This window comes from Kribbella monticola (genome assembly GCF_003261635.1).
Lineage (GTDB): Bacteria > Actinomycetota > Actinomycetes > Propionibacteriales > Kribbellaceae > Kribbella > Kribbella monticola.
Genome location: NZ_QFXK01000030.1, coordinates 1 through 230686, shown reverse-complemented (window position 1 = coordinate 230686; position 230686 = coordinate 1). Strand labels below are relative to the sequence as shown.

At 67.7% G+C, this 230686-nt stretch carries 203 protein-coding genes and 3 tRNA genes (1 of these 206 cut by a window edge); 125 read left to right on the top strand and 81 right to left on the bottom strand.

What is annotated here, in order from left to right; genetic code table 11:
• Positions 1-1261: the 3' portion of a MocR-like pyridoxine biosynthesis transcription factor PdxR gene (pdxR, locus tag DIZ26_RS17435; protein WP_112242566.1), read on the top strand. The gene continues 152 nt to the left of window position 1, outside the view; the window shows 1261 of its 1413 coding nt (coding positions 153-1413); the start codon falls outside the window, past its left edge; the stop codon is at positions 1259-1261.
• Positions 1262-1274: 13 nt separating this feature from the next.
• Here pdxR and DIZ26_RS17430 read toward each other — a convergent pair whose 3' ends face one another.
• A complete protein-coding gene (locus DIZ26_RS17430; protein WP_112242564.1) occupies positions 1275-2105 on the bottom strand; it encodes an oxidoreductase in 831 nt (276 codons plus the stop codon).
• A gap of 97 nt (positions 2106-2202) precedes the next feature.
• On the opposite strand from DIZ26_RS17430, the gene DIZ26_RS17425 reads away from it, so the two are divergent.
• Entirely contained in the window at positions 2203-2766 is a 564-nt protein-coding gene (locus tag DIZ26_RS17425; RefSeq protein ID WP_112242562.1) for a TetR family transcriptional regulator, read from the top strand.
• A 109-nt stretch (positions 2767-2875) separates the two neighbouring features.
• The gene (locus DIZ26_RS17420; RefSeq protein ID WP_112242560.1) at positions 2876-4459 is read left to right on the top strand and encodes a S1C family serine protease; all 1584 of its coding nucleotides are present in this window, start codon (positions 2876-2878) and stop codon (positions 4457-4459) included.
• A gap of 126 nt (positions 4460-4585) precedes the next feature.
• Here the strand turns inward: DIZ26_RS17420 and DIZ26_RS17415 are convergent, their stop codons facing one another.
• Positions 4586-5473, bottom strand: coding sequence for an NAD-dependent epimerase/dehydratase family protein (locus DIZ26_RS17415; RefSeq protein ID WP_112242558.1), 888 nt, complete (start codon positions 5471-5473; stop codon positions 4586-4588).
• Positions 5474-5660: 187 nt separating this feature from the next.
• Here DIZ26_RS17415 and DIZ26_RS17410 point away from each other — a divergent pair, with 187 nt between their 5' ends.
• The 7 genes from DIZ26_RS17410 to DIZ26_RS17380 all read left to right on the top strand — a co-directional run bounded on the left by DIZ26_RS17410 (position 5661) and on the right by DIZ26_RS17380 (position 15953).
• Entirely contained in the window at positions 5661-7094 is a 1434-nt protein-coding gene (locus DIZ26_RS17410; RefSeq protein ID WP_232828412.1) for an MFS transporter, read from the top strand.
• Entirely contained in the window at positions 7091-7624 is a 534-nt protein-coding gene (locus DIZ26_RS17405) for a TetR/AcrR family transcriptional regulator (RefSeq protein ID WP_112242554.1), read from the top strand. The genes DIZ26_RS17410 and DIZ26_RS17405 overlap by 4 nt, the downstream gene beginning before the upstream one ends.
• Before the next feature lie 187 nt (positions 7625-7811).
• Positions 7812-11435, top strand: a complete 3624-nt coding sequence (gene metH / locus DIZ26_RS17400) for a methionine synthase (protein ID WP_198676145.1) — start codon at positions 7812-7814, stop codon at positions 11433-11435.
• 43 nt (positions 11436-11478) lie between these two features.
• Positions 11479-11955, top strand: coding sequence for a GNAT family N-acetyltransferase (locus DIZ26_RS17395; protein ID WP_112242552.1), 477 nt, complete (start codon positions 11479-11481; stop codon positions 11953-11955).
• Positions 11955-14471: an ATP-binding protein gene (locus tag DIZ26_RS17390; protein ID WP_112242550.1), complete on the top strand. Its 2517-nt coding sequence runs from the start codon at positions 11955-11957 to the stop codon at positions 14469-14471. Before DIZ26_RS17395 ends, DIZ26_RS17390 begins: the two co-directional genes overlap by 1 nt.
• 93 nt (positions 14472-14564) lie before the next feature.
• Positions 14565-14837, top strand: a complete 273-nt coding sequence (locus tag DIZ26_RS17385; protein ID WP_112242548.1) for a DUF4242 domain-containing protein — start codon at positions 14565-14567, stop codon at positions 14835-14837.
• Between the two features lie 264 nt (positions 14838-15101).
• Entirely contained in the window at positions 15102-15953 is an 852-nt protein-coding gene (locus tag DIZ26_RS17380) for an HAD family acid phosphatase (RefSeq protein WP_112242547.1), read from the top strand.
• A gap of 46 nt (positions 15954-15999) precedes the next feature.
• On the opposite strand, the gene DIZ26_RS17375 is transcribed toward DIZ26_RS17380, so the two are convergent.
• Positions 16000-16662, bottom strand: a complete 663-nt coding sequence (locus DIZ26_RS17375; protein WP_112242545.1) for a TetR/AcrR family transcriptional regulator — start codon at positions 16660-16662, stop codon at positions 16000-16002.
• 99 nt (positions 16663-16761) lie between these two features.
• Between DIZ26_RS17375 and DIZ26_RS17370 the strand changes: the two genes are divergently transcribed.
• Positions 16762-17706 (top strand): SDR family oxidoreductase, encoded by a 945-nt coding sequence (locus tag DIZ26_RS17370; protein WP_112242543.1) that lies wholly within the window; start codon positions 16762-16764, stop codon positions 17704-17706.
• Positions 17707-17735: 29 nt separating this feature from the next.
• Positions 17736-18503 (top strand): class I SAM-dependent methyltransferase, encoded by a 768-nt coding sequence (locus tag DIZ26_RS17365; RefSeq protein ID WP_112242541.1) that lies wholly within the window; start codon positions 17736-17738, stop codon positions 18501-18503.
• On the opposite strand, the gene DIZ26_RS17360 is transcribed toward DIZ26_RS17365, so the two are convergent.
• Positions 18493-19023, bottom strand: a complete 531-nt coding sequence (locus DIZ26_RS17360; RefSeq protein WP_112242539.1) for a GNAT family N-acetyltransferase — start codon at positions 19021-19023, stop codon at positions 18493-18495. The two genes, DIZ26_RS17365 and DIZ26_RS17360, sit on opposite strands and share 11 nt — an antisense overlap.
• An 85-nt stretch (positions 19024-19108) precedes the next feature.
• Here DIZ26_RS17360 and DIZ26_RS17355 point away from each other — a divergent pair, with 85 nt between their 5' ends.
• Positions 19109-19459 carry a YciI family protein gene (locus DIZ26_RS17355; RefSeq protein WP_112242537.1) on the top strand — a complete coding sequence of 117 codons (351 nt, stop codon included), beginning with the start codon at positions 19109-19111 and terminating at the stop codon, positions 19457-19459.
• Positions 19460-19461: 2 nt separating this feature from the next.
• Here the strand turns inward: DIZ26_RS17355 and DIZ26_RS17350 are convergent, their stop codons facing one another.
• A complete protein-coding gene (locus DIZ26_RS17350; protein ID WP_232828411.1) occupies positions 19462-21786 on the bottom strand; it encodes a polysaccharide lyase 8 family protein in 2325 nt (774 codons plus the stop codon).
• A 117-nt stretch (positions 21787-21903) separates the two neighbouring features.
• Here DIZ26_RS17350 and DIZ26_RS37485 point away from each other — a divergent pair, with 117 nt between their 5' ends.
• The gene (locus tag DIZ26_RS37485) at positions 21904-22944 is read left to right on the top strand and encodes a GntR family transcriptional regulator (protein ID WP_157979748.1); all 1041 of its coding nucleotides are present in this window, start codon (positions 21904-21906) and stop codon (positions 22942-22944) included.
• On the opposite strand, the gene DIZ26_RS17335 is transcribed toward DIZ26_RS37485, so the two are convergent.
• From DIZ26_RS17335 to DIZ26_RS17325, 3 genes are all read right to left on the bottom strand, one after another.
• Positions 22931-23464: a dihydrofolate reductase family protein gene (locus DIZ26_RS17335; protein ID WP_112242533.1), complete on the bottom strand. Its 534-nt coding sequence runs from the start codon at positions 23462-23464 to the stop codon at positions 22931-22933. The two genes, DIZ26_RS37485 and DIZ26_RS17335, sit on opposite strands and share 14 nt — an antisense overlap.
• Positions 23465-23565: 101 nt before the next feature.
• Entirely contained in the window at positions 23566-24501 is a 936-nt protein-coding gene (locus DIZ26_RS17330; protein ID WP_112242531.1) for a hypothetical protein, read from the bottom strand.
• Positions 24498-25079: an RNA polymerase sigma factor gene (locus DIZ26_RS17325; RefSeq protein ID WP_112243375.1), complete on the bottom strand. Its 582-nt coding sequence runs from the start codon at positions 25077-25079 to the stop codon at positions 24498-24500. Before DIZ26_RS17325 ends, DIZ26_RS17330 begins: the two co-directional genes overlap by 4 nt.
• 184 nt (positions 25080-25263) lie before the next feature.
• Here DIZ26_RS17325 and DIZ26_RS17320 point away from each other — a divergent pair, with 184 nt between their 5' ends.
• Together DIZ26_RS17320 and DIZ26_RS17315 are read left to right on the top strand one after the other, a co-directional pair.
• Entirely contained in the window at positions 25264-26265 is a 1002-nt protein-coding gene (locus DIZ26_RS17320) for a DUF3800 domain-containing protein (protein WP_112242529.1), read from the top strand.
• Between the two features lie 146 nt (positions 26266-26411).
• A complete protein-coding gene (locus DIZ26_RS17315) occupies positions 26412-30044 on the top strand; it encodes a CARDB domain-containing protein (RefSeq protein ID WP_112242527.1) in 3633 nt (1210 codons plus the stop codon).
• Between the two features lie 51 nt (positions 30045-30095).
• Here the strand turns inward: DIZ26_RS17315 and DIZ26_RS17310 are convergent, their stop codons facing one another.
• Genes DIZ26_RS17310 through DIZ26_RS17300 form a run of 3 tightly spaced genes read right to left on the bottom strand, consistent with a single transcriptional unit; the run spans position 30096 to position 43515 of the window.
• Positions 30096-30701 carry a DUF6875 domain-containing protein gene (locus tag DIZ26_RS17310; RefSeq protein ID WP_112242525.1) on the bottom strand — a complete coding sequence of 202 codons (606 nt, stop codon included), beginning with the start codon at positions 30699-30701 and terminating at the stop codon, positions 30096-30098.
• Between the two features lie 2 nt (positions 30702-30703).
• Positions 30704-38851 (bottom strand): non-ribosomal peptide synthetase/MFS transporter, encoded by an 8148-nt coding sequence (locus DIZ26_RS17305; RefSeq protein WP_112242523.1) that lies wholly within the window; start codon positions 38849-38851, stop codon positions 30704-30706.
• Entirely contained in the window at positions 38848-43515 is a 4668-nt protein-coding gene (locus DIZ26_RS17300) for a non-ribosomal peptide synthetase (protein WP_198676144.1), read from the bottom strand. Before DIZ26_RS17300 ends, DIZ26_RS17305 begins: the two co-directional genes overlap by 4 nt.
• Before the next feature lie 250 nt (positions 43516-43765).
• Between DIZ26_RS17300 and DIZ26_RS17295 the strand changes: the two genes are divergently transcribed.
• Positions 43766-44344: an adenylate kinase gene (locus DIZ26_RS17295; RefSeq protein ID WP_269815390.1), complete on the top strand. Its 579-nt coding sequence runs from the start codon at positions 43766-43768 to the stop codon at positions 44342-44344.
• A gap of 168 nt (positions 44345-44512) precedes the next feature.
• Here DIZ26_RS17295 and DIZ26_RS17290 read toward each other — a convergent pair whose 3' ends face one another.
• Together DIZ26_RS17290 and DIZ26_RS17285 are read right to left on the bottom strand one after the other, a co-directional pair.
• The gene (locus DIZ26_RS17290; RefSeq protein ID WP_112242519.1) at positions 44513-44803 is read right to left on the bottom strand and encodes a hypothetical protein; all 291 of its coding nucleotides are present in this window, start codon (positions 44801-44803) and stop codon (positions 44513-44515) included.
• A 98-nt stretch (positions 44804-44901) separates the two neighbouring features.
• Positions 44902-47616, bottom strand: coding sequence for an ATP-binding protein (locus tag DIZ26_RS17285; RefSeq protein ID WP_112242517.1), 2715 nt, complete (start codon positions 47614-47616; stop codon positions 44902-44904).
• A 106-nt stretch (positions 47617-47722) separates the two neighbouring features.
• Between DIZ26_RS17285 and DIZ26_RS17280 the strand changes: the two genes are divergently transcribed.
• The gene (locus tag DIZ26_RS17280; protein WP_112242515.1) at positions 47723-48688 is read left to right on the top strand and encodes an alpha/beta fold hydrolase; all 966 of its coding nucleotides are present in this window, start codon (positions 47723-47725) and stop codon (positions 48686-48688) included.
• On the opposite strand, the gene DIZ26_RS17275 is transcribed toward DIZ26_RS17280, so the two are convergent.
• The 3 genes from DIZ26_RS17275 to DIZ26_RS17265 form a co-directional block, all read right to left on the bottom strand.
• On the bottom strand, positions 48685-49410 hold the full coding sequence (locus DIZ26_RS17275) for an LmeA family phospholipid-binding protein (RefSeq protein ID WP_112242513.1): 726 nt from the start codon (positions 49408-49410) through the stop codon (positions 48685-48687). The genes DIZ26_RS17280 and DIZ26_RS17275 overlap by 4 nt on opposite strands.
• A gap of 99 nt (positions 49411-49509) precedes the next feature.
• On the bottom strand, positions 49510-50142 hold the full coding sequence (locus DIZ26_RS17270) for a hemerythrin domain-containing protein (protein WP_112242511.1): 633 nt from the start codon (positions 50140-50142) through the stop codon (positions 49510-49512).
• 21 nt (positions 50143-50163) lie between these two features.
• Positions 50164-51063, bottom strand: a complete 900-nt coding sequence (locus DIZ26_RS17265; RefSeq protein ID WP_157979747.1) for a hypothetical protein — start codon at positions 51061-51063, stop codon at positions 50164-50166.
• A 429-nt stretch (positions 51064-51492) separates the two neighbouring features.
• Between DIZ26_RS17265 and DIZ26_RS17260 the strand changes: the two genes are divergently transcribed.
• The 4 genes from DIZ26_RS17260 to DIZ26_RS17245 all read left to right on the top strand — a co-directional run bounded on the left by DIZ26_RS17260 (position 51493) and on the right by DIZ26_RS17245 (position 54876).
• On the top strand, positions 51493-52149 hold the full coding sequence (locus DIZ26_RS17260; protein WP_112242507.1) for a DUF2510 domain-containing protein: 657 nt from the start codon (positions 51493-51495) through the stop codon (positions 52147-52149).
• Positions 52150-52394: 245 nt separating this feature from the next.
• Positions 52395-53063, top strand: a complete 669-nt coding sequence (locus DIZ26_RS17255) for a nuclease-related domain-containing protein (RefSeq protein WP_157979746.1) — start codon at positions 52395-52397, stop codon at positions 53061-53063.
• A 133-nt stretch (positions 53064-53196) separates the two neighbouring features.
• The gene (locus tag DIZ26_RS37910; RefSeq protein WP_198676143.1) at positions 53197-54240 is read left to right on the top strand and encodes a hypothetical protein; all 1044 of its coding nucleotides are present in this window, start codon (positions 53197-53199) and stop codon (positions 54238-54240) included.
• 159 nt (positions 54241-54399) lie between these two features.
• A complete protein-coding gene (locus DIZ26_RS17245) occupies positions 54400-54876 on the top strand; it encodes a hypothetical protein (RefSeq protein ID WP_112242503.1) in 477 nt (158 codons plus the stop codon).
• A 76-nt stretch (positions 54877-54952) separates the two neighbouring features.
• Here the strand turns inward: DIZ26_RS17245 and DIZ26_RS17240 are convergent, their stop codons facing one another.
• The 7 genes from DIZ26_RS17240 to DIZ26_RS17210 all read right to left on the bottom strand — a co-directional run bounded on the left by DIZ26_RS17240 (position 54953) and on the right by DIZ26_RS17210 (position 59799).
• On the bottom strand, positions 54953-55615 hold the full coding sequence (locus DIZ26_RS17240; RefSeq protein WP_157979745.1) for a hypothetical protein: 663 nt from the start codon (positions 55613-55615) through the stop codon (positions 54953-54955).
• Positions 55608-56126: a hypothetical protein gene (locus tag DIZ26_RS17235; RefSeq protein WP_157979744.1), complete on the bottom strand. Its 519-nt coding sequence runs from the start codon at positions 56124-56126 to the stop codon at positions 55608-55610. The genes DIZ26_RS17240 and DIZ26_RS17235 overlap by 8 nt, the downstream gene beginning before the upstream one ends.
• Before the next feature lie 195 nt (positions 56127-56321).
• Positions 56322-56394 (bottom strand) — tRNA-Arg (locus DIZ26_RS17230).
• A gap of 37 nt (positions 56395-56431) precedes the next feature.
• Positions 56432-57724 (bottom strand): S1 family peptidase, encoded by a 1293-nt coding sequence (locus tag DIZ26_RS17225; protein WP_232828410.1) that lies wholly within the window; start codon positions 57722-57724, stop codon positions 56432-56434.
• Between the two features lie 92 nt (positions 57725-57816).
• A complete protein-coding gene (locus tag DIZ26_RS17220; protein WP_112242497.1) occupies positions 57817-58416 on the bottom strand; it encodes an META domain-containing protein in 600 nt (199 codons plus the stop codon).
• Positions 58413-58907, bottom strand: a complete 495-nt coding sequence (locus DIZ26_RS17215; RefSeq protein WP_112242494.1) for a SigE family RNA polymerase sigma factor — start codon at positions 58905-58907, stop codon at positions 58413-58415. Before DIZ26_RS17215 ends, DIZ26_RS17220 begins: the two co-directional genes overlap by 4 nt.
• A gap of 274 nt (positions 58908-59181) precedes the next feature.
• Positions 59182-59799 (bottom strand): hypothetical protein, encoded by a 618-nt coding sequence (locus tag DIZ26_RS17210; RefSeq protein ID WP_232828409.1) that lies wholly within the window; start codon positions 59797-59799, stop codon positions 59182-59184.
• 200 nt (positions 59800-59999) lie between these two features.
• Here DIZ26_RS17210 and DIZ26_RS17200 point away from each other — a divergent pair, with 200 nt between their 5' ends.
• The 3 genes from DIZ26_RS17200 (at position 60000) to DIZ26_RS17190 (ending at position 62386) form a co-directional block, all read left to right on the top strand.
• Complete coding sequence (locus DIZ26_RS17200) at positions 60000-60683, top strand: hypothetical protein (RefSeq protein ID WP_112242488.1); 684 nt, start codon at positions 60000-60002, stop codon at positions 60681-60683.
• Between the two features lie 517 nt (positions 60684-61200).
• Positions 61201-61845 carry an alpha/beta fold hydrolase gene (locus DIZ26_RS17195; protein ID WP_112242486.1) on the top strand — a complete coding sequence of 215 codons (645 nt, stop codon included), beginning with the start codon at positions 61201-61203 and terminating at the stop codon, positions 61843-61845.
• 52 nt (positions 61846-61897) lie between these two features.
• Positions 61898-62386 carry a GNAT family N-acetyltransferase gene (locus DIZ26_RS17190; protein WP_112242483.1) on the top strand — a complete coding sequence of 163 codons (489 nt, stop codon included), beginning with the start codon at positions 61898-61900 and terminating at the stop codon, positions 62384-62386.
• Positions 62387-62414: 28 nt separating this feature from the next.
• On the opposite strand, the gene mscL is transcribed toward DIZ26_RS17190, so the two are convergent.
• From mscL to DIZ26_RS38700, 3 genes are all read right to left on the bottom strand, one after another.
• Entirely contained in the window at positions 62415-62819 is a 405-nt protein-coding gene (mscL, locus tag DIZ26_RS17185; RefSeq protein WP_112242482.1) for a large conductance mechanosensitive channel protein MscL, read from the bottom strand.
• Between the two features lie 121 nt (positions 62820-62940).
• Positions 62941-63576, bottom strand: a complete 636-nt coding sequence (locus DIZ26_RS17180; RefSeq protein ID WP_112242480.1) for a CpaB family protein — start codon at positions 63574-63576, stop codon at positions 62941-62943.
• Between the two features lie 184 nt (positions 63577-63760).
• Positions 63761-64141: an FmdB family zinc ribbon protein gene (locus DIZ26_RS38700; RefSeq protein ID WP_112242478.1), complete on the bottom strand. Its 381-nt coding sequence runs from the start codon at positions 64139-64141 to the stop codon at positions 63761-63763.
• A 207-nt stretch (positions 64142-64348) separates the two neighbouring features.
• Between DIZ26_RS38700 and DIZ26_RS17170 the strand changes: the two genes are divergently transcribed.
• Both DIZ26_RS17170 and DIZ26_RS17165 read left to right on the top strand, forming a co-directional pair.
• Positions 64349-66586, top strand: a complete 2238-nt coding sequence (locus DIZ26_RS17170; RefSeq protein ID WP_112242476.1) for a hypothetical protein — start codon at positions 64349-64351, stop codon at positions 66584-66586.
• Positions 66587-66691: 105 nt separating this feature from the next.
• Positions 66692-69220 (top strand): penicillin acylase family protein, encoded by a 2529-nt coding sequence (locus DIZ26_RS17165; protein ID WP_112242474.1) that lies wholly within the window; start codon positions 66692-66694, stop codon positions 69218-69220.
• 64 nt (positions 69221-69284) lie between these two features.
• Here DIZ26_RS17165 and DIZ26_RS17160 read toward each other — a convergent pair whose 3' ends face one another.
• Together DIZ26_RS17160 and DIZ26_RS17155 are read right to left on the bottom strand one after the other, a co-directional pair.
• On the bottom strand, positions 69285-69737 hold the full coding sequence (locus DIZ26_RS17160; protein WP_198676142.1) for a serine hydrolase domain-containing protein: 453 nt from the start codon (positions 69735-69737) through the stop codon (positions 69285-69287).
• Positions 69738-69747: 10 nt separating this feature from the next.
• Complete coding sequence (locus tag DIZ26_RS17155) at positions 69748-70296, bottom strand: 5-formyltetrahydrofolate cyclo-ligase (protein ID WP_112242472.1); 549 nt, start codon at positions 70294-70296, stop codon at positions 69748-69750.
• 90 nt (positions 70297-70386) lie between these two features.
• Here DIZ26_RS17155 and DIZ26_RS17150 point away from each other — a divergent pair, with 90 nt between their 5' ends.
• The 8 genes from DIZ26_RS17150 (at position 70387) to DIZ26_RS17115 (ending at position 76326) form a co-directional block, all read left to right on the top strand.
• Positions 70387-71775: a UTP--glucose-1-phosphate uridylyltransferase gene (locus DIZ26_RS17150; protein WP_112242470.1), complete on the top strand. Its 1389-nt coding sequence runs from the start codon at positions 70387-70389 to the stop codon at positions 71773-71775.
• The gene (locus tag DIZ26_RS17145) at positions 71768-72232 is read left to right on the top strand and encodes a GNAT family N-acetyltransferase (protein ID WP_112242468.1); all 465 of its coding nucleotides are present in this window, start codon (positions 71768-71770) and stop codon (positions 72230-72232) included. Before DIZ26_RS17150 ends, DIZ26_RS17145 begins: the two co-directional genes overlap by 8 nt.
• A 10-nt stretch (positions 72233-72242) precedes the next feature.
• Positions 72243-73469, top strand: a complete 1227-nt coding sequence (gene glp / locus DIZ26_RS17140; protein WP_112242466.1) for a molybdotransferase-like divisome protein Glp — start codon at positions 72243-72245, stop codon at positions 73467-73469.
• Complete coding sequence (moaC, locus tag DIZ26_RS17135; protein WP_112242464.1) at positions 73466-74029, top strand: cyclic pyranopterin monophosphate synthase MoaC; 564 nt, start codon at positions 73466-73468, stop codon at positions 74027-74029. The genes glp and moaC overlap by 4 nt, the downstream gene beginning before the upstream one ends.
• On the top strand, positions 74026-74514 hold the full coding sequence (locus tag DIZ26_RS17130; RefSeq protein WP_112242462.1) for a MogA/MoaB family molybdenum cofactor biosynthesis protein: 489 nt from the start codon (positions 74026-74028) through the stop codon (positions 74512-74514). The genes moaC and DIZ26_RS17130 overlap by 4 nt, the downstream gene beginning before the upstream one ends.
• Positions 74514-75131: a GNAT family N-acetyltransferase gene (locus DIZ26_RS17125; RefSeq protein WP_112242460.1), complete on the top strand. Its 618-nt coding sequence runs from the start codon at positions 74514-74516 to the stop codon at positions 75129-75131. Before DIZ26_RS17130 ends, DIZ26_RS17125 begins: the two co-directional genes overlap by 1 nt.
• 98 nt (positions 75132-75229) lie before the next feature.
• On the top strand, positions 75230-76150 hold the full coding sequence (gene sepX, locus DIZ26_RS17120; protein WP_112242458.1) for a divisome protein SepX/GlpR: 921 nt from the start codon (positions 75230-75232) through the stop codon (positions 76148-76150).
• A gap of 103 nt (positions 76151-76253) precedes the next feature.
• Positions 76254-76326 (top strand) — tRNA-Ala (locus DIZ26_RS17115).
• Positions 76327-76621: 295 nt separating this feature from the next.
• On the opposite strand, the gene DIZ26_RS17110 is transcribed toward DIZ26_RS17115, so the two are convergent.
• The gene (locus tag DIZ26_RS17110) at positions 76622-77812 is read right to left on the bottom strand and encodes a response regulator (protein WP_112242456.1); all 1191 of its coding nucleotides are present in this window, start codon (positions 77810-77812) and stop codon (positions 76622-76624) included.
• 79 nt (positions 77813-77891) lie between these two features.
• On the bottom strand, positions 77892-78734 hold the full coding sequence (locus DIZ26_RS17105; RefSeq protein WP_112243369.1) for an alpha/beta fold hydrolase: 843 nt from the start codon (positions 78732-78734) through the stop codon (positions 77892-77894).
• A 308-nt stretch (positions 78735-79042) separates the two neighbouring features.
• Between DIZ26_RS17105 and DIZ26_RS17100 the strand changes: the two genes are divergently transcribed.
• From DIZ26_RS17100 to DIZ26_RS17085, 4 genes are all read left to right on the top strand, one after another.
• Positions 79043-79381, top strand: coding sequence for a VOC family protein (locus DIZ26_RS17100; protein WP_112242454.1), 339 nt, complete (start codon positions 79043-79045; stop codon positions 79379-79381).
• Positions 79382-79412: 31 nt separating this feature from the next.
• Positions 79413-81779, top strand: coding sequence for an ATP-binding cassette domain-containing protein (locus DIZ26_RS17095; protein ID WP_112242452.1), 2367 nt, complete (start codon positions 79413-79415; stop codon positions 81777-81779).
• A 436-nt stretch (positions 81780-82215) separates the two neighbouring features.
• Positions 82216-83133 (top strand): DUF3800 domain-containing protein, encoded by a 918-nt coding sequence (locus tag DIZ26_RS17090; protein ID WP_112242450.1) that lies wholly within the window; start codon positions 82216-82218, stop codon positions 83131-83133.
• Between the two features lie 89 nt (positions 83134-83222).
• Positions 83223-84209, top strand: a complete 987-nt coding sequence (locus DIZ26_RS17085) for a helix-turn-helix transcriptional regulator (protein ID WP_112243367.1) — start codon at positions 83223-83225, stop codon at positions 84207-84209.
• A gap of 94 nt (positions 84210-84303) precedes the next feature.
• Here the strand turns inward: DIZ26_RS17085 and DIZ26_RS17080 are convergent, their stop codons facing one another.
• Positions 84304-85143, bottom strand: coding sequence for an alpha/beta fold hydrolase (locus tag DIZ26_RS17080; RefSeq protein WP_232828407.1), 840 nt, complete (start codon positions 85141-85143; stop codon positions 84304-84306).
• A gap of 61 nt (positions 85144-85204) precedes the next feature.
• On the opposite strand from DIZ26_RS17080, the gene DIZ26_RS17075 reads away from it, so the two are divergent.
• Entirely contained in the window at positions 85205-85921 is a 717-nt protein-coding gene (locus DIZ26_RS17075; protein ID WP_157979743.1) for a TetR/AcrR family transcriptional regulator, read from the top strand.
• Positions 85922-85970: 49 nt separating this feature from the next.
• Here the strand turns inward: DIZ26_RS17075 and DIZ26_RS17070 are convergent, their stop codons facing one another.
• The 4 genes from DIZ26_RS17070 to DIZ26_RS17055 form a co-directional block, all read right to left on the bottom strand.
• On the bottom strand, positions 85971-86672 hold the full coding sequence (locus DIZ26_RS17070) for a pentapeptide repeat-containing protein (RefSeq protein WP_112242448.1): 702 nt from the start codon (positions 86670-86672) through the stop codon (positions 85971-85973).
• A gap of 77 nt (positions 86673-86749) precedes the next feature.
• Complete coding sequence (locus DIZ26_RS17065) at positions 86750-87595, bottom strand: ROK family protein (RefSeq protein ID WP_232828406.1); 846 nt, start codon at positions 87593-87595, stop codon at positions 86750-86752.
• Positions 87596-87644: 49 nt separating this feature from the next.
• On the bottom strand, positions 87645-88343 hold the full coding sequence (locus DIZ26_RS17060; protein WP_112242447.1) for a hypothetical protein: 699 nt from the start codon (positions 88341-88343) through the stop codon (positions 87645-87647).
• Position 88344: 1 nt separating this feature from the next.
• Entirely contained in the window at positions 88345-88872 is a 528-nt protein-coding gene (locus DIZ26_RS17055) for a SigE family RNA polymerase sigma factor (RefSeq protein ID WP_112242445.1), read from the bottom strand.
• A gap of 144 nt (positions 88873-89016) precedes the next feature.
• Between DIZ26_RS17055 and DIZ26_RS17050 the strand changes: the two genes are divergently transcribed.
• From DIZ26_RS17050 to DIZ26_RS17030, 5 genes are all read left to right on the top strand, one after another.
• Positions 89017-89610, top strand: a complete 594-nt coding sequence (locus DIZ26_RS17050) for a hypothetical protein (RefSeq protein WP_157979742.1) — start codon at positions 89017-89019, stop codon at positions 89608-89610.
• A gap of 61 nt (positions 89611-89671) precedes the next feature.
• Entirely contained in the window at positions 89672-90349 is a 678-nt protein-coding gene (locus DIZ26_RS17045; RefSeq protein WP_112242441.1) for a YcnI family copper-binding membrane protein, read from the top strand.
• A gap of 2 nt (positions 90350-90351) precedes the next feature.
• A complete protein-coding gene (locus tag DIZ26_RS17040; RefSeq protein ID WP_112242439.1) occupies positions 90352-90864 on the top strand; it encodes a copper resistance CopC family protein in 513 nt (170 codons plus the stop codon).
• Positions 90861-91841, top strand: coding sequence for a copper resistance D family protein (locus DIZ26_RS17035; RefSeq protein ID WP_112242437.1), 981 nt, complete (start codon positions 90861-90863; stop codon positions 91839-91841). The genes DIZ26_RS17040 and DIZ26_RS17035 overlap by 4 nt, the downstream gene beginning before the upstream one ends.
• A 45-nt stretch (positions 91842-91886) precedes the next feature.
• On the top strand, positions 91887-92426 hold the full coding sequence (locus tag DIZ26_RS17030; RefSeq protein WP_112242435.1) for a MarR family winged helix-turn-helix transcriptional regulator: 540 nt from the start codon (positions 91887-91889) through the stop codon (positions 92424-92426).
• Here DIZ26_RS17030 and DIZ26_RS17025 read toward each other — a convergent pair.
• The gene (locus tag DIZ26_RS17025) at positions 92420-93601 is read right to left on the bottom strand and encodes a DUF6236 family protein (RefSeq protein ID WP_157979741.1); all 1182 of its coding nucleotides are present in this window, start codon (positions 93599-93601) and stop codon (positions 92420-92422) included. The two genes, DIZ26_RS17030 and DIZ26_RS17025, sit on opposite strands and share 7 nt — an antisense overlap.
• A 219-nt stretch (positions 93602-93820) precedes the next feature.
• Between DIZ26_RS17025 and DIZ26_RS17020 the strand changes: the two genes are divergently transcribed.
• From DIZ26_RS17020 to DIZ26_RS16985, 8 genes are read left to right on the top strand one after another with little or no spacing between them, the layout of a single operon-like run.
• Positions 93821-95353 carry an ABC transporter substrate-binding protein gene (locus tag DIZ26_RS17020; RefSeq protein WP_112242431.1) on the top strand — a complete coding sequence of 511 codons (1533 nt, stop codon included), beginning with the start codon at positions 93821-93823 and terminating at the stop codon, positions 95351-95353.
• Positions 95354-96292 carry an ABC transporter permease gene (locus DIZ26_RS17015; RefSeq protein WP_112242429.1) on the top strand — a complete coding sequence of 313 codons (939 nt, stop codon included), beginning with the start codon at positions 95354-95356 and terminating at the stop codon, positions 96290-96292. It abuts the gene before it with no gap.
• 32 nt (positions 96293-96324) lie between these two features.
• The gene (locus DIZ26_RS17010; RefSeq protein ID WP_232828405.1) at positions 96325-97104 is read left to right on the top strand and encodes an ABC transporter permease; all 780 of its coding nucleotides are present in this window, start codon (positions 96325-96327) and stop codon (positions 97102-97104) included.
• Positions 97101-98768: an ABC transporter ATP-binding protein gene (locus tag DIZ26_RS17005; protein WP_112242425.1), complete on the top strand. Its 1668-nt coding sequence runs from the start codon at positions 97101-97103 to the stop codon at positions 98766-98768. The genes DIZ26_RS17010 and DIZ26_RS17005 overlap by 4 nt, the downstream gene beginning before the upstream one ends.
• Positions 98765-99817, top strand: coding sequence for a pyridoxal-phosphate dependent enzyme (locus tag DIZ26_RS17000; protein WP_198676140.1), 1053 nt, complete (start codon positions 98765-98767; stop codon positions 99815-99817). Before DIZ26_RS17005 ends, DIZ26_RS17000 begins: the two co-directional genes overlap by 4 nt.
• A 34-nt stretch (positions 99818-99851) precedes the next feature.
• The gene (locus DIZ26_RS16995; RefSeq protein ID WP_112242423.1) at positions 99852-100670 is read left to right on the top strand and encodes a Rossmann-like domain-containing protein; all 819 of its coding nucleotides are present in this window, start codon (positions 99852-99854) and stop codon (positions 100668-100670) included.
• Entirely contained in the window at positions 100667-101896 is a 1230-nt protein-coding gene (locus DIZ26_RS16990; RefSeq protein WP_232828404.1) for an MFS transporter, read from the top strand. Before DIZ26_RS16995 ends, DIZ26_RS16990 begins: the two co-directional genes overlap by 4 nt.
• Positions 101897-101916: 20 nt before the next feature.
• Positions 101917-102606, top strand: coding sequence for a DUF1707 SHOCT-like domain-containing protein (locus DIZ26_RS16985; RefSeq protein WP_112242421.1), 690 nt, complete (start codon positions 101917-101919; stop codon positions 102604-102606).
• Between the two features lie 17 nt (positions 102607-102623).
• On the opposite strand, the gene DIZ26_RS16980 is transcribed toward DIZ26_RS16985, so the two are convergent.
• Positions 102624-104159, bottom strand: coding sequence for a dolichyl-phosphate-mannose--protein mannosyltransferase (locus DIZ26_RS16980; protein WP_198676160.1), 1536 nt, complete (start codon positions 104157-104159; stop codon positions 102624-102626).
• 185 nt (positions 104160-104344) lie between these two features.
• On the opposite strand from DIZ26_RS16980, the gene rsmI reads away from it, so the two are divergent.
• The 11 genes from rsmI to DIZ26_RS16925 all read left to right on the top strand — a co-directional run bounded on the left by rsmI (position 104345) and on the right by DIZ26_RS16925 (position 116991).
• Entirely contained in the window at positions 104345-105190 is an 846-nt protein-coding gene (gene rsmI / locus DIZ26_RS16975) for a 16S rRNA (cytidine(1402)-2'-O)-methyltransferase (protein ID WP_112242417.1), read from the top strand.
• A 28-nt stretch (positions 105191-105218) separates the two neighbouring features.
• Positions 105219-106790 carry a methionine--tRNA ligase gene (gene metG / locus DIZ26_RS16970; protein ID WP_112242416.1) on the top strand — a complete coding sequence of 524 codons (1572 nt, stop codon included), beginning with the start codon at positions 105219-105221 and terminating at the stop codon, positions 106788-106790.
• Between the two features lie 98 nt (positions 106791-106888).
• Positions 106889-107797 (top strand): NADP-dependent oxidoreductase, encoded by a 909-nt coding sequence (locus DIZ26_RS16965; RefSeq protein ID WP_112242414.1) that lies wholly within the window; start codon positions 106889-106891, stop codon positions 107795-107797.
• Positions 107798-107888: 91 nt separating this feature from the next.
• The gene (locus DIZ26_RS16960; RefSeq protein ID WP_112242412.1) at positions 107889-109301 is read left to right on the top strand and encodes an ATP-binding protein; all 1413 of its coding nucleotides are present in this window, start codon (positions 107889-107891) and stop codon (positions 109299-109301) included.
• Between the two features lie 78 nt (positions 109302-109379).
• Positions 109380-109808, top strand: coding sequence for an SRPBCC domain-containing protein (locus DIZ26_RS16955; RefSeq protein WP_112242410.1), 429 nt, complete (start codon positions 109380-109382; stop codon positions 109806-109808).
• Positions 109809-109877: 69 nt separating this feature from the next.
• On the top strand, positions 109878-112199 hold the full coding sequence (locus DIZ26_RS16950; protein WP_232828403.1) for a hypothetical protein: 2322 nt from the start codon (positions 109878-109880) through the stop codon (positions 112197-112199).
• A 10-nt stretch (positions 112200-112209) separates the two neighbouring features.
• On the top strand, positions 112210-113124 hold the full coding sequence (locus tag DIZ26_RS16945) for a TatD family hydrolase (RefSeq protein ID WP_112242408.1): 915 nt from the start codon (positions 112210-112212) through the stop codon (positions 113122-113124).
• Positions 113125-113133: 9 nt separating this feature from the next.
• On the top strand, positions 113134-113748 hold the full coding sequence (locus DIZ26_RS16940) for a nitroreductase family protein (protein ID WP_112242406.1): 615 nt from the start codon (positions 113134-113136) through the stop codon (positions 113746-113748).
• Positions 113749-113965: 217 nt separating this feature from the next.
• Positions 113966-115084, top strand: coding sequence for a resuscitation-promoting factor (locus tag DIZ26_RS38605; protein WP_112242404.1), 1119 nt, complete (start codon positions 113966-113968; stop codon positions 115082-115084).
• A gap of 30 nt (positions 115085-115114) precedes the next feature.
• Positions 115115-116023: a 16S rRNA (adenine(1518)-N(6)/adenine(1519)-N(6))-dimethyltransferase RsmA gene (gene rsmA, locus DIZ26_RS16930; RefSeq protein ID WP_112242402.1), complete on the top strand. Its 909-nt coding sequence runs from the start codon at positions 115115-115117 to the stop codon at positions 116021-116023.
• Between the two features lie 32 nt (positions 116024-116055).
• Entirely contained in the window at positions 116056-116991 is a 936-nt protein-coding gene (locus DIZ26_RS16925) for a 4-(cytidine 5'-diphospho)-2-C-methyl-D-erythritol kinase (protein ID WP_112242400.1), read from the top strand.
• A gap of 134 nt (positions 116992-117125) precedes the next feature.
• Here the strand turns inward: DIZ26_RS16925 and DIZ26_RS16920 are convergent, their stop codons facing one another.
• Both DIZ26_RS16920 and DIZ26_RS16915 read right to left on the bottom strand, forming a co-directional pair.
• The gene (locus tag DIZ26_RS16920; RefSeq protein ID WP_112242398.1) at positions 117126-117491 is read right to left on the bottom strand and encodes a hypothetical protein; all 366 of its coding nucleotides are present in this window, start codon (positions 117489-117491) and stop codon (positions 117126-117128) included.
• 4 nt (positions 117492-117495) lie between these two features.
• Complete coding sequence (locus tag DIZ26_RS16915; protein ID WP_112242396.1) at positions 117496-118875, bottom strand: class I tRNA ligase family protein; 1380 nt, start codon at positions 118873-118875, stop codon at positions 117496-117498.
• A 312-nt stretch (positions 118876-119187) separates the two neighbouring features.
• On the opposite strand from DIZ26_RS16915, the gene DIZ26_RS16910 reads away from it, so the two are divergent.
• Positions 119188-120507 carry a hypothetical protein gene (locus tag DIZ26_RS16910; RefSeq protein ID WP_112242394.1) on the top strand — a complete coding sequence of 440 codons (1320 nt, stop codon included), beginning with the start codon at positions 119188-119190 and terminating at the stop codon, positions 120505-120507.
• Here DIZ26_RS16910 and DIZ26_RS16905 read toward each other — a convergent pair.
• Positions 120418-122790, bottom strand: a complete 2373-nt coding sequence (locus tag DIZ26_RS16905) for a tetratricopeptide repeat protein (RefSeq protein ID WP_112242392.1) — start codon at positions 122788-122790, stop codon at positions 120418-120420. The genes DIZ26_RS16910 and DIZ26_RS16905 overlap by 90 nt on opposite strands.
• A 227-nt stretch (positions 122791-123017) precedes the next feature.
• On the opposite strand from DIZ26_RS16905, the gene DIZ26_RS16900 reads away from it, so the two are divergent.
• Positions 123018-124928 (top strand): GTP-binding protein, encoded by a 1911-nt coding sequence (locus tag DIZ26_RS16900; RefSeq protein ID WP_112242390.1) that lies wholly within the window; start codon positions 123018-123020, stop codon positions 124926-124928.
• Between the two features lie 234 nt (positions 124929-125162).
• Complete coding sequence (locus DIZ26_RS16895) at positions 125163-126983, top strand: ABC-F family ATP-binding cassette domain-containing protein (RefSeq protein WP_112242388.1); 1821 nt, start codon at positions 125163-125165, stop codon at positions 126981-126983.
• 432 nt (positions 126984-127415) lie between these two features.
• Here the strand turns inward: DIZ26_RS16895 and DIZ26_RS16890 are convergent, their stop codons facing one another.
• The gene (locus DIZ26_RS16890) at positions 127416-127913 is read right to left on the bottom strand and encodes a MarR family winged helix-turn-helix transcriptional regulator (protein ID WP_112242386.1); all 498 of its coding nucleotides are present in this window, start codon (positions 127911-127913) and stop codon (positions 127416-127418) included.
• A gap of 94 nt (positions 127914-128007) precedes the next feature.
• Here DIZ26_RS16890 and DIZ26_RS16885 point away from each other — a divergent pair, with 94 nt between their 5' ends.
• Together DIZ26_RS16885 and DIZ26_RS16880 are read left to right on the top strand one after the other, a co-directional pair.
• Positions 128008-128799 (top strand): methyltransferase domain-containing protein, encoded by a 792-nt coding sequence (locus DIZ26_RS16885; protein WP_112242384.1) that lies wholly within the window; start codon positions 128008-128010, stop codon positions 128797-128799.
• Between the two features lie 3 nt (positions 128800-128802).
• Positions 128803-129150: a VOC family protein gene (locus DIZ26_RS16880; protein WP_112242382.1), complete on the top strand. Its 348-nt coding sequence runs from the start codon at positions 128803-128805 to the stop codon at positions 129148-129150.
• Positions 129151-129237: 87 nt separating this feature from the next.
• Here the strand turns inward: DIZ26_RS16880 and DIZ26_RS16875 are convergent, their stop codons facing one another.
• From DIZ26_RS16875 to DIZ26_RS16850, 6 genes are all read right to left on the bottom strand, one after another.
• The gene (locus DIZ26_RS16875) at positions 129238-131703 is read right to left on the bottom strand and encodes an ABC transporter permease (RefSeq protein ID WP_112242380.1); all 2466 of its coding nucleotides are present in this window, start codon (positions 131701-131703) and stop codon (positions 129238-129240) included.
• Between the two features lie 2 nt (positions 131704-131705).
• Positions 131706-132485, bottom strand: coding sequence for an ABC transporter ATP-binding protein (locus DIZ26_RS16870; RefSeq protein ID WP_112242378.1), 780 nt, complete (start codon positions 132483-132485; stop codon positions 131706-131708).
• 149 nt (positions 132486-132634) lie between these two features.
• Positions 132635-133321 (bottom strand): response regulator transcription factor, encoded by a 687-nt coding sequence (locus tag DIZ26_RS16865; protein WP_112242376.1) that lies wholly within the window; start codon positions 133319-133321, stop codon positions 132635-132637.
• Complete coding sequence (locus tag DIZ26_RS16860) at positions 133318-134505, bottom strand: sensor histidine kinase (RefSeq protein WP_232828402.1); 1188 nt, start codon at positions 134503-134505, stop codon at positions 133318-133320. The genes DIZ26_RS16865 and DIZ26_RS16860 overlap by 4 nt, the downstream gene beginning before the upstream one ends.
• Before the next feature lie 114 nt (positions 134506-134619).
• The gene (locus DIZ26_RS16855; protein ID WP_232828401.1) at positions 134620-135222 is read right to left on the bottom strand and encodes a TetR/AcrR family transcriptional regulator; all 603 of its coding nucleotides are present in this window, start codon (positions 135220-135222) and stop codon (positions 134620-134622) included.
• 122 nt (positions 135223-135344) lie between these two features.
• Positions 135345-136466, bottom strand: coding sequence for an acyl-CoA desaturase (locus tag DIZ26_RS16850; protein ID WP_232828400.1), 1122 nt, complete (start codon positions 136464-136466; stop codon positions 135345-135347).
• 761 nt (positions 136467-137227) lie between these two features.
• Here DIZ26_RS16850 and DIZ26_RS16845 point away from each other — a divergent pair.
• The 4 genes from DIZ26_RS16845 (at position 137228) to DIZ26_RS16830 (ending at position 139663) form a co-directional block, all read left to right on the top strand.
• Entirely contained in the window at positions 137228-137638 is a 411-nt protein-coding gene (locus DIZ26_RS16845; protein WP_112242363.1) for a hypothetical protein, read from the top strand.
• 138 nt (positions 137639-137776) lie between these two features.
• A complete protein-coding gene (locus DIZ26_RS16840) occupies positions 137777-138046 on the top strand; it encodes a hypothetical protein (RefSeq protein WP_112242361.1) in 270 nt (89 codons plus the stop codon).
• Positions 138047-138215: 169 nt separating this feature from the next.
• Positions 138216-138665 (top strand): hypothetical protein, encoded by a 450-nt coding sequence (locus DIZ26_RS16835; protein ID WP_198676139.1) that lies wholly within the window; start codon positions 138216-138218, stop codon positions 138663-138665.
• Positions 138666-138925: 260 nt separating this feature from the next.
• Positions 138926-139663 (top strand): prenyltransferase/squalene oxidase repeat-containing protein, encoded by a 738-nt coding sequence (locus tag DIZ26_RS16830; protein WP_232828399.1) that lies wholly within the window; start codon positions 138926-138928, stop codon positions 139661-139663.
• A 9-nt stretch (positions 139664-139672) separates the two neighbouring features.
• On the opposite strand, the gene DIZ26_RS16825 is transcribed toward DIZ26_RS16830, so the two are convergent.
• The 3 genes from DIZ26_RS16825 to DIZ26_RS16815 are packed head-to-tail and all read right to left on the bottom strand — an operon-like array spanning position 139673 to position 140757.
• Positions 139673-140002: a hypothetical protein gene (locus DIZ26_RS16825; protein ID WP_112242357.1), complete on the bottom strand. Its 330-nt coding sequence runs from the start codon at positions 140000-140002 to the stop codon at positions 139673-139675.
• 34 nt (positions 140003-140036) lie between these two features.
• Complete coding sequence (locus tag DIZ26_RS16820; RefSeq protein WP_112242355.1) at positions 140037-140477, bottom strand: PH domain-containing protein; 441 nt, start codon at positions 140475-140477, stop codon at positions 140037-140039.
• Positions 140470-140757 (bottom strand): DUF1905 domain-containing protein, encoded by a 288-nt coding sequence (locus DIZ26_RS16815; RefSeq protein ID WP_112242353.1) that lies wholly within the window; start codon positions 140755-140757, stop codon positions 140470-140472. Before DIZ26_RS16815 ends, DIZ26_RS16820 begins: the two co-directional genes overlap by 8 nt.
• A 64-nt stretch (positions 140758-140821) precedes the next feature.
• Here DIZ26_RS16815 and DIZ26_RS16810 point away from each other — a divergent pair, with 64 nt between their 5' ends.
• The 5 genes from DIZ26_RS16810 to DIZ26_RS16790 all read left to right on the top strand — a co-directional run bounded on the left by DIZ26_RS16810 (position 140822) and on the right by DIZ26_RS16790 (position 145975).
• Positions 140822-141232, top strand: coding sequence for a PH domain-containing protein (locus DIZ26_RS16810; RefSeq protein WP_157979740.1), 411 nt, complete (start codon positions 140822-140824; stop codon positions 141230-141232).
• 146 nt (positions 141233-141378) lie between these two features.
• Positions 141379-142617 carry a DUF1570 domain-containing protein gene (locus DIZ26_RS16805; RefSeq protein ID WP_232828398.1) on the top strand — a complete coding sequence of 413 codons (1239 nt, stop codon included), beginning with the start codon at positions 141379-141381 and terminating at the stop codon, positions 142615-142617.
• 85 nt (positions 142618-142702) lie between these two features.
• On the top strand, positions 142703-144190 hold the full coding sequence (gene glmU, locus DIZ26_RS16800) for a bifunctional UDP-N-acetylglucosamine diphosphorylase/glucosamine-1-phosphate N-acetyltransferase GlmU (RefSeq protein ID WP_112242349.1): 1488 nt from the start codon (positions 142703-142705) through the stop codon (positions 144188-144190).
• Positions 144187-145167 (top strand): ribose-phosphate diphosphokinase, encoded by a 981-nt coding sequence (locus DIZ26_RS16795; protein WP_112242347.1) that lies wholly within the window; start codon positions 144187-144189, stop codon positions 145165-145167. Before glmU ends, DIZ26_RS16795 begins: the two co-directional genes overlap by 4 nt.
• A gap of 43 nt (positions 145168-145210) precedes the next feature.
• Positions 145211-145975 (top strand): NAD(P)-dependent oxidoreductase, encoded by a 765-nt coding sequence (locus DIZ26_RS16790; RefSeq protein WP_112242345.1) that lies wholly within the window; start codon positions 145211-145213, stop codon positions 145973-145975.
• Positions 145976-146013: 38 nt separating this feature from the next.
• Here the strand turns inward: DIZ26_RS16790 and DIZ26_RS16785 are convergent, their stop codons facing one another.
• The gene (locus tag DIZ26_RS16785) at positions 146014-146691 is read right to left on the bottom strand and encodes a hypothetical protein (protein WP_112242343.1); all 678 of its coding nucleotides are present in this window, start codon (positions 146689-146691) and stop codon (positions 146014-146016) included.
• A gap of 345 nt (positions 146692-147036) precedes the next feature.
• Here DIZ26_RS16785 and DIZ26_RS16780 point away from each other — a divergent pair, with 345 nt between their 5' ends.
• The 5 genes from DIZ26_RS16780 to DIZ26_RS38695 are packed head-to-tail and all read left to right on the top strand — an operon-like array spanning position 147037 to position 153700.
• The gene (locus DIZ26_RS16780; protein WP_112242341.1) at positions 147037-147681 is read left to right on the top strand and encodes a 50S ribosomal protein L25/general stress protein Ctc; all 645 of its coding nucleotides are present in this window, start codon (positions 147037-147039) and stop codon (positions 147679-147681) included.
• Between the two features lie 49 nt (positions 147682-147730).
• Positions 147731-148306 (top strand): aminoacyl-tRNA hydrolase, encoded by a 576-nt coding sequence (pth, locus tag DIZ26_RS16775; RefSeq protein ID WP_112242339.1) that lies wholly within the window; start codon positions 147731-147733, stop codon positions 148304-148306.
• Positions 148307-148319: 13 nt separating this feature from the next.
• Entirely contained in the window at positions 148320-151955 is a 3636-nt protein-coding gene (mfd, locus tag DIZ26_RS16770; RefSeq protein WP_112242337.1) for a transcription-repair coupling factor, read from the top strand.
• 25 nt (positions 151956-151980) lie between these two features.
• Positions 151981-152640 (top strand): SurA N-terminal domain-containing protein, encoded by a 660-nt coding sequence (locus DIZ26_RS16765; RefSeq protein ID WP_112242328.1) that lies wholly within the window; start codon positions 151981-151983, stop codon positions 152638-152640.
• A gap of 10 nt (positions 152641-152650) precedes the next feature.
• Entirely contained in the window at positions 152651-153700 is a 1050-nt protein-coding gene (locus DIZ26_RS38695; protein ID WP_112242326.1) for a MazG family protein, read from the top strand.
• 3 nt (positions 153701-153703) lie between these two features.
• Here DIZ26_RS38695 and DIZ26_RS16755 read toward each other — a convergent pair whose 3' ends face one another.
• Both DIZ26_RS16755 and DIZ26_RS16750 read right to left on the bottom strand, forming a co-directional pair.
• The gene (locus tag DIZ26_RS16755; RefSeq protein ID WP_198676137.1) at positions 153704-154135 is read right to left on the bottom strand and encodes a type II toxin-antitoxin system VapC family toxin; all 432 of its coding nucleotides are present in this window, start codon (positions 154133-154135) and stop codon (positions 153704-153706) included.
• Positions 154132-154365, bottom strand: coding sequence for a CopG family transcriptional regulator (locus DIZ26_RS16750; RefSeq protein ID WP_112242322.1), 234 nt, complete (start codon positions 154363-154365; stop codon positions 154132-154134). The genes DIZ26_RS16755 and DIZ26_RS16750 overlap by 4 nt, the downstream gene beginning before the upstream one ends.
• 36 nt (positions 154366-154401) lie before the next feature.
• Here DIZ26_RS16750 and DIZ26_RS16745 point away from each other — a divergent pair, with 36 nt between their 5' ends.
• From DIZ26_RS16745 to DIZ26_RS16725, 5 genes are read left to right on the top strand one after another with little or no spacing between them, the layout of a single operon-like run.
• Positions 154402-155019: an RNA 2'-phosphotransferase gene (locus DIZ26_RS16745; protein WP_269815389.1), complete on the top strand. Its 618-nt coding sequence runs from the start codon at positions 154402-154404 to the stop codon at positions 155017-155019.
• A 37-nt stretch (positions 155020-155056) separates the two neighbouring features.
• A complete protein-coding gene (eno, locus tag DIZ26_RS16740; protein WP_112242320.1) occupies positions 155057-156337 on the top strand; it encodes a phosphopyruvate hydratase in 1281 nt (426 codons plus the stop codon).
• Between the two features lie 18 nt (positions 156338-156355).
• Complete coding sequence (locus DIZ26_RS16735; protein ID WP_112242318.1) at positions 156356-156958, top strand: FtsB family cell division protein; 603 nt, start codon at positions 156356-156358, stop codon at positions 156956-156958.
• Positions 156955-157506, top strand: a complete 552-nt coding sequence (locus DIZ26_RS16730; protein WP_112242316.1) for a DUF501 domain-containing protein — start codon at positions 156955-156957, stop codon at positions 157504-157506. Before DIZ26_RS16735 ends, DIZ26_RS16730 begins: the two co-directional genes overlap by 4 nt.
• Positions 157472-158440 carry a Ppx/GppA phosphatase family protein gene (locus DIZ26_RS16725; protein WP_456298634.1) on the top strand — a complete coding sequence of 323 codons (969 nt, stop codon included), beginning with the start codon at positions 157472-157474 and terminating at the stop codon, positions 158438-158440. Before DIZ26_RS16730 ends, DIZ26_RS16725 begins: the two co-directional genes overlap by 35 nt.
• Here DIZ26_RS16725 and DIZ26_RS16720 read toward each other — a convergent pair.
• Together DIZ26_RS16720 and DIZ26_RS16715 are read right to left on the bottom strand one after the other, a co-directional pair.
• Complete coding sequence (locus DIZ26_RS16720) at positions 158420-159172, bottom strand: class I SAM-dependent methyltransferase (RefSeq protein WP_112242312.1); 753 nt, start codon at positions 159170-159172, stop codon at positions 158420-158422. The genes DIZ26_RS16725 and DIZ26_RS16720 overlap by 21 nt on opposite strands.
• A gap of 50 nt (positions 159173-159222) precedes the next feature.
• On the bottom strand, positions 159223-159798 hold the full coding sequence (locus DIZ26_RS16715) for a TetR/AcrR family transcriptional regulator (protein ID WP_232828395.1): 576 nt from the start codon (positions 159796-159798) through the stop codon (positions 159223-159225).
• Between the two features lie 131 nt (positions 159799-159929).
• Between DIZ26_RS16715 and DIZ26_RS16710 the strand changes: the two genes are divergently transcribed.
• From DIZ26_RS16710 to DIZ26_RS16700, 3 genes are all read left to right on the top strand, one after another.
• Complete coding sequence (locus DIZ26_RS16710; protein WP_112242308.1) at positions 159930-161363, top strand: MFS transporter; 1434 nt, start codon at positions 159930-159932, stop codon at positions 161361-161363.
• Between the two features lie 47 nt (positions 161364-161410).
• The gene (locus tag DIZ26_RS16705) at positions 161411-162253 is read left to right on the top strand and encodes a uracil-DNA glycosylase (protein ID WP_112242306.1); all 843 of its coding nucleotides are present in this window, start codon (positions 161411-161413) and stop codon (positions 162251-162253) included.
• 231 nt (positions 162254-162484) lie between these two features.
• Entirely contained in the window at positions 162485-163795 is a 1311-nt protein-coding gene (locus DIZ26_RS16700) for an NAD(P)/FAD-dependent oxidoreductase (protein ID WP_112243346.1), read from the top strand.
• A 121-nt stretch (positions 163796-163916) separates the two neighbouring features.
• Here DIZ26_RS16700 and DIZ26_RS16695 read toward each other — a convergent pair whose 3' ends face one another.
• Positions 163917-164582: a response regulator gene (locus tag DIZ26_RS16695; protein ID WP_112243344.1), complete on the bottom strand. Its 666-nt coding sequence runs from the start codon at positions 164580-164582 to the stop codon at positions 163917-163919.
• Positions 164579-165697 carry a sensor histidine kinase gene (locus tag DIZ26_RS16690; protein WP_112242304.1) on the bottom strand — a complete coding sequence of 373 codons (1119 nt, stop codon included), beginning with the start codon at positions 165695-165697 and terminating at the stop codon, positions 164579-164581. The genes DIZ26_RS16695 and DIZ26_RS16690 overlap by 4 nt, the downstream gene beginning before the upstream one ends.
• A gap of 104 nt (positions 165698-165801) precedes the next feature.
• Here DIZ26_RS16690 and DIZ26_RS16685 point away from each other — a divergent pair, with 104 nt between their 5' ends.
• The 3 genes from DIZ26_RS16685 (at position 165802) to DIZ26_RS16675 (ending at position 166985) form a co-directional block, all read left to right on the top strand.
• Entirely contained in the window at positions 165802-166308 is a 507-nt protein-coding gene (locus DIZ26_RS16685) for a glycine cleavage system protein R (RefSeq protein WP_112242302.1), read from the top strand.
• Positions 166305-166865 carry a peptide deformylase gene (locus tag DIZ26_RS16680; protein WP_232828394.1) on the top strand — a complete coding sequence of 187 codons (561 nt, stop codon included), beginning with the start codon at positions 166305-166307 and terminating at the stop codon, positions 166863-166865. Before DIZ26_RS16685 ends, DIZ26_RS16680 begins: the two co-directional genes overlap by 4 nt.
• Before the next feature lie 37 nt (positions 166866-166902).
• Positions 166903-166985 (top strand) — tRNA-Leu (locus DIZ26_RS16675).
• A 138-nt stretch (positions 166986-167123) separates the two neighbouring features.
• On the opposite strand, the gene DIZ26_RS16670 is transcribed toward DIZ26_RS16675, so the two are convergent.
• The 3 genes from DIZ26_RS16670 to DIZ26_RS16660 all read right to left on the bottom strand — a co-directional run bounded on the left by DIZ26_RS16670 (position 167124) and on the right by DIZ26_RS16660 (position 168660).
• A complete protein-coding gene (locus tag DIZ26_RS16670; RefSeq protein WP_112242300.1) occupies positions 167124-167342 on the bottom strand; it encodes an NUDIX hydrolase in 219 nt (72 codons plus the stop codon).
• Between the two features lie 201 nt (positions 167343-167543).
• Positions 167544-168026 carry a peptidase inhibitor family I36 protein gene (locus tag DIZ26_RS16665; RefSeq protein WP_112242298.1) on the bottom strand — a complete coding sequence of 161 codons (483 nt, stop codon included), beginning with the start codon at positions 168024-168026 and terminating at the stop codon, positions 167544-167546.
• Positions 168027-168165: 139 nt separating this feature from the next.
• On the bottom strand, positions 168166-168660 hold the full coding sequence (locus DIZ26_RS16660; protein WP_112242296.1) for a DinB family protein: 495 nt from the start codon (positions 168658-168660) through the stop codon (positions 168166-168168).
• Positions 168661-168738: 78 nt separating this feature from the next.
• On the opposite strand from DIZ26_RS16660, the gene DIZ26_RS16655 reads away from it, so the two are divergent.
• The 3 genes from DIZ26_RS16655 to DIZ26_RS16645 all read left to right on the top strand — a co-directional run bounded on the left by DIZ26_RS16655 (position 168739) and on the right by DIZ26_RS16645 (position 171238).
• Complete coding sequence (locus DIZ26_RS16655; RefSeq protein WP_232828393.1) at positions 168739-169497, top strand: DUF4118 domain-containing protein; 759 nt, start codon at positions 168739-168741, stop codon at positions 169495-169497.
• A gap of 326 nt (positions 169498-169823) precedes the next feature.
• Positions 169824-170246: a hypothetical protein gene (locus DIZ26_RS16650; RefSeq protein ID WP_157979739.1), complete on the top strand. Its 423-nt coding sequence runs from the start codon at positions 169824-169826 to the stop codon at positions 170244-170246.
• Between the two features lie 152 nt (positions 170247-170398).
• Positions 170399-171238 (top strand): Bax inhibitor-1/YccA family protein, encoded by an 840-nt coding sequence (locus DIZ26_RS16645; RefSeq protein WP_112242292.1) that lies wholly within the window; start codon positions 170399-170401, stop codon positions 171236-171238.
• A 277-nt stretch (positions 171239-171515) separates the two neighbouring features.
• On the opposite strand, the gene DIZ26_RS16640 is transcribed toward DIZ26_RS16645, so the two are convergent.
• Complete coding sequence (locus tag DIZ26_RS16640; protein WP_112242290.1) at positions 171516-171746, bottom strand: DUF4287 domain-containing protein; 231 nt, start codon at positions 171744-171746, stop codon at positions 171516-171518.
• A 582-nt stretch (positions 171747-172328) separates the two neighbouring features.
• Positions 172329-173378 (bottom strand): SGNH/GDSL hydrolase family protein, encoded by a 1050-nt coding sequence (locus DIZ26_RS16635; RefSeq protein ID WP_112242288.1) that lies wholly within the window; start codon positions 173376-173378, stop codon positions 172329-172331.
• 77 nt (positions 173379-173455) lie between these two features.
• Between DIZ26_RS16635 and DIZ26_RS16630 the strand changes: the two genes are divergently transcribed.
• A complete protein-coding gene (locus DIZ26_RS16630) occupies positions 173456-174829 on the top strand; it encodes a cystathionine beta-synthase (protein WP_112242286.1) in 1374 nt (457 codons plus the stop codon).
• A gap of 672 nt (positions 174830-175501) precedes the next feature.
• Here DIZ26_RS16630 and DIZ26_RS16625 read toward each other — a convergent pair.
• Entirely contained in the window at positions 175502-176959 is a 1458-nt protein-coding gene (locus tag DIZ26_RS16625) for a flavin-containing monooxygenase (RefSeq protein WP_112242284.1), read from the bottom strand.
• An 83-nt stretch (positions 176960-177042) separates the two neighbouring features.
• Between DIZ26_RS16625 and DIZ26_RS16620 the strand changes: the two genes are divergently transcribed.
• A complete protein-coding gene (locus tag DIZ26_RS16620; RefSeq protein ID WP_112242282.1) occupies positions 177043-177519 on the top strand; it encodes a hypothetical protein in 477 nt (158 codons plus the stop codon).
• On the opposite strand, the gene DIZ26_RS16615 is transcribed toward DIZ26_RS16620, so the two are convergent.
• Both DIZ26_RS16615 and DIZ26_RS16610 read right to left on the bottom strand, forming a co-directional pair.
• A complete protein-coding gene (locus DIZ26_RS16615; protein ID WP_112242280.1) occupies positions 177520-178761 on the bottom strand; it encodes a lactate racemase domain-containing protein in 1242 nt (413 codons plus the stop codon).
• Between the two features lie 9 nt (positions 178762-178770).
• On the bottom strand, positions 178771-179388 hold the full coding sequence (locus tag DIZ26_RS16610) for a TetR/AcrR family transcriptional regulator (protein WP_232828392.1): 618 nt from the start codon (positions 179386-179388) through the stop codon (positions 178771-178773).
• A 78-nt stretch (positions 179389-179466) separates the two neighbouring features.
• Here DIZ26_RS16610 and DIZ26_RS16605 point away from each other — a divergent pair, with 78 nt between their 5' ends.
• Positions 179467-180201: an SDR family oxidoreductase gene (locus DIZ26_RS16605; protein WP_112242276.1), complete on the top strand. Its 735-nt coding sequence runs from the start codon at positions 179467-179469 to the stop codon at positions 180199-180201.
• Between the two features lie 75 nt (positions 180202-180276).
• Positions 180277-181635, top strand: coding sequence for an FAD-binding oxidoreductase (locus tag DIZ26_RS16600; RefSeq protein WP_112242274.1), 1359 nt, complete (start codon positions 180277-180279; stop codon positions 181633-181635).
• On the opposite strand, the gene DIZ26_RS16595 is transcribed toward DIZ26_RS16600, so the two are convergent.
• A complete protein-coding gene (locus DIZ26_RS16595) occupies positions 181622-182401 on the bottom strand; it encodes a hypothetical protein (protein WP_112242273.1) in 780 nt (259 codons plus the stop codon). The genes DIZ26_RS16600 and DIZ26_RS16595 overlap by 14 nt on opposite strands.
• Before the next feature lie 52 nt (positions 182402-182453).
• On the opposite strand from DIZ26_RS16595, the gene DIZ26_RS16590 reads away from it, so the two are divergent.
• Both DIZ26_RS16590 and DIZ26_RS37905 read left to right on the top strand, forming a co-directional pair.
• Positions 182454-183971, top strand: a complete 1518-nt coding sequence (locus DIZ26_RS16590; protein ID WP_112242271.1) for a phospholipase D family protein — start codon at positions 182454-182456, stop codon at positions 183969-183971.
• A 49-nt stretch (positions 183972-184020) separates the two neighbouring features.
• Positions 184021-185337 carry a GNAT family N-acetyltransferase gene (locus DIZ26_RS37905; protein ID WP_232828446.1) on the top strand — a complete coding sequence of 439 codons (1317 nt, stop codon included), beginning with the start codon at positions 184021-184023 and terminating at the stop codon, positions 185335-185337.
• On the opposite strand, the gene DIZ26_RS16580 is transcribed toward DIZ26_RS37905, so the two are convergent.
• The 4 genes from DIZ26_RS16580 to DIZ26_RS16565 form a co-directional block, all read right to left on the bottom strand.
• Positions 185325-186233, bottom strand: a complete 909-nt coding sequence (locus DIZ26_RS16580) for an SDR family oxidoreductase (protein WP_157979738.1) — start codon at positions 186231-186233, stop codon at positions 185325-185327. The genes DIZ26_RS37905 and DIZ26_RS16580 overlap by 13 nt on opposite strands.
• An 82-nt stretch (positions 186234-186315) precedes the next feature.
• Positions 186316-187092: a GNAT family N-acetyltransferase gene (locus DIZ26_RS16575; protein WP_112242265.1), complete on the bottom strand. Its 777-nt coding sequence runs from the start codon at positions 187090-187092 to the stop codon at positions 186316-186318.
• Complete coding sequence (locus DIZ26_RS37895) at positions 187093-187737, bottom strand: hypothetical protein (RefSeq protein ID WP_198676136.1); 645 nt, start codon at positions 187735-187737, stop codon at positions 187093-187095.
• Between the two features lie 940 nt (positions 187738-188677).
• The gene (locus DIZ26_RS16565) at positions 188678-195253 is read right to left on the bottom strand and encodes a DUF6531 domain-containing protein (protein WP_232828391.1); all 6576 of its coding nucleotides are present in this window, start codon (positions 195251-195253) and stop codon (positions 188678-188680) included.
• Between the two features lie 298 nt (positions 195254-195551).
• On the opposite strand from DIZ26_RS16565, the gene DIZ26_RS16560 reads away from it, so the two are divergent.
• The 3 genes from DIZ26_RS16560 (at position 195552) to DIZ26_RS16550 (ending at position 197087) form a co-directional block, all read left to right on the top strand.
• Positions 195552-196136, top strand: coding sequence for a DinB family protein (locus DIZ26_RS16560; protein ID WP_112242261.1), 585 nt, complete (start codon positions 195552-195554; stop codon positions 196134-196136).
• A gap of 79 nt (positions 196137-196215) precedes the next feature.
• Positions 196216-196743 (top strand): DinB family protein, encoded by a 528-nt coding sequence (locus DIZ26_RS16555; protein ID WP_112242259.1) that lies wholly within the window; start codon positions 196216-196218, stop codon positions 196741-196743.
• A gap of 86 nt (positions 196744-196829) precedes the next feature.
• Positions 196830-197087: a hypothetical protein gene (locus DIZ26_RS16550; RefSeq protein WP_112242257.1), complete on the top strand. Its 258-nt coding sequence runs from the start codon at positions 196830-196832 to the stop codon at positions 197085-197087.
• A 68-nt stretch (positions 197088-197155) separates the two neighbouring features.
• Here DIZ26_RS16550 and DIZ26_RS16545 read toward each other — a convergent pair whose 3' ends face one another.
• Positions 197156-198892: a sialidase family protein gene (locus tag DIZ26_RS16545; protein ID WP_112242255.1), complete on the bottom strand. Its 1737-nt coding sequence runs from the start codon at positions 198890-198892 to the stop codon at positions 197156-197158.
• Positions 198893-199093: 201 nt separating this feature from the next.
• Between DIZ26_RS16545 and DIZ26_RS16540 the strand changes: the two genes are divergently transcribed.
• The 5 genes from DIZ26_RS16540 (at position 199094) to DIZ26_RS16520 (ending at position 204689) form a co-directional block, all read left to right on the top strand.
• Positions 199094-199645: a hypothetical protein gene (locus DIZ26_RS16540; protein WP_112242253.1), complete on the top strand. Its 552-nt coding sequence runs from the start codon at positions 199094-199096 to the stop codon at positions 199643-199645.
• Between the two features lie 269 nt (positions 199646-199914).
• Positions 199915-200328, top strand: coding sequence for a hypothetical protein (locus tag DIZ26_RS16535; RefSeq protein ID WP_112242251.1), 414 nt, complete (start codon positions 199915-199917; stop codon positions 200326-200328).
• 1 nt (position 200329) lies between these two features.
• Complete coding sequence (locus DIZ26_RS16530; RefSeq protein WP_112242250.1) at positions 200330-201613, top strand: hypothetical protein; 1284 nt, start codon at positions 200330-200332, stop codon at positions 201611-201613.
• Positions 201614-201940: 327 nt separating this feature from the next.
• Positions 201941-202702 carry a class I SAM-dependent methyltransferase gene (locus tag DIZ26_RS16525; protein ID WP_112242248.1) on the top strand — a complete coding sequence of 254 codons (762 nt, stop codon included), beginning with the start codon at positions 201941-201943 and terminating at the stop codon, positions 202700-202702.
• A gap of 244 nt (positions 202703-202946) precedes the next feature.
• A complete protein-coding gene (locus DIZ26_RS16520; RefSeq protein WP_112242246.1) occupies positions 202947-204689 on the top strand; it encodes a glycoside hydrolase family 3 N-terminal domain-containing protein in 1743 nt (580 codons plus the stop codon).
• A gap of 319 nt (positions 204690-205008) precedes the next feature.
• On the opposite strand, the gene msrA is transcribed toward DIZ26_RS16520, so the two are convergent.
• Both msrA and yczR read right to left on the bottom strand, forming a co-directional pair.
• Positions 205009-205647: a peptide-methionine (S)-S-oxide reductase MsrA gene (msrA, locus tag DIZ26_RS16515; protein ID WP_112242244.1), complete on the bottom strand. Its 639-nt coding sequence runs from the start codon at positions 205645-205647 to the stop codon at positions 205009-205011.
• Positions 205648-205729: 82 nt separating this feature from the next.
• Positions 205730-207166, bottom strand: coding sequence for a MocR-like transcription factor YczR (yczR, locus tag DIZ26_RS16510; RefSeq protein WP_112242242.1), 1437 nt, complete (start codon positions 207164-207166; stop codon positions 205730-205732).
• A 62-nt stretch (positions 207167-207228) separates the two neighbouring features.
• Between yczR and yczE the strand changes: the two genes are divergently transcribed.
• Positions 207229-207891 carry a membrane protein YczE gene (yczE, locus tag DIZ26_RS16505; protein WP_112242240.1) on the top strand — a complete coding sequence of 221 codons (663 nt, stop codon included), beginning with the start codon at positions 207229-207231 and terminating at the stop codon, positions 207889-207891.
• A 95-nt stretch (positions 207892-207986) separates the two neighbouring features.
• On the opposite strand, the gene DIZ26_RS16500 is transcribed toward yczE, so the two are convergent.
• Together DIZ26_RS16500 and DIZ26_RS16495 are read right to left on the bottom strand one after the other, a co-directional pair.
• Positions 207987-209051 (bottom strand): hypothetical protein, encoded by a 1065-nt coding sequence (locus DIZ26_RS16500; RefSeq protein ID WP_157979737.1) that lies wholly within the window; start codon positions 209049-209051, stop codon positions 207987-207989.
• 8 nt (positions 209052-209059) lie between these two features.
• Positions 209060-209644 (bottom strand): hypothetical protein, encoded by a 585-nt coding sequence (locus DIZ26_RS16495; protein WP_112242236.1) that lies wholly within the window; start codon positions 209642-209644, stop codon positions 209060-209062.
• A gap of 129 nt (positions 209645-209773) precedes the next feature.
• Between DIZ26_RS16495 and DIZ26_RS16490 the strand changes: the two genes are divergently transcribed.
• From DIZ26_RS16490 to DIZ26_RS16480, 3 genes are read left to right on the top strand one after another with little or no spacing between them, the layout of a single operon-like run.
• Positions 209774-210928: a cystathionine gamma-synthase gene (locus tag DIZ26_RS16490; protein ID WP_112242234.1), complete on the top strand. Its 1155-nt coding sequence runs from the start codon at positions 209774-209776 to the stop codon at positions 210926-210928.
• A gap of 35 nt (positions 210929-210963) precedes the next feature.
• The gene (locus DIZ26_RS16485) at positions 210964-212349 is read left to right on the top strand and encodes a glutamate mutase L (protein ID WP_232828390.1); all 1386 of its coding nucleotides are present in this window, start codon (positions 210964-210966) and stop codon (positions 212347-212349) included.
• 30 nt (positions 212350-212379) lie between these two features.
• Entirely contained in the window at positions 212380-213669 is a 1290-nt protein-coding gene (locus DIZ26_RS16480) for an AI-2E family transporter (protein WP_112242232.1), read from the top strand.
• A gap of 183 nt (positions 213670-213852) precedes the next feature.
• On the opposite strand, the gene DIZ26_RS16475 is transcribed toward DIZ26_RS16480, so the two are convergent.
• Both DIZ26_RS16475 and DIZ26_RS16470 read right to left on the bottom strand, forming a co-directional pair.
• Positions 213853-215469, bottom strand: coding sequence for an MDR family MFS transporter (locus DIZ26_RS16475; RefSeq protein ID WP_112242230.1), 1617 nt, complete (start codon positions 215467-215469; stop codon positions 213853-213855).
• Positions 215466-216032, bottom strand: coding sequence for a MarR family winged helix-turn-helix transcriptional regulator (locus tag DIZ26_RS16470; RefSeq protein WP_112242229.1), 567 nt, complete (start codon positions 216030-216032; stop codon positions 215466-215468). Before DIZ26_RS16470 ends, DIZ26_RS16475 begins: the two co-directional genes overlap by 4 nt.
• Before the next feature lie 168 nt (positions 216033-216200).
• Here DIZ26_RS16470 and DIZ26_RS16465 point away from each other — a divergent pair, with 168 nt between their 5' ends.
• The 4 genes from DIZ26_RS16465 (at position 216201) to DIZ26_RS16450 (ending at position 219704) form a co-directional block, all read left to right on the top strand.
• A complete protein-coding gene (locus DIZ26_RS16465; RefSeq protein ID WP_112242227.1) occupies positions 216201-216959 on the top strand; it encodes an SDR family oxidoreductase in 759 nt (252 codons plus the stop codon).
• Positions 216960-217168: 209 nt separating this feature from the next.
• Positions 217169-218116 (top strand): ABC transporter ATP-binding protein, encoded by a 948-nt coding sequence (locus DIZ26_RS16460; protein WP_112242225.1) that lies wholly within the window; start codon positions 217169-217171, stop codon positions 218114-218116.
• Positions 218116-218901 carry an ABC transporter permease gene (locus DIZ26_RS16455; RefSeq protein WP_112242222.1) on the top strand — a complete coding sequence of 262 codons (786 nt, stop codon included), beginning with the start codon at positions 218116-218118 and terminating at the stop codon, positions 218899-218901. The genes DIZ26_RS16460 and DIZ26_RS16455 overlap by 1 nt, the downstream gene beginning before the upstream one ends.
• Positions 218901-219704: an ABC transporter permease gene (locus tag DIZ26_RS16450; RefSeq protein ID WP_112242220.1), complete on the top strand. Its 804-nt coding sequence runs from the start codon at positions 218901-218903 to the stop codon at positions 219702-219704. The genes DIZ26_RS16455 and DIZ26_RS16450 overlap by 1 nt, the downstream gene beginning before the upstream one ends.
• On the opposite strand, the gene dhaL is transcribed toward DIZ26_RS16450, so the two are convergent.
• The gene (gene dhaL, locus DIZ26_RS16445; protein WP_112243336.1) at positions 219697-220302 is read right to left on the bottom strand and encodes a dihydroxyacetone kinase subunit DhaL; all 606 of its coding nucleotides are present in this window, start codon (positions 220300-220302) and stop codon (positions 219697-219699) included. The genes DIZ26_RS16450 and dhaL overlap by 8 nt on opposite strands.
• A 62-nt stretch (positions 220303-220364) precedes the next feature.
• On the bottom strand, positions 220365-221150 hold the full coding sequence (locus tag DIZ26_RS16440) for an MIP/aquaporin family protein (RefSeq protein ID WP_112242218.1): 786 nt from the start codon (positions 221148-221150) through the stop codon (positions 220365-220367).
• A gap of 135 nt (positions 221151-221285) precedes the next feature.
• Between DIZ26_RS16440 and DIZ26_RS16435 the strand changes: the two genes are divergently transcribed.
• A complete protein-coding gene (locus DIZ26_RS16435; RefSeq protein WP_112242216.1) occupies positions 221286-222044 on the top strand; it encodes an IclR family transcriptional regulator in 759 nt (252 codons plus the stop codon).
• Between the two features lie 121 nt (positions 222045-222165).
• The gene (locus DIZ26_RS16430) at positions 222166-223836 is read left to right on the top strand and encodes a dihydroxyacetone kinase family protein (RefSeq protein WP_112242214.1); all 1671 of its coding nucleotides are present in this window, start codon (positions 222166-222168) and stop codon (positions 223834-223836) included.
• A 414-nt stretch (positions 223837-224250) separates the two neighbouring features.
• Here DIZ26_RS16430 and DIZ26_RS16425 read toward each other — a convergent pair whose 3' ends face one another.
• Positions 224251-225531, bottom strand: a complete 1281-nt coding sequence (locus DIZ26_RS16425; protein ID WP_157979736.1) for an aminoglycoside phosphotransferase family protein — start codon at positions 225529-225531, stop codon at positions 224251-224253.
• A 108-nt stretch (positions 225532-225639) separates the two neighbouring features.
• Here DIZ26_RS16425 and DIZ26_RS16420 point away from each other — a divergent pair, with 108 nt between their 5' ends.
• Entirely contained in the window at positions 225640-226377 is a 738-nt protein-coding gene (locus DIZ26_RS16420) for a hypothetical protein (RefSeq protein WP_112242210.1), read from the top strand.
• Positions 226378-226381: 4 nt separating this feature from the next.
• Entirely contained in the window at positions 226382-227587 is a 1206-nt protein-coding gene (ilvA, locus tag DIZ26_RS16415; protein WP_112242208.1) for a threonine ammonia-lyase, read from the top strand.
• Positions 227588-227593: 6 nt separating this feature from the next.
• On the opposite strand, the gene DIZ26_RS16410 is transcribed toward ilvA, so the two are convergent.
• Positions 227594-228025, bottom strand: coding sequence for a MarR family winged helix-turn-helix transcriptional regulator (locus tag DIZ26_RS16410; RefSeq protein WP_232828388.1), 432 nt, complete (start codon positions 228023-228025; stop codon positions 227594-227596).
• 88 nt (positions 228026-228113) lie between these two features.
• On the opposite strand from DIZ26_RS16410, the gene DIZ26_RS16405 reads away from it, so the two are divergent.
• Together DIZ26_RS16405 and DIZ26_RS16400 are read left to right on the top strand one after the other, a co-directional pair.
• Positions 228114-229610: an MFS transporter gene (locus DIZ26_RS16405; RefSeq protein WP_232828387.1), complete on the top strand. Its 1497-nt coding sequence runs from the start codon at positions 228114-228116 to the stop codon at positions 229608-229610.
• Between the two features lie 127 nt (positions 229611-229737).
• Positions 229738-230686, top strand: a 949-nt coding sequence (locus DIZ26_RS16400) for a serine/threonine-protein kinase (RefSeq protein WP_198676135.1), incomplete at its 3' end; no start/stop codon positions are given.

Sequence of the window (230686 nt, the reverse complement as noted above, 5' to 3'; positions counted from 1 at the left end):
CCGCGCGCTCGCGGCGGATCTCGGGTTGTCCCGCGGTGTGGTGGTCGAGGCCTACCAGCAACTGGTCGCCGAGGGATACCTGATCAGCAAGACCGGCGGGTACACCCAGGTGGCGCCCGGCGCCGCGAGGATCGAGACGCAGCCGGCAACCGCTCTGGAAAGCGGGGGAGCACCCCGGATCGACTTCAAGTACAGCAAGCCGGACGTCTCGCAGTTTCCGCGCCCTGCGTGGTTGCGGTCGATGCGCAAGGTGCTCAACGAGACCCCGCACCGGCGACTGGCCTACTTGGACGGACGTGGTACCTCCGAACTGCGTGAGGCCCTGGCCGACTACCTGAACCGGGTCCGCGGGACATCGGCACGCCCGGAGAACATGCTGATCTGCAACGGCTTCGCCCAAGGATCACGATTGCTGCTGCAGGTCCTGGTGGCCTCGGGCTACCGGCGGCTGGCGATCGAGGACCCGTCCGACAACGAGTTGCGCGACGTCGCGAAGCAGGCCGGCCTGGAGGCGGTCGGCGTACCGGTGTCGGAGACCGGCCTCGACGTGGAAGCTCTCGAGCGGTCGGGTGCGGACGTCGTACTGGTGACAGCGGCTCATCAGTTCCCGACCGGGGCGGTGGCGTCGGCGCAGACGCGGGCAGGCTTGATCGCCTGGGCCACCAAGAACGACGCCTTGGTGATCGAGGACGACTACGACGCGGAGTACCGGTACGACCGGGAGCCGATCGGCGCGATGCAGGGCCTGGCGCCGGAGTCGGTCGTCTATGCCGGTACGGCGAGCAAGACTCTCGCGCCCGGGCTCCGGCTCGGGTGGTTGATCCTGCCGAGCCGGCTGGTCGAGCCGATGGCGGTGGCCAAGGTGGCCGACGATCGCGGCTCGCCGGTGTTCGACCAGTTGACGTTCGCCGACTTCGTGGCGCGGGGCGAGTTCGACCGGCACCTGCGCCGGATGCGGCCGCGGTACCGCCGGTTACGGGACACTTTGGTCGGCCGGCTGGCCGAGCGGGTGCCGGAGTTGGTGCCGATCGGTGTATCCGCCGGGCTGCACGTGATGGCCTGGCTGCCGGCCGACCTCACCGAGGCCGGTGTCCAGAAGGCGGCTCTGGAGCGCGGCCTCGGCGTCTACGGCCTGGCGCCGTACTGGATGGGGCACGCCGGACCCGAAGGCCTGGTCTTCGGCTACGGCAGCCTGACCGAAAAAGAAGTTGTCGAGGGCATCGACCTGCTCGCCGACGCCATCGACTCGCTTCGGTCGTAATCCGGGGCGGGGCTCACTCGTAGTCGGTCGAGGTGGTCAGGTGCGCCCACTCGGCGGCTTCGGCGGCGCGGGATCGCGAAGCGCGGTCGGCGTGCTCGAGCGCGTCCTTGCCCAGCAGTAGACGCAGGGGAGGATTGTCGAGCCTGACGATCTCGAGGACCGCCTGGGCCGCCTTGGCCGGATCGCCTGGCTGCTTGCCGTCGGCAGCCACCCGGTAGCGGTTCAGTTCGCCGACCGTGGAGTCGTAGTCCTCGCGGACTTCGGCGATCGTCATCGACGAACCACCCCAGTCCGTCCGGAACGCTCCTGGCTCGATGATCGTCACCTTCACCCCGAACGGCCGGATCTCGTTCGCGAGCACCTCGGAGAAGCCCTCGACGGCGAACTTGGCGGTCTGGTAGGCGCCCATGCCCGGCGTACCACCGACCCGGCCGCCGATCGACGAGAACTGCAGGAAGTGTCCGCCGCGTTGCGTGCGGAAGACCGGCAGCGCCGCCTTGGTCACGTTCACGACGCCGAACAAGTTGGTCTCCACCTGGGCCCGGAAGTCGGCATCGTCGGTGTCCTCGATCGGCGCACTGTTCGCGTAACCGGCGTTGTTGGCCACGACGTCCAGACCGCCGAACTCGTCCAGCGCCGTCTGTACGGCGGCGCGCGAGGCCGCCGCGTCCGTGACGTCGAGCGCCACCGCGCGGATCGCGTCGCCGTACTTGTGGACCAGGTCGTCGAGCTGCTCGGGGGTGCGGGCGGTGGCGACCACCCGGTCCCCGGCGGCCAGCGCGGCCTGGGTGAGTTCGCGGCCGAGGCCGCGGGAGCTTCCGGTGATGAGCCAGGTCTTGGTCATGATCTCCTACCTATGTAACCGACTGGTTGGTTAGCTCCAGGAAACACCCTGTGCTGCCAGAAATCAACCGACCGGTTGGTTAGGTAGACTTTGGGCCATGCAGCAGCGGAATGCCGATCGGACCAGAAGCCGGATCCTCGACGCCGCCACCGACGAGTTCGCCGCCCTCGGCATCGCCGGGGCGCGGGTGAACCGGATCGCCGAGGTGGCCGGTTGCAACAAGGCGATGCTGTACGCGTACTACGGCAACAAGGATCAGCTCTTCGACGCGGTCTTCACGGCGTACGTCGAGAAGTACCTGGAGGAGGTCGGCTTCGACGCCGACGACCTGCCGGAGTACGCCGGGCGCGTGTTCGACTACTTCGAGGAACACCCGCATCACCTGCGGCTGGCGGTCTGGTACCGGTTGGAGCGGCCGGAGAGTTCACGGCTGGAAGCGGTGCTGGCGGTGAATGCGAGCCGGCTGGCCGAGTTGGAGAAGGCCCGGCGGGCGGGGCGGATCCGGTCGGACTTCAAGCCGGTGGAGCTGCTGTCGCTGGTGCAGTCGATCGCCACCAGCTGGTCGTCGATGAATCCGGAATTCGCCGCCGCCGCGCCGATTTCGCGGGCGCGGAGACGACGTGCGGTGGTGACGGCGGTGGCGAAGCTGCTCGATCGGTGAGAGCCGGGACACACCGGATTCTCAGCTGATTCCTCGGTTGGCTCGATGGAGTTCTCAGTTTGCCGAGGTCTACTCGTTGACAGACGGGATGGGCTGAGGAGGCAACGGGATGAACGGCAACGAGGAACACCAGCAACCGGCTGACGGGCAGCAGCCGCAGTACTACGGACCGCAGCCTGGGCAAGCGCAGAACGGAGCGCAGCCTGGGCAAGCGCAGAACGGACCGCAGCACGCGCAGGCGCAGTACGGGCAGGCGGCGGGCGGGCCGCAGTACGGCCAGCAGTATGGGCAGCAGGGGTACTACGGGCCGCAGTACGGGCAGGGGTCGTTCGGGTACGGGCAGGGGAATCCTCAGTATCAGCAGGGGTACGGGCAGCCGTGGGGGTATCACCCGATGCCGCCGGCGCCCAAGCGGCGCAAGCGGTTGCCGGCGCTGATCGGGGTGCTCAGCCTCGCCACCGCGACCGTGATCGGATCGGTTGCCTGGGGCATCGATCAGCACACGGGCGGCATCACGTCGAGCCTCTCCTCCTCGATGGATGCCTCGGCCGTGGCGGCGAAGGTCTCGCCCGGGCTGGTGGATGTGAACACGGTGCTCGGGTACGAGGGCGCACGCGCCGCCGGGACCGGGATCGTGTTGACGTCCGACGGCGAGATCCTCACCAATCACCACGTGATCGAGGGCGCCACCAAGATCACGGTGACCGACATCGGGAACGGCAAGACGTACGAGGCGGCTGTGGTCGGGTACGACGATGCTCACGACATCGCGGTGCTCAAGCTGAAGGGTGCCTCCGGGCTCGAGGTCGCCAAGACCGGCGACTCCTCCAAGGTCGCGCTGGGCGATCAGGTGGTCGGGATCGGCAACGCGGGCGGAGTCGGTGGTACGCCGAGCTATGCGGCCGGCAAGGTGACCGGACTGAACCAGGCGATCACCGCGACCGACGAGTCCGGCTCCGACCCGGAGAACCTGACTGGCCTGATCCAGACCGACGCGAACATCCAGGCCGGCGACTCCGGCGGTCCGTTGGCGAACTCCAAGGGCGAGGTGATCGGCGTCGACACCGCGGGCGGCAGCGGCAACGGCGGTACCGGCGGCCCGGGCCAGACGGCGTACGGCGACGGCAGCGGCTCGAACCTCGGCAACGCCGGCTCGGGTGCCGGTGACGGCTTCGGCTCGGGCGGCTTCGGCAGCGGCGAGGACAACGGTCAGGGCTTCGGGAACGAGGGCAACGGCCAGGGCTTCGGAAACGGGCAAGGGCAGGGCAACGGCCAGGGCTTCGGAAACGGGCAAGGGCAGGGCAACGGGCAGGGGCAGCAGACCACGACGCAGGGTTATGCGATCCCGATCAACCAGGCGCTCGACATCGCCGAACAGATCGAGGCGGGCAAGAGTTCGGCGGACGTACACATCGGCGACTCGGCGATGCTCGGCATCTCGGTGCTGGCGAACCAGGCCGTCTCCGGCGCGATCGTCAACGACGTGGTCGCCGACGGTGCCGCGGCCAAGGCGGGGCTGAACGCCGGCGACGTGATCACCTCCTTCGACGGCAAGGCGGTCGATTCGCCGGACGCGCTGTCCACGCTCCTCAACCCGCACCACGCCGGCGACAAGGTCCGCGTCAGCTGGCAGGACCAGTCCGGCGACTCCCACACCGCCACCATCACCTTGATGGCCGGCCCGGTCCGCTGACCATCGAGCCCGTCACCACTTCACAGCCCCGGTCCGGAGCGCACCCCCTCCGCGCGCGGACCGGCCGACCGGGCTCGACTGCTCCTACCCCCTCGGGAGCGTCGAGCCCGGCCCTTGTATGTCGCCTCAGTTGCCGAAGCCGGTCCGCCAGGACGGATAGCGCGGAGACCAACCGAGCTCGGTCCGGGCGTAGCGGTTGTCGGCGCCACGGGCCCAGCCCTGACGATCGGCCGCGTCGGCCGCCTCGACCTCCGGCACCGGGGCGCCGATCGCAGCAGCGAAGGCAGGCACCCACTCCGTTCCGGCGGCCGGTTCGTCGTCGACGATGTTCACCGGACCGGTCGGCCAATCGAGAGCCTGTACTGCGGCCGCCGCGGCATCTTCGACATGGAGGAAGCTGGTGATGTCGCGGCTCGGCACGAGGTCACCGCTGCGCAGCAGGTCGTCCATCAAGGCGCCCTTGGCATACCAGGTCCCGGGCCCGTAGAGCATGCCGTACCGCAGGACGACCCACTCGGGCAGTTCGGCAACGGTCGCCTCCACCTGCGCGACGGCCCGCACGGTCGCCAACCGCGAGCCGGTCGAGTCGAGATCGAGCGGGGTCTCCTCAACGGCGGGGGAAGGAAGCAAAGCGCGGGAGGTGGCAGGCTTCTCGCCTGGCTCGTAGGCCCACGAGATGCTCTGCGCGATGATCCGGGTCGCACCGGCGGCGAGTGCCGCGTCGACTAGGTTCCTCGTACCGCGCCGGCGGATGTCGGCGTTGGCCTGTAGATCCCGGCTGCCGAGATCGGTCAGCTGGTGCATCACCACGGACGGCCGGGCGTCGGCCATGGCCCTGGTCAGCGCCCCGGCGTCGTACACATCCGCGACGACCGCCTCGGCACCCTGTCGCCGCAGCGCCTCGGCATCGTCCGGGCGCCGCGTCAATCCGATCACCTGATGTCCACCTTCGAGCAGCAACGGCACCACTTGCCGCCCGATCACCCCGGTCGCACCGGCCAGAAAGATTCGCATGCAGCCACGCTAGGTCGGCCCCGGCCCGTCCAACTGGTCCATTTTGCGGCGAATCTGCCGGGCCAGTTCGTTCAGTCGGTGAACCCGGCCCAGCTCGCGGTGAACGGGCGTTTACCCTAGATCGAGGTAAACGCCTGTTCACTCCGCCCCGCCCGTGGCGACGAGCTGTGTCTGTGAGGACTCGAAGGTGACTGTTCGGCCTGCTGTTCATCCCCGGATGGTGCTGGCGGCGCTGGCCTCGTGTGGCGTGCTGGTCTCGGTGATGCAGACGATCGTGGTGCCGCTGCTGCCCGAGTTGCCCGCGCTCACTCACAGCCATCCGACCGACGTGAGTTGGCTGGTCACCGTGACGCTGCTGACCGGTGCCGTCTTCACCCCGCTGCTCGGACGCGCGGGTGACATGTACGGCAAGCGCCGGGTGCTGCTCGTCGCACTGTCCTCGATGGTGGTCGGCTCATTGCTCTGTGCCATCAGCTCGCACCTGCTGGTGCTGATCGCCGGCCGTGCGTTCCAGGGTGCGGCTGTAGCTGTCGTCCCGCTCGGGATCAGCATCCTGCGCGACGAACTGCCGCCGGCCCGGGTGATCCCGTCCATCGCGATCATGAGCTCGACCCTCGGTGTCGGCGCCGCGTTCGGGATCCCCGCGGCGACGCTCGTGGTCGAGTACGCGAACTGGCACACGATGTTCTGGATCTGCCTGGGACTCGGCCTGCTCGACATCGCCGTGGTGCTCCTCGTCGTGCCGGAGTCCAAGCTGCGCACGAGCGGGCGTTTCGACGTACTGGGTGCGTTCGGGTTGAGCGCGTTCCTCGTCTGCCTCTTGCTCGCGGTGTCCAAGGGCAGCGCGTGGGGATGGGCGTCGGCTACGACTCTCGGGCTGTTGGCCGGCTCAGCCGTGATCGCGATCTGCTGGGTCTGGTACGAAATGCGCGTCGCCGCGCCGCTCGTTGATCTCCGGGTGTCGGCGCGGCCCGCCGTGCTGTTCACGAACCTCGCTGCCCTGCTGATCGGGTTCGCCTTCTACGCCAACTCGCTCTCCACCGCGCAACTCGTCCAGGAGCCGACCTGGACGGGGTACGGGCTCGGTGCGTCGATCGTGGTCAGCGGCCTCTGCCTGCTGCCGGGCGGTATCGCCATGGTGTTGTTGTCGCCGGTGTCCGCGCGAATCTCGGCCGCCCGCGGCCCGCGCTTCACCCTCGCCGTCGCCGGTGCGCTGATGGCCGTGGGGTACGTCGTGCGCTTGTTCACCAGTGGGAATCTGGCCGCGATCGTGGCCGGAGCCACCGTCGTCTCGGCCGGTACCGCGGTGGCGTATTCGGCGCTTCCGGCCCTGATCATGCATGCTGTGCCGGTGACCGAGACGGCCGCCGCGAACGGCCTCAACACACTGATGCGCACGATCGGCCAGGCAGTCTGCAGCGCCGTCGTGGTGACAGTGCTGACCAGCCTCGTCGCCACCAAGGCGGGTCGCACTGCTCCCACGCTCCATGCCTATCTGACCGTCTTCGTGATCGCCGGCCTCGCGGCACTCGCAGCGGTCGGGTTCACGTTGCTGATCCCGGCCCGCCGTACTGCGGCCAGCCGCGGGCCGGCGTTGGTCGAGGCCGGCGGTTCGTCGTGATCGATGCCGGCCGGACGGCGATCCTCAGGGCGGCCCGCAAAGCCTTCGCCCTGCAGCCGTACGCCGCGGTCACGCTGCGCGGGATCGCCGCCGACGCGGGGGTGAGCGCATCGCTGATCGTCAAGCACTTCGGCGGCAAGGAGGCGTTGTTCGACCGGGTCGCCGACTTCAGCGACGCGGCCGAATTGTTGCTCAAGGCCCCTGATTGCGAGCTCGGCCGGCACGCCGTCCGTACGCTGGTGGACTGGCGCCGGGAGAACGGCTCGGACCTGCTGCTCCGGGTCGTCTTCGCGATCGGCCCCGGCGACGAACGCAAGCTGTTGCGCGAGCGCTTCCACGACCAGGTCGTCGAGGCCTTCGCAGCCCGGCTGACCGGCGACGACAGCGCTCTGCGCGCCGAACTGATCGTCGCCCATCTCCTCGGCCTGGGCGCGGCGATGGCCGTCGACAAGACCGGGCCGACCGCCGGCGCCGCCTCGAGCCGGATCGCAGATCTCTACGGGCCGGCCATCCAGGCGCTGGTGAGCTGACGGCGGCGTCTCAAGAAAACGGGCAACGATCTCAGTACTCGGGCAGTGATTCGGCATCGCGGTGTCTCGATCAGTAAGATGACGATCCAGGTCGAGAGGCGCTGCAACGGTCCCGGAGGGGTCCGCCACGCTCGGCCCGGGAGACAGACTGGAAGGGCGCCTCCGGAGTCAATCTGGAGGTGGCGGAGTGAGTACGCCGGTAATCGGACGTCAGACCGAGCTGAGAGCACTGCTGGACCAACGGGTCGCAGTCCTCGACGGCGCCTGGGGCACCATGCTGCAGGGTGCGAAGCTGACCCCGGAGGACTACAAGGGCGGCCGGTTCCTCGACCACAGCCACGATGTCACCGGTGACCCCGACCTGCTCAACCTGATGCGGCCCGACGTCATCCTCGACGTCCACCGGCAGTACCTGAACGCCGGCGCCGACATCACCACCACGAACACCTTCACCGCGACCAGCATCGGCCAGGCCGACTACGGCCTGCAGTCCCTGGTCCGCGAGATGAACATCGAAGGCGCCCGGCTCGCCCGGCAGGCCGCCGACGAGTTCGGCGGCCGGTTCGTGGCCGGTTCGATCGGCCCGCTGAACGTCACGTTGTCGCTGTCGCCGCGGGTCGAGGACCCGGCGTACCGGGCGGTGTCGTTCGAGCAGGTCCGCGACGCGTACGCCGAGCAGATCTCCGCGCTCGCCGAGGGCGGCGTCGATCTGCTGCTGGTGGAGACCATCTTCGACACGCTGAACGCGAAGGCCGCGATCGCCGCCGCCCGCGAGGTCGCGCCGGACCTGCCGCTGTGGATCTCGGTCACCATCGTCGACCTGTCCGGCCGCACCCTGTCCGGGCAGACCGTCGAGGCGTTCTGGAGTTCGATCGAGCACGCCAAGCCGCTGGTCGTCGGGGTGAACTGCTCGCTCGGCGCGGCGGAGATGCGCCCGCACGTCGCCGACCTGTCCCGGTTCGCCGACACCTACGTCGCCTCGCACCCGAACGCCGGCCTCCCGAACGCCTTCGGCGGGTACGACGAGACCCCCGAGCAGACCGCCTCGATGCTCAGCGAGTTCGCCGAATCCGGTCTGGTCAACATCGTCGGCGGCTGCTGCGGTACGACGCCGGCCCACATCGCGCGGATCGCCAAGGCCGTCGAGGGCACCAAGCCGCGTACCGTCGTCGAGCCCGACCACACCACCCGGTTCAGCGGGCTGGAGCCGTTCTCGATCGGCCCGGACATGGGCTTCGTGATGATCGGTGAGCGGACCAACGTGACCGGCTCGGCGAAGTTCCGCCGGCTGATCGAGTCCGGTAACCACCAGGCGGCGGTCGACGTCGCGCTGGAGCAGGTCCGCGGTGGCGCCAACCTGCTCGACGTCAACATGGACGCCGACCTGCTCGACAGCGTCGAGGCGATGACGACGTTCCTGAACCTGATCGCGACCGAGCCCGAGGTGGCCCGGATCCCGATCATGATCGACAGCTCGCGCTGGAGCGTGCTCGAGGCCGGCCTGAAATGCGTGCAGGGCAAGGGCGTGGTCAACTCGATCAGCCTCAAGGAGGGCGAGGAGCAGTTCCTCGAGTACGCCCGCCGCATCCGCGACTACGGCGCCGGCGTGGTGGTGATGGCCTTCGACGAGCAGGGCCAGGCCGACACCGTCGAGCGCAAGGTCGAGATCTGCGGCCGTGCGTACGACCTGCTCACCCAGCAGGTCGGCTTCCCGGCCGAGGACATCATCTTCGACCCGAACGTGCTGGCCGTCGCGACCGGGATGTCGGAGCACAACGGGTACGCGAAGGCGTTCATCGAGGCGCTGCCGCTGATCAAGGAGCGCTGTCCCGGCGTCCACCTCAGTGGCGGTATCTCCAACCTGTCCTTCTCGTTCCGCGGCAACGACATCGTCCGCGAGGCCATGCACTCCTCGTTCCTGTACCACGCCGGCAAGGTCGGCCTGGACATGGGAATCGTGAACGCCGGTCAGCTGGCCGTCTACCAGGACATCCCGGCCGACCTGCTGGAACTCGTCGAGGACGTCATCTTCGACCGCCGAGACGACGCCACCGACCGGCTGGTCAGCTTCGCCGAGAACGTCAAGGGCAAGGGCACCCAGCGTGAGGTCGATCTGTCCTGGCGCGAGGCCCCGGTCGAGGAGCGGCTGTCGCATGCACTCGTGCACGGCATCGTGGACTTCATCGAGGAGGACACCGAAGAGGCCCGGCTGACCCGGAAGCGGCCGCTCGAGGTGATCGAGGGTCCGTTGATGGACGGCATGAAGATCGTCGGCGACCTGTTCGGCGCCGGCAAGATGTTCCTGCCCCAGGTGGTCAAGAGCGCCCGGGTGATGAAGCGTTCGGTCGCCTACCTCGAGCCGTTCATGGAGGCGGAGAAGGAGCTGGCCCGGCAGGAGGGTCGCGCGGAAGCCGTGCGTGGCCAGGGCAAGGTCGTGCTCGCGACCGTCAAGGGCGACGTGCACGACATCGGCAAGAACATCGTCGGCGTCGTGCTCGGCTGCAACAACTACGAGGTCATCGACCTCGGCGTGATGGTGCCGGCGGCGAAGATCCTCGACACCGCGATCGCCGAGGGTGCGGACGTGGTCGGCCTGTCCGGGCTGATCACCCCGTCGCTGGACGAGATGGTCTCGGTGGCCGAGGAGATGCAGCGGCGCGGGCTCAAACTGCCTTTGCTGGTTGGCGGCGCGACCACCTCGAAGCAGCACACTGCCGTGCGCATCGCACCGGCGTACGAGAACACGACCGTGCATGTGCTGGATGCATCCCGCGTGGTCGGCGTGGTGTCCGACCTGCTGGACGACGACCGCGCCCAAGAGCTTGCCGTCAGCAACCGTGCTGTCCAGGAAACCCTTCGTGAGCAGCACGCGAACAAGCAGCGCAAGCCGATGCTCACGATCGAGGAGGCGCGGGCGAACCGCGAGCAGGTCGAGTACGGCGAACTGCCGGTGCCCGCGTTCACCGGGCTCAAGGTGGTGGAGCCCGACCTGGAGACGCTGCGGGCGATGATCGACTGGCAGTTCCTCTTCCTGGCTTGGGAACTGAAGGGCAAGTACCCGGCGATCCTGGACAACCCGGTCGCGAAGGAACTGTTCGACGACGCGAACACGATGCTCGACCAGATCGTCAAGGACGGCTCGTTCACCGCGAAGGGCGCCTACGGCTTCTGGCCGGCGCACAGCGAGGGTGACGACATCATCCTCGACGGCCAGCAGATCTCCTTCCCGATGTTGCGGCAGCAGACGCAGAAGCCGGAGGGGCGCGACAACCGCTGCCTGGCCGACTACATCGCGCCGGCTGGTGACCACCTCGGTGGGTTCGGGGTGGCGATCCACGGTGCGGAGGAGCTGGCCAAGAAGTACGAGCAGGCGGGCGACGACTACCGGTCGATCATGGTGAAGGCGCTGGCGGATCGGCTCGCCGAGGCGTTCGCCGAGTGGATCCACCTGGAAGCGCGGAAGGCCTGGTTCGAGCCGGACGCGGAGCCGCTGCTGGAGGATCTGCACGCGGAACGGTTCCGCGGGATCCGGCCGGCGCTGGGTTACCCGGCGAGCCCCGACCACAGCGAGAAGAAGGAACTCTTCGAGCTGCTCGAGGCGGACAAGCTCGGGCTCGGGCTGACCGAGTCCTTCGCGATGACCCCGGCCGCCGCGGTCAGCGGTCTGATCTTCGCCAGCCCGTCCGCCCGGTACTTCACCGTCGGCCGGCTGGGCAAGGATCAGATCGAGGACTACGCCAAGCGTCGCGGGATGCCGCTGGCCGAGATCGAGCGCTGGCTGCGCCCGAACCTGGCCTACGACCCGGAGTAAAAGGTGGTGGGTGCCGCCCGGTCGCTGGACTTACAGTGACGGGATGAGCGTCACCCTGCGTCCCGCCGAAGCCGGCGATGTCGATGCCGTCGCCTCCATCTGGTACGCCGGATGGAGGGACGGCCATCTCGGCAACGTGCCCGACGAACTCGTAGCGGTCCGGACCGAGAAGTCCTTCTGGGACAGGGTTCCGGACCGGGTCGACGACACCACGGTCGCTGTTGTCGGCGATGAAGTGGCCGGCTTCGTGATGGTCGTGGCCGACGAGGTCGAGCAGGTGTATGTCTCCGGCAACCACCGTGGCTCCGGAGTCGCCGCCGCCCTGATCGCCGAAGCCGAACGCCAGGTCAAGGCCGCCGGGTACAACGAGGCGTGGCTCGCCGTCGCGACGGGGAACGCCCGCGCCCGCCGCTTCTACGAGCGCACCGGCTGGCACGACAGCGGTCCGTTCGACTATCCGGCGAGCACCGAGACCGGCCCGATCCCAGTCCCCTGCCACCGCTACACGAAGAAGCTCTGATGTTCCTGGAGCGCGAGAATTTGGTGGCGTCGCTACGGGAGATCCGGCCCGGGGCAATGGTCTTCGTCGCGGGCGAGGCAGGGATCGGCAAGACCTCACTGGTCCGGGAGTTCTGCGCGACGCTGCCGACCGGGACGGCCGTGCGCTTCGGCTTCTGCGATGCTCTCGGGACGCCACGGGCGCTCGGACCGCTACACGACATCGCCCGCGCGAGCCCGCAGCTGGCCGGATTGCTGACGACCGGCGGCGCTGACCGGCACGCCATCTTCACTGCCTTCCTCGAGCTTCTCAGTGATCCGCAGACCGTAGTGGTGGTGGAAGACGCGCACTGGGCCGACGAGGCCACCCTCGACCTGCTGCTGTTCGTCGGCCGCCGGATCAGCGAGCTTCCCGCGCTGGTCGTCATCACCTATCGCTCCGAGGAGGTAGGCCGGGACCACGCACTCCGCCGCGTCCTCGGCGACCTGGCAACAGCACCATCCGTGCGCCGGTTGCAGGTGCCCGCGTTGACCTCGGAAGCAGTCGCTGCGCTGGCAACGCCACTTGGTCGCGACGGTGACGAGCTCTTCGCGGTGACCGGAGGCAACCCGTTCTTCGTCACCGAGGTGCTCAGCGCGCCAGGCGACGACCTGCCCGCGACCGTGCGCGACGCAGTACTGGCTCGGGCCGCACGGTTGGGGCCGGCGGCTCGGGCGGTGCTTGACGTGGTGTCCCTGGTTCCTGACCGGGCCGAGGTCGCGCTGGTTGACGCGGCCGCCCTGGAGGAATGCATCCAGGCCGGAATGCTTTTGCTGGAAGGGCGATCCGTGCGGTTCCGGCACGAACTGGCGCGGCGAGCGGTGGAGTCCGACGTACCGGCTGTTCGGGTGCCGGTGCTGCACGGGCAGATTCTCGACTACCTGGCCGAGGCCGACGAGATCGATCCGGCGCGGTTGTCGTACCACGCAGAGGTGGCCGGGGACCGTGCCGCGGTGCTGGAACACGCACCGGTCGCCGCCCGGCGAGCGGCCGAGCTCGGGGCGCATCGGCAGGCCGCGGCGCACTATGCCAGGGCAGTCCGGCACGCAGACAATGCCCAGATCGCTGTGCAGGCAGAGCTTTGGGAACGTCTCGGCGAATCGGCCGACGACAGTGGTGACCTTGCCGAGGGCATCCGATCCTCCCAGCGGGCCACCGAGCTGTGGCAGCAGGCGGGCGAGGTGGACAGACAAGGCGCGACGATGGCGCGCTGCTCGCACATGCTCTGGAAGACCGGGATGAACGCCGAAGCGCACGCGCTCGCCAGGCAAGCGGTCGCACTCCTGCAGGACCGGCCGCCAAGTCCCGCTCTTGCTCAGGCCCAGGCTGCGATGGCCAGGTTGTTGATGCTCGGGCGTGACATGCGCGGCGCGATCGTGCTCGGCACGACAGCGGTCGAGTACGCCCGGCAGTTCGGCGATCTCCGCACGCTCGGCCGGGCGCTCAACTCGGTGGGGAGTGCGCACTGGCTGATGGATCCCGACCGAGCGGTCGAGTTGCTGGAGGCGAGCCTCGCGACCGCTGGTGAAGTGGGAGACGACGCCGGCGCGGCGCAGGCGATGATGAATCTCGGCTCCGGCGCGGGCGAGATCCGGCGGTACGCGTTGGCCGATCACTGGTTGGCCGAGGCGGCCTCGTGGTGTGCCGCGCGGGACCTGGATTCCTCGTTGAGCTACTCGCTGGCCTGGCAGTCCCGGTCCAGGTTCGAACAGGGGCAGTGGTCCGAGGCCACTGCTTTGGCCGGCCAGGTCGTCACGAAGTATCCGCAGCACGTTCCTTCGCAGATCGTGGTCAACACCGTGCTCGGGAGGCTCCGCGTCCGTCGTGGTGATCCAGATCCGGAGGGCCCGCTGTCGCGGGCTTGGGAGCTGGCCGTGCAGACAGGTGACTTGCAGCGCCTCTGGCCGGCCGCTGCCGCTCGTGCCGAACATGCTTGGCTACAAGGCCGGATGGACGCTGTGGAAGGCCTGGTGGCCGAGACCTACGAGCATTCGCTGGAGCTGGAGCACCCGTGGGCGGCCGGTGAGCTCGGCTCGTGGCTGCGCACAGCGGGCGTGGCGGTCGAACTGCCGGGCTATGTCGCCGAGCCGTACAAGACAGGAGACGGTTGGCGCGAGCTCGGCTGCCCGTACGAAGCCGCGCTTGTATTGACGGAGAAGGCCGATCCCGAGCAGCAGATCGCGGGGCTTCAGGAGTTGCAGCAGTTGGGGGCGTGGCCTGCTGCCGAGCTGGTGGCTCGCCGGTTGCGACAGAACGGCGTACAAGGGCTGCCCCGTCGGCCGCGGGGGAGCAGCCGGGAGAATCCTGCCAATCTCACCGCGCGAGAGACCGAAGTACTGGCCTTACTGGCCGAGGATCTGACGAATGCGGAGATCGGTCAACGGCTGCATATCTCGCCGAAGACGGTCGATCATCACGTGTCGTCGATTCTCGGCAAACTGGGCGTGGCCACCCGGCAGGAGGCCGCCCGAAGATGGGGAGCCGACGGCCGAAGATAGGGAGCCGTTCCCCATGGCTGAGCGGCCGCGGTTCGGCAGAGTCGGGGACAGAAGGCGATGGACGCCTTCGCTCGATGAAAGGAACGATCCGCAATGACTCGCTATCTGGTCGAACGCAACTTCGCCGAGGGGCTGGAGATCCCGACCGACGACCGCGGCGCCAAGGCGTGCCTGAACGTCGTCGACGGCAACGCGCAGCACGGCGTCACCTGGGTGCACTCCTACGTCTCGCCGGACCACTCGACGACGTACTGCGTCTACGACGGCCCGAACCCGGAGGCGATCCGGCAGGCCGCCGAGACCAACGGTCTCCCGGTCACCAAGATCACCGAGGTCCGGGTCCTCGACCCGTACTTCTACCACTGATCGAGCAGCCTGACCGGGCGGCCGAGGGGGTTCTGCCCGGTAGATGGTGACGAGGTGGGAATCCTCCGCCGTCGGCACCACCCTTCGCTTTCCTTTCCTCCGCTCTGTCGCCGTGAAGCGGCGATGACGCGACGAGGTGTGATGTCAGCGCTGGGTGACCGGCTGCGGAGGATTCCCCCCGAGTTGGGACCGGCTTCATGATGATCGGCGCGGTGCGGGGTTAGTTTGCTTCTGCAAGCATCACCCGTCCTTGGAGAGGTCATCATGTTCAACCGTTCCTGGCGCCGGCCGTCGCGCCGGCTGCTGCTCACCGGTGTCGCCGCCGTTGCCGCTGCCTCCGTCGTCGGCGGCGTCGCGTACTCGGCCGGCGTCGCCGCCCAGCAGCCGGCGATCCAGACGTCCACGCCGCGGTCCGAGCACCAGATCACCAACATCGACGTACTGCGGCAGCAGATCCGCAACTACTACGGTGACCCGCTCGGTACCGGCACCTTCGCGGCGGACAGCAACTACGCCAAGGAAGCCTCCTCGGTGGCGGCCGCGGGCAAGCGCTGGCTGTCGGCTCACCACCACAGCCGGGCCACCAAGGCGATCCTGCTCGACGTCGACGACACCGCGCTGGCCACCTGGAACTACGAGATCGCCAGCAACTGGGCGTTCAACCCGGTGACCAACGGCACGTTCGTGACCGAACAGCGGTTCCCGGCCGTGCCGGGCATGGTCGAGATGGCGAAGACGGCCGAGCGTGAGGGCTACGCGATCTTCTTCCTGACCGGACGCGGCGCCGCCCAGGAGCAGGCGACGCTGGGCAACCTGACCGCGGACGGGATCGGCGTCGACGCCGGCTACCCGAAGCCGACCACCCTGCGCAACGGTGAGGACGGCCTGTTCACCAAGCCGGCGCTCGCCGACTACCCGGCCTACCTGAAGACCGCCTGCGCGAGCGACCCGAACGGCGCCTGCACGACGATCCACTACAAGTCGGCCACCCGCGCGCACATCGAGTCGCTCGGTTACGACATCGTCGCCAACTTCGGCGACCAGTACAGCGACCTCAAGGGCGGTTTCGCCGACCGCACCTTCAAGCTCCCGAACCCGAACTACTACCTGCCCTGATCGACTGCCAGTACGCCGGGACCTGCTCCCGGCGTACTGCGTTGTCTCAGCGCGGCAGCAGGCCGGTCAGCAGCGCGTTGAGACTCTGCGTCATCGCTGGTTCGAACTCGATCCGCAGCGTGGCCAGCGACGGGTCGGCCTCGAACGCGGCCAGAATCGCCGGACCCGCGCACGCGTGACTCCAGATCGCCCCGGCCAGCAACGCCGCCGTACTGATGAACTGTCCGGCGCCCTCAACGCCGACCTCCGGCAGCACGCCGGCCACCACCTCGATCATCCGCTGGTACTGCGCGACCGTGGCCCGCTTGAACGCCAAGGCCATCTCGGTCGAGATGTTGTGCTCGAGGACCGAGGCCTGCGCGCTGATCAAGTCGCAGAACACGGGCCGTGCCTTGAGAGTCCGTACGACGGCGGCCGTCAGCTGCTCGCCGCGATCCGCCACGGGCGCCGCCGGATCCACTGTGCTCAGCGCCTCGGCGAGATCCTGCACCCACGCCTTGGTCTCGGTGTCGACCAGTTCGAGCAGGACGGCCTCGCGGGACTCGAAGTAGTTCAGCACGTTCGACTTCGCCAGGCCGACCCGGCGACTCAGCTCGTTCAGGCTGAGCTGGGCGACCGGCATCTCGGTCAGCATCGTCTCGGCGGTGGCGAGGATCGTCTGCCGCCGTACCGCGCGCTGCTCCTCGCTCCGGGCCCGCTGAAACGTCATACCGCCATCTTACAGACCGATGGTCTCTTGTCATCAGACCAGCGGTCTGATAGCTTCGGGCATAACAGACCGGCAGTCTTTTACCCCGAGGAGCAGCTCATGTACGTCGTCCCCGACCAGACCGGCAAACTCGCCGTCGTCACCGGCGCGAACAGTGGCACCGGCAAGGAGACGGCCAAGCGTCTCGCCGCGGCCGGCGCCCGGGTGGTGCTTGCCGTCCGGACCGTCGCGAAGGGCGAGGCCGCCCGGGACGAGATCCTCGCGGCGTACCCGGATGCGGCTCTCGAAGTCCGCCGGATCGACCTGGCCGACCTCGCGTCGGTCGAGGAGTTCGCCGCCGGGCTGATCGCGGACGGCACTCCGATCGACCTGCTCGTCAACAACGCCGGGGTGATGACGCCGCCGAGCCGGATGACGACGAAGGACGGCTTCGAGCTGCAGTTCGGCAGCAACTTCCTCGGCCCGTTCGCGTTGACGCTCCGGCTGCTGCCGCTCCTGCTCGCGGCGCCGGCGCCCCGGGTGGCCACGATGAGCAGCGGCGCGGCGAACTTCGGCCGGATCAGGTTCGACGACCTGCACTGGGAGCGCACCCGCTACCGGGCGATCGGCACCTACGCCCAGTCAAAGCTGGCCGACCTCATGTTCAGCCACCAGCTCGCGGCCATCGCGGCAGAGCGCGGCTGGAATCTGCTCAGCGTCGCCGCGCACCCGGGTTATACCCGCACCAACCTCCAGACCGCCGGCGCGAGCCTTGGTCGCGACAAGCTGCCCTGGTACCACTCGTTCCTCGAGCGCCATAACCCGATCCCGTCGCAGGGTGTCGAGGTGGGTGCCGAGCCGCTGCTGTTCGCCGCCACCAGCCCGGATGTCCCAGCCGGCTCGTACTACGGACCGAACGGCCTCTTCGGCCTGGTCGGCCCGACCAAAAAGGTGAGGGCCCCGAGCCGCTCCCTCGACTCACAGGCCAACGCCCGCCTGTGGCTCGAAGCCGAACGCCTCACCGGCGTCAAGCTGCCGGCATCGACGCAGGCGAAGGCTGTCTAGCTCGAATCTTGCGGCTCTATGCTGCCGGAATGGACGTCTGGGCGAGCGGGGAGATCTACGAGTCGTACGTCGGCCGCTGGAGCCGTCAGGTGGCGGAGGAGTTCGTGACGTGGCTCGATCAGCCGGCCGGGCTGCGCTGGCTCGATGTCGGCTGCGGCACCGGGGCGTTGACCAGCACGATTCTCGGTACTGCGGATCCGTCGGCCGTCGTCGGTGTGGATCTGTCGGCGGGCTTCCTCGACTACGCGCGGCTGACAGTGCAGGACGAGCGAGCGACGTTCGAGGTCCGCGGTGCCGACGATCTGCCGGACGGGCCGTTCGACGTCGTCGTCGCGGGGATCATGCTCAACTTCGTGCCGGACCGGATCGGCGCGCTCCGCCGGATGCGGGAGATCGGGCAGACCGTCGGCGTCTACGTGTGGGACTACGCGGACCGGATGGAGTTGATGAAGTACTTCTGGGATGCCGCGCTCGAGCTGCGACCGGAGGACAGCGACCATGACGAGGGCGCCCGCTTCCCGTTCTGCAACCCCGAGGGGCTGGAAGGGCTTTTCACCGAGGCCGGCTTCGCGAAGGTCGAGACGCGCGGCATCGTCGTACCGACTGTGTTCGCGTCGTTCGAGGAGTACTGGAAACCCTTCCTCGGCGGGCAGGGCGTCGCGCCGGCGTACCTGCTGTCGCTGGAGCAGGACGCCCAGGATGCCGTGCGCGACGAAGTGCAGCGACGGCTGCCGGTCGAAGAGGACGGCTCGATCCACCTCGTGGCCAGGGCTTGGGCCGCACGCGCTACGAGCTGATCCAGTCGGAGCGGAGGAGGCCGAAGAAGAGGTCGTCGGTCCATTCGCCTTTGAACCAGGTGTTCGCGAGCCGCAGGCCTTCGTCGCGGAACCCGAGTCGCCGCAGGAGTGCGGCCGAGGCGACGTTGCGCGCATCGCACTCGGCAGAGACCCGATGCAGCTTCCGCTCGACGAAGAGGTGATCGAGCAACCCACGCACGGCTTCGGTCGCATAACCCTGGCCCTGGTACTGCGGTCCAAGAGTGAAGCCGATCTCGGCCTGCATCAGGTTCTCGTGCAGCTTGAGCCCGATGTCGCCGATTAGCACTCCGTCGAGGTCGATCGCGTACTGGAACCAGCCGGGCGCCGAGGGATTCCCGGCGGCGAACTCCCGCACCAGAGCGGTCGCCTCCTCGATGCTGACCGGTGCCTCCCAGGACTGATAGCGCGCGACCTCCGGCACCGACCGGTACGCCGCGAAGGCGGCCGCGTCCTCGGCGCGGAACCGCCGCAGCGTCAGCCGCTCGGTCGCCAGGTTCATGCGGCCATCATGTCAAAGTCGGGCGCTCGGCTTCGTACTTCTGATGAGGGGTCGCAGCAGGCGGCTGGAGTGGAGGAGTGGGCCGGTGAAGTACTTGTTGATTCTGCAGGCCGATGTCGAAGCGCTGGACGAGTTGACCGAGGCGGACCGGGTATCGGTCCGGACCGGGCACGACGAGTTCCGCCGAATCACAGCGGAGGCCGGTGAGCTGATCAGTCGCGAAGCGCTCGCCGATCCCTGCACCAGTACGGTCGTGTGCCGCGACGGGATCCGCTCGGGTCCGTTCCAGGGTACGTCGATCGGCGGCTACTACCTCGTCGACGTCGAGTCGAAGGCCCGCGCGATCGAACTCGCGGACCTTCTCCCCGACACCAGGATCGACGGCCTGGCCGTCGAGATCCGGCCGGTCATGCTGTCGGCCGGCGCCGACTACTGACGTCAGCCGCGAACCGTCAGCGTCCTGGTCGCACCTGCGGCGCCCGCGATGTTCACGCTGACGTCGATGCCGAGCGGCGTACGCCGTACCGTGACGCCTTCGTCGACGCTGAGAACCTTTGCTCCGGGCAACAAGAGGTGCAGCGTGATCACCGAGGCGCGCTGGGTCGGGTCGGAGACGGCCAGGTCGATCTCCCGGCCGCGCACCCGGCGGATCACCGAACAAGGTGAGTCGGCTGTCAGCCCGGCAACCCGGCCCGCCTTCCAGAAGTTGACCAGCAGCAGGTCGCCGCTGAGAACTGCTTGGACGTCGGCGGTGTTGCGCAGGATCAGCAGGCCGGAGGACTGGGACAACTGCTTGGTCCGGGCAACGGAAGCGCCCGGTGCGGTCAGGTAGGCGTAGGTCGCGGCGGTCGGGTCGACGCCGTGGTCGAGCCACATCGTCAGGTACCGGCGGGTGATCGGGGTGGTGGGGCCGCCCGTGTTGATGTCACGCCACGAACCCGTCCGTGCCTCACGCCGGAGTTGCAAGGTGGGGCTCCCGTTGAGGAAGACATACCCGGCGACGCCGTCCAGATGCGCCCAGCGAGCAGCGACGGCGGCCGAGTCGCCGACGGCTGGAACCTGTGGAATCCCGTTCACAGTAAGGGTGTTCGTGCCGATGCTGTGCAGGTTGCGGTTCTCGACGATCGTCTCGACGGGGTAGCCGCTGCTGCCGCTGATCCCCGCGCCGAGCGCCACGATGTACTCGTCCAGGCAGAACCAGGACTTGCGGGCCCGCATCGGCGAGGCCGGCCCCTGGAGGTCTTGGCCGACAGCGGCGTAGCCGTCGAGGGTGGAGCCGCCCACCCAGGTCGTCGTGGGTCGGGCCGCGCCCCACTCGCCACCCGCTTTCGGTGCCAACGGCAACTTGTCGACGGTGGTGCCGGGGAGACGGTAACGATCCACAGTCGGCCAGAAGGCGTCGGCGTACTGGCCGTTGTCCCGGTCGTAGAGGTAGGTCATCCCGGAACCGCTGTGGAAGCCCTGGTCGTTCTCGCCGTTGCCGCATTCGTAGTACGCGATCCGCTGGCTGGCCATCGAGATCGAGTACGCCCAGCCGGACCGGCGGTGGATCGATCGGTCCATGCCGGCGAACAGCGTGTGGCCGTTGCGTTCGGGCGCCGGGGTCATGCCCTGCAGGCTCTTGATCAGGGCGACCCGGGGGATCGTTGCCCCTGACAACACATTGCCGAAGGTGTCGCGCTGGACCCAGCCGGCGACCGCGGCCCGCCACTGGGCGGCCAGCGTCGATTCGACGCCTTGGGCGAGGCGCAGGATCGCCTCCATCGCGGTGTAGCCGTCGTCGTGGTCGGAGGCGTTGTACCGCGAGACCGCACGGCCGCGGACGAAGTCCATCATCCGCGCGTCGTGGACGACCGGGAGGTACGCCTTCGCGACCGAGTCGAACAGGATCTGCCGCTTCGGGTCGGTGACGGCCCAGGGCGAATTCGCCAGCAGGGCAAGGAGTTTGCCGATGCCGTTCAGCAGGACGTGGCCGTAGGTACCGGTGTAGGCGACCCAGGTGTGCTGCACGAACGAACCGTCGCGGTAGAACCCGTCGCCGCTCGTGACGTACTGCCAGGTGTCGCTGAGGCCGTCTCGGGCGTGGGTGAGTTTGGCCTCGTCCTCAGTGACGAGCGAACGCACGATGACCGCCTGGCAGAGGTCGACCCGGTTCGCGCCGGTCGAGACGATCGGGCCGCGCTCGGGCGGGAACATCTGGTACGGGTCGGGGACGAAGTGGTCGATGGCGGCGCAGTACCGCTCCCGGGTCGCGGCCGGCAACTCGTCGTACAGCAGCACCATGACGTTCGCGAGCGGTCGGGTGGCGCCGATCTCCCACGACCACCAGTTGCCGAATTCGACGGTGCTGGGGTTGTAGATCAACTGGTCCATGGTTTCCAGCGCCGCCTGTACGTCGGACAGCAGTGCGGGGTCGGCGTGGTACTGCGAACCAGGGGTGGACCAGGCTGTCGCCCATTGCTCGAGCCGGACGTAGGTGTTCGGGATCGAGGCGTCGGCGGTCAGTGGCTGGTCGGTGAAGACGAGTGTCCTGGTCGCGGTGCGATCGAGCTTCGCCAGCGATGCCTTCACCGCGGTGTCCAGGCGGCCCAGCGCGGCGGCGTAGTCGGGGTCGGCCGGATCGATTGCCGCGCTACCGGTGAGGGCGGCCGCCCACTTGGCGCGGAGGGCGGCGAAGTCGGCGGGTGCCGCGACGGCCGGTAGTTCGAGGGTCAGGGCAGCGGCGGCGGCCGTCGTACCGGCCAGGAACGTGCGTCGTTTCACGGGGACTCCTCGGGGCGGATCGCGGAGGACTTTCGGATGAGTCTGTGCCAAGTCATTCCATGGGTCAACAGATTGATACGAATGAATTTCCGATGCCTCGACCAGTAGAGTCGGCGCGTGAGCGCATCCGAGGTACCCGCGGCCGAGGCCGTCCGGGGGCAGAAGGCACGGCATCTGGCCGGCGAGTTGCGGCGTGGGATCGCTGAGCTGCGGTGGCCGGGCGGCAAGCTGCCGACCGAGCAGCAGTTGGCCCGAGAGCAGGGCGTCAGCCTGAACACGGTCCGGCGAGCAGTCGACCTGCTGGTGCAGGATGGCCTGGTCTACCGGCGGCAGGGCTCGGGGATGTACATCGCGAGCAGCGACACCGGACCGTTGATCGGCGTGGCCGTGCCGTCGATGACGTACTACTTCCCGCGCATCATCGTCGGCATCGAGCGCGAACTCGCTCGCCACGGCGCGCAGATGCTGCTGCGGTCAACCGAGTGGGACTCTGTCGAGGAGCGGCAGGCGGTCGACGCATTGGTGAGTGCGGGCGCGGCCGGTCTGATCCTGGCGGCCGATGGGCCGAGCATGGCCGGCCTGGAAGACCTCGACGTACCAGTGGTTCTGGTCGAGCGAGGGCTGGAGGATCCCACCACACTGCACGAGTTCGCCGGCTCGAACCATGCCGCCGGTGCCCGCGCGGCGGTGAAGCACCTGCGGAGCCTCGGGCATACCCGGATCGGTTATCTCGAACGGGTCAGCCCGCATACGGCTCCGCAGGTCCGCGCGGGACTCGGCGACACCCCTGTGCTGGTGGAATCCCGCGAACGCTGGACGACTGCCGATGCCGAGCGTTTCCTCGCCGAACTCCTGCGCAGCAAGGCGACCGCGGTCATCTGCTTCGCCGACCGCGAGGCGACCCTGCTGCTCAACGCGGCCATCGCGAACGGCATCGCGGTCCCCGACCAGCTCTCGGTGATCAGCTACGACGACGAGGTCGCGGACCTGTCCGACGTCCCGCTCACCGCTGTGTCGCCGGCGAAGTTCGAGGTCGGCCGGATCGCGGTGGAGACGCTGCGGGCCCGTCTCGCCGACCCGAAGTCCCCGCGGCGCCAGATCTCGCTGATCCCCGACCTCGTCGTCCGGGACTCCACCGGGCCGGTCAGTCGACCCTGAACCAGAGGTTGGTTCCCGACCCGGTCTCGGTTTGGCTGAGGCGCTCGAGCTTCCTGGTGCCTGACCGGGGATAGAAGGGGACGCCGTCGCCGAGGAGCAGCGGGACGACGCAGACGAAGATCTCGTCCAGTTCACCGGCTTCCAGACACTGCCGGCCCATGCTGGCGCCGAGGACATTCACGTACTTGTCGCCGGCGGCCTCCTTCGCCTGATGGAGCGCGCTGCCGAAGTCGTCGACGAAGGTGATGTCCGGAAGGTTCTGGTCCGGCAGCCGGTGCGTGACGACGTACTGCGGGCCTTCCCAGCCGCCGCCGAATGCCTTGCCCTCGCCTTCGTCACCTTTGTGCGGGTCGTCGCCGTCGAACGTCCGCCGCCCGACCAGCAACGACCCGATCTGTGGAATCAGCTCTGTGACCTCCGGATTCGGGCCCAGGTACGGCGTGAGCCACGACATGTCACCGCCCGGTCCGGCCATGAAACCGTCCAGGGAGATGCTGGCCGCGTAGAGCACCTTCGCCATGATGATCGACCTCCTGTCTGCGAGTTTGTCTCAGCTGAACCATTGAGACGAGCGAGACCGGAGAAACTCATCGCCGGTGTGGGAATCACCGGCGATCAAGCTCACTTCCAGTCGAACATCCGCTCGCAGGTCGCCGGGGTCGGATGCTTGACGGAGTTGACGACCAGGACCTCGGTACGGGCCGGGTTGCTGTAGCACTTCTCCACCCGCGGGCCGTTCTTCGCCGAGTCGTAGACCAGCTTGCCGTCACCGGCGTAGCCACGGATCGTCCAGCCGGGCATCACGCCGATCAGGTGGTTGTCCGGGGTGATCGGTCTGCCGCCGTTCTTGGGGAGCGGGAAGCTGTCCTGCTCCATCGGCGCGAACCAGAAGCCGTCCTTCAGAACCGCCTCGACCGGGTCATCGCCGTGGTGCTGAACGGTCACCCTGGTGATCGACGGGATGTACATTCCGGTGCCCTCACCGCGTCCGTCGACGGGTGCGAACAGGTAGGGAACGTCCTTACCCGCCGGTGAAATGTTCGGGCCGAAGGCGCTGTCGCCCGCGATGCTGCCGTCCCCGGAGCGGCTGCAGATCCAGTAGTCCATTCCCTTCCGGGCGACCAGCCAGCTCTTGGTGAGTCCCGGACGCGCGGTCTTGACGTACTCGAAGGCGTTGATCACCTCGAAGCTCGCGAACGAGTTCTGATAGTCCTTGGTGAACTCGATGCACTGATTCCGGAAGGCAGCCGTCTCGGCAGCGCTGAGCTTGCGCGTCCGGGCCGGCTGAGGCGCCGAGGTGTTGCCGGAAGCAACCTTCTGGCCGCCCGCCGCCGGCGCAGTACCGGTCGGCGTCGTTCTACTACCTTTCAGGGCCGGTACTCCAAACGCGAGGCCGGCGATGACTGCGACAGTTGCCGCGGCTGCGAGCAGCGGTACGGCGGTGCGTCGGCGCGGTGCGCCGAATTCGTGGTCGACGATCGCGACCAGTTCGTCGCGCTGCCGGTCGCGGACCGGGCGCGGAAGGTCGTGGTCGGGGGGAGTGGTCAGGTCGGTCATGGTTGTGTCTCCACGGAAGTCTTCGAGAGTTCGGAAATACCCAGCTCACGCAGGTGTTTTCTGGCCCGGGACAGCCGGGACTTCACCGTGCCCAGGGGAACGTCGAGCGCGACGGCGGCGGCTTGTTGGTCGAGTCCCGACCAGACGCAGAGCTCGACGATTTCGCGCTCTTGCCGGGGCAGGCGTTTCATCGCCGCGCGGGCCTGTTCGAGGTGGTGGTCGGTATCCAGCCGGCCGATCACCTCGTCGGCGTGATCCCGCTGGTGATCGGCCAGCAGGTGTGCCGCCGCGAGCGCCCGGCGGTAGCGGAGCTTGGCCCGCCATTCGTTGCGGACGGTGTAGTCCGCTGCCCGCAACAGCCAGGGGAGCGCCGAATCCCGGTCGAGGACGACGTCGGCCCGTCGCCGCCAGGCGTGCAGGAACACCGCGGAGGTCAGGTCCTCCGCATCGCTCCACGACGCGGTCCGCCGGTAGAGAAAGTTGTAGACGGCGCGAGCGTGCCGGTCGTACAGCTGCCCGAAGGCCTCCGAATCTCCGCCGGAAGCCCGGTCCCACAGCACCCGGTCGGTCGCCGTCATGATCACCCCATCGTGCCTCCCGTCCAGTCCAATCACGTCTCCTTCCCTCCGTCGCGTCCCCTGGCCCTTGCTCGCCGCCTCATGCCCCTTCTGTGTCGCCGGCCGGCCGAAGGTTCCCGATTCCACGGAACTGCCGGCGGGAAATGGGTGGCAGGCGACCGGGAGGGTGGCGATGATGACGGGTATGTCTGCTGACAAGGCTGGAGTCCTTGCAGTAGGCGCCGATGTGCCCGTTGTCGACATCGCCTGTGACGAGTCGGGCTTCTCCGGTACCAACCTTCTGGATCCACGGGCGCCGGTCATCACGCATGCCGCGGTGGACCTTGCCGCGGCAGAGGCCGTCGAGGTGGTCGCGCGGGTGCGCGCGAATTCGCGCCACCTGCATTCGGAGTACAAGGCGACCCAGATTCTGCGGCAGCGGTCGGCTGTCGAGTGTTTGCTGGAGTCGCTGGACGGAAAGGCGTCGGTTCATCTGACCGACAAGCGATTCTTCGTGGTCCACCGGATGGTCGACTTCCTGCTCGGCGAGCCGACGTACGCGGCCGGTACGAGTCTCGCGCCCGACCTGCGCGAGGCTGCCGCAGTACTCCATCGGCGAGGGCCGGTGGTCTTCGGTGCGGCCGACTGGTACGCCGTACTCGCCTGCTTCGTCGTGATGATGCGGACCAAGCGGCACCGGGTGGTCAATCGGACGGCGCTGGACAACTTCTTTGCTGCCCTTGGCCGTCTGGACGGCGACCTGGAGTTGGTCGGGCGTCTTCGCGGCAGCCGGAAGCGGGTGCGGGCGGTCCTCACCACCCTGCTCGACGACCGGTCCAGCGTTCCGCCGCCGCTGGAGCCGTTGCTGACCGCACTCGTCGACACGACTCTGCACTGGAGTGGGGGCGAACGTGCAGTCGACATCGTTCATGACGAGCAGAGCGCGCTGACCACCCACCGCGTCGACCGGATCCGAACGCTGCTCGGCGGATCCCTGCGGGACTTCAGTCAGGTCGATTCTCGGGAGCATCCGCGGGTTCAGGTGGCGGACCTGCTCGCCGGAGTGGCTCGCCATCTGGCCACCCAGGAGCTGCACGGCTGTGCCGATCCCGGACTGACGGCGCTGCTCCAGCCGTACGTTCTCGCCTCGTCGCTGTGGGCCGACGAGGCCTCCGGCCGGCGGCTCGCGCTGGCCGCCGAAGTGTGACGAGGTGTTGACGAACAGCAGGCGGCCCTGCAACCTTTGACTACCGTCCCGCAAGAAGTTGGCAAATCAACGCAATTTTGCATAACACCTCTTGTGAGTTCGGCGCAGTCCCTCCCGCCCCCGCCCGAACGACGGAGGACCATTCCATGCGACCCAAGCAGCCCGCGTGGCGGCTGATGATCGGCCTGCTCTCGGCGGTGCTCCTCACCGCCGGTTTCCTGCCGAGACCCGCTTCCGCAGCACCAGCAGCTATCACAGCGACCTTGACCAAGACGCTCTCGTCCGGCAGTTCGCTGGGTGAGTACCCAGCGAGCAATGCCGGCGACGGCAACCAGAACTCGTACTGGGAGAGCAACAACAACGCGTTCCCCCAGTGGCTCCAGGCTGACCTCGGCGCCACGGTCAGCGTCAACCAGGTGGTCCTGAAACTGCCCGCGAGCTGGGGTGCGCGCACCCAGACCCTCGCAGTACAAGGCAGTTCGAACGGGTCGACGTTCAGCACCATCGTCGCCAGCGCGGGCTACAACTTCACGCCGACCAGCAACAACACGGTCACCATCACGTTCCCGGCGACCTCCGCGCGGTACGTACGGCTGAACATCACTGCCAACACCGGCTGGCCTGCGGGGCAACTCTCCGAGTTCGAGCTCTACGGCCCGGACACCGGCGGCGACACCCAGGCGCCGACCGCACCCGGCAACCTCGCACTGACCGAGCCCAGCTCCGGCCAGATCCGCCTCAACTGGTCCTCCTCGACCGACAACGTCGGCGTCACTGGCTACACCGTCTACCGCAACAACGCGGCCGTCACCACAGTGGCCGCCAACGTGCTCACCTTCACCGAGGCGCAACCGACCTCAGCGACAGTCGAGTACTACGTCCGCGCACGTGATGCCGCCGGCAACGAGTCCGGCGACAGCAACCACGTGCGTCGCTCAGGCCAGTCCGGTGGCGCGAATCTCGCCGCAGGCAAGCCGATCGAGGCTTCCTCGTCGGTGTTCAACTTCGTGGCGGCCAACGCCAACGACAACAACATCGGCACCTACTGGGAGTCGAACGGCTACCCGGCCACGCTGACCGTCAAGCTCGGCTCGAACGCCGACCTCGACTCGATCGTGGTGAAGCTCAACCCCGACCAGGCCTGGGGTGCCCGCACGCAAAGCATCCAGGTGCTCGGCCGCGAGCAGTCGGCGACCACGTTCACCTCGATCTCGGCCCGGACCGACTACCAATTCAATCCCGCGACGAACCAGAACTCGATCACCATCCCGGTCACCGGCCGCGCTGCCGACGTCCGGCTGCAGATCTTCAGCAATACGGGCGCACCGGGCGGCCAGGTCGCGGACCTGCAGGTCATCGGTACGCCCGCACCCAACCCCGATCTTGTGGTTACCTCGACCACCTGGAGTCCCGCATCGCCCAACGAGACCAGCCCGATCACCTTGTCGGCCACGGTCCAGAACATCGGCTCGGCAGCCGCCGGCGCGACCAGCGTCAACTTCCTCCTCGGTGGCACGGTCGTCGGGACCGCCTCGGTGGCGGCGCTGAACGCGGGCGCATCGGCAACGGTCACGGCGAACGCCGGCACCCGGGCCGAGGGCAGCTACACGGTCGCAGCAGTGGTCGACCCGACCAACACGATCGTGGAGCAGAACGACAGCAACAACACGTTCCAGGCACCCTCGCAACTGGTGATTGCGCAGGCGCCAGGGCCGGATCTGCAAGTCCTCGGCATCACCTCGAACCCTCCGAACCCGGCCGTCGGCGCCCAGGTCTCCTTCACCGTCGCGGTGAACAACCGCGGTACCGCCGCCACGGGAGCAACCAGCGTCACCCGGCTGACCGTCGGTGGCACGACCCTCAACACCAACACGGCTTCCATCGCGGCCGGTACGACGGTCAACGTGGCCGTCAGCGGTACCTGGACCGCGACCAATGGCGGAGCCACCCTGACGGCCACGGCCGACGCGACCAATGTCGTTGCCGAGACCAACGAAACGAACAACGCGTTCTCACGGGCCATCGTGGTGGGCCGCGGCGCGGCGGTTCCCTACACGTCGTACGAGGCGGAGGCTGCCAACTACACCGGCACTCTGCTGACCACCGACGCGCTCCGGACCTTCGGGCACACGAACTTCGCCACGGAGTCGTCCGGCCGCCAGTCGGTCCGGCTGAACTCCACCGGCCAATTCGTCGAATTCACCTCGACCAATCAGACGAACTCGATCGTCGTCCGCAACTCGATCCCGGACTCCGCCGACGGCCAGGGCATCAACGCCACCATCAGCCTCTACGTGAACGGCACCTTCGCACAGAAGCTGAACCTGTCGTCGCACAACAGTTGGCTGTACGGCAACAGCGACGGACCCGAGTCGCTGACGAACACACCCGGTGGCGACGCGCGGCGGCTCTTCGACGAGTCCCACGCGCTGCTCAGCAGCTCCTACCCGCCCGGCACCAAGTTCAAGTTGCAGCGCGACTCGGGTGACACCGCGTCGTTCTACATCATCGACCTGATCGACCTGGAGCAGGTCGCACCGGCCCTGAGCCAGCCTGCGGGCTGCACGAGCATCACGCAGTACGGCGCGGTGCCGAACGACGGGATCGACGACGCGGACGCCATCCAGCGGGCGGTCACCGACGACCAGAACGGCGTGATCAGCTGTGTCTGGATTCCGCAGGGCCAATGGCGGCAGGAGAAGAAGATCCTCACCGACGACCCGCTGAACCGGGGCCAGTTCAACCAGGTGGGCATCAGCAACACCACGATCCGCGGCGCCGGGATGTGGTACTCGCAGCTCTACTCCACGATCGAGCCGCAGAACGCCGGCGGCATCAACCATCCGCACGAGGGCAACTTCGGCTTCGACATCGACAAAAATGTGCAGATCTCGGACCTTGCGATCTTCGGCTCCGGCCGGATCCGTGGTGGAGACGGCAACGCCGAGGGTGGCGTCGGACTGAACGGGCGCTTCGGTACCGGGACGAAGATCACCAACGTCTGGATCGAGCACGCCAACGTGGCGGTCTGGGTCGGGCGCGACTACGACAACATCCCCGAGTTGTGGGGCCCGGCCGACGGGCTGGAGTTCAGCGGGATGCGGATCCGGGACACCTATGCCGACGGCATCAACTTCTCCAACGGCACCAGGAACTCCAAGGTCTTCAACTCGTCGTTCCGGACCACGGGCGACGACTCGCTGGCGGTCTGGGCGAACAAGTACGTCAAGGACCAGTCGGTCGACATCGGTCACGACAACTCGTTCACCAACAACACCGTCCAGTTGCCGTGGCGGGCCAACGGCATCGCGATCTACGGCGGCTACGGCAACAAGATCGAGAACAACCTGGTCTACGACACGATGAACTACCCCGGCATCATGCTCGCGACCGACCACGATCCGCTGCCGTTCTCCGGGACGACGCTGATCTCCAACAACGGCCTCTACCGGACCGGTGGCGCGTTCTGGAACGAGGACCAGGAGTTCGGCGCGATCACGCTGTTCCCGTCGAACCTGCCGATTCCCGGCGTCACGATCCGGGACACGGACATCTACGACTCGACGTACGACGGTATCCAGTTCAAGACCGGCGGTGGTGAGATGCCGAACGTGGCGATCACCAACGTGCGGATCGACAAGTCCAACAACGGCTCGGGCATCCTCGCGATGGGCGGCGCCCGCGGCAACGCAGTACTGAGCAATGTGACGGTGACGAACTCCAGAGACGGCGACATCGTCAAGGAGCCCGGCTCCACGTTCACCTTCAGCGGTCAGTAGCAGCAAGCGAGCCCCCGCAACCTTGTCCCGGGGTTGCGGGGGCTCACCGCGTCACGACGTACCGAAGATCCTTTCGTACTGCGTGACGAAGGCCGGCTCGTCGATCAGGAACGGCAGGTCGCTGCGGACCATGTGCCGGATCGCGAGCAATGCGACCGGGGCGTGCAACGGGCGGAAGTCCGGGTTCCACAGACCGCCTGCTTCAGGGGGCAGTTGGTGGAACTGGCCGAGCATCAACCCGTCGGCGACGAAGTCCGGCTTGAGTCGCAGTTGTACTCCGTCGATCACCTCGCCGACAGCTTGGTCATCGAGATCGGGGAAGGCGATCAGGACCGTCTTGAACTGGGCGCCGGCACCTTCGGTCGGCTCGAGGATGCCGAACCAATCCTTGTAGCGCAGGACCATCTCGGCGACCTGGTCCGGATCAGGCCTGCCGGGATGTACAGCGACCCGGAATAGGTCCTTGCGCAACGAGGCCGAGACGAACGGGCAGACGGGTCCGTTGCGGCCGAGGTCCTCGTGCGGGTTGGTCAGATAGCCGCTGGCCCACTGCAGGATGGTCTCGACGGTTTCGCGTTCCGGGCTGTGCTCGGCGGGGAGGTCGCTGCCGGAGTACAGATGCAGCCCCAACGAGTCAACGCCGGCGTAGGTCAACATGGTCAGTCCTCCACTGCATCGGGTAGCTGTTGTTCGACCTTGCGAAGTGAGCGGGACGCGAGGCCGAGCAGCGACCACGCGAGAAGCAGTACTCCGGTGGCCGCGACGACCACGGCCATGCCACGGCCGGTTCCGGTGCCGAAGACCGGCCCGAGGACTCGGGCGAGGACGCCACCTTCGCGCATCGGCGGCTCGAAAACCTTGTCCACCAAAGGCCCGGCCGCCAGGTAGCCGAGCGGCATGACGACGCGGGCGAGCATCAGGATCGTCGCGAGCACCCGGCCGAGCAGTTCGTGCGGCACCTTCACCTGGACCAGGGCCAGCCAGTGCGCGTTGATCAGGGCGGCGCAAAACCCGACGCCGAACATGCCGGCGATGGGGAAGAAGGCAGATGGACGCAGCCCGATCACGACGGAGCTCAGCCCGATCAGTCCGACGCCGGCGATCATTCCGGTAATTCGTTGGGGAGTGCCACCCCAGATCGCCATCAGCACGCCTCCGAGCAGGAGGCCGGCGCCTTGGGCAGCCAGGACCAGCCCGAGCGTCGCCGTACTGCCGAAGGCGAGGACCATCGGGGTGGTGACGACGACCACGACGCCACCGAGTCCGTTCGCGACCGCGAAGAAGGCGGCCACGGCGAGCAGGCCACGACGTTCGTTGAGGTAGCGCCAGCCGCCGGCGATCTCGGTCAGCAGTGGTTCGTCGCGAACGTGGAAGCCGAGATCCGGCACCTTCACCACGGCCAAGGTGGCCAACGCCACGACCGAGGTGGCGAGGTCGATCCAGAGCACACCGCTGAGGCTGAGGGCGAGCAGGAGTAAGCCGCCGAGCAACTGGGAGAAGAGGAGTGCGGCCGCGGTTCCCAGGCCTACCAGGCCGTTCGCCTGTCCCAGATAGCGCTTGGGGACCAACTGGGCGACGGCGGCGAGATAGGCAGGTTGTCGGAAGGAGGACGTCACCGCGACCACTGTCACGAAGACGTACAGATGCCAGAGGGCCAGCGAATCCACCGCCAGCAAGACGATCAGCATCAAGGCGGCTGCCACGGCCGTCAGGTCGCAGCCCATCATCACGCGACGACGGTTCCATCGGTCGGCGACGGCTCCGGCCAGTGGCGCAGTGAGGATCACCGGCACGATCGCAAAGGCAGCGATGGTGGCGAGCGCGGTGGCGCGGCCGGTCTGCTGGTAGGCCCAGACGCCGAGCGCGAAGGTCGAGAGTCCAGCACCGATGAGCGAGACGAACTGTCCCGCGGTAACGGTGAGGAAGCCGGGGAGGTTCGCCTGCTGCGTTCGCTGGGAGATGGTGCCCGAGGGCGGCCTGCTGAGTAGCTCGGCGACCCGGGGATCGCGGTGGAAGAAGTGACCGGCCCCCGGAAGTCCGACCAGCTCCACCACCTCGCCGAAGCGGTCCCAGTCGTGCACCCGCTCGGACGAGAACCGCGTCGCCTCGTCGAGGTCGCCGACCACCACCCGCAGGGGACTCTTCAGCTTGGGCATGTCGTCGGTGAAGGAGTTCGTGAAGAACAGCTCGCCTTGGTCCGCCTGATGCCGGATCGCCTTCGCCACAAAGGCCCGCTCAGCAAGCGGCGGATCTTCACCGAGGCCGCCGAGGACCCGCAGGGTATCGGTGAGCATCCGGTCGGACTGGCGTCGTCCCGGTGCGAGCCGGGCGACCGATCCCAGTACGCCGGGCAGCCGGGTATTGGGGAAGGATGCACCGAGCACAACGGACTCGGGGATCTTCCCGGCCTGCTCGAGTCGCTGTGCGATGGCGACGGCCAGAGCGCTGCCGACGCAATGACCGTAGAGCATCACCTTGCCGGGGACGTCGGCGAGAATCCGTTCCGCACAGCGATCCGCCAACTCCGGCAGGGGAATCAGTGCTTCGTCGGGACGCGAGTAGTCGGTGCCCGGCGGCTGGACCGCGTAGAGGGCCCAGTCGTCCGGCATGCGTTGCGCGAGGTCGGCGTACACGATCGCGCCACCGCCGCCGAAGGGTGCGCCGATGACGGTGAGGTCGGCGTGAGCCGCATCGAGTGCGGTCATCTTCTGCAGGACGTCCGTTTCGGCACGAGTCCTGGTCTGCAGGTATTCGGCCAGCGATCGCGCACTGGGACAGCGGAAGAGGTCGAGGACCGAGAGCTCGGGATCGATCGCCCGCACGGTCCGTACTGCGCGGAGCGAGTCCCCGCCGACGTCGAAGAAGCCGTCGTCGATCCCGACCTCGCACCCGAGCACTTCGGCGAAGACCTTCAAGATCGCCGCTTGCTCGGGTGTCGCGTCCGGGGGCGCTTTGGTGGCGGGTGCTGCCGGAGCAGGCAGCGACAGGCGGTCGACCTTGCCGTTCGGCGTGGTCGGCAACTGGGGGAGCCGGACGAAGGTTGCCGGCAGCATGTAATCGGGCAGCGTGCCGCGGAGGAACTCGCGGACTCCCGCGTCGCTGGTTTCATCGCCGAGCCCGACGAGGTACGCGACCAAGCGGTCCTGCCAGACGGTGACGGCGGCGGAGACGATCTCGGGATGGCCGGTCAGCACGGTCTCGATCTCGCCGACCTCGATCCGGTAGCCGCGCAGCTTGACCTGACCGTCGGCCCGGCCGCGGACCTCGAGTCGCCCGTCGGCGCGCCAACGGGCCAGATCGCCGGTGCGATAGATCCGGCCGTCTCCGAAGGGGTTCGGCACGAAGCGCTCGGCGGTCAGCTCGGGCTTGCCGTGGTAGCCGAGGGCGACTCCGGCGCCTCCGATGCACAGCTCGCCAACCGCGCCGAGGGGCACCGGTTGCAGGTGGTCGTCCAGCACATAGACGCAGGTGTTGGAGATCGGCCGGCCGACGGTGACCTCGGCCGAGGTGATGCGCTCGCGCGTCGACCACACCGTGGTTTCCGTTGGTCCGTAGAAGTTCCAGAGTTCGCGGACGACGCCCTGCAGCCGGACAGCCAGGTCGGATGGCAACGCTTCTCCGCCACAAACAGCGACCAGGTCGGGATCGCCGGTCCAGCCGGTTTCGAGCAGGAGTTGCCAGGTCAGCGGGGTCGCCTGCAGATACGTCGTACCGGTCTCGTGGATTCGCCGGGCCAGTGCTTCGCCGTTGGCTGCGAGTTTGGGGCCGCCGATGACGAGGGTGGCGCCGACGGTCAACGGCAGCAGCAGTTCCTTCACCGACATGTCGAACGACATGCTGGCCACCGAGAGCACGGTGTCCTCGGCCGAAAGACCGGGCTCCGTGGTGAAAGACGACAAGAGGTTGGCCAATGCCCTGTGCGGGACGACCACGCCCTTGGGTCGGCCGGTCGAGCCGGAGGTGTAGATGATGTACGCCGGATCGCCGCCGGCCACTGTTGATCGAGGCGCAGCGGCGGGCGGAAGCGGTTCGCGCAGGTCGACGGACGGCAGGTCGAAGGTCTCGGTGAACCCGTCCGTGACCAGCACAGCGGCACCTGAGTCCTCGACCATGTAGGTCAACCGGTCGGCCGGATACTCGGGGTCGAGCGGGAGGTAGGTCGCGCCGAGCCGGAGTACGGCGAGAATCGCCACGGGCATCCGGATCGACCGGCGTAGGGCCAGCCCGACGACCGTCCCGTTGCCTGCCCCAAGGTCTGTCAGTCGTTGCGCCAACGCAGCCGACTGGCGTTCCAGCTCGGCGTACGAGAGCTCTTCCCGATCGTCCTTGACGGCGATGCTCTCCGGGCGCAAGTCAGCTTGCCGGAGGATCCAGTCAGGTGTGAGGCCGCTCGGCACCGGACGGGTTGTGGCGTTCCACTCGTTGAGGAGCTGCTCGAGCTCGGCTACGTCGCTGAGCGGTAGGTCGCCCAGCTTGGCTTCCGGCGTAGCCGCGATTGCGATCAGCAACGTGCGGAGGTAGCCGGCGATGCGTTCGGCGGTGGACCGATCGAGGATGTCGCTGTTGTATTCCAGTGCTCCGCGGAGCCCGCCGTTGTCCTCGGTGAGGTAGAGCGACAGGTCGGTCCGCGCGATACCGGTGGCCGCGTCGATCGGCTCCACTGTGATGCCAGGCAGTTCCAGGGCGGCCGGCGGTGTGTTCTGCAGGACGAACATGGTGGTGAAGACCGGCGTACGGCTCGGATCGCGGGGTACGTCGAGGGTCGTGAGCAGCCGGTCGAACGGCATCGCGGAGTGCTCGAACCCGTCCAGCACCGTACGGCGTACCTGCTGCAGGTAGTCCAGGAACGAGAGGTCGCGCTCGGGCTTTCCCCGCAGCGGCAGGCTGTTCACGAACATGCCGACGACGCGGTCGAGGTCCGGGTGGTCGCGACCGGCGACCGCCGTACCGACCACGAGGTCCTCGACTCCGGCGTACCGGGCGAGCACGGTCTGATAAGCGGCGAGCAGGGTCATGAACAGGGTCACGTCGTTCGCACGGCTCAGCTCGGCGAGCTTCGTGGTCAGCTCAGCGCCGAGATCCAGCCAGACCGCACCGCCGCGATGCGTCGGCAGCGCCGGCCTCGGGTGATCCAGCGGCAGGTCGAGAGAGCTGGGAGCACCCTCCAGTTGGGATCGCCAGAACTCCTGCGTGGCGTGATAGGTCTTCTCCGTCTCCCACTGGGTGTAATCGGAATACGTCACCGGCAGCGGGTCGAACGAGTCACCTCGGTACGCCGCGGAGAGGTCTTCGAGCAGGACCGCGTTCGACCAGCCGTCGCTGGCGATGTGGTGCACCGTCAGCAGCAGAAGGTGTTCGGCTTCTCCGGTTCGCAACAGTGCAGCGCGCAACGGTGGACCGGCCGCGAGATCGAAGCCGTGCCGGAACTCGTCATCGATCCGCTCCCGGATCGCCTCGTCGGTCCAACCTCGCAGATCACTGACAGGCAAGGGAATGTCGAGCTCTTCCAGTACTACGGCCTGCGGCTCGCCACCGACACTCGGGTACGCCGTACGCAGGATCTCGTGCCGCTCGACGACCGCGGTGAGCGCGGCGCGCAGCGCGTCGTGGTCCAGGTCGCCGGTGAGACGGAACGCGCTCGGCAGGTTGTTGACCGGGTTGCCCGGGTCGACCTGGTCCAGGAACCAGTACCGCTGTTGCCCGTGCGACAACTCGGTCGACCGATCCTCCCGATGGACCAGCTCGGGTCCGTCGCTGCGCCGCAGTCCGTCGATGTGGTTGGCCAGGGCAACGATCGTGCGATGCTCGAAGAGATCCCGGACGACAATCGCGACACCACAATCACGCCGAAGCCTCGCCGCGGCCCGGATCGCCAGCAAGGAGTGACCGCCCAGTTCGAAAAAGTCGGCGTCCGGTGCCGGCGTCGGGATGTCGAGCAGGTCAGCGAAGACGGCAGCGACGCGCTGCTGGGTGCGGCCGGTCAACGGTCGATCGACCGGCTTCGCAGCCTTGTCGGGCACGGTCAGTGCTGCGAGGTCGACCTTCCCGTTGGGGTTCAGGGGTAGCTCGGTCAGCACGGTGACAGTGGTAGGGACCAGGTGGTCCGGCAACCGCTCCGCCAGCCAGCGACGGAGATCGCCAGGTTCTTGCGTGCTCGCCACGTAGCCGTGGAGATTGCCGTCGGCAACCAGAACCGCGGCAGCCTCGACCGCCGGGTGTGTGGCGAGCACCACCTCGATCTCGCCGGGCTCGACGCGGTGGCCGCGGATCTTGGTCTGCCGGTCGAGCCGGCCGCCGAACTCGACGGTCCCGTCCGATCGCCACCTCGCCCGATCGCCGGTCGGATAGCAGCCATCGAAACCGGCGCTGTCGCCGAGATACCCCCGCGCGACCGCCTGGCCGCGAACGCAGAGCTCTCCCCAGACGCCGACCGGTTGCGGCTCGCCCTGTCGATCCAGGATGTGCACGGCTGCATGGCTCAACGGCGTACCCAGTGGAACAGTCGTCGGCCGGCTGCCTTCGGCGGGGATCTCGTAGGCCAGCACTCCGACCGTGGTCTCGGTCGGACCGTAGTGATTGAGGATTGTCAGCTCTGGTGCCTGGCGACGGATGGAGTCGATCAAGGACCAGGGCGACGCGGCACCGCCCAGCACCAAGGCCTTCCGCGGCAGGCAGTTGCCAGAGCCGATCAGTGCGGCCAGATGTGACGGAACGATCTTGAGGTAGTCCACCGGATGCAGCGCGAACTGCTTGCTCAGCGCAATCGGGTCGACTGCGAGCTCTGCGTCGATCAGGTGAAGGGTTCCACCGCGGGACAAGGCGGTGAAGACCATCGAGTGCCCGAGGTCGGCCGCCAGCGTGGAGACCACCGCATAGCCGGCACCGTCTTCCGGGTGAAGTCTTTCGGCGAAGGCGTCCACGTACGCCGCGAGGCCGCCGTGCTCGACCGCTACACCCTTGGGCCGGCCCGTCGAGCCGGACGTGAAGATCACATACGCCAGATCTCCCGCCGCAACTTCTGGAAGCGTTCCGGTTCTTGCATTGCCTAGAGCGTCGATTGCCGTGATACCCGGAAGGTCGGCGAGGTTGACGGCGAGGCGGGTGCCGGCGGAGGCCAGGAGGGCGGCCTGGCGCGACGGGGGATGAGTTGGCTCGATCGGCACGTAGGCGGCGCCGGACTTGAGGATGCCGAGCAGCCCGACGGCGTACCGGGTGTCCCGGGCGGCGGAGAGGCCGACCACGCTCTCTCGCCCTGCTCCTTCGGCAAGGAGGCGCAGGGCGAGAGAGCTGCTGAGGGCGTCCAGTTCGGCGTACGTGAGCTCGCCGTCGGTGGCCGCCACGGCAACCCGGTCGGGCGCTCGCCGTACGGTGTCGGCGAAGCCGGTGCGGATCAGCGGTGCCTGGCGCGTTGCCGTCGGCGGCGCGAGGAGTCTGGTGCGCTCAGCGGGGGTCAGCAGCGGCAGAGTGGCGACCGGGGCATCGGCGTCCGCGGCGAGGCCGTGGAGCAGCAGGAGGTAGTGGTGAGCGAACCGCTCCATCGTCGCGGGGTCGAAGAGTTCGGTGCTGTAGGTGATGGACGCGGAGATCGTGGGACCGCCGAGATCGGCGACCTCCATCGTGAGGTCGACCTTCGTGGCCGGCGCGTCGATCGGCATCGGCTCGATCTGGAGACCTGGCAGGTCCAGATCCACCCGAGGTACGTGGGTGGCGCTGAACAGCACGGAGTACGGCGGTCTGCCCTCAGCGGGATATGGCAACAGTGCGGCGACCTCTTCGAACGGAGCTGCTGCGTGTTCGGTTGCCTCGAGCACCGTGTTTCGTACCTGGTGAAGGAGTTCCCGTCCGGTCTGCGCCGGCGCGATTCTTGCCCTGAGCAACACCGTTTCGATCAGGCACCCGACGACCGTCCGAAGCTCCGGTACGGCGTCCCGCCCGCTGACCGGCGTCGCCACGGTGATGTCGTCGACACCGGCCAGCCGTCCGCACAGCAGCTGGAATGCTCCGGCCAAACACATGAACGTGCTGACCTGCTCGTTGGCCGCGAGCACTCGGAGAGCGGACGTCGCCGCCTCGTCGAGCTGGAACGAGTACTCGCCGCCCGCGTCGCTCGGATGCGCAGGTCGCGGACGATCACCGGGCAACTGAACGGGTCGAGGCGAATCGGCGAGCTGCTCACGCCAGTACGCGAGGTCGCCATCGGTCGAGCGCTGCTGCTGCCAGTGCGCGACATCGGCGTACTGAGTGCTCATAACCAACCCGCCACCGCCGTACGCCGTACTGAGTCGGTCGGCGATCAGACCCATCGACCAGCCGTCCGCCGCGATGTGGTGAACGCACAGCAGGAGCACGTGTTCGTCCGGCGCGACCCTGAACAGCGATGCGCGGAAGGGCGGAGCGCCTTCGAGGTCGAACGGACGACGTACTTCGTCCCCGAACTTTTGCAATCCGTCGAACTCACGCCAGTCGAGCGCAGCAGCTTCAGCCAGTACTGCGGTCGGCGTACCGTCGATCGTCGGGTAGAAGGTGCGGAGGGCGTCGGCCGACTCGACGACCGCGACCAACGCCATCCGCAGCCGCTCGCTGTCCACCGTTCCACGCAGTCGCCAGGCGACCGGCAAGGTGTAGGCGGCGCTGTCGGGTGCGAGCTGGTGGAGGAACCACAGCCTGCGCTGAGCCGACGACAGGACGACTTCGGTACCCTCCGGGCGGCTTGGGATTGCCGGCCGCTTCGATGCCTTCGTTCTGGCCTTGGCCAGTCGTGCCGCGAGGGCCTCCGCGATCGCGTCGGTACTCAGGTCGGCGCTCACGAAGATGCTCCCAGCAACTGTTCGAGGATCGACTGCTCCACCGCGAGGGCCAGCCTCGCCACGGTCGGCGCATCGAAGAGGGCCCGGACGCCGAGGTCGATCTCGAACCGGTCCCGCACGTCGGCCATCACCTGGGCGGCCAGCAAGGACTGCCCGCCGGCCGCGAAGAAGTCGTCCTCGACACCGAGCTCCGGTACTCCGAGCGCGTCCCGCCAGAGGTCGAGCAAGAGCTCCTCGGTCACCGACTCGGGCGGTCGTGAAGTGGATCGGTCCCTCGGTGGTGCCGGTAGCGCACGTCGGTCGAGCTTGCCGCTCGCGGACCGCGGCAGCACGGGGAGTTCACCGATGGTGGCAGGGACGAGATGGGCCGGGACGCGAGTGGCCAACCACTCCCGCAGACCCGCCGCCGCGCCGACGACGTACGCGTTCAAGCTTGGCCCTGCTGCCGGATCGTCGTGGACGAAGGCGACCGCCTCCGAGACGTCCGGATGCGCGGTGAGGGCCGCCTCGACCTCGCCGAGCTCGATCCGGATCCCGCGCAGTTGCACCTGGTCGTCGATGCGGCCGAGGAGCATGATCGTGCCGTCTTCGCGCCAGTACGCGAGATCGCCTGTGTGGTAACGGTTTCCACGGCCGTACGGGTCCGGCGTGAACCGCTCGGCCGTCAACTCCGGCCGGTCGAGATAGCCCCTCGTCACGCCGACGCCTGCGATCAACAGCTCACCCGGTACGCCGATCGGCACCAGCCGGCCGCGCGGATCGACGATGGTGATCCGTACCCCGGGAATCGGCTTGCCGATCGCGGGCCGAGTGCCGTCGGCGACACACTGGTTCATCACGGCGGCGACCGTGGCCTCGGTCGGTCCGTAGGAATTCACGAAGTGCCGACGCGGTGCCCACTTCCGCACCAGGTCCGCCGAACAGGCTTCACCACCGACCGCGATCGCCTTGACCGTCGGGAGGGTGGCTTCGTAAGGCAGTGCGGCGAGAACGGAGGCCGGCAGCACGAGATCGGTGATCCGCTCCCGGTCGATCAACTCGGCCAGGTCGGTGCCCGCGACCTCGTCGCGGCGTACCACGAGCGTCGCTCCGGCGACCAAGGTCATGTAGACGTCCGAGACGGACACCTCGAAGCCGAAGGGGACGAACTGCAGGACACGGCTGTCCTCCGCGACGGCGAAGTTGCGGATCTTCGCCAGGACGAGGTTGGTCAGGCCGCCGTGTTCGGCCAGAACGCCCTTCGGTCGGCCGGTCGAACCGGAGGTGTAGAAGATGTGGACGAGGTCGTCCGCGGTCACCACGTCGGCCAGTGGGTCCCCTGACTGCTGGGCAGCCTTGGCCAGAAAGTCCTCGTCGACGATGACGGTGGCTTTGACATCCGCCAGCATCTCCTCGGCTCGCGGCGCTGGAAGGTCCGGGTCAATCGGCACGTAGCAGCCGCCCGAGGTGGCTACGCCGAGCATCGCGACGACGGCAGCGACCGATCTCGGCAGCCTGACCGCGACCGGGGTGCCGGGCTCGACGCCATGGGTTCGCAGCAGCCTGGCGAGTTGGTTGACGCGATGCTGCAATTCGGCGTACGTGAGGACCTCTTGGCCGCAGATCACCGCTGTCTTGTCGGGTCGGGCCGCGGCCGTCTCGGCGACGAGCTGGTAGGCCGGTCGTCGTTCTTGGAAGGCGTCGCCGCCGTTGCCTAGGGCAAGGAAATGCCGGACCTCTTCCTCGCTGCACAACGGCAGGTCGGCAAGCGTCGTGTCGGGATCGGCGAGAGCAGCGGTGAGGACGTTGAGCAGTTGGCGGTTGATCCGCTCGGCCGTCGTCCGCTCGAAGAGATCGTCTCGGTACTGCACGGTCAACCTCATCCGGCCGTCCACCGGCTCGGCCAGCACCGTCAGATCGAATCGGGCGTTGTCGCCGTGCCACTCTCCGAGCGACCTCAGGGTGGCATCGCCCAGGCTGACCGGCCCGCTGACGGGTTGCCCGACGACGAGCAGTACGTCGAAGGGAGCCTCGCCACTGGCTCGGTCCGCCACGATCCGTTCGAGCGGAATGCCTTGATGTGCGTGCGTTTCCAGCACCGTACTCCGAGCCTGCCGGAGCAGGTCGCGGAAGGTCGCCTGGTCGTCGACCACCGCGCGCAGCGGGACGGTGTTGACGAAGCAACCCACCACCTGGTCGAACTCCGAGACCGTCCGGTTGGCCATCGGCGCACCGATGACGATGTCGTCCTGCCTGGTCAGCTGCTGCAACAGCGCGGCGAGCGCTGCATACACGATCGTGAAGCGACTGGCTCGCTCATCGGAGGCCAATCGATCGATCGCGGTCAGAACGTCCACAGGCAAGGGGAGCTGGACCGAACCGCCGTGATGCTTGGTCACGAGCGGTCGCTGGTGGTCCGTGATCAGGTCGAGGCCGGTCGGAGCACCGGCCAGCTTCTCCTGCCAGTACGCGAGTCCTTCTGCCAGCGGCCGGCTTGCCTCCCAGGCTGCGACCTCACGCGGGCCGAGCTGTGGTCGCGGGAGCTCGCGTCCGGAGTAAAGGATCGGTAGTTCTGCCAACAGGATCTCGAGCGAGCGGGCGTCGACGGCGCTGTGGTGGATGGTGAGGAGGAGTCGCCAGCTGTCGGGGCCGGTGGCTGCGAGGACCGCGCGCATGAGGCGGCCGGTGGCGAGATCGCTGCCAGGCTGTGGATGTGCGGCCAGTTGGTGGTCGATGTCGTTGCCCTGGGCATTCAGTACGTCGAAGGGCACGCGATAGGCGGGTATGACGCGCTGGTACGGACCGTCCGGGCGGGTCTCGATCGCAGTACACAAGGCCTCGTGGCGTTCGACGAGCTTGTCGAGAGCCGTCGCGAGGCGGTCGGGGTCCAGGGGCCCGTTGATCGAGTAGCGCATCCGGACGTCGTAGATCGACGGGTCGGCGAGGTATTGGTCGAGGAACCAGTAGCTGCGCTGTGCTGCTGTGAGTGGTGCGGCTTCGTGTGCTCGCTGCAGATTCGGGGTTGGGGTTGGCTTTGGCGGCGGAGGGGTGGGCAGGATCGCAGCGAGGTCTGCGATGGTGACGGAGCCGAACATGAGCTCGAGCGGCAGTTCGCGACCCCATCGCTCCGACAGCCTGGTCAGCACGCGGGTTGCGGCGAGCGAGTGTCCGCCGATTGTGTCGAACGGTTGATCCGTGCCGACACCGGTGCGGCCGAGGACCTCCTCCCAGATCGCGGCGATCTCTTCCTCGGTGGCAGTAGCCGGGGCGCGGCCGGCTGAAGCCTCCTGCCGATAGGCGCGCAAGGCGTCACGGTCGACCTTGCCGTTCTCCGTCCGTGGCAGCTCGGTCAGCGCAGTGAGGGTCGCCGGAATCATGTGCGCCGGAAGGTAGCGGGCAAGGTGCTCGCGCGGATCCACCCCGGGCTTCGTGGGCACATAGAACCCGGCGAGGCTGACCTCGCCGTCGTCCCTCGGTACTACGGCTGCCGCGGCGATGTCGGGATGCTCACCGAGCACGACCTCGACCTCACCCGGCTCCACCCGCTGGCCCCGGATCTGCACCTGGTCGTCGACGCGCCCGAGGAAATCGAGCTCGCCGTCAGCTCGCAGCGCGACCAGGTCGCCGGTCCGGTACAGGCGGCCGTGCTCGGGGTCGGTGACGAACCGCTCAGCGGTGAGATCCGGCCGGCCGAGGTACCCACGAGCTAGGCCGGCTCCACCGATGAAGAGTTCACCGGTCTGTGCCATCGCGCCTTGTGGGTCACGGATCTGCAGTACGACGCCGTCAACCGGCCGGCCGATCGTCGGTACGTCGTTACCCGGTGCGACTTCTGCCCAGGTGGCAACGACCGTTGTCTCGGTCGGGCCGTACAGGTTGTAGACCTTGAAGGGCAGGGTCGCGGACGGGCGTGCCGTGAGTCGGTCGCCGCCGGTGAGTAGTGCTCTCAGCGCAGATTGCTCGGGCCATTCGAGCGTCATCAGTTCGGCGGCGAGAACTGTGGGAGCGAAGGCGATCGTGATTCCTTGCTCGACGAGGAAATCGCGGAGCGCGGTGGGTCTGAGTCGCTGTTCCTCGGTGGGGATGACGAGGGTTCCGCCCGCGACCAGCGTGGGCCAGAGCTCCACCATCGCGGCGTCGAAGCCGAGTCCGGCGACGAACGAGACTCGGTCGGCCTCGCTCATGGTCAGTACCCGTCGCTGCCAGTCGACGAGGTTCGAGAGCGCGGACTGGGGGACTTGCACGCCTTTGGGCCGTCCCGTTGATCCTGACGTGTAGATGACATAGGCGAGGTCATCGGGGTTCGGTTCTGGGGGAGTCCAGGTGCCGGTGTCGGCGCTGGGTAGACCTGGCCGGAGTACGGCTGCGGGGTTGGCAGAGGTCAGGAGGAACTCGCGCCGGGCAGCGGGAAGAGCTGGGTCGATCGGGAGATAGGCGGCGCCTGCTCGCAGTACGGCGAGTGCACCGATGACGAACTCGATCCCGCGGGGTAGTTCCAGTGCCACGATGTGGTCGCGGCCGACACCGATTGCGGCGGCTACGGTGTCTGCCTGCTGGACGAGTTCGCCGTACGTGATGGCCTTGCCGGCTTGGACGACAGCGGTTCTGGCGGGCTGTGCGTCGGCGACGGCCGCGATCCTCGCAGCGATGGAAGCAGTTTCCGGACAGGCGTCAACAGACCTCAAAGTCCCCCCTCGGACCTCGCTCGGTGAACCCGAACCCAGGCACGAGACTAAGCACACGGACGGTGATCGTGGCGGGGAAAACCAGAAATATCCCTTGAAATCAAGGGTTTCTCTGCAAACGGGCAGCCGGTGGCGATGGGTCACTCGTTTGAATCAGAGTCGCCCGGCGAGACGGGCAACAGCCGCCCGGCATGGGCAACGGGGTCACGCAGGGTTAACCTGGTTGTTTCCGACCCCGCTGGAGGACCTCGTGACGATCCTCGTACTGATGGGGCCGCCCGGCGCCGGCAAGGGCACGCAGGCCGAGGTGCTGGCCGATCGGCTGGGAATTCCGGCCATCTCGACCGGGGACATCTTCCGGACCCAGGTCGCCGACGGGACGCCGCTCGGGCAACAGGCCAAGGGCTATCTGGACGCGGGGGAGTACGTGCCCGATTCCGTCACCAACGCGATGATCCGCGAGCGGTTGTGCGCCGACGACACCAGAGCGGGCTTCCTGCTCGACGGCTATCCACGCACGCTCGAACAGGTCGCCGTACTGGACGACCTCCTGGCCGGACAACAGCGCTTCGTCGACGGCGTCGTAGTACTCGAGGTGCCCGATGACGAGCTGGTCGCCCGAATCCTGCACCGAGCGTCAGAGGCGAACCGGTCCGACGACACCGAGCCGGTCATCCGCCACCGGCTCAAGGTGTACGCCGAGCAGACGCAGCCGCTGATCGAGGTGTACGCCGCCCGTGGGCTCGTCACGACTATCGACGGCACCGGCGACACCGCCCAGGTCTCGCAACGAGTCCTCGCCGCCGCCGAGACCCTCGAGGCGGGCTGAACCGGCTGACGGCGCTCGCCGGTGAGCTGAGCTGGCCCCGCGGGACCCCATCCGCGGCCGAAGTCTGCGGCTCCCCGCCCGCCGGTCATTCCGTGGCCGTCGCGGTTCGCATCCCAGCCGCTGGCGGTGGCTCGGCCGGCTCCCCCCGCTGTCCGAGCCACCGCGGGATCAGCCCACCGGCTGGCGGGTGTAGACGCGGGCGACGTCGATACCGAGGACCTCCGGCTTGCCGGCCGGGTCGGGGCCGAGCACCTTGGCCAGCACCGGGCCGAGCCGCTCGGCGAAGAACCGGTCGGCGTGCTCGCGCGATTCCCACAACGTGACGACCCGGATCCCGTCGCCGGCGGACCCGACGTACCGAGCCTCCAGCCCCTCCGGCTCCTGGCCCAACGTGCTTATCACCTGGTCGAACTGCTCGATCGAACTGAACGGCGGGGTGGCGACTGCGATCCACTGCATGATGCTCTCCTCTGGCTGCTGGGTGGCCGCTCGGCCACACCAACGACGTTAGGAGCGCGCGGTCCGCGCCGAATCCGCCGAATCACTCATCGCGCTACTCATTCACCCCGACGAGTGGTCCAGCTCGCGATCTGGCTGCGGTTGGCGAAGCCGAGCTTGGTCAGGATGTGCTGGACGTGGTTCTGCGCGGTCCGTTCGGAGATCACCAGCCGCTCGGCGATCTGCCGATTCGTCAGCCCCTCGGCGACGAGACCGGCGACCTCGGCCTCCCGCGGGCTCAGCCCGGAGCCGGCCACCTCGCCGAGCCTGCCGAGCAGCTCGGCCAACGGATCGGCGTACCGGCTCATGCCCAGGGACCTGATCAACCTCCCGGCCTCCTCTGCGGCATCCTTCGCGCGCTCGCGATCGCCGGGCTCATCGCGTTGCGCCAGGGCACTCGCGAGGTGGTACTGCGCCTCGGCGACGAAACCGGGTGCCCCGGCCGATTCGGCCCGGCGTACGGCGACGGCCAGGTCCTCGACTGCCGCGTCCAGCCGTCCGAGCGCGAGTTCGGCCCGGCCGATCGCCAGCTCGGCCGGGCCCATCGAGGCGACACCGTTGCCCACGGCATGCTCTCCGCGGTACTCCTGGAGCCGGTCGACCAGCTCGGCGAGATCGTCGCGGCGTCCGAGTCCCGCGCACGCCAGCGCGGCGTACACGTACCCGGGCAGGACGAAGAACGCCGGCAGCGACCAGCTTTCGATCGGCCCGGCCTGCCGGTACGCCGCGTCTGCCTGATCGGGAAGCTGCAGGCACATCAGCAGGTAGGCCCGCGACAGCAGCGCCATCGTCGCGAAGCGTGGTGGTGGATCGAAGCTCTGCAGGGCGAACTCGGCCGCCTCGGCGGAGACTCCGACGTGTCCGGCCAGCGCGATCTGCAAGGCGAAGTACGCACCGGTCGCGGGTGCTCGCTCGACCAGTCGCATCCGGTCGAATCCGCGCCGCGCGATCGCCGCGGCCTCGGCGTACTGGCCGCGAGCCTGCGCGACACAGGCGGCAACCCGGTCGTGGTGCCACGCACTCACCGGGCCACCGACCCGATCGACCGCCACCTTGAGAGCCGGCAACTCCGCCGCGGCGGCGACCAAGCGGCCGCTCTCGATCAACGCGTCGAGTCGCCAGAGCTCACCCCACATCGCGGCGCGGGCGTTGCCGGTACGCCGGGCGAGCTCGAGCATCTCGGTTGCCAGCAGCAACCGCTCCTGCCGGCCGGCCGGTCCCGGACACGCCTCCTGCCTTGCCCGCAAGGCCGCTGTCAACGCGAGATCGTCCTGCGCGGCGCGGGCCAGCGTGAGAGCTTCTCTGCTCAGCGCGTCGAGCCGCTCTTGTTCACCGTCGTAGAAGGCCAGATGACTGCGCTGCGCGGTCAGTCTCGCCTTCAAGGCATTGTCCTCGGTGACAGCGAGCGCCTCTTCGCACAGGCGTTGGGCGCAGGCATTGATGGCCGGGTCGGGCACCGCCTCGAGGATCAGCGCCGCTTCCGCCTTCGACTCCGGTGTTGGTGCGGCGGCCGCGGCGGCCATCGCCGCTTCGACGCACTCCTGCAGATCGCCGGCCAGGTAGGCCGCCCTCCCAAGCGCGATCTGCGTCCGGGAATCCCTTTGTGGATTGGCTTTCAGGGCCGCCTTGTAGAGCCGAACGCCTTCTTCGTACGCCAATCGGCGTACGGCGTCGTCGGCCGCGCGGATCATCCACTCCGCCGCGGTCCGGGGATCGCCGTACTGAGCGCGGTGGCGCGCGATGTCGGCGAGGTGCTCGGACAGGTCGTCGGCGTACCGAGCTTCCAAGGCCTCTGCGGCCGCGTGGTGCCAGTGCGATCGGTCGACCGCGGGGCAGGAGGCCTCGACGGCGTCGCGGGTCAGGGCATGAACGAACCGGTACTCGACCCCATCGCCCAGGCGGTCCACGAAGCCGAAGGCGATCGCCTCGTCGAGCAAGGGCAGGCAATCGCCGACCGGCAGTTCCATCGCCGTCGCGAGGAGATCGACCCGGAAGTCCCGGCCGATGATCGCGGCCGCCTGGACCAGCCGGCGGCAGTCCGCAGAGACCCGCTCCAGCCGGGCGCCGATGATGTCGAGAACACTTCGCGGCGGCCGGTCCTCGCGCCAGGTGCCGTCCGCGATGGCTCGCGCGACCTCACGGACGAAGAGGGGATTGCCGCCGGTGATCTCGTGCACCCGCGCGGTCTGCCGATCAGTTGCAGACGGCAACTGTTCACGAGTCTCGTCGAGGCCGAAGCCGGTGAGGTCGAGGCGTTCGGCGGAGCGCGAGCGGAGCAGGTCGGGCAGGAACCGGGGAAGTGCGGCCGACGGCTCGGACTCGCGGCACGTGGCGAGAACGAGAACCGGTAGGTCGGCGAGCTGGTCGGCCACTTGCCGTAGTACCAGCAGGGACGGCTCGTCGCCGCGATGGATGTCGTCGAGGATCACCACCAGGCCGCGTGTACCGGCGGCGGTTCGCAGTACGTCGACCAGCTCCTCGAAGAGCCGGAAGCGATCCTCGGTTGCCGTCAGCACCTTGTCGGGGTCGACCTTGAGCGTCCTGAGGATCTGCCGCCACGGCCAGTAGGCAGGAGCGCCCTCGGTCTCCACGCAGCGCCCCCAGGCGACAGCCGCGCCCACCGCCAGCGCGGTTCCCGCGAACTCCTGCGCCAGCCGCGTCTTGCCGATCCCCGCCTCACCGACACACACCACCAGGCGCCCCGCACCCCCACGCGCATCGTCAAGCCAGCCCCGCAGCTCCGCCAGCTCGCGGCCTCGCCCAGCAATCCCCATCCGGTCAGCATCCCGCACCCACCCCGCCAGGCGGAAGTAGGGCTGGGTTTTACAGAGGCAGCCGTGCGACGAGGTGTTGCTTGGGTTCGTCGGGGAGACTTGGCCCGTGAAACGGGTCGTGCGCGGGTTGCGTCGGGCGCTGTTCGGGCTTCTGGTTCTGCTGGTTGTCGTCACGGGGGCGTCGCTGACGTACAACGCGTTCACCGGTGACCAGGAGCCGCCGCCGGAGGGGCTTCGGTTCGTGATGGCCGGCGATGTCAACACGCGGTACGAGACGTGGGGTACGACGGGGAGCCCTGTCGTGCTCGTGCACGGCTCGACCGAGTCGGTGGAGACATGGTCGAAGCTGGTGCCGCTGCTGGCTCGTGATCATCGGGTCTATGCATACGACATCACGGGATATGGGTACAGCGAGCGCAAGGCGCCGTACACGGTCGAACACCTGGCAGCGCAGCTGCTGGGCTTCCTCGACGCGATGAAGCTTGGTGGCCCAGGGCAACCACGTCCACTGCTCGTCGGGCATTCTCTCGGCGCGGGGATCGCCGCCGAAGCGACACTGGAGGCACCGAGTCGGATCGGTGCGCTGATGTTCTTGGACGGAGACGGTCTACCGCTTCCGGGTGGGCGCGCGTCCTTCGTACGGCATGTGTTCGTCAACCCCTACAAGACAAGTGTTCTGCGGTTGGTCCTCGGCTCGGACACCATCGTCCGCAAGCTCTACAACTCAGCTTGCGTCCAAGGCTGCCCCGCCCTCGACCACGCCGGCGTCGACCAGTGGACCCGCCCGCTCCGTCAGCCAGGCGCGGAGAAGGCCCTCTGGCAGATGACCGCCAACGGAATCCCCGCCGTCACCCCCCAACGCCTGGAAACCTTCCGCACCCTTCCGATCCCCACCTCGGTCGTCTTCGGCGCTCGCGACAACCAAGGCGGCTCGGCGCAGGACACCGCCACCCGCATCGGCGCCCCAGCCCCTACCCTCATCCCCAACGCGGGCCACCTGACCCTCATCTCGTCCCCCACAGAGGTAGCGACGGCGATCAACGCCCTCGCCGCGAGACCGCCTTCGGGTTAGGCGCCCGCGGTCAGGTGGAGGTTGGAGGCTGCGGCGGTGAGGACGATCGATTGGCCGCTGATGGCGATTTCCTTCAGGGTGGCGCCGAAGGGGAGGTCGGGCAGGCCGATTCCCTTGGCCAGCAAGGAACTCACGGCTTTGCGGATGACGGACGGCACCTCATCGGGCAGCTGGTCGACGAGGAGCCTGATGCGGCCGTTCACCGCTTGAGGGCGGACGGTGGCAGTTGCGTCGACTCCGCGGACCTTCACCCGCGCCTGCAGTTTGCCGCCGACGATCTGCAACGACAACCCGTCCAGCCCGCTGGCGGCCGCCGTCAGCTTGGTCAGGGCGCCTGGGGACACGCGCAGCCGTACGTCGGTCGTGTCGACCGTGACGACACCCTTCGAACCGGTCAGCAGTTCGTGCGGTACGTGGATGCCCGTCATCACCGCGCTGAGATCCTCCGCCGCGACCGACTTGAACGACGGCTCCTGCATCGTCACCGTGATCTTGGAGAACTTCTCCTTGGCGACCTGCGGCAGAAACCCGAACCCACCGATCTCGGCCGACGTGCGAGACGCCTGTACGTCGTACCGCGCCGCCTCCTGCTCCGCCGCCTTCGCCAGTTGCCCCTCGGCGAGCGACTCGCCGACCCGATCGACGACGACCAGCAGACCGGCCAGCAGAACAAGGAGAATCACCAGCACCTTGAGCCCACACCCACGCCTCTTCGGGCTCATCAGCCCCTCCCCGACATCGGCTGGGCCAGCTCCGGGCGGCATACGGTCGTCATGGCGTGACCCTATCGACCCGCTCCCAACCACCGAACTCTCAGCCTGTCAGCCTCGCCAGACGGGGGCGACGGTTTTGCGGTAGGTGCGGCCGAAGACGCCGTTGATGATCGCGAAGACCGGTGCGGGGATGGTGTCCGTGAGCGCGGCACGTTCTTCGGGTCCGGCGCCGTCGATCGCCCAGGCGAAGAAGCGGCCGCCTCGCGCCGGGCTGACCTGGCCGAACTTCCGTCCCATCGCCTTGATCTCCGGGCTGTCCTTCTTCGCGAGATAGACCGGTTCGATCTCGGCCTCCTCGTGCTCGAGGTGCCGCACAGTCACCGTCTGCAGCTCCCGCATCGCCGCCAAAGCCACCTGGGCGTCACCCGCTGACGCCGTACTCCGAAGTGTGCCCATCGCGCTCCGAGTCGACGCGAGCGCGGCCGCCATCGTCTCGTGCTCGGCGTCCATCTGCGTCAGCAGCTCACGGCTCACCCCGACAGCTTCGAGCGCCGGCCACGCAATCTCGTGCTCACCTTCGTGGTGATAGACCAGCTGATCGTCGAAATTCGCCCAAGCAGTGGCCAGCTGCTCAGCGCGCTTCCGGTCGCCGGCCGGAAACGTGCTCAACGCATCCACAAAGCGCCGCAGATCCCGCCGAAACGCAGCGTGAATCGCCCTGTTCATACTCATCTCAGCCATGTCCTGGAGTCTAGGCCCGCTTCACCTCTTCGCGGTGCGTTTCGCCTCCTGATCGCTCGCCTCACTCGGCTGCCCCTGGACGATCAGTCGCTCCGCAAAACCGGCTCCGAAAGCAGCCAGCAACAGGTTCGCCGCATTGACACTCGCTGTCCCCGCCGTCGCGATCGAGAACAGCCACACGGTCAACCCGGCGACCCCGCCGATCGGAATTCTCGACAACGACGCGACATTGGAACCGAGCTGCGCCAACACGTGCTCGGGAAGGATTCCGGTCGACCTCTTGGCTGCACTGATCACCGCTCCGAGAATCCCGAGCAATGCCGACGAGATGCACAGGAACGGCCCGGCGGCCCACTCCTTCGTACCGATGCGTCCGGAGAAGACGGCGAAGATCACGATCACCGAGAGGAGTACGGGTCCGCCAATGAGAATCAGCAACTGCTGATAGTGCCGGACGATCGCCAGCCGCCAGAAATCGTTCGAGATTCCTTCGTTCCGGATTTTCATCGCAGCACCGACGGCCTCGCGAAGTGACCCCAGGTCCGATTCGTCCCAGGACAGTTGCGGGTCGGGCAATGCCTGCTTGACGGCCTTCACCCGCCATTGCGGCAACCGCTCCGGCTCCTCGATCTCCGCCAGCAGCAGCGTGGCATGCAACTTCAGTTCATCGAGCCCGTACTCCGCGATCAACTCCTGCTGAGCACAGTGGAAGTGGTGCCACGCCGTCTCCATGTCGAGCCGCTCGCAGGCGTGTTCGGCTTCGACGATGAGCTTGCGGGCTCCCGAACGGTCGCCGGCGCGATCGACCTCGAGCCGGAGTTCGGCGATCTCCGCCTGGATCCAGGCCTGCCGCGGATCCTTCCAGAACATCCTCAACCGCCGCCATCGCGGCGGCGAGGTCTCCGCCCGGAGTCTGGCCATCTGCTCCCCCTCGGCTGAATCAAGCCACTGATTTCCGGACGAGCCGATCGTGCGGTCATCATCTGCCGCCGGAACCACGGAGAAATTGCGCAGAACCGGAACGGCCCCTGCCGCGCAGTATCCAAACCGGAAATGCCCCTGTCAACGCCTCGAATCACCCGGACCGGAGACCGCGAATTCCCTGCACAAATCGCCGGCGCGCCGCCAGGTGCTGGAGCCTCGCTTGCCCGCGGCCGAATCAGCCCAGGACGCCCATCGTCGGCTGAGTCCGTTGTATCCCCCGGAGTCCGGCTGCAGAACTCATTTGCTGATCTTCCATTGGTCCCCGTCGGGAGGGGCCTTCGGACCCTGGAACACCCGGCGCGAACGTCAGATCGTAAGAACAGGGCGGATGCCGAGACGTTCGCCCGGCGGACGACTGGGGGTTCCATGACAACGACACCGAAGCCGGACTCACCGCAGTTGCCGGTGGGCTGGCATCCGGATCCCTGGACCGATGGCGACCTCGACAGGTACTGGGACGGGTCCACCTGGACCGCCCAGACCAAACCCGCGCCCCGTAAGAGCAAGGAACCCCGCAAGCGGCGCTCCGTTGTCTTCCCGCTCACCTTTGCTGCTTTCCTTCTGGTCGCTGTGGTGACCGCCGTGATGATGACCAGAGGGGACGCGTGCAAGGTTTCGATCGGCCCCGCAACGGTCGACTTCTTCGCCTGCCAGGACGTCGAAGCGCGTCAGTCGCAGATGCAGCAGCAGGTGAATTCTGCGAAGGAGAACGCTCAGGCGCAGGCAGTAGGTCAGCCGGCCTCGACGGTGAATCTCACCGGCCAGTGGCTTCCCACCCAAGGTGGCTTCACCTGGCAGATCGAGCAGTACGGCAACCAGATCGTCGTTCGCGAACTCACGCCGTACGGGATCACCGCAGTCGCGCAAGGCACTCTCACCGGAACCGTCGCCAGCCTCACCTACCAAGCCGTCGACGGAAGCACCGGCAGCAACGTGCTCCAACTGGTCGACAGCAGAACTCTCAGAGGCACCGTCCGCAGCTACACCACAAACACCGAATCAACCCTCGAACTCCACCGCTGAGCCATTGCCCTGCCGTGTTTTCGCCGAGACGCTGTGAGCCGGGGGAACTGATGACAACTGACGGAAAACCGGCTGCAGAGGCAGCCATAAAGCTGATGAAGCTCCGGTACGCCGGCGTCTGTGCGTGCGGCGCCGCTGTGGCGGCCGGCAGCCACGCAGGCTGGGACAAGGCCACCCGTCGCGTCCTTTGCGAGACCTGCGTTGCCACCCTGCGCGCGGACTCGGATGGAGCTGCTGAACAACCAGTGGACATCGGCCGCCCCGGCGCGTCCCTCGACCGCGAATATCAACGCCGCAAGCAGTCCCGCGAGAACCGCGTCCGAGCCCGGTTTCCAAGGCTCGGCGGTGTTTACCTCACTCTGACCGGCCAACCAGCGACCACGCGTGCTTTGGCAACCGGAGCAGAAGGAGAGCGGCAAGTCGCGTCAAGGCTCGAGAAGGCCTGCGGTGACGAGGTGCTCTTCCTCCACAACCGGCGGCTCGGCAAGCGGCGGCACGACGGTGACATCGACCACCTGGCCATCGCAGCTTCGGGTATCTACGTGATCGATGCCAAGCATTACAAGGACGCCACAGTTCGCGTACGCCGTACAGGTGGCCTTTTGTCGCCGCTCAAGGAACAACTGCTGATCAACGGCCGCGACCGCACCAACCTCATCGCCGGCTCCACCAAGCAACTGGACGCGCTACTAGTTGCCCTCGACAACCACCCGCTCGCGGCGTCCGTTTCCGCCACCTCGCTGCTTTGCTTTCGCAATGCCGACCTGCCGTTTTGGGGTGACGCTGAAATAGCCGGCGTACGAGTCCAGGCCCTCCGCGGAACTATCAAGCTCCTGCGCCGCAACGGACCATTGACCGCTTCCGATCGCCGATCTCTTCACCGACACCTCGCGATCGAACTTCCGCCGGCCTGACCTATTTGTGCACTGCGCTTGTAACGTTCAACGCGGTGAGGCGATGTACCGGTCGTTGGCGGTGTGCCGGTCGGGCTCTGGGGAGGGACGGCCGGCGGAAGAAGCCGCCTGTTATCCGAGGGGGAACAACTGCATGCGTTATCGACCCGTCGCGTTCGGGCTCGCGGTGGCGGCACTCGCCGCCGTCAGCCTGACCACACCGGCGCAGGCCAAACCGGCCGCTAGCAGCACTACCATGGCAAACACCGCGATCACGGCGACGACCGCTACGAGGGTGGTGACCGCCGCGATTCCGTTCGGGCAGAACGGTGACATTCCGGTCGCCGCCAACTTCTCCGGGGACAGCCGGTACGAGATCGCGGTGTTCCGCCCCAGCAATGGGACCTGGTACGTCCGAGGTGTCGGCGCGTACAAATTCGGGCAGAGCGGCGACATTCCGGTGCCGGCCGATTTCACCGGGGACGGCCGCGCCGAGCTCGCCTTGTTCCGGCCGTCCAACGGTTATTGGTATGTCCGGGGCGTCGGTCAGTTCGCCTGGGGCCAGGCTGGTGACCGGCCTGTTCCGGCGAACTACATCGGGGACAGTCGTGCGGAAGCCGCGGTGTTCCGGCCGTCCACCGGCAAATGGTGGATCCGTGGCACCGCCGCTCTTAGCTGGGGCAGGAATGGGGACATCCCCGTGCCGGCCGACTACCTCGGTGACAGTCACGCCGACCTGGCCGTGTTCCGGCCGGCGACGGCGCAATGGTGGGTCCGCGGCGCCGCCACCCTCACCTGGGGAGTGAACGGCGACATCCCGGTACCCGCGAACTGGGTCGGCACCAGCAAGGCGGAAGTGGCGATCTTCCGCCCATCCACCGGCGCCTGGAACCTCCGCGGTACCAGCCCGGTCACGTGGGGCACGAACGGCGACCGCCCACAGCCCGGCAACTACGCCGGCGACACCGGCACGGATCAGGTCGTCTGGCGTCCGTCCAACGGCACTTGGTACCTGCGCTACCGAGTCGCGGTCACCCCGCCGCCGCCGAACTGCGACCCGTCGTACCCGACCGTCTGCATCCCGCCGCCACCACCGGACCTGGACTGCGGCGACATCTCGTACCGGAACTTCAAGGTGATCGGCACCGATCCCCACAACTTCGACTCCGACCACGACGGAATCGGCTGCGAGAGCTGATCCACCAATCCACCGGCCCCGAGTAGCAGCTCGGGGCCGGTACTTCTCCGCTTACCAGATGCGGGGATCGAAAAACTTGTATCTCGACCTGGATACTCTACTTATGGTGAGATGACCTCCTCGAAGGGTCGCGCGCGTCGGCCCCGGGGAGGAGTTCCGATGCGTCGCACCTGGTTCATCCTGGCCGCTTTGGTTGCCCTTCTCGGAGGGTCGCTGGTGACCGCACCCACCGCCTCTGCGTACACGCGGGAGTGGGACTCCGTGACCTCGGACAACTGGATGAACGGCAAGGCCTGGTGCATCTGGCGGACGCCGGACACTCCGGCGATCGGGTGCTGGTTCCCTCAGGAAGACGATCTGCAGATCGCAGATCTGGAGAGCGACGGCAAGCGGGTCGGCATCCAATGGAAGACCGACTACGGCCGGTTCGGAATCTGCGTCCAGGCGAACGGCGCCGACAGCTATCTCGCCAGCGGCAGCCTGCAGGGCGGCAAGTACTCCTGCAACCAGATCAACATCGCCGAGGACCACACGATCACCTTCCGAGTAGGCACCTGCGACGGCAGCAAGGTCGACTGCGGCACCATCACCAACTGGGGCCAATGGTCAGCCTGGTCCGAACCAGAACCCACCTGATCCGCCCTGCTCCATGCCGAATTGACCCCGGCTTCTGGACTGCGGCTGCCCGTGCTCCATGCCCGGAGAGGAGCGGCTACCGGGCTTGGTGCGGGCTGGCCTGTTGCCTGGTCGCCTTTCCGGCGCCGCCCGAAGAGGCTTGGCTCCCGAAGCCGGTGTCGCTCAATGGCCGCGTCCCCACCAGTGGGGTCTGGCCGTCGAAAGCGTGCGCGATCTCGCGATTCGCGTCCAGGACAGGGTGGCGCTGATGCGCCTTGCCGCCGCTGCCGACCTGCGCCTCGCCGAACCGGTCCAGTTGGGGGAGTCGCTCGTCGGCCGACCGCCCGAGGCGCGTCGCGGTCTGCTGGTAGACGTTGTCGTTGCCGTGGCGAGGACCGATCGCGATCACGTCGCGTGCATCGGTCCCGCCGGCGTTCCGGCCGGGGATCTCGCGGAACGTCAAACGGTGGCTGGGTGTCCCGGTCCCATCGCCGACCTTGGACACCACGATGTCCCGGCCGTCACCGAGTCCCCGGTGCGCACCGAGCACATGATGACCCTTCGACGATCCAGTCTCGAGATCCTGCAGTTCGCGGAGAACGCTCTTGTAGAGCGTGCGGTTCGCGTTGTGCGCAGGCGTTTTGTCGCCGGGGTACTGCCTGGCTTCCTCGGCCGCCGCATCCCGCATCCGGGTGAGGTCCTGTACGGCGCCTTCGCCAAGCAGGACCTGGAACGGCCGCTCCGCCGGGCTCTCAGCCATCGGCCGGGCCACGCTCTTGCCGAATCTCCTCGAGCATCTGCTGGGTGAACGGGTCGTCCTTGGCCCACTCCTCCATGCTGAACGGTTTGCTACCCGGCGTCGGCGCCGAGTCGTAGCTGCGAACGGTCGGGTCGTCGAGCACGCCCGGCGGCGGCTCATCGTCACCGCGCATGGTCCGGTACTGCTGTGTCGACATCACCACCAGCACGGGCTCGGCGTCGCTGCCCGCGAGCACAGGAGGACCAAAGGTCCCGCGCCGAATCGCCTCGACCATCTCCGGCAGCTGCCGCGCGAGTTCCTCAGGAGGCACCACGGCCTCAAATCTCCCGAGGCTCTCCTCGCCACGCAAATCGTCGTACTGGTCGTAGCTGGCGATAACCGCCTCAGGCACGCCCCCATCGCCAAAGGCAAAGGAATGGGTCTCCCCACGCGCAAGGCGCTCGACCACCCCACCGATGTCACCAGCAACATCAGCAACCGACGGCAGACGAGAGTACGACGACGCGGACATGTCCCCATCGTAGGTGTCCGGCGGTCCCACCAACCGCCTTGCCAGAAGCCAAAGCCAGCGATCGTACGTCGGTAGCGCGGCGCGTTGCGAGGCTGGCTTGCCTACTCGAAGCGACGCCGGAGAAGTCGCGCGCGGGCCGGGTGGAAGCGCCGACGGAGGAGGGGCGCGGGGCTGTTCGGCGTACGAGGTGGTGGGTGCCCCCGGCAGGATTCGAACCTGCGACGCACGGTTTAGGAAACCGACGCTCTATCCCCTGAGCTACGGGGGCGCACGTGGGGGATAGCGTAGCCGACTGAGTGGGGGTGTCAGCCGACGAGGGCTCGGATGTTCAGGTGGCCGGCGATGGAGTCGTAGCGTTCGGCGTAGAGGGTGGTGCAGCGGCCGGAGGTGCAGCCGGAGCCGGCGAAGGCCAGGCCTCGGATGGTGGCGGTGGTGGAGGTCGGACGGGTGTAGATGGGGCCGCCGGAATCGCCGCTGACGATGGCGGTTGCGCCGCCGCGGGTCGCCCGTACTACGTACGTCGTGCAGCCGTCGGCGTCGCAGTAGGTCGCGCTGGTGGACTGGACCGTGATGCCGCACAGCGAAGTACTGAACGAACCCGATTGGCAGATGCTCGTGCCGACCGCGGGGTCGGCGCCGCCCTTCACAGTGCGGGTGTCGACGCTGTCGCCGGGGCCGTCGGTCCAGATCTTGGCGCCGTACGAGCTGCCGCTCATCAGGGACTGGTCGTAGTCCGGGTAGTTGGTGCGGACCGTCGTGGTGCCGTAGTAGTTGGTACCTGAGCGCCAGATGGTGCCGGGGCCGCCGCAGTGGCCGGCTGTCACTGCGCCGCGGGTGTTGGTGGCCTGGATGACGACCGAGAAGCCTGCGGTGCAGTTCTTCGTTGTCGAGGTGATGCGGGCGCCGCCCCAGTGGCCGCCGGTCGGGGTGTCGCTGAGCCGCGTCATTCGCTGCGGGCTGCCGGCGACGACCGAAACGCCGTCCATCGATTGCAGGCCGGCGATGCTGGCGGCGGAGGTGGTGGCCTTGTCGTACTCCACCAGGATGTCTTCACTGGCGGGATCGAGGTCCGCGGTGAAGGTCGTCTTCGCGGCGTCCGCGGACCAGTCGCGTGCGCCGATCTTCTTCCAGGCGGCCGCGATCGAGCGAGCGGAACGGCAACTCCGCTCGACCGTCAGCATCTGGAGAGCTGGCTGCGGGACGTACCGGGAAACGGCTGCCTTGTACTTCGAATCGTCCACGACCGAGTCGTCGAGCACGACCTTGTAGCCGGTCTCGGGGGAGCCGAGGATGCCGACGACGCCCTGGCTCAACCCGTACGGCAGGCCGGACGTCGGCCGACCCGTCTTGGTGAGCGGCTCGGTCGAGCGGACGGCGGCCGAGACGCCTTCGCCGAGCGCCTGGCCGAGCGGGCGTGGGTCCTTTGCACTGGTCGGCTGGGAGAGCCTGGTCGAATCCGCCGACGTGGTGGTCGGATCGGCGTGGGTGCAGGTGGCCGGCGCTGTCACTGAGGCGGACGTGGGCAGCACCGACACCGAGGCGGCGGTGACTGTGAGCGAGCAGAGGGCGAGCAGCGGGACGGTGGCTGAGAGTCGCACTAAGCTCCCCAATCGGTGGACGGCCTCCGTGAATGGTCCGCGTCCGGACGACTCATAGTCAATAGCCGATCACCGTCTGCAAGCAAATTTGACTACCGTGTGCGAGCGTAGATCGCAACTTCACGCCCGTCGCCGGCGTAGAACCGCAGCGTCGCCTGGTCGGTGCTGATCCGTCTGGCCGCGGCCAGGACGGCGGTGTGCGGCACGTTGCCGCATTCGATCAACCGCTGGCCGTCCGCGTGACTGGTGAATTCGCCGCGCTGGCCGATCGTGAAAGTCCCGGCGAGACTGTTGCAACCGTCCGAACCGGTCCAGGTTCCGTCGCTCCGGAAGGTCAGCGTCGGGTCGTCGGGCCGACCGACCTTGAGGGTGGTGAAGCCGTTCAGCTTCACCGGGCGCCAGGTGCCGGCCAGTGCTTGCGCAGTCGTCACCGCGGCAGTCGTGACGGCTGCTGTCGGCTTGCTCGCCACCGGGGTCGGCGGTGGGGATGTGCTGCCGTGATTGAGGCTAAAGCCGACACCGGCGACCACGGCGATCGCGGCGGCGGCAGCACCGGACGCGATCCACGTACGGCGTTGAGCCTGCCGTACGCCGGTGGTCGCGCGGCCGGCTAGGTCAGGGGCCAGGGGGACGGAAGCGGCGGCGCGTTCGAACGTGGCGCGCAGGTCTTCCTCAAGCTCGGTCTTGCTCACGGCAACCTCTCATCAACACGGTGGGACTGCCTCGTCTTCCGCAGTGCGGCGAGCGCCCGGCTGGCGGTCGCTCGCACGGAGGACGGTTTGATGCCGAGCAGGTCGGCGATCGTCCGGTCGTCCATGTCCTGGTAGTAGCGCAGGACCAGGACGACCCTTTCCCGGGCCGACAACGTGGCGAGAGCTCGCCAGAGGTCGTCGGAGTTCACGATGTCGGTGGCGGGGTCGGGCACCGTGTGGTCGGTGTCGATCTCGGCCGCCGGAGCCTCGGTGAAAGACCGGCGACGCGTCATCGACAGGTAGGAATTGATCAGGATCCGCCGGACGTAGGTGTGCGGGTCGTCCGCCTTTTGCACCTTCCGCCAGGACCGGAACGCCTGCATCAGCGCGATCTGGGCCAGATCCTCCGCCCGCTGGTAGTCGCCGGAGACGGTGAACCCGAGACGCACCAGTTCCTGTCCGCGCGCGGACGCGTACTCCTCGAAATCCACTCGCAACTCCCAGCTTGGGCGTACAACACCTCACACCTATTAGACGCAGTGAGCTACCCAGGGTGCTGCACCCTTTCACACACAGTTGCATCTCACCCCGGCAGACAACGTCCGGTGGGGTCGGGGGCCTAGCGGCCGACGGGTACGCGGAACGCCGTACGGATGAAGGCGGGAGAGGCTCTGCCACCCGCCTTGCGGGTCGGTGTTGAGAGGACCCGCAAGGCGGGGGGATGACCCCGGCTCGGACGGCTTCGGGGGGCGCGTCCGAGCGAGGTCAGCGCAGGGCGAGCGACTTGATCAGTTCGGGCGAGACCTGCCGTGGCGACGCGAGGTCTCCCGGCTTGCCCTGGCCCTCGAACGAAGTCGCCACCAGGCGGCGGCAACCGAAGGCTTCGGCCGTGTAGGAGAGCACGCCGCGGTCGTTGTCGGTGAACCTCAGCACGTACGTCGGGCCGAGTTCCTTCGTGCACATGTCGGGTTTCTTGGCGACCGGCTTCGCGCTGTTGACCAAAGCGAAGAGCTGGGTCGCTTGAGCGGCCGTCCGCTTCGTCTGCACCGTTGCGTAGTCCTGGCCGGTCGCAGTCGGTTCGTACTGGCAGATGGTCACACTGACCGGATCGAACGCGGACTTGGCTGTGCCCTTGCCCCAGACGGCCTTGTCGACAGCGGCCTTCACCGAGGCGATCGTGTCGGGACAGTCCATGCTCGGCGTTCCGCTGGGGGTGGGCGGGGTGGCGGTGGGCAGGGTGGGGGTGGTGCCGGTGGTGGTCGGCGTTTCGGTGGGCTGGGCACCGGGAGAGGAGCTGTCCTCGGTACCGCAGGCGGCGGTGACTCCGAGGACGGCCACGACGATCGATGCTCCGATGAGGCCCCGTGTCCTTGATGCACTCACGACTCGGTCCTTCCGGGTTGGCAAGGAGACCCATCATGCTCGACCTGCCGCTCACCGGCCGTATAGGTACTGTCACGGGGCGGCGTCTATCCGGTCACGGGCTGGATCGAGTGTCAAAAGCAGCAGTTCTGTAACGTGTGCGGGCTGTTCGGGTCGCGGGTTTGGGATGATCTGGAAGGGCAGTCGACGGAAGGACGGATGTGGGCAAGAAGAAGGATGCGGCCGCGCTCGCGCAGCGGGAGCGCGAAGAGTGGCAGCTCGGGCAGGACTGGGCGCGCTGGCTGATGGGCGGCAACGCACCGCAGCCACTCACCTTGTACGGCATCGTGCTGGAGCAGGGCGAAGTCGCTTACCTGCAAGCGCCCGCGCACTATGCGCGGCTGTACGGCGGCAGCGGGCAGTACACCCAGAGCGGCGGCATCTTCTTCGGCAGGCCCGGCATGGTGCTTGGTCTGATGGCGGCGAACGCAGCGGTGAACGCAGGCCGGAAGGCGGCCGCGCGGCGCGACATGCAGCTGCTGTGGCGTGATCTGCAAGAGGTGCCGACGATCGCGACGAACTACCGGTTGATGTGCCACCTCCCGGCGCGTGGCTGGTTGAGCTTCTACTACACCGCGGTGCAGGAGTTCTATCCCGATCCGGCCAACTGGACCATCACCTTTGGCTTCCAGAACGCCGAACCGTTGCGGCTGGGCGGTCTGTCGACACCGACTCTCTCCGTGCTGACCGCGTGGACCGTGCTCGGCAAGGAACGCTGGCAGAGCGAGCCGGGCATCGCACCGCTGATCCAGGCGGCGACCGCGCAACAGGTCGGACCGGGCCAGCAGCAGGCCCAACTAGAAGGACAACAACGCAACCTCCCCCGTATCCCAGGCCAGGACTGAGCCGGACTCCTCCCGCAGGACTTGAGCCGGAATCCGCGGGCGGGGATGGCGGTAGTCCGGGGGAGGGGACCAGCCGGAGTCGGCGGGTGGGCGGGGAGTCGGGCGGGGGTGAGCGGGAGACCGCGGGCGGGGATGGCGGTAGTCCCGGGGAGGACCAGCCGGAGTCGGCGGGTGGGCCGGGAGTCGGGCGGGGGTGAGCGGGAGACCGCGGGCGGAGATGGCGGGAATCTGGCGACGGGGCGGGAGGTGCGGAGGTCGCGTGGTCTGGGTGGGCTGAGGTGCCGGGGGGAGTGCCGCGGTCCGGGGGCGTGTGACCTGGTGGGTCGGGGGCGGCGTGTGATGTGGGCGGGGTGAGGTGTGGGGGCGCGTAATCTGGGGGGATGACGAGCCCGTATGAAGATGACGAGCCGCTGTTGCCTGAGCAGACGAGCGATGACGATCCTCGTTCGTGGGGGGAGAACGATCCGCGTAGTGATGACGATGAGCGGATCCTTCGTGAGGTTCCTCCGCATCACGGATGACGGGCGAGCGGCGGCGCGACGGTAGTCGCGTGTTTCTTGTGCATGGCGGGTTGTGGGAGGCCATGGATGCCGCCCGCTTCTGGCGTACGACGGGGATTGTGGCGGGGCTGGAAGCTGCCGGGCTGGCCGTGATCGCGCCCGATCGTGCGCGCATGGCTCGCAGTTGGGCCCAGGAGGTCGATGGGGTCGCTCCCTTTCTTCCGGACCGGCCGGTGACGCTGATTGGCGCGTCCAACGGATGCTCGGTGGCGGTGCGGCTGGCGCTGGATTATCCGCACGCCGTGAGCCAGTTGCTGCTTGCTTGGCCGGCGACTGGGGGAGACGTGTCGGTCAACGAGCGGGCCAAGGCCGGCCTGGTGGCGCGCGGTGCGTCGGACGAGGTCGCTGACGGGCTGCTGGCTGGAGAGACGTTGCGTGGGGTGGCCGATCGGGAGCTTGCCGAGCTGGGAATTCCGGTGGCGGTGTTGCCGTCGGCACCGGAGAATCCGTCGCATCAGCGCAAGACGGTCGACGCCTTGCTGGGGTTGATTCCGGGGAGTCGTGAACTGCCCGGCTGTCCTGAACCGCCGACGCCCGCATTTCCGCCGCACCGGGACGCGCTGGTAGCCGCGTTTGTGGAGTTCGCGAACCGATCCGAGTGATCCGCGCGTACCAGTGGCGACTGAGGATCAACGGGAGCTAAGGGGGCAGTTGGTGGAGTTGCAGGCGTTCGAGGATTCGCACACGGCGTTGGTGGCGAGTTGGGCGAGTACTGCGCAAGAAGTCGCGCTGCTGTCCGGGCGTGACGAGTACCCGTTTCCGGCGGACCTGGTCAGTAGCTGGCGGAAGGTGGCCGACGACATCAAGTCGTACCTGTACTTCGATGGGGAGACGCCCGTCGGGTACGGCGAATTGTGGCTGGACGATGAGGAGGACGAGGTCGAGCTCGCCCGGATCATCGTGGCGCCGGAGCTTCGCGGTCAGGGTATTGGCACCGAGTTCGTCCGGGCTTTGTTGCAGCCGGCGTTGGCGGCTGGGTATTCAGCTGTCTTTCTGCGAGTCCGTCCTGACAACGAGCGGGCGATCAAGACTTATCTGCGGGTGGGCTTCCAGCCGGTCGACGAGAACCTTGCCGCCGAATGGAATGAACCCCAGCCGATCAACTACACCTGGCTTCAATACCCGACCGAGAGCGGGACGTAGAACCGGCACTCCGCTATCGGCCGAACTGTCAGGGGCGGGTGCGGAGGGCGTCGCGGATCTCGACCAGGAGTTGCTGGTCGGTTGTCAGCGGCTCGGGCTCCGGCTCCACGCCGCCGGAAGCGGCCGCGGCGCGGCGTTCCTGGATCTTCTTCATCGGCACGACCAGCACGAAGTAGACGACGGCCGCGGTGAGCACGAACACGATCAGGGCGTTGATGATCGCGCCGACGTCGACGATCGACTTCTCGTTGCCGTCGACGATGTGAAAGGCGAGGCCGATCGCGTTCGTGCCGCCGATCGAGGCGATCAGCGGGGCGACCAGGTTGTCGACCACGGTCTTGACGACGGTTGCGAACGCGGTACCCATCACGAACGCGATGGCGAGGTCGAGGATGTTCCCGCGCATGATGAATTCTTTGAAGCCCTTGAGCATTTCCGTGCCTCCACGATTGGGACCCTGGCGGCCCGCGGCGGTCGATATCTGCAAAACGTAGGGCCATCGGCCGGTGCAGGGCGAGGAACCGCGCCGCAGCGGACCGACAAGTGACGGATAGTCAGGTGTTCCCCGGTGACGCGGTCAGGGCGATCGTGAGGCGCGAATTGGTGCCGGCCTGGGCCAGGTGGGCCGCTGTCTCGGCGGAGGTGGCGACGACTATCAGTGTACCGGGGCTGCTGCTGGGGGAAGCACGAGGGTTCGGTAGGGCGATCACGCGAACTGCGTCGGCGAGAAGGTCGGCTGAGGCGGTGCCGGTGCTGGTCGCGCCGTAGACGTCGATCCGGTCGCCGACGCGGAGCAGGGCGGCGATGTCGGCGTCGTCCAAGCGGAGTGGGTACGCAACCAGGTCTGGGCCGAGCGCGTTGGGCGACAAGAAGCGGGCGTCCGTCAACGGCTCGCCGGCTCGGACCGGGCCGGCCAGCACCCGTTTGGCTAGGTCGGCACCGGGTCGCAGTACGCCGGTGGGCACGGCTGCGGGAGGTAGGTGCAGGGTGCGTAGGTCGCTGGTCGAGGGCACGGCTCCGCCGGGGAGATCGCGTGCTGCGGCGAGCACCGCGATGGTCGGCGGTGGGTCGGGCGAGACGGCCGCCAAGGCGAAGTAGACGGCTGCCGCCGCGGACACGCCGGCGAGGAGCCGACGATGCCAGCGGACGGCTTTGCGGAGGTCACGAAGAAAAGAGTTCGATCGGTTCATGCCAGAGAAAGTACGAGTTTCTCCGGCAGGTCAGGCCCCGTTGTCCACAGGCCCCGTTGTCCCCAGGGCCCGTTGTCCACGGGCCCGGTTGTCACAGGGCCCGTTGTCCACGGGCCCGGTTGTCACAGGGCCCGTTGCCACAGGCCCCGTCGTCCAGAAGGCCCGTTGTCACCGGGCGTCGAGCTCAGGCCGCGCTGGTCTTGCTGGCGCTCCCGGCCGACGATCCACCCGAAGAAGACGAGCCCGAAGAAGAGGAGCCCGAGGAAGACGAGCCGTTCGACGACGAGCCCGACGAAGAGGACCCGTTCGACGAGGAGGACGACTCGGACGAGGACGTCGAAGACGAAGAGCTGGACTCGCTCTTCGCGGTGACCGTGCTGGTGCCGGTCGAACGGCTGTCGTTCCGGTAGAAGCCGGAGCCCTTGAAGACCACGCCGACCGCGTTGAAGACCTTGCGCAGGGTGCCCTCGCAGTTCGGGCAGACGGTCAGCGCATCGTCCGTGAAGCTCTGCCGGACCTCGAGCGAGTTGCCACACTCGGTGCACTGGTACTGGTACGTCGGCACGTTGGTTCCCTTCAGGCCGCTAGCACTCCTACTACTCGACTGCTAATAATGCGGCACGGGCCCGAAGTATTCCAAACTCCTGTCCATCGATCTGCCGGTATGGACCAGTTTCGCCGCCCTGGCAACCTCCGCACCCGTCGATTGCGTCTCCCCAGCGTGGGATCACTGGGGCGGGAGCACGGAGACAGGCTGAAACCGTTACCGAGAGTGACGCCAGGTCTGCTCATCTGGGCTGCTGCCTGCCTGCTCCTGGCCGCCTACGGCACACGATGGACGGCGATAGGCCTGTTCTCCCTCTACCTGAGCCTCAGCATCGTGATGCCGGGAGTCCTCCTCTGGCGCTGGCTCCGCGGCAACGGCGACGGGTTCGCCGCCGACTTCGCCTTCGGCACGGGCATCGGTCTGGCCCTCTCGATCCTCACCTACATCCCCGGCCGCGCCCTGGGCGTACCGCTGCTCCCTCTAGTGATCCCCGCCGCCACTCTGGTCGCCTTCCTGGCAGTCCCCGTACTGCGAACCAACTGGCGCACTCGGCGCGCTTCGACGCCGGCGTGGTGGTCCTGGTCCGTCGCCGCCGCAGCAGTGCTCGGCCTCTGGGTGATCACCCGCAACGGACTAGCCATCGAGCCCATCACCTTCCCCGACGCCGCGTTCCAGTACAGCGACCTGCCGTACCAACTGGCGCTGGCCGGCGAGCTGAAGAACCACCTCCCTGGCCAGATCCCGTACGTCGTCGGTCAGCCACTGAACTACCACTGGTTCATGCATGCCGAGGTAGCCGCCACCACGTGGCAGACCGGCATCGACCTGGACGTACTGCTCCGCCGCCTCTTCCCGACTCTCTGCGCCCTGCTGCCGATCCTGTCCGTCGCTGCACTAGCCACCAAGCTGGCCAAGCGCTCGTGGGCAGGGCCGCTCGCAGCATGGCTCCTACTGATCGTCACCAGCTTCGACGTGTACGGCTGGGGCGGCCGAGACCTGATCAGCCAAGCGCCGTACTCCACAGCCGTCCTCATGTACAGCCTCACCCACGCCTTTGCAGTCGTCCTGGCCATCCCTGTCGTCTGCCTGATTGTCTGCCTCCTCCGCAAAGACAGGCGACCTGGCAACTGGCTCCTGCTGGCCGTAGGAATCGCCGCGCTCGCAGGAGCCAAAGCATCCTTCGTGCCGATGCTGGTGGCCGCCATCGCGCTCGTCATCGCAGTGCAGCTCGCAACGATCCGCAGACTGGACCGCGCCCACCTGGGCCTCGCTGCAGTAGCCGTACTCGCACTAGCCCTGGCCCAGCTAGTCCTGTTCAGCGCAGGCTCTTCCGGAGTCGCACTCGGCCCAGGACAAAGCTTCCGAGCCCTAGCGCCCAAGGTCGGCTTCGGCAACCACTACGGCAACCACGCAGCCGCAGCAGTAGTCCTCGGTACTACGGGCGTCACGCTCCTGGTCTCCTGGGCGATCGGCGGCGCAGGCATGGTCGCCTTTCTGCGGAAGGGCAGGTGGAAGGACCCCACCGTTGTCTTCTTGCTCGGTTTCCTGATCGCCGGTGTGGCTGCCGGCGCTCTCCTCCACCACCCAGGCTTCAGCCAGCTGTACTTCGTCCGCGCCGCGTTCCCCATCGCCATAGCCGGCTCGGCGTGGGGCCTGACCGAGCTGCTCGACAGCGTGCGCTTCCGGGTAGCCCTGCCGCGCATGGTCGCAGCCCTGGCAGCCGGCGCGTTGCTGGCCAAGGTCCTCAGCGCGGCGACTCCGGACCGTCCCCTCAAACGGCAGGGCATCGTGCTGGTCAGCCTGCAGGTCATCGCCCCGTGGCTGGCAGCGCTGCTGGTCGCGGCGATCGTGACCTTCCTCCTAAGCAGGACCCCTGAGCACTGGAAGGTCAGACCCCTCGCGCTCGGCCTCGGCGTACTCGTGGTCTTCGGCATGGTCGGCGTCGCTGTCCCCGAGACTGTGATCACCACGGTCGGCGAGAAGGTCTGCGTGTCCGGTCCGGAGAAGCCGGACTGCCGCCACCCGAGACGCCAGATCCCCGACGGCGGCGCCGAGGCAGCGCGCTACATCCGGGACCACTCGAGCGTCAACGACAGGCTCGCCACCAACTCACACTGCATGCCCGCCTACGACCCAAGGCGTTGTGACACCCGCAACTTCTGGCTGTCCGCGTACGCCGAACGCAGAGTGCTCGTCGAGGGCTGGGCCTACACCCCGCGAGCGCAGACCAGCAAGAACGCGACGAACGGGCCGTTCTGGGATCCCGAGTTGCTGGCCCTCAACGACGCCGCTCCGTCCCCAACGACGCTGAACCGCCTATGGACGCAGTACGGCGTGCGCTGGCTGGTCTATGACACCAAGGTGTCGCGGCCACCGCAATCGCTGCAGGCTTACTGGCGGTTCAGTGCCGGCACTGTCCAGGTCTTCGAGCTGTCCCCGCCGATCAGCCTCACTCCCAGCTAGACGCCGGTGAGGTTCACGTCCGTTCGACGGCCACGGTCCTGTTCGGCTCAGTGTGTCGGTGACCAGCATTTGGGGTGCGCGGCGGCATTCTCTACGGTTGGGTCCGTGCGTCGCCTGCTTCGAGTCCTCATCATCAGCGGTATCGGCCTGGTCACCTTGCTGCTCGTGGTGGCGGGGACCGGGATCTTCGTCGTCCGTCATTCGATCCCCAGCTATGACGGGACCGTCGAACTCGCCGGCCTCGACGCGGATGTCGAGGTGGTCCGCGACGCCAACGGCATCCCGCAGATCTACGCCGACAAGCCGGACGACCTGTTCGCCGCGCAGGGCTACGTGCACGCGCAGGACCGGTTCTTCGAGATGGACTTCCGCCGCCACGTCACCTCCGGGCGGCTGTCGGAGTTGTTCGGCAAGGGTGCCCTGGAGACGGACAAGTTCATCCGGACGATGGGCTGGCGCCGGGTCGCCGAGAAGGAACTGGGGCTGCTGTCACCGGCCACCCGGCAGTACCTCGACGACTACGCGCGCGGCGTGAACGCCTACCTGGACGAACACTCCGGCTCCGGCCTCAGCCTCGAGTACGCCGTACTGTCGATCAACTATGGCGCGTATCGCCCCGAGCCGTGGACCGCGGCCGACTCGCTGGCGTGGTTGAAGGCGATGGCCTGGGACCTGGGCGGCAACATGGCCGACGAGATCGACCGGACCAAGCTCGCCGCGACCCAGCCGGCCCGCAACGTCAACAGCCTCTACCCGCCCTACCCGTACGACCGCAACGAGTCGATCCTGTCCGGTGGTTCGGTCGGTGAGGACGGCAAGTTCAGCGCCCAGCCGGTCGAGAACGAGGCCCGGCGCGGGATGCTCACCAAGGACTTCCTGAACTCGCTGGACACCGTCGACAAGGTGGCCAAAGGCCTGCCGCAACTGCTTGGCCGCGGCGACGGGATCGGGTCGAACTCCTGGGTGGTCTCCGGTGAGCACACCACCACCGGCAAGCCGCTGCTGGCCAACGACCCGCACCTGGGCGCGAGCATGCCGGGCATCTGGACCCAGGTCGGTCTGCACTGCAACAAGTTCGGCCCGCAGTGTCCGTTCGACGTGTCCGGGTTCAGCTTCTCCGGTCTGCCCGGCGTGATCATCGGCCACAACAGCCAGATCTCCTGGGGTTTCACCAACCTCGACCCCGACGTGATGGACCTGTACCTCGAACGGCTCGACGGCAACAACGCGCTCTACAGCGGCAAGCTCGAGCCGCTGACGTTGCGGACGGAGTCGTTCAAGGTGGCCGGCCAGAAGGAGGAGGAGCGGATCATCGTCCGGGAGTCCCGGCACGGTCCGATCATCTCCGACGTCGGCGACGACGAGCGGGAGACCGGCGAGCTCGCCGCGAAGGGCAAGAGCCCGGTTCCGTACGCCGTCGCGCTGCGCTGGACGGCGTTGACGCCGGGCCGCACGGCCGACGCGATCTTCGCCATCGACCGGGCGCAGAACTGGAACTCCTTCCGCAAGGCGGCGAGCCTGTTCGAGGTCCCCTCGCAGAACCTCGTGTACGCCGACCGCGACGGCCACATCGGTTACCAGTCTCCTGGCCGGGTGCCGATCCGCAAGGCGGGGACCGGCGACTGGCCGGTGCCCGGCTGGGACCCGAAGTACGAATGGAACGGGTTCATCCCGTTCCAGGCGATGCCGACCGAGTTCGATCCGGACGACGGGATCATCGTCACCGCGAACCAGGCCGTGGTGCCGAAGTCGTACAAGTACCACCTGACCGACGACTGGGACTACGGCTACCGTTCGCAGCAGATCCTCGACCGAATCCACGCGGTCGACAAGCTGGACGTCAACTCGATGGCAGCGATCCAGCTGGACACCAAGAACAAGAACGCCGAGCTGCTGGTGCCGTACCTGCTGCGGATCGCCATCACCGACGACTTCGACAAGCAGGGCCAGGACACCTTGCGCGGCTGGGACTTCACCCAGCCGGCCGACTCGGCGCCGGCGGCGTACTTCAACATCGTCTGGCGGAACCTGCTGGCGCTCACCTTCCACGACCAGCTGCCCGAGTCGGCCTGGCCGGACGGCGGATCGCGCTGGTTCGAGGTGATGCGCAACCTGGTCGTCCAGCCGAACAGCGGCTGGTGGGACAAACAGGGCACGCCGCAACGGGAGACCCGCGACGACATCCTCCGCGAGGCCCTGGTCAACGCCCGCGCCGAGATCACCACCAAGATGGCCCGCGAGCCCTCGAACTGGCAGTGGGGCCGGTTGCACAAGCTGACCCTGACGAACCAGACGCTGGGCACGTCGGCACCCGGGTTGATCAAGAAGCTGTTCAACCGCGGCCCGTACGAGCTTGGCGGCGGCTCGTCCACGGTCGACGCGACCGGCTGGGACGCGGCCGACGGCTACACCGTCACCGCGACGCCGTCGATGCGGATGGTGGTCGACCTGTCGGACTTCGACAAGTCGCGCTGGATCAACCTGACCGGCATCTCGGGCCACGCGTTCTCGTCCAACTACACCGACCAGACCGAGTTGTGGGTGAAGGGCCAGACGTTGCCCTGGGCATTCACCAAGGGCGCGGTCGAGGCGACCAGAAAGCACACCCTGACCTTCACGAAGCCGGAGCGCTAGCCGGTCAGCGCGGTGTCGAAGGTTTCGAGCAGGCCCGGTGCCGGCGTCCAAAGGGCACGTTGGGTCAGCGGCAGGGCGAACGTCTCCTGCTCCGGCAAGGTGTACCAGAGCGAGCCCAGGCCGCCCGCCCAGCCGTAGCGGTCGGGCAGAACGGCCAGCCCGAAGCCCCACCCGGCATCCGAGCCGCGAAAAGCAGCCGCCAGCGCTCGCCTGGCTGGTACTGGAGCGGCAAAGTTGCCAGTCTGCGGATCCACTCGTCCGGGTCCAGCGAAGTCCTCGGCTTCGGTGGTCCGAAGGTCCGTACGCCGAGCGCTGCCTCCGTCTGCTGCAGCGGCGACGCCACCCGGAACAGGCTGTCGCGCTCGAGCGGCGCACCGCCGTACGCCAAGGTGCCGAGTACGTTCACCCGCACCTCGCCCGGCCTGCTGACGAGCGTGATCAGGCCCGCGACCTCGCCGCGGTCGACGTACCCGGCCATGGCCTCGTCGAGCCGATCCACTGCCTGCCAACTGCTCACGACGCCTCCGTCACTGTCCGAGTGAAACGAGTCGGGTGGGAGTGAGTGCCGCGGTTACCGGGTGGTCGTGGGAATCGGCCGGAAGGTGATCGACGATTTCCTCGTCGAAGACGGCCGCCCAGATCGGCGTACCGGCGGGAACGCGAGCGAGTGCACGGTCGTACGAACCGCCACCACGACCCAGCCGTACGCCGTGCCGGTCGACCGCGAGCGCCGGGCAGATGACCAGATCCGCGGTGGCGACGGCCTCAGCGCCCAGATCGACGGGTGGTTCGGAGAGGCCGAGCCGGCCGGGAACGAGGTCGGCGGCGCCGGGTGCGACTCCCCAGCCGAGGTCGTTGTCGGCGTACAGGATCGGCAGCAGCACCTCGTGGCCGGAGGCCAGCAGCCAGTCGATCAGGGCGCCGGTCTGCGGCTCCGGGCCTCGGGAGACGTAGAGCGCGATCCGCTGCTGCGCGCCGAGGTGCTCGCGCGCGGACTCCAGCAAACCTTTTCCGGCAGGCCGGGCGGCGCGGGCGGCGAGCAACGCGTGGCGCGCGGCCGTCTTGGTGGCAAACACGTCCTGATCGTACGGATCGCGACCGGCCGACCGCCCCGCCCGCGCCGCGATCGCTTAAACGCCGTCCGCACGGGGCACTAGGGTTGCCTTATGAGTGAGGCGGGGCTTCGACAGGCACAGGAGAAGATGCGCGCGGCCGGTGCGGCCGACGTGGCGATCACGGTCTTCTCGCACTACTACCGGCTGCTCGAATCGGGCCAGCAGGGGACGATCCGGGAGTCCGAGATCGAGCCCGTGGGTGATCTTCCTCACCTCGAACACCTGGACACCGACGCCGAGTCGATGCGTGCCGCGCTGGCCGAGACGGTGGTGATCAAGCTCAACGGCGGCCTCGGGACGTCGATGGGCGTCACCGGGCCGAAGTCGGCGCTGCCAGTCAAGGACGGCCTGAGCTTCCTCGACATCATCGCCCGGCAGATCCTCAGCACGCGCAAGGAGTACGACGTACCGCTGCCGCTCGTGCTGATGAACTCCTTCCGCACCAAGGACGAGTCGCTCGCCGTCCTCGACCAGTACGACGAACTGCCGGTGGACGGGTTGCCGCTCGACTTCCTCCAGAACATGGAGCCCAAGCTGCTGGCCGACGACCTGACGCCGGCCGAGTGGGAGGCGGATCCAGAGCTGGCCTGGTGCCCGCCCGGGCACGGTGACCTCTTCACCGCGTTGGTTGCCTCGGGCACCCTGGACGCGCTCCGCGAGCAGGGGTTCCGGCATGCGTTCATCTCCAACGCCGACAACCTCGGGGCCACGCCGGACGGCCGGATCGCGGCCTGGATGGCCGAGCACGACGTGCCGTTCGGGATGGAGGTCTGCCGCCGGACCAGGTCCGACCGCAAGGGCGGCCATGTCGCGGTGCGCAAGTCCGACGGCCGGCTGATCCTGCGCGACAGCGCCCAGGTGCATCCCGACGACGTCGCCTCCTTCCAGAACACCAAGCTGCACACGACCTTCAACACGAACAACCTGTGGATCGACCTGGATCGGCTGGCCGAGCTGATGGCCGGCAACGACGGCATCCTCGGGTTGCCGATCATCGTCAACCGCAAGACCGTCGACCCTGCCGACTCGTCCTCGCCCAAGGTGATCCAGCTGGAGACCGCGATGGGGACGGCGATCGAGACCTTCGAGGGTTCGCAGGCGGTGATCGTGGACCGGAGCCGGTTCAAACCGGTGAAGACGACGAACGACCTGCTCGTACTGCGTTCCGACGTGTACGAGCTCGACGAGGCCGGCGACCTGACCACCACCCACGAGGGCGACGAACCGTACGTCGACCTGGACCCGGAGTTCTTCAAGATCCTGGCCGACTTCGAGGCCCGGTTCCCGGCCGGGCCGCCGTCGCTGGTCCGGGCCGACCGGCTCGAGGTTCGCGGTGATGTTGCCTTCGGCAAGGATGTGGTGGTGGTCGGCGACGTCGAGGTGATCGCGGAGCCGGGGCAGCAGCGGCAGATCGACGACGGGACCGAGCTGCGTGGATGATGTCTGGATCCGGCCGCTGGAGCCGGCTGACACCAATGAGGCCGCGGACGTCTGGTGGGCTGCCCGGCACGCCGAAGGTGCTCAGCTGCCGCCGGCGATCCACTCGATCCAGGAGGTCCGGACCTGGTTCGCGGAGGTGCTGCTGCCGGACGCGCAGACCTGGGTCGCGCTGGACGACGGCCGGATCGTGGCGGTGCTGACGCTCGACGGCGACGACCTCGACCAGCTGTACGTCGTACCGGATGTGGCTGGGCAGGGCATCGGGTCGACCTTGGTGGAGTTGGCGAAGGACCTCCGGCCGGGTGGGCTGGCGTTGTGGACGTTCCAGAGCAACGAGCGCGCGCAGGAGTTCTACCGGCGACACGGGTTCACCGAAGTACGCCGTACGGACGGACAGGGCAACGAGGAGAAGGCGCCCGACGTACGCATGGTCTGGGGAGCGCACCCCGAAAGATAGAGTTTCCTGGGTGAGACGAAGCGTTGACGAGCATCTGGAAGTCGTTCTCGGCAGGGTGAGGCCGCTGCCGCCGTTCGAGCAGCCGTTGATGGAGGCGCTCGGGCTGGTGCTCTGTGAGGACGTCGTCTCGCCGGTGAGCCTGCCGGGCTTCGACAACTCCGCGATGGACGGGTACGCCGTACAGGCTGCGGACCTCGCCGGGGCCGCTCCGGACAACCCGATCAGGCTGCCCGTCGTCGGTGAGATCGCAGCCGGGCGGAGCGAGCCGATCGTCGTGACCCGAGGCACCTGCGTACGGATCATGACCGGCGCACCGGTGCCGCGCGGCGCGGACAGCATCGTCCCGGTCGAGTGGACCGACGGGGGAGCCGCGAGCGTGCGGATCACCCAGCAGCCTGCGCTCGGCGCTTCTGTACGTCGTGCCGGTGAGGACCTGAAGGCCGGCGACAAGGTGATGGACGCCGGCACAGTGCTCGGGCCGCGGCAGATCGCCGTACTGGCTGCTGTCGGGCGCGCTCGCGTGACCGTTCGTCCGCGGCCTCGGGTGGTCGTCGTATCGACCGGGGCGGAGCTCCGCGAACCGGGGACGCGACTGCACGAGGGGCAGATCTACGACTCCAACAGCTACACGCTCGCCGCAGCGGCACGGGAGGCCGGGGCTGTCGTCTACCGGGTCGGCATCGTCGCCGACGACCCGAAGAAGATCATGGACACGCTGTCGGACCAGCTCGTGCGTGCTGACCTCGTGATCACCTCTGGCGGGGTGAGCAAGGGCGTGTACGACGTCGTCAAGGAGGTGCTGAGCAAGCTCGGCACGATCGACTTCCCCGAGGTCGCGATGCAGCCCGGGAAGCCGCAGGGCTTCGGGGTGATGGGCGAGGACGAGGTGCCGATCTTCACCTTGCCGGGCAACCCGGTTTCGGCGTACGTGTCGTTCGAGGTGTTCGTCCGGCCGGCGCTGCGCAAGCTGATGGGTGCGATGCCGTACCGCCGTACGCCGGTGCAGGGGGTCGTGCTCGACGGGTTCGCCTCACCGGCGGGCAAGCGGCAGTTCGTCCGAGCCGCGGCGACGTCCGGCGACCAGGGGTGGATGGCCAGTACAGTCGGCGGGCACGGCTCACACCTGCTCGGCGGGTTGAGCCGGTCGAACGCGCTGATCGTGGTGCCCGGGGACGTCACCGCCGTCCGGGCCGGCGACCAGGCCGAGCTGTGGCTGCTGGACGAGGAGACCGGATGACCGAGAACGCTGGCCGGACCGGCGACGCTGGGCCTGTCGGAGGTGCCGCGGACGCGGCTGCCGAGGGTGCTGGAAGCGCCGCGGGTGGTGCGCGTGGGTTGACGCATGTCGATGCGAGTGGCGCCGCGCGGATGGTGGATGTCTCGGCCAAGGACACCGGTGCCCGCCGGGCTGTTGCCTCGGGCAAGGTTTTGGTGAGTGCCGAGGTGGTTGCCGCGCTGCGCGGTGACGGTGTGCCGAAGGGTGACGCGCTCGCCGTCGCGCGGATAGCAGGCATCATGGGCGCCAAGCAGACGCCTGCGCTCATCCCGCTGTGTCATCCGATCGCGATCACCGGAGTGAAGGTCGACCTCTCGGTGGCCGATGACGCAGTGGAGATCGTCGCGACCGTGAAGACGACCGACCGCACCGGCGTCGAGATGGAGGCGCTGACCGCCGTCACGGTGGCCGGTCTCGCGGTCGTCGACATGGTGAAGGCGCTCGATCCGGCTGCAGTGATCACCGACGTACGGGTGGAATCCAAAGAAGGCGGCAAGACCGGGCACTGGGTCCGCCCGTGAAGGCGCTCGTGATCAGCGTGTCCAACCGCGCTGCCGCCGGGGTCTACTCGGATACGACCGGACCGCTGATCGTCGAGGCGCTGGCCTCGTGGGGCTTCGAGGTGGACGGTCCGCAGGTCGTGCCGGACGGCGCACCTGTCGGTGAAGCCTTGGTCGCCGCGGTCGGTTCGGCGTACGACGTCGTCCTGACCACGGGTGGCACCGGGATCTCGCCGACGGACGAGACGCCCGAGCGGACCGCCGCAGTACTGGAGACGGAGATTCCCGGGATCGCTGAGGCCATTCGCGCGTACGGCGTGGCGAAAGGCATCCCGACCGCTTCACTGTCGCGCGGTCTGGCCGGGGTCGCCGGGCGGACGATCATCGTGAACCTGCCCGGTTCGCGCGGTGGCGTGAAGGACGGGCTGACCGTGCTGGAGCCGGTGTTGATCCACGCGGTCGACCAGGTCCGGGGCGGCGACCATCCGCGGTCGGACGAGGTCTGATGGCTGTCGTGCACTGGCCGGTTGAGCTCCAGCACGGACCGGTTCAGCTGCGGCCGCTCAAGGCCGGCGACGGACCGGAGTGGAGTGCGGCGCGGCAGCGAAACATCAGCTGGCTGCGGCCCTGGGACGCCACGCAGCCGCCGGGCGCTGAGGACGGCGCGCGCACGTTCCGGTCGATGGCGCGCGACTGGAACCGGCAGGCGCGGTACGGGCGGATGCTGCCGTTCGTCATCACGTACGGCGGTGCGGCCGGTCCGGGTCCGCGCTCGAAGTGGCCGCTGGTGGGGCAGTTGACGGTCTCCGGGATCACCTACGGATCGGCGCGGTGGGCGAACCTCGGGTACTGGGTCGACGAGCAGTACGCCGGCCGCGGCATCGTCCCGGTGGCGGTCGCGCTGGCGGCGGACCATTGCTGGTTCACGCTCGGGCTGCACCGGATCGAGGTCGCGATCCGCCCGGAGAACAAGGCGAGTCTGCGAGTGGTGGAGAAGCTCGGCTTCCGCTACGAAGGCGAGCGGCCGAGGTTCCTGCACATCGACGGAGAGTGGCGGGACCATCGCATCTTCGCGTTGAACGCCGAGGAAGTCGGACCGGGCCTGGTAGCACGACTGCCCTGATCACGGTGCGTGCTTATTCACACCAGTCACACGAGTCTTCTTGCGACACACCGGCTCACGTACCGGAACTCGCCGTCCGCTGGTCTTAGCGTCGTCGCATGGGGACGACAGGGCTGATCTATGTGGCGATCGTCGCCGCGTGGGCTGCTTACCTCGTCCCGATGCTGCTGAAGCGGGGCGACGAGGTCAACCGGCGCCGCACGGCGGAGAAGTACTCGTCGTCGGACGCGCGCGTCCTGGCGCGCAACAACGACGTCCAGTCGCGCTCGAAGTACGTCGTACGGCCTGCTGGTTCTGTTGGTACTTCGGGCTCTTCCGGTGCTGTGGGTTCCTCGGGCCCGGCTTCGGGTGGTTCCCTGGCTTCGGGTGGCTCGGGTTCGGGCGCCTCGGGTTCGCATGCCGAGCCGGTCGGGACGGATTCGTCGCCGCCGGCGCGCTACATACCGAACCGAGCCCGCCGGGTGGCCGCCATGCGCCGCCGGCGGGTGCTGTCGATCCTGACCCTTTCGCTGCTGTCGATGACGGCGCTTGCCGGGCTGGAGATCCTGCTCTGGTGGACCGTCGCGATCCCGGCGACGCTGATCGTCGCGTTCGTCGTACTGACGCGTGTGCAGCTCCGGCGTCAGGCTCGCGAGCGTGCCGCACTCATCGCCGAGCGGCGTGCCCGTGCGCAGGCCCACCACGACTGCGGTCCCGCCACCGCGCCGACCTCGCCTTCGCCCGACCACGAGATGACGGTCGAGGTGAAGCTCCCGATCGCGGAGCCCGCCGAGCCCGTCGTGACCACTCCGGAGCCCGCGGCGGAAGGCCTCTGGGACCCGGTCCCGGTCACCCTCCCGACGTACGTGATGAAGGAGAAGGCACCCGCTCCGACGGTCCGCACGATCAGCCTGTCGGGCCCCGAGGTCTTCTCCTCGGCCCGTACCGCGGACCCCGACCCCGAGGCGGCCCCCGTCGTACCGGAACCCGCCGCCCTCATCGAAGAAGAACCAGAAATCCGCCGAGCCGTAGGCGACTGACCTCGCCCACCCACCCGTTGGGCGAGGTCGGAGCGCCCGGTTTCGGACAGCGACCATCTGCGTGTTAGAGTTTCGCGGTCGCAAGGCACCACCGCGACAACCTGGGGCTGTGGCGCAGTTGGTAGCGCGCTTCGTTCGCAACGAAGAGGCCAGGGGTTCGAATCCCCTCAGCTCCACCCAGAAACAAGGCCGGTCCTCCCCTCGGGAGACCGGCCTTTTGCTTGTACTGCGTGTAGCCCACGCGCCTGCGTGCTCGCTCCTGCGTCGCTCCCACTCCGAACGCTCCCACCCACCCAGCCCGCCGCTCCTCCGTCGCAGCTCGTGCCCGCGCGCGGGTTGCCTTCTAGCGTCCGCAACGACGGCCGACACCCGGTTCGCCGTCGCGATGGTGCTCGGCTGCGGTCCGCCTCCTCTCGGAAGCACGTGCGCCGGTCCGGGTAGGCGGACAAGTGCATCAGCCCCCAGTTGGAGTTAAGACGCTGCCTGTTCGTCCAGGAGCGGTCCAAGTTCGTCCGGGCCAACCAACCGGATCTTCCGCTCAGATGCCCACGTCCGGCGGCGTTCGTCCAGAACGTCTGGACGGACCAGTAGAACGCCCTGTGTGATGTGGCCGCGGTCGATCGCCTCGACCAGGCGGTTCGCGCGGTCGACGAAGGCAGCCATCTGGGGACGCTGAAGCCAAGAGGCAACCTCGATGCCGATGACCATCCCGTTCGGGAGTTGAACGACGACATCAGGTGTGCCGTTGGACTCTTCTCTCAGGCTCCCGCGCCTCATGGCGACTACTCGAGCCGTAATCTCCAGGAACTGTTCCTCTAGTTGTCGCAGCTTCCGGAGCAGGTCACTGAAGAGACTTGTGACAATCAAGGCACCACTGGCCTCGAGCTCTGCCCCATAGCGTTGGATCGACGTACTACTTGTGTAGTAGAAGACCGGCAACCGGTTGTATGTGGGGTGCTGCCCTAAATCCCGTAGCAGTTGAACACCACCAGGTGGCTGCCCCGACTTGTCGTAGTCACGACCAACGTCGCTGATGACCGCATCGATCTCCAAGTTCGCAAGGAGCGCGAATGCCTCCTCGTTCGTCTTCGCCGTAATCACATCGAGAATCTGGCGGAGGCTCTCCAGCTCATAGCTGTTGTTTTCAGGATGATCATCGACCCAGAGCACTCGCCGCAGCGTCCTTGGCTTGTCGTCGGGAAGATCAACTCTGGATTCGGGCGTCGTAGCGACCGGCTGGGCATCGGCGCCGGTAGTAACTCTTGCCGCAACCTCGCCGAACAGCTGTGAAATCGCGTCCTGCTGCTGTCGGAGGACCCCGAGGATTTCTTTCAGGCTAACGGCGGCATCTTGCCACTCGGCCTTCGCGCCGCCCACCTCCAACGCCTTTAAACGCGAAACGAACGGAGCGATCAGAGCGACGGCCAACAGAGCTACACTCGTCGAGTCGACCTGAGGCGCCTGGTCTTCGAGGAAGGTGTGAACGATCAGGCCTGCCCAAGCCAGCAGGACGACCACCAAGACCGCGGCGCGAGTAACTTTTCCGACCTTGAGTTCGTCGACTTGGCCCTGCTCCAACTTCCGAAGCGCCTCGTCCGCTCGGTCGAGGGCGTTCGAAAGGGAATTGTTCTGAGATGAGTCGGAATCCTCCCCCTCTTTCATACTCTGGACGATAGCTACCACATTTCGAGCCGTCTTCAGTTCGGCGACAGGAAGTTTGCTCGAATTGGGCCCGTGACGGTTAAGAGGTGTGGCGTAGTAGGGCGGGGCCGACGGTGGGCCAGGTTCGGCGGGGTAGGCCGGTGCCGGTGTGGGTGAGAGTTAGGAGGGTGGCGTTGGGGATTTCGGCGGCCAGGGCGACTGCGTTGGCGTGGGGGAAGAAAGGGTCCTCGTCTCCGTGGATCACCAGGGTTGGGGCGGTGATCTCTGCGAGGCGTTCGCGCCAGCGAGGTTGGCAGTCGATGGCGGCGAACGTGGTGCCGAGGTGGCTTGCGCGCTGGGCCGTCGGAGTTGGTGCGGCTCGGTCGAAGATCGCCCCGGCGGTTGCCCGGGCGTCCTGTTCGTTGAATCCTCGCGAGCCGGACAGTAGACGCGTGGATTCCGTCATGTAGTCGACGACGCTGTTGCGATCGGTCCAGTCCGGCTGGGGACGTCCGAAGACCTGCGCCATGACCTCCGGCGCGTGGTCGGGTAGGTCGGGATCGACTGGGCCGGGGGCGACCGGGCGGGTGGAGATCAGCGTCAGCGAGGCGACCTGGTCGGGGTGGTCGAGGGCGAGGAGTTGGGCGACGAAGCCGCCGACGCCCATACCGACGACGTGGGTGGGGCTGCGTTCCAGCGCCGTCAGTAGCTCGGAGGCGTCCGTCACCAGGTCGCGCAGGTCGTAATCGGGTGCCTCGGGGTCGGCGTACGTCGACTGGCCGGTGTCGCGGAGGTCGTAGCGCACGACGTGGCGGCCGCTTAGTGACGCGCAAAGCTCGTCAGGCCAGGTCAGCATGCTGATGCCGATCAGCAGCACCGGCGGATCCGCGGGGTTCCCGAAGGTCTCCACGCGCAGTTCGACACCGTTGACCTTGATCTGCATTTCCTGTTCCTTCCGATCGATCACACCGTACGAAACTCGTCAGCTTCTTTGTTCTTACGACGAACGGGTCAGGCCAAAGCAGACAGTCGTAGTAGCGGGCGGTAGGAGGCGAGCCGTAGCCGGGGGCGGGTGGGGGTGGGTGGGAGCGGTCTGGAGCGGGACTGACGGAGGAACGAGCGCCGGAAGGGCGCGCGGGGAGATACCTGAGCAAGTGATCAGGAATCGAGAAGCGGGGTGGGGTGGGGGTGGATAGCGTGAGGGGTGTCGAGGGGGTCTCGGCGTACGGATGAAGAGAGCTAGGAGTGGTGATGAGCGGGACTGAGGGTATTAAGACGGTGTTGCACCCGGTGACGGATCTGGGCAAGGCGAAGGCTTTGTACGGCGCGTTGCTCGGGGCTGAGCCGTCGGCCGATTCGGAGTACTACGTGGGGTTCGATGTGGAGGGGCAGCACATCGGGCTGGTGCCGGGGAGCGACGAGGCGGGGCCGGTGTCGTACTGGCATGTTGCGGATATCGACGCCAAGCTGGCGGAGGTGACCGCGGCCGGTGGGACGGTCAAGCAGGAGCCGCGGAACGTGGGCGGGACCCGGCGGGTGGCGACTTTCACCGATCCGGACGGGAATGTCCTGGGCCTGCTGCAGGATTAGGATCGCGGTCCGGACGACAGATGGGGAGAAGATGAGCAAGTCGCCTGAGCATGTTGCCGACAGCCACGATCTGATCCGTGTGCACGGGGCACGCGTGAACAATCTGAAGGATGTCAGCCTGGAGATCCCGAAGCGCCGGCTGACGGTGTTCACCGGGGTCTCCGGCTCGGGCAAGAGCTCGCTGGTGTTCAGTACGATCGCGGCCGAGTCGCAGCGGATGATCAACGAGACGTACAGCGCGTTCGTGCAGGGGTTCATGCCGACGCTGGCCCGGCCCGACGTCGACGTACTGGAGGGTCTGACCACCGCGATCATCGTCGACCAGGAGCGGATGGGCGCCGACCCGCGCTCCACGGTCGGTACGGCGACGGACGCGAACGCGATGCTGCGGATCCTGTTCAGCCGGCTCGGCAAGCCGCACATCGGGTCGCCGCAGGCGTTCTCGTTCAACGTGGCGTCGATCTCGGGCGCCGGCGCGGTCACCATCGAGAGCGGCGGCCGGACGACGAAGGAGCGGCGCAGCTTCAGCATTCTCGGCGGCATGTGCTCGCGGTGCGAGGGCCGGGGCGCGGTGAACGACATCGACCTCACCGAGCTGTACGACGACAACAAGTCGCTCAGCGAGGGTGCGCTGAAGATCCCGGGTTACAGCATGGACGGCTGGTACGGCCGGATCTTCGGCGGGTCCGGCTTCTTCGACATGGACAAGCCGATCAAGAAGTTCACCAAGCGGCAGCTCAACGACCTGCTCTACAAGGAGCCGACCAAGATCAAGGTCGACGGCATCAACCTCACCTACGAGGGTCTGGTGCCGAGACTCCAGAAGTCGATGCTGTCCAAGGACGTCGACTCGCTGCAGCCGCACATCCGCGCCTTCGTGGAGCGTGCGGTCACCTTCACCACCTGCCCCGAGTGCGACGGCACCCGGCTCAGCAAGGAAGCGCGCTCCTCGAAGATCAACGGGATGAACATCGCCGATCTGTGCGCACTGCAGATCAGCGATCTGGCCGAGTGGGTCCGTGGGCTCGAGGAGCCGTCGGTGGCTCCGCTGCTGGAGGCGCTGAGCGAGACCCTCGACTCGTTCGTGGACATCGGCCTGGGATACCTGAGTCTCGATCGCCCGGCGGGCACGCTGTCCGGTGGTGAGGCGCAGCGCACCAAGATGATCCGGCACCTCGGTTCGAGTCTCACCGACGTCACCTATGTCTTCGACGAGCCGACGATCGGCTTGCACCCCCACGACATCCAGCGGATGAACGAGTTGCTGCTCCGGCTGCGCGACAAGGGCAACACCGTGCTGGTCGTGGAGCACAAGCCGGAGACGATCGCGATCGGCGACCACGTCGTCGACCTCGGACCGCTGGCCGGCAGCAAGGGCGGCGAGATCGTCTTCGAGGGCAGCTTCGACGACCTGCGCAAGAGCGACACCATCACCGGTCGCCACCTCGACGACCGGGCGGCGTTGAGGGAGAAGGTCCGTACGCCGACCGGCGTACTCGAGGTGCGCGGCGCGAACACCCACAACCTGCAGGACGTAGACGTCGACATCCCGCTGGGCGTTCTGGTCGTCGTGACCGGTGTGGCCGGTTCGGGCAAGAGCTCGCTGATCCGCGGCTCGGTGTCGGGCCGAGAAGGCGTGGTCTCGGTCGACCAGGCGGCGATCCGGGGTTCGCGGCGGAGCAACCCGGCGACGTACACCGGGCTGCTCGAGCCGATCCGCAAGGCGTTCGCGAAAGAGAACGGCGTGAAGCCGGCGCTGTTCAGCGCCAACTCCGAGGGCGCCTGCCCGAACTGCAACGGCGCTGGCGTGATCTACACCGACCTCGGGATGATCGCCGGGGTCGCGGTGACCTGCGAGGTGTGCGAGGGCAAACGGTTCCAGGCGGCCGTGCTGGAGTACAAGTTCGGTGGCAAGGACATCAGCGAGGTGCTGACGATGCCGGTCGCGGAGGCCGAGGCGTTCTTCGGCGACGGCGAGGCGAAGCTGCCGGCCGCGCACAAGATCCTCGACCGGCTGGTCGACGTCGGGCTCGGATACCTGACGCTCGGGCAGCCGCTGACCACGCTGTCCGGTGGTGAGCGGCAGCGGATCAAGCTGGCCACCCACCTCGGCGAGCAGGGCGGTGTCTACATCCTCGACGAGCCGACCACCGGTCTGCACCTGGCCGACGTCGAGAACCTGCTCGGCCTGCTCGACCGGCTGGTCGACTCCGGCAAGTCGGTGATCGTCATCGAGCACCACCAGGCGGTGATGGCGCATGCCGACTGGATCATCGACCTGGGCCCCGGCGCCGGCCACGACGGCGGCCGGATCGTCTTCGAGGGTGCCCCGGCCGACCTGGTCGCAGCCCGCTCCACCCTCACCGGCGAGCACCTGGCGGCGTACCTCAAGGGCTGACCGGCTCCGCACCCTCAACTGCCGAGGGCGCGGACCTCCCTCGGCAGTTGAGCGCGACCCCACGGATCTCATTCCTGGGGTGAGGTAGATGAGCGTTCAAGGTCATGCCGTGGGCGATAGTCAACGCTCGGTGATGGGTGGGATCGTGGAGGGGACGCCGGGGGTATGTCGGGGGGAACCGATTCCGTGGGGGCGCGGAAGCGGAGGACAGGGGCTCGACAACTGGGCGTCCGGAGAGTGGTCGCGGATGGTGTAGTACGGCGGAGGTCCTGGGAGGGCGCCTCAGCCGGCAGTGAGAGGTATCCAGTAGAACGGGCTCAATCTGGTGGTGAGCTCGATAGGTGGAGAAGTCCCGCATCATCCGCGACCGCCGCTCTCGTTCCGGGGGCGGCGGTTTTCGTGTACGAACGGCCCCTGCCGGTGAGACAGTCGTCGGGTGAAGCCTCCCGTCGAGATCGCCTGTGACGAGTCCGGGTACGAGGGCGAGAAGCTGATCGGCGGGGTGACGGACGTGTTCGCGCACGCCGCCGTGGCGCTCGACGAGGAGACCGCGGCACGCTGCATCAAGGAGCTCCGCGAGCGCATTCGCTCGCCTGCCACGGAGTACAAGGCGAACCATGTACTGCGGTCCAAGCATCGCCCGGTGCTGATCTGGCTGCTCGGCTCGTCGGGGCCGTTGTTCGGTCAGGCCCAGGTGCAGCTGGTCGACAAGGCATTCTTCCTCGTCTCCAGACTCGTCGGTTTCCTCACCGACACCGACGCCGACGGTACCTTGGCCGCCAGGCTGTACGCCGCGGGCCGTCGTACGGGCGGACCCGCGTGGAGCGACTTCCTCGCGACGGCGAACAACCTCCTCAGAGCCAAGGATCTCCCCGAGGCGACCACACCGGTCGAGTCGTTCTACCAGGCACTCGGGGCGCTCCCGCTCGACGAGCTGGACGCCTTGAAGAGCTCCCGCCCGTACGCCGACCAGCTGCGCGCCGGGCTCTTCGACGACCCCCGGAGCATCCCGCCGCTGGATCCCCTGATGCCCGCGATCGTGCGCGCGATCGAGTACTGGGGCGAACCCGACCGGACCGTGGCGATCGCCCACGACCGCCAGACCACCCTCTCGCCCGACCGGATCGCCCAGCTGAAGCAGCTGACCGGCAACCTGGCCGAGCTGGAACTGGTCGACTCCTTCTCCCATCCGCGCGTCCAGGTCGCGGATTTCCTGGCCGGCGTCGCCCGCAAGATCGCCTCGGACCAGCTGAAGGGCACCGACGACGCCGAGCTCACCACGCTGCTCCGCCCGTACGTCGACCCGCTCTCGACCTGGTCCGACCCCTCCAGCTGGGATCGCCTCACCTCCTGAACCCGCCCGGCACCGGGATGGGGACTTGGCAACGAAGGGTGACCTCGGCATAGTTCAGGATGGATCTGAACACGAGGGGGTCCGCGGCCGTGGATGCAGACAAACCAGCTCCGCTGCGGGTGGATGCCGAAACTGCCATCATCCTGCGCGAGGCGTATCACAAGATCGAGGCGCTGTACCGAGGCGATCACTACAGCCTCTACAACTACGTGCGCGCGGTGGTCGGCAAGATCGCCCGGGTCGACACCTTCTACGTCGGATTCCTGCAGGGCACCAGCCGGGTGCGGTACCCGTACGGCTACGACTCCGGCAAATACGAGGAGCCGGATACCCATAATTTCGGGCCGAGTGGGCAGACCGCGTGGCTGCTCAAGCACCGGCAGACCTATCGCTTCGCCTATGACAACGGTGCCGTTCTCCAAGCCGGCCACATGTTCGGCGACTCCAAACGGGTGTCGGCCGATGTGGTAACGGTGCCACTTTTCCGCCCAGGTCCATCCGGCGACGGGCAACTGTTCGGCATGATCTCCATGCACAGTTACGAGCCGAACACGTACGACGACAACGTCGTCCGGGCGTTCGAGTGGCTCGCGGGCGTGGTGGCCCGGGTGCTCACCCGCGAGGTGGAGGACCGCGACGCGCTGCGCCGATTGCCCGCGGGCGACGATACTCCGAACCAGCTCACCTCGGATCACGTGATGGAGTACCTCGCGCACCGGATCGGGACACTGCGGGAGATCGCCGGCGAGGCGATGGCGGAGCCGGAGGCGGCGAACCCCGTCGTCCAGGGGTACCTGAACCGGCTCGTCCAGGCCGCCGAGCAGATCCAGTCCGAGTTGATCGAGATGATGCTCGAAACGGATCTGGGGCCCGAGCAGCGGTACGCGAGTCTCACCAAGGCCCAGCAAGGCGTAGCGGTGCTGCTCGTCGACGGTCTGGACAACGATCAGCTCGCGGCCGAGCTCGGGATCAGCCTCAATACGGTGAAGACGCACCTGAGCGCGATCCTCAAGAAATACCAGATGACGACCCGCGCCCAGGTCGCCGACGACATCCGCAAATACCTGGCCCGCTAGCCGGTACGCCGTACGCCCAGCCGGCCGGTGCGCTCATCCAGCCGCCCGGTACGCCGGTCCGCCGGTCCGCCGGTCCGCCGCGTGCTCGCCGGCCTCAGGCGTTGAGGTGCTCGCGGAGCCAGGGTTCGGCGATCGGCAAGATCTTGTCGGCGTGCATGGCTTGCATGTGGTCCAGGTCGGGTAGCAGGGCGACGGTCCAGCCGAGTTCCTCGAGTCTCGACCGGTTCTTCTCCACCGCTTCGCCGATGGCGACGTAGGCGTTGCGCCAGCGTTCGCCGTACTGGATGTTGTCGGCGCTGCCGGCGATGCAGAGCCGTGGGCAACTGAGGTGCGACTGGGCAGCGTGATCGTCGAAGGTCCGCAGGGATTGGTAGAGGGTGAGGAACTGCTGCGCCTGAGCCTTGCTCATGGCAACTTCTGTCGAATCCCAGTCGCCCGGCTCGACGGGTTGATCCGATACCGGGCCGCCGGCCAGCTCGTACGTCGCCTCGGTGACCTGCAGCATCGCGTCGTACGGGCCGTCCAGGGGTGGGAAGCCGCCCATCACCAAGGCGGTCAGGCGATCCGTGCGGAGAGCGAGTTGGAGTCCGGCGAGCCCGAGCCAGCTGTAACCGTAGTACGCGAAGGTCGACGCTTCGGCCGCGTCGGCGACGGCCAGGAAGTCGGCGACGAGGTTGTCGGGGGTGAGAGTGGTCGGCTTCGGATGGGCCTGGAGTTGTGCCTCGTAGTCGAAGGCGATGACCCGGAAGTGCTCGCCGAAACCCTGGGTCAGCGAGTGACCCAAGGCCGGATCCGCGCCCCACGCTCGCAGCTGATCGGTCTCGGGCCCCTCGACGGCCGGAGCCGGATTGACCGGCAGCAGCAACGACGGCGCGCCGGCCGGTCCGTACGTCGTGAACTCGATGGTGCTGCCGTCGTGCAGGATTGCCGTCACGAAGTACTCCTTACGTTGTATAGTGTTTCACACGGTAACACTTTACGTCGTAAGGAGAAAAGTGGAGGACGCGGTCCGGACGCTCGAACTGCTCTGGGGCAAGGCGCCGGCACCCCGGCGCGGCCCGAATCAGACGCTCACTGTCGACCAACTCGTCACGACCGCGATCGGCATCGCCGACAGTGCCGGCCTCAAGGGTGTGACGATGCGTGCCGTCGGCAACGAGGTGGGCCGGACGGCGATGTCTCTCTACACGTACGTGCCGGGGCGCGAGGTGCTGATCACGGTGATGCACGATCACGTTCACGCCGAGGTGCCCGCGCCCCGGAAGGTCGCGGACTGGCGGAAGGCCGTCACGGCGTGGTGTGTGGGGCTGCGCGACATGTACGTTCGCCACCCCTGGGTGTTGGAGGTATCGCAGGCGCGGCCTGGTTTCGGGCCGCATGAGCAGGATGTGCTCGAGGGGTTGCTGCGATTGCTTGCGCGCGCGGAGGTGCCGCTCGCCGTACGGCCGACCGTGACGAGCGCGCTCTACAGCATCGTCCGCGAGGCGGCGAAGCGGAAGGTCGAGGCGCTGGCGGAATCGGCGCAGAGTGCGGAGTGGTGGGCAGAGCGAGGCAAGGCGCTCCAGGCGGTCGCCCCAGACTTCGCCGAGCGCTACCCAGAAAGCACCGCGATCGCCCGCCACCAGTCGACCCAGGGCCCGCAACCATGGATCAAAGCCGCCGAAGACGCCTTCACCGGCGCGATCACACTCCTGCTGGCAAGCCTGGAGTAGGCAGCTCCGCCGGTCGGTCGGGTCTGCTGGGTGCTCGCCTTCGCCAGGGTCAGGCGGGGGCTTCGGGGTGGTCGGTGGGGTCGGTGAGGGTGATGCCCAGGGCGGTGGCCATGGCGGTGGTTACGGCGAGGGTGTCTATGGGGGAGGTGTTGGCGATCTTGGTGCCGGTGAGGCTGGCGATGCCTTTGGTGCCGTCCCAGCGGCAGTCGACGAAGACGGCGCCGGGGGCGCGGACCTGGGAGAACTCGGCGCCGGTGAGGTCGCAGCGGCGGAAGACGGTGCCGGTCAGGTCCGCGGAGACGAAATCGGCGTTCTGCAGGCGGCAGTCGGTGAACTCCACCTTCACGAACTTGGCGAACCGGAACGAGGCGAAGTCGAGCACCGAATCCCGGATCGTCACATGCTGCAGGCTCAGCCCAGGCCCGGCGAACCCGGTCAACCGGGACGACGTCACCGCCAGCCGGGTCCCCGACGCGTCCGACCAGCGGGCGTTGGCCAGATCGCAGTGATCGAGGACGACGTCGACCAGGATCGCCTTCTCGAGGTCCGAACCGCCGAAGTTGCACCGGGTCAGCCGCCCGCCGCTGATCTCCACGTGCTGGGCGACGACGTCGCTGAGATTCTGCTCGTCGAGGGTGACGTCGGTCAGTCGGTCCTCGTCCTCCAACCCGTCCGGTCCCACCTCGTACGCGTCGAGTTGAGCCCGAAGACGGGGTACGGCGATCCGGACAGCGGGTTTGCGAGCGGCCATCCGATCACCGTAGCCGCCGCCACCCCCAAGCCGAGCCGGCGCGGACGGCGTACCAGCCGTCCACCAACCAGCCGGGGTCAGCGGGTGAAGTGTGCGGCCGCACCGAGGATCGCCGAGTGCTCGGTATCGGCCGTCGCCGTCGTAGGGAACGAGAACACCGACTCGACCACATCGAACGCCCCGGAGATCGAACCACCCAGTACTACGCGGCTCGCGCCGAACCGGGTGACCCACGACGCCACCACCTCGGCCAGCACCCCGAAGCAATCCAGCAGCACCTGCCGAGCGACGTCGTCCCCGCCCCGCGCGTGATCGGCGACCTCCTTCACGCCCCAGCCTTGCGGCAGGGAGCCCGCGCGCTCGGAGTACAGGCGCAGGATCGCGCGGGCCGAGATCCAGCCCTCGAGCGGCTTTCCGCGGTACTCCGTGCGGTACAGCTCGCCGCCCGGCGGCACGGTGTCGCCGATCCGGACGACCCGGCCGTCGGCGAGGAAGCCCGAGCCGATCCCGGTCCCGATGGTGACGCCGACGCAGCGCTCCTGACCACGCAGTTCGCCCGCGGTCCACTCGCCGACCGAGAACGCCTCGGCGTCGTTCAGGAACACCACGCGCTCGACTCCGAGCGACTTCCGCAGTGCCGCCCCGAGATCCAGCCCGTAGAGCGCGGCGAACTTGTCCAGCCGATACCCGGCAACCCCGGTCTCGTAGTCGAACGGCCCCGGCAACGCCACCACCAAACCATTTGCCAACGGCAACTGCTTGGCCGCCACCGCGAACGCTTCGACGATCGCCTCGGCCGACCCCTTCGAGTCGAGCGCTGCCCGCCGCACCACCTCGACCTGCCACGACCCCGGCCGCACGGAAGCCGCGGTCACATGACTCCCACCGATCTCCAGCACCGCCACGTCCTTCGACACACGCATCCGCCCATCATCCCCGACGAAGCAGACCGGTTGCCAAGGGCAAGGCAACTCAGACTCGGTAGTGCCCCAGTTCCCGGCCGGCGCTGTCGTAGATCCTGGCCGTCGCCGGTCGGCTGAGATCGGGTACGTCGATCCAGCGATACGCGAAGAAGCCCTTGCGGGTCGTCGCGTCGACCGGCTTGCCGCCGCCGGCGGGGGTCACGGCAACCCGTACCGCGTTGGCGGGCAGCCGGCCCATGAAGACCGTCACGATGTCGGTGCAGGACGGATCGGTTCGGCAGACGGACATCAGCCAGACCGACGACCTGGGCAGCATCACCTGCTGGGTGACGATGGTCGGCTTGCCGGAGAACTCGCTGCAGAAGGCGAGCTGCCCCGCGGAGCGGCGTACGGTGCTGGACCCGTACTTGTCCTTGACGGTCACCATCGACTCCCACTTGTCCGCGCCTTTCGGCGACGGCTGGCCTGCCTCGTCCAAACACCTCGTCGTGGTGGTCGGCGTAGCGCTTGTTGCCTGCCCGGCCGGTGGTGCCGGGAGAACGTTGGGTCCGCTGCCGCCGCCCTGGTTCAGGGCGATCGCCCCGGCGGTCGCTGCGACGGCAACCGCTGCCACCGTGCCTGCGATGGTGACCGCGAAGTGGGAGCGGGCGCGACGGCGACCGGCGGCCAGCAGGTGGTCGAGGTCAGGAACGAAGGCGGTCGGGCGGTCCGTGGCCTCGTCCAGTCGGGTCTTGAGATCCTGGGTCATGTCAGCCTCCATGTCCGGCGAAGTCGCTGAGGGTCGAAGGGGCCAGTTCGGCTCGGAGCCGCTCGAGAGCTCGAGTGGTCTGGCTCTTGACGGTGCCGGGACGGCAACCGAGGGCGGCTGCCGTTTCGTCGACGGAGAGTTCGTCGAAGTACCGGAGTACGACGCACGCGCGTTGCCGGGGCGGCAGCTGAGCGAGTGCCCTGACGATCACCAGCCGGCTCTCGGCCAGAGCGATCCGGTCGTCCGGATCCGCCGTCGCGGTGAAGTACGTCGAACCGCCGACCACCTCCCGGCTGGATCGCGGCCGGAGCCCGTCCAGCGTGGTCGAGACCACCACCTTGCGGGCGTAGGCGCCGATCCCGCCCTTCCGCTGGATCCGCGGCCAGACCCGATAGAGCCTGATCAGTGCTTCCTGGGTCGCGTCCTCGGCTCGCCGCCAGTCGCCGCACAGGAGGTACGCCGTACGGCACAACCGGTCGGCGTGGTGCGTCACGAACTCGACGTACTCGCTCTCCGCGCTGGTCTTCACCCGTCATCCCTTCGTGTTGTCGGGTTATGAACGTGGTGAGGGCGGAATCGGTTGCATGGCCCGGAACTACTCGCGCCTGCCTGATCGTAGAGCTTGTGGAACGATGGACAGCGGCTGTCCGCCCTGACGACGAAGGTGACCGGTTTGCGTGCCGAGACGAGTGCGACTTCCGCTGTCGTGACGCTTGGCGTCGCGGTCGCGGTGGGCGGGCATGTCCTGGTCTCCGGCGCGTCGGTCCCGCTCGCTGTCGTTCCACAGCTTCTCGCGCTCGCAGCCGCGTGCTGGTTGCTCGGTGAGTTCGTCGCCGGGCGTCGGGCGCAGGCGGTCGGAGTGCTGGCTGCGGTGCAGCTCGTCGTCCACCTCACGCTGAACTCGACGCACTCCGAGCCGGTCGCCCAAGCCCACGAAATGCCGATGGACATGGCGATGCCGATGGACATGCCGATGCCTGGGGCAACCGAGTCGCCGGCGCACAGCGCGTTGACCATGACGGCGACCCACCTGCTGGCCTTGCTCGCAGGCATCTTCGTGGTCGGTCGGGCCCACGACTGGGCCGTTCGCGTACTGCGAATCCTCGCGCGCCTGGTCCCCGAGCTCCCGGGCGGCCTGGTCGTCGTACCGGCCGCCCGTCGCCCGCTGACCGCAGTACCGGAGCCGTCGCTGACCCAGCGGTGGCTGAACTCGAACGGATCGCGGCGCGGGCCGCCTGTCGGACACGTGCTCTTCGCCTCGTCCTGACCGGTTCCGGGAAACCCCGCGGACCGGCTGAACTCGTGTGTCCGCGAAAGGTTCCACAGTCATGCCCAAGAGATTCGTACTCCGCGCTGCCGCGATCGCCGCGGCCTCAGCGCTCGTCCTGGCCGGCGCCGCCACCTCGGCGTCGGCCCACGTCACCGTGTCCTCGCCGGACGCCAAGCCGGGCGGCTACGCCAAACTGGTGTTCCGGGTCCCGAGCGAGTCCGAGACAGCCGGTACGACGAAGCTGGTCGTCACGCTGCCCAAGGATCATCCGTTCGCCAGCGTCGGCGCCCAGGTGAAGGACGGCTGGAAGGTCCAGAAGACCAAGGAGAAGCTGGCCGCGCCGGTCAAGGTCGGCGATGTCACGCTGACCGAGGAGATCACGACGGTCACCTGGACCGCGGTGCCCGGCACTGCGGGCGTACCGCCGAACGACTTCGACGAGTTCGCGCTGTCCGTCGGCCGGTTGCCCGAAGGCGTCGACTCGCTCAGCTTCCCGGCGGTCCAGACGTACAGTGACGGCGAGGTGGTGAAGTGGGAGGAGCTCGCCAAGGACGGCGCGGACAAGCCGGAGCACCCGGCGCCGGCGCTGAAGCTGGCCGCCGCGATCACTCCGGTCGCCGCGACCACGGCGGAGACGAAGCCGGACAACGTCGCCCGGACCCTCGGCGGCGCCGGTCTGCTCGTCGGTCTGCTCGGGCTCGGGTTCGGCCTGCGGTCGCGGCGGGCGAAGCCGTAATCATGCGCCGGCTGATCGCAGTACTGGTCGCGTCGCTGCTGGCCCTGGTGGTTGCCACCGGGCCGGCGGCGGCGCACGCCAAGCTGGAGTCGATGTCGCCTGCCGACGGTTCGACGATGGCGGCGCCGCCGACGCAGGTGGTGCTGACGTTCAACGAGCCGGTCGGGTCGACCGGCGCCGAGGTTCAGGTGAAGTCGCCTTCCGGGAACAACGTGTCCACCGGCGACATCCAGGTGATCGACAACAAGGTGACTCAGCCGGTCGGTGCCATGATCGAGGCCGGCAAGTACACCGTCGACGCCCGGATCGTCTCTGCCGACGGACATCCGATCACGGTCAGTGCGAGCTTCACCGTGACGCATGCCGGGCATGCTCCGGGCGGCGTCGTCACGAACCAGCCGACGGCCGCCCAGAACAAGTCCAACGTCGTGGTGATCGTCGCGATGGTGCTGGTGATGCTGGTGGTCGTCGCGCTGGCGATCGTGATCGTTCGGCGTCGACCCGCGTCGCAATGAGGAAGCTTCTCGGGGTCGGAGTAGTTGCCGCAGGCACCGTAGTACTGGTAGTTGCCCTGCTGGCGGCCGGAGGTGCGCCGAAGCCGTTGCCTGCGGGGCTTTCGGGCGCGAGCATGCCGGTGTCCTGGGCCCTTCCTGTACTGCGGTTGGTGGCTGATCTTGCTGCCATCGCTTGCGTGGGGGCCCTGCTCGCGGCTGTTGTCCTGTTGCCTGGTGATGGCGGAAAGCTTGCTGGGCAAGGACTTCGAGCGGTTCAGGACGCGGCCGTCGTCGCTGGGGTGTGGGCGGTCGCGAGTCTCGGGGGACTGGTGGCAACCGCGGCCGTGATCCTCGGCGTACCGCTGTCTCATCTTGGTGAACATGCTGAGCTCGCCGGTGGCCTGAATCAGGTCAGGGCGTTGGCGGTCACCATCGTGCTGACAGCGATCCTTGCGGTGGTGCTCAGTGGGTGCCGGACGGTCGCTACCGCGCGGGTCTGCCTTGGTCTGGCAGCGGCCGCCCTCGTGGGGCCGCTGCTCAACGGGCACGGGGCGATCGAGCGGACCACCTTCTGGTCGGTGCTGGCGACCGGGTCGCTTGTCGTCCATGTGTTCGCTGTGACGGTTTGGATAGGTGGGCTGGGTGCGCTTCTGCGGTACACGCGAGAACGGACTGCGGTCGAGCGGTTCAGTGCCTTGGCGTTGGTCTGCGCTGTGTGTGTCGGCGCGACCGGGTTGCTGACGGGGGAGATCCATCTGGGTGGGCGCGCGGACGGCTGGGGGCTGATCACGCAATGGGTGACCAGCGGGTACGGCGCTCTGGTCTTCGCGAAGGCTGTTGCTTTCACCGCGCTCGTGTTCATCGGGTGGTGGCATCGCAGGGCCACGCTGCCGGCTCTCGCGGATCGCCCGGCTGCCTTTTGGCGGTTGGCCGCCGGTGAGGTGATCTTGATGGCGGCGACGGTGGGGCTCGCGGTCGCACTGTCGCGCACGCCGTGAGTCCGAGCTAGGTGATATGTCAACGACGGCCGCTACGATGGGTGGATGGCCGAGACTCGGTGGCTCGATGCGCGCGAGGCGCATCTGTGGCAGTCGTACCGTGACAGCCACCGCGAGTTGCTCAGCGCGCTCGAGACGCGGCTGATCAAGAACTCGGGACTGTCCGGGGCGGAGTACGCCCTGCTGCAGCCGCTGTCGGATGCGCCGCAGGGTGTACTGCGAACCCGCGATCTCGGCCGGGCGATCGGGTGGGAGCGCAGCCGGTTGTCGCATCAGGTCAGCCGGATGGAGAAGCGCGGCCTGGTCACCCGGGAGGAATGCGAATCCGACGCCCGCGGCTCGATGATCCACCTGACCGCCGCCGGCCGCACCGCCGTCGCCGCCGCCGCACCCGACCACGTCGCCGCCGTACGCGCCTACCTGCTCGACCAGCTCACCATCGAAGAGCAGGACACCCTCATCACCCTCCTCGACCGCATCCGCACCAATCTGCCGGCCCGCGACCTCTGCCGCGCCGATCTGTCCGACGGCGACGTCTCGTCCCCTGAAGACGGCCGGTCGTTGGTCGCCCAGAGCGGTCAGTAGGCGCCTTTCACAATCCGCTGGAACCTGCCGGCGATGGTCTTCGGGGTCAGCTCGTCGCGGAGGTCGAGCAAGTAGCAGAGCGGGGACTTCGCACGGGCGGACTCCCGGGCCGCGCGCACCTGCCACCAGGCGGCTCCCATCGCGGCGACTGTGCCGACCGACATCCCGACTGTGCCACCTGCCCCTAGCTGTTCCAGTGCCATGCCCGCCAGTGGCGGAGCTGCCAGCGTGCCGGTGACGAGCATCGTCCGCACCGTATCCAGCTTGTGCAATTGGAGTCCGCGTTCGAGTCTTTGCAGGGGCGCTTCGACAGTGTCGTGCACGTGGTCGGCGAACGCATCGAGCTTGCGCTGCCCGGGCGGCAAGGCGGTGATGGCGGTCAGTTCCTGCTTCTGCGTCTCGACGAAGGCCCGGAAGTCGGCGAGTTCGGCGGCCAGGTTCTCCCGGCAATCAACGATCTGCTCGGCCGGGACCTGCCCCATCGCCTTCGGCCGGACGCACTGGAGGGCGAGCATCACGTACTCATCGACCCCGGTTGCCGGGTCAGGACGGTGATCGGCGGACCGGCCGAGCAGGAGATCGAGCGCGGACGCTATGCCGTTGTTCGGAGCCGCGATGCGCAGATCCGTCTGGTCGGTCAACGGCTCCAGCCGCAGTCGGCTGCCGAGCTCGTTGGCCAGCGCCGTCATGTAGGCGGCCCCGAGGGTCGGGTGCACGCCGATCCACCGATGGCCGCCGGGAAGCCTCGTCCGGAGTTCCGCCAGGCCCGCGCGCCGAAGCTCGTAGACGAAGGAAGTGCTGAGCTTCGCGCTGTGGATCAAGGCAAGGTCGCCCTCGACAGGTCCATCGGCTGACGAGGTAGGCAGACGCCGACCCGCGGACTCTGCTTTGGCTCGCGCCGTGGTGTAGTCGCCGAGCTTGTCGACGTTCGCGAGCAAGGTTTCGAAGAACGCGTTGGCGTCGGTGTCCTTGATCGGCTCCATCGTGTGGAGCAGACCGGCAGCATCGAATTCGCGGGCGGTCCGGCTGTCGTTCGTCTGGTAGTCGGGTGGGACCAACCGGTAGAGCCGCGGCCAGTAGAGCAGTGCCAGCTTGAGCCAGTCGTCGTCGCGGACGTGAATGAACGGGAAGTACAAGCCGGCCTCGTGCATCGCCCTTCCCCCTGGTTCATCCATGCCTCGACGCGAGGATACAGCGGCCGCGCGGTGACTACGAGTACTCAAGGGTAGGTAGTGGTGACACGCCGTTACGGTCGGCGAGGGGATCGGGGGTGGCGGAAGAATGTGTGGCGTCCGTTCAGATGCGCCTGAATTTGACAACGATTTTCATTAACGGCAGGATTCGAGCCGGCGACCACTCCTCGCCGGAGCCCACTTACCGTGAAGGAAATGCGGATGTCCGAAGCTCTGAACAGACGAGGATTCCTCTGCCTGGCAAGCGGTTTGGCCGTTGCCGCGGTCAGCGGCTGCGGCTCGGCCGACAGCCCCGCGGCGGCTCCGAAGTCCGGCGGCCGGCTGCGTGCGGTGTTCGCCGGTGGTGGTGCCAAGGAGGTGCTCGATCCGCATCTGCAGAGCCTGTTCGTCGACATCGCCCGGCACAAAGCCCTGTACGAGAAGCTGGTCGAACTCGGCCCCGATCTCAAGCCGGTACCGCGACTCGCGGCGAAGTGGGAGCCCGACGCGCAGGCCACGACCTGGCGATTCACCTTGCGGGACGCCACTTTCCATGACGGCAAGCCGTTGACGAGCCAGGACGTGCTCTACAGCCTCGCCCGCATCGCCGATCCGAACGCACCCGAGCGGGTGGCGCAGTCCTCCCTCGCTGCCCTCGACCTCCGCCGCTGCAAGGCGATCGACAAGCGCACGGTCGAGCTGACCCTGGCGGCCCCGAACGCGGAATTCCCTGCCCTGCTGGCCGGAATCGGCACCCAGATCGTCCGCGACGGCTTCAAGAACCCCTCCGAACCGAACGGCACCGGTGCTTTCCGGTTCACCTCGTTCGAGGCAGGCCGCTCGATGGTCGCCACCCGCTTCGAGGACTACTGGGACGGACCAGCGAAGATCGAGGAACTGCAGATCCTCTCCGCCGATGCCGAAGCCCGGGCGAACGCAGTACAGGGTGGGCAGGCGGAGTACGCGAACGAGATGACCGCGACCTTCGCCCGTACCGCGGAGGCCGGCCGGACGGTGAAGATCGTCGCGGCGAAAGGCTCGACCACGCAGGCGTTCGTGATGAAGGTCGATCGGCCGCCGTTCGACAATCCCGATGTTCGGCTGGCCTTCAAGTTGCTCGCGGACCGGCAGCGGCTGGTCGACGTCGTGCTCGCCGGACGCGGTGCCGTGGGCAACGATCTGTTCGGCAAGGGGTTTCAGTACTACCCGGCCGACCTGCCGCAACGGGAGCGGGACGTCGACCAGGCCAAGGCGTTGCTGAAGAAGGCAGGCCTGATCGGCAAGGAGGTGGAGATCTTCACCTCCGACGCCTCCGCGGGATTCGTCGAGGCGGCCACGTTGTTCGCCGAGCAGGTCGCCGAGGCCGGCGTGAAGCTCAAAGTGACGACCGGCAGCGCGCAGACCTATGCCAAAGACCTGCTCACCAAGGGAGTGATCGGAAGCCACCGCTCGGGCGCGATGCCGATCCCGCAGTACATCACCGATCGGTTGCTGACCAAGTCGCCGTTCAACGTGACGCACTGGCGCCGGGCCGCCTTCGATGCGGCCTTCGCGGCTGCCCAGGTGCAGACGGACGAGGCGGCGCGCGCCGCGAAGTACGCCGTACTGCAGAAGACGTTGCGGGACGATGGTGGCATCCTCGCGTGGGGGCATCCCGACTTCCTGGTCGCGATCTCGTCGAGGGTGCAGGGCGTCCAGGCGGTGCCGCCGAACACGCTGGACTCCGGCCGCTTCGACAAGGTGTGGCTGGCCTGAATGCGGTCGTACGCCGCGCAGCGGGCCGCCCTGGCTGTGATCCAACTGGCCGTCTTGTCGATCCTGGTGTTCCTCCTGACCGCGCTGCTGCCGGGCGACGCGGCCGACATGCGGTTCACCGAGACGCTCACGCCTGACCAGGTCGCCCGGCTGCGGTCGCAACTCGGCCTCGACGAGCCGGCGATCGAGCGGTTCACGCATTGGTTCGGGAACGTGCTGACCGGCGATCTCGGGACCTCGCTGATCAGCGGCGGGTCGGTCGCCGACATCGTGAAGGCGTCGGTCGGCGCGACGTTGGTGCTCACGCTGGCGACGTTGGCAGTCGTCGTCCCGCTCGCCGTGGTCCTCGGGCTGGTGATGGGCACTCGCGAGAACGGGCGGCTCGATCGAGTCATCACGTCGATCACCCTCGCCTTGAGTGCCATCCCCGACTTCGTCATCGCGGTCGTGCTGATCACTTTGTTCTCCCTGAAGCTGGGGTGGCTTCCAGCGACGTGGGTCGGTGGCGACTTGCCGGCCAACCCTGCGCTGCTCGTCCTGCCGGTCGCGGTGCTCCTCGGACGGACGGTGTGTCTGCTGTCGCGGCAAGTCCGGGCCGGGACGATCAACGCGCTCAACGCGGAGTACGTCGTACAGGCCAGGCGGCTCGGCGTTCCGCGGCGGCAGTTGCTGTTGCGGCATGTGCTGCCCAATGCGGCGGTGCCCGGTGTGCAGGAGTTGGCGCGGACGGGGGACACCTTGCTGGGTGGGGTTCTGGTCGTGGAGGCGATCTTCGCGATCCCAGGCTTCGCGACCGCGCTGGTGGACGGTGTCGAGACCCGCGATGTGCCGGTGGTGCAAGGCCTGACGCTGGTGCTCGCCGTCGCCGCCCTGCTGATCAACCTTGCCGCCGATCTCGTCTGCAACCGCCTCGTCCCGAGAACAGAGCTCCTCCGATGATCGCTTCGTGGAGAGCCCGTACGCCGTTGGCCGTGTCCGTTGTGCTGGTGCTGATTCCCTTGCTGGTGGCGGTTTTCGGTCCATTCGTGCCACTGGAGGCCAAGCCGGGTCTGCCCTACGAGAGCGGCGTTCGGCTCGGGACGGACGGGCTCGGGCGGGACGTGGTCCAATTGCTACTCGTCGGTGGCCGTACTGCGCTCGGGATGGCGGTGGGTGCCGTTGCGATCGCCTATCTGGTCGGCGGGACGATCGGGCTGGTCGCCGCGTCGACGCGGCATCGCTGGGTCGACGAGGTGCTGATCCGGCCCCTCGACGTACTGCTGCCGCTGCCGTCCTTGCTGGTGATCAGTGTCGTCGCCGTCGGCTGGCGGGCCTCGCCGCCGGCGATCACCCTGACCGTTGCCATGGTCAACGTTCCGACGGTGGCCCGGTTGGTGCGTGCGGCCGCGTTGGATGCCGCCAGCGGACCGGTGGTCGAGGCATTGCGGATGCAGCGCGAGAGTTGGGTCGCCATCCAGGTCGGGTACGTCGGTCGCTCGGTCCTGGGACCGGTCGCGGCCGACTTGGGCACGCGGATCACGCTGGCCGTCTTCCTTGTTGCCTCGGTCAACTTTCTCGGCCTGGGTTTGAGTCCGACCGCACCTGACTGGGCAGTCAGCGTCTCGCGCAACCGGGAGGGCGTGCTGTTGCAGCCGTGGGCCGTGGTCGCGCCGGCGTTGATGCTGGTCGCGTTCACCCTCGGGTTCAACCTGCTCGCGGATCGGCTGGTGCACCGCTCGCGCCGCACAGCGACGGAGGTGGTGGACAGATGAAACCGCTGGTAGAAGTGCGTGGACTGTCTGCTGTGGCGGGGACAGCCGTTCTCGTCGACGGGGTGGACTTCAAGGTCTGGCCAGGACAGGTGACGGCGCTGGTCGGTGCGTCAGGTTCGGGCAAGACGACGTCAGCCCTTGCCCTGCTGGGCGAGCACGGCAGAGGTGTGCGTCTGTCGGGTGAAGTCAGAGTAGACGGCATTGATCTGATGTCGAACGGTGCCGACGCGGCCGCGGTCCGGGGGCGGGTGGTTGCCTACATGCCGCAGCATCCGGGGAGTGCTCTCAATCCGGCGAGGCGGATCGGTACGGCGATCGGTGAGTTGAGCAGGCTGCACAACCACGGAGCAGACGGTGTGGTGGAGGCGTTGAGAGCCGCGCAGTTGCCGGGTGATCGCAGTACGCAGCGCAGATTTCCGCATCAGTTCTCCGGTGGGCAACGGCAGCGGATCGCGTTGGCGCAGGCGCTCGCTTGTCGCCCGAAGGTGCTGGTCCTGGACGAGCCGAGCACCGGGCTGGATTCCATCACCCGGCTGCAGTTGGTGAGCGAACTCAAGGAGCTGACCGGACAAGGACTGGGCATCTTGTTGCTCAGTCACGATCTCGAGCTGGTCCGCGCGCTGGCGCAGTACGTCGTGGTGCTCGACGCGGGCCGGGTGATCGATGCCGGTGGCACCGATGTTCTTCCAGCCGCAACAAAACTCCGGCCGCGACCGGGAACCACCGGCACGCCAACACCGTTGCTCCAGGCAATGAACCTGACCGCGTCGCTGCGTGCTCGCGGACGAGATCCGATCCTGCAGGAGGTTGAGCTGACCGTGCCACCCGGTGGCTGCGTGGGTGTCGTCGGCCGCTCCGGCAGCGGCAAGACCACCCTGGCGCGCTGTCTGGCCGGCCTGCACGAACGGCACACCGGCCGGATCACCCTGTCCGATCAGCCACTTCCCGTGCTGCGGAAGCGGTCCGCCGAGCAAGCTCGCCGGGTCCAATACGTCTGGCAGGAAGTCCGCGGCTCCTTCGACGAACGACGTCGCGTCGACGACCAGGTAGCCCGTACTGCGGAACGCCTGCGCGGGGTGAGCCGCGTCGATGCGAAGGCCGAAGCCGTTGCCACGCTTGCTCGTCTCGGCGTCTCGGCAATGGTGGCCGCCAGACCGCCCAGTCAGCTCTCCGGCGGTGAGCTCCAACGAGCGGCGATCGCGCGAGCCCTCCTCGCCCGTCCGGACGTGCTGATCTGCGACGAGATCACGACAGCGCTCGACGAGCACGGAACCGCGTTGGTGGTCGAGTTGCTGACCGAGCTGCAAGACAGCGGGATGGCCCTGGTCTGGATCAGCCACGACCTCGGGCTGGTCGCTGCGGTCGCCGATCGAGTGCTGGTGCTGGAGGTCGGCCGGGTGGTTGAGGAAGGACCGCCGGCAACCGTGATGGCGAAGCCGGCTCACGAAATCACCGAGCGGCTGGTGAGGGCCGCGCGGCTCGGGCGCAGCGGAGTCGCGGCGTCCGATCCGGATCCCGGGCCGCGCACGCCCGCAGTACCGGAAGACGTAGTACCGGAAGGCGCAGTACCGGAAGGCGCAGTACCGGAAACCGTAGTACCAGAAGCAGAACCTCCGCCCGTGCTGACCAGTTGTGCCGACACGAGGAGCGAACCGCAGCGATGACGCCGTCCCGATTGCACGATCATCTGGCCGAGGCGATCAAGGACCCCGACCCGATCCGCGTGGGCGACGAGCTGATCTGCCTGCGGTTCGAGACGATGAAGGTGTACTCCGCGCTCGGCGCGGTCCGGCACCTGCTCGACAGCGGCGCGGTGAAGCCGGGGGACACCCTGATCGACTCGTCGAGCGGGATCTACGCGCACGCGCTCGCGCTGGCCTGTCACCGGTACGGGATGAAGTGCCACATCGTCGGCTCCACCACCGTCGACCGGACACTCAAGATCCAGCTCGAGATCCTCGGCGCCACGATCGAGCAGGTGCCGTCGTCGAACAACCTGCAGCTGGACCAGAACCTGCGGGTCCGCCGGATCGGCGAGATCCTGCGCGACAACCCGACGTACCACTGGATGCGGCAATACCATGACGACATCCACTACCTCGGGTACGGCGCGGTCGCGGATCTCGTCGCCGAGCTGGTGCCGACCGGACCGCTGTGCCTGGTCGGTGGGGTGGGGACGGGAGCGTCGACCGGCGCGATCGCGGAGTTCCTGCGCCGGCGCGGGCGGGACGTGAACCTGGTCGGCGTCCAGCCGTTCGGCAGCATCACCTTCGGCGCCGGGCACACGCAGGACCCGGAGATGATCATCGCCGGGATCGGCAGCTCGATCGAGTTCAGGAACGTCCGGCACGACCTGTACGACCGGCTGCACTGGGTCTCCTTCGACTACGCCATGTCGGCCGCGGTGGATCTGCTCCGGACCTCGGGGGTGTTCGCCGGGTTGTCCGCGGGCGCGGCGTACCTGTCCGCCTTGTGGGAGCACAACTGCGACAGCAGCCGGCAGCACGTCTTCCTCGCGGCCGACACCGGCACGCGGTACGTCGAGTCGGCTTTTGCCCGGCATGCCGAGGCGCGGCCGATGCAGGCGATGCGACCGCGCGAGATCGAGTCGCTGGACGACCTCGCGGTTCCCTGGTCGGCGATGTCCTGGGACCGGCGCGGGGCGGCGCAACTCCGGCGCGAAGAGTTTCCATCTGCGACTCCGTCGCATTAGAGTTTGTGCCCCAGTGCTGAAAGGCTGCCCGCCCATGACCTCTGTTGCCACCCTCGCCGCATCCGTCCTAGCGGGCGAACGCGGACCAGCGCCCGCCGACTTGTCGGTGATCAGCGCCTTCTGGCTTCACCACACCACCCGCCTGCCGGGCGCCGACGTCACCTACCGGAACTACTACGTGCTGTTGCGGGTCGGCGAGGTCTTCGGCGCCTGCTCCTTCGAGCCTGGCGAGCTGGACCCCGCGTACTGCGAGGAGGCCTCCGGCCTCTCCCTGGACCAACTGATCGGCGACGCACCGCTCCCGGTCCGGATCGCCGCCCTCGACGCCTACCTGGCCGCCGTCGAGCCACACCACGTCGCTCCTGATGCCGAAGAGATCGTCCTGCCGGCCGGTACGCCGGATGTTCGCGCGCGGGCCCGGGATGCCGCGGTCGCGGGTCTCCTGGACGTTCGGCCGGGCGCGAAGGTCGCGTTGATCGGGGTCGTCAACCCGCTGGTCGACGCGATCACCGAACGCGGCGGAAGCTGTCTGCCGTGCGATTTCAACCTGGCGCGGACGGCCTCCGGGCTGCCGGTTTCTCGCGACATGACGGCGGTGGTCGACGCTGCGGATGCTGTCGTCGCGACCGGGATGACCTTGAGCAACGGGAGTTTCGACGTACTCCTCAACAGTTGCCGTGAGCAATCGAAGCCGCTGGCCGTCTATGCTCAGACTGGAAGTGCGGTGGTCCGCGCCTTCCTCGGGTCCGGTGTCACCGCGTTGTCCGCGGAGCCGTTTCCCTTTTCCCAGTTCAGCTCCCGCCCGACGAGCTTGTACCGCTATCACTCGCAGGACGGAGATGTACGGCCGTGAGCACCGACAACCCGACGCTCCCATCGAAAGCACTCGCGGCATCGACCGAGGTGCCGGGCGACTGGCGGATGGTGAAGCGGTTGTGGCCGTTCCTGCTGGCCTCGACGGTCAGCCTGATTCCCTTCACCGTGTTCGGGATGTATCTGGTGCCGATCGCGGCCGCCGCGGACGGGAAAGTGGCGGAGATCGGCGGGCTGCGGGGGCTCGGTGGACTGGCCGCACTGATCGTCGGCGTCGCCGTGGCGCCGCTGATCGATCGACTGGCTCGTGAGCTCGTGGCCGCCGGGGGTCTTGCGCTGCTGGGCCTCTCGGCGGCATTGGGTGCTATCGGCAACTTCTTCGCGCTGGCCGCGTTCTGTTTGCTGATCGGGGCATCGACCTCGATCCTCGGGCCGTCGATCGGCGCGGCCGCCGCCGACAGGTTCAAGTCGCCGGCCGCGGCCGGGCGTGCTGCCACGCTGGTCTCGGCGACCACGTCGATGATGGCGATGCTGGCCGCACCGGTGCTCGCCGTACCGGGTCTGGTGTGGGGGTGGCGGGGGAACCTGCTGGCTGCCTCGGCGCTCTCGCTGGCGTTGTCGACGGCGTTCTTCTGGCGTGGCCGTGGACGGACGGCGCCGGTCCGTCCGGATGGCGGCAGACCCGGGTACGTCGCGACATACCGGGCGTTGGCGCGGATCCCGGGTGCACTTCCGCTGCTCGCGGTGGCGCTGCTGCGGACGGCCGCTTTCATGGGCTATCTGGCTTACCTGGCAGCGTTCTACGACGACAAGTTCGACCTGGCGCCGGGGTGGTTCGCGCTGGTCTGGTCGCTCAGCGGGGCTTCGTTCTTCCTCGGCAACCTCTTCGCCGGCCGGTACCTCGCGCTCGAGCGGCCGTGGATCGGTCCGGAGAAGCTGCTCGTCCTCGGCGTGGGCGTCGCGCTCGTCAGCGTCACCGCCTTCTACTTCTCGCCGACCTTGCCGTCGACGCTGGTGCTGACCGCCTTGATGGGTGCCGGCCATGCGACGGTCGCCGCCTGCGTCACGACCTTGCTCGTCCGGCGCAGTGGTGAGCTGCGCGGATCGGCGTTGGGGATGAACGCCGCCGGGATGAGTCTTGGGGTGTTCCTGGGCGCGGCGGTCGGCGGTCTCGGTCTGGGCCTCGGGGGTTACCCCGGTACGGCCCTGGCTTTCGCTTCGATCACCCTCGTAGCTCTGGTTTTTGCGTTCCGGGTGCGCGCCTAGGAGGACTATCGTTCGGTCTCATGGACAACCTGCCCGAGCCTCACAATCCGCACGCGCACCTGCGCGCCTCCGACACCGACCGCGACCAGGTCGTCGAGGTGTTGCGGGATGCGCTGATGACCGGGCGGCTGACGCAGGACGAGCACGCGGAGCGGCTGGAGCAGACGCTGAAGGCGCGCACGATCGGTGAGCTCGAGCCGATCACGCAGGATCTGGCCGTGCCGGGGCAACCCTTCCGCCCGGCCGCGACGGCCGTGCCCTCGAACAGCCCGGTACCGATCGAGGAGCCGGCCAATCCGGCCGACAGCTTCGAGACCCTGGTGGGCATCTTCGGTGGCGGCGAGCGCAGAGGCCGCTGGCGGGTCAAGCGCCGGACCAACGCGCTGTGCATCTTCGGTGGCTACGACCTCGACATGACCGATGCCGTCTTCGAGGGTCGCGAGGTGACGATCTGGGCGATCGCGATCTTCGGCGGCGTCGACATCACCGTGCCGGACAGCGTCAACGTCCGCAACGAGGGCGTCGGCATCTTCGGCGGGTTCGCGGCCCGCGGCGGTGACGATCCCGACCCGAACGCGCCGACCGTCGTGGTCAAGGGCCTCGCCCTGTTCGGCGGCGTCGGCGGCCAGAGCAGCTCCCGCCGGCACCGCAACCGCGATCGCAACCGCGATCGCCACCGCAACAGGGGCCACGGACAGCTAGGGCACTGAGCGGTCGGAGCCGGCCGCTAGATCCAGGACTTGAACCACATGCGGTTGAGCCAGGCCGAGTGCGGCAGCACCTTGTCGGTCAGGATCGGCCAGATGTAGGCGAAGTTGAGCACGACCAGGACGACGAAGGCGCCGACCACCGCGCTGCCGATCAGCCGCCGCGGGGTAGCGGCCTGCATCGCCGTCCGGGCCGGGCCGAGGATCTTACCGAGCACGAGGGACAGCGCGATCACCGTGAACGGGATCATCGTGACCGCGTAGAAAAAGAAGATCGGCCGGTCGTCGAAGGCGAACCATGGCACCCAGCAGGTGAAGAAGCCGACGACGGCCACGCCGAACCGCCAGTCCCGCTGGCCGACCCACAGCACCAGAGCCGCGAGCAGGGCCAGGGCACCGCCCCACCACAGCAACGGCGTACCGACCGCGGAGATGACCGACAGGCAGTTCTGGTTCGTGGTGTTGCAGCCTGGCTGGCCGGGCTTGATGTCGTTCACCGCGTCGAAGCCGATCGGGCGGGCGATGATCGGCCAGCCGGCCGGGTGCGACTGGTACGGGTGGGTGGCGTGCCTGATGTAGTCGCCGGTGTGGAAGGCCAGCACTTCCTGGTGGTAGTGGATCAGCGACCGGAAGTCGTCCGGAACCACCTTCATCACGCCGTGCGCCGGGTTCTTGGAGGCGTAGTCGTGGTCGTAGGCGTTGTCGTGCAGCAGCCAGCCGGTCCAGGTCGCCGTGTAGGTGATGCCCGCGACCAGCACGATGCTGAAGAACGCGGGAAGGCCGTCGACCAGCGCCGACTTCCAGAACGCATGGCGTACGCCGATCATCCGGCGCGCGCCGAGATCCCAGGCGAAGACCAGCAGCCCGAACCCGGCCATCACCCAGACAGCGCTCCACTTGGTGCCGAGCGCGAGACCGAAACAGATGCCGGCCGCGAGGCGCCAGGGGCGGATCAGCATCAGCCGGCCGACCGCGCCCTCGGCCTTCTGGTCCAGCGAGTCGGCCAGCCGGCGCCGGCTCCAGTCCCGATCGGCGACCAGGCAGGAGACCGCGGCGACCAGCCAGAAGGCCAGGAAGATGTCGAGCAGGGCGACCCGCGACATCACGAAGTGCAGGCCGTCGACGGCGAGCAGGAGTCCCGCGACACAGCCGATCAGCGTCGACCGGGTCATCCGGCGGACGACCCGGATCAGCAGCAGGACGGTCAGGGTGCCGAACAGGGCCGGCATGAACCGCCAGCCGAACGTGTTCATCCCGAACAACTGCTCACCGGCGGCGATCATCCACTTGCCGACCTCGGGATGCACGGTCAGGCTCGGGGTGGTCTTGAAGACGTCCAGGTTGCCGGCCAGGATCGCCTTGTCGGCGGCCCCTTCGGGCTTGTCGATGAACTGCAGGGCGTACCCGTGCTTGAGCAGCGAGTACGCGTCCTTGGCGTAGTAGGTCTCGTCGAAGACGAATTTCACCGGGTTGCCGAGGTTCCAGAACCGCAGGATCGCGGCCATCGCGGTGATTGCGAGGGTGGCGATCCAGCCGCCCTCGAAATCGCGCGGCATCGGCGGGTACAACCGCTGCTTCAGCGGCGGCAGCCGGCGCCCCTGGACGTCGCGTCCGAGCGTCTCGCGCACCTCGGCGGCCGTCGCGGTGTCGTCATCGATCACAGCAGTCACGCGGCCATCGTACGGAGCCCGGGATACCACCGCGTCCCGACACTGCCTCGACCGGCTGCGAGGATGGCTCCATGACCGGGCGATTGGTGTTGGCGGGGACTCCTATTGGGGATCTGGGGGACGCGTCGGCACGGTTGGCGCGGGTGCTGGGGGAGGCCGACGTGGTGGCCGCGGAAGACACGCGGCGGCTGCGGCGGCTGACGACGGAGCTCGGGATCGTCGTCCAGGGGCGGGTGCTGAGCTTCTTCGAGGGGAACGAGCGCGAGCGGACGCCCGAACTGGTGGCAGCGCTGCTCGAGGGGCAGACCGTGGTGGTGGTGACGGACGCGGGGATGCCGAGCGTCTCGGATCCGGGGTACCGGTTGGTGGCGGCCGCGATCGAGGCGGAGATCCACGTGACCGCCGTACCGGGGCCGTCCGCAGTACTCACCGCGCTGGCGTTGTCGGGCTTGCCGGTGGACCGGTTCACCTTCGAGGGGTTTCTGCCGCGCAAGCCCGGTGAGCGGACGAAGCGGTTGCGGGAGCTGGCGAAGGAGCCGCGCACGATGGTGTTCTTCGAGGCGCCGCATCGGCTGGCCGCCTCGCTGGAGAACATGGCCGAGGCGTTCGGCGCGGACCGGCGTACGGCGGTGTGTCGTGAGCTGACCAAGACCTATGAAGAGGTCAAACGGGGGACCGCGGCCGAGCTGGCCGAGTGGGCTGTCGACGGGGTCCGCGGCGAGATCACCGTCGTCGTCGCCGGGGCCGACCCGTCGGCTCGCGAGCTCGGCCCGGACGAGCTGGCTGCGGAGGTGGCCGCCGACGAAGAGGCTGGTACGCCGCGCAAGGAGGCGATCTCAGACGTCGCCAAGCGCTTCGGAGTGCCCAAGCGGACGGTGTACGACGCCGTACTGGCTGCCCGGCACCCTGGTAAATAACAGTGGCACGCCCGACTACGCTTGAGGCATGCCGGAGAAGTCCTTTTACGTCACCACCCCGATCTACTACGTCACGGCTCCGCCGCACATCGGCAGCGCCTACACGACGGTGGCCGGGGACGTCCTGACCCGTTGGCACGCCCAGCGGGGCGAGCGCAAGTGGTACCTGACCGGTACCGACGAGCACGGCGAGAAGGTGATGCGCAGCGCTGAGGCGCAGGGCATGTCCCCGCAGGCGTGGACTGACAAGCTGGTCGAGGAGTCCTGGAAGCCGGCCTGGGTCGACGTCGACATCGACTACGACGACTTCATCCGGACCACCGAGAAGCGGCACACCGACCGGGTCCGCGACTTCTGGCAGACGCTCTACGACAAGGGCGACGTCTACAAGGGCGAGTACGAAGGCCTGTACTGCGTCGGCTGCGAGGAGTTCAAGCTGCCGACGGACATCCGCACCGACGAAGACGGCACCCAGCGCTGCATGATCCACGGCACCGAGCTGGAGACGGTCTCGGAGACGAACTACTTCTTCAAACTGTCCGCGTACGCCGACCGGCTGATCGAGTTGTACGAGTCGCAGCCGGACTTCGTCGCGCCGGCGAGCGCGCGCAACGAGGTCATCTCGTTCGTGAAGCAGGGGCTGCAGGATCTCTCGATCACCCGGTCCACCTTCGACTGGGGCATTCCGGTGCCCTGGGACGAGGAGCACGTGCTCTATGTCTGGATCGACGCGCTGCTCAACTACGTGACGGCCGCGGGCTACGGCACCGACCCGGAGCGCTTCGAGCAGCTCTGGCCGGTCGACGTGCACCTGGTCGGCAAGGACATCCTGCGGTTCCACGCGGTGATCTGGCCGGCGATGCTGATGGCCGCGGGGGTCGCCGTACCGAAGCAGGTCTTCGCGCACGGCTGGCTGCTGGTCGGCGGCGAGAAGATGAGCAAGTCGAAGCTGACCGCGATCGCGCCGAACGAGATCACCGACCACTTCGGCTCCGACGCGTTCCGGTATTACTTCCTGCGCACGATCCAGTTCGGGTCGGACGGCTCGTTCTCCTGGGAGCACCTGAACGCGGTCTACACCTCGGAGCTGGCGAACGGCCTGGGCAACCTGGCCAGCCGGATCGCCGCGATGGTCGGCAAGTACTTCGACGGCGAGCTGCCCGAGGCGACCGACCACGGGCCGGCCGAGCAGGCGCTGGCCGACAAGCTCGCCGAGACGGTCGCGACCGCGGACAAGGCGATCGACACGCTCGCCTTCCAGGAAGCACTGACGGCGATCAACGACCTGGTCGGGGCGGTCAACGGGTACGTCTCGGAGCAGGAGCCGTGGAAGGTCGCGAAGGACGAAGCCCAGCGCGACCGGCTGGCGACCATTCTCTACACCTCGGCCGAGGTACTACGCGCTGTCGCGGTGCTGCACAACCCGACGATGCCGAAGACGGCCGCCAAGCTGTGGACCCTGCTCGGCGCCGACGCCAAGCTCGGCCCGCTGGCGGACCAGCGCGTCCAGGACGCCGGCACCTGGGGGCAGCTCCCTGCGGGCTCGGTCCTGGTCAAGGGCGACGCCCTCTTCCCCCGCCTCGCCGAGGTCGAAGCATAAGTTTCTGGGCCGAACGGGAATACCTCCGCTGCAGCGAGCGGTTGATGCTTCAAGTAACACAAACTTGAAGCATCAACCATCTTCAGCGGAGGTTTCTCATGCAGGCGGTCGTGTACGAAGAGTTCGGTGGTCCTGAGGTACTCCACACGCTCGAGATCGAGGAGCCGCACGCGGGACCGGGCGAGGTCCGGATCGCGGTCCGCGCCGCCGGGGTGAACCCGATGGACTACAAGCTGCGCCGGGGCTGGTTCAACGCGGACGCCGCCGTGTTCCCCGTCGTACCGGGCTTCGAGGTCGCGGGTGTGGTGGACGAGGTCGGTGAAGGGGGCACCGACTTCGTAGTGGGCGACGAGGTCGTCGGGTGGGGCAAGACCGGCACGTTCGCCGAGTACACCCTGGCCGGTGCCATTGCCAAGAAGCCCGCCGAGGTGTCGTTCGAAGAGGCTGTGGCGCTTCCAGTCGCCGGTGAGACGTCCGCAAGAGCGCTTCGCCTGCTCGAGCTGAAGGCCGGCGAGACCGTCCTGATCCACGGCGCGGCCGGCGGCGTCGGCGCAGTAGGCGTCCAGCTCGCACTGGCGCTCGGCGCGACCGTGATCGGCACCGCCGCCGAGGCGAACCACGACTACCTGCGCTCGCTCGGCGCCGTCCCGGTCACGTACGGCGAAGGTCTCGTCGACCGGGTCCGCGAGGTCGCACCGCAGGGCATCGACGCGGTCTACGACGTCGCCGGCAAGGGCGCCCTCCCGGACTCCATCGAACTCCGCGGCGGCACCGACCGCATCGTCACCATCGCCGACCCCACCGCCGCCGACCACGGCATCACCTTCTCCGCCGGCGGCACCCCACCCGAGCTCCAGGCAGCCGGCCTCCGCGAGCAACTCGACCTCGCCGCCACCGGCAAGCTCAAACTGAAGATCGCCGAAACCTTCCCCTTCACCGACGCCCCCAAAGCCGCCGAAATCTCCGAATCCGGCCACCCCAAGGGCAAACTCGTCCTCAAACCCTGACAAGTACCGCGCGAAGATAGTACCAACGGAGATAGTATCTCTGTTGGTACTATCTTCATCGGAAGTATTCTTGCATCGGGAGGTTCCGCTGGTGGACCGCTTTGTGGGGCGAGCGCGGGAGCTGCGGGTGCTGCAGGACACGCTGGCCGAGGTGCAGGCCGGCCGGACCTCCGCACAGCCGGGCCGCTGCGTCCTGATCCGGGGTCGCAGGCGGGTGGGCAAGTCCAGCCTGGTCGAGGAGTTCCTCAGACGTGCTGACGTACCGGCCGTCTTCTTCACCGCAGCCGGTCTACCAGCCGACCTGGAGTTGGCCGAGTTGGCCGAGGTGGTGGCCGAGTCGACCTTGCCTGACCGCGCCCTTTTCGCCGACGAGCGGCCGGACCAATGGAGTGCGGCGCTTCGCTTACTGGCCGAGGTGCTGCCGGACGACCGGCCGAGCGTCCTGGTGATCGACGAAGTGCCGTACTTGATGGATCGGGTCGACGCGTTCGAGGGCATCCTGCAGCGCACCTGGGACCGGCTGTTCAGCCGTAAGCCGGTGCTGCTGCTGTTGATCGGATCCGACCTGTCCATGATGGAAGCCCTGAACAGCTACGACCGGCCCTTTCATCAGCGCGGCCGGGAGATGGTCGTCGGTCCGCTCAGTCCCGCCGATCTGGCGGACATGCTCGACCTGTCGCCGGCCGTCGCCTTCGACGCGGCCCTGATCACCGGCGGCCTGCCGCTGATCTGCCGGGAATGGCCGAGGGGTGCGTCGCACTGGAGATTCCTGGCGAAATCGCTGGCGGATCCGACGGCGGCCCTGCTGGTCTCTGCCGAGCGTTCCCTGGCTGCCGAGTTCCCGCCACAGGCGATGGGGACGGAGGTACTACGCGCCATCGGGACCGGTGAGCGGACCTTCACCAACATCGCGAGGGCCGCCGGTGGCATCTCGCACTCGACGTTGACCAGAGCACTCGAGCTACTGATCGACAAACGGATCGTGGCGGCCGAGCTGCCGCTGTCGCTGCGCCCTTCCAAGGAACGGCGCTACCGGATCGCCGATCCATACCTGCGGTTCTGGCTGAATTTCGTGGATCCGTACATGGCCGAGATCGAACGGCTGCGCGGTGACCTGACGCTGGCCAGGATCAAGACGGGGTGGACCAGTTGGCGCGGCCGGGCAGTCGAGCCGCTGGTTCGCGAGTCGCTGGCTCGACTGCTCCCGGTGGGCGATCTTCCGGCCACGCCGGTGGTCGGCGCCTACTGGACCAGGAGCAACGACGTCGAGATCGATCTCGTCGGTGCCGATCGTGAACCGGTCGCCAAAGAGCTGTACTTCGTCGGCTCGATCAAATGGCTCGAGCAGAACAAGTTCGACGCGCACGACCTGATCGCTTTGCAAAGACATCGCGCCGCCCTCACCAACGAGCCTGTTCCGCTGGTGGCGGTCAGTCGCGCAGGCATCTCCTGTGCTGGGCTGGAGGCCACGTTCGGTCCGGAAGACCTTCTCGCTGCCTGGTGAGCCTGTTTGACGCTTTCTTACAAGAGGTACTTGGGAGGGCGGGGTTAGCGTCTGGGGGGACGAGAGGAGTTCGGAATCGTGACTGGGTATGTGGCTACGGCTGAGGCGGAGATCAGTGCTTCGCCGGATCAGGTATGGGATGTGCTGACGGATCCCGAGCAGATCAAGAAGTTCATGTTCGGGGCCGAGGTGAAGACCGACTGGGAGCCGGGGAGTCCGATCACCTGGCAGGGCGTGTACGAGGGCAAGGACTACGAGGACAGGGGTGAGGTTCTCGCGGTGGAGCCCGGGCGGTTGCTGAAGGTGACGCACTACAGCCCGTTGAGTGGGCAGCCGGACGAGCCGGAGAACTACCACACGCTCACCTACGAGCTGGACGATCGCGGTACGACGACGCACCTGTCCCTCAGCCAGGACAACAACGCCAGCGAGGAGGAGGCCGAGCACTCGCGCGGGATGTGGGAGATGCTCGTGAAGGGTGTGAAAGAGGCCGCGGAACGCGGCTGACCCGGCCGACCGTCGTACCAGGCACGTCCTGGGCATCGCCAGGCCCCGGCTTACGGGACACTAGCCGTGATGACCGGTACGACGGTGGTCGGCGGCGCGGCGCCCGCCCGGCCGGGACCCGCCACGACGACCACCCGGCCAGGACCGGAGCTCGGGCTCGGACTGGTCGGCTGGTGGCTGCTGGTCCCGATCACGGCCGTCCTGCTGCTCGCCTGGCTCGGCGATTCCGGCGGCGAGAGCATCCGCTTCTTCATCACCTGGCTACTGGCCGTCCTGTTTCCCGGCACCCTGCTCTGGCGCGCCCTGGCCGGCGGACGATCGGTCACCCAGGACCTGGGGTTCGGTGCCGTTCTCGGCCTCGCCTGGCAGTTGGCGACCTGGGCGATCTGTACCGCGATCGGCATGCCGCTCCTCCAATGGGCGGCGGCCGCGCTGCTCGTACTCACCTTCGTTCTCGTCCCTGCGCTCCGGCCCAACCTGGGCCTGCGGGCAACGGCGACCGCCCCTCCTCGCTGGTGGCACGCGCTGCTGGTGACAAGCCTGATTCTTGCCGTACTGCGAACTGTCGCCGCCCTGCTCCGGCAACTTCCACTTCCGCCGGAAGCCGCCGTCCGCAGCCAGGACATCTGGTACCAGCTCGGGATCGCGCAGGTTCTCACCGAGCACGTTCCACCGCCCGATCCGTCGGTTCTCGGTGAGCCGCTGATCTACCACTGGTTCGCGACGGCTTCGATGGCGAGCGGGTCGGTGATGTCGGACGTGGATCCGCCGCAGGTGCTCCTTCATCAGTGGCCGATCACGATGGTGCTCACGCTCGTCCTGGTCAGTTGGGCAGCCGGTGAGGCGCTCAGCGAACGGCACTGGGTAGCCCCGATCGCCGGAGCGCTGGCCGCAGTTCTGCCTGGTGGGCTGCAGTTGGCGTCGTCGCCGTCGGTCAACATGGCAGGGGCACAGTCGGTTCAGTCGCCGACCGGGACGATGGCGGCGGTCGTGCTGCTCGGGCTGGTAGGACCGACGGTGCTCATCCTGCGCAGGCAGGCCGGTCCGGGTGCCTGGGCGGCCATGGTCTTGATGCTCGCGCTCGCCGGTGGTACGAAACCGACGCTGCTGCCGATCATGGTGGTCGGGTTCTTCTGCGCGGGAACGTTCAGCTGGCTGACGGACCGCCGGCCGCCCTGGCGGATCGTCGTCCTGGTGGGCCTGGCGGGATTGTTGCTCTTGGCATCTTCCTTCACGCTGATCGGCAGTTCGGGGGGAAGCAGGGTCCAGTTCTTCGCGGCCATGAGGGTTCAGCCCTACTACCAGGCCGTGACCGGTGACCTGTCGCTGCCGGCCACCGGCGGGTGGTTCATCCAGGCCGTGGCATCCGGCGATCCGCGAATGATCCTGTTCATCGCGACCCTCGTCACCTGGTACCTGGTCACCGAGACCCCGAGGCTGCTCGCCTTGCTGGGCTGGTCGATCACCCCGGTACGCCGCGATCCGGCGTACTGGTGGAGTGGGGGATGTGTGCTGGCCGGGGTCGGCATCACCTTGATGCTGTCGCACACCGGCTATTCGGAGTACTACTTCCTCACTGCCGTCCTTGCTCTCGGCACCGTCGCGGTCGTTGCCATCGGCGCCAATCTTGCCCGGCGGCAGGACCTGCTGAGCCTGGTGGTCACCGCGTGGGCAGGAGCGCTCACCGCGAGCGCTCTGTTCCTCTACTGGCCTGTGAAGCCAGGCGTTCACACCGTGGCGCGAGCTCTCACTGGTCTGCTGGTACCGTTCGCGATCCTCGCAGTCGTAGGGGTGCTGGTGATCCTGGTGCTGAATCGCGCCCGCACCGCCGCCGCCATCGGCGTACAGGTGATCGTGCTGACGATCGCGGCCAGTCTGCCGGCGCAGCTCGTCAGCGTGGGGACCGCGCTCCAGAATCTGGTCAGCCCGCGGCCGGCGCCGAACGAGACGAACCGGCTCTATCTGACTCGCGACGAGCAGGACGCGATGCTGTGGCTGCACAAGCACAAGAAGAAGGATGATGTGGCCGTCAGCAACGTGTTCTGCCTGCCGGCGCGATACCGGCCGGGGTGCCCGGAGGACGCGTACTGGGTGTCGGCGTTGAGCGGAGTACGGCTCTATCTCGGCGGTTGGGCGTATGCGCCGGCGAATCTGGGGGCCGACTACGACACCAGCTTCCTGACCCGGCCGCCGCCGTGGCCGGACCGCTTGAAGGACAGCCTGAACGCCGTCGAGAAGCCGACACCGGCGTTGCTCACCCGGCTGAGGAACCAGGTCGGGGTGGACTGGATCGTGGCCGACCTACGGGCCGGGCCGGTCTCGCCGACGCTCGACAAGCTCGCCGTACCGGCCTTCAGTAATCACGACATCCGGATCTACCGGCTTAAGTAGGCTGGGCCTCATGTCTACCGACAATGTGGAGGTCGATCGCCCGACGCGGGAACGCGCTGCCATCGGAGAGGACGGGCGGTCCAGGGACCGGACCCGGCCCGCGGTGCCGGATCCGCTGCCGATGAGCGTGATCGACGCGCACTGCCACCTGGACATCGCGGACGGGGAAGACGGTGCCTGGCTGGGAGCCGCCGAGGCGATCAAGCTGGCCGCATCAGTCGGAGTGACCCGGATCGTCCAGGTCGGCTGCGATCTCCCGGGCGCGCTCTGGGCGGTCGAGGCCGCCGAGCAGTACCCGAACCTGATCGCGGGCGTCGCGCTGCACCCGAACGAGGCGCCGCGGCTCAAGGCCGCCGGTGAACTCGACAGTGCGCTGGCCGAGATCGAGCGGCTGGCCGGTAGCTCCGACAAGGTCCGGGTGATCGGTGAGACCGGGCTGGACTACTTCCGCACCGGTGAGGACGGGCGGGCCGCGCAGCACGAGTCGTTCGCCGCGCACATCGAGCTGGCGAAGCGGCTCGGCAAGACGCTGATGATCCACGACCGGGACGCGCACGACGACATCCTCGCCGTACTGGATCGCGAAGGCGTCCCGGACCGGCTGGTGATGCACTGCTTCTCCGGCGACACCGAGTTCGCCCGGAAGTGTGTCGAGCGCGGGGCGTTCCTCAGCTTCGCGGGCGTCGTCACCTTCAAGAACGCGCAGTCGCTGCGCGACGCGCTCGCCGTGACGCCGCTCGACCGGGTGCTGGTGGAGACCGACGCGCCGTACCTGACGCCGTCGCCGCATCGCGGTCAGCCGAACGCGTCGTACCTGATCCCGCACACGGTCCGCAAGATGGCCGGCGTCCTCAACATCTCGGTCGCCGAACTCTGCGAAGCCCTGTCGAACAACGCCGACCAGGCCTTCGGCGGCAAGTGGTAGACAGACGGCATGGAGTTCAGTGAGGTTGTCCGGCGGCGGCGCATGGTCCGCAACTACGATCCGTCCCGGCTGGTGCCGGCGGAGGTCCGCGAGCGGATCCTGGAGAACGGCCTGCGGGCCCCGTCCGGCGGGTTCAGCCAGGGCTGGGCGTTCCTGACCCTCGAAGGTGACGACCGGGAGCGTTATTGGCGGATCGCGGCCGAAGATCCGGACCCGAAATATGTGGAGTGGGTCACAGGGCTGCGCCGGGCACCGCTGCTGATCTTCGCCTTCGCGCACAAGGACGCGTACCTCGACCGGTACACCGAGCCGGACAAGGGCTGGACCGACCGCGACGAGTCGCACTGGACGGCGCCGTACTGGTACGTCGACACCGGGATGGCGGCCCTGCTGATGTTGCAGACGGTGGTCGACGAAGGCTTGGGTGCTTGCCTTTTCGGGCCTCCGGCCGAGAAGGTCGGCCGGTTGAAGGAGGAGTTCGGCGTACCGGACGGGTTCGATCCGATCGGGGTGATCTCGGTCGGGTACCGGGCCCCCGACAAGCGGTCGCCATCGCTGAAGAGAGGGCGCCGCAGTACTGCTGAAGTGGTGCATCGCGGGCACTGGGGCCGTCACGAGCAGTGAGCGAGCCACTACACCTTTTGGCGACTCGCCGACCAGAGGATTGGCGCTTCCGGCACTTCTTCGTTACTGTCTCGTGATGTTGGCCGGGATCGGGGAAGGTTCCGGACAGCACGCCCCTCGGCGGAGACCATGATTTCCAGGCCCTGCAACCTGGCATACGTGGCGTCCGCCAGTGCTGTCCCACCCCGTGCCCGGGTAGCTCTACCTGGGAGCATTAGTGCGCAAGTCCATCATCGCGGCCGTCGGTGCGACGGCTGTGTTCGCCGTCGTGGGCGGCAGTGTGGCTTATGCCGAGAAGAGCAAGACCGTGAGTCTGTCGATCGACGGGCAGGTGCAGAAGGTGCACACCTTCGGTTCCACCGTCGCCGACGCTCTGAAGGCCAAGAAGATCCAGGTCGGCGAGCGCGACCTGGTGGCTCCGGCCCTGGATGCGAAACTCCAGGACGGCCAGGAGATCGCGGTGCAGTACGGCCGTCAGCTCATCGTGAACGCCGACGGCACCAAGAAGACTTTCTGGACCACGGCGGACAGCGTCAACGAGGCGCTGGCCGATCTGGGCCTGCGCTACGACACCGCGGCGGTCTTCTCCACCAGCCGCAGCGCGCCGATCGGCCGCCAGGGCCTGGAGCTCGACGTCCGGACGCCGAAGGTCGTCCAGTTCGTCCAGCGCGGCAAGGTCGTCCAGGTGAAGTCGATGGCGATGAACGTGGCCGAGGCGCTCAAGGGCGCCGGGGTCGCGTACGACGCCAATGACCGGATCACCCCCGGGACCGCCGCCGTGCTCAAGCCCGGCACGGTCAACCGGATCACCATCGTCCGGGTCGACGTCAAGACGGTGAACACCGTCGAGTCGATCGCCTTCGGCAAGAAGGAGACGAAGTCGGCCACGATGGCCGAGGGTGACACCAAGACGACCGCCAAGGGCACGGCCGGCAAGAAGTCGGTCAGCAAGGTCCTGACGTACGTCGACGGCAAGCTGATCAGCACCAAGATCGTCGCCAGCAAGGTGATCACGGCGCCGGTCGACGAGCTCGTCACGGTCGGCACCAAGAAGGCCCCGACCGGCGAGACCAGCACCCCGCCGACCGGCGGTGACACCAGCGCCTGGGACCGGATCGCCGAGTGCGAGTCCGGCGGCAACTGGTCGATCGACAGCGGCAACGGGTACTACGGCGGCCTGCAGTTCGACCACGGCACCTGGGTCGCGTACGGCGGCGACGCCTACGCGAACAACGCCAACGGTGCGAGCAAGGCGCAGCAGATCGCGATCGCGGAAAAGGTCAAGGCCGACCGCGGTGGCTACGGCGCCTGGCCGGTGTGCGGCAAGCGGGCGTGACCTGCTGCCGGACCTGCCAGACTGGCCCGTGTGACCAGCGCTGATTCATCCACTTCCGCCGGACCGAGACTCCTCGGTCCGGCGGAAGTGCGTTCACTGGCCGCCTCGCTCGGGCTCCGGCCCACCAAGCAGCGCGGCCAGAACTTCGTCATCGACCCGAACACGGTGCGCCGGATCGTCCGGGCCGCCGACCTGGCCCCGGCCGGCGAGACGGTGCTCGAGGTCGGGCCCGGCCTCGGCTCCCTCACGCTGGCATTGCTTGCCGATGGCCACCGGGTCACCGCCGTCGAGATCGACCCACTGCTGGCCGGCGCACTGCCCGGGACGATCGCTGAATACGCGCCCGGGCAGGCTTCGGCACTGACGGTCGTCCTCGCGGACGCGATGGCGGTCTCGGCCGAGCAGATCGGCGCTCCGGACGCCTGCGTGGCGAACCTGCCGTACAACGTCGCCGTACCGGTCCTGCTGCATCTGCTCGAGATCGCCCCGACGATGCGGCACGGGCTCGTGATGGTCCAGTCGGAGGTCGCGGACCGGCTCGCCGCCCCACCCGGCTCCCGGACGTACGGCGTACCGTCCGCCAAGGCCGCCTGGTACGCCGAGGTGCGGCGTGCCGGGCCGATCGGGCGGAACGTGTTCTGGCCGGCTCCGAACGTGGACTCCGGATTGGTTGCCTTCTCGCGTCGTCCGGCACCCGAGACCCCGGCGACGCGGGCCGAGGTGTTCGCCGTGATCGAGGGCGCGTTCTCGCAACGCCGCAAGACCGTGCGATCCGCCTTGGCCCGGTGGATGCCCGACCGGGGCCGCCTCGACGCGGTGCTGGAGGCCGCCGGCATCGACCCCTCGCTGCGGGGTGAGATGCTCGGGATCGAAGAATTCGCGCGCATCGCCGGGGCGGCTCACCAGGCTCAGTCGCCACCTCCGGCCGACGCCACGTAGTACAGGCAACTGGTGCTGACATGGCCTAGGGTTTGCGCGTGCCACCAAATGCCCAGGTCACGGTGCGGTCGCCGGCCAAGATCAATCTCGGCCTGTCCGTCGGTCCGCCGCGCCCGGACGGGTTCCATCCGCTCGCGACCGTCTACCAGGCCGTTGCCCTGTACGACGATGTCACCGCGACCCTGCGCGACGACGCCGCCATCACCGTCGAGGTGGTCGGCGACTTCGCCGTCGACGTACCGACCGACGACTCCAACCTCGCGGTCCGCGCGGCCCGGATGCTCCAGGTCGAGTTCGACGTCGACGAAGGCGTCGACCTGAGCATCCGCAAAACCATCCCGGTGGCAGGCGGGATGGCCGGCGGCTCCACCGACGCCGCGGCGACGCTGGTGGCGTGCAACCGGCTCTGGGGTCTCGGGTTGTCGCAGCCCGAGCTGGAACGGATCGCGGCGGAGTTGGGCAGCGACGTACCGTTCTGCCTGGTCGGCCATACCGCGCTCGGGCGGGGTCGTGGCGAGCAGGTGACCGAGGTGATGTCGCGCGGCACCTTCCACTGGGTGTTTGCCATCGCCGACGGCGGTCTGTCGACGCCTGCCGTCTTCAAGGAACTCGATCGCCTTCGTCCGTTGCGGCGGGTCGAGGCGCCCGAAGTACGGCCTGAGTTGTTGTCGGCTTTGTTGTCGGGCAAGCCCGCAGCGCTCGCCGTTGCCCTCAGCAACGACATGCAGGCAGCAGCCCTCTCGCTGCGGCCGGAACTGGCGGCGACTCTCCAATTCGGCCTCGACCAAGGCGCCCTCGCCGCAATGATCTCCGGCTCCGGGCCTACTTGTCTGTTTCTGGCCGCCGACAGCCGCCGAGCCGTCGACCTCGCCGTAGACCTCGCCGAATCCGGTCTCTGCCGAATGGTCCGCCAAGCCGAAGGCCCAGTCCCCGGCGCCCGCATCCTCCCGGCCCCCGCCAACCGCTAACCGCTAACCAAGGGGTGGGACAACTCCTTGTGTGGGGGTTGCCCCACTCCTCTAGCAGTGGGGTAACCCGCACATGAGGAGCTATCCCCTCGGACGCCGCTCGACGTACGGGTGAGCGCGTGCGGGACGTAGTACTAGCCCGTGAGCGACTCCGGCGACGGTGGGGCGAGGGAAGAGTCGACTTCTTCGATGACCGAGATGCCGGTGGAGCCGTCCAGGCGGCGCCAGTGTTCGGTGAGGGTCAGGGTGCCGGAATCGTCGTAGTCGGGGACGCTGGTGACCTCGCCGGCGGTGACTGAGCCGTCGGTGGCTAGTTGGCAGTAGGTGGCGGTGATGGTGCCGGATGCGTCGCAGGTGCCGACCAGGCGGCCGAAGTGGAGTTTGCCGCCGCCGAAGTCGGCCCAGATGAGCTTGCCGTTCTGGTGGTAGCGGCCGGTCGGGGCGTTGGGCGGGTTGCCGACGGGGCGGAAGATGCGGCCGTCGTAGTCGGGGGCGTCCATCAGTTCACCGCCCGGTCAGGATCTGCAGGAGCGCCTCGACACCAGGCGCGCTGGCTGCCATCCCGGTCAGCACGGCCCGTACTGCGAGTGCCGGATCGAAACCGCGTGGCTTCAAGGCCGCGAGGCCGCGGGTCACCTCCGCCTCGGCAAGCACCGGCGGCAACGGGTGTTCGGCGACCTCGTCGTGCGACCCCTGCTCGCGGGCGGCATCGAGGAGCGGGCGAACGTACGCCTCGAACTCGCGGTACGCCGACAGGGTGAAGTTGCTCGCGAAGCGGTCCGGCCGGTCCCAGGCGAGGTAGAGCCGTACGACGTCAACGTCTTCCGAGGTCAGGAAGTCGTTGGCCCAGATCGCGTGGTTGCGGCTGGTGGAGAACTTCTCGCCGTCGAGGGTGTAGAACTCGTTCACCTGCGCGCCGCCGATCGAGTCCGGCGACAGGCCGGCTGCCAGGTAGAGGGCCGGCCAGAACAGCGCGAAGTAGAAGCCGTTGTCGATCCCGTTGAAGTGCCAGAGCGCATCGACCTCGGAGAGCGCCTCGGCGGTCGCCTCCAGCCCGAGCGCACCGGGTTTGATGCCTTGGGCAACGCCGTGCAAGGTGCTCAGCCCGACCTCGGCGTACACCTCGAGTCGAAGCCCCTCGTGCGGGCCGGTGCCGGCCAGACCCCAGTTGGTCGGATAGGCGATCGGTACGTCGGGAAGCCGGCGCTCCAGGTAGTGCGCGACGATCTTGCGGGCGCGATCGGGGAGTTCGGCGCGGAGCCAGACCTCCATGATCTCTTCGCGGTAGTCCTCCATCGGCAGCACCGGCACGGTGGCGAGGAACGGCCGGGGCGCTCCGCCGCAGCGGTTGCACTTGGGGTCGACGAGGTTCTCGGCGGACGTGTAGCCGCCGCATCCTTCGCAGCCGCCACCGGCCGCCTCCGAGCCGCACCAGGCGCAGGTGCCGACGACGTACGACTGGTGCAGGGTGCGGTTGCAGTCGGCGCACGCGAGCAGCGTGAGCTTGCGCATCGGGAACCGCCCGGCCTCGGTCAGATCGGCGGCGAGGGTGGTGACGCCGCGCTGGTAGTCCGCGCTCTGCGGGTCGAGGAAGACGTCGTAGGAGATCCTGGCGGCATCGAGTGCGGCGATGATCTCCTCGCGGAAGCCGGCGGCGAGTTTCTCGACGTCGACACCTTCGCGCTCGGCGCGCGTCAGCACCCAGTTCTGGTGGACGTCGAACCCGGCGGTGGTGACGACTCGTTCACCCCGGGCCCGGGCGGCCCGGGCGGCGATGTCCGCGGCCAGGTACGGCCCGGAGAGATGACCCACATGCATCGGTCCGTTGGCGGTGGCCGGCGGGACGATGACAACGGTGACACCGGTTTTCGTGGAGGTACTCATCTGGCGATTCGACTCCTGTCCGATGGGCGGTCGGCGCGGCGACAAGCCCGGTCACGGTGGTCACCGACGCGGTCGCAGTCCGCGAGATTACTCCTGTGTCGAGGCCTCGGCCAGGCGGGAAAACCCTTGAAAACAAGGGTGAAAACTCAAATCCGGCAAATGAGCGTTTGATTCGCCGGCCAATTGCGGCAACCCTCTGGCCGAGCGGTTTAAGGCTCTGTACTGTCCCCCGCATCGCCAGGGCCCCGACGCGACGGCCGCAACCGGACGTGCCGATCGCTTCGCCGGGCCAGTGACTCCACGGAGGGCCAGATGACGCTGACCGATGACTACCTCGCCGCGGCCGCCGATCGTGGCCCCAAGCCTGCCGAGCTGCACGCCGCAGTGAGCGACGCTGTCGCCGCCACCTCGTACTGGGGCAACTCGCTGTCCCGCCCGGTGTTCCTCGAACGCGAGCCGCTCGCCGAGCTGAGCACCGACCTCGAAGTACTGTTCGCCGCCATCACCAGCCTTCCGGAACGCCTGTACGGCGGGGATCTGGCCGCGTTCGCGCGAGCGGTCGGACTGTCCGAGCTGCAGGCGAAGGTGGTCGTGCGCGGGAACGCGAAGGCGCCGAGCCGATTCGGCCGGGCCGACCTGTACCGCGATGCCGACGGGTTTCACCTGCTGGAGCTCAACACCGGCAGTACCGCGGGCGGTGTCGACAACCAGATGCTCAACCGGGCGTTGCTCGACCTGCCGTTCGTGAAGGAGTTCGTCACCGAGCACGACCTCGTCTTCGAGGACACGATGGCCGAGCTGGTCCAGACGATCATCGCCGAGGTGGAGCTGACCGACGAGCGGCCGTTCGTCGTGATCGTGGACTTCCCCGACAGCTTCCCGCAGCTCGAACCGCAGCTGCTCAAGTCGGCCGCCGAGCTGGCGAAGTACGGCATCGACGCCACCGCGTGCTCGGTGGACAGCCTCGAACTCCGCGACGACCACCTGTGGCTGAACGACCGCCGGGTCGACACGATCTTCCGGCTGTTCATGCTCGAGGACCTGCACAAGCCGGGCGCGCTCGAACTGCTCGAGCCGGTACTACGGGCCGCCGAGCTCGGTCACGTCTCGATCTTCACCTCGATGGACGCCGAGCTCTACGGCAGCAAGGGCGCGCTGGCACTCGTCTCGGACGAGGCGAACCGGCACCTGTACTCCGAACAGGAACTCGTCAGCCTCGACCGCATCCTGCCCTGGACCCGGATGGTCCGGCCGGGACCGGTCACCGTCGACGGTGAGCGGCGTGACCTGATGGAGTACGCCGAGGCCGATCAGAACCGGCTGGTCCTCAAGCCGACCACGTTGCACGGCGGCCAAGGCGTCGTGCTCGGCTGGCAGACGGATGCGGCGAGCTGGCAGAAGCAATTGGCGGCCGCGCTGGATTCGCCGTACATCCTGCAGCGCCGGATCGACCCGACGCCGGAGCTGTTCCCGACCGAGGACGGCGTCGAGCCGTGGGTGCTGCTGTGGGGCGCCTTCCTGGTCGCGAACGGATTCGGTGGGCTATGGATCCGTGGTTCGCGCGAGCTCGACGGAGCCGTCGTCAACCTCGCCACCGGTGCGGTCTCCACCTGCTGCTTCCACGAGCGGTGACCCCAGTTCCCGGAGCCGGCTGAGCGCTGCTTCCCGCCGTACGCCGTCGTCGTAGTAGCGCGCGATCTCGTACGCGTCGGTGTAGTGCTCGATCGCCGTCTCCGGGTCGCCCAGTGCTTCGTGGGCACGACCGAGTTCGACAAGTCCCTCGGCCAGGCCGACCTGATTGCCGAGGGACTCGAAACCCTCGACGCAACGCTGCAGCTCGGCCACCGCAGGCTCTGGCCGACCTTCTTCGAGATAGGTGATACCGGATCTCAGCAGGGCGATGGACAGCGCCCGCTGGTGCCCGTACTTCGTGCTCAGCGCGATGCTGCGATCGAAGCAGTCCCGCTCCTCGACGCGGTGGCCCAGATTGCCGTGCAGCTGGCCCAGGTTGATCAGCGCTGTCGCCTGGCCGACCGGGTCGTCCAGCTCCAGATAGCAGTCCAGTGCGCGGTCCGCGAAGCCGATCGCCTTCTCGTGGTCCCCGGCCTGCTCCAGGACGTGGCTGAGATTCGCCAGCGCCATGGCGATCCCGGGCAGGTTGCCCAGCTGCTCGAACCACTTCAGCCCTTGCTCCAGCTCGGCAAGGGAATCGCTGTAATCACCTGTCCCGTAGAGGGCGACATCCGACAGCACGAGGCCGAGGTCGTTGCGCAGGATCGCCTCGGCTTCCCGGTCGCCTTCGGTGATCGCCACGGTCACCGCGGCCTCGATGACCTTGCGCCAGTCGAGCCAGTGTCCCCGCGTGATGTAGAAGGCGACCAGCCCGATCGCCAGCCGAAGTACGGACCGGCCGGGGACACCTGGAGTGTTGGAGGCCTGGATCGTCAGCGCCACCAGTTCGGCTCGCTCGCGGTCGAGCCAGGCCAGTGTGGAGGTGAGATCGTCCGGAGCAGGCAGTGACGTCTTGTCGGTGGGCCGCGGATCGAACCAAGTCGACCGGCCGGCATTCGGATGGGCCAACTCGACGCAGTGCCAGGCCACGGCCGCGCACAGATCCACCATCCGGGTGATTGCTGCCGCCTGCTCAGCTTGGCCGTAGCGGTCCACGGCACGCTCCCTGGCATAGGTACGCAGCAGGTCGTGTAATCGGTACCGGCCGGGCGCGGTCGCCTCGAGCAGGTGCAGATCGCAGAGCTGTTCGAGCACTATTCCTGTTCGGCGCTGGGGCAGGTCGATGAGCTGGGACACCAGATCGGTGGAGAACTCGTCGACCTGCGCGATCCCGAGCTGGTCGAAGACCTCCGCAGCCTGCGTCTCCAACGGGTTCGTACTCCGATCCAGTTGCCGCATCGACAGCGCGAAACTGGCCCGTACGCCGTGATCGGTGCGGCTCAGTTGATCGAGCCGGTGGCGTTCGTCGGCGAGCAGGTCGGCCAGGTGCGCGAGCGGCCAGGCCGGCCGGCTGACCAGTCGACCGGCCGCGATCCGGATCGCGAGCGGGAGGTAGCCGCAGGCATCGAGAACGGCCTCGGCCGCCACGGGATCGGGGTCGATCCGGTCGGCCGAAGCGATGCGGCGGAGCAGTTCGAGCCCGTCGGCCGGCGGCAGGACGGCGAGCCGCAGTACGGGGAAGGCGACACCGGCGAATTCGCGCCGGCTGGTGATGATCACGCCGGAACCGCCGGTACCGGGGAGCATTCGCTGGATCTGTTCGGCGGACTGGGCGTCGTCGAGGACGAGGAGCACGCGGCGCTCGGCCAGGATCGTGCGCAGCCGGCCGACGGCCAGGTCCGGATCGCGGGGCACCTCGTCGGGTGGCAGGCCGAGGCCGCGCAGCAGGTAGGTCAGTGCGTCGACCTGGCTCATCGGCTCGCCGGAGCCGTGACTGTGCAGGTTCAGGTACAGCTGACCGTCGGGGAACCGGTCCAGGAGCGAGTGAGCCGCTCGGAGCGCGAGGGCGGTCTTGCCGACGCCGCCCATTCCGACGACTGCCGCCGTGACGATTCCGTCGGCGGACAGGATCTCGATCAGCTGCCCGAGTTCCGCCTCGCGGCCGGTGAAATCGGCGAGCGGAGTCGGCAGCTGGTACGGCGTGGACGCTGCGGGGCCGGGGCTGGGGTCGGCGGGACGGGGGGCGCGGGGGCGGGCAGCCGCAGCGATGAAGGTGTCCCGCGCCTGCGGGGAAAGGTCCAGCGCGTCGGCCAGTGCTGTCACGGTCGCCCGGCGCGGGAACTGGCGGATGCCGCGTTCGAGCGCGCTGACGGCCTGGGCGCTCATCCGGGCCCGCTCGGCGAGCAGTTCCTGGGTCAATCCGGCGCTGCGTCGATGGCGGGTCAGCAGGCTGGCGAACTCCACTGGTCCTCCCTGATCGGCGGCGGGTCGGGGGCGGTTGCAGGGCTCGTTGGCGTGGCTCGTTGGCGGGGTCGGCCTAAATCTAGTCGCCGCCGGAAGCGACTGCGGCTAGTGTGGGCCGAAAGTCCGAGGGGCGAGCGAGAGGGAGTTCCAGATGCGCCGGGTGTCGATCTACGCCATCACCTCTGATCGCATCGACGCACCCGCGAGGACTTTTGAACACCCTGACGATGGGCATTTTGGCGCATGTCGACGCCGGTAAGACCAGTCTGACCGAACGCCTGCTCTACGCGGCCGGCGTGATCAAGGCCGTCGGCCGGGTCGACGACGGCAGTACGACGACCGACTCGATGGAACTCGAACGCCGCCGCGGCATCACCATCCGCTCGGCCGTGGTCTCCTTCGAACTCGGCGACCTGACCGTGAACCTGATCGACACCCCGGGCCACTCCGACTTCATCGCCGAGGTCGAGCGCGCGCTGTCCGTACTGGACGGTGCCGTGCTGGTGATCTCGGCCGTCGAAGGAGTCCAGGTCCAGACCCGGCTGCTGATGCGGACGCTGGCGCGCCTCCGCATCCCGACCCTGCTGTTCGTGAACAAGATCGACCGAATGGGCGCCCGGTACGACTCGTTGCTCGCCGATATCGGGCGACTCCTCACGCCGTCCGCGGTACCGATGGGTGCGGTCCGCGACCTGGGCACCCGGACCGCGCAGTACGAGCCGTTTCCTCTGGTGCGACAGGGCCTTGGGGAGGTACTTGCTGAGAGCAACGACGCGTTCCTGGCGCGCTATCTCGACGATGCGCTGAGCGAGGCGGACTATCGGCAGGAGCTGCTCTTGCAGGTACGACGCTCGCTCGTGCATCCCGTGTACTTCGGCTCGGCGATGACCGGCGTCGGCGTACCGGAGCTGATCGACGGCATACGCGCGTGGTTGCCGCGAGCAACTGGTGCGCCCGGAGATCCCTTACAGGCTTCGGTTTTCAAGGTCGATCGCGGTGCGGCGGGGGAGAAGATCGCGTCGGCGAGGATCTTCAGCGGTGAACTGCAGACGCGCCAGGTCGTCGAGGTGCACCGCGGCTCGACGTCGTACGAGGCGAAACCGACCTCGCTGCAGGTGTTCGAGCGCGGCAGTACGACGTCCGTCGACGCCGCCGAGGCCGGGCGGATCGTCGCGCTGCGCGGAATGAAGGAGATCCAGATCGGCGACCAGCTCGGGGTGGCGGGGGCGCGCAGTGGTCAGCTTTTCGCACCACCGACACTCGAAACGGTGATCCGGCCGGTGCACGGTGCCGACCGAGGCAAGCTCTTCCTGGCCTTGCAGCAACTGGCCGAGCAGGACCCGCTGATCCAGGTGCGCAAGGGCGAAGAGATCTCGGTCAGCCTGTACGGCGAGGTCCAGAAGGAAGTCATCGCGGCCTTGCTGGAGAGCGAGTACCGGTTGGCGGTCGCCTTCAGTGAGACCACGCCGATCCATGTCGAGCGGCCGATCGGAGTTGGTACCGCGCAACGCGAGATCGGTGATCCTGGCAACCTCTGGGCGGCCGCCGTTGGCTTCCGGGTCTCGCCGGCGCCCGTGGGGACCGGTATCGACTACCAGCTGGAAGTCGAACTGGGCGGGTTGCCGCGGGCATTTCACACCGCTATCGAGGAAACGGCTCGGCAGACGTTGCTGCAGGGCCTTTACGGCTGGGAAGTGGTGGACTGCCGGGTCGATCTCATTCGCACCCACTACTTCTCGCCGGTGACGGTCGCGGCCGACTTCCGTCGGCTGGTTCCGCTCGTGCTGATGCAGGCTTTGCGGGAGGCGGGCACTCGCGTGCACGAGCCGGTGAACCGCTTCGAGCTGGACCTGCCGTCCGACGCGGTGGCGCCGGTGCTCGGCAAACTCGCTGAAGCGTTTGCCACAGTGCAGAACAGCATCGTGGGACAAGGCGAAGCCCGGCTTGAGGGAACGATTCCAGCCGGCCGGGTGCACGCGTTCGAGGCGCAGTTGCCCGGTCTCACCCACGGCGAAGGAATTCTCCTCACCACCTTCGACGCCTTCCGCCCGGTGGCCGGTGTACCGCCGACCCGTCCGCGCACCGACGGCAACCCGCTGAACGAGAAGCAGTACCTCCTCCACCTCAACCGAACGTGAACTGAAGAATCCATTGCGCGTTCCTTCAACTCGTGATGAAATCCCCTCGGGTTCCCTGGTGTTCAGGTGGCCGTCCGGCCGTGAACACCCGACCGGACAGGCACCAGGGACCCACCAAACTTCTTCCCGAGGTCCACGCGGACTGTGGTCACCGCTTCAACGGAGTACCGAGCGGTGCCGAAGCAGCGGGCGGGCGGAGGGGGCTGGGTGGGGAGCAACTAGGCTGGTGGGGACATGGCAGCTATTTCCGCACCTAATCTGGTCAATCTGGAAGCCGTTTCGAAGGGCTTCGGTACCCGCACTCTGTTGGACGAGGTCAGTCTCGGCGTCGGCAGGGGTGAGCGCATCGGGGTGGTGGGGCGCAACGGTGACGGTAAGTCGACGCTGTTGCGGTTGCTCGCCCGCCGCGAGGAGGCCGACAGCGGCCGGGTCACCCAGAACCGCGACCTGCGGCTGGGGTATCTCGGCCAGAGCGACGACCTCGACCCCGACCTGACGGTGATCCAGGCCGTCCTCGGCGGCGACGTCGAGACCTACACCTGGGCCGCCGATCCACGGGCGCGGTCGGTGATGGAGCACCTGCTCGGCGGGATCGACCACGAGGCCAAGGTCGGCACGCTGAGTGGTGGTGAGCGTCGCCGGGCTTCGCTGGCGCAGTTGCTGCTCACCGAGGTGGACCTGCTGATCCTCGACGAGCCCACCAACCACCTCGACATCGAGGCGGTGAACTGGCTCGCGCGCCACGTCGTGGACCGGGCCGGCGCGCTGATCGTGGTGACCCACGACCGGTGGTTCCTCGACGAGGTCTGTACCGAGACCTGGGAGGTGCAGGGCGGCAAGGTCAACTCGTACGACGGCGGCTACGCCGCGTACGTGCTGGCCAAGGCCGAGCGGTCCCGCAACGAGCAGGTGGTCGAGGGCAAGCGGCAGAACCTGATGAAGAAGGAGCTCGCCTGGCTCCGCCGCGGCGCGCCCGCCCGCACCTCGAAGCCGAAGTTCCGGATCGACGCCGCGAACGCCCTGATCGAGAACGAACCGGCCCCACGCGACAAGCTCGCCCTCGCCCAACTGGCCACCTCGCGGCTCGGCAAGGACGTCTTCGACGCCGAGGACGTGACGCTCAAGTTCGGCGACCGGGTGATGCTGAACCACGTCACGTTCCGCCTCGGCCCGGCCGACCGGATCGGCCTGCTCGGCCCGAACGGCGCCGGCAAGACGACCTTCCTCAAGGTCCTCACCGGCCAGCTCACACCGGACAAGGGCCTGGTCAAGCAGGGCAAGACGGTCCGGGTCGCGAACCTCTCCCAGACGCTGGAAGATCTCGACGGCTCGGTCACCGTGCTGGCGCACATCACCGACATCCGGCGTACGGCGGCGTTGGCCGGCCGGGGCGGCGAGATGACGTCGTCGCAGCTGCTCGAGCGGTTCGGGTTCACCGGCGACAAGCTGACCACCCGGATCAGCGATCTGTCCGGCGGTGAGCGCCGCCGGCTGCAGTTGCTCAGGATCCTGCTCGACGAACCGAACGTGCTGATCCTCGACGAGCCGACCAACGACCTGGACGTCGAGACGCTGACCGTGCTGGAGGACTTCCTCGACAGCTGGCCGGGTGTGGTCGTGATCGTCACCCACGACCGGTACTTCCTCGAACGGGTCAGCGACATGGTCTACGCGATCATGGGCGACGGCCAGGTCCGGCACCTGCCGCGCGGCGTCGACCAGTACCTGGAACAACTCGAAGCCGGTACTACGCCGCGCCGCGTCGTCGCGGAGCCGGCCGGTGCCGCGGCGGCGGAGGCCGCGCCGGCCGCGGTACAGGTTGTCGATCAGCCGGTCGATGCGGCGGCGGCCCGGGCGGCGAAGAAGGACCTGAACCGGATCGAGCGTCAGCTGCAGAAGCTGACCGAGTCGGAGGCCAAGCTGCACGACCAGTTGGCCACGAACGCGAGCAACTACGAACGGCTCGCCGAGCTCGACACCGAACTGCGCAAGCTGGCCGAAGAACGCGCGGAGCTGGAAACGGCGTGGTTCGAAGCGGCGGAACGCGCCGAATAGTCCGGCATTCCGAAGAATGTATACATGATCAAATCTTCGCGGCCACTGGCCGGCGGCGGAAGGTGCGGCATACCCTCCCATCCCCTGTGATCAGGAGGGTATGCCGCAACCCAAGGGTGAGCGGGCCCCGTGCCCGCCGATGTTGTCCGAGCCCCGAGTCCCGGACACCACCGGCCGGCTTCGGCGGACCACCTCTTGCCGCCGAAGTCACCGTGATGTGAACGCTTTGTAGCTGGCCAGGTACTGACAGTGAGGACACTAGTGGGACCGGTGACTCAGTGTCGATAGTCGGGCGCTACAGCAATCTCACGATCTCGTTGCAACTAGCAACGATCGGTACCGGCATTAAGTGACGCGCGGCCTTTTCGGATTATTCCGGCGGAATTCCGGCCGGTAACTCGGTGGCCGCGCGGAAAAGCCTGGAAAGGCGATTCAGTGGTTTTCCTGGTCGAACGGGCCGACCAGCTCGCGCAGTACCCGGGCGATCTTCTGCTGGTCGCGTTCACTGATGCCGCCGAGCAGCGTGCGTTCGTGGGCGAGCAGGTCCGCCATCGCGGCGTCGACCGAGTCGCGGCCGGCGTCGGTGAGCTGGACGAGCACGCCGCGGCGGTCGGCCGGGTCGGGTAATCGCTCGACCAGGCCGCGGGCGGCCAGCCGGTCCACCCGGTTCGTCATCGTGCCGGACGTCACCAGGGTTTCCTTCAGCAGCCGGCCGGGGGAGAGTTGGTACGGCTTGCCGGCTCGGCGCAGGGCGGCCAGGACGTCGAACTCCCACGACTCCAGGCCGTGGGTGGAGAAGGCGTGACTGCGGGCGCGGTCGAGGTGCCGGGCCAGCCGGCTGACCCGCGACAGCACCTCCATCGGCGCCACGTCGAGGTCCGGCCGCTCCCGGCGCCAGGCCTCGATCAGCCGGTCGACCTCGTCTTCCATACCCCGAGAGTATGTCATCAAGACTCTTGACATCAAGACAACTCGCAGGCGTAAAGTATCTCGACGTCAAGATACCTAGCTCGAAGGACGGCCGATGCGCACCTCACCTGTCTGGAACCCGGAGCAGTACGGCAAGTTCGCCGATGAGCGCGGCCGCCCGTTCGGCGACCTGGTCGACCGGATACACGTCGCGCCGGACGAGGTAAAGCTCGTCGTCGACCTGGGCTGCGGGCCCGGCAATCTCACCGCCACCCTGCTGGACCGCTGGCCGGACGCGACCATCCAGGGCGTCGACAGTTCGCCGGCGATGATCGAGGCCGCACAGAAGTACGCGACCGATCGGCTCGGCTTCGTCGAGGGCGACCTGCTCGACTGGACCGCCGAACCCGGATCGATCGACGTGATCGTCACCAATGCAACCCTGCAATGGATCCCGGAGCAGTTGGACCTGCTGCCCGGCTTCGTGCGTGCTCTGCGTCCCGGCGGCTGGCTCGCGATCCAGATCCCCGGCAACGGCGATGCGCCCTCCCACGCCATCCTGCGCGAACTGGCCGGCACCGAGCCGTACGCGCAGTACGCCGCGGACAAGTCGCAACGGGCAGACGCGCCAGGCCCCGCGCAGTACATCGAGGCGCTCAGTGCCGAAGGATGTGTCGTCGACGCCTGGGAGACGACGTACAACCACATCCTGCCGGGAGAGAACGCCGTACTGGAGTGGGTGAAGGGGACCGGCGCGCGACCCGTGCTGCAGTCGTTGCCCGATGACCTACGGGCGGAGTTCGAGACGGAGTACGGCGCTCGCCTGGCGGCGGCGTACCCGCGTCGTTCGTACGGGACCGTGTTGCCGTTCCGCCGGATCTTCGCCGTCGCGCAGAAGCAGGGCTGACGGATGCGGCTCGATCATGTTCAGGTGTCCTGCCCGCCCGGGGGTGAGGACGTCGCGCGGGCGTTCTATCGCGATGCGCTCGGGATGACCGAATTGGCGAAACCTCCATTGCTCGCGGCGCGCGGCGGCTGCTGGTTCAAGGACGGTTCGGCCGAGGTGCATGTCGGGGTCGAAGAGGAGTTCCGCCCGGCCCGCAAGGCGCATCCGGCCTTCGCTGTCGACGACCTCGACGCGTTGGCCGAGAGGCTCACCGGCCTCGGCTACCCGGTCACATGGGACAACGAGACGATCCCGGGCCGTCGGCGATTCCACACCGCCGACGGTCACGGGAACCGCATCGAGATCGTCTGAACGAACGCTGGGTCCGGGAATCTCCTCGAGATCCCCGGACCCAGCTACTACCTCGTGGGTCCCCTCAGATCCACGAGCCGGCTCGGCTCACTCGGTCGCGAGTGCGCCCGCCGGAGCGACCTTCGCGGCCCGGCGCGCCGGGAGGACCGAGGCCAGCAGCCCGGCCACTGCCGCCACCAGGGCGATCGTGACGAGCATGCCGACCGGCAGGGCGTACTCGACGTCGCCCGTCGCCGTCTGCCCACCCATCAGCGCCATCGTCCCGGTCCAGCCGTAGAGCAGGCCGAGACCTATCCCCAGGCCGGCCGCGACCAAGGCCATCAGCAGCGACTCGATCGCGAGCATCCCGCGCAGTTGCCGCCTGGTCAGACCGAGCGCCCGCAGCAACGCGTTCTCCCGGGTCCGTTCGAGCACTGAAAGGCTGAGCGTGTTTCCGACGCCGACCAGCGCGATCAACACCGAGACACCGAGCAGGCCGATCCCGACGATCAGCAGGACGTCGAAGATCTTCGTGTACATCGTGCGCTCGGCGAGCCCGCCGCCGACGGACAGCTCCTTTACCGTCGGGAACGACTCCTGTACTGCGTCCATCACGTCGGAGCCGTCCGCCTTCGGGTCGGAAGCCAGCCAGTACCCGGTGATCGCGGGCTGGGGAGCGACCTTCTCCAAGTCGGGCAGGCTGACCGTGACCGGATCCAGTCCGGTGGCCACATAGGCCTTCAGTGTCAACTTCTGGTGGCCGGAGACCAGCGTCAGGGTCGATCCGTCCTCCAGCTTGAGCATCTTCATCGTGGAGTAGTCGAGCAGCGCCGTACCCGGTGTCTTGAGCTTGGCGATCAGGTCCGCGTTGTGGATCACCGTGGCCCCCGTGGCCGGGTCGATCCCCGTGACGTTGATCGACTCCTTTCCGGCCTTCATGGCGACGGTCCGGATCGGGACGACCTGCGTGATGCCCTTGATGTTGTGCAATTGCTGCTCGCCGCTGGCGGGCATCTTCTCGTTGTAGCTCATGACCATGAGGTCGACCGGGTACTGGTCGTCCATCGTGGTGTCGAACGTCTTGCGGACCGAGGCGATGCCGACACAGGTCAGGCTGATCAGGGTGACGCCGATCAACAGGGCCGACGTGGTCGCGGCGGTCCGCTTCGGGTTCCGTACGGCGTTGCCGACGGCGATCCGGGCGGGGACCCCACCACCCCGCGCCGGCAGGGCGCCGAGCAACCTGACCAGCGCCGGTACCAGCAGCGACCCGATCGCCAGCAGGCCGACGAACGAGACGACACCACCGGCGACACCGACGAGCACCTGGTTGGAGTTCGCGCTGACGCCCAGGAGCAGACCGCCACCGGCGATCAACACGAAGCCGAGGATCAGCCGCAGTACGCCGGCTCTGGAACCGGCCACCGGAGCAGTGTCCGGACGGAGCGCCGCCAGCGGGGCGACTCGGGTCGCACGCCTAGCCGGTACGACAGCGGCGAGGATCGTGACGATCGTGCCGAGCACCAGCGGAAGAAAGATCGAGGCCAGGTCGAGATGCAGGTCGATCTTGGGGATGCCCCAGTCGAACTCGCGAGTCAGCGCGAGCCCGATCGCCGACAGCGCGACGCCGAACACGACACCGACGGCCGAGGCGACCACGCCGACCACCGAGGCCTCGGCGAGCACCGACGAGAACACCTGCCGGCGAGAGGCGCCGACGCACCGCAGCAGCGCCATCTCCCGCGTCCGTTGGGCGATCACGATCGTGAACGTGTTGCCGATCACCAGGCAGGCGACGAACAAGGCGATCACGGCGAACATCCCGAAGACCCCGCCCAGGACATCGATCCCGTGCGTGTAACCCTCCACCACGTGGGCGATATAGGCCTTGCCGGTGTAGACCTCGAGATTGTTGCCGACAGCACCGGTCAGGGCAGCGGCGAGCGCCTCCTGGGAGACGCCGGGCTTCGCAGCGATCCGGAGGTCATTGATCGAGCCTTCCGGCTCGAAGATCTTCACCGTCTGGGCCGTCGCCACCGCGTCGGACGGACCGACCGTGGCCGCGTCGTCCAGCAGTCCGACCACCGTGACGGTGAACGACTTGTCGTTGTAGGTGTTCAGCCGCAGCTTGGAGCCGAGGGCAACCTTGTTCTTCTCGGCAACCTTTGCCGGCAAGGCGATCTCGAGCGTGCTGTCAGGCAGCCGGCCCTGGATCGCACTCGGCCCCGCGATCCGCGAGGTGTCGTAGCGCGCCTGGACGCCCAGCGAGCCAGGACGGACCTTGCCGGCCCAGGTGACCTGCATGTACGCCGAGGTCGTGGCGACCACCGAGTCGGCCTGCGGCAGCTTGCGTACCGCGGCCACGTCCTTCGCTGTGATGCTGGCGTTCTGCGGGGTCGCGACCGCGTCGACACCGGCGAGTTGCCTGCCGATGGTCTCGTCGATGCCGTGCGAGGCCGAGGCATGCGCGGTCATGGCCAGCGTGCCGAAGCCGACACCCAGCACGATCGCCAGGCACGCGGCGATCAGGCGGCCCAGATGGGCGCGCAGGGAGGAGAGGATCGAGCGTCGCACGGTCAGGCCCCCAGCTGCCGCAGTGCGCCGAGAACGGTCTCCGGGGTCGGTTCCAGCAGCTCGCCGGCAAGCTTGCCATCGGCAAGCATCACGACGCGGTCGGCGTACGACGCCGCGAGCGGGTCGTGCGTCACCATCACCACCGTCTGGCCGAACTCACGGACACTCCGCCGTAGGAACCCAAGCACTTCGGCGCCGGACCGCGAGTCCAGGTTGCCGGTCGGCTCGTCGGCGAACACGACCTCGGGCCGGCCGACCAGGGCGCGCGCAACGGCGACGCGCTGCTGCTGACCACCGGACAGTTCGGACGGACGGTGGGTGAGCCGGTCCTGCAGGCCGAGGACGTCGACCAGGGTGGTCAGCCACTGCTGGTCGGGCTTGCGGCCACCGAGCTCCAGCGGCAGCAGGATGTTGTCCTTGGCGCTCAGCATCGGCAGCAGGTTGAAGGACTGGAAGACGAAGCCGACCCGGTCCCGGCGGATCCGGGTCAGCTCGGCGTCCGGCAGTTGGGTCAGCTCGGTCTCACCCAGCAGCACCTGGCCGCCGGTCGGGGTGTCCAACCCGGCCAGGCAGTGCATCAGCGTCGACTTGCCGGACCCGGACGGCCCCATGATCGCCGTGAACCGGCCGACCCCGAAGTCGACCGACACCCCGTCGAGCGCGGCGACCGCGGTATCGCCGGAGCCGTACACCTTGCGCAACTCGTGCGCACGGATCGCCGTACGGTCTGCTGTGTTCTGCGGCAAACGGCCGAGCGGCAACTCGCCGGTCTGGATGCTCATCGTTCTCCTCGAAGTGCCCTGAACGAGACGATCTCGCCCACACTCCGAAAAGGTAGTGATCAGCAACCCCACAAGAGTCGGACCACGGAATGGACTACACGTACGACCTGAGTCGTACTGGCAGGCCCACTCGCTGCCCGGTCAGCGAGTCACTTGCTGGCTTTGACCAGGCCGGTTTCGTAGCCGAGGACTACCAGGGCGACCCGGTCGCGGAGGCCGGTCTTGGCCAGGATGCGGCCGATGTGGGTCTTGACCGTTGCCTCGGACAACGTGAACAGCTGGGCGATCTCGGTGTTCGACAGACCGCGGGCGACCTCGACCAGCACCTCGCGTTCGCGGGCGGTCAGATCGCCCAGGTCGGGCCGCTCGGTCTCGGCGTCCGGGAGCGCGCCGGCGAAGTGCTCGAGCAGGCGCCGCGTCGTACTGGGGGAGACGACCGCGTCGCCGGAGTGCACCTGCCTGATCGCCGACAGCAGGTCGGCCGGCGGCGTGTTCTTCAGCAGGAATCCGGCTGCGCCCGCCTTGATCGCCGCGAACGCGTATTCGTCCAGGTCGAACGTCGTCAGCACGATCACTCTAGGGGCCTGCGGCAACGACTGCAGCTGCCTGGTCGCCTCGACACCGTCCAGGCGGGGCATCCGGACATCCATCAGTACGACGTCGCTCGCGGTCACCCGCAGCTTCTCCACTGCCTCGCCGCCGTCACCGGCCTGGCCGACGACCCGCATGTCGGGCTGCGAATCCACCAGCATGGTGAATCCGGCCCGGACGAGTTCCTGGTCGTCCACCAGGAACACCCGGATCACAGCGTCCTCGGCAGGTCCGGTCTCGGTCACTGATCTCCTCCAGCAGGCAGGTTGTACGGCAAGGTGGCGACCACTTCGTAGCCACCGCCGGTCTTCGGGCCGGCGCTCACCGTACCGCCGGAGATCGAGGCGCGTTGCTGCATCCCGATCAGTCCGTGCCCCGGATCACTGCCCGGCGCGAGCCCGGCACCGCGACCGTCGTCGGTGACCACCACCGTCAGCATCTCGCGTCCGAAGTCCAGCCGGACGGAAGTGCGCGCTCCCGGCCCGGCGTGTTTCAGCGTATTGGTCAGGCCTTCCTGCACGATCCGGTACGCCGTCAGGCCCAGCAGCGCCGGGAGATCGCGCGGTGTGCCGGTCACCTGGTAGTCCACGGACAGCCCGGTCTGGCGGACGTTGTCGATCAGCTCGGGCAACGAGGAGACGCCCGGTTGCGGACGGGGCTGGTTCGGATCGAGGTTGTCGGGCTGAGCGTCCTGTTTGAGCAGACCGAGCATCTTGCGCATCTCGGTGAGCGAGGCGCGGCCGGTGTCGCCGATGGTGGCCAGCGCCTTCTTGGCCTGCTCGGGCGACGCGTCCGCGGCGTACAGGCCTCCGTCGGCCTGGACGATCATGATCGACAAGCCGTGCGCGACGACGTCGTGGATCTCGCGGGCGATCCTGGTCCGCTCGTTCGAAACCGCCAGTTTGGCCTCGCGATCGCGGTCCCGCTCGAGTTGGGCCGCGCGTTCCTCGAGTTGCTGCACGTACATACCCCGGGTGCGACGGCGTTCACCGAAGGCCCAGACACCGAACACGAGCGCGCCCAGCGACACCATCATCGTCGCTTGCTGGCGCCAGTCGTTGCTGTGGTTGTAGCGGGCGGTCGCCATCAGCACGCCCATACCGCCGACTGCGAGCGCGATCCGGCTGTAGCGGACTTCGCCGTACACGGAGATCGCGTAGAGCGCGACCAGGAGACCGGCGTTGCCACCCTGCAAGTTGATTCCGGCCAGCCACTGCAGGACGGCGACCGCGGAGACGGCGAAGAAGACCAGCTCGGGATGGGTCCGGCGCCAGATCAGCGGGCCGAGCATGAGCAGGCCGAAGAGGCCGCCGTACCCGACTTGCGCGAAGGAGATCGAGCCGAAGAACAGCGTCAGGGCACCGGCGAACAGCAGGTCGAACGCCTTGCTCTTCGCCGGCACGTCGCGCGCGGTCAGGATCCCCGTCATGCGGGTCAGGGTACGGCGAATCGCCGCCGCCCAGGTCATGCCACGGGGGGAGGTCGCCGTCCTACCGTGGTCTTGTTACCTGTCCTTCTTACTTGCGGTGTTACCTGTGCTGGCTTACTTGTGTGGGCGGGTGGACAGGGTCGGTTTGGCTTCGAGGCCGGAGAGGCCGTTCCAGGCGAGGTTGACCAGGTGCGCCGCCACGTCCGGCTTCTTCGGGCGGCGGACGTCGAGCCACCACTGCCCGGTCAGCGCGACCATGCCGACCAGCATCTGCGCGTACATCGGGGCAAATTTCGGATCCAGCCCGCGGCGCTTGAACTCCTCGGCCAAGATGTGTTCGACCCGGGTGCCCACGTCGCTGAGGATCGAGATGAACGACCCGGTGGACGAACCGACCGGCGAATCCCGGACCAGGATGCGGAAGCCGTCGGACGAGTTCTCGATGTAGTCGAGCAGCGCGAGCGCGGCCTGCTCGACGAGTTCGTGCGCGCGGCCGGCGGTGAGCGACGCCGTGACGGTGTCGAGCAACTTGCGGACCTCGCGGTCCACCACCACGGCGTACAGGCCCTCCTTGCCGCCGAAGTGCTCGTAGACGACCGGCTTGGACACCTCGGCCTTGGCCGCGATCTCCTCCACCGAGGTCGCCTCGAAGCCCTTCTGGGCGAACAGGCCCCGGGCGATGGTGATGAGTTGTTCACGCCGCTCAGCGCTGGTCATCCGCACCCGGGTGGATCGACGCGGTCTGGGTTCGGTCACTGATGCCACGCCCCTGAGATCACGTCAGCATCATGCCGTACGCCGGTGTTGCCGCGTGGGAGATTTACCAGCCGGTGGACCCTTCAGACGTCGGCCGCGCGCACGCGACGAGCCTCCAACCGCTCCTTGACCGGCCAGCGGACATCCGAGACCCAGCCCCACCGCTCGAACAACCAGATGCACCGCGCCGACGTGTCGAGCTGACCACGCAGTACGCCGTGCCGCGCGCAGGTCGGGTCTGAATGGTGCAGGTTGTGCCACGACTCGCCCTGGCTCAGGATCGCCAGCCACCACACGTTGCCCGACTTGTCCCGGCTCTTGAACGGCCGGGCGCCGATCGTGTGGCAGATCGAGTTGATCGACCAGGTGACGTGGTGCAGCAGCGCGATCCGGACGAGGCTCGCCCAGAAGAACGCGGTCAGCGCGCCCTCGATCGACCAGGACCACAGGCCGCCGATGATCGCGGGGGCGAGGAGAGAGAACAGCACCAGGGCGGGGAACAGCTTCGACACGCGAACGACGTCACGGTCCTTGAGGAGATCGGGCGCGTACTGCCGGGCCGGCGTCTGCTCGCTGTCGAACAACCAGCCGATGTGGGCATGCAGAAAGCCCTTGGTCAGGGCCTTGAGACTCGTGCCGTACTTCCACGGGCTGTGCGGATCACCGTCGCGGTCGGAGAACTTGTGGTGCTTGCGATGGTCAGCCACCCACCGAACCACCGGCCCCTCGATCGCGAGGGAACCAGCGATCGCCAGCGCATACTTCATCGGCCTGTTCGGCTTGAAGGACTTATGCGTGAAGTAGCGATGGAAACCGATCGAGATGCCATGGCCGGAGATCGTGTAGAACACCACGCCGAGCACGACGTCGTGCCACCCAAGGAACCCACCCCACGCAATCGGCACCGCAGCCACCAGCGCCAGAAACGGGATCCCGATGAACAACGCGAGCGCGACCTGCTCCCAAACCCCCTTCTGCTCACCCCCAAGCGTCCCCTTCTCAGCATCAAACCCACTCACCTGCGCGGCGCCCCGCTCAGCCGCTTGCGCGCTGACGTGCTCGGCGCCCTGCTCGGCTTGCCCACCAACCGGCTCGACGGCCTGCTCGGTGAGGTGCTCGCTGGTCTGCCCGACGGCCTGTTCGGTGGCCTGCTCGTCGGTCTGCTCGGCACCTGTAGGCGCCTTGATTGCGGCAGCTGGAGTCATGGCGTATCCCTCGTGACGTTGGACGGGTTACCTACGCCACCGTAACCTACGCCTCCGTAGGTAAGTAACCCCTTCGCGTGTCACCCCCACCCCCATGGCACACTGTTCCGGCGTACAACGCGATCCCCCGTGGGGTAATCGGCAGCCCGCGAGACTTTGAATCTCGAAGATCTGGATCGAAACCAGGCGGGGGAGCAAGTCGAAGCCCGGCTCGGCTCACGCCGAGCCGGGCTTCTTGTATCCCCCACGCGTGCTCCTACGTCGCCCCGCTCCCACCCACCCACAGTCCGCGGCTCCTCCGTCGCCGCTCGCCGTGCCTGGGCTGGGCTGGCTGCTGGTTCTTCCCCACGCGGCCTCCTTCGTCGTCCGCTCCCGCCCACCCCTGGTCGCGGCTCCTCCGTCGCCGCTCAGCTGTGGCGGGGCTCGGCTGCTCAGCGGCTCGGATCCGGCATCCGCTTGCTAACGGATTTGCTAACGACCCTGATTGAGGCCGCGCGTCAGCGGCCGGCCTTCTCCAGGTCGCCGATTGCCGGGCAGTGGCCTCGACAGGAGCGGCGAAGATGGCTCTACAAGGCTGAGAATTGCCCGCCGCCGGAGCCGACGCCGTCATCGGTCACGTCTCTGGACTCGCCGCCCCAATCCGCGCCCGTTAGGTCGGCTGCGGTTCGCAACAGATCTGGGATTCCGACGGGTCACGTGCCGCAGCTAGACATCTGGCACCAACTGAGGACAGCCGGGATCGGCCGTTCTAGGCTCTACGCATGTCCCAGCTCACCGTGCACTTCGAGAAGCGCGCGGCACGTCTGCGGGATTGCGCGACCATCGAGGTATCAGAAGGACAGCGGGCGACGACGCATCGACTGGTGCCGCATAACCCAAGCGCCGTGGGCGTGGTGATGTACGTCGGACGGGGCGGTATCGGCACGATTGGCCTCGACGACCCTGCTTCCGCTCCCGCGGAACTCGGTGAGGACATGACCTTGGATCTCCGAGCGATCGACTCCCTCATCGATCTCGCAGTCGAGGGACGCGCGACCGCGTTTCACCTAGCGCGGGGCGGCTGCATCGAAGTACGGGGCTTGAACCACGAGCCCCGCACCTGGATGAATGCCTTGCCACGGCCTGGCTGGCGGCGACGGGCCAAAAGAACTGACTACGCCCCGTACCGCTGAGCCCGACCGAGCCGTCTCATGCAAACCGACTCTTGATATGCGCCGCGTTGACCTGGATTTGGCAGCTATTAAGGGGACGGGCGGGCGGGAGGTCGACTGATCCAAAGGACAAGCGTCCGGCGGTGCCAAGATCGCCGCATGGACTCGGTTGCCACCTCAGCCCAGCTCGAATGGTGGGCGAACAGTTCGACCTGTCTGGCTTCATTCGATGCCTCGGTGAGACTTTCGGCCGGGGAAAGTCGGTGGAAGGCAACAGGACAACTCGCGCTGATCGAGGATGCTCCGGATCTCGCGGCCTTCCGTGAGTTGGACGAGGCCTTCAATCTCCGCCTTCCAGACGGCAGCACAATGCTCGTTTTGGTGACTGCTCTGACATCTGACGGAAAGTTCATGCTGGCTGAGACGTAGAGCGGTTTGCCAACGATTTGGAGCGCGACGGTCAAGCGCGAGCTCAGCCGGGCTCGGGGTTCCGTCGGAGCTCGGATGGATCGTGTCGTACCGGTCGGTGGCAACTTGCAATCTCGAAAATCTGGATCTCGTTCCGTGGAGCGGCGTTGGTGCGTGAAACGATCCTTTTGTGGATCAGGAGCGGAGGAGTTCGGTCGTCGGGGCGTTGGTTGGGCTTGCGGGGAGTGCGGACTACCTCGATCGGGCTGACGCAGGGCGTGCCTTGGCGAATTTCGCGGAGGAGGCTGAAGCGCGGGAGTCGCTGCTCGGGCTGGTCCTTGATGCCGGCGACACGTTTGTGACGCTTGCGACCGCGGAGGCGTTGCTTCGGCGGCAGGATGGCGCAGGGTTCGCGGTCGTCGCTGAGGCGTTGGCTTTGGCGGATTGGCAACAGCGCACATATGTCGAGCAGGCCGTTGAGGCTGTTTTCTTGGTGTTTGCGGCGGAGAGGGATCGGGCGATGGGAGTGTGTGAGGCTCTGGTGCTTGATGCCAGCGCAGAGGTTCGGCGAGGGGCCGTGGTACTGCGCCAGATGCTTGCTGAGGTTAGGCCGTTGCTCTTTCCGCAGGAGCCGGCCTGAGTGTCGGCGGCGGCGTACAGACTAGGAGTAATGGGTCTGGGTTGTTGAGTGGAAGGTCGGGGCGATGACGGGCGAGGGTGCGGTGGTTGTTGGAGGGGGATGTTGCTCTGCGGTGGCAGGTGTTGCGGGATTTGGGTGGGGCTGGTGAGGGGGAGCGGGCTCGGGTTGGGGTGGAGGGGGTGGGGGCGCGATTGCTTGCCCTGCAAGGGGATGACGGGGCGTGGGGTGGGGTGGCCTGGAATCGCGGGTGGGATTCGACCATGCATGTGTTGATGTTGTTGTGGGAGTTGGGGCTGGATCCCGAGAGCGAGCAGGCGCGGCGCGCGGTGGGTCTTGTGCGCGAGAAGGTGACCTGGCGCGGAGCCGGGCCGGAGGAGAGTGGCGGGAACGGCTTCTTCGAGGGGGAGGTCGAGCCGTGTATCAACGGGCAGGTTGCGGCGGTGGGGGCGTACTTCGGGGTGGATGTGCGGGGGCTTGTAGATCGGCTGCTGGGGGAGCAACTGGGTGACGGTGGGTGGAACTGCGAAGCCGAGAACGGGGCGACGCGGTCGTCCTTCAACACCACGATCTGTGTGCTGGAAGCGTTGTTGGAGTGGGAGAAGACGGGCGGTGCGGCTCCGGAGGTCACCGAGGCGCGGTTGCGGGGGCAGGAATATCTCCTGAAACGCAGGCTCTTCAGGCGGTCGACCGGCGAGGTGATCGAGCGCGATCGCAAAGGTGGAGCGGACTGGACTCGGTTCGCGTTTCCGACGTGGTGGCATTACGACGTACTGCGTGGGCTGGAGTACCTGCGGAGTGCGGGTGTCACGCCAGACGAGCGTGTGGCCGATGCGATCAAGCTGGTTGCATCCAAGCGGGACGGTGACGGCCGATGGGCGTTGGAGACCAGCTATCCCGGCACGATGCCTGTCGAACTGGGTGAAACCGTTGGTGAGCCCAGTCGGTGGATCACCCTTCGAGCATTACGTGTCCTGGACTGGTACCCGCAGCGCGGTTGAGCGCGGTGGTCAGAGCGGGTGGACCAGGAGAGTGATGAGGATGCTGGCCAGGACGCCGGCGGCGAAGAAGAGGATGTTGGAGTAGAGGGCTTTACGGTCCGAGCGTTTGGCGTGGGCTTCCAGAGCGGCGGTGAAGGCGCGGAAGGTGGGGTCGTCGACTTCGGTGTCGCTCTCGATGACTTCTGCGGGCGTATCGGGAGCGGGGCGTGGCCGGAGCGAAGAGGTGGAGAGCGGCGTGCCGGTTGATGGGAGTCGTCGGGCCTGTCGGGCGGCGACGGTTCCTGCGACCAGGGCGGCGATGAGCAGGATCAACACCAGCAGTACTGCGGCTGTACTCACCCGCACACTTTAGGTGACCCGGAGGCGAACTGAGTCAAGTAGCCAAGGTGCGCAGGGCGTAGGCGATTCGTTGGACTCGGCGGCTTCGGGTGGTGGCGACGATCGAGCGGACGGGGAGTGGCTCGGTGTGGTTGCGGAGGTCGAGTTCCAGTTGGCAGACGCGGTCGCTGCTGAGGCCGAACCAGCCGTCGTACGGCGTGGCGCGGGCGCTCCGGATGCGCGAGTGCGGGAAGCGGCGGGTGGTCAGCCACGAGCGGACGATGACGTGGGTCGGTGTGACTGTGATGCCTAACCGAGTGGCGCGGAGAAACGCTGCCAGCAAGACGGCGAGGACGAGCCAACCGGGCCAACTGGGTTCCTCGGAGGCGGCTGGATCTGTGAGGCCGGCGAGGGTTGCACCGGCGAGCAATGCGAACTGCGCGATGCAGCCGGCCCGGTAGTAGGGCGTCGCGAAGCTCGTGGTGGGTTCAGACATCGACGGTCAAGCGGATCGTGAGTTCGTCGCCCTCGTCGATCTCCTCGGCTTTGCGGACCCAGGACTTGAGCGGTACGACGTACGCGCCGTCCTTCGGGAACAACGAGGTCGTCCACGAGGTGTCGCCGATGTGGGCGGTGACGGGGATCATTCCCCAGCCGTAGCTGACGGCGGTCGAGGTTGCTTCGAGTTGGCCCGCCTCGTCGTCGGGCACGGTCACGAAGTACCAGGGTGCGGGCCCTCTCCAGTACCAGACCTCGCCGGTGAACTGCACGTCCATGAGGCTCAGCCTAGAAGTGAAAGGCCCTCTGGCGGAGGATCCTTGCTTCTGGAGGGGCGGTGGGATGGAAACGCAAGAGTTGCAATGGGGAACGAAGACGCCAGTGAAGGTGCTTGCGTGCCTGCCGTTGGTGGGGGCATTGGGCTGGCTCGTCGTTGCCGGCGGTTGGCAGGAGCTGTGGCCGATGCTGCTCCTGCTGGCCGCGATGGCGTATCTCTGGAGTCGGGGCGGAGGTGCACGGTTGACCGAGGACGAGCTTGTACTGCGGTATCCGATCGGCACCCGGCGGATTCCGCGCAGCCAGGTCGTCGACGCGCGGTTCACCTACAACGGGATGCGAATCCGGTTGCGCGACGGCTCTCGGGTTCACGCCTTTCTCCAGCCCAAGTGGAGTTCGACCGAGTTGAGCTCCGGTGGTGTGCCGGGTCCCGACAGCGCGGCGTACAAGATCACCGAATGGGCCAAAGCCGCCTGAGGAAGAGCGGGTGGCGGTTTGTTTGTGGGTGGGGGGGTGGGTGAGGATTGGGCGGCTGGGGTGCGTGGGGGCTGGGCGAGAGGGCTGGGATGGCGGGGTTTTGGGCGGTGGGGCGGCGGTGGGTTGTGGCTGCCTGGCCTGGGGTTGTGGCTGCGGTGGTTGTGGGCAGCACGCTCTGGCTTGCCGTGACGCCGTCGACCCGGAACGTCGAGCTGACCGCGGCCGCGATGGGCGGTACGACGCTCGACCAGGTTCGGCCCAGTGACACCGGTGAGGTCAATCCCCGGCTCGGGGCGGCGGTGGATGCGATTTTGGCGCGGCGTGGCATCGCGGTGAAGACCGGCAACCTGAACATGTTCCTCGCCGACGTCGCTCCCGCGTTGCGGAACGAGCAGCGGGTGTTGTTCCAGAATCTGCGCGCGATCGGCATGGCGGTCACGTACCGGCGGGCCGAGCCGTGGGTCGATCGGCCGGCGCTGCGGAAGTTCGGTCTCGCCACCGGCACCTTCCGGGTCAGCATGCGGTACCAGATCCTCGGCTCCCGGCTCGCCCAGGCCGCGACCGACGTCGGGTACACCTACACGGTCCGCGAGAACCGCCTCTGGCTCGTCGCGGACGATCACCTCGACCAGGCGATCGGCTCCGGCCGGCAGCCGTGGGACTACGGCCCCCTCGCGGTGGTCAAGCGCAAGAACATCCTGGTGATCGCCAACCAAGGCCAGCAGGTGCTCGCGCAGAATCTGGCCACCCAGACGGTGCAGACGGCCAAGGCGGTCCGCAAGCTGTGGAAGGGCCATCTCCAGGTGGTCCCGCTCGTCATCGCGATGCGGGAACCGGACGTGCTGACCGAGTTGCCGCCGATGATCCCCGGCGACGAGCCGACCCGCATCCAGCCGATGCCGAGCCCAGCGGCGAACTCGCAGCCCGTCGGCGGCTACATGGTGATCCGCCCTAGCGCACTCAAGTCGTTCGACTCGGTCAAGGAGACGCACGCACTGATCCACCTGCTCGCCGTACGGCTCGGTGACTGTGCGCCGCGCTGGCTGGCCGAGGGCATGGCGCAGTACGCCGAGAACGTGCAACTCGTGGCGGCCGGGCACGGCGCCGAGGTCGCCCAGGCGCGGACCGAGATCGACCGGCGCGTGCTCGGCGATCTGACCCGGCTGCCTGCGGACGACCAGTTCTCGGCTACCGACAGTTACGACATCAGCTGGATCGCGGTCGAACACCTGATCAAGCAGATCGGCCTGCGACCGGTCGTCGAGTACTACGCGCAGGTGGCCCGCCGCGGGTACAACCAGTTCGCCCGCGAGCGGTTGATGAAGGAGTACACCGGGTTCACCGAGGCGACGCTGGTGGAGTCACTGCGCAGTCTCACGGGCTGAGCAAGTACGCTTGCGCGGGCACGCTTTTCGAGTGCCCGGATCTAGCTCTGCGGCGAATTCGCAGGGAACTCGAGGAGAAGACCGCGTGACTTCCCATCGTCCTGCGGTGGTCATCGTGATGGCCGCCGGTCAGGGGACCCGGATGAAATCCGCGACCCCGAAGGTGCTGCACGAGATCGGCGGACGCAGTCTCGTCGGGCACGCGGTGGTTACCGCCCGTGCACTCGCGCCGGAGCATCTCGTCGTGGTGGTCGGTACCGGCCGGGAGCAGGTCGAGGCGCACCTGGCCGCGATCGACCCCGAGGTACGGACCGCCGTCCAGGAGCAGCAGCTCGGCACCGGCGACGCCGTCCGCGCCGGGCTGACCGTCGTACCGGCGGGTTTCGAGGGCGAGGTGATCGTCACCTCCGGCGATGTGCCGCTGCTGCAGACGGACACCCTGCAGCAGTTGGTCGCCGAGCACGACAAGAACGCGAACGCGATCACCGTGCTGACTGCCCGGGTGCCGGACCCGACCGGCTACGGCCGGATCATCCCGGCCGAGGACGGCAGCGTCGCCGGGATCGTCGAGCACAAGGACGCGACCGCCGAGCAGCGCCAGATCGACGAGATCAACGCCGGGATCTACGTCTTCGACGCGGCAACACTGCGCGACGGGCTGAGCCGGATCAGCACGGACAACGCGCAGGGCGAGCTGTACCTGACCGATGTGCTCGCGATCGCGAAGAGCGACGGCAAGCGGGTCGGTGCGTTCGTCACCGAGGACGCGATGCAGACCGAGGGCGTGAACGACCGGGTCCAGCTCGCCACCCTCCGCGCCGAGCTGAACCGCCGCACGCTCGATACCCTGATGCGCTCCGGTGTCACGATCGTCGACCCGAACACCACCTGGGTCGACAGCACGGTCACCCTCGACCAGGACGTCACCCTGCTCCCGAACACCCAGCTGCACGGCGCCACCACAGTCGCGAGCAACGCGACGATCGGCCCGGACACCACGCTCACCGACGTCGAGGTCGGCGTGGGCGCGAGCATCATCCGCACCCACGGCTCCGGCGCGGTCATCGGCGAAGGCGCCTCGGTCGGGCCGTTCGCCTACCTGCGGCCCGGTACGACGCTGGGCGTCAAGGGCAAGATCGGCACCTTCGTCGAGACCAAGAACGCGGCGATCGCGGACGGCGCCAAGGTGCCGCACCTGACGTACGCCGGGGATGCCACGATCGGGGAGGGCGCCAACATCGGCGCCGGCACGATCTTCGCCAACTACGACGGCGTCAACAAGTTCCACAGCACCGTCGGGCGGTACTCGTTCGTCGGCAGCAACTCCGTGCTGGTCGCGCCCGCTTCGATCGCGGACGGCGCGTACGTCGCGGCCGGGTCCGCGGTGACCGAGCCGATCGGGCCGGGCGAGATCGCCGTGGCCCGGGGCAAGCAGCGCAACATCCGCGGCTGGGTGGCTCGCAAGCGGGCCGGTACCAAGACCGCGAAGGCCGCCGAACAAGCACAAGAGGCAGCGCAACAGGGCGAGCTGAGCGACACTGGCGAGAAGGCCGAACGGGAGGCGCGACCATGAGCGGCATGAAGCGGACCACCGAGAAGAACCTGATGGTGTTCTCCGGACGGGCCCACCCGGGCCTGGCCGAGGAGGTGGCCGAACAGCTCGGCGCCGGCCTGGTGCCGACGTCGGCGTACGACTTCGCCAACGGCGAGATCTACGTCCGGTTCGAGGAGTCGGTCCGCGGCTCCGACGCGTTCGTGATCCAGAGCCACACCTCGCCGATCAACGAGTGGATCATGGAGCAGCTGATCATGGTCGACGCGCTGAAACGGGCGTCGGCCAAGCGGATCACCGTGGTGCTGCCGTTCTACGGGTACGCCCGACAGGACAAGAAGCACCGCGGCCGGGAGCCGATCTCGGCCCGGCTGATGGCCGACCTGTTCAAGACCGCCGGCGCGAACCGGCTGATCTGCGTCGACCTGCACACCTCACAGATCCAGGGCTTCTTCGACGGCCCGGTGGACCACCTGATGGCGCTGCCGATCCTGACCGACTACGTGCGGGAGAAGTACGGCGACCAGCAGCTGGCCGTGGTCTCCCCGGACGCCGGCCGGATCAAGGTCGCCGAGCAGTGGTCGGCCCGGCTGAACAACGCGCCGCTCGCCTTCATCCACAAGACCCGCGACGTCGACCGGCCGAACGAGACCGTGGCCAACCGGGTCGTCGGCGAGGTCACCGGCCGGGTCTGCATCCTGGTCGACGACATGATCGACACCGGCGGCACGATCACCAAGGCCGCCGACGCGCTGATGGCCGACGGCGCCGCGGGCGTGGTGATCGCCGCGACGCACGCCATCTTGTCCGGCCCGGCGGTCGACCGGCTGAAGAACTGCCAGGCCAGCGAGGTGATCGTCACCAACACGCTGCCGATCGCCGAGGAGCGCAAGTTCGACAAGCTGACCGAGCTGTCGATCGCCCCGCTGATCAGTCGTGCGATCCGCGAGGTGTTCGAGGACGGCTCGGTCACCAGCCTGTTCGAGGGCCGCGCCTGAGCGGTCCGGCAGCGCTGGTTCTACTTCGGAATCGGAGCTCTGTATGCGGATCGCCGTCTTTCATCCCGGGGCCATGGGGTCCCAGCTCGCCGCGCAACTGGTGGCGGCGGGGCACGAGGTGCACTGGGTCCCCGAAGGGCGTAGTACGGCGTCTGTCGAGCGCGCCGAGGCCGCGGGACTGATCGGTACGCCGTTCGCCGAGGCTGTCGGATCGGCCGAGGTCGTGTTGTGCTCGTGTGCGCCGCAAGGGGCCGTCGACATTGCGCGCCAGGTCGGTGCTGCCGGGTTCGACGGCCTGTACGTCGAAGCAAACCCGCTCTCGCCGAAATCACTCGCTGCTGCTCAGGAAGCGCTACCGGCGGCGACCTTCGTCGACGCGGGCGTGGTCGGACCGCCACCGATGGGCGGCGCCTCGCCGACGCACCTGATGCTGTCCGGTACTGCGGCCGCGCGGGTCGCCGAGCTCTGGGCCGGTACCGCGGTGACCCCGATGGTGGTCGGTGACGAACCAGGCGCGGCGAGCGCGGCCAAATCGGCGTACGCGTTCTACAACAAGGGCAAGGCGGCGTTGGCCGTGCTGGCGTTCGAGTTGGCGGCGAAGCACGGGGTGACGGACGCGCTGGTGGCGCAGGCGATCCGCGCGGATGCCGGATCGCTCAAGGATCCCGGGCTGCCGGAAGGGCTCACCCACGTCGCCTGGCGATGGGGCCCGGAGTTCGACGAGCTGGCTGAGACGCTTGACGAGGCCGGGCTGGAAGGCGACGCGGCCCGGGCGCTCCGCCAGGTCTGGACCCGCCTGAGCCAGTAGGCGCGCCGCTCGGAGTACGGGTGACTGGCTCGTAGTACTCAGTAGACCGGCTGGCCGTAGTCCCGTAGTACGAAAGGTGGCAGCAGGTCGATCACGCGTGACATCACTTCGAGTCGGGCCAGCGTGTCCGGGACGGTGAACGAGCCGGTGCCCCAGGTGACGAGGGCGTTGCCGGAGACCTGCCATTCGAGACCGGGATTGTGCAGCATCCACTCCATCAGCCGCGGATGCAGTACGGCGGACGCGTAGCGCTCGTCCGCGCAACTGACCCGGAAGGCGTCGTTGAACGCCTTGCTCTCGAGTTCGATGTCACGGCCGCCGAAGAACCGGCGCACCTTGGAGTCCATCGTCAGTTTCAGCGGCGGCAGCGCGACCGGCAGGTTGAGCGCGACGAGGAACACCCGGTGCGTGGTCGTCGTGGTCGAGCCGTTGGCATCGGTCGAGGTCGTCGTGTAGGTGTAGTCGAGCGCACACATCCCGCGGCCGCGGAAGTCGCCCGCGAACATCTCGCCGGGCTTGCCGCGCTGATAGATGTCCGCGGCGACGCCGGTCAGCCAGGGGTTCGGCGGCGCCGGATACCAGCCGAGCTGAGCGGCGGCCTGGGCCCGCGCGTTGAGGAACTCCCGCCGCCGCTTGGACTGCCAGATCGCCAACGCGATCACCGCCGAGAAACCGGCCAGCGCGATGACCCCGATGAACGCGAACCCGACGAACATGCCAGGAACCTAGCCGACACCCCGGTCCACCCTGGTACGACACCGCGGGCGTAGTACGAGCGGAGAAAAGTCACCGTCGGTGGGCCGGGAGAAGTACTTCGGGTACAGATTTCACGTCTGGGCAAGGTGGTGGGTAGACTGTTTTGGTTGCCTCGGCGAGGGACGCCCCCCGGACTAAGTCCTTCACAAGACCTGGCGGGCGCGGCTCCGTGATCGACGCGGTGGTTCGTTGCCTGACGCCTGTTCGGGAGTCAAGACGCGCCCGCTGAGGCCAGCAACCCAGCTATAGGTAACGCAGTCACCACTGACAACAGATCACCGCAACGTTCTTGAGGAGTTCATCTCGTGGCCGAGGTCAAGATCCAAGCCGAGTCGCGCACGGAGTTCGGCAAGGGTGCTGCCCGCCGAATCCGCCGGGACAACAAGGTGCCCGCCGTTCTCTACGGCCACGGCACGGACCCGGTGCACATCACGCTGCCCGGTCACGACACCATGCTGGCGCTGAAGACCGCCAACGCCCTGCTGCTGATCGAGGTCGAGGGCAGCGAGTCCCTGCTGGCGCTGCCGAAGCAGGTCCAGCGTGACCCGCTGAAGGGCCACATCGAGCACGTCGACCTGGTCATCGTGAAGCGCGGCGAGAAGGTCCAGGTCGAGATCGCCGTCCACATCGAGGGCGAAGCGGTCAGCGACACCCTGGTCGTGCTCGAGCACCCGAGCATCCTGGTCGAGGCCGAGGCGACCCACATCCCCGACGGCGTCACCGTGTCCGTCGAGGGCCTGGACGCCGGCGCCCAGATCCACGCGTCCGACCTGCAGCTGCCGGCCGGTACGACGCTGGCCGTCGAGCCGGACACCCTGGTCGTCAACGTGACGGCGGCGCAGACCGCCGAGCAGCTCGACGCCGAGCTGTCCGAGGCCGAGGCCGAGGCCGGTATCGAGAAGGACGAGCCGGAGTCCGCCGAAGAGCCGGTCGCCGCCGCGGCCGAGTAGTACAGGACTCACCTCGAGCGCAGAGTTTCAACCAGGAAGGCCGGGATCCGTGGCGGACGACGTGTGGTTGGTCGTCGGGCTGGGGAATCCCGGCCCTTCCTATGCCCGGACCCGGCACAACATCGGTCACCTGGTCGCCGACGAACTGGCCGCCCGGGTCGGTGGCGGCTGGAAGCAGCACAAGCAGGCCAAGGCCGAGGTGGTGGAGACCAGGATCAGCGGCATCCGCGCGATCCTGGCCAAGCCGCGGTCGTACATGAACGAGTCCGGCGGCCCGGTGTCCGGGCTGCTGAAGTTCTTCAAGGTGGAGCCGGCCACCCTGGTGGTCGTCCACGACGAACTCGACATCGACTTCGGCGTACTGCGGGCCAAGTTCGGCGGTGGCGACAACGGCCACAACGGGCTCAAGTCGCTGCGGAAATCGCTTGGCACCGGTGACTACTATCGGTTGCGGTTCGGTGTGGGCCGTCCACCGGGCCGGCAGAGCCCGGCGGACTTCGTGCTCGACGAGTTCTCCTCGGCCGAGCGCAAGGATCTCCCGTTCGCGGTCGATCGCGGCGCGGACGCGGTCGAATCCCTCCTCACCGACGGTCTCGAAGTCACCCAAGCCAAGTACAACTCGTGAGAGTGGACATCAAGTGAAACTGGCCGGTCTGGTCGACACCCTGATCACCGATCCGGTGGTGGCCGAGGCCGTTCGCGACGCCAGGACCGAAGGCGTCACGACACTCGACCTGAGCGCTCCTGGATCGATCCGCCCTGTCCTGATGGCGGCGCTGGCCGCTCACCAGGGCGCGGACCGGCCGGTGCTGGCGGTCACCGCCACGTTCCGCGAGGCCGAAGAGCTCACCGAGGCACTCCAGTGCATGGTCGAGCCCGGCTCCGTCGCCTACTACCCCGCCTGGGAGACCCTGCCGCACGAGCGGTTGTCGCCGCGGTCCGACACGGTCGGCCGGCGCCTCGCCGTACTGCGGAGGCTCGCGCACCCGGATCCTTCGGACGAGACGACCGGTCCGATCAAGATCCTGGTCGCCCCGGTGCGCTCCGTGCTCCAACCGCAGGTCGCCGGGCTCGCCGATCTTCGCCCGGTGCAACTGCACGTCGGTGACTCGGTCGACCTCGAGGACGTCGTCGAGCGGCTGTCGGCCGCGGCGTACAACCGGGTCGACCTGGTCGAGCGGCGCGGCGAGTTCGCCGTCCGCGGCGGCATCATCGACGTCTTCCCACCGACCGAGGAGCACCCGCTGCGGGTCGACTTCTTCGGTGACGACGTGGAGGAGATCCGGTACTTCGCGGTCGCCGACCAGCGGTCGCTGGAGATCGCGCAGCACGGTCTCTGGGCACCCCCGTGCCGCGAGCTGCTGCTGACCGACGAGGTCCGCTCGCGCGCCGCAGTACTGGCCAAGGAACACCCTGAGCTGTCCGAGTTGTTCGAGAAGCTCGCCGAAGGGCATGCCGTCGAGGGGATGGAGTCGCTCGCGCCCGTCCTCGTCGACGAGATGGAATTGCTGGTCGACCTGATGCCGGAAGGCACCCATGTCGTGGTCAGTGACCCCGAGCGGGTCCGGGCCCGGGCGCACGACCTGGTCGCGACCAGCCAGGAGTTCCTGGAGGCCTCGTGGGCCGCTGCTGCCGGCGGTGGCGAGGCACCGATCGACCTGGGCGCGGCGGCGTACATGTCGCTGGCCGATGTCCGCTCGCACGCACTGAGCAAGGGTTTGGCGTGGTGGAGCATGTCGCCGTTCGCGGCGGCGCCGGACGACTCGCTGTCGTCGGAGCTGCGCGACTCGATGGGGGAGCGGATCTCCATCGACATCGACACCGACGCCGGTGCGGTCCGCAGCCGCCAGGTCGCGGCGCACGAGGTCGACCCGTACCGCGGCGAAACCGCTGCTGCTGTTGAGGATGTGCGCACCTGGTTGCGCGACGGCTGGCGCGTCGTCTGCGTCACCGAGGGGCACGGCCCGGCCCAGCGGCTGGCCGAGGTGTTCTCCGAGGCGGAGCTGCCGGCCCGGACCGTCGACTCGATCGACGGGGTGCCCGAGCCTGGCGTCGTACTGATCTCCCAGGGTGCGCTCGACAAGGGATTCATTGCCGAGGGCATCAAGTTCGCCGTACTGACCGAGAACGACCTTGCCGGTCAGCGTTCTGCGGCCGAAAGGCGTTCGCAGCAACGGATGCCGAGCCGCCGGAAGAAGGCGGTCGATCCGCTCGAGCTCGCACCGGGCGACTACGTCGTCCACGAGCAGCACGGCGTCGGCCGGTACGTCGAGATGATGCAGCGGACCGTCGGCACCGGCGCGCAGAAGGCCACTCGCGAGTACATCGTGATCGAGTTCGCGCCGAGCAAGCGCGGGCAACCCGGCGACCGGCTGTATGTGCCGACCGATCAGCTCGACCAGGTCACCCGGTACGTCGGCGGCGAGCAGCCCTCGCTCGACAAGATGGGCGGCGGCGACTGGGCCAAGCGCAAGGGCCGCGCACGCAAGGCGGTCCGCCAGATCGCCGGCGAGCTGATCAAGCTGTACGCCGCGCGTCAGGCGACCAAGGGGCACGCGTTCGCCAAGGACACCCCCTGGCAGCGTGAGCTCGAGGACGCCTTCCCGTTCGTCGAGACGCCGGACCAGTTGGCGACCATCGACGACGTGAAGCGGGACATGGAGCGCGTTACGCCGATGGACCGGATCGTCTGCGGCGACGTCGGCTACGGCAAGACGGAGATCGCAGTACGGGCGGCCTTCAAGGCGGTGCAGGACGGCAAGCAGGTCGCCGTACTGGTTCCGACCACATTGCTTGTGCAGCAGCACTACGCGACGTTCGCCGAGCGGTACGCCGCGTTCCCGGTGAACGTGGCGCCGCTGTCGCGGTTCCAGACCGACAAGGAGGCCAAGGCCACCATCGACGGTCTGGCCGACGGTTCGGTCGACGTGGTGATCGGGACGCACCGGCTGTTCAGCGGCGAGGTCGCGTTCAAGGATCTCGGGTTGGTCGTGGTCGACGAGGAGCAGCGGTTCGGCGTCGAGCACAAGGAGCAGCTGAAGCAGTTGCGGACCGCGGTCGACGTACTGACCATGTCCGCGACGCCGATCCCGCGCACGCTGGAGATGTCGATCACCGGCATCCGGGAGATGTCGACGATCGCGACGCCGCCGGAGGAGCGGCACCCGGTGCTGACGTTCGTCGGTGCCTACGAAGAGGGCCAGGTGACCGCCGCGATCCGGCGCGAGCTGCTCCGCGAGGGCCAGGTCTTCTTCGTCCACAACCGGGTGAACACCATCGAGAAGGCGGCCGCCCGGATCCGCCAGCTCGTTCCCGAAGCGCGGGTCGCGGTGGCACACGGCCAGATGCCCGAACACCAGCTGGAGCAAGTCATCCAGGGCTTCTGGGAGAAGCAGGCCGACGTCATCGTCTGTACGACGATCGTCGAGTCCGGCATCGACATCTCCAACGCGAACACGCTGATCGTCGAGCGGTCCGACCTGCTCGGGCTCTCCCAGCTGCATCAGCTCCGCGGCCGCGTCGGGCGGGGGCGCGAGCGGGCGTACGCGTACTTCTTCTTCCCCGCGGAGAAGCCGCTCACCGAGACCGCGCACGACCGGCTCGCCACGATCGCCCAGCACGCCGACCTCGGTGCCGGCATGCAGGTCGCGATGAAGGACCTGGAGATCCGCGGCGCCGGCAACCTGCTCGGCGGCGAACAGTCCGGCCACATCGCCGACGTCGGGTTCGACCTGTACGTCCGGCTGGTCGGCGAGGCGGTCGCGGAGTACCGGGGTGACAGCTCCGACGACGAGACCGCGGCCGAGGTCAAGATCGAGCTGCCGATCGACGCCCACCTGCCGCACGACTACGTGCCGTCGCAGCGACTGCGGCTGGAGATGTACCAGCGGCTGGCCGCCGTACGGGACGCCGACGGGATCGCCGAGCTGGTCGAGGAACTGCACGACCGGTACGGCGACATCCCGCAGCCCGTGCTGAACCTGATCGAGGTGGCGAAGTTCCGCAACCACGCCCGTACGGCGGGGCTGCAGGACGTGACGCTGCAGGGCAATCTGATCCGGTTCGGACCGGTCGACCTGCCCGACTCGAAGGTGCTGCGGCTGAACAGGCTGTACCCGAAGAGTCTGGTCAAGCCGCAACTGCGTACGATCCTGGTGCCACGACCTGCCACCCGGCCGGTCGCCGGTCAGCCGCTCCGCGACCAGGAGCTGCTGCAGTGGTGTGCGCGACTGATCGACGATGTGATCGCCGAGCCCGTGCGGGCACCGGCCTGATGAGTTCCAGCTGGAGGAGAGTCCGTTGAGCAGAAATCTCGTCAAGGTGACGGGCGCGCTGGCTTCGGTGGTGCTGCTGCTGAGCGGTTGTGCCGCGGGTACCCACCCGGGCGCGGCGGCCAAGGTGGGTAAGACCGAGATCTCGGTGACCGATGTCGACCAGACCTCGCGTGCGGTCAGCACCGCCCTCGGCCAGCCGTACTCCGCCGGCGCCGCGCTGAGTGTCCTCGTGAACAGCGCGCTGGTGAACCAGATCGCCGAGCAGCGCTCAGTGACGATCACCGACGCCGAGGTCGCCGACGCGATGAAGCTGCTGCCGCCGGAGGGCACCTACGATCACTTCGCCAAGGACCCGAAGGCGAACTCGTTCCTGCGTGAGCTGGCCGAGTCCGTGATCGGCATCATCAAGCTCGGTGGCGGCACCGGCGTCAAGGACCCGAAGGTCCAGGAGGCGCAGCAGGCCGGCCAGGGCATCGTCAAGGACGCCGCGAAGAACATCAAGGTCGACATCGCGCCGCGCTTCGGCAAGTGGACCGACGGCGCGCTCGACGGGCAGGTCTCCGGTTCCCTCTCGACGCTGTCGAAGGAAACGAAGGCGCTCCAGCCCACCCCGAACCAGCAGCAGCCGCAGCAGGACCCGAACGCGGACCCCAACGCTGACCCGAACCAGCAGCCGCAGGGCTGACCGCTTCCCCGTGACCGGTTTCATCAAGGTCGTCCTCACCAGCCCTCGGGTGGCGCCGGGCCTCCTGACCCGGGCCGCCTGGAAGGCCTTCGAAGACGCCGACGCCCTCGGCGCCGCTGCGAGCCTCGCCGTCTCCGAGGCGTCCGGAGAGGGCTCTGGCGGCGCGTTCGCCGACGGCTTTGGCGAGTCCGGTAAGCCCGAGCGGCCTGATGTGCAGGCGTTGGTCGGCTCCGGTCTCGTCGTGCAACTGGTGGCCGGCGAACCCCACGAGCACTGGAGCTGGCTGACCACGGCGGCGGCTGCGGGCAAGCGAGTCGCCTGGCTCGTGGGCGACGACGGCGAGCCGGGGCTGCTCCGGCTGATCGCCGACTCGCTGCACCAATCGGCCGAGGGCGGTGACGCGCAACCGGAGTACGAGGTGGAGATCGTCCACGGCTCGTACGACGTACCGGGCGCGCGCCTGATCGACCTCGTCCGCGTGATGGACCGCCTTCGCCGCAACTGCCCATGGGACATGGAGCAGACGCACGAGAGCCTGGCGAAGTACCTGCTCGAGGAGACCTACGAAACCCTCGAGGCGATCGACTCCGGCGACTACGAGCATCTCCGCGAGGAACTGGGCGACCTGTTGTTGCAGGTCGTCTTCCACTCCCGCGTCGCCGAGGACTCCGCCGACGAAGGCTTCACCATCGACGACGTCGCCGGCGGCATCGTGGAGAAACTGATCCGCCGCCACCCCCACGTCTTCGCCGACACCCTCGCCGCCGACGCGGCCGCCGTCGAAGCCAACTGGGAAACCATCAAAGCCGCCGAAAAACAACGCACCTCAGTCCTCGAAGGCATCCCCCTCGCCCTCCCCGCCCTGGCCCTGGCCGACAAGGTCCTCGGCCGCTCGGCCAAGATCCACCCCTACGAGCCCCCGACCGACCCCGACCTGGGCGTAAGACTGTTGATGCTCGTCCAGGAGTCCCGCGACGCCGGCATCGACGCCGAACAAGCCCTCCGCACAGCCGCTCACGCCCTGGCCGCCCGAATTCGTACCGCGGAGTCCGGCACCTAGTCGTCAGAGCTTGTCTGCGGCAACCACCGAGATGCGCGACTCGTCGCCGACCAACGCTGAGATATCGCCGAAGTCCGAGGTCGCGATGACAACCCGGCCTTCTTCCTGCATAGCTGTCGCGACCAGGATGGCATCGACAGCCTGGCCGGAGCCAAGCCGAGCGGAGCCGATCAGCTTGCCGGCTTGCTCGCCGATCTGCTGGGAAACGGGGACGACGACGATGCCGTTCAGGACTCGGTGAACCGCTGCGTCTCTGGGCGAGCCGCGAAGGGCCTCGGCCAGGATCGCTGCCGAGGTCACTACTCGCCGACCATCGGCATAGGCGACCTGGAGCCGGACATACATGGCACGATCGGTCGCAGCCCGGGAGAGGCCCTCGTTGTCCAGGACGAGCGTGCCTTGCGGGGCATGACGAACCCGTTTGCGTGAACTCACTGGTCGGACCACTCGGCGCGCGCGGCGGCGAGTTCCTCTTCAGTCACCGGCCCGTGGACTTCGGCCAGTTCGGTCACCAGATCGCCCAGTCGATCATGCTCCAACTGACGAACGAGAGCGTCGGTCACGTACGCCGAGACGTTGCCGCGCCCTGCCCGTTGCCTGAGCTCGGCGGCTAGGTCGGAGGGGATCGTGACACTCATCTTGTCCGTGCGCGCTGGCTCACCCATAGCCCGATCCTACCGTTGGTGGGATCGGCGCAGGAAGTGGCACAGAACCAAAGAGGTCGACGCGTAGTAGGACCTGCTGGAACCCTAAGGGTTGTGAGTAGGGAGAGCCGTCAGTTGTCTCGGTTGCTTCGGCATGCGGCGGGGGAGCGGGGGCTGGCGATGAGTGCGGATGGGTGGGCGTCGATCGACGACGTCTGCAAGATGTTGCGGATGGATCGGGCTGCAGTTGATCGGGCTGTTGTGGAGAACGACAAGTCTCGGTTGCAGGTTGAGGGTGATCGGATCCGGGCTTGTCAGGGGCATTCGGTGGACGGGATGCCGGTCACGCGGGAAGCCTTGGAGAACAGTTGGCGACGGGTGGCGCCCGATCAGCTGCTCTGGCACGGGACCAACCGAGCCGCGTTGCCGGGGATCGAGGAACACGGGTTGCTGCCTGGTCGGCGTACGCATGTTCATCTTGCGCCGGCGAAGGACAGCCGGGTGGGTAGGCGGTCCGCGGTCGATGTGCTGCTGGGGATCGATCCCGCGCAATTGGACGAACCCGTCTTCGAGGCGCCCAACGGGGTGTTGTTGACGAGGTTCGTGCCCGCGAAGGCGATCGTCGTTGTGGAAAAGGCGGACGCGGTCCACTGGGGTGGGTGGTCTGGCGGCTAGGCTCGGGGTGACATCAGGTGTGAACAGAGGAGTAGATGTGGCCACCATCGAGGCCGTCGGCGCTCGCGAGATTCTTGACTCGCGCGGCAACCCCACTGTCGAGGTCGAGGTTCTGCTCGACGACGACACCGTAGCCCGGGCGGCTGTGCCCTCGGGCGCATCCACCGGCCAGTTCGAGGCCGTCGAGTTGCGGGACGGGGACAAGTCCCGCTACGGCGGCAAGGGTGTCCAGAAGGCCGTCACGGCCATTCTCGAGGACATCGACAAGGAGATCGTCGGGTACGACGTCCACGAGCAGCGGCTGATCGACCAGGCCATGCTCGACCTGGACGGCACCCCGAACAAGTCCAAGCTGGGCGCCAACGCCATCCTCGGCGTCAGCCTCGCGGTGGCCAAGGCGGCCGCGGAGAGCGCCGGCCTCGACCTGTACCGCTACGTCGGCGGCCCGAACGCGCACGTGCTCCCGGTGCCGATGATGAACATCCTCAACGGTGGCGCGCACGCGGACAGCAACGTCGATGTGCAGGAGTTCATGATCGCCCCGATCGGCGCCGCGACGTACGCCGATGCGCTGATGCAGGGCGCCGGCGTCTACCACGCGCTGAAGGCGGTGCTGAAGGAGCGCGGGCTGTCCACCGGCCTCGGTGACGAGGGCGGCTTCGCCCCGAACCTGCCGAGCAACCGCGACGCGCTCGACCTGATCCTGGTCGCGATCGAGAAGGCCGGCCTGCAGCCGGGCAAGGACATCGCGCTGGCCATGGACGTGGCCGCGAGCGAGTTCCACACCGACGGCGTGTACGCCTTCGAGGGCGGCAAGAAGTCGTCCGACGAGATGATCGCGTACTACGCGGACCTGGTCGCCTCTTACCCGATCGTCTCGATCGAGGACCCGCTGAACGAGGAGGACTGGGACGGCTGGAAGAACATCACCAGCCAGCTCGGCGACAAGATCCAGCTGGTCGGCGACGACCTGTTCGTCACCCAGGTCGAGCGCCTGCAGCGTGGCATCAACGAGAAGTCGGCGAACAGCCTGCTGGTCAAGGTGAACCAGATCGGTTCGCTGACCGAGACGCTGGACGCCGTCGACCTGGCCCACCGCAACGGCTTCACCTGCATGATGAGCCACCGTTCCGGTGAGACCGAGGACACCACCATCGCCGACCTCGCGGTGGCGACGAACTGCGGTCAGATCAAGTCCGGCGCCCCGGCCCGGTCGGACCGTACGGCGAAGTACAACCAGCTGCTCCGGATCGAGGAGGAGCTCGACGACGCGGCCCGGTACGCCGGTCGCTCGGCCTTCCCGCGCTTCAAGGGCTGATCGAGCTAAGGTTCTTGGATGTCCTCCCGCCGGGATCCAGGTGCACGACCAGGCTCGCGACCAGCGAGTCGCAGCCAGTCGCGCCCACCTGCCCGCCGGGACGGCAACCAGCCCAAGCGTCGTACGACGGGAACCCCGGCCGGCCCGGTCCGGACCCGGGGTTCTCGTAACCTCACCGGCCGGGCGGCCGTGGTGCTGCTCGTGCTCGGTGCGCTCGTCGTGTCGTACGCGCAGAGCCTGCGGGTCTGGTTCGACCAGCATCAGCAGATCAGCGCGCTCCAGCAGGAGATCCAGGACCGGGAGAAGCGGGTCAACCAGCTGGACGACGAGATCGCCCGCTGGAACGACGACGCGTACGTCCGGGCCCAGGCCAGGCAGCGGCTCGGCTGGGTGATGCCCGGCGAGGTCGGCTACCGGGTGATCGGTGCCGACGGCAAGCCGGTCGGGGCGCCGCCCGAGCCGGCCGGGCCGGTCGATCCGGCCGCGGACAAGCAGGTCCCGACCTGGTACACGAAGCTCTGGGGCAGCGTGCAGGGCGCCGGCAAACCCGCCCAGCAGGTCGCGCCGACACCGACGAAGCCCACCCCGAAACCCATCCTGACCCCCAAGGCCAATCGGTGACCGAAGAACGTGTCAGTGCGGCCGATCAGGCCGCGGTCAGTGCCCAGCTCGGGCGGACCGCCCGCGGCATCCGCTCGATCGCGCACCGGTGTTCCTGCGGGCTGCCGGACGTCGTCGAGACCGAGCCTCGATTGCCGGACGGTACGCCGTTCCCGACCACCTTCTACATCACGTGTCCCCGCCTCGCGTCCGCCATCGGCACGCTCGAGGCCGGCGGGATGATGAAAGAGATGACCGAGCGCCTCGGCACCGACGAGGAGCTCGCCAAGGCTTATCAAGCGGCCCACGAGTCGTATCTCGCGCACCGCGAGTCGATCGAGCACGTCGCCGAGATCGACGGCATCACCGCCGGCGGCATGCCGACGCGGGTCAAGTGCCTGCACGTCCTGGTCGGCCATTCACTAGCAGTCGGCCCAGGCGTCAACCCACTCGGCGACGAGGCCCTCGAAGCGCTGTCCGACTGGGGCAGACGCGGACCTTGTGTCTCGCCTGCCGAAGCCGAGCAGCCGCGTGGTGCGGCGGGAGCTGTCAGCGGGCTCGATGGGTGAGCCGTTGCGGGTCGCGGCGGTCGACTGTGGGACGAACTCGATCCGGTTGCTGATCGCCGACTACGCCGACGGCAAGCTGACCGAGGTCGACCGGCAGATGCGGATCGTCCGGCTCGGTCAGGGGGTCGACTCGACCGGGGCCTTCGCACCGGAGGCTTTGGAGCGGACCTTCGCCGCGGCCACGGAGTACGCGGCGGTGATCCAGAGTGCGAATGCCGCCCGGGTCCGGTTCGTCGCCACCTCGGCCGCCCGGGACGTGAGCAACCGGGACGAGTTCTTCGCCGGGATCAAGGCGCGCCTCGGCGTCGAGCCCGAGATCATCTCCGGCGCCGAGGAAGCCGATCTGAGCTTCACCGGCGCGACCGCGGGACTGGCCGACATCGACGTACCGGGGCCTTATCTGGTCGCTGACATCGGCGGTGGATCGACCGAACTCGTGCTGGGTGATGCGTCCGGCGTGATCGCTGCGGAGTCGCTCGACATGGGTTCGGTGCGGATGACCGAGCGGCACCTCGCTTCGGATCCCGCCTCGATCGAGGAGATGGCTGCGGCGACCAGAGACGTCGACGCGCTGCTCGTATCCACTTCGGTGCCGCTGTCCCAGGCGCGCATTCTGGTCGGAGTTGCCGGCACCGTGACCACCGTCGCCGCCGTCGCGCTGCAGTTGACCGAGTACGACCCTGAGGCGATCCATCACGCGAGGATCCCGGCGCCGCTGTTGCTCGACACCACGTCCTGGTTGATGGGATCGACGCGGGCCGCACGTTCCGCAGTACCGGCCATTCACCCGGGCCGCGTGGACGTCATCGGTGCCGGAGCGCTCATCCTGCAGCGACTCCATGACCGACTGGCCGACAACCTTGTGTACGACGAATTGCTGGTCTCCGAACACGACATCCTGGACGGCGTCGCGCTAGCCCTTGCGGGCGAGTAGGGCGAAGCTGTTCGGCAGGCGACCGCGCCAGGCAGCCGCGTCGTGTCCGTCCGCGGGACGCCAGAACGGCTCGGCGTGCTCCTCCAGTACGGCGATGGTCAGGCCCGCTCGCACCACCGCGGTGACGATCTCACCGAGCGACCACTGCCATTCCTGAGCTCCGTTGGCGGGGAAGCTGTCGTTGATGTGCGACTTCGCGAAATAGCTGCGGTCCGGGCGGATCCTCGGCTCGTCCTCGTCCCAGCTCCACAGCGGTACCGCGGGATGCGCTTCGTAGACGTACAGCAGTCCGCCGGGTTTCAGGAGACGTGCGACCTCGTCGGCCCAGGCCTGGAGGTCGCGCATCCAGATGAGCGCGCCTTTCCCCGTGTACACCAGGTCCGCGGCGTGGTCGGCAAGTGGAGTCGTCGGGACCTCGGCGACGACGTACTGCACGTCCACCTTCAGCTCTCTGGCCCTGCGTTGAGCTGCGCCTGCCGCGGTCGTGCTGTAGTCGACACCGATCACCCTCCGCGCGCCCTTTGCGATCAGGTCGACGTCGTCGAGGCCGTGTCCGCTCTGCAGGTGCACGACCGTCGGCGCCTCCGCGAGGAAGGGCTCGAGCAACGCGAGCTCCCACGGCCGCAGCGAGTCGCGTCGGGCCGCCTCCGCGAGCAGTTCGTCGTACTCGTTCACATGCTTCTGCGACGCCGTCTCCCACGCCACCCGATTGGCTGCCACCTCAGCGTCCATGGGCTCGATCATGTCGTCGTGGGGTGAGCTGCCGCTACTGAGTTTCCCGGTCAGGGGCGTGGGCGAAGGCCGTCCAAGGCGAGCTGGAGGACGCGGGTGCGTTGCTCCTCGTCGACGAAGCCTGCTCCGGTCAGACCGCTGACCATCCGCAGTACGTCGTCGAACAGCGCGTCGGTGCGGATCACGCCGGCTTCCTGGGCCCGGTCGAAGAGCGGCTGGCCGGCGGCGTACATCGCGTCTCGCGCCAACCTGAACGCCTCGGAGTCGCTGTTCAGCTCCTCGCGGATGGCCCGCTTGGTGGCCGCGTACTCGACGAAGCGCTGCAGCCACGCCTCCAGCGCCTCCCAGGGCGGCAGGTCGGCGACCTGGACGGCGGCCGCGCAGAGTTCGTCGATCTCGCCCAGGTAGACGCTGTCGAAGAGGTCCTGCCGGGTGGGGAAGTTGCGGTAGAGGGTGCCGATCCCGACGCCGGCGCGGCGGGCGATGTCCTCCAGTGACGCCCCGGTGCCGTGCTCGGCGAAGGCTTCCCGGGCCGCGCTCAGCAGGGCATCGAAGTTTCGGCGGGCATCGGTGCGCTGCGGGCGTTTCACGGCGACGCCCAGAGCGGGACGCGGGTTCTCGGTCACCTCATCCACCCTATCGACTAGTACCGGAGGCAGCCCTCCGCTATAGTGGAGGCATGCCTCGACTTTAGCAGGTCGGGACTTCCGGCGCCGCCGTCGCGTGGCGCGCATCCACCCTCTCGAAGGACTTCGGCATGCCCACAATCAGGCATCGAAAGACAACTTCGCCACGACTGACGCTGGCCGTGCTGGCAACTGTCGTGGCTGCTTTCGCCATGCTGCAGTCGCTGGTGACCCCGGCGCTGCCCCTCATCCAGCGTGACCTGCACACCAGCCCGGGCATGGTCACCTGGGTGTTCACCGCCCTGTTGCTGTCGGTCTCGGTGGCGACGCCGCTGCTCGGCCGGGTCGGCGACATGGTCGGCAAGGAACGGACCCTGCTGATCGGGCTGGTCGCGCTCGCGGTCGGCTGTCTGCTCGCGGCGGTCGCGCCCAACATCGGCGTACTGATCGGCGCCCGTGCGATCCAGGGCCTCGGCGGCGCGGTGTTCCCGCTGTCGTTCGGCATCATCCGCGACGAGTTCCCCGCCGAGCGGGTGCCGTCCGTGGTCGGCCTGGTGTCGGCCGTCATCGCGGCCGGCGGCGGCCTCGGGATCGTGCTCGCCGGGCCGATCGTCGACGCGCTCGGCTGGCGCTGGCTGTTCTGGATCCCGATGATCGTCGTCGCGCTCGCCGCGGTGCTGGTGCGTCGCTACGTCTCCGAGTCGCCGAACCGGGTGCCCGGCCGGATCGACTGGCTGGCGGCCGCGTTGCTGTCCGGCTGGCTGATCGCGCTGCTGCTGCCGCTGAGTGCCGGGCGGTCGTGGGGCTGGGGCTCGGCCCGGACGATTGGTCTGTTCGCCGCGGCCGTCGTACTGCTGGTCGGTTGGATCTCGGTCGAACTGCGTTCGCGGAATCCCCTCATCGACATGCGCATGATGCGGCTGCCGGCGGTCTGGACGACCAACTTGGTGGCCTTGCTCTTCGGTGCGGCGATGTTTGCGGTCTATGCCTTCGTGCCGCAGTTCATGCAGATTCCGACCGCTGCAGGCTTCGGCTTCGGGTCCAGCGTGACGCAGGCGGGGCTGCTGATGTTGCCCATGCTGGTCACGATGGCTGTCACCGGTTCGCTGAGTGGGCCGCTGGCTCCGTACTTCGGCTCGAAGGCGCAGGTGGTCTGGGGCTCGGGGCTCAGTCTGGTCGCTTCGCTCGCGTTCGCGGAGTTCCACGACGATCCGTGGCAGGTCGCGCTGTCGACCGCTGTCTTCGGGATCGGACTCGGGCTGGCGTACGCGTCGATGACCAGCCTGATCGTTCAGAACGTGCCGCGTGAGCAGACTGGTGCGGCGACCGGGATGAACGCGAACATCCGCACCATCGGCGGATCGATCGGTACGGCGGTGGCCAGTTCGATCATCACCGGCCATCTCCAGCCCTCGGGTCTGCCGGCTGAGGCGGGCTTCACCGACACGTTCCTGCTGCTGTCCGGCTTCTGCGCGGCGGCGGTCCTGCTCGCCTTGGCGATCCCGGCCACCCGGCGGACGAAGTACGCGGCTCCGGATCCAGTACTGGAGGAACTCGTCAGCTGACGCCCGCCTCAGGCTTCGCCAACTGACGGCCGCCTTAGGGTGAGGGGATGAAGCTGCCGCATCCGTTGACCGGCGAACTGTTCGACAGCCCGGTGCCGCCGGGGACCGGATGGCCCGAGGACCCGGCCGCACCTCGTACGCCGGTCGCCCACAACGCTGCTGACGTGGTCGCGCTGGCCGACGACCTGCCGGCGACGGATGCCCTGGCGGAACTCGACGCCAGGGTCTCCGTCTGCCGGGCCTGCGATCGCCTGGTGGAGTGGCGCGAAGATGTTGCCCTGAGCAAGCGAAAGTCGTTTGCGGACCAGCCGTACTGGGGCCGGCCGATCGCGGGATGGGGCTCGTCGTCGCCGCGGGTACTGATCGCCGGGCTCGCACCGGCCGCCCATGGCGGAAACCGAACCGGCCGCGTCTTCACCGGCGACCGCTCTGGCGACTGGCTCTTCGCATCCCTGCGCCGAGTCGGCCTCGCCTCGCAACCCACCAGCATCCACGCCGGCGACGGTCTCCACCTCCTCGGCGCCCGGATGATGGCCGCCGTCCGCTGCGCCCCACCCGCCAACAAGCCGACGCCGGAAGAACGCGACACCTGCTCCCCGTGGTTCCACGCGGAACTCCGCCTGGTCCTGCCGTCCACGCGAGTCATCGTGTGCCTCGGCAAATTCGGCTTCGACGTACTGCTCAACGCACTAGCGGCCGTCGGGGGCGAGGTGCCCCGCCCCCGCCCGAAGTTCGGCCACGCCGTCGAATACGCAGTACCGGGCCCGTACGGCGAGGTCACCGTCCTCGGCTGCTTCCATCCCAGCCAGCAGAACACCTTCACCGGCAAACTCACCGAACCCATGCTCGACGTAATCTTCACCCGAGCCCGCACCCTCGCAGGCTTATGACGCCGGCTTCGTAGTACGGGGCTTTTGCGGTTGTGTACCGGCTCACCGGGCAAATCGTGGGATTGCTGGTTCTTGGGGCGTGAAGGTCGCACGATAGGGCACAAGGGAACCCTCTGGCGGGTGAGTTCCGGTGCGTGAGATCACCCGGAAGATGCCTTGTGAAAGTTTTCACGAGCGCGGTATCCTGAAGTAGACATGAAGTTGGTAGACCACTCAGGGAGAGTGAACCGGATGACAGCCCAGGTACCGCACATCCTCGTCGTCGGGGGCGGTTACGTCGGGATGTACACCGCGTACGGCCTGCGCAAGGCCGCCCGGCGCGGCAGGATCAGGGTGACCGTCGTCGACCCGAGGTCCGTGATGACGTACCAGCCGTTCCTGCCCGAGGCGGCGGCCGGCTCGGTCGAACCGCGGCATGTCGTGGTCCCGCTGCGCAAGACCCTCAAGGGCTGCCGGGTCGTCACCGGCCGGGTCACGTCGATCGACCACGCGCACAAGGTCGCGAAGGTGATGCCGGAGGAGGGCCCGGACTACGAGCTCGCGTACGACCAGATCGTGGTCGCGCTCGGCTCGATCGCCCGCACGCTGCCGATCCCGGGATTGGCCGAGGAGGCCATCGGGTTCAAGAACGTCGAGGAAGCGATCGCGCTGCGCAACAAGGTGCTCGACCGGCTCGACGTCGCGTCCTCGCAGCCCGACCCGGCGCTGCGCAAGGCGGCGCTGACCTTCGTCTTCATCGGTGGTGGGTACGCCGGTGTCGAGGCGTTCGCGGAGCTGGAGGACATGGCCCGCTACGCCACCCGGTACTACGACAACATCAAGCCCGAGGACATGCGCTGGGTGCTGGTCGAGGCGACCGGCCGGATCCTCCCGGAGGTCGGCGAGGAGCTCGGCAAGTACACCGTCGAGGAGCTCCGCAAGCGCAACATGGACATCAAGCTCGACACCCGGCTGGAGTCCTGCGAGAAGGGCCACGTGATCCTCAGCGACGGCGAGGAGTTCGACGCGGACACGATCGTCTGGACGGCAGGCGTGAAGGCCAACCCGGCGCTGGCCAACACCGACTTCCCGCGCGACGAGAAGGGCCGGATCAAGTGCCTCGCGAACCTGCGGATCGAGGGTCTCGACGACGCCTGGTCCGCCGGTGACAACGCGGCCGTCCCCGACCTCACCTCCGACACCGGCGCGTACTGCGCTCCGAACGCCCAGCACGCAGTACGGCAGGCCCACCGCCTCGCCGCCAACATCCTGCGCGTGGTCGACGGGCAGGAGCCGCAGGACTACAAGCACAAGTACGTCGGGTCGGTGGCGAGCCTCGGCCTGCACAAGGGCGTCGCGCAGCTGTACGGCGTGAAGGTGAAGGGCTTCCCGGCCTGGTTCCTGCACCGCACGTACCACGTCTCGCGCGTCCCCACCCTCAACCGCAAGGCCCGCGTCATCCTCGACTGGACCCTCGCGCTGTTCTTCCGCCGCGAGGTCACCAGCCTCGGCAGCCTGCAGACCCCGAACGAAGAGTTCCGCAGGGCCGCCGGCTCCAAGTAGCAGCCGCCTGGCGCCCGTAGTACCGAGAATTCTTCGGTACTACGGGCGCATGCGCGCTCGTACTCCGGGCGCTCGCGTACTCCGGGCGCTCGCGTGGTCGGGCTCCGATGACGTCGATCGATCAGCGGCTCTCGTTGAGCAGGTCGGCGTCGTGGACGAGGAGGGCGATCTGGACGCGATTGTTCAGGTCGAGCTTGGTGAGGATCCGCGAGACGTGCGTCTTGACCGTCGGGACGCTCAGGTAGAGGGTCGCGCTGATCTCGGCGTTCGACTTGCCCTCGCCGACCGCGACGGCGATCTCCCGCTCGCGATCGTTCAGCGCGGCCAGTCGCCCGGTCGCCTTGGCCTTGCGTTGATCCTGACCGGAAGTCGCCACCCGGTTGATCAGCCGCTTCGTCACCGCGGGCGACAGTACAGGCTGACCGTTCACGACGCGGCGGACCGACTCGACGATCTCCGCCGGCGGGGTGTCCTTGAGCACGAACCCGGCCGCGCCGGCGCGGAGCGCCCGTAGTACGTGCTCGTCGGCGTCGAAGGTGGTCAAGATGATGACCTCCGGCGCATCCGGTCGCCGGCGAAGCGTCTCGGTCGCGGTCAGGCCGTCGACGCCCGGCATCCGGATGTCCATCAGGACGACGTCGGGGCAGAGCTGCTCGATCAGGCCCGGTACGGCGGTCCCGTCACCGGCCTCGCCGACCACCCGGATATCCGGCGCACCACCGAGCATCAGCTTCAGCCCGGCGCGGAGCAGGGGATCGTCGTCCACGATCAGGACCCGAATCGTCATGCCGGCCACGGTAACCAAGCGGCGAGCCGGAAGTCGCCCGCAGGGGTCCGGCCGTGCTCGAGCCTGCCCTCGACCAGCGCCGCCCTCTCCGTCAGCCCTCGTAGCCCTTGTCCTTCACCGGTACGCCGGTTCGGCGCGGGGTTGACCACCTCGACCTCCAACCCGTTGCCTGGGGCACCGACCACTCGGACCCGGACCGCTTCGCCAGGTGCATGTTTGAGCGCGTTGGTGAGCCCCTCCTGGACGATCCGGTACGCAGTGCGGCCGACGTGGTCCGGAAGGGGGCCCTCGGCATCGAAATCGAGTTCGACCGGGAGCCCAGCGCGGCGGGAGTCCTCCACCAGGACGGGGAGGTCCGCGAACGTCGGCTGGGGGAGTTCGCCGACCGGCGCACGCAGTACGCCGATGACTTCGCGCAAGTCCTGCAAGGCCTGGTGTGCACTGGCTCGGATGATCTCGGCGGCGCCACCGACCTCTTCCGCCGACGCATCCGGCCGATATGCCAACGCACCCGCGTGCACGCTGAGCAGCGACAACCGATGGCCCAGTACGTCGTGCATCTCGCGCGCGAGCTCCTCTCGGGCTCGCAGCTGAGCCTGCTGCGCCTGGAGGCGGGCGACTGTCTCGGCACGATCCGCCCTGTCCCGCAAGGTCTGCAGGAGTTGGCGGCGGGAGCGGATGTAGAGCGCCCAGCCGACGACTGCCGCGTAGATCGCTACTGAGAAGCCGATCGTCACGCCCCACGGCTCCGGCTTGTCGCGGACCTCGGTGTAGATGACGATGCTGACCGCGTTCGCCAGGAACACCCAGAGCGTCGCGCGGAGCGGCTTGTAGATGGTCACCGACATGACCAGGATCAGCGTGGCGGCGCCGGCCGCATCGGAGTACGTCGTGGCGATGGCTCCGAGGATCGCGAGCTGGACCGGCCAGCGCCTGCGGAACCAAAGGGTGAGGCAGAGCACCATGCCGCTGACGAAGTCGAGCGCGAGTAGGCCTGACGAGACCGGGTCGCGGTCGCCGGCGTCGTACAGGAGCAAGCTGCCGAACACGGCCGCGAGGAAGAGGAGCGAGTCGACCACCCAGTCGCGGCGGCTTCGCCTGCGGTTGCCGGTCATGGTCTCGACGATAGAGGGCTCGTAGGCGCTTGGGCGGCGGTGGCTGGTGTCCGGATACCGAAGTCGCGGCAGGTCGAGACTTTCGGCCAGGTAGGTTCTGCGCCATGAGTCAGCTCGCAGTCACCGTCATCGGCCCGGACCGCCCGGGCATCATCGCCGACGTCACCGAGGCCCTCGCCGGGACCGGCGTGAACCTCGAGGACTCCTCGATGACGCTGCTGCGCGGGCACTTCGCGATGATGATCGTCTGCTCGGGCGAATTCGAAGCGGTCAAGGAGGCGGTGGAGCCGCTGCGCGGGGAACTGGTGATCACGGTCCGCGAGATGGGTCCGGAGCAGACGCACGCCCCGATCGGCGCGCCGTACATGCTCAGCGTGCATGGCGCCGACCGGCCCGGGATCGTCTCGGCGGTCACCCGGATGATCGCAACTGTCGGCGGGACCATCACCGACCTGACCACGCGGCTCAGCGGGGCGCTCTATGTCCTGACTGCGGAGGTGGAGATCCCCGCTGCGGCGGATCTGGAGTTGCTGCAGCGCGCCCTGGAGATCACCGCGGAGGAGCTCGGCGTCGGCGTCACCTTGCGTCCGGCCGAGAGCGACGACCTGTGACTCATCTGAACGAGCTGGTGGCCAGCTGGAGCCCCGCCCAGCTCGGCCTGGTGGGCGACGTACTGGAGGTGATCCGCGCGCCGCACCCGGTCCTTGCGCTGTTGGGAGCCGAGGTGGATCCGCTTGACCCGGTGATGGTCGCCCTGGCCGCCGATCTGGTCGCCACGATGCGCGTATCGCCCGGCTGCGTAGGGCTCGCGGCACCTCAGGTGGGCGTCGCGGCGCAGATGTTCGCTCTGGACGTGACAGGGCACCCGAAAACGCGCACCTGCCACGGCGTCTTCGTCCTCTGCAACGCCGTCGTCGTCGAGGCCTCCCGCCAGGAAAAGGCCCGCGAAGGCTGCATGTCCGTCCCCGACCTCACCGGCGACGTCAAACGAGCCACACGCTTGACGGTCCAGGGTGTCATCCCCGGTACGACGGACTCCGTCACCCTCACCACCGACGCCTTCGAAGCCCGAGCCATCCAACACGAACTCGACCACTGCTCCGGCAAGCTCTTCCTGGACCGAGTAGCAGGCGCCCACGCCCTCTACCCCCGCAAGGTCTACCTCTAGCCACCCCGATTCCTTGTATCGTCATCCCCTGACCCAAGCCCGGGTGGCGGAACGGCAGACGCAGCGAGCTTAAACCTCGCAAACCGAAAGGTTGTACGGGTTCGAATCCCGTCCCGGGCACAACTTGGTACGACGACGAGCATCCCCCACGCAAGCTCCTCCGCCGCCTACTCCCACCCACCCGATTCCGCGCCTCCTCCATCGCCGCTCGCTGTGGTTGCGTTCGGCGCCTGCCGCCGGGCCTACTTCTTCGAGGCCCTATCGCTGGATGGCGTCGGTGGGGTCTTCGCCGGGTTCGATGCCGCCGCTTGGGAGGGTCCAGTACTCCGGGCGGTCGTGCCTCTGGCGTCGGCAAGCCCGCCGGTGGGTGCGGGTGTACCGACGGACAGGAGGTGTGTCGGTGTTCGAGTGGTCGCCACGCTCAGCCAGGTGCGAATGTGGGCGCTGAGAGGGCGTATGTCCTGTCCGTCGGAACATTCCTGCTAGGAGTGGCGCTGATTTGCCGAGGTCCGGACCTGGTTAGGGGCGTGGGGAATCGCTGGTTTCAGTCCGGCTTTTGTGTTTGACAATAGGGAATGTGGCAATGGCTCAGCTGGGGTGCCAGCTGAGCCGTTGCGGGTTACTGAATTAGTGTGGCGCGGGAGTTTAATTCATTTGGGGAATTCGGTGCGGGTGGGTTCAGTAAATCTTGAGGGAGCTGGCGGTGTCGCCGCCGCCGTGGGCTGCGGTGCTGCCGGCGGGCATGTCGTGGTGGGTGCCGTTGAAATCGGCGTCGGTCCACCAGCGGGCCAGGTGGGAGCCGCGGTTCGCCCAGGAGGACATCTCGTCGTTGAATCCGTAGTCGCTGAGGTGCGCGATCGACGTACCGGACGAACTCCACTTGAGCATTCGGCCCGAGTAGCCGCCGTCCTGCCACAGGCAGACCCAGCCGGACGGGCAGTCGCCGAAGACGGCCGGGGACATCGACACGTCGACGCCGCCGGGCATCCGCATCCAGCGGCCGTCGGCGCTCAGCTGGCCGCCTTGGGCGGCAAGTTTCTGGGTCAACTGGGCGGTGCCGGTGGATGCTGCTCCGGATGTCGCGGAGGCCGGGGAAAGGCTGATGGTGAATGCCGCAGCCGAAGCGGCGACGAGGGCCAAGGTAATTCGGGTTTTAGTCATGACTGACTCCTAGCGAGGGGCGGATACTAGAAACAGATAGTGCGCGAAGGACCACCGTCCGTCAACCAGTCACGCAGAAATTCCAGGTTCTGTCATTCGTTGGCAGCGTGTGTTTCGTTAAAATTCAGCTGGCTGAGGGTTATTCGCCGGTTTGGCCGTCGGTGGCTTCTCGGAGGAGGTCCAGGTGGCCGAGGTGGCGGGCCGTTTCCTCGATCAGGTGAGTGACGGCGTACCGGAGGGTGAAGGCCATTCCGGGGGATTTGGCCGCGGCATCCAGGGAGTGGGCGGCGGTGATGGCGCGGGAGCGAGCGCATTCAGCCTGGTAGGCGGTGACGATCGCGTTGAGGGTGTCGTCGGGGTCCGGTTGGAAGTTGCCATGGGGGTTCTCGTCGGTCCACGGCCAGTTCACCTCCTGCGCGGCGAAGTCGATGGCGAACCAGAAGCGTTCGACGCCGGTCAGGTGCTTCACCAAGCCGGCCGCGGTGAGGTCGGTGGTCCCGATCGGTCGCGCGAAAGCTTGCTCGTCGGTGAGGCCGGAGACCTTGTGCACCACGGTCTGGCGCAGAAAATCGAGCATCCCGCTCAAGGTCGCCCGCTCGTCCGCGCTTTCCGGCGGTCGCACTCGTTCGTCCATGGGAGACAACGTACGGCGATCGGCCGGTCTTGAGGAGGCGTGCCGAGTTGCGGCGGAAGCGTTGAAAGTGCGGCGGTCGTGCGCATCAATGGGGAGGTGACTACCTACCGCAACGAGGTGTTGACCGGCGCCGTACTGGGTCCGCTGGTGGTCTGCGCAGTGCTGAGCCCGTTCCGGAACAGTTTCGACAACGCCAATGCGGCGTTGTTGCTGGTGCTGCTGATCGTCGCTGTCGCGTCGTTCGGGATCAGGCCGGCTGGAGTTGTCGCTGCTGTCTCAAGTGCGGTGTGGTTCGACTTCTTCCTCACCGCTCCGTACAACCGGCTCACCATCGACGACGGCGCCGACATCGAGGCCACGATTCTGCTCGTCGTGATCGGTGTCGCAGTCACCGAGATCGCGATCTGGGGCCGTCGGCAACAAGCTCGGGCGAGTCGCCAGAAGGGTTACCTGGACGGAGTTCTGACCGCATCCCACGCGGCCGCGCAAGGCGCCTCGGTGAAGGACCTGATCGAGCAAGTGGAGGCCGAGCTGGTCGCAGTACTGCGGATCGATCGCGCGCGTTTCGTTGCCGGCGACAAGCGACCGCATGCGCCGCAGCTGAACCATGACGGTTCCGTCTCGCGAGGCGGTCAGGTGCTGAAGGTCGAGCGAGACGGGCTACCCACCAATGCCGAGATCGAACTGGTCGTCCAACACGCCGGTACGCCGAGAGGCCGCTTCCTCCTCACCGCAGCCGCCAGAATCACCCGCCCCGACCTCGAACAACGCCTGATCGCCGTAGCCCTGGCCGACCAGATAGGCGCCGCCCTCGCCGGCCAGCCCGCAACCTCCTGAACCGGCCGCCCGGAAGAACCACCTCTGGCTGGCCCCGGCGCCGTACTTGCCCATACAAGTACGGCGCTGCTCCGGTTCCGCAGCAACCTGCAAGTGGCTGGTCAAAACCACGGGGTAAGGCAGCATCGCGCGTTGACGCGCCGGAGCTGGTGGCCGGGTGAGGTGCGGACCGTCATGCTTGGCCGGTGGTGGATGACGAGGTTGAGCAGCGGGCTGTGGGGATGGCGTTTCGGGCTGGGTTTCCGGTGCCGAAGGTGGTCAGGGCGCAGTCGGATGATGATGGGCGGTACATCGTACTGGTGCCGCGGAGTTCGGATGGGGTGTTGATGTATGTGACGCCTGAGGGGGCTGCGTTGCCGGGGGAGGTGCTGGATCTGGTGTTTTTGCAGGAGTACGTGATGGCGCAGCTGGGGTTGCGGCAGCATCGGGCGGTGTTGCCGGTGATCGTCGGGGTGCCGATCGTGGCGATGGGGATCTTGCTGAACTTCCTGCTGGGCGCGGCGGTCGCGATCGCGGTGACTGTGGTGGCGATTCCGGTGGTTTGGAGCGGGTACGAGGCGGTCTGGAACCGGCGGTTCATGCGGCGCGTGGATCGGCGGCTGGCGGAGCTGATGGGGGCTGAGGGGTTCCGGACGGCGCTTCGGCAATTGGCGGGGAGCCGGGAGTGGGCGCGGGGGTTCGGGTGGCTGTATCTGGGGGCTCCGCCGCTGCCGCCGGAGCGGTTGGAGTGGGTGGAAAAAGCGGGGTGAGCACCCAGTTGGTTGGCGTGCGCAACCGTTTGCGTGGGGCGGGTTCCGGTTGGGGAACACCTAGCTGATCCTCAGGCGTTGTTAAGGGTGGGACCGTAGTATCGGGTCCACGGCCCACAGCGGGTCGACAGTTGGGTCATCAGGAGGATGACATGCAGAGGAGCAGTAACCCGGTCCTGAACCGGTCGAGTGCGTTTGCGCCTGGCCAAGGCCAGGCTTACCCCGGGGCGGCTCCGTACGGTCAACCGGGTCCCTACGGTCAGCCCGGCCAGTACGGCGGACCCGGTATGCCCCCGCAGCAGTACCAGGGCGCGCCGGCGGCCAGCCGACCCATGACCTTGGACGACGTCATCGTGAAGACCGCCGTGACACTGGGTGTGGTCGTCGCGGCCGCCGCGGTGTCGTGGTGGATGGTCCCGACCAGCCTGGTCACGCCGGTGTTCCTTGCCGGTCTGCTGGGTGCCTTCGTGATCGGGATGGTGTTGTCCTTCTCGCGCAAGGTCAACCCTGCGCTGGTGATGGTGTACGCCGTGCTCGAGGGCGCGTTCCTCGGAATCGGCAGCAAGTTCATCGCTAACTGGGTCGGCGACCCGACCATCGTCGTACAGGCCGTGCTGGCCACGATGGTGACGGCGGGGCTGACGCTCGCGACGTACAAGTACTTCAACATCAAGGTCACGCCGCGGTTCACCCGGATGGTCGTCGTCGCGACGATGGGCTTCGCCGGCGTGGTGCTGATCAACCTGGTGCTGAGCCTGTTCGGCATCGGTACCGGGATCGCCGGGATGGGCGCGATGGGCCTGCTGTTCGCGGCGATCGGTGCCGGGCTGGCGGTGTTCAACCTGATCCTCGACTTCGACATGATCGAGCAGGGTGTGCGCGCCGGAGCCCCGCAGAACGAGGCGTGGCGGGCCGCGTTCGGTCTGACCGTCACGCTGGTCTGGTTGTACTGGAACCTGCTGCGGATCCTCGCCATCCTGCGCGGGAACTGATCGAGCGGCACTGATTCACAGGCACTGAAGGGGCCGATCCTCCAGCCGGAGGGTCGGCCCCTTCTGCCGTCCGGCCGTTCTGTCGGTTACGGCGGACGGATGGTCGAGCGGTCTGTCCGGTACGGCGGGCGGATGGTCGAGTGGTCTGTCCGGTACGGCGGGCGGATGGTCGAGCGGTCTGGCGGGGGACAGCGGGCGGTCTGGCGGGAACAGCGAAGGCCTGCCCCTCCACCTGAAAGGGCAGGCCTTCGTGAAAGTTCGACTCCTGTTCGGCTCGTCAGCCCATTCGCCGGTGCGCTTTGACCAGGTCGTATTCGTGGACGATGGCTGTGGCGTGCCCGTGAGCGAGGGCGTACTCGCTGGAAAGCCATCTCACCCTGTCGTCGAAACGCAGGAACGACGGTCCGTCGTTCATCAGTTTGAACCACTCTGTCATCTCACGCCCGGTGCACTGGGGCACCTTCTCCACCAGACGTTGGTGCGTCTCCTCGGAGTGGTTCAAGCCCATCTTCGCCTCCCGTCAGCGGGTATCGCGTAGTTATCGACTGTGCACCACGACAACGCCGCAATCAAGCCCCTCTTCATGAAAGTCATCGCTCAGCGGACGCTCTATCTCCCAACAGGCAGGGTTTCTCGGCCCGAAGCGGGGGGCGGGGGTGAGGGAAGGCGAGGGGTAGTAGGACGCACGATCTCCCAACAGGCAGGCGTTCACGGCCCGAAGCGGGTGGCGGGGGGGTGAGGGAGGGCGAGGGGTAGTAGGACGCACGATCTCCCAACAGGCAGGCGTTCACGGCCCGAAGCGGGTGGCGGGGGGGTGAGGGAGGGCGAGGGGTAGTAGGACGCACTATCCCCCAACAGGCAGGACTTCTCTGCCCGAGGCGGATGGCGGGGGTGAGGGAAGGCGGGGGTAGTGGGGACGCACGATCTTCCAGCAGGTTTCGCGGGTCGAGGCCGGTGGCTCGGGTGAGGGGAGGCGAGGTGCTGGGGACGCTCTATCTCCCACCAGGTAGGCGTTTCACGGGCCGAGGCGGGTGGCAGGGGTGAGGTCAGGCGCAGGAACCCGCACCACGCAGGCGTTTCACCGCGGGGGTTAGTTGCCGACCGGGATGGGGGTGCCGTCGGGTTCTTCGATTCGGGCTACTTCGGGTTTGGGGTGGCGGCGGCGGTGGCGGAGTTGGACCCAGCGGCCTCGGGGGCCGCGTTCGTTGCCGGCTACCTGGGCTGCCGCGACCTCGGTGCCGGCTGTGCGGGCAGCCTGTACTGCGGCTTCGGCGATCGGCAGCACTGCCTCGCCGCGGAACGACTCCGGATGCGTGAAGGACTCGATGCCGACGCCGACCGCAGCGGCGACCGACGGCAGCAGCGCGGCCGAGGCGGCTGCGTAGCCCGTCACCGAGGGGTGGAAGTTGTCCGGTCCCCACATCGACGGATTCGTCCGGAAGGCCTCGCTGAGAAGTGAGCCCATCGAGACGGTCCGTCCGCCGGCCTCGACGACCGCGATCGTCTGGGCCGCGGCCAGTCGCTGGCTCCACGTGCGCGCCACCTGGCGCAGCGGCGGCATGATCGGCCGGACGACACCCAGATCAGGGCAGGTGCCGACGACGACCTCACAGTTGGCGGCGCGCAACCGGCGTACGGCGAGGTCGAGCTGGCGGACCGATTGGGACGGCGGCACTTGGGCCTTCACGTCGTTGACGCCGATCAGGATCGCGGCCACGTGCGGGCCGGCCTGCAGAGCGGAGTCCACCTGGCCGGCGAGGTCGATCGACTTCGCGCCCGTCTTGGACACGTCGACCAGCCGGACCGGTCGTTTCGCCAGCTCGGCGAGGCCGCTCGCCAGCAGTACGCCGGGGGTCTCGTCCGGCGACGAGGTGCCATACCCGGCGGCGCTCGAGTCGCCGATCATCGCCAGCGTGATCGGGTGCCCTGAGTAGCGGCCGTACAAGCCGTCACCGCGGGTGGGGTAGTACCGCATCGGGCCGATCAGACGCTTGGCATACTCGGCTTCCGCGCTCAGTACGCCGTACAGCATGGCTCCGATGAGGCCGAGGCCTCCGCCTCCGAGCGCTGCGGCCTGGGCCAGCCGCTTCGCGGCCCGGACTCGTCCTGAATCCTTCGCCCCACCACCCCGCTTGCTCATAGGTCAAGGATTACACGCTGTGATCTCGAAGCAAGCGAAAATAGGGGAACGACGCGCTGTCCCATACAGTGAGATTCGTGCGCTATGTGAACTCACTCCTGGACCTGGTCGGTAACACCCCGCTCGTGCGGCTGACGAAGACGACCGACGGCGCCAAGCCGCTCGTGCTCGCCAAAGTCGAGTACTTCAACCCCGGCGGCTCGGTGAAGGACCGGATCGCGGTCCGGATGATCGAGGCGGCCGAGGCAGCCGGCGAGCTCAAGCCGGGCGGCACGATCGTCGAGCCGACCTCCGGCAACACCGGCGTCGGGCTGGCGATGGTGGCCCAGGCGAAGGGCTACAAGTGCGTCTTCGTCTGCCCGGACAAGGTCAGTGAGGACAAGCGCAACGTGCTCAAGGCGTACGGCGCCGAGGTGGTCGTCTGCCCGACCGCGGTCGCGCCGGAGCACCCCGACTCGTACTACAACGTCTCCGACCGGCTCGTCCGGGAGATCGAAGGCGCCTGGAAGCCGAACCAGTACGCCAACGTGAACAACCCGATCTCGCACTACGAGTCGACCGGCCCCGAGCTCTGGGAACAGACCGAGGGCAAGATCACCCACTTCGTCGCGGGCGTCGGCACCGGCGGCACGATCAGCGGCACCGGCAAGTACCTCAAGGAGGTCTCCGGCGGTCGCGTCCAGATCATCGGCGCCGACCCGGAGGGATCCGTGTACTCCGGCGGCTCCGGCCGGCCGTACCTGGTCGAGGGTGTCGGCGAGGACTTCTGGCCCGAGACGTACGACAAGACGATCTGTGACCGGATCATCGAGGTCTCCGACGCGGAGTCGTTCGCGGTCACCCGGCGGCTGGCGCGTGAAGAGGCGATGCTGGTCGGCGGTTCGGCCGGGATGGCGGCGGCCGCGGCGATCCGGCTGGCCAAGGAGCTCGATGACCCCGACGCCGTGATCGTGGTGCTGCTGCCCGACGGCGGCCGTGGCTACCTGACCAAGGTGTTCAACGACGACTGGCTCGCGCAGTACGGGTTCCTCGCGCACGCGCGGCAGGGGACGACGCTCGGCCAGGTGCTGGCCGGCAAGGACGGCAGCATGCCGCCGCTGGTGCACACCCACCCGCACGAGACGATCGCCGAGGCGATCGAGATCCTCCGCGAGTACGGCGTATCGCAGGTACCCGTCGTCCGGGCGGAGCCGCCGGTGATGGCGGCCGAGGTGGCCGGGGCGGTGTCGGAGCGGACGCTGATGGACGCCCTGTACTCCGGCCAGGCGCGGCTGGCCGACATGGTCGAGATGCACATGGACCCGGCGCTGCCGTCTCTCGGCGCGGGGGAACCGGTCGCGAAGGCGGTCGAGCTGCTCGAGGGTCGCGACGCGCTGATGGTGCTGGACGACGGCAAGCCGGTCGGCGTACTCACCCGCCAGGACCTGCTCGCCCACCTCTCGATCGACTGAATCGTCGGCGGGACCAGCGACCGGCGACGCGACCGGTGAGGCGACCGCCGGCGGTCGGCAAGCAGCGCGGCGCTGGTCAGCGGTCGACGACGGTGGGGACGATGGCGATCAGGATCGTGACGAGGATGCCGAGCACGATGCCTGCTGTACCAAGGATCTGAAGGATTTCCATACTTCAAGAGTCCTTCGGCGATGGCGTCCGGACATCGGTCCCCGGATCGGTTCCGGCGTCCTCCCGCGATCGTAGATCGTTGCCCTGGCCTACTACTTCTGTTGCTTAAAGCAATTAAATGCACAACGTCCGCAGAGCCAGGGGGAACGGACTCTGCGGACGTTCCTGTTCCGGACGTCGGCTCCGGGCGCCAGTGGGCCGGACGTCGGGGTTCGGGGTGGGGTCAGCGGTCGACGACGGACGGCACGATCGCGATCAGGGCCGTGACGAGTACGCCGGCGACGATGGCGACCGCGCTGAGGATCTGGATCAGGTTCATGCCTCAAGAGTGCCGTCGGCCGGCCCGGATCACATCGGCCTGAAGACCGGTCTTCGGCTCATCCCATGGTCGTAGCCGGGCAGGCGGCCGCTCATCCTCCGGTCGCCCGGGACAACCCCGACGCCAACCCCGGGCCGCCTGAGTTCGCAGTACGGGCGTTCCTGAGTTCGCAGTACGGGAGTCAGTGGACCAGGACGAAGTCGGCTGGGTTCAGGCGGCGGGTTCTGCGCCAGTAGGTGAAGGTGAAGTCGGGCCAGATGGTCGAGTTGCGGCCCTGGGCGTCGAGGTACCAGCTGTTGCAGCCGGACTGCCAGACCGTCCCGCGGAGCTCCTCCTGGACGGTGCTGACGAACCTTTGCTGGACCTCGTCCCGGACCTCGACGTACGTCGCGCCGCGGCGCCGGAGCAGGTCGAGAGCCTGCATGACGTACCGCACCTGGGCCTCGACCATGAACACCACCGAGGAGTGGCCCTGGCCGGTGTTCGGGCCGGTCAGCAGGAAGAGGTTCGGGTAGCCGGCGACCGTGATGCCGAGGTGGGCGCCGATGCCGTCCTGCTTCCAGGTGTCGGCGAGATCGACGCCGTCCTTGCCGAGGATGCGGATTTTGGTCAGGTTGCCGGACACCTCGAAGCCGGTGCCGAACACGATCGTGTCGCACGGGTGCTCGACCCCGTCGGCGGTCACGACCCCGGTCGGCGTGACCCGGCTGATGCCGGTGGTGATCACGTCGACGTTGTCGCGGGCGATCGCCGGGTAGTAGTCGTTCGAAATGAGGATCCGCTTGCAGCCGATCTGGTAATCCGGGGTCACCTTCGCCCGGAGTACGGGGTCCGGCACCTGCTTGTGGAGGTGGCGTTTGGCCTGGAGTTCGAGGCCTTTGATCAGCTTCGGGTTGCCGGCCAGGCCCGCGCCGCGGCCTTCGAGACCCCAGTAGATGACGTTGCGGATCAGGCGTTGGCCGACCGGGAACCGTTCGTGCAGGGCGCGTTCCCGCGGGCCGATCGCGCGGTCGGGCTTCGGGGTGATCCACGGGGCGGAGCGCTGGTAGAGATCGAGGTGGGCGACCTGTTCGGCGATCCGCGGGACGAACTGGATGGCCGAGGCGCCCGTGCCGATAACGGCGACGCGGCGACCGGTGAAGTCGTGCTCGTGGTCCCACTGCGAGGAGTGGAACGTCGTACCGGTGAAGGAATCGAGGCCGGGAATCTCGGGGAACTTCGGCAGATGCAGGCTGCCGACTCCGGCTACCAGCGCCTGCGTGTCGATCGTCTCGTCGCCGTTGACGGTGACGGTCCAGCGCCCGGTGGTCTCGTCGAAGGCGGCTTCGGTCACCTCCGCGCCGTACCGGATCTTGTCGGCGATGCCGTACTTCTCCGCGCAGTGCTTCAAGTACGCAAGGATCTCGTTCCAGGGGGCGAACATCCTGGTCCAGTGCGGGTTCGGCTCGAACGAGAACGAGTAGAGGTACGACGGGATGTCGCACGCGCACCCCGGATACGTGTTGTCCCGCCACGTGCCGCCGAGTTCATCGGCTTTCTCGAGAATGACGAAGTCCTCACACCCGGCCTGCCGGAGCTTGATCCCCATACACAACCCGGCGATCCCCGACCCCACGATGACAACCTCGCTCTGCCCCATGCACGCGAACGCTACTAGCGAGTCACCTCCTTGTCAGCCGGTTCGATGGAGAAGAGGGTGGTGATACCGCGGGAGAGGTGTCGATGAGCGATCAGGCGTCCGACGACAGGGCACGGCAGTTGCTGCTCGCCAGGTTCGGCACCTGCGGCTCCCGCATCGACCCAGAGCGGAATACCGGCGAGCTTCAACTCGATGCGTCGCTGCCCAGCCAACTTCGGATTGGCCAGCAGGTGGTCATGCCGATAGAGATGTCGCTGAAGAACCTCACGGGCGCGGTAGTTCGCCTCGCGACCTATCGCAGCGGCGCTCGAATGGCGATCACCAAGGACGGTGTGGTTGTCGCGGGTGCGGGCGGCGTGCGACCAGTTGGTACGACGTACGCGATCCAGCCCGGCGGTGCTCACGCCTACTCGTCGATCCTCAACCTCGTCGCCTGCGAGACCCAAGCGGTGCTGCTGCCCGGGGACTACCAAGTGCACGCCATCCAGCCGTTCACGTTTCTCGGTCTGGACTTGACTGTCAACGTGCACGGCGGGCCGTGGGACCTGCAGCTCCGGTAGTCATTTCAGCCGGTGCAGGATTTCGCCGGCGTTGGGGAGGACCAGGGTGGTGGGGTCGTTCTCGTACAGGGTGAGGTCGAGGTCTGCGGGGTTGAGGTAGTTGAGGTTGGCGGCTCGGACGGTGGGTTCGGGGATGGCGGTGGCGAGGGTGACGGTGAGGCGGCAGTGTTCGCCGGTGAGGGGGTCCCAGGTGCCGGCGCCGCGGAGGTGGGTGGAGTGGGCCAGCACGCCCCAGTGGAGGTCGCGGAACTGGTCCCACTGGCCGAGGAAGTAGTCGCGGCAGTGGTAGCCGATCTGCTCGATCTCGGGGTGCATCGCGGCGAGTTGGGTGACGTGGGGCGCGTAGAGGATCACCTCGCCGCCGTCGGCGACGATCGGCTCGACCTTGTAGAAGCCCTTCGCGGCCGTCCAGATGTCCTGGTAGCGGGGCGGCATCAGGGAGACCACCCGGCGTACGGGCTCCTCCAGGTAGCGCACGTGGGTCTCGGCGGAGACGGCAGCGGCTGCTCGCCAAGAGGAGGCGGTGTCGCCGAAAGCGACCGCGTTCAAGGCGTTCGTGCCCGATTGGGCCACCACCGACAGCGCGAGTTTCTCGGCGGGGATCAGCGCGGCCGCCTCGTTGATCAAGGCGCGCACCGGCGTGATGCCCGGCGTACCGATGATGTCGGCGCTGGTGATCAACGCGCCGAGCCAGTGCGACAGGTCGATCACCTCTTGCCCGGCGACGCCCGGGAAGAAGTATTTGTTGCCGCCCGAGAAGCCGACCACTTCGTGCGGGAAGACCGGGCCGACGACCAGCGCGACATCGTGTTCGACGACCGCCCGATTGAGCCGGACCGGAACGCTCTCGTGCAGCAGGCCACCCGAGATCTCCGCGACCTTGTCCGCGCTGATCGTGCCGAGTTCGACGAAGGTCTCCGGCTTCCACCATTCATGGTTCAGTACGGCGTACTCGCCGCCGAGGTGGACCCGCAGCTCCTCCGCCGACATCTCCGCATGGGTGCCTAGGGCAACCAACACGGTCAGTCTGGAGACCCTGCCGGTCAAGGCGTCGTCAACCGCGCGCAGCAGCAGGGGAAGTGGGCAACTCCGCGTCGCATCGGGGACGATCACACAGACACTGCGACCGTCGAGCCCGGCACCGGCCAGCTGCTCGTGGATGAACGCAACGACGTCCTCGTCGGAGAGCAGCTGCCCGGGCCCGCCAAGTACTGCGGCGGCCTGCGCATCGGTGACAGTCATCCCCCCAGCCTAACGGCAAGCGGTTGCCGAAGACTGCGGCAAGGCGCGAACGGCCGCCTCGGCGATCGCCTCAAGATCTTCTCGCCCCGCACCGTCCCGGGCCTGCTGGGACATCCCCTGGGTCGTGGCGGCGGCGAACAACGCCAGCCCGTGAGCGTCGGTGTCGCCCGGCAGAATTCCGGAGTCGACATCCGAACGGATGCGATCCTCCAGTAGTCGGAGGTTCTTGTTCCGCGTGTCACGCAGCGCTTTCGCCACATCAGCCGAGGCGGGCGAGCAGTTCTGCGCCGCGCTGATCACGAGGCAGCCGCGCGGATGGTCAGGTGAGGTGTACTCCGTGGCCGCCTCGCGCAGGATCCGCACGATCGCATCCCGAGCGGTCGGCTCCTCAGCCATAGCGCGGGCCGTGAACGAGCCGTGAGTCGCCTGATAACTCGCCACCGCCTCGTAGAACAACTGCCGCTTGTCCCCGAAGGCCGCGTACAGGCTGGGCGCGCCGATCCCTAAAGCAGTCGTCAGATCGCTGATCGAAGTCGTCTCGTACCCGTGCTCCCAGAACGCCAGCGCCGCCCGCTCGAGAGCCGCCTGCCGATCGAAGGAGCGCGGCCGTCCGCGCTGCGCCGTCATGACAGACATTCTATAGCGGCCACTACAAAACCCTGCTACCGTCCTTTCTGTAGTGATCGCTAGAGAAAGGACTAGGTCTTGCGGGACAAGACAGCGTTGGTGACCGGCGGCAGCAGAGGGATCGGCCGGGCGATCGCGGTGCGGTTGGCTGCCGACGGCACCCGGGTGGCTGTGCACTACGGCAACAATGAGACGGCCGCGAAGCAGACCGTGGACGACATCCGCGCAGCCGGTGGCGACGCGTTCGCAGTACAGGCGGATCTGGCCGCGGCCGATGCGGTCGAGACATTGTGGGCGGCCTTCGATCATGAGGCCGACGGGCTGGACATCTTGGTGAACAACGCCGGCATCACCAGGCAGCAGCCGCTGGCCGAGGTCACGCCCGAGTGGTTCGACCAGATCGTCGCGGTGAACGTGAAGGCGCCGTTCTTCCTGATCCAGCAGGGCGTACGGCGATTGCGCGACGGCGGCCGGATCGTCAACATCAGCTCGGGGGTTACGAGAATCGCGTTCCCCGAAGACGCGCCGTACGCGATGACCAAGGGTGCGTTGAACACGCTGACGCTGGCCCTCGCCAAGGAACTCGGGCCGCGCGGCATCACCGTCAACTCTGTTGCCCCCGGCATCATCGAGACGGAGATGAACGACTGGCTCGAAGATCCCGAAGCCGCCCGGCAGGCAGCGTCGTACTCGGTGTTCGGACGGGTCGGGCAACCGGGTGACATCGCCGATGTGGTCGCCTTCCTTGCCTCCGACGACGCGCGCTGGGTCAGTGGCCAGGTCGTCGATGCGACCGGTGGCTCCCGGCTCTGAGCCGTTGACCGGAACTCGGGTGGGCGGCAGCATCTGGTCTGTCACCTGGGGGTGGGCGGGCGAGGGGGAGTGGCGATGGCTGGGCGGCCGGTGGAGGGGTTCGGCGGGGTGTTGTTGCGGCCGGGTGACTCCGGGTACGACGGGGCCCGGGCGGTGTTCAACGCCATGATCGACAAGCGGCCCGCTTTGATCGCGCAGTGTGAGTCGGCCGCCGATGTCGCTGCGGCCGTCCGGTTCGGCGTACGGCAGGGGCTCGAGATCGCCGTCCGGGGTGCCGGACACAGCGTCGCCGGGACCGGGGTGACCGATGGCGGTCTGGTCATCGATCTGCGCAAGATGCGGAACGTCCAGCTCGATCCCGACGCCCGGATCGCCCGCGTCGGAGGTGGTGCGACCTGGGCCGATCTCGACCGCGCCGCGTGGTCGTACTCGATGGCGACGACGGGCGGGCGAGTCTCGTCGACGGGTGTCGCCGGGCTGACTCTCGGTGGCGGGTCTGGGTGGCTGGAGCGGAAGTTCGGGCTGGCTTGCGACAGCCTGGTCTCGGTGGAGTTGATCACCGCCGACGGCGAGTTGGTCATCGCCGACGAGACAAAGAACCGGGAGCTGTTCTGGGCGCTGCACGGTGGTGGCGGCAACTTCGGTGTGGCCACCGCATTGACCCTGAGGCTGCATCCGCTCCCCGGGATGACGCTTGCGAGACTCTTCTGGCCCGCGGACGCCGGTCCGACCGTGATGCGGGCCTACCGTGACCTCTTCGAGCAGGGCGCGCCGGACGAACTCGGCGGCAGCGTGTTCTACGCCGCCGCTCCACGCCGGGACTTCGTACCGCCGGCCCTGCAGGGCAAGGCGGCCGTCGGCGTGACCGCGACCTTCACCGGCTCCGGCGCAGAGCTGCGTACGGCGTTGGCGCCGGTACTCGAGCTCGCCCCCGACGGCATGATGCTCGCCGAACTCCCGTACGCCGAAGTGCAGTCGGCGCTCGACGATCCACCAGGATTCCGCAACTACTGGTCGGCCGAGCACCTCGCGTCCTGGCCCGACGAAGCCGTTGACCTCTTCGGCGCCCGGGCGGCCGACATGCCATCGCCGATGACCTCTCAACAGCTCGTTTGCCCATGGGGCGGCGCCGTGGCCCGGTACGCCGACAAGTGGCCGCTACCGCACCGCAGCGCCCCCTGGGTGGTCCAGTCGTACGGCGTGTGGTCCGACCCGGCCGACGACGCCGACGGGATCGCCTGGGCGAAGAACGTCTGCGCCGACCTCGCGCCGTACTCGACGGGCGCGGTCTACCTCAACTTCATCGGTGACGAGGGCCACGATCGCGTGGTGGCCGGCTTCGGCAAGGACAACTACGACCGGCTGGCCCGGGTGAAGACCGAGTTCGATCCGGACAACGTCTTCAGGTTGAACCAGAACATCAGACCGGGCTAGCTCGCCGATCGCGCTCGCCCCGGTCGGTGGTCGCCGCCCGATGTCGCGACCACTGGACCAGTACGACGACGGCGTAGATCACGGCGCTGAGCGGAGCGGCCCAGATCCGGAAGAACGGCATCCGCCCGGCCGCTGCCGTCACCATGAAAGTGACGATGAAGGTGATCAGCCCGGCCGCCGCACCCCGGCGTCGCGACTGGAGCGGGGCGCTCGGCAGCGGGCCGACCTGGCGATCCAGGCCGGCTCCCAACCCGGCGACCATGATCAAGCCGACAAGGCCGAAAACGATCCCGCCCGAAGCGCCGCCGAGAATGATCGCGAAAGCACTCGCCCCGGTGTAGGCGGCGATCGCCAGGACGAAGAGGACCGCGCCGCTGGACAGCTGGGCGACCAGGCGCGCCTTCAGGTCGACGCCTTCGGCGGAGCGGACGACGTCGTCCGGCTCGAAGAAGCGGCGGCCGGCGAAGTACAGGCCGGTAGCGGTGGTTGCCGCGATGAGCAGCATGGTGACGGTCAGCAGGACGGTCGTGAGCGGCGAGATGAAGTGCCGGACATCTCCGCCGCCGAAGTCACAGCTCGCGGTCGGCGGGAACCAGTGGGTCGCCACCCGGATCCCGTGGCTGTCGGGCCGTTCGAAGCGCTTTGCGCAGTCCTCGGTCGCATCGAACCAGTTCGGCATCAGGGAACCCACCACCGTGGTCCACCCGGTCAGCGCGAGCAGGCCCACTGTCAGCAACCACCCGGCTCTGCGCCGTACCCGATCCATTCGTCCACCCTCTCATTTGTTCCAAACGGCGTGAGGCGGGTACTCGTCCGGGGTGAGCGACTGGTTCCTGACTCCGCAAGAGCGTGGCAATCCCGCGACCGACATCGATCGCGACGGCTCATGGAGCGACGGGAATCTGGTCCGCCCGCTCATCCACGGTGCCGTCTACTTCCAGCGCTTGTACGACGAACTGTGCGCGCTGAAGGCCGGCGATCGGGTGTACTTCACCGACTGGCGAGGGGATGCCGACGAGGCGCTGTACCCGGACGGCCCCACGGTCGGCACGGTGCTGTGCGACCTCGCCCGCTCGGGCGTCGAAGTACGGGGTCTGCTGTGGCGGTCGCATTCGGATCACCTGTCGTTCAACGCGCAGGAGAACCAGATGCTCGGCACCGAGCTGAACGAGGCCGGCGCCGAGATCCTGCTCGACCAGCGAGTCCGGCGGCTGGCGTCGCATCACCAGAAGCTGTTCGTGATCCGGCACCGGAACGCGGGCGAGAAGGATGTGGCGTTCGTCGGCGGGATCGACCTGAGTCACCAGCGACGCGACGACCACCGGCATCTGGGCGATCCGCAGCAGGCGCCGATGGACCGTCGGTACGGCAACCGGACGCCTTGGCACGACGTCGCGCTGGAGATCCGCGGCCCCGTGGTCGGCGATCTGCTGCGAACGTTCATCGAGCGCTGGGACGATCCGCATCCACTCGACCGACGGACGCCGTACCGGGTGCTGGTCCAGCGCAAGGCGCGGATGCCGCGGCATCCGTCGAAGCTGCCGGAGTCGTTTCCGGATCCGCCGGCGGCCGGACGGCACGCAGTACAGGTGTTGCGGACGTACGGCCACAAGCATCCGGGATTCCCTTTTGCGCCGCATGGTGAGTACAGCATTGCCAGGGCCTACCGGAAGGCTTTCGAGCGTGCAGAGCGGTTGATCTACATCGAGGATCAGTACTTGTGGTCGTCGGTTGTTGCTGAGGGCATCTGTACTGCGTTGGAGCGGGCGCCCGAGTTGCGGGTGATCGCTGTGGTGCCGCGCTATCCGGATTCCGATGGGCGCGTTACGGGTCCGCCGGCTCGCTATGCGCAGTTGCAGGCGATCGACGCGATGCGGGCTGTGGCGCCTGACCGGGTTGCCGTCTACAACCTCGAGAACGCCGAGGGGGTGCCGATCTACGTGCACGCGAAGGTTTGTGTGGTGGACGACGAGTGGTTCACCTGTGGATCCGACAACTTCAATCGGCGATCGTGGACGAACGACAGCGAGCTGACCTGTGCGGTGGTCGGGGAGGGACTCGCGCGTTCTTTGCGGTCGGAGCTCTGGGCCGAGCATCTTGGGGTCGAGCCGGTGCTGGATCCGGTGGAGGGTTTCGCGCAGTGGGCCAAGGCCGCGGCGGCCTTGGACGGTTGGCACGCTGCGGGGCGGGTCGGCGCCCGGCCGCCTGGCCAGGTCCGGCGGCATCGGCCGGTGCGGGTGCGAGGTCTGGCGGCTGTGTGGTCGCGGTTCATGAGTGATCACGTCTACGATCCGGACGGCCGCCCCCGGGCGATGCGGCGGCGGGACGAGTTCTGAAACCGGTTCGACAGCGAGGGTCGGTCCGCGGTGGGATGGTGGCGTGAAGATGCACGCCGACGAGGCCGAGATCGACGAAACCCTTGTACTGCGGTTGATTGCGGCCCAGTTCCCGCAATGGGCCGGGCTGCCGGTGAGCGAGATCCCGTCGAGCGGCACCGTGAACGCGATGTACCGGCTGGGCGACTCGCTGACCGTCAGGTTGCCGCGGATCGCCGGCGGCGTGGCGGACATCGCGGCCGAGTGGGAGTGGCTGCCACGGCTGGCGGATGTGCTGCCGGTCGAGATTCCGGCGCCGGTGGGGCGCGGGGAGCCGGGGGAGGGATATCCGTGGATCTGGTCGGTGCAGCGGTGGATCCCCGGTGCAGTACCTGCGGCCGGTGATGAGGTGCTCGCTGCGGATCTGGCCTCCTTCGTGCAGGCGTTCCGACGAATCGACTTCGCTGGTGGGCCGGCGGCTCATCGCGGTGGGCCGTTGACCACCCAGGACGCCGAGACCCGCGATGCCTTGGAGAAGTTGGCGGGGTGGATCGACACCGACACGGCGACGGCTGTCTGGGAGTCCGCGCTGGCCGCTGCTCCTGCCTCGTCGGAGTGCTGGGTGCATGGCGATCTGATGCCGTCGAATCTATTGGTCAGGGACGGTCGGCTGGCCGCAGTACTGGATTTCGCTACTGCTGGAATGGGCGATCCCGCGTGCGATCTGATTCCGGCGTGGAATCTGCTGACCGGCTCGGCGCGCGCCGTGTTTCGCGAGGCGTTGGCAGTCGATGAGGATGCCTGGAATCGCGGCCGCGGGCGGGCTTTGTCGATGGCTTTGATCCAGTTGCCGTATTACCGCGACACGAACAAGGGGATCGCGGCGAACGCGCAGTACGTGATCGATGAAGTGCTGGCCGACTTCGGTGCTGTTCCGCGGCCGAAGCTGCGGATCGAGCGGGTGGACAGCGAGGCGCTGATGCGCGACTGGCAGCTTGTGCACAACGAGATCATCCCGACCGATCCGTTGTCGCTGGACGATGTGCGCGAGCGGGTGGGGCGGAACGTGCTCGAGGTTGCGTACTCCGGCGAGGACTTGGTCGGTTGCTCGACCGTTCGTCCGCCGTCGGCCGAAACGTCGGCCGTCACGGTGATCGCGCGGATCCTTCCGGCGTACCGGCGACAGGGGTTCGGAGAGGAGCTGTACCGGCGCGGGCTGGCTCGTGCGCGGGCTCTCGGCTCCGCGATCGAAACGATCGTGCTGGCTTCGAACGTGGAGGGGCTTGCTTTTGCCGAGTCCCACGGCTTCGTCGAGTTCGAGCGCTATGTGCTCCCTGGGGACACCATCCCGTTCATCACCTTGCGTCTGGCTGATCAGGCTTCCTGAGCCTCCGCGAGCAGCCGGGCCTGATCGCGGAGGTAGGTGCTGGCGGACTGTGGCTTGATGCCGCGCTGGAGCAGGGCTTCGTCGTCCCAGTCGCCTGCGTGCAGGTCCTGGAGCAGACCTGCGCCGAAGACCGAGGCGAGCGCGTCGTTGGGGCCGCGGAGCAGCCGGATCGCGAGCCGGGCGACCGGTCTGGGCATCCGCTGCACCTTCAACCGGCGATGGAGGAAGCCTTCCGCGATGGCGACGGCCTCGTTCTTGCTGATGGCCTCGGGGCCGCCGACAACGATCAGGGCGGGCGGATCTGCTTCGACCGCTACGGCTGCCAGCAGTTCGGCGACGTCGTCCTGGCTGATCCACCGCTGCTTCGTATCGCCCTTGCCGATGATCGCGACCTTGCCCGCCGCCAGATCGAACCGGCCGATCGGCGCCAGGTGTACCTCCTGGAAGGCGTCCGCTCTGACCACGACTCGTTGCAGGGTCGACCTTTCCAGTCGCTTCTCGGTCGCGAGCTTGGCGTGCTCCAGCGGCGTACCGGTAGCGGCATCGACACCAGGAAAGGAGATGTAGACGAACCGCCGTACGCCGGTCTGCTCGGCCGCGTCGATCAGGCTCGCCATACCGACCTCGTCGGCTTCCTTGATCGACGGCTTCCGTACTCCGGCCAGGCGCCTGGCGATGACAGTCGCGGTCGCCACGACCGTGCTGATCCCCTCGCAGGCCGCTTTCAGACTTGCTGGATCGGTGAGGTCGCCACGAACCACCTGCGCACCCATGCCTTGGAGCTCGGAGGCGTCGGTCGTTGCGCGGACCAGGCAGCGGACTTCGTGTTGTTGCTCGCGGAGCAGGCGGACGACGCGTCCGCCCAGCTCACCGGTGCCGCCGACAACCAACAACATCTCGATCACCCACCCCGTCTGGACGCTTCAGGTCGATGCTCGTCCTCGCGAGGCTTTTTAGCTAGGGCCACGGGGTGTTTGGTCAGTTATGGAGCTGTTGCTGGTAGCACTGTTCGATGCCGTACGCGGTGAAACCGGCTCGGCGCAGGATCGGTGCCGAGGTCCCGGTTCTGCCTTTGACCAGGGCGAAGGCGGCGCCTTTGCGGATGCCTTGGGCGCAGCGTGCTGCCAACAGCGCCCGGTAGGCACCGCGACCGCGAGCACTCTTGAGAACGGCGCCGCCCCAGAGACGTAGTACGCCGTCTGTCATGGTGAAGCCTGCAGCTCCGACCGGCTGGTTGTGAAGGTAGGCGAGAAAGCGGCCGGTGTCGGGGGAGTCCTTGGCCTTGGCGGCCGTGTCGCTCTCCTGCTGGAGCTGCGCCGGAGTGGGCGGCGGCCAGTCGAACACCTCGGCGTCGATCTGGCCGGCCTGGTAAAGGAGATCCGCGGTGTCGGCCGGGCGGACGTCGATTTCGCTCGGCGGACTGATGGCGGCTTCGAGGTCTTCGATGCTGGTCAGCTCTCGCGCCAGCACCTCGACCGTCTCGACCAGCTCGAAGCCGTGGTCCTTGAGGATGTCGGCGGTGTCGTCCGGTTTGGTGCGGCCGTTCACCCACCAACGCAGTACGGGATTGGTGCCGCTCGCGCGTTCGCGGACCTCGGCGATGAGCTCGGTGAGTGGGCTGTCGGTGGCGGACCACTGGACGCTGGTGCGATCGGGATAGATGGTGAGCCGGTAGTCGTCCTCGATGAAGTCCTGCGCGTCCGGCGGGATCCAGACCCAGTCGCTCGCGGCCTTGAGTACTTGTTGTTCGTCCACTTACGGCTCCTCTGGTGTCAGGCGGTGCCAGGTGTGCCGAGCGATGAACTGACGCTGACCGGACGCCCACTGCGACAGGGCGTCGGCGATCTGGTCGAGCGGGACGTCCTCGGCCTGGAAGCGCTGCTTCTTCTCGTGATACTCGAGGGTGAGGGTGCCGTCGTCGTTGCGAGCTTTCGCCGAGGTATTGCTCTGGTTGACGGCGATGAAACCGCCTGGTTGCCGTAGCTCGCTGAGCACGAACGGGAACCAGAGCGCCGGCAACGCTGCCCGCCCGCTCGGCGTGGTGATCGTGAGGCCTTCGATCGCGCCGCGAAGGGTGCTGCGGTTGGCGTCGAAGCAAACCAGACCGTACTCCGCTGCGAGCTGAGCGGCCCCTTCGGACACCTCGTCGGCACGGCCGTAAACCATCGAGAAATACACGATCGGCCCAGACGCACTGTCGATCAACGGCGCGCTCACCCAAGGCCCACCTTCCCCCTCCGGCCACCTCTCCACCAGCTCCTCGACATACCCCCGAATCACCGGATGCGCCCGCCGCGGCGACTCCACGAAGTACCGCTCATACAACCGCTCGAACTCCTCCGCCGCAGCCTTGTCGTCGAAGGGCACATCCCCTTCCCACACCGCCAACTCATAACTCACAACTGATCCCACCACTCAACGCCATACCCAAAGTCTGCCCCACACGCCCACCCCCTTCGCGCCTCCTCCGTCGGCCGCTCGCCCCACCCACCCCGGTACGCCGCTCCTACGTCGCGGCTGAATTGCGATGCTGCACCTGGTCGCGGGGCTGGCTGTACTGCTGTCTCTCGGCCGATCCCGCTTCACGCCTCCTGCGTCGGCTGCTCAACCCGGCCGCCCGCTCCAGAAAAGCGCCACGACCATCGCGCATCAGAGTAGTCCGCTTCTCACCCATTAGGTTTCGCCGACAACGCAGGAATTCAATGTGGCTAACAGGACCGCATTGACGCGGAGGGAATCGGCACGCCAACACTGCCCGATTCAGGCGCCTTTGCAAAGGCGTCCGAATCGGGCAGTGTGGCTAAGCGGTGGTCCTCAGCAATGGGCGTGGGACAGTTCCGTCACTACTTTTTGGATTGAGCCCATGTCGTTATCTCATAGGCGGCACTGCCCGGGCCCGGCTCACTTCCACTGCTCAATTCGGTTGAGGACATCTTCGGTGCGAGCAATGCAAGTACGGTGCTCCCGTTGTGTAGGCGGATATAGAGTCCGAAATATCCGAATCGCGCTGAAACAACATTCGTTCGTGCGATTCTGCGACTAGCAATCGGCCATCGAATGATGAGCTCCTGGTCGGTGACTTTGACAGAGTCGTGCGCCCGAATGCCGGCCAGCATCATCAATCCAGTAACCAGGAAGCCGGGCCAGGTCAGACGAAGTGGAAACTCCTCTCTTCCCTCAATGGCCGTGAACACAACTAGAGCCAGAAATGGTGCGCACATGAAAACCTGGACGATCGGGCCGGCGCCCCATTTATGCAGGATTTCGGCTTCGGATATTGGTTTTGGCCGACGAGGAACCATGTGCGTCATTATGGCATGACGACTGACGTTGCGGATGGTTACCAACTAAGCCACCTCAAACGCCATGATCTTGAGACCTGCCTTCCGCCCCAGACGCCGCCCCATAGCCCTCGAGTGGTGTAGCCGAACTCCCAGTCCGAGTTGATCCTGCGCTTCCTCAAGTACTTCGACTTCGCTCTCGAACCGCAGCCATAGAAGCCACCGTAAGCAGGAAGTGCGAACCCTCCTCCTGTACAGCGGTTTTTTGGACTTCGGTCGTTGGGTCGGCGACGTGCGTATCCGAGGCTAAGTCCAGGCATCGCGTACCCAAACGACCTGTTTTTACCGAGGGTGTCAATGAGACCGACCGTGCCGCCCTGGAAACTCGCGCCGTAGCACAGGATTACACAACCACTGACTGAGATGGTGGTGTGGCGGTAGGCGCCCCGGATGGCGCGGTATGCCTTGCATGCCCACTTCGTCCAGCAGCGACGTTGGCCGTCGAGATCAAAGCTGTTGATCGGATCGCCTGGGTAAGCGTAAGCCCCTGCGTTTCCACCTGGGACCGGGTCCGTGCTGGTAAAGAGGCCGGTTGCGGCGTTGTAGACCCGGACTCCCATCAGGGTCAGGCCGGTGCCTGAGACTGCGCGTTGTTTGCCGCCGAGCCAGCCGTAGTCGATGGGGCCGGTGTCGGCTGGGGTGCCGCAGCCGTATTCGTCGTAGTTGGTCCAGGCGCCGATCGAGGTGGCCGGCTGGGTGCCGGTCAGGTCGACGGTGGTGACGGTGTCGCCGTGGGGGTTGGCGATCGGCAGCGATGCCTTGCCTGTCTGGTCCACGGTGAGCGACAGGTCGCCGCCGATGAGTTCGGCGTACCGCTGGGTCGTGGTGCCGGTGGTGACCCAGGTGGGGTTGTCGGAGGTGTCGGTGTAGTGGCGGATGGTGTCGGTCGAGCCGCTGGCGTTGGTTGCCGTCTCTACTGAACGGCGGTCCAGGGCGTCGAGGGTGTAGGTGGTGGTGGTTCCGCCCTGTGCGATCGACCGGGCGAGGTCGTTGTCGTAGTAGCCGATGGTGATGTTGCCGTCGGCCGGCTTCGGGGCGTCGGAGGCCGGGAGAGTCGTCGTACGGCCGAGGAGGTCGTAGACGTAGTTCCCGACGCCGTTGGCGCCTGTCACTGGGCGGTCGGCGGTGTCGAAGGTGCGGTTGGTGGTGGTGGATCCAGTGGTGGTGCAGGAGCCATCAGCGGCCGCGGGGGCCGTGGACTTGGTCAGTCGGTTGTCGTTCCGGTCAAAGCCGTAGGTGCGGGTGACGCAGCCCGGGAGTTGGGTCGGGTCGGTGACGTCGACGCCGGTGGTTGTGGCGGTGCGGTCCTGGACCTTCGTGAGACGGCCGAGGCTGTCGTAGCTGTAGCCGCGGTCATACCCGATCGCATCTCCTGGTGCGTCACCGGCAGAGCCGTTGAACGCGTTGCCGTCCGGAGTCCATTCGTGGACGACACGGCCGGTGACGTCGTTGTCGACCGACCATGACAGCCACGGACCATCGGGATCGGTAGTGGTGGTGCCGTCTTCGTTGGTGGTGGTGACCTGTCCGGTGTAGCGCAGCCCGGTCGGTTCGCCGGCGTTATCGTAGTCGGTGGACTGAGTGATCCCACCGGGCAACTTCTGTACGGTCATGGAGCCGTCGGCGTCGTAGGCGCCAGTCGAGGACCACGTGGAGCCAGCGGTGGTGACCTCGACCTTGGTGGCGAGACCGCGGTGTTCGGTCTTTCCGGCGGCGTCGGTGCCGTCGTAGGTGTAGCGGGTCGAGCCGTTGGAGTCGGTCACGGTCGCGACCTGTCCGCTGGCGTCGTACACGGTCGTCGTCGCCGGGTCGCCTTGCGGCTGGTAGCTGGTCTGGCGTCCCCAGCTGTCGTAGCCGGTGGTGACATTGGTAGTGGTGTTGTCGGCAGCGGTGGCTGTGATGACAGTCGCCTGGCCGGTCGCCGGGTCGTAGGTCGTGGTCTTAGCGGTGTTCGGAGTCGAACCCGTCAGCCCGGTCACCGTGGTTTTGGTGTTCTGGGTCCGACCGTCGAGGAGATAGCTCGTCGTGGTGGTGCGGGTGGCGGCACCGGAGGTTTCGGTGACGGTCTTGGGGGCGAGCAGGTAAGTGAAGTTGCTCGTCGTGGTGGTCGGCAGTGTCGTGGTGGCGGTGCCACCGTTGGTGGGGGCAGCAGCCGGGTAGACCTTGCAGGTCAGGCCGCCCCATTGCGGCTTGAGACCACACTCTGGGTACTGCGAGTTGGCGGCCGCGGTGTAGTAGACCGTCCTGGTGGTGCCTGCGTCGGCGCCGTTGGAGTTCGGCTGACGGCTGTCGATGACACGGCCCTCGGCGTCGTACCGAGTCACCTTGACGATGTCACCGGTGACGTCGTTGCGCGGTCCGGCTGGGTTGGCGTCAGTGGTGGTTTTGCTCGGCTGGCCGAGTGCCCAGCCGGACGGATCGCCACTGACGGCGGGGTCGTAGTCGGTCGTGGTGCGGGTCAGCGGCTCTTCAGTTCCTGCGCCCGGGTCGAACGCACCAGTGGTGACCGTGGTCGGCAAGCGGTAGGGCAACGTCGTTGCCGGGTTGATGCCGGAGTTGGGCGCCAGCTCGTCGTACTCCGTGTGGGTGTGGGTGCGGACCCACTTGGTGGTGCCGTCCTTGACCGTTGCATAGCGCGACGGGCCGTAGGAGTCGGTGACCAGAGTCCCGGCCGGGGTGACGACCGTGTCGCCCGCTGCATTCTTGACGTCGGCGTTGTACACGTTCACCGTGGCGAGCTGGTCGGCCGAAGCGCCGGCCGGTACTGCGTTGTCGATCACGGTTCGCAGCGCCCGCTCATCGAGTTCACGAGTGACGTTGCCGAGGTCGTTGTAGTCGGTCGAGGTGTACTGCCAGTCACCTGCGCCGTACTTCGCTGTGTTGACCGTGTAGCCGGCTGCGTCGGTGTACTGCAGATCGGCGTACTGCCAATCGTCGGTGCCCGGGGCCCCCGACAGCGCGTGGTCCGGGCCGAAGACCGCGAAGCCCTTGGTCGGAGCTGTCTTCTGGTTCCACCTGGCGACCGAACCAGCCGTGAGGTCTGGCAGACCTGCGCCGGACAGCGGTACGTCGTACACGAACTTCGCCAGCGTCGCCGTTCCGCCTGCTGGATCACCGGCAGGACGATCGCGCTTGACGGTGTCGAGCTTCTCGCGGTCGTCGGCGGTGACGTAGTCCAGCTGGTACGCCGTTTGGCCGGCCGGCTTGACCGACGTGAGGTGGTTTGCGGCGTTGTAGGTGTACTCCGTGGAGAGATTCGACCGCGGGTCGGTGACCTTCGTGAGCCGACCGTTGGTGTCGTAGGTGTACGCGGCGACCTGGATCGAGTCCATGCCGGCGCCACCGGTCTTGTCCGGGTTGTAGATGTCCAGCCACGCCTTGCTCAACCGGGTCTGGCTCGAGCCGATCAGCGTGTACTCGAAGTGCAGTGCGCGGCAGCCCGGAGCCATCCCGGTCAGAGGCTGCGATGCGTTGTACGCGGCACAGGTGACGCCCGGTCCCGTCGGCGCGAGGATCCGCACGACGCGGCCATCGGTGTCGTAGGAGTACGTCGTCTTGGTCGCGATCCCTGGCTCGCTGATCGTGATCGGCCGCCACCACGTCGGGTCGGTGGGTACGGGCAGCGCTGCCGGGTTCCACGTGGTGATGGTGCCGTCGTCTTCGATGTACGAAAGGGTTGTCGACGTACCAGAACCGCTGACGGTCAGCTTCGATCCGTCCAGTTCGGTGTCTTCATCGGCCGGGATCCAGGTGCCGGTGTCGAAGCTGCCGGTCGTCCGCCGTTTGCCGGTCGGCGAGGTGAACACCAGCGAACTGCCATCGCCGTCGACGAGGGCGATGCTGCCATCGATCTTGGTCGAGTCGATGACTCGCATTCCGGCTGCGCCGGCTTCGGCGCCGTCGAACTGGGCGATCCAGCCGGGACCGAAGGCGCCGTCGATGTTGTTGGTCGGCGCGGAGTACGTCGAGTGGGACCGTGAGATCGACAGGTCGCCGGTGTAGCCGGGGACGGACACGTCGGTGCTGTCGGTGTTGAACTCACCGGTCCAGAGCGCCACCTGGCCGGAACCTGCGTCGGCGGTCGGGAAGCCGTTGCCGAAGGCGTGGGGGACTCGTTGGATTGTGGTGTTCGGGGTTTGGGACCAGGTGCATTGTTCGGAGGTGCCGTATTTGAAGCAGACCTGGACGTCCAGAAGGACCGGGACGCGGTCGTTGAGAGTGGTCGGCTGGATGCCTGCTGTGTTGGGGTCGGAGTCGAGGAATGCGTCGACCTTGGCCGTGGTGCTGTCCCACTGGGTGTTGACGCTGACGCCGCCGGCGCCGCTGTCGGTGACCGTGAGGGCGGTCGGGTCTTCGTTCCAGCCGACGAGGTCATCGGCGCTGCCGTAGCCGGAGACGCGCCACTTGACCTTCGCGGTCACCGAGGAGGCGAGGCCCTTGGGCGGCCCTGCGGCCGTGACGCGGACCGTGCTCATCGTGGTGGTGCGGGGGTTTGCGGCGGGTGAGGTCAGCGAGGTGCCGCCCCAGCCGAACTTGTACGTCGCGTTCGACGACAGCGTGCCGGCCGGGGTTTGGGCCTGGACGACGATCGTGTGCAGGCCCGGGGTGTCCTTGCTGAAGGTGACCGGGAACTTGGCGACGTTCGGGTCGCTGGACGGGGTGATCTTGATCTGGCCTTCGGCGCCGCCGGTGAAGTTCGTCGTCGGACGCTTGCCGTCGACGATGAGGCGTAGGTAGCCGGGGGCGTTGTAGCCGACGCCGGTTGCGGTGACGGTGCAGGTGACGTCTGCGGTGGGCGGGTTGTCCTGCCAGGAGTCGTTGTTGTTGTACGGCGCGGGGCAGGACACAGTCGGCTGCGATGGGACGGCTGCGCCGGTGCGGAGGCGTTGGTTGTAGCCGACCCAGGGGCCGTCGACGCGGCCGTCGTTGGCCTTGGCGCGGATGTACAGCAAGGTGTTGTCGGGCAACGAGGTGGATGGGCGGCAGCCGGCGAGGGTGCCGGAGGCGTACACCGAGGAGGTGCAGGTGCCCCAGACCTTCAGGGTGTCGCCCGAGCCGGTGTAGAACTCGAAGATGTATTTGACGGTGTTGCCGTCGGGGTCGGTGGCCTTGGTGCGTACCCAGGGAGTCAGGCTCGCGGAGTACAGCCACGAGGTCGTGTCACCGAGTGCTGCGTAGGCGACGGCCTCGGAGGGTTCGACCGTGGCGGGCTTGGCCGGCGGGCGGTTCCAGGTGATGCCGATGACCGGGTCTTTGGTGCCGGTGGTGGAGTAGAACTCCTTCCAGGAGTTCGCGTCGGCCTCGTTGGCCGCGACGAGGGCGAGGCCGCCGACGGTGTACGAGGCGTTCGACCATGCGCGAGCCAGACTCGTCATCGGGATGATGATCCGGCCGCCGGGGCAGGCGCTCGAGAAGCCCTTCGCGGCGGACAGCGAGCCGTAGACGGTGCCGAGGGCGGGCTGGTTGGCCCAGCGGGTCGCGGTGGTGGCCAACGTCAATGTCGAGCGGACGTTGACGGTCGACGGGGTACAGGACGCTGAGGTGTGCTGCCAGATGTTCAGCCACGACGACACGATGTCCTTGCCCTTGAACGGGGCGGTGTCGAAGTTCAGGAACGAGCGGGCCACGCCGGTCGGGGTCTTGCCGACGCGCAGTTCGGTGTTGGCCGACTGGTCACCGGAGACGTCGGACTGGACGAAGGTGTCGAAGTTCGCGTAGGTGGCAGTGGTCGCGTACGTCGGGTCGACGGTCACCGGGAACTGCCGGGCGGGGTCGAGGAACCACTTCGCGTCCGGCGCGATCACAAGGGTCGCCTTGCCGGGCGTGACCTGCTCGACGGTGACCTTCACGGTGGTCTTGGCCGAGGCCGAGTCCCACATGTCACCGACCGGGATGGTCGACCGTACGACGTTCTTGGAGTCGACGAAGTTGATCGAGCCGTCCGGTTGCGCCTTGGCCGTCAATCCCTTGGTGCGCAAGGGGATTCGCCATACCGGTGCGGCGGTCGGGCGCTGTTTGACGACGAAGTCGTTCTCGAAACCGTTGCGACGGGCATCCAACACCAGGTCGACGCCGGGCTGGATCTCGGCGTACGTCGCCTTCGTGCCGTCCAAAGTCGGCTCGGGCAACTTCCACGGGGAGATCCACTCGACCGACCTGCCGGGACCGGAGTCGGCGGAGGCGAAGACCTGACCGGTCGCCGCGTTGTGTTTGCCGAGGCGCAGGCCGTGCTGCTGCGCACGGGGCGCGACCGAACCGTCGATCCCCTTCTGCAGGGTCAGATCGACGTCCTTCCACGCGCCGCCGGACTTGAAGCGGATCGGCGCCGCGTGCGCCTCGGTCGTCATCGTGCCGTCCGGGTTCGACCAGGTGGTCGACGTCTCCGTCCGCATCGACTCGACCTCGACTCGCGAACCCTGCGAGCGGGCCGTGACGGCCGCGGAGACGATGTCGGGACGCGAGTCCACCTTCTTCGGGGGAACGGCAGCTGGCTTCTGATCGGTGGCTGGGAGGGCTTCGGCTTGCTGGGCTTCCATTCCGACGGCCAGCAGGGCCAGCGAGACAACCGCGGCCACTACTCCTCGTGGAACTTTTCGCAATCGGGGTGATCGAGCTAGGACATTCACGGGGCAACCCCTCAGGTCACGCCGACCGGGCGACATCGACGACAGGGCAGGGTCGTCGAGCGGGTCGGCGACCCAACCATCGCCCGTGCGGATGCGCCTGTTACCCACATTGCCACTTGTTGCAGCCCGTTCTGCAACAACGTGCAACTGCCTTGACGAAACCGGCACCAAGCTCTACATAAAGTTGCCAAAGGCAATAGGTTTGAGGATTAACGCAGTCGCCTGGTGGGCTGACAGGCTTGGGGGCATGACTGCTGATCCGAAAGAGACGTTGCACGGTTATCTGCGCTCGGTGCGCAAGGCGATGGTGTGGAAGCTCGACGGACTTTCCGAGTACGACGTACGCCGGCCGTTGACGCCGACCGGCACCAACCTGCTGGGGCTGGTCAAGCATCTGGCGATCGTCGAGGCGGGGTACTTCGGGGACACCTTCGGGCGTCCGTTCCCCGAGCATCTGCCCTGGTGGGACGACGATGCGCACCCGAACGCGGACAGCTTCGCCACCGAGGACGAGTCACGGGCCGACCTCGTGGACTGCTATCAGCGCGTCTGGGCCCATGCGGACGAGACCATCGAAACCCTTCCCGCCGACGCTCCCGGCCGGGTGCCCTGGTGGACCGGGGATCCCCACGTGACGCTGCACCAGGTCCTGGTTCACGTCGTCGCCGAGACGAATCGCCATGCCGGCCACGCCGACATCCTGCGCGAACAACTCGACGGCGCGGTCGGCCTCAATGCCCACAACTCCAACATCGGGGACCACGACGAAGCCTGGTGGAGCACCTATCGCGCCCAGGTGGAGCAAGCGGCGAGAGCAGCCGGCGGTATCTAGAGCTGCCGGTCCTCGGACGAGAGAGAATTGCTCGGAGTAGCGGTCAGAAACTGGCCGCTACTCCTTCTAAGCTCCAAGCATGACAACGAACGAGCAGCACGTCCTGACCGGTGAGCGCGCCGACATCCTCGAGTTCCTCACCAAGCATCGCTACTTCCTGCGCCACACGGCGGAGGGCCTGTCCGACGAGCAGGCGAACACTCGCAGTACGGTCAGCGCCTTGACCGTCGGCGGGCTGATCAAGCACGTCACGCTGGTCGAGCGGCGGTGGGCGGAGTTCGCCCAGACGGGCGGCGGCATGCCCGAGACGGCGGACTTCACGCCGGAGCTCGTCGAGTGGTGGGAGAACCAGTTCCGCCTGGTCGACGGCGAGACGCTGGCCGGCGTACTGGCTGAGTACGAGAAGGTCGCGGCCGCCACCGACGAGCTCGTCCGCACCCTCGATCTGGACCAGAGCCACGAGCTTCCGGCCGCTCCTTGGCAGCCGCCGGGCGTCTTCTGGTCCGCCCGCCGCGTCTTCCTCCACATCGCCGCGGAGACCGCCCAGCACGCCGGTCACGCCGACATCATCCGCGAATCCATCGACGGCCAGAAGAGCATGGGCTGACCGGCTTGCTGCTGGAAATCCTGGAGACGTCAGGCCGGTCGGCGGGCTAGCGTGCAGACGTCGGTACCTCGGCTTGGAGGAGTCTCGTGGGCGGTTCGGAGTACGTGATCAGGGCGCTACGGGACGACGATCCGGAAATCATCGCGGCGGCCATGGCCGCGATCGGCTGGAACAAGCCGTTGTCGCAGTACGAGAAGTACCTCGCGCAGCAGCGGGACGGCGTGCGCAGCGTCCTCGTGGCGACGGTCGATGACGAGTACGCCGGTTATGTCACGGTGAACTGGAACTCGCCGGCCCGCATCGACGACGACGCCATCCTCATGTTCTCCAAGTCGCTCCGCTGACCGCCGGATGGCAGGAGGGTCCGGCGACGGAGGAGCCTTGATTTGCTCCTCCGCCGCCGGGCGTCGGATCAGGGTGTGGGATCCGTGTACGTCCCTCCGAAGATGTCGCTGTTGCCGAAGGTTGCCGGGCAGGTGCCGAGCACGTTGGGCGGGCTCAGCGGGTTGGCCGTGTAGAGCGAGGCACGGTAGGCGTTGATCGTCGCGCATGGTGCCGCGTCGCGAGTGTCGTTCCAGACGGCGACCGCGAAGTCGTTCGTCGCCGCGGCGTACACGTAGTCGCCAAGGAACTCCGAAATCAGTGCGTTTGCGCTGCTACCCCGTGGATCTCCGACCGGGCTGCGTTCGAGCACAGACCAGCCAGTCGGTACGCCGTTGACCACGTTCGCGTGCATCACGACGCCGACCAGCCCGCGCGCGCTCGTGGTGTCGTTGCGGTACGGCGTGGTGAACGCGTTGTACACGACGTACAGGTCGGACCCGTCCGGTGAGCCCGCCGGTGCGCTGTAGAACGGCCGGTCGCCGGCCGCGATCGGCACTGCCGACGGAGTGGCCCAGGACTGTCCACCGTTGCGGGACCAGGTCAGCATCAGTTGCTCGTTGTTCAGGCCCTGACGGCCATCGGCCCAGGTCATGAACATCTCGTTGGTCGCGCCGGCGCCGGTGGGACGGCCGTTCGCGATGTCGACGTTCGGTCCACCGGCGAGGTCGACGCGCGCGCCGGCGATGCCGTCCATGACCGGACGTCCCTGCACCGGGTCGAAGACGCCCGGCTCGACGACGGTTGCCACCAGCAACGGTCCGGTCCAGTGCGCGCCACCGTCGGTGGAGCGGTACATCATCTGGTACGTGGCTCCGTTCCGGGTGCCGATGCCGAAGACGTACACGTTTCCGGTGCTGTCAGTTCGTACGACGCAGCCGTCGGGCTGGGAGTTGAGGCCGTTGCTCGTCGCCGGGCCGACCTGCTTGGTGATCCAGGTCCGGCCACCGTCGGCCGACCGTGCAACCGTCAGCGGTACCGGGAATGCCTGTCCACGGCTGTTGCTGCGGAAAGACGCCCAGCACACGTAGACGTGGCCGAAGAACCTGCTGCTCGCGGCGTTGTCGGCGTAGAGCTGCTCCTTGTCGGAGAATGTCGTGGCCGACTGCTTGGAGATGATCACGGGCGCGCGCCAAGCCGACGCGTTTCCTGCCGCGGCGGCGCGAACGTTGTCAGTCGTGGAGACTGCGATCGCCTCGATACCCCGGAAGGTCTCCAGTCGCCGGTCGGCGCTGAAGTTGGAGGTGAGGTTGGCGTAGTACAGCCGGGACCCATTGCTCCAGGAGAAGGTGCCGTTGGCACCAGGTCGGGGGCCGAAGGCAACGGCCGGGTCGCCGTCGGACACCAGTCCGGCCTCGTAGTAGTGGGGGAGCGTGCCGATCGGGCCGACATGCGGCGTACAGGCTGCCGGGCCGAGGCAGTCGCGGGCGGTCCAGCCGGTGTACGTCGGTTGCATCCAGGCGCCGCGGTTGAAGGAGAAGTAGACCCCGGACACACCTACGCCGTCCGTGAACGGGCAGGTCGTCGGGTCGCCCGCCGCACAGGACTCCATGTCGATCTCGTCGTTGGCTCCGGCGACCATCACCGAGGGGTCGTGCGCGTCGATCGCCACGGCCGGCTCGTTCTGCTTGTTCTGCGAGAACGGAGTTGAGGGGCTGCCGACCGTCACCTCCTGATCGGCCGGCGAGGCGAAGGCAGCGACCGCGGCTCCGGCGAAAGCGGCCGCGAGTACGGCGACGGAAGCGATGGCGCGACGTGGTGCGCCCATGATGCCTCCCCGGGACGGCCATCGGCCCGGGACCGTTTCCCGGCCCGTCTGGCCTTTCGACAGTGCACCCGGATTTCCACCCACGCAACACCTCGAATCCCTCGTGACTTCGCGCCACCACCCGGCAACAGCCTGCTCACAAAGGGATCCCAACCTCAGTTGCACGAGACCTGGGCGCTGCTTCTGATGGATGATTGTCAGATGCGTGTACGCCGATCCGACCTCCCGTGGTGGATCTTGGCGGTCATGCTCGGCATCCCGTTCGGAGTCGCGATGGGACTCTTCTTCTTCAAGTCGGACGGCTCCAGCTCGGCAGAGGCCGAATTTGGTGCCCTCGTCACCGGTATCCCGTTCGGTCTGCTGGCGGGTCGGTCGCTGGCCAACTGGCAAAAGGAAGTGAAACAGGCTGAGGGTGATCTCCCCGGCGACAAGGTCGAACTGGCTCACAAGGCAGCGACCGGCGGACCCGTTCCTGCTGATGCGGAGGTCCGGTCGGCAGCAGCCTCCATTGCCGCTCTGCAACTGGCGCCGTACAGCCGAAGGACACGCAAGCTGACCGTCATCGTGCTGAGGTTGCTCCTAGCCACCTGTGTCATCGGGGCTATCGCTGACTCGCTGAGCGCGCTGTTGCCTGCTCTTCTCTTCGCCGCTCTCCTCTTCGGGCACTGGTACCACCCCCGGCAGCTCCGACGCCGCCTCAAGTTGCTCACCGAAGAACCCACACCAAGCTCCGACCAGAACCCGCCACTCTGACAGCCCTACGAGCTCGCTGCTGAAGCATCAGACGACAGGATGCACGTCACTCTCACGGACAATAACGCGTTGGGCTGATGCGTACGGGGTGTGTGTCCTGCTCATCTGGCCGAGCAGCGACAGCACACCTTTGCTAGAGGTCTACTCGGTTCCCGGCGACATGGCGCCGCCATTCGTACTACGTGCTGTCCGTCGGTACGCCGTACGTCCGCGGGCGCCTTGCCGTCGTTCGAGGAGTCAGCGGACCGTGGATTCGTTAAGGTTCAGGTATGGATTTCGAGACCGTGGACACTCAGGTGCGTGCGTTGTCCGACTCGCTGCGGGGTGCGGACCAGGCGACGATCACGGCGGAGGTCGAGCGGTTGAAGGGGCTGGCGGCGCTGATCCCGGACGAGCTCTGGCGCGCTCGGGCCATGGCCAGGGCGGAGCGGCTGCCTGAGCTGATCACCGGGCCGGCGCCCGGTACGAGCGAGCAGTTCGAGCGAGCCGTCCAGTTGCAAGGCGAGGCCGCGAGCGCGCAAGGGTCGACCGAGGAGCGCATCGCCGTGGCGGAGTCGGCGATCCGCGCCATCGCGGAGCTGGCCGAGCAGGCCCCTGCCCGCGAGGCCGGGACGATCCTGCGGATGAACTCGTCGCTGGCCCGGCTGATCGAGGAGCTCCAGCTAGAGGGCCGGCCGGGCTGACATGCCCAGTCAGAAGGGCAAGGAGCTGCCGCCGTCGTCACCCGAGTACCAGTGGGTGGCGAGCGTGATCAGGTCCGTCGAGCAACGGACCGGGTCGCCGACGCGGTGGAACAAGCAGGTGTTCGAGGAGCTCGACCCCGGCGTACTCGGCTCTGCACATGCCGATGGCACGATGACGGTCAGCCCGAGCATGGTGCTGGATCCGGTCAGGCAGGCCTACACCGGCGGCCGGCCGTTGACCAACGACGAGAACTACCGCCTCCGGGACGCCGCGGCCACGGTCACCCACGAGGCGGTCCACCTGTCGTCGCACTACGGCGATCCGACGGTGCCCGGCGCGCACCCGACACACGATCCGGCCGGCCGCGCACTCGAGGAAGGGCAGGCCGAGCACTGGACCCACCGCAACCTCGACGGCGTCATCGCCGATGTCGGGCTCGACGCTGCCCAGCCCGGTGTACTGACCCAGCCGAGCATGGACGCCTATCCCGCGTACACCTCGGCGTCGGCGGACCTGAACAGCGCTCTCGCCGCCCGGACGGGCCAGTCCACCGACGAGATCGCCACCCGGTTGATCGGTACCGAGCGCGCGCAGCGCTGGAACGCCGCAGCTGACATGGTTATCGACCAGCGCCTCGGCGGCCTGATGCCGGAATCCCACCGCGACGCCATCCGGGCCCAGGTGGTCGCGCCGGCACGCGCAGAGTTCGAGAAGCTGGCCGCCGTGGTACAGGCGGACAAGTCCCTGAACAGCGCACAAAAGACCACGCTCGCCAAAGACGCCGCCAGCCGAGCCATCAGCGGCATGGACCAGGCAGTCGGCCACGCCGAACAGCACTACCAAAACTGGTACCAACAAGAAGCCGCCCGCCAGGCCCCTCAACAAGCCGCCCCACAGCAAGCCCAGCAGACCACTCAGCAACAAACGGCCCCACAGCAAGCCCAGCAGACCACTCAGCAACAAACGGCCCCACAGCAAGCCCAGCAGACGGCGGCGCAACAGGGTGGACCACAGCAAGGGTCGCCTGGAGGTCAGCAGCGGCCAGAACCCGTTCACCAAGGCCAGGCGCAAGCAACCAACCGGGAAACGCCCAGCACCGGGCAGGCCGTCTCGCCGGAGGTGGTAAAGCTCCGAGCCATGATGAGCGGCGGCCAAGCCCCCGCATCCGGTGCCGTCCACGTCAACGGCAGTTCAACCGACGGCGCCCGCCCCGACCGCAACGGCCAATCCGCCGCCCAGCACGCCACCCGCACCACCAAAGCCCCAACCCCCGAACGCGGCTGACCCAGCCCCGCGCGCGACCGTCCAGCAGGCCGAGCACTTCGACGGCAATGCCCCTCGACCAGGCACAGCACCGATTGCCAGCCGGCGGTGTTGAGGACGACGCGTACGGACGGACAGGTGGTGTCAGGTGATTTCCCTGTCTCGCACCCGTCTGCAAGCGGTGCTGGGTCCTCAGCCCGGTACAACGTCCTGTCGGTCGGTACGCCGGTCTGCGCTGCAACCCACGCTCACCACAGCCGTCGGCCGCGACGTACGAGCAGCAGCTTGGGGATGGGTGGCGGACGAAAGTGGCGAGCGGAAGGGCGGGGAAGGTGCCAGGATGCGGGGATGGTCGTGCGGGCGTTGAGTTTTGGGACGGTGGCGGAGGCGTACGAAAGGTTCCGGCCTGGGTATCCGGTGGAACTGCTCGAGCAGGTGATGGCGTACGCCGGTACGCCGATCCGGAACGCTCTTGAGATCGGTGCCGGGACAGGCAAGGCGACGCGCCTGTTCGCGCAGGCCGGGATCGCGGTCACGGCGACCGAGCCCGACGCGGCCATGCTCGCGGAGCTGCGCAAACACCTGCCGACGAACGTCACTCCCGTGCAGGCCGCCTTCGAAGACCTGCCGCTGGATTCGTCGTACGAGCTGGTCTATGCGGCCGCCGCGCTGCACTGGACCAACCCTGAAGGCCGATGGGCGCGGATGGCCGCGCTCGTTCAACCGGGTGGCGTGTTCGCTTCGTTCGGCGTACCGATCCAGCTTGCCGACCCCGCCCTCCGCGAGGCGGCGCGCGCGGCACGTGCGCCGTACCTGGATGACGACGGCGTCCCATCACCCGATGGCACACCCGCGGACCGCCCGATGCAATGGCCGGGCACAGAACTCCAGCAATCTGAGTGGTTCACCGACGTCCAGCAGTCGGTGATCGAACGACGCCTGACAATCAGCGCCCACGACTACATCGGACAGCTCTCCACCGTCTCGGCCTACGTGATGCTCCCACCCGCCGACCGAGCCGAGGTCTTCCGCCGCACCCTCGAAACCCTCCCCGAAACCGTAGACCTCAACGCCCAAATCCACCTCCACCTAGCCCGCCGCCAGCACTGACACGACGCCTGTCTTGCTGTAGCCGTTCCGGTTCTCGCGGGTTCGGCAACTCTTGCGCCTCACTGCGCGTTCACCGGGCATGACCAGACTTCGTCTTGGCGCCGGCCTGCTGGCTCTCACGCTTGCCGTGAGCACCACGGTCACGATGGGATCCCGTTCCGCAGCCGCTTCCGCAACCCAGGCGGCCGTATCCCAAGCGGCCGTCCCCGCCGGGGGAGCATGGGCGGTCTTCTACCGAATGACCATGGCGCAGCGGGTCGGACAGCTGTTCATGGTCGGCGGCACCGCCACCGGGCCCGGGACTGCGACGTACTCGGCGATCTCGAACTATCACGTCGGCTCGGTGATGTTGACCGGCCGCAGCTCCCTGAGTACGAGCGCGACGCTGTCGGTGACCCGAGGCCTCCAAAGCAGAGCGACCTCCGCCGCGACACTCGGCGTACCGTTGTTCGTCGCCACGGACCAGGAAGGCGGCAACGTCCAGGTTCTGCAAGGCCCAGGCTTCGCACGGATGCCGACCGCCCTGACCCAGGGAACCTGGTCGACCAGCACGTTGCGTTCCAGTGCGCTGACCTGGGGACGTCAGCTGCGCTCGGCAGGCGTCAACCAGAACCTCGCACCGGTGATGGATACCGTCCCGTATGCCATGCGCGACACGAACAAACCGATCGGCTACTACGACCGGGAGTTCGGATACACCACCTCGGTCGCCTCCAGCCACGGCAGTGCATTCATGTCGGGGATGCTCGGAGCGGGCGTGGCGACCAGCATCAAGCATTTCCCCGGACTCGGCAGGGTCACCGCCAACACCGACGTCTCTGCAGGTGTCACCGACTACGTGACGACGTACGACGACCCGTACCTGGCGCCCTTCCGTGCAGGGGTCACGGCCGGTACGCCGTTCGTGATGATGTCCTTGGCGAACTACAACAAGATCGATCCCGGCGTGCCCGCGGCGTTCTCGACCAAGATCATCGGCGGCATGCTCCGCTCGGAGCTCGGGTTCGGTGGGGTCGTGATCAGCGACTCCCTCGCCGCCAAGCAGGTGCAGTCCTGGTCACCGGCAGCCCGCGCACTCAACTTCGTCAACGCCGGCGGAGACATGATCCTGATGACCGACCCGACCCTGATCCCCAGCATGGTCAGCGCGGTACTGGCCCGGGCGAACTCCGACAGCACGTTCCGCGAGAAGGTGAATGCGGCGGTCCTGAAGGTGCTGTTCGCCAAGCAGCGGATGGGGCTCATTCCGCGCGCGGACGTCATCGGCGACTACAACGGCGACGGCCGCAGTGACATCGCGATCTACCGACCTTCGACCGGCACGTGGTACGTCCGTGGGTTGTGGGCGAGGCATTACGGGCTGCCGGCCGACGTTCCGGTTCCGGGGGACTACGGCGGCGTCGGACGCACCTCCCCGGCCGTGTTCCGGCCGTCCGACGGGACCTGGTACCTCTACGGCATCGGCCAGATTCGCTGGGGACAGAGCGGAGACATACCGGCCCCGGCGGATTACAACGGCGACGGCCGCACCGACATCGCGGTCTACCGTCCGTCCACGGGGACTTGGTGGGTCCGGGGTCTGTTCACGATCACGTACGGCGCGGCGGACGACATCCCCACCCCGGCGGACTACGACGGCGACGGCCGTGCGGACCTCTCCGTGTTCAGGCCGTCAACCGGCACCTGGTATGTCCGCGGTATCTCGACGATCCGGATCGGCGGACTCGGCGACCAGCCGGTTGCCGCCGACTACGACGACGACGGGCGCGCAGAGCAGGCGCTGTTCCGTCCGTCCACCGGCTACTGGTACGTGCTGGGCATGCCGGCTGTGCAATACGGCAGGCTCGGAGACATCCCGGCACCCGGTGACTACAACGGTGACGGCAGGTACGACGTGGCTCTGTTCCGTCCCTCCAACGGGACCTGGTACGCCCGAGCCCAGTTCGCCGTGCCTTACGGGACCACCGGCGACATTCCGGTCGGCTGACAAACAGATGACCCGCCGACCACTCGTAGGCCTCTCGGTCGATCGGCTCGCCGATCTCACCACCCGAACAGACGACGAGGGCGACACCATCAAGTGTCGCCCTCGTCCTGCTACTAAATCAGGCGTTGGCGGGGAACGCTACGCCCGGTGTTGCTGTGGCAGCCGTTGGGGATTTGGCCAAGTACTGCTGCTGGTAGCGCTGCAAGCAAGGCGTCGGCCCCACGCGATCCGGGTTCAATCCGGATCGCGCAGGGCCGCATGAGGGTCGGGTGGGCACAGCGCCCCATCGTGGGAGCTCGGTCGGGGCGGGGCTTACACGTCAGCCGGGGAACTTGACTCCGGTGTTGCTGTGGCAGCGGTAGCCGTTGGGGTTTTTGGCCAAGTACTGCTGGTGGTAGCCCTCGGCGTAGTAGTAGGAGCCGAGCGGGGCGATCTCGGTGGTTATGTCGCCGTAGCCGAGGGGTTTGATGACGGGGGCGTAGAGGTCGCGGGTGCGTTCGGCCTCGGCGCGTTGGGCGTCGGTGGTGTAGTAGATGGCTGAGCGGTACTGCGAACCGAGGTCGTTGCCCTGGCGCATGCCCTGGGTCGGGTCGTGGGTTTCCCAGAAGACCTTCAGCAGGTCGGTGAAGGTGGTCTTGGTCGGGTCGTAGACGACGCGGACCGCCTCGGTGTGGCCGGTCCGTCCAGTGCAGACCTCCTCGTACGACGGGTTGGGCGTGTACCCACCCGCGTAGCCGACGGCCGTCGTGTAGACGCCGGGCTGCTGCCAGAAGATCTCCTCGGTGCCCCAGAAGCAGCCGGTGCCGAACCAGACCTCCTCGAAGCCGGCCGGAGCGGGCGCGGTCTGCGGCGTACCGAGCACGATGTTGTCGGCCGGTACGGCGAATCCGGGCTCCTGGCGGCCGGGCAGGGCAGCCTCGGGCTCGACCAGGGCTGTGTTGCGCTTGAAGAACGACATCTCACGCCTCTCGCAGAGTGACTTTCATAGTCTCTCAACGCCCGCCCGAGGGCGAACCTTCCCCCAGCCGATTACGGGACGCTCACGCGATCATCGCCGTACGCCGAGGAGGCGCGCCCGCAGCCAGACCGGCGTACGAGTCGGCCAGTCGCCGTACTGCGTCACGCAGCGTGTCCGCGTCGAGCGTGAACGGCAACCGCAGGAAGCTCTCCAGCCCGCCGTCGGGGGAGAAACGCGAGCCGGCAACGACCAGTACGCCGTTGCGCTGCGCGACCCCGACGAGACTCGAGCTGACCGGATCCGGCAACTCGCACCACAGCGACAACCCGCCACCCGGCACCTCGAATCGCCACGACGGCAACGAGGATCGCAAGGCGTCCGCAAGAGCTTCACGCTGCAGAGCCAACGCAGTACGCCGTTCCGCCAGTACTCCGGAGCGCTCGCGCAGCAACCGGCAGACGACGAGCTGCTCCAGCACCGGCGCCCCCAGATCCAGCGAGCCGCGAGCGTCGAGGATGCGGGCAACGAGTGCCTCAGGCGCCCGGATCCACCCGATCCGCAGCCCGCCCCAGAACGACTTGCTCACCGATCCGACCGTGATCACACCCGCCGGGTCGAACAGCGCGAACGGCGGCGGCATCTCCTGCCCGTCCAGCGCCAGCTCGAACAGCGTCTCGTCGATGATCGCCGTGGTCCGCGCCCGGGCGAACGCGATCGCCAACCGCTGCCGATCGGCCGCAGACATCAACCAGCCGGTCGGATTCTGGAAGTCGACCACCATCCAGGCGGCCCGCGGCGACGTCTGACGAATCGTTGCCTCTAGCAATGGAAGGTCCCAGCCGCCGGGGCTCATCGGTACGGCGACGACCCGGCAACCGCTGCGACGAATGGCGTCCACCGAGTTCGGGTGGGTCGGGCTCTCGGTCAGTACCCGGTCGCCGATCTGCGTCATCGCCCGGATCGCGATCGACGTCGCGGCCAGCGCGCCGGCGGTGACGATGATCTGGTCCGCCGAGGTCGCCAGCCCGCGAGCCTCGTACGACGCGGCGATCGCCTCGCGCAATTCGGGCAACCCTTGCGGGTGGTAGCCCGGAGTCGCGAGGTGCCGCGGAAGATCTTCGAGCGCCTCGCTGACCGCAGTACTGATTCCCGGTACTGCGGGGGAGGCCGCGCAGGTGAAGTCGTAGAGGCCTTCCGTGTCGATCCCGGGCGCGTGGTGACGGCCGAGTTCGGGCTCGATCTTCGACGGCAGCGAGGTGACGCTGCCCGATCCGCGCCGGCTGGTGAGATAGCCGCGGTCGCGCAGTTCGCGGTACGCCGAGGCGACAGTGGTCCGGCTGACTCCGAGGGCGTCCGTGAGCTCTCGCTCGCTGGGCACCCGGGCGCCGGGCATGATCCGGCCGTCGGCGATCAGCAATCGGAGCCGGTCGGCGAGACTCCGGTACGCCGGGCCGGAGGCGCCCGACCAGTCACCGAGCAGGCCGGAGAGCGTGCTCGCCGGGACATGTTGGCCTGTCATGCGGTCCACTATTGCCTAATTGGCTATCGAACACCAGGCCAATCACCCGCAGACTGGTTCGTGTGACCGCCACTGCCGAAGCCCCGCGCGCCCTTGCCGCCCTCAACCCGATCCAGCAGCTCCAGGCAGGCCAGTTGCCGCGCCGGCTCGTGCAGCTGTACGTCGGGCTCACCCTGTACGGCGCTTCGATGGGCCTGATGATCCAGGGCAACCTCGGGCTCGATCCCTGGGACGTACTGCACTCGGGCATCACCAAGCACCTCGACGTCAGCTTCGGGACCGTGGTGATCGCGATGAGCTTCGTGGTGTTGCTCGGGTGGATCCCGTTGCGGCAGTGGCCCGGGCTGGGCACGATCAGCAACGCCATCGTGATCGGGCTGGTGACGGATCTGACGCTGTCGACGGTCGATCGCCCGGACGCGCTCTGGCTGCGCATCGTCTTCATGGCAAGCGGAATCGTGGTCAACGCGCTGGCCGGCGCGCTGTACATCGGCGCGCAATTCGGCCCCGGTCCGCGCGACGGGCTGATGACGGGCCTCGTACGGCGTACTGGTCTCAGCGTGCGCCTGGTGCGGACGACCCTGGAGGTCACTGTGCTCGCGATCGGCTGGCTACTCGGCGGCGTCGTCGGCTTCGGAACCGTCGCCTACGCCCTCGCCATCGGTCCCTTGGTCCACTTCCTCCTTCCGCTCTTCACCATCCGCTTGCCTGCAGCAACCAAATAGCCCGCGTCGGAAGGCGGGAAACCACAGCAAGCTGAGAGGCCGGCCCGCAGGGGTGGGCCGGCCTCTCAGCTGTCAGTAGCTGTGCGGTAGTGCTGTCAGCGCTCGGTTTCGGGGCCGGCTCGGTGTTTGCCGCCGGTTTGTTTGGCGGCTTCGCCCTGGACCTGGGCTGGGGACGTTGCCTGAGCCGTAGCGGGCGTTTGGGTGACGGCGCCGTGGGGGTGAGCGGTGCCTTGGAGGGCCCAGGCGGGGTTGTTGGCCTTCTCGGCGGCGGTTGCCTGGCCGGCTGCTTGAGGGGTGGCCGTTTGTCCGCCGAGGCGTTCGGCTGATTGGCCGAATTGCTGGATGGCGGCGTTCAGTTCGTCCCAGTTCTTGGCGGTGCCGATCGCGGCTGCCTGCTCGCTGAGGACCTTCACGTCCTTCGGGCTGACAGTGTTCTGGAGCGCGGGGTCGGTGCGGAACGCCTGGAAGGCCGCGCGGGCCGCGTTGGCGCGGACGGACGTGTTGGTCTGCTTCTCCTTGAACCAGCGCGAGACCTTGCCGACCGCGTTCTGACCTGCCTCGACAGCCTGTCGGCCGGCGGCGGCAACCTGGCGTCCGGCGCCGGCGATCCCGCGACCCGCTGCCGTTGCGCCGTCGATCGCCCGGTACGCAACGCCCGTCGCAGCCGCCGCGGTCCACTCAGCGGCACCGGCAACGTTGTCGCGACCACGCTGGCCCATCTCAGTCAGCCGCGCGACTGCCTCCTGCCCACCCTCGACCGTCCGATCCACAACCGCCTGCCCGCGCTCGAGCGTCCTGTCGACAGCTGCCGCCCCGCGCTCGATCGTGCGGTCGACGGCTGCTGCGCCACGATCGAGCGTGCGGTCCACCGCGGACTGACCAGCCGCGACCGCCGTCTGACCTGCCGCGACTGCCGACTGGCCGAGGTTGCGAGCACTGCTGGCGAGCCGCTGGGCGTAGTCGCTCAGCCGCGCAGCTGTCCGTTGCGCCGACTGGATCACGCGGCTGGTCGCGTTGTAGATCGGTGCGAGCGCCTGATGGGCCTGGATCGAGCGTTGCAACGCCTGCTGTTGGCGCGGGTCGAGGTTGGCCAGCCAGTCGAGCGCCTGCTCCCGGTTGCCCTGCTGCCACATACCCGGGCCCTGGTGCGGAGAAGTCATCAGAACTCCTAGTCGATATAGACGGCGTAGTTGACCCCGACCGACGGGGTGAGCGGGTCCCGCGAAGGCGCGTCGCTGAACAATTGCAGTTGCGCGCCCGGCCGCAGCCAGACAGCCAGGTGCCGCCGGTCCGAACCCGCGCCCGGTCCCCACTCGTCGAGAAACGCGGGGTTGTTCACCGACGAACCGACGTACGCCGGTTCGCCCCAGGTCTTCACCGCGAGGTCGAAGTGCGCCGGCCAAGCGGCATCGAGCCCGGCCTCCGCCTCGGCGATGTCGTCCGGCCCGATCTCGTACGCCGACCAGCCGCTCGTCCGTACGTCGGCAAACGCGAGCCCGTCGAACACGATCATCGTGATGCCGCGCCGGGTGGTGAAACCCCAGGAGGCGGACTCGTCGCCGATCTTCTCGCCCGGTTCGAGCGGCCAGGGCTGCCAGCTGGTCGCGGCGGTCACCCGCTGCACCAGGGCTCTGACCACCGATTCACCGGTCTGGTCCGAGTCCGGCCCCGCCACAGCGGTCCAGTCCGGAACCTCGGCCAGATCGGCCATCGCCAACGCGTCGTCGTCGAGCGATCTGTCCTGCGTCTTCATCCGCGCTTGAACCCTTCCTCCACAGAGACCGCTTTCCGGCGAACCGGTCCGGATCCTGCTCCATCGCGAGCTGTCCACGGAACGGTAGGCCCGGATCGGGGTCATCAGACCAGGCCGTACGCTGGTCCGGTGACCTACGAACACTCCTACGGATTCGAGACGCTCGCCATCCACGCCGGGAACGAGCCCGACCCCACCACCGGCTCGGTGGTTCCGCCGATCTACGCGACCAGCACCTACAAGCAGGACGGCGTCGGCGGACTGCGCAACGGCTACGAGTACTCCCGGTCGGCCAACCCGACCCGGACCGCGCTCGAGGAGTGTCTGGCCGCGATCGAGGCCGGCACGAGAGGTTTCGCCTTCGCCAGCGGCCTGGCTGCCGAGGACACCCTGATCCGCTCGCTCTGCGTGCCGGGGGACCACGTGGTCTTCCCCGACGACGCGTACGGCGGTACGTTCCGGCTGTTCTCGAAGGTGCTTGGCAACTGGGGCGTCGAGATGACCCCGGCGGCCGTCACGCACCCGGAGGCGATCCGGGCCGCGATCCGTCCCGGCAAGACCAAGGTCGTCTGGCTGGAGACGCCGACCAACCCGCTGCTGAACGTGGCCGACATCGCCATCGTGGCGCAGATCGCCCACGACGCCGGTGCGCTGCTGGTGGTGGACAACACGTTCGCCTCGCCGTACCTGCAGCAGCCGCTCGAGCTCGGGGCGGACGTGGTGGTGCACTCGACCACGAAGTACATGGGTGGGCACTCGGACGTCGTCGGCGGTGCGTTGATCGTTCGCGACACGGAGCTGGCCGACAAGATCGCCTTCCACCAGAACGCGATCGGCGCCGTCGCCGGGCCGTTCGACGCCTGGCTGGTACTGCGCGGCATCAAGACCCTGGGCGTGCGGATGGACCGGCACAGCGACAACGCCGAGAAGGTCGTCGAGTTCCTGCAGCGCCACAAGGGTGTCACCTCGGTGCTCTACCCGGGCGTCGACGGCCACCCCGGCCACGAGACCGCGGCCAAGCAGATGAAGCGCTTCGGCGGCATCGTGTCGTTCCGGGTGACCGGTGGCGAGCAGCACGCGCTGGACATCTGCAACAAGGCCGAGGTCTTCACGCTCGGCGAGTCGCTGGGCGGCGTCGAGTCGCTGATCGAGCACCCGGGCAAGATGACCCACGCTTCGGTCGCCGGTACGCCGCTGGAGGTCCCCTCGGACCTGATCCGGCTCAGCGTCGGCATCGAGACCATCGACGACCTGCTGGCGGACCTCGACCGCGCGATGGCCTGACTGCCCGTCGCTCGACCAACTTCCCGCGGAGGGTCATGATGCAGTCCTTTGTGGCGGTCGACTTCGGGTCGACCTTCACGAAGGCGATCGCGGTGGACGCCGGCTCGGGTGAGCTGATCGCCCGGGCCGAACACCGCACCACGATCGACACCGACGTGCTGGACGGCTACCAGGCCTGCCGTACTGCGTTGCTCGCGGTCGACAAGGGGATCGCCAAGGCCGAGGTGCTCGCGTGTTCGAGCGCGGGCGGCGGTTTGCGGATCGGTGTCGTCGGCAACGAAGAGCTCGTCACCGCCGAAGCAGGCCGCCGGGTGGCGTTGTCGAGCGGTGGCCGAGTGGTTGCTGTGGTCAACGGTGGACTGACGGCAACTTCTCTGAAGGCGCTGCGGGCCGAGCGTCCGGACGTGGTCCTGTTGCTGGGCGGCACGGACGGCGGCAACTCCGCCGTACTGGAGAACGCGGCAGCCGTGCTGGCGAAGTACAAGTGGCGTCGACCGGTAGTTGCTGCTGGCAACATCGAGGCGCAGGGCGTCGTCGGCGCCATGCTTGCTGAGGGCAACGTGCCGCACGTGCTGGCGGACAATGTCGTGCCGGAGATCGGGGTGTTCGCGCCCGACAGCGCGCGGGCCGCGATCCGGGAGATGTTCCTGGCGCATGTGATCGGAGGCAAGAACCTGTCGCGCGATCCCGGGTTCGCCCGAATGGTCCGCGCCGCCACGCCCGATGTCGTACTACGAGGTGTCGAGGTGCTCGCGTCGCTGCACGGCGACGTGGCCGTGGTCGACATCGGTGGCGCGACGACCGACGTGCATTCGGTGATCGAACTCGATCCGGAGGACGCGAACCTCGGCCGCGAGGTGGTCGCCACGCACCCGGTCACTCGCACGGTCGAAGGCGATCTCGGAATGCGGTGGAGCGCCGTACCGGTGGTCGCCGCCGGCGTCGAGGCTGGGTTGATCCCGGACGATCCGGTGCTGCGGGTCGCGGCGAAGCGGCGGCACGACGAACCGTCGTACTTGCCGGATTCGGCCGAAGAGTCGTCGTACGACGAGCTGCTGGCGCGGGTGGCCGTGACGGTGGCGTTGCGGCGGCACGCGGGACGGCAGCGGGTGGTGTTCGGTCCGGGTGGACGGGTGATCGAGCGGTCCGGGAAGGACCTGCGCGAGGTGGATCTGCTGGTCGGGTCCGGGGGAGTGCTCCGGCACAACGGTCCTGAGCTTGCGGCCCGGGTACTGGGAGCGGTCGCCGCCGGCGCCCAGGAGGAGGGCTGGCTGGTTCCTTCTGGGGCACTGACCTGCGTAGACACCGAGTACGTCCTTGCCGGGGTCGGGCTGCTCGCCGACGTCGCCCCGATCGCCGCGGAAGGTCTCGCCCGGCGAGTGGGCTCGAACATTCATGGAACCGGTACTACGGGGAACTAGTCTCAGCAGGACCTGAGACCCGGAGGTGCCATGAACAAGCCGGACGAGCCGGTGGGGCGGGACGACTCGGCCGACGTACCGGATGTCGGGCGGGACAATGAAAGTCCTGTCGCGGACAACAAGGCGGCTGACGAGGTCAGCTCGACGGTGGTGCCCGAGGACGAAACCGGCGTCGTGATGCCTTCCAGTCGCGGACCGGTGGATGTCGGGGTGACGGCCGGCATGCAGATCGCCAGCGCCTGGGCGTGGCGGTTCCTGGTGGTCGTGGCCGCAGTCGTGGTGATCGGCTACGCACTCCAGTACCTGTCCGAGGTCGTCATTCCGGTGACGGTCGGCGTGTTGCTGACCGCCTTGCTGGTCCCCGTGACCAATGCGCTGCACCGTGCCCGGGTCCCGCGCGGACCGGCGGCCGGCATCACGGTGATCGGCACGATCGTGCTGGTGGCGGGCCTGCTGACGCTCGTCGGCACCCAGATCGCGACCCAGTTCGACAAGTTGTCGACCCAGGTCGGCGAAGGTGTGCAGAAGCTGCGCGACCTGGTCAAGATCAACCTCAACGTCACCGACCAGGACATCACGGACTCGCTGAACAAGCTGAAGGACACCGTGATGAAGGGCGGCGCGCTCGGTCAGCGCGCGGCCGAGGTCGGTACCACGGCCACGCATGTCGTGGCCGGGCTCTTCATCTCGCTGTTCTGCCTGTTCTTCTTCCTCTACCAGGGGGAGCAGATCTGGGCCTGGCTGGTCCGGCTGTTCCCCCTGCAGGCCAGGGAGAAGGTGGACTCGTCCGCCCGGAAGGCGTGGGTCTCGCTGACCGCGTTCGTCCGGGCCACCATCATCGTGGCGGCCGTGGACGCGATCGGGATCTCACTGGGCGCGGCGATCCTCGGGCTGCCGCTGGTGAGCGCGATCGGGATCCTCGTGTTCGTCGGCGCGTTCATCCCCGTGGTGGGTGCGTTCGTCAGCGGGATCGTCGCGGTCCTCGTGGCATTGGTTGCCAAGGGCCCCATTGTTGCGATCATCATGCTGGCCGTGGTGATCGCCGTGCAGCAGGTGGAGGCGCACGTCCTGCAGCCGTTCCTGCTCGGCCGGGCCGTGAGCGTTCACCCACTCGCGGTGATCCTGTCGATCGCCACCGGCGTGGTGATCGCGGGCATCGTGGGCGCGCTGGTCGCAGTACCGACAGCTGCCGTGCTCAACACGATCGTGAATCACCTGGCCGGCAACGACGTCGATCCAGAACCACCACGACCGCTCCCCCGCCGACCACTGCCACGCCGAAGAACAACCCCGGCGCCCAACCCCGAAGCGCTCGAATAGAACCAGCAGCCCCCAGAAGGATCCGGGGCCTGCTGTTCATTCACCCCCGCCTTCCTGCAAACAACAGCAGCCCCCAGAAAGATCCGGGGGCTGCTGTTCACACTCCTCCGCCTTCCTGCACACGACAGCAGCCCCCAGAAAGATCTGGGGGCTGCTGTCGTGTGTTGTTTTTTCAGTTGTTGATCAGTGCATCGCCGCGGCGGCGGACGCCTCCAGGTCGGCGGTGTCGCCGTCGGGCTTGGGGGCGTCGTTGCGGCCGGCCAGCCGCTGCTCCGGGGTGATGATCGCCAGCACGAGCGCGATCGCCAGGAACGGCAGCGAGACCAGGAACACGTCGTCCATCGCGTTGACCAGACCGGACAGTGCCCAGCCCTTCATCGGGTCCTTCAGGCCGTGCAGCGCCTGCACGCTGTTCGCGGCCTTGGCGAGCTGGTCGACCATGCCCTGCATCGTCTGCGGGACGATGTCGCCCAGGTGCACCTTCAAGCGGCTGGTCAGCACCGCGCCGTACACGGCCGTACCGATCGCGCCACCCATCGAGCGGAAGAAGGTCATCGTCGAGGTCGCGGTACCCATGTGCTGCCGGGGCACGCTGTTCTGTGCCGCGGTGACGGTGATCTGCATCGACAGACCGAGGCCGGAGCCCATGATGAACATGAAGATCGCCAGGTGCCAGTACGGCGTGTGCAGCCCGATCGTGGACAGCAACACCATCGCGCCGGCGACCAGGACCGCGGAGATGATCGGGTAGATCTTGTAGCGGCCGGTCTTGCTCATCAGCTGACCGCTCGGGATCGAGGCGCTGAAGATACCGACGATCATCGGCAGCAGGGCCAGACCCGACCGGGTCGGGGACAGGTCCTTGACCGCCTGCAGGTACAGCGGCAGGAAGATCAGCGCACCGAACATCGCGAAGCCCAGCAGGAAGGCGAACGCGGCGTAGCCGGAGAAGATGCGGCCCTTGAACAGGTCCATCGGGATGATCGGCTCGGAGACCCGCAGTTCGACCAGGACGAAGGCGACGGCCAGTACGACGGCGCCGATCAGCAGCGCCAGGGTCGTTCCGTTGCCCCAGCCGTTGGTCGGGCCGCTCCACGAGACGGCAAGCAGCAGCGTGGTGACGGCGCCGGTGACGATCGCAGCACCCAGGTAGTCGATCTTGTGGCTGCGCTTGACGTGCGGCAACCGTAGTACGGCGCTCACGATGCCCAGGGCAACCAGGCCGATCGGCAGGTTGATCCAGAAGATCCAGCGCCAGCCGGGACCGTCGGTGAGCAGACCGCCGAGCAGCGGGCCGGCCACGGAGGACAGGCCGAAGACGGCACCGAAGTACCCCATGTACTTACCGCGCTCACGCGGCGGGATCACGTCGCCGATGGTGGCGAACGCGAGCGACATCAGACCGCCGGCGCCCAGACCCTGGACGGCCCGGAAGCCGATCAGCTGCTCGATGTTCTGCGACAGGGCGGACAGCACGGAGCCGGCCAGGAAGGTGACGATCGCGGCGATGAACAGCGGGCGGCGACCGTACAGGTCGGAGATCTTGCCCCACAGGGGAGTGGAGGCGGTCGAGGTCAGCAGGTACGCCGTGACCACCCAGGACAGTTTGTCCAGGCTGTTGAACTCGCTGACGATCTGCGGCAGCGCCGTACCGACGATGCTCTGGTCGAGCGCGGCCAGGAACATGCCGGCCATCAGGCCGCCGAGGATCACCAGGATCTGCCGGTGGGACAAGTAGTTCGGTGCATTGTCGGGCGCTGGGGACGCGCCGCCAGTCGTAGCCGGCTCGGTGGTGCTCATCGGTTCTCCACGTTCTTCTCGGTGTTCTGGTGCGCGGCGTCGTGCGGCGCGGTGCCGTGCTGGGCGGCCATTGCGGCGGTCCAGCCCTTGTCGGCCCAGGCCCTGCCCTCGCCACGCTCGTCGACGATGCTGGTGACCCCGTCCGCGAACCGGGTCATCAGCTTCTCGAAAGTCGCGATATCGGAGTCGGTCCAGCCCTCCATGGCCTGGGTCAGCAACTCCATCCGCCGCTTGGCGGCGGCTTCCCACTCGGCGGTGCCCTGCTCGGTCAGCTCGACCCGGAAGGCTCGGCCGTCGTCCGGGTCGGCCGAGCGCTGGATCAAGCCCGCCTGCTCCAGCGCCCGGACATGCCGGCTCGCCGTCGAGGCGTCGATCTCCATCCGGGCGGCCAGGTCGGACAACCGCAGTGCCCCGTTGCACCGCAGCACGAACAGCACCAGGTGGGCGCTGTGGTCGATCGTGTCACCGGGCTGCTTGGACTTCAGCCGGCGACCGATCCGCGTGAACGCGTGCAGGACCCCCTCGAGTGGGGTCTGCGGAGCATACGGATCATTTACATGCATGGTGCAAGCATATACATGCTTGCGTGATACACGCAAATGAGTTTCCGGGCTCTTTGGTTGGTCGGCAACTCATTAACGAACTGTGAGCTGGTGGTCACGGAGAGTGGGCGAGGCAAGATGGCATCGGCTGAGCGTGTCGGCGCTGGGGCCATGGCGAGGGAGGAACGCATGCAGCAGGTCGCAGTGGTCACGGGTGGCGGGTCGGGCCTCGGTCGGGAGATGGCGCTGGCTCTGGCCGCGGTCGGCTTCGAGGTCACGGTGACCGGGCGGACATCGGCGAAGCTGGAGGAGACTGCCGCGGCGGGGGAGCAGGTGGCCGCGGTCGGCGCTGCCGGAGTGGGTGCCGTGCGCACCGCCGTACTGGATGTGACGGACGGACCCGCAGTACGGGAGTTCTTTGCGTCGCTCGAGCGGATCGACTTGCTGGTGAACAACGCGGGCATCGGGATGCCGGCGGCTCCGGTGGAGGAGGTGTCCGAGGAGGATTGGCGGGCTGTGGTGGATACCAATCTCACTGGCTCGTTCCTGTGCGCACAGGCGGCGTACGGACGGATGCTGCGGCAGGAGCCGTCCGGCGGGCGGATCATCAACAACGGCTCGATCTCCGCGCACGTACCGCGACCGCAGGCGATCGCCTACACCGCTTCGAAGCACGCGATCTCAGGTCTCACCAAGGCCCTCGAACTGGAAGGCCGCCCGCACGGCATCACCGCCACCCAGATCGACATCGGCAACGCGGCGACAGCGATGACCGAGCGAATGGAACAGGGTGCCCTCCAACCCGACGGCTCGATCCGCGTCGAGCCAACCTTCGATCCCCGCACGGTCGCGGCCTTCGTCGTCCAGATCGCCCAACTCCCGACGTCGGTAGCAGTCCCCACGCTGATGGTCATGGCAGCAGGCATGCCGTACGCCGGGCGCGGGTGAGGTCTCGTACTACGAACTGCCCGCTCCTTGCGTCGGCCGCTCGACCCACCCACCCAGACGCCCCGCCTCATCGGGCCGCCGGTCGAGCTGCACCCCGGCAGTGCCATGACGGGGGTCCGCCTCGGAGGAGGGCGCGAAGCGGACGCGCTTCGGCGTACCGGAGTAAATCGTCGCGCGAAGTGTCTGGGGTGGCGTCTAGGGTCTGGGGTGTGACGGGACAGGTGGAGGCGCTGGTTCGGGCGCGGGGGTTGCGGAAGTCTTATGGGGACTTCGAGGCCGTCGCGGGGATCGACCTGGAGGTGTGGAAGGGCGAGGCGTTCGGGTTTCTCGGGCCGAACGGGGCCGGGAAGTCGTCGACGATGCGGATGATCGGGGCGGTGTCGCCGGTCAGTGGGGGCGAGTTGCGGATCCTCGGGATGGATCCGGCCACCGACGGGCCCGCCATCCGGGCGCGACTCGGGGTGTGCCCGCAGGACGACACCCTGGACACCGAGCTGTCCGTCCGGGAGAACCTGACCGTTTACGGCCGGTACTTCGGGCTCAGCCGGGCCGAGTGCCGCGAGCGGGCCGACGAACTGCTGGAGTTCGTGGCGTTGACGGAGAAGGCGAAGGTCAAGGTCGACGAGCTGTCCGGCGGGATGAAGCGGCGGCTGACGATCGCGCGGTCGCTGGTGAGCAAGCCGGATCTGCTGTTGCTCGACGAGCCGACGACCGGGCTGGATCCACAGGCGCGGCATCTGTTGTGGGACAAGCTGTTCCGGCTGAAGCAGCAAGGCGTGACGCTGATCATCACGACCCACTACATGGACGAGGCCGAGCAGTTGTGCGACCGCCTGGTGGTGATGGACGGCGGACTGATCGCGGCCGAGGGCTCGCCGGCGGAGTTGATCCGGGACTACTCGACGCGCGAGGTGACCGAGTTGCGGTTCGGGCCCGAGGTGATGTTCGCGGACCACGACGCGCTGGCCGGCAAGGTGGCCGACCTTGCGCAACGGATCGAAGTACTGCCCGATCGCCTCTTGCTGTACACCGACGACGGCGAGCGGGCGGTCGCGGCAGTGCACGAGCGCGGGTTGGAGCCGGCCGCAGTACTGGTACGCCGGTCGACGCTGGAAGACGTGTTCCTGCGGCTCACCGGCCGGACGTTGGTGGACTGATGACCGCTGTCGCGATCGAGAACGGGCAGAGACAGTTCGACTACTGGCTCACCGTCTACAAGCGGACCTGGAAGGGCAGCCTGGTCAGCAGTTTCCTGCTGCCACTGCTCTATCTGGCCGCGATGGGCATCGGCCTCGGCTCGTTCGTCGATGCCAACGGCACCGGCTCGCTCGGTGGCATCAGCTATCTGCAGTTCATCGCGCCGGGATTGCTCGCCTCGACGGCCTTGCAGATCGCGGTCGGCGAATCGACGTACCCGGTGATGAGCGGTCTCAAGTGGCAGAAGTTCTACTACTCGATGATCGCCACGCCGCTGCGTCCGGCGGACGTCATGTACGGGCAGCTTGCCTTCATCGCCTTCCGCGTCGCCAGCACCTGCGCGGTGTTCCTGGCCGTGATCGCCGCGTTCGGTGGATTGAGATCGCCACTCGGACTGCTGGGGTTGCCGGTCGCGCTCCTGGTGGGGATGGCCGCGTCCGCGCCGGTCTGCGCGATCGCGACAACGCTCAAGAACGACTCCGGCTTCGCGATGATCTTCCGGTTCGGCGTGATACCGGCCTTCCTGTTCTCCGGTGCGTTCTTCCCGGTCTCCCAGTTGCCGGACTGGATCGAGTGGCTCGCCTACGTGAGCCCGCTGTGGCACGCGGTCGAGTTGTCGCGGGATCTGAGCCTGAACACGGTCGAGTTCTGGCCGGCGCTCGGCAGTCTCGCCTATCTCGCTGCCTGGTTCTTGGTCGGCACCTGGTTCGCTGTGCGCGGCCTGACGAAGAGGTTGATCAGCTGATGGCGACTCTGGCTGTCCGGGTGATCCCGGTACCGATCCGCGTCGGCAACGGCCGGCAGGTCGTCGAGCGGAACTTCCTCGTCTACCGCCGATCCTGGGTGATGTTCGTGTCCGGCTTCTTCGAGCCGGTGTTCTACCTGTTGTCGATCGGCATCGGCGTCGCCAAGCTCGTCGGCGACTTCACGCTCGCCGACGGCACGGTGATCGGGTACGCCGCGTTCGTGGCACCCGCGATGCTCGCCAGCTCGGCGATGAACGGTGCCGTGTTCGACTCGACGTACAACATCTTCTTCCGGATGAAGTACGCCAAGCTGTACGACTCGATGCTCGCCACCCCGTTGCGACCGTGGGACGTCGCGACCGGCGAGGTGACGTGGGCGTTGCTGCGCGGCGCCTGCTATTCGGCGATGTTCCTGCTGGTGATGCTCGTGATGGGGTTGATCCAGTCCTGGTGGGCGCTGCTGGCTCTGCCGGTCTCGGTCCTGATCGGGTATGCGTTCGCCGGTGCGGGGATGGCGCTGACCACGTTCATGCGGAGCTGGCAGGACTTCGAGTTCGTCCAACTGGCCACGATGCCGATGTTCTTGTTCTCGGCAACCTTCTACCCGGTCCAGACCTACCCGGGCGCGATCCGCTGGCTGGTCGAGATCACCCCGCTGTACCAGGGCGTCGCCCTCGCGCGCGCCTTCACGACCGGCACCGTCAGCTGGACGCTGATCCTCAACGCCCTCTACCTGATCGCGATGGGCACCCTAGGCATGTACGTCGCCTCCCGCCGCCTCGGCAAACTCCTGCTCAAATGAGGGTGAGGGCGGTGAAGAGCAAGGTCGCCGAGGTGGCGCCGGGGTCCTGATGGCCAACGCTGCGTTCACCCAGATAGCTGGCCCGGCCTTTCCTGGCTAGCATTCCGATCGTCGCGTCGCGTCCACTCTCCGCGGCGCGAAGGCCGGCCCGGAGTACGTCGGGCAGCTCGTGATGGGCGAGTGCCGCGGCTTCGATCGCGTCGATAGCGGGAGCGAGTGCGTCGTACATGGTCTTGTCGCCGGCCTCGGCGCTTCCCCTGGCCACGACACCGGCCAACCCGGCCCGGAGTCCCCGCGCGAAGCGGCGGCTGTCCAGGCCGGGATCGTTGCCCACGGCCTCACCGAGGTACAGGAAGAAGGTGCCGAAGAGTGGGCCGGCGGCACCTCCGACCTTGCTCACGACTGTTCTGCCAACGTGATCCAGCAGGGCGCCCGGGTCGGCTTGAGGGGTGAGCTCGAGCTCCGCGGTCACCGCGTGGAAGCCGCGGGCGAGGTTGGTGCCATGATCGGCGTCACCGATCGCGGCATCCAGCGCGTTGAGCTGCTCCTTCTGGGCAGTGACCAGCCGTCCGAACTCGAGGATCCAGCCCGAGAGCATCTCCACGCTGATCTTGTCGGGTTCGCTGCGGTCGTGAGGCCCGATGAGGTCGTGGGACACGGTCAGCCTTCCTGCATCGACGCCGCCGGGACAGCTGCCGGCTGAGCAACGGCGGTCGCGACCGGGGCCGCCGCTCGGTCTGAGGCGGTTCGGGAGAGGGCAAGGAAGGTCAGACCGGCCAGCACGCCCGCGCTCAGTTCGGCCAGCACATAAACAGGCAACTGGCTGAACTGGACGTGACCGCCAGCGAGTTGCTGGACCAGCATCGGACCGACCGTGCGGGCCGGGTTGATCGAAGCGCCGGTGGCGGGAGCGACCGGGATGATCGCGCCGAACACGACCAGGCCGATCGCGATCCCGGCGAACCCCGGCGCCGCCTTCCGGTGGGTCACGCCGAAGACCGTCAACACCAGGATGAAGGTCCCGACGAATTCAGCCGTGAAGGCCTGCACCGCCCCGACGCCCTGCCCGTACGCCGCGACGCCGAGCCCCAGGTCGCTTGCCTTCGACCCGAGGACGCCGAGAATCGCCGCGGCGCCGAGGATCGCTCCGGCCAGCTGTGCCGCCAGGTACGCCGGCACTCTGGACCAGGGGAACTTGCCCGTCACCGCGAGTCCGACCGTCACGGCCGGATTGATGTGGTTGCCGGAGATCGGGCCGAGCGCGTACACGGTGGCGACGACCGCGGCCGCGAAGGCGAACGAGATCATCCCGAGGTCGGCCATCGTGAAAGGTGCCGAGCCGTTCACGATCAGCGTCGCGGGCACCGCGCCGACGCCGACGAAAACCAGGATGGCGGTGCCGATCAGCTCGGTGGCAAGCCGTTGCGGCAGGTTGTTGTCGTCCATGGAAGTCCTTCCGGGATGGGCCCCGAGACCGATGATGGAGATTCGAAAGCCGTTCGACATAGTCGAACGTAACTCGGAAGGTACGCCTGTGGTTCACTGCTGTAAAGAGTTGTTCGCTCTACTGAGGGGTTCTCGATGATCCAGTCCGTCGATCGGGCGATCCGGATACTCGGAGTGCTGCAGGGTGCCCGCCGGCTGAGCCTGTCCGACCTCGCCACCCGGCTCGACCTGCCGCCGTCGACGGCACACGGGATCCTCAAGACCCTGCAGGCGCACGGCATGGTGGTGCAGGATCGCGACTCGAACCGCTACCAGCTCGGGCCGGCCGTGCTCAAGCTCGGCAACGTCTACCTGGACACGCTCGAACTGCGGTCCCGGGCCGTCACCTGGTCCGAGGAGCTCGGCCGGCGCAGCGGCCACGCAGTACGGACCGGTGTGCTGACGTTCGACGAGGTGGTGATCATCCATCACGAGCCGAGGCCGGACGGCAGTCGTCAGATGCCCGAGGTCGGGATCGTGATTCCGGCTCACGCGAGTGCGCTCGGCAAAGCCTTGCTGGCGTTCCTGCCCGAGCAGGCCGATGAGCTGCTGGCGGGGGACAAGCTTCGGAGCATGACCTCGGAGACGGTGATCGATCCGGTTGTCCTGCGAAAGCAGCTCGACGAGGTGGCGCGGGATGCGCTGGCGACCGAGAAGGAAGAGGCTGTGTTGGGTGAGGCGGGCGTCGCCGCGCCCATCTTCGACGCCTCGGGTACTGCTGTCGGCGCAATCGGCATCGTGCTCCCCGCTGTCGACTGGGCTCCGTCCGACGCCACCTTCGCCGCGGTCCGGGAGGCTGCCCGCAACATCTCCAGGGAGCTGGGCGCTAGTCGCTGGCCGATCCAGCCCCGCTGATCCGGCCGCCCAGCTCCTCAGCACTCTGCCCTTTACAGCGAGATGACCTGCTGCCTATGCTCTCGAAATCCATTCGACATTATCGAATGATATTCGGTCTCATAGCGGAGGAGTGGCTCACGTGAAGAAGCTCATCAACGACCCTGCCGAGGTCGTACCTGAGATGCTGCAGGGTTTCGCGGTCACCAACCCAGGCATCACCCTGCTCACCGACGGCGTCGTCGTCCGGGCCGATCACGCCGTACTGCGCGCCCGCGGTCAGGTGGCACTGGTCTCCGGCGGCGGTGCCGGTCATGAGCCGGCGCACGCTGGCTACGTAGGGCCGGGAATGCTGACCGCGGCGGTCTCGGGTGACGTCTTCAGTTCGCCCTCGGTGGATGCGGTGCTGACCGCGATCCGGGCCGTCGGTGGTCCGGGCGGGGTGTTGCTGATCGTGAAGAACTACACCGGCGACCGGCTGAACTTCGGTCTCGCGGCCGAACTCGCCCGTACCGAAGGCCTCCAGGTCGAGATGATCGTGGTCGCCGACGATGCTGCCCTGGCCGCGGACGGGGACAACGCGGGCCGACGTGGCCTGGCTGGGACCGTGCTCGTCCACAAGATCGCCGGCGCCGCCGCGGAGGCCGGGCTGCCTCTCGCCGCGGTCAAGCAGGAGGCGATTGAGGCCGCAGATTCGATCGCGACGATGGGCGTGGCGCTGTCCGCATGCACAGTCCCTGCCGCCGGCAAGCCGGGGTTGGAGTTGGCGGCGGACGAGATCGAGTGGGGGCTCGGCATCCACGGTGAGCCAGGCGTCGAGCGGGGCGCCCTTCGTCCGGCCGACGAAGTCATCGACACGCTGCTCGGCCGGCTGATCGCAGATCGCGGCATCACCGCCGGGGATCGCGTCGCCCTGCTGGTGAACAACCTGGGTGGTACGCCGACGATGGAAATCGGCATCATCGCCCGGCGCGCCGCCGCTTTCCTTGCAGAGCAGGGAATCCAGCTCGAGCGTGCCTGGGTCGGCGGCTTCCTCACCGCCCTGGAGATGGCAGGATGCTCGCTGTCGCTCGCGCGGATCGACGACCAGGTGCTGACCCGCCTCGACGCGCCCGCAGAGACCATGGCCTGGCCCGCGAGCCATGTCGGCCGGGTCGCGAGTGAGGTCCCAACCCCTCGCGTCGAGCCGGAAGTGGTTGCCGAGCACAACGTTCCGGTCAACGAGGACTCGCCACTGTGGCAGGCGGTCACGGCGGTGTGCGCACAGCTCATCGAGGCCGAGCAGGAACTGACCGACCTCGACCAGCTCGTCGGCGACGGCGACCTCGGGATCAGTCTCGCCCGCGGCGCCCGCGCCATCATCAGCGACCGGACCCGGTACGACGGGACGGATGATGCCGCCGTGCTCCGCGGCATCGCAGGCACCGTACGCCGGGTGGTCGGCGGCACGTCCGGTCCGCTGTATGCGGCGTTGATTCTGCGGATCTCGGCAACCCTGAGTGCGGGGGAATCATGGCCCGTCGCCTTCGAGGCGGGCGTCGCCGCGGTCTCCGAACTGGGTGGTGCCCAGCTCGGCGACCGGACCATGCTCGACGCGTTGATCCCGGCCGCGGCGGCGCTGCGTACCGGAGTACTGGATGACGCCGTCGCGGCGGCGAGGGCGGGGACCGACGAGACGGCTCAGATCCTGGCCCGGCGTGGGCGGTCGAGCTATCTCGGAGATCGCGTCCTCGGGGTCGTCGATCCGGGCGCCAAGGCCGTGGTTCTCTTGCTCGAAGCGATCTGCTCCGCCGTCGAGGTGCCGGTCAGCTAGTGAGGAGGCGGCGGATCCACTAGGTGGCACCGTTTCACTGAGCTGCTGCCTGGACCGGACAGATACCCGGGCAGACGCGGTGACGTCATCACCTGGTGGAGCGCGCCGAAGCTCCTGCGCCAGCGTACGGCGAGGTCCCGCGGATGCAGCTCGCCGTACAGCTGTGTTTCGGTACGCCGATCGCTGCGAGCCGCCGGTCCGGCTGATCGGCGTGTGCTGCAACTGGGCAAGCCCACGAACAGCCTGGATCCACACGTCGACGGCGGTCACCCATTCGCCCAGGGGGTCTGCTCGTGGTTCGCGAAGGCCCGCAGTTGGTGTTGGTGTGCGAAAGAGAGTCTTTGCCAGGCGGCGGAGAGGGCGTACCTGACCTCTGAAGCGCGTTGGCTAGGAAGGTCCCCAGACCTCAAGTAGCTATTGCTCGAGCAGGCGGCGCGCCCAGTAGACGCCGCCGCGGAGCATCGACTCCTGGCTTGCCTCGCCGACGTGCCCATGCAGGTAGAGCGACGTCATCAGCTGGTGCAACGCGCCCAACTGCTCTGCCAGCGCGAGCGCCCGGCGCAGGTCCGCTGGGGGCGCGAACTCCTCCCACTCGGACAGGTAGGCGTCCACCACCCGAGGATCGCGGGACAGGTCGTGACGCTTGTCGAAGAACGTGACCAGATCCAGGAACGGATGCGACAGCGCGGCATCGGTCCAGTCGAACGCGAGCACCTGCCCGTCCCGGACCGCGAGGTTGCCCGAATGCAGATCGCCGTGCAGCAACGTCTCCGGTACGCCGACGTCCGCCAGCTCGGTGATTGCCTCGCGCAACCGTTTGGTGTGGCTCAGCAGCTGGTCACGCTCGGCCGGCTCCAGCCGGTCGGTGACCGGGTTGGGGCCGAGGAGCCCGTCGAGCTCGTCGTCGAGGATCGTGAGCCGACGGTCGACGCAGCCGAACTCCAGCAGCCGATCCGGCGATGACGCGTAGCTGCGCTGAAGTCGTGCATGCCCACGGATCGCGGCGATCCATACCTCGACGTCGGTCTCGGCGGCCAGCGGCGTACCGAGATCCGGCAGCAGCATCCAGACCCGCTCGTCGTCGATCGCCACCGGCGCGACCACCTCGCCGGGTCGCTCGTCCGAGAGATGCCGCAGCAGCCGCGGTTCGTGCGCGAACAGCAGAGGCAGCGAATCCGGCTGAGCCGGCGTGATCGTGGTGGAGTGCGCAAGTGCCTTGAAATAAACGGCTCCCGCGGCAGTCGGACACCGTAGTACGTTCGACAATCCCCAGGACCGCACATGAGTCGGTACGCCGGTCAGTGGCGACCCGGCAGCGGTGAGCTGATCCTCGATCCACGCGAGCGCCTCGTCGTACCAACCGAGCCTCGTCCAAGCAGGCGTGACCGGATGGTCGGCGGGCAGGTCGAGGTGGAGTCGGGCTGCCTTGACCAGGGGATCGTCGGCGTCGACCACCCAATCGTCGCCGGTCGCCGAGCCAACGAGCAGGTAGTCGACTCGTTCGGCATCCCGATCGTCCTCGAGGCAGACCAGAACGTAGCCCTCGACGCCCAGTTCGTCGTGAAGAGCGCGCAGTGGCGCCTCGACGTTGGGGAACCACAAGGTGTCGGGCACCAGGACCTGACCTGACGGCGTCATCAGGATGGACTTGCCGTCCGGGTGGACCACGACTGCTCTGACCGTCGTACCTGACACCTTCACACCGATCTGTCGGGGGAGCCCGCATCGTAGGCAGCACCGGGAACGCAGCACACATCCTTTACTCTGCGGAACCGGCTCGTCGCTGTCGGCGTCCGAATCGGCATGATCCGCTTCGTCAGGAAGACTCTCGCGTCCTTCCGTCGGACGCGTGCGCTGCTGGCCCGGTTGAAGGCGCCGTCGCAGCCGTTGCCGGGCGGCCGGCAGCGCTGGATCGAGCACTCGATGGACTGGCTGGCAACGGAGTTCGGGCGTGAGGTGCTGCTTCGGCCGGTCGTGCTGCCGGCCGCTGTCATTCCCGTCGACTACGACGGTTCCCTGCAGGCTGCGCGGTCACTCTGCGCGGAAATCGCCAGGCGTATGGACGTCGACCTCGATCGGATCGAGCTCGCCTTCGACCTGACGACGCAACGTCCGCTCGCCGCCAAAGGGCCGCTGCGGACGATCCGGGAACGCAGTGGTGAATGGGCTCGTGGTGAGCCGCGCAACCGGATCCGGCTGGCTCCGGAGCTGGCGGCCGATCCGGTCGCGATGGTTGCGGTGTTCGCGCACGAGCTCGGGCACGAGTTGCTGCTCGGAGCGCGCCGGGTGCAGGTGTCGCGGCCCGATCAGGAGCCGTTGACCGACTTGTTGACCGTCTTCTTCGGACTCGGGATCTTCACGGCGAACGCGTCGTTCGACGTACGGCCGCATCCGAGTGGCCGGGGCAAGCAGCCGTTGGCTCGCGGGTATCTCCGCGAGGACGCGCTCGCCGAGGCCATGGCGTACTACGCGCGGCTGCGCGGCGAGCGACACCCCGCCTGGCGCAAGCACCTGGACCGGCCGGTGCGCGTCGTAGTGTGAGCGCGTGACGATCAGTGCGGCCGAGATTGCCCGGGCAGCGGATCTGCTGCATGACGTGGTGGCGCCTACACCGCTGGAGTACTCGCGCTGGCTGAGCGACCTCGTCGGCGGTGACGTCTTCCTCAAGTGCGAGAACCTGCAGCGGACGGGGTCGTTCAAGCTGCGTGGCGCGTACGTGCGGATGGCGCGATTGTCCAAGAAGGACCGCGCGAAGGGAGTCGTCGCCGCGAGCGCCGGGAACCACGCGCAGGGCGTCGCGCTGGCGGCCCAACTGCTCGGGATCAAGGCGACCGTGTTCATGCCACACGGCGCGCCGATCCCGAAGGAGAAGGCGACCCGCGCGTACGGCGCCGAGATCAGATTCGTCGGTACGTCGATCGACGACTGCCTGAAGGCGGCCCGCGCATTCGAGGCGGAGACCGGCGCGATCCTGATCCACCCGTTCGACCATGTGGACATCGTGGCCGGCCAGGCGACCACCGGGTTGGAGATCGTCGAGCAGTGCCCGCAGGTGCGGACGGTCGTCGTACCGACCGGTGGTGGTGGATTGATCGCCGGGATCGCGTCGGCGATGCAGCGCGACGGGATGCCGATCGAGGTCGTCGGGGTGCAGGCGAAGGGCGCCGCGGCGTACCCGGCCTCGCTGGCCGCGGGCGAACCGGTGCAGCTGGAGAAGATGGCGACGATGGCCGACGGGATCGCGGTCGGGCTGCCGGGGACGGTTCCGTTCGCGGCGATCCAGCGGTACGTCGGTGAGGTGCTGACGGTCGGCGAGGATTCGTTGTCCAAGGCCCTCTTGCTGATCCTCGAACGCGCCAAGCTGGTCGTCGAACCGGCCGGTGCGGCCGCGGTTGCCGCATTGCTGGACAACCCGAAGCGGTTCAAGCCACCGGTCGTCGCGGTGCTGTCGGGCGGCAACATCGATCCGCTGTTGCTGATGCGCGTACTACGGCACGGTATGGCGGCGGCCGGACGCTACTTGTCCTTGCGAGTGCGGATCCCCGATACGCCTGGTGGGCTGGCGGCGTTGCTGACCCGGCTGGCCGAGGTGGAGGCCAACATCATCGAAGTACTGCATGAACGGATCTCGGAGACGCTGCACCTGGACGAGGTCGAGGTGGCGCTGCAGCTGGAGATGCGTGGCGACGAGCACCGCGAACGCGTGCTCGCCAGCCTGCTGGCAAGCGGCTACACCTACACGCTCAACTAGCCGACTTCAGTCTGTCGGGTCGCAGGACTTGATCAGTGGGGCGTGCAGGCGCTCGGCGAGAACCCGGCGCTGGGTCGGCTGTGCTTCCCGCTGCCGGTGCAGACCCTTCTCGGTCATGCAGACGCTGATCGCACGGCGGTCCTCGGGGCACATGTTCCGCTCGACCAGGCCGGCTGTTTCCAGCCGCCCGATCACGCGGGACAGCGCGCTCTGGCTCAGATGGACCGAGCCGGCGATCTGCTGGACCTTGGCGGACTGATCGGGGAGCTCGGCCAGTCGCTCGAGCACCTCGTACTCACTCATGCCCAGGCCGTGGCCGGATTGCAGCTCACGGTCGAGCGCGCAGGTGAGATCCGCATGGCGGGCCAGTAGCTGGCGCCACTCGCGGACATCGGCGCTGGTTTCACCAGTCCCAGCGCTGACCTTCGTCTCGGTCATGTCGGCGACGTTATCATGCAGCTGCATCCAATGCAACCGCAATTAATGACTAGACATTAGATGCACATGCATGCAAAGCTCTCTTCTCGTGACACAGACAACGCAAGTACCTCCGACCCGCCTGACCTGGGATGCACGCCTGTGGGGCGCGCTCCTGGTGGTCTGCGGCGTGATCTTCCTCGACGGCCTCGACGTGTCCATGGTCGGCATGTCGCTGCCCTCCATCGGCGCCGACCTCGGCGTCTCCCTGTCCTCCCTGCAATGGGTCGTGACCGGTTACGTGCTCGGCTACGGCGGCTTCCTGCTGCTGGGCGGCCGGACCGCCGACCTGCTCGGCCGCCGCCGCGTCTTCCTGATCGCGCTGGCCGTGTTCGCCGTGGTCTCGATGCTGAGCTCGCTGGCGACCAACCCCGAACTGCTCATCGCCGCGCGGTTCGTGAAGGGCATCGCCGCCGCGTTCACCGCGCCGGCCGCGCTCTCCATCCTCACCACGACTTTCCACGAGGGTCCGGACCGGAACCGGGCGCTCAGTATCTTCACCACCTGCGCCGCGAGCGGCTTCTCGCTCGGCCTGATCCTCGGTGGACTGCTGACCGAGGTCGGCTGGCGCTGGACCTTCCTGATGCCTGGCCCGGTCGCCCTGCTCGTGCTGCTGTTCGCCATCAAGCTGATCCCGAACAGCCCCCGCGACGAGGCAGTCGGCGGGTACGACGTACCGGGTGCCGTCACGGTCACCGCCGGGATGCTCAGCCTGGTGTTCGCCGTGGTCGGCGCTGAAGGGGCCGGCTGGGTCTCGGTTCGTACGATCGGCCTCTTCGTTCTGGCAGCCGTGTTGCTGGCGGGCTTCGTCTGGATCGAGACGCACACCAAGCACCCGCTGGTCCGCCTCGGCATCCTGCGCAAGACCAACTTGCGGCTGGCGAACCTGGCGATCATGACGGTGTTCGGCGCGTACGTTTCCTTCCAGTTCATCGGCACGCTGTACCTGCAGAACATGCTCGGCTGGTCGTCGCTGGAGACCGCGCTCGGCTTCCTGCCGGCCGGCCTGCTGGTCGCCTTCCTCTCGCCGAACGCGGGCAAGCTGGCGGACCGGATCGGTACCGAGCGGATGGTCGCGGCCGGCATGGTGCTGTTCGTCGCGGGGTACGCGCTCTTCCTGCGGATCGGTCAGACGTCGAACTACACCGCCACGGTGCTGCCGACGATCGTGCTGATCGGCCTCGGCTTCGCGATCACCTTCCCGGCGCTGAACATGCAGGCCACGAACGGCGTGGACGACAACGAGCAGGGGCTCGCGTCCGGTCTGTTCAACACCTCCAGCCAGGTGGGCGGCGCGATCGTGCTCGCCATCACCACGGCGGTCATCGGCAGCCAGTCGCACGGGGTCACCGCACCCGGCGGGATGCTGGCGGCTTACAAGCCGGCCCTCGTCGTGATCACCGGTATCACCGTGCTCGGCCTGCTGCTCGGCGCCTACGGCCTTCGCGGGCTCAAGGAGCGCCGCGCCCTCGCCGCAGCCGAGGCGGCAGAGCTCGAAGCAGTCCAGTCGGAACTCGCCGCGGAAGAGATGTCCCCGGCGGCCTGACAAGAACCGGCTCCTTCGCCGGAGCCGTGCAGTAGATAGAGAAAAAGCAGTGCGGGTCACGGGCTACTCCGCCGTGACCCGCACTGCTGTCTTTTAGGCGCCTCGTGTGGTGGGCACTGGAGCGAGCATGTCCGGTCGTGCAATCAAGGGTCATCTGCTCGCAGGGCGCTACCGGCTGGCCGACACCCTGGGGCGCGGCGGGATGGGAGTCGTTTGGCGGGCACGGGACGAACTGCTCGGTCGCGAAGTCGCGGTCAAGGAGATCCTGCTCCCGCCGGAGCTGCCGGACCAAGAACGCGTCGTGCTGCGCCGTCGGACGCTGCGGGAAGCCCGATCGGCCGCCCGGTTGAGCCACCCGAACGTCGTCGCCATGTACGACGTGGTCGAGGAAGCGGGGCGGCCGTGGATCGTGATGGAGCTGATCCGGTCGCACACGCTGGCGGAGCGGATCCGTGAACAGGGTCCGCTGCACTGGCGAGATGTCGCGATGGTCGGGCTCCAGGTGCTCTCCGCGCTCGAGGCGGCGCACTCGGCCGGCGTACTGCATCGAGACGTGAAGCCGAGCAACGTGCTGCTTGCCGACGACGGGCGCGTCGTACTGACCGACTTCGGGATCGCTACGTTGGAAGGCGATCCGGCGCTGACGATATCGGGGGCGATCGTCGGATCGCCTGCTTATATGGCGCCGGAACGCATCCAGGCGCGCGGGGCAGGTTTTGCCTCCGATCTGTGGTCGCTGGGTGCCACGCTCTACACAGCTGTTGAGGGCCGACCGCCGTACGACCGCGGTGCCGCCCTCCCCACCTTGACCGCCGCAGTGACAGAACCGCCCGACCCCGTGCGCCTGGCCGGCCCACTAACCCCCGTCCTCGAAGGCCTCCTACGCAAAAACCCATCCGACCGCCTAGGCGTCTCGCAAGCCCGCGTCCTACTCCAACAAGCAGCCCACACCCCGCTCGCCACCCCCACCCGCATCGCCCCAACCGCCCCCCACCCCACCCCCAACGCCGACCGCGGCCAAAAAACCCGAGTCCTCCCCCTCCCCCCAACCCTCCGCACCCCCACCACCCCCCAAC

Bases quoted from the DNA above. Each gene is read 5' to 3' on its own strand.
- DIZ26_RS17430 (WP_112242564.1), bottom strand. From the start codon at position 2,105: ATGACCAAGACCTGGCTCATCACCGGAAGCTCCCGCGGCCTCGGCCGC.
- DIZ26_RS17425 (WP_112242562.1), top strand. From the start codon at position 2,203: ATGCAGCAGCGGAATGCCGATCGGACCAGAAGCCGGATCCTCGACGCC.
- DIZ26_RS17420 (WP_112242560.1), top strand. From the start codon at position 2,876: ATGAACGGCAACGAGGAACACCAGCAACCGGCTGACGGGCAGCAGCCG.
- DIZ26_RS17415 (WP_112242558.1), bottom strand. From the start codon at position 5,473: ATGCGAATCTTTCTGGCCGGTGCGACCGGGGTGATCGGGCGGCAAGTG.
- DIZ26_RS17395 (WP_112242552.1), top strand. From the start codon at position 11,479: ATGAGCGTCACCCTGCGTCCCGCCGAAGCCGGCGATGTCGATGCCGTC.
- DIZ26_RS17390 (WP_112242550.1), top strand. From the start codon at position 11,955: ATGTTCCTGGAGCGCGAGAATTTGGTGGCGTCGCTACGGGAGATCCGG.
- DIZ26_RS17385 (WP_112242548.1), top strand. From the start codon at position 14,565: ATGACTCGCTATCTGGTCGAACGCAACTTCGCCGAGGGGCTGGAGATC.
- DIZ26_RS17380 (WP_112242547.1), top strand. From the start codon at position 15,102: ATGTTCAACCGTTCCTGGCGCCGGCCGTCGCGCCGGCTGCTGCTCACC.
- DIZ26_RS17375 (WP_112242545.1), bottom strand. From the start codon at position 16,662: ATGACGTTTCAGCGGGCCCGGAGCGAGGAGCAGCGCGCGGTACGGCGG.
- DIZ26_RS17370 (WP_112242543.1), top strand. From the start codon at position 16,762: ATGTACGTCGTCCCCGACCAGACCGGCAAACTCGCCGTCGTCACCGGC.
- DIZ26_RS17365 (WP_112242541.1), top strand. From the start codon at position 17,736: ATGGACGTCTGGGCGAGCGGGGAGATCTACGAGTCGTACGTCGGCCGC.
- DIZ26_RS17360 (WP_112242539.1), bottom strand. From the start codon at position 19,023: ATGAACCTGGCGACCGAGCGGCTGACGCTGCGGCGGTTCCGCGCCGAG.
- DIZ26_RS17335 (WP_112242533.1), bottom strand. From the start codon at position 23,464: ATGGCGAAGGTGCTCTACGCGGCCAGCATCTCCCTGGACGGTTTCATG.
- DIZ26_RS17330 (WP_112242531.1), bottom strand. From the start codon at position 24,501: ATGACCGACCTGACCACTCCCCCCGACCACGACCTTCCGCGCCCGGTC.
- DIZ26_RS17325 (WP_112243375.1), bottom strand. From the start codon at position 25,079: ATGACGGCGACCGACCGGGTGCTGTGGGACCGGGCTTCCGGCGGAGAT.
- DIZ26_RS17320 (WP_112242529.1), top strand. From the start codon at position 25,264: ATGTCTGCTGACAAGGCTGGAGTCCTTGCAGTAGGCGCCGATGTGCCC.
- DIZ26_RS17315 (WP_112242527.1), top strand. From the start codon at position 26,412: ATGCGACCCAAGCAGCCCGCGTGGCGGCTGATGATCGGCCTGCTCTCG.
- DIZ26_RS17310 (WP_112242525.1), bottom strand. From the start codon at position 30,701: ATGTTGACCTACGCCGGCGTTGACTCGTTGGGGCTGCATCTGTACTCC.
- DIZ26_RS17290 (WP_112242519.1), bottom strand. From the start codon at position 44,803: ATGCAGTGGATCGCAGTCGCCACCCCGCCGTTCAGTTCGATCGAGCAG.
- DIZ26_RS17285 (WP_112242517.1), bottom strand. From the start codon at position 47,616: ATGGGGATTGCTGGGCGAGGCCGCGAGCTGGCGGAGCTGCGGGGCTGG.
- DIZ26_RS17275 (WP_112242513.1), bottom strand. From the start codon at position 49,410: ATGAGCCCGAAGAGGCGTGGGTGTGGGCTCAAGGTGCTGGTGATTCTC.
- DIZ26_RS17270 (WP_112242511.1), bottom strand. From the start codon at position 50,142: ATGGCTGAGATGAGTATGAACAGGGCGATTCACGCTGCGTTTCGGCGG.
- DIZ26_RS17265 (WP_157979747.1), bottom strand. From the start codon at position 51,063: ATGGCCAGACTCCGGGCGGAGACCTCGCCGCCGCGATGGCGGCGGTTG.
- DIZ26_RS17260 (WP_112242507.1), top strand. From the start codon at position 51,493: ATGACAACGACACCGAAGCCGGACTCACCGCAGTTGCCGGTGGGCTGG.
- DIZ26_RS37910 (WP_198676143.1), top strand. From the start codon at position 53,197: ATGCGTTATCGACCCGTCGCGTTCGGGCTCGCGGTGGCGGCACTCGCC.
- DIZ26_RS17245 (WP_112242503.1), top strand. From the start codon at position 54,400: ATGCGTCGCACCTGGTTCATCCTGGCCGCTTTGGTTGCCCTTCTCGGA.
- DIZ26_RS17240 (WP_157979745.1), bottom strand. From the start codon at position 55,615: ATGGCTGAGAGCCCGGCGGAGCGGCCGTTCCAGGTCCTGCTTGGCGAA.
- DIZ26_RS17235 (WP_157979744.1), bottom strand. From the start codon at position 56,126: ATGTCCGCGTCGTCGTACTCTCGTCTGCCGTCGGTTGCTGATGTTGCT.
- DIZ26_RS17195 (WP_112242486.1), top strand. From the start codon at position 61,201: ATGACGGGCGAGCGGCGGCGCGACGGTAGTCGCGTGTTTCTTGTGCAT.
- mscL (WP_112242482.1), bottom strand. From the start codon at position 62,819: ATGCTCAAGGGCTTCAAAGAATTCATCATGCGCGGGAACATCCTCGAC.
- DIZ26_RS17180 (WP_112242480.1), bottom strand. From the start codon at position 63,576: ATGAACCGATCGAACTCTTTTCTTCGTGACCTCCGCAAAGCCGTCCGC.
- DIZ26_RS17150 (WP_112242470.1), top strand. From the start codon at position 70,387: ATGAGTGAGGCGGGGCTTCGACAGGCACAGGAGAAGATGCGCGCGGCC.
- moaC (WP_112242464.1), top strand. From the start codon at position 73,466: ATGACCGAGAACGCTGGCCGGACCGGCGACGCTGGGCCTGTCGGAGGT.
- DIZ26_RS17125 (WP_112242460.1), top strand. From the start codon at position 74,514: ATGGCTGTCGTGCACTGGCCGGTTGAGCTCCAGCACGGACCGGTTCAG.
- sepX (WP_112242458.1), top strand. From the start codon at position 75,230: ATGGGGACGACAGGGCTGATCTATGTGGCGATCGTCGCCGCGTGGGCT.
- DIZ26_RS17110 (WP_112242456.1), bottom strand. From the start codon at position 77,812: ATGAAAGAGGGGGAGGATTCCGACTCATCTCAGAACAATTCCCTTTCG.
- DIZ26_RS17105 (WP_112243369.1), bottom strand. From the start codon at position 78,734: ATGCAGATCAAGGTCAACGGTGTCGAACTGCGCGTGGAGACCTTCGGG.
- DIZ26_RS17100 (WP_112242454.1), top strand. From the start codon at position 79,043: ATGAGCGGGACTGAGGGTATTAAGACGGTGTTGCACCCGGTGACGGAT.
- DIZ26_RS17095 (WP_112242452.1), top strand. From the start codon at position 79,413: ATGAGCAAGTCGCCTGAGCATGTTGCCGACAGCCACGATCTGATCCGT.
- DIZ26_RS17070 (WP_112242448.1), bottom strand. From the start codon at position 86,672: ATGGCCGCTCGCAAACCCGCTGTCCGGATCGCCGTACCCCGTCTTCGG.
- DIZ26_RS17065 (WP_232828406.1), bottom strand. From the start codon at position 87,595: ATGCGTGTGTCGAAGGACGTGGCGGTGCTGGAGATCGGTGGGAGTCAT.
- DIZ26_RS17060 (WP_112242447.1), bottom strand. From the start codon at position 88,343: ATGACCCAGGATCTCAAGACCCGACTGGACGAGGCCACGGACCGCCCG.
- DIZ26_RS17045 (WP_112242441.1), top strand. From the start codon at position 89,672: ATGCCCAAGAGATTCGTACTCCGCGCTGCCGCGATCGCCGCGGCCTCA.
- DIZ26_RS17040 (WP_112242439.1), top strand. From the start codon at position 90,352: ATGCGCCGGCTGATCGCAGTACTGGTCGCGTCGCTGCTGGCCCTGGTG.
- DIZ26_RS17035 (WP_112242437.1), top strand. From the start codon at position 90,861: ATGAGGAAGCTTCTCGGGGTCGGAGTAGTTGCCGCAGGCACCGTAGTA.
- DIZ26_RS17030 (WP_112242435.1), top strand. From the start codon at position 91,887: ATGGCCGAGACTCGGTGGCTCGATGCGCGCGAGGCGCATCTGTGGCAG.
- DIZ26_RS17025 (WP_157979741.1), bottom strand. From the start codon at position 93,601: ATGGATGAACCAGGGGGAAGGGCGATGCACGAGGCCGGCTTGTACTTC.
- DIZ26_RS17020 (WP_112242431.1), top strand. From the start codon at position 93,821: ATGTCCGAAGCTCTGAACAGACGAGGATTCCTCTGCCTGGCAAGCGGT.
- DIZ26_RS17015 (WP_112242429.1), top strand. From the start codon at position 95,354: ATGCGGTCGTACGCCGCGCAGCGGGCCGCCCTGGCTGTGATCCAACTG.
- DIZ26_RS17005 (WP_112242425.1), top strand. From the start codon at position 97,101: ATGAAACCGCTGGTAGAAGTGCGTGGACTGTCTGCTGTGGCGGGGACA.
- DIZ26_RS17000 (WP_198676140.1), top strand. From the start codon at position 98,765: ATGACGCCGTCCCGATTGCACGATCATCTGGCCGAGGCGATCAAGGAC.
- DIZ26_RS16995 (WP_112242423.1), top strand. From the start codon at position 99,852: ATGACCTCTGTTGCCACCCTCGCCGCATCCGTCCTAGCGGGCGAACGC.
- DIZ26_RS16985 (WP_112242421.1), top strand. From the start codon at position 101,917: ATGGACAACCTGCCCGAGCCTCACAATCCGCACGCGCACCTGCGCGCC.
- DIZ26_RS16980 (WP_198676160.1), bottom strand. From the start codon at position 104,159: ATGCCGCGCGATTTCGAGGGCGGCTGGATCGCCACCCTCGCAATCACC.
- rsmI (WP_112242417.1), top strand. From the start codon at position 104,345: ATGACCGGGCGATTGGTGTTGGCGGGGACTCCTATTGGGGATCTGGGG.
- metG (WP_112242416.1), top strand. From the start codon at position 105,219: ATGCCGGAGAAGTCCTTTTACGTCACCACCCCGATCTACTACGTCACG.
- DIZ26_RS16965 (WP_112242414.1), top strand. From the start codon at position 106,889: ATGCAGGCGGTCGTGTACGAAGAGTTCGGTGGTCCTGAGGTACTCCAC.
- DIZ26_RS16950 (WP_232828403.1), top strand. From the start codon at position 109,878: ATGACCGGTACGACGGTGGTCGGCGGCGCGGCGCCCGCCCGGCCGGGA.
- DIZ26_RS16945 (WP_112242408.1), top strand. From the start codon at position 112,210: ATGTCTACCGACAATGTGGAGGTCGATCGCCCGACGCGGGAACGCGCT.
- DIZ26_RS16940 (WP_112242406.1), top strand. From the start codon at position 113,134: ATGGAGTTCAGTGAGGTTGTCCGGCGGCGGCGCATGGTCCGCAACTAC.
- DIZ26_RS16920 (WP_112242398.1), bottom strand. From the start codon at position 117,491: ATGGACGCCCCCGACTACGACGGCCGCATCTTCCGCCCCGTCGGCAAC.
- DIZ26_RS16915 (WP_112242396.1), bottom strand. From the start codon at position 118,875: ATGAGTACCTCCACGAAAACCGGTGTCACCGTTGTCATCGTCCCGCCG.
- DIZ26_RS16910 (WP_112242394.1), top strand. From the start codon at position 119,188: ATGACGCTGACCGATGACTACCTCGCCGCGGCCGCCGATCGTGGCCCC.
- DIZ26_RS16900 (WP_112242390.1), top strand. From the start codon at position 123,018: ATGGGCATTTTGGCGCATGTCGACGCCGGTAAGACCAGTCTGACCGAA.
- DIZ26_RS16895 (WP_112242388.1), top strand. From the start codon at position 125,163: ATGGCAGCTATTTCCGCACCTAATCTGGTCAATCTGGAAGCCGTTTCG.
- DIZ26_RS16890 (WP_112242386.1), bottom strand. From the start codon at position 127,913: ATGGAAGACGAGGTCGACCGGCTGATCGAGGCCTGGCGCCGGGAGCGG.
- DIZ26_RS16885 (WP_112242384.1), top strand. From the start codon at position 128,008: ATGCGCACCTCACCTGTCTGGAACCCGGAGCAGTACGGCAAGTTCGCC.
- DIZ26_RS16880 (WP_112242382.1), top strand. From the start codon at position 128,803: ATGCGGCTCGATCATGTTCAGGTGTCCTGCCCGCCCGGGGGTGAGGAC.
- DIZ26_RS16870 (WP_112242378.1), bottom strand. From the start codon at position 132,485: ATGAGCATCCAGACCGGCGAGTTGCCGCTCGGCCGTTTGCCGCAGAAC.
- DIZ26_RS16860 (WP_232828402.1), bottom strand. From the start codon at position 134,505: ATGACGGGGATCCTGACCGCGCGCGACGTGCCGGCGAAGAGCAAGGCG.
- DIZ26_RS16855 (WP_232828401.1), bottom strand. From the start codon at position 135,222: ATGACCAGCGCTGAGCGGCGTGAACAACTCATCACCATCGCCCGGGGC.
- DIZ26_RS16850 (WP_232828400.1), bottom strand. From the start codon at position 136,466: ATGACTCCAGCTGCCGCAATCAAGGCGCCTACAGGTGCCGAGCAGACC.
- DIZ26_RS16845 (WP_112242363.1), top strand. From the start codon at position 137,228: ATGTCCCAGCTCACCGTGCACTTCGAGAAGCGCGCGGCACGTCTGCGG.
- DIZ26_RS16840 (WP_112242361.1), top strand. From the start codon at position 137,777: ATGGACTCGGTTGCCACCTCAGCCCAGCTCGAATGGTGGGCGAACAGT.
- DIZ26_RS16830 (WP_232828399.1), top strand. From the start codon at position 138,926: ATGCATGTGTTGATGTTGTTGTGGGAGTTGGGGCTGGATCCCGAGAGC.
- DIZ26_RS16820 (WP_112242355.1), bottom strand. From the start codon at position 140,477: ATGTCTGAACCCACCACGAGCTTCGCGACGCCCTACTACCGGGCCGGC.
- DIZ26_RS16815 (WP_112242353.1), bottom strand. From the start codon at position 140,757: ATGGACGTGCAGTTCACCGGCGAGGTCTGGTACTGGAGAGGGCCCGCA.
- DIZ26_RS16810 (WP_157979740.1), top strand. From the start codon at position 140,822: ATGGAAACGCAAGAGTTGCAATGGGGAACGAAGACGCCAGTGAAGGTG.
- DIZ26_RS16795 (WP_112242347.1), top strand. From the start codon at position 144,187: ATGAGCGGCATGAAGCGGACCACCGAGAAGAACCTGATGGTGTTCTCC.
- DIZ26_RS16790 (WP_112242345.1), top strand. From the start codon at position 145,211: ATGCGGATCGCCGTCTTTCATCCCGGGGCCATGGGGTCCCAGCTCGCC.
- DIZ26_RS16785 (WP_112242343.1), bottom strand. From the start codon at position 146,691: ATGTTCGTCGGGTTCGCGTTCATCGGGGTCATCGCGCTGGCCGGTTTC.
- DIZ26_RS16750 (WP_112242322.1), bottom strand. From the start codon at position 154,365: ATGGGTGAGCCAGCGCGCACGGACAAGATGAGTGTCACGATCCCCTCC.
- DIZ26_RS16735 (WP_112242318.1), top strand. From the start codon at position 156,356: ATGTCCTCCCGCCGGGATCCAGGTGCACGACCAGGCTCGCGACCAGCG.
- DIZ26_RS16720 (WP_112242312.1), bottom strand. From the start codon at position 159,172: ATGGACGCTGAGGTGGCAGCCAATCGGGTGGCGTGGGAGACGGCGTCG.
- DIZ26_RS16710 (WP_112242308.1), top strand. From the start codon at position 159,930: ATGCCCACAATCAGGCATCGAAAGACAACTTCGCCACGACTGACGCTG.
- DIZ26_RS16705 (WP_112242306.1), top strand. From the start codon at position 161,411: ATGAAGCTGCCGCATCCGTTGACCGGCGAACTGTTCGACAGCCCGGTG.
- DIZ26_RS16700 (WP_112243346.1), top strand. From the start codon at position 162,485: ATGACAGCCCAGGTACCGCACATCCTCGTCGTCGGGGGCGGTTACGTC.
- DIZ26_RS16695 (WP_112243344.1), bottom strand. From the start codon at position 164,582: ATGACGATTCGGGTCCTGATCGTGGACGACGATCCCCTGCTCCGCGCC.
- DIZ26_RS16690 (WP_112242304.1), bottom strand. From the start codon at position 165,697: ATGACCGGCAACCGCAGGCGAAGCCGCCGCGACTGGGTGGTCGACTCG.
- DIZ26_RS16685 (WP_112242302.1), top strand. From the start codon at position 165,802: ATGAGTCAGCTCGCAGTCACCGTCATCGGCCCGGACCGCCCGGGCATC.
- DIZ26_RS16670 (WP_112242300.1), bottom strand. From the start codon at position 167,342: ATGTTCCGACGGACAGGACATACGCCCTCTCAGCGCCCACATTCGCAC.
- DIZ26_RS16665 (WP_112242298.1), bottom strand. From the start codon at position 168,026: ATGACTAAAACCCGAATTACCTTGGCCCTCGTCGCCGCTTCGGCTGCG.
- DIZ26_RS16660 (WP_112242296.1), bottom strand. From the start codon at position 168,660: ATGGACGAACGAGTGCGACCGCCGGAAAGCGCGGACGAGCGGGCGACC.
- DIZ26_RS16650 (WP_157979739.1), top strand. From the start codon at position 169,824: ATGTATGTGACGCCTGAGGGGGCTGCGTTGCCGGGGGAGGTGCTGGAT.
- DIZ26_RS16645 (WP_112242292.1), top strand. From the start codon at position 170,399: ATGCAGAGGAGCAGTAACCCGGTCCTGAACCGGTCGAGTGCGTTTGCG.
- DIZ26_RS16640 (WP_112242290.1), bottom strand. From the start codon at position 171,746: ATGGGCTTGAACCACTCCGAGGAGACGCACCAACGTCTGGTGGAGAAG.
- DIZ26_RS16635 (WP_112242288.1), bottom strand. From the start codon at position 173,378: ATGAGCAAGCGGGGTGGTGGGGCGAAGGATTCAGGACGAGTCCGGGCC.
- DIZ26_RS16625 (WP_112242284.1), bottom strand. From the start codon at position 176,959: ATGGGGCAGAGCGAGGTTGTCATCGTGGGGTCGGGGATCGCCGGGTTG.
- DIZ26_RS16620 (WP_112242282.1), top strand. From the start codon at position 177,043: ATGAGCGATCAGGCGTCCGACGACAGGGCACGGCAGTTGCTGCTCGCC.
- DIZ26_RS16615 (WP_112242280.1), bottom strand. From the start codon at position 178,761: ATGACTGTCACCGATGCGCAGGCCGCCGCAGTACTTGGCGGGCCCGGG.
- DIZ26_RS16610 (WP_232828392.1), bottom strand. From the start codon at position 179,388: ATGACGGCGCAGCGCGGACGGCCGCGCTCCTTCGATCGGCAGGCGGCT.
- DIZ26_RS16600 (WP_112242274.1), top strand. From the start codon at position 180,277: ATGGCTGGGCGGCCGGTGGAGGGGTTCGGCGGGGTGTTGTTGCGGCCG.
- DIZ26_RS16595 (WP_112242273.1), bottom strand. From the start codon at position 182,401: ATGGATCGGGTACGGCGCAGAGCCGGGTGGTTGCTGACAGTGGGCCTG.
- DIZ26_RS37905 (WP_232828446.1), top strand. From the start codon at position 184,021: ATGCACGCCGACGAGGCCGAGATCGACGAAACCCTTGTACTGCGGTTG.
- DIZ26_RS16580 (WP_157979738.1), bottom strand. From the start codon at position 186,233: ATGTTGTTGGTTGTCGGCGGCACCGGTGAGCTGGGCGGACGCGTCGTC.
- DIZ26_RS16560 (WP_112242261.1), top strand. From the start codon at position 195,552: ATGACTGCTGATCCGAAAGAGACGTTGCACGGTTATCTGCGCTCGGTG.
- DIZ26_RS16555 (WP_112242259.1), top strand. From the start codon at position 196,216: ATGACAACGAACGAGCAGCACGTCCTGACCGGTGAGCGCGCCGACATC.
- DIZ26_RS16545 (WP_112242255.1), bottom strand. From the start codon at position 198,892: ATGGGCGCACCACGTCGCGCCATCGCTTCCGTCGCCGTACTCGCGGCC.
- DIZ26_RS16540 (WP_112242253.1), top strand. From the start codon at position 199,094: ATGCGTGTACGCCGATCCGACCTCCCGTGGTGGATCTTGGCGGTCATG.
- DIZ26_RS16535 (WP_112242251.1), top strand. From the start codon at position 199,915: ATGGATTTCGAGACCGTGGACACTCAGGTGCGTGCGTTGTCCGACTCG.
- DIZ26_RS16530 (WP_112242250.1), top strand. From the start codon at position 200,330: ATGCCCAGTCAGAAGGGCAAGGAGCTGCCGCCGTCGTCACCCGAGTAC.
- DIZ26_RS16525 (WP_112242248.1), top strand. From the start codon at position 201,941: ATGGTCGTGCGGGCGTTGAGTTTTGGGACGGTGGCGGAGGCGTACGAA.
- DIZ26_RS16520 (WP_112242246.1), top strand. From the start codon at position 202,947: ATGGCGCAGCGGGTCGGACAGCTGTTCATGGTCGGCGGCACCGCCACC.
- msrA (WP_112242244.1), bottom strand. From the start codon at position 205,647: ATGTCGTTCTTCAAGCGCAACACAGCCCTGGTCGAGCCCGAGGCTGCC.
- yczR (WP_112242242.1), bottom strand. From the start codon at position 207,166: ATGACAGGCCAACATGTCCCGGCGAGCACGCTCTCCGGCCTGCTCGGT.
- DIZ26_RS16500 (WP_157979737.1), bottom strand. From the start codon at position 209,051: ATGACTTCTCCGCACCAGGGCCCGGGTATGTGGCAGCAGGGCAACCGG.
- DIZ26_RS16495 (WP_112242236.1), bottom strand. From the start codon at position 209,644: ATGAAGACGCAGGACAGATCGCTCGACGACGACGCGTTGGCGATGGCC.
- DIZ26_RS16485 (WP_232828390.1), top strand. From the start codon at position 210,964: ATGATGCAGTCCTTTGTGGCGGTCGACTTCGGGTCGACCTTCACGAAG.
- DIZ26_RS16480 (WP_112242232.1), top strand. From the start codon at position 212,380: ATGAACAAGCCGGACGAGCCGGTGGGGCGGGACGACTCGGCCGACGTA.
- DIZ26_RS16475 (WP_112242230.1), bottom strand. From the start codon at position 215,469: ATGAGCACCACCGAGCCGGCTACGACTGGCGGCGCGTCCCCAGCGCCC.
- DIZ26_RS16470 (WP_112242229.1), bottom strand. From the start codon at position 216,032: ATGCATGTAAATGATCCGTATGCTCCGCAGACCCCACTCGAGGGGGTC.
- DIZ26_RS16465 (WP_112242227.1), top strand. From the start codon at position 216,201: ATGCAGCAGGTCGCAGTGGTCACGGGTGGCGGGTCGGGCCTCGGTCGG.
- DIZ26_RS16455 (WP_112242222.1), top strand. From the start codon at position 218,116: ATGACCGCTGTCGCGATCGAGAACGGGCAGAGACAGTTCGACTACTGG.
- DIZ26_RS16450 (WP_112242220.1), top strand. From the start codon at position 218,901: ATGGCGACTCTGGCTGTCCGGGTGATCCCGGTACCGATCCGCGTCGGC.
- dhaL (WP_112243336.1), bottom strand. From the start codon at position 220,302: ATGCTCTCGGGCTGGATCCTCGAGTTCGGACGGCTGGTCACTGCCCAG.
- DIZ26_RS16440 (WP_112242218.1), bottom strand. From the start codon at position 221,150: ATGGACGACAACAACCTGCCGCAACGGCTTGCCACCGAGCTGATCGGC.
- DIZ26_RS16435 (WP_112242216.1), top strand. From the start codon at position 221,286: ATGATCCAGTCCGTCGATCGGGCGATCCGGATACTCGGAGTGCTGCAG.
- DIZ26_RS16420 (WP_112242210.1), top strand. From the start codon at position 225,640: ATGATCCGCTTCGTCAGGAAGACTCTCGCGTCCTTCCGTCGGACGCGT.
- DIZ26_RS16410 (WP_232828388.1), bottom strand. From the start codon at position 228,025: ATGACCGAGACGAAGGTCAGCGCTGGGACTGGTGAAACCAGCGCCGAT.